Origin of the sequence: Flavobacterium sp. LM4 (genome assembly GCF_002017935.1) — a bacterium.
Classification (GTDB): domain Bacteria; phylum Bacteroidota; class Bacteroidia; order Flavobacteriales; family Flavobacteriaceae; genus Flavobacterium; species Flavobacterium chungangense.
The window spans coordinates 57,672-288,357 of sequence record NZ_MUFW01000005.1 but is presented as its reverse complement, the minus strand read 5'-3'; the positions used below and the strand labels follow the sequence as shown (position 1 = coordinate 288,357).

The 230,686-nt window shown below is 32.9% G+C and carries 198 protein-coding genes, 2 tRNA genes and 5 pseudogenes (2 of these 205 only partly in view); 97 read left to right on the top strand and 108 right to left on the bottom strand.

Going from position 1 to position 230,686, the window contains the following annotated elements:
• The 6 genes from recN to BXU10_RS22565 all read left to right on the top strand — a co-directional run.
• On the top strand, positions 1–227 hold the 3' end of the coding sequence (gene recN / locus BXU10_RS22590; protein WP_078229718.1) for a DNA repair protein RecN. Its footprint begins 1,426 nt before the window's first position; only the last 227 of its 1,653 coding nucleotides appear in the window; the start codon falls outside the window, past its left edge; its stop codon occupies positions 225–227.
• An 85-nt stretch (positions 228–312) separates the two neighbouring features.
• The gene (gene fabV, locus BXU10_RS22585) at positions 313–1,503 is read left to right on the top strand and encodes an enoyl-ACP reductase FabV (protein ID WP_078229717.1); all 1,191 of its coding nucleotides are present in this window, start codon (positions 313–315) and stop codon (positions 1,501–1,503) included.
• A 121-nt stretch (positions 1,504–1,624) separates the two neighbouring features.
• Positions 1,625–2,623, top strand: coding sequence for a glycosyltransferase family 2 protein (locus BXU10_RS22580; RefSeq protein ID WP_078229755.1), 999 nt, complete (start codon positions 1,625–1,627; stop codon positions 2,621–2,623).
• A 1-nt stretch (position 2,624) separates the two neighbouring features.
• Positions 2,625–3,221 (top strand): dephospho-CoA kinase, encoded by a 597-nt coding sequence (gene coaE, locus BXU10_RS22575; protein ID WP_078229716.1) that lies wholly within the window; start codon positions 2,625–2,627, stop codon positions 3,219–3,221.
• 59 nt (positions 3,222–3,280) lie between these two features.
• Positions 3,281–4,867 (top strand): sensor histidine kinase KdpD, encoded by a 1,587-nt coding sequence (locus tag BXU10_RS22570; RefSeq protein WP_078229715.1) that lies wholly within the window; start codon positions 3,281–3,283, stop codon positions 4,865–4,867.
• A 3-nt stretch (positions 4,868–4,870) separates the two neighbouring features.
• Positions 4,871–5,587, top strand: a complete 717-nt coding sequence (locus BXU10_RS22565; protein WP_078229714.1) for a response regulator transcription factor — start codon at positions 4,871–4,873, stop codon at positions 5,585–5,587.
• 74 nt (positions 5,588–5,661) lie between these two features.
• On the opposite strand, the gene BXU10_RS22560 is transcribed toward BXU10_RS22565, so the two are convergent.
• The 7 genes from BXU10_RS22560 to ytxJ form a co-directional block, all read right to left on the bottom strand.
• Positions 5,662–6,078 carry an OsmC family protein gene (locus BXU10_RS22560; protein ID WP_031454977.1) on the bottom strand — a complete coding sequence of 139 codons (417 nt, stop codon included), beginning with the start codon at positions 6,076–6,078 and terminating at the stop codon, positions 5,662–5,664.
• Between the two features lie 186 nt (positions 6,079–6,264).
• Complete coding sequence (locus tag BXU10_RS22555) at positions 6,265–8,253, bottom strand: DUF349 domain-containing protein (protein ID WP_078229713.1); 1,989 nt, start codon at positions 8,251–8,253, stop codon at positions 6,265–6,267.
• Between the two features lie 243 nt (positions 8,254–8,496).
• Positions 8,497–9,246, bottom strand: a complete 750-nt coding sequence (locus tag BXU10_RS22550; protein WP_078229712.1) for a shikimate dehydrogenase — start codon at positions 9,244–9,246, stop codon at positions 8,497–8,499.
• Positions 9,246–10,643: a tetratricopeptide repeat protein gene (locus BXU10_RS22545; protein ID WP_078229711.1), complete on the bottom strand. Its 1,398-nt coding sequence runs from the start codon at positions 10,641–10,643 to the stop codon at positions 9,246–9,248. The genes BXU10_RS22550 and BXU10_RS22545 overlap by 1 nt, the downstream gene beginning before the upstream one ends.
• Positions 10,644–10,946: 303 nt before the next feature.
• A complete protein-coding gene (locus BXU10_RS22540; RefSeq protein ID WP_078229710.1) occupies positions 10,947–12,143 on the bottom strand; it encodes an aspartate aminotransferase family protein in 1,197 nt (398 codons plus the stop codon).
• A gap of 146 nt (positions 12,144–12,289) precedes the next feature.
• Positions 12,290–13,957 (bottom strand): OstA-like protein, encoded by a 1,668-nt coding sequence (locus BXU10_RS22535; RefSeq protein ID WP_223255539.1) that lies wholly within the window; start codon positions 13,955–13,957, stop codon positions 12,290–12,292.
• Positions 13,958–14,108: 151 nt separating this feature from the next.
• Positions 14,109–14,498 carry a bacillithiol system redox-active protein YtxJ gene (gene ytxJ / locus BXU10_RS22530; protein ID WP_078229708.1) on the bottom strand — a complete coding sequence of 130 codons (390 nt, stop codon included), beginning with the start codon at positions 14,496–14,498 and terminating at the stop codon, positions 14,109–14,111.
• 206 nt (positions 14,499–14,704) lie between these two features.
• Here ytxJ and clpB point away from each other — a divergent pair, with 206 nt between their 5' ends.
• Complete coding sequence (gene clpB / locus BXU10_RS22525) at positions 14,705–17,314, top strand: ATP-dependent chaperone ClpB (RefSeq protein ID WP_078229707.1); 2,610 nt, start codon at positions 14,705–14,707, stop codon at positions 17,312–17,314.
• 73 nt (positions 17,315–17,387) lie between these two features.
• Here clpB and BXU10_RS22520 read toward each other — a convergent pair whose 3' ends face one another.
• The gene (locus BXU10_RS22520) at positions 17,388–19,994 is read right to left on the bottom strand and encodes a T9SS type A sorting domain-containing protein (protein ID WP_078229706.1); all 2,607 of its coding nucleotides are present in this window, start codon (positions 19,992–19,994) and stop codon (positions 17,388–17,390) included.
• A gap of 519 nt (positions 19,995–20,513) precedes the next feature.
• Here BXU10_RS22520 and BXU10_RS22515 point away from each other — a divergent pair.
• Positions 20,514–21,395, top strand: coding sequence for a DUF808 domain-containing protein (locus BXU10_RS22515; RefSeq protein ID WP_078229705.1), 882 nt, complete (start codon positions 20,514–20,516; stop codon positions 21,393–21,395).
• Positions 21,396–21,447: 52 nt separating this feature from the next.
• Here BXU10_RS22515 and pheT read toward each other — a convergent pair whose 3' ends face one another.
• The 6 genes and pseudogenes from pheT to BXU10_RS22485 all read right to left on the bottom strand — a co-directional run bounded on the left by pheT (position 21,448) and on the right by BXU10_RS22485 (position 32,901).
• On the bottom strand, positions 21,448–23,868 hold the full coding sequence (gene pheT, locus BXU10_RS22510; RefSeq protein WP_078229704.1) for a phenylalanine--tRNA ligase subunit beta: 2,421 nt from the start codon (positions 23,866–23,868) through the stop codon (positions 21,448–21,450).
• Positions 23,869–24,208: 340 nt separating this feature from the next.
• On the bottom strand, positions 24,209–25,072 hold the full coding sequence (locus BXU10_RS22505) for a bestrophin family protein (protein ID WP_031454964.1): 864 nt from the start codon (positions 25,070–25,072) through the stop codon (positions 24,209–24,211).
• Between the two features lie 28 nt (positions 25,073–25,100).
• Positions 25,101–26,411 (bottom strand): TolC family protein, encoded by a 1,311-nt coding sequence (locus BXU10_RS22500; protein WP_078229703.1) that lies wholly within the window; start codon positions 26,409–26,411, stop codon positions 25,101–25,103.
• Positions 26,412–26,459: 48 nt separating this feature from the next.
• Positions 26,460–29,555 (bottom strand): efflux RND transporter permease subunit, encoded by a 3,096-nt coding sequence (locus BXU10_RS22495; RefSeq protein ID WP_078229702.1) that lies wholly within the window; start codon positions 29,553–29,555, stop codon positions 26,460–26,462.
• Positions 29,556–29,657: 102 nt separating this feature from the next.
• A pseudogene (locus BXU10_RS22490) lies at positions 29,658–30,715 on the bottom strand (efflux RND transporter periplasmic adaptor subunit).
• 395 nt (positions 30,716–31,110) lie between these two features.
• Positions 31,111–32,901: an ABC transporter ATP-binding protein gene (locus tag BXU10_RS22485; RefSeq protein WP_078229701.1), complete on the bottom strand. Its 1,791-nt coding sequence runs from the start codon at positions 32,899–32,901 to the stop codon at positions 31,111–31,113.
• A 266-nt stretch (positions 32,902–33,167) separates the two neighbouring features.
• Here BXU10_RS22485 and BXU10_RS22480 point away from each other — a divergent pair.
• From BXU10_RS22480 to BXU10_RS22465, 3 genes are all read left to right on the top strand, one after another.
• Positions 33,168–33,242 (top strand) — tRNA-Val (locus BXU10_RS22480).
• Positions 33,243–33,324: 82 nt separating this feature from the next.
• Positions 33,325–33,405 (top strand) — tRNA-Tyr (locus tag BXU10_RS22475).
• A gap of 506 nt (positions 33,406–33,911) precedes the next feature.
• A complete protein-coding gene (locus tag BXU10_RS22465) occupies positions 33,912–34,352 on the top strand; it encodes a PepSY-like domain-containing protein (protein WP_078229699.1) in 441 nt (146 codons plus the stop codon).
• 81 nt (positions 34,353–34,433) lie between these two features.
• Here the strand turns inward: BXU10_RS22465 and BXU10_RS22460 are convergent, their stop codons facing one another.
• From BXU10_RS22460 to BXU10_RS22430, 6 genes are all read right to left on the bottom strand, one after another.
• A complete protein-coding gene (locus BXU10_RS22460; RefSeq protein ID WP_078229698.1) occupies positions 34,434–35,558 on the bottom strand; it encodes a peptidylprolyl isomerase in 1,125 nt (374 codons plus the stop codon).
• A 36-nt stretch (positions 35,559–35,594) separates the two neighbouring features.
• Positions 35,595–36,668, bottom strand: a complete 1,074-nt coding sequence (locus BXU10_RS22455) for a peptidylprolyl isomerase (RefSeq protein ID WP_078229697.1) — start codon at positions 36,666–36,668, stop codon at positions 35,595–35,597.
• A 16-nt stretch (positions 36,669–36,684) separates the two neighbouring features.
• Positions 36,685–37,326 (bottom strand): gliding motility-associated peptidyl-prolyl isomerase GldI, encoded by a 642-nt coding sequence (gldI, locus tag BXU10_RS22450; protein ID WP_078229696.1) that lies wholly within the window; start codon positions 37,324–37,326, stop codon positions 36,685–36,687.
• Positions 37,327–37,333: 7 nt separating this feature from the next.
• The gene (locus BXU10_RS22445; protein WP_078229695.1) at positions 37,334–38,338 is read right to left on the bottom strand and encodes a bifunctional oligoribonuclease/PAP phosphatase NrnA; all 1,005 of its coding nucleotides are present in this window, start codon (positions 38,336–38,338) and stop codon (positions 37,334–37,336) included.
• A 193-nt stretch (positions 38,339–38,531) separates the two neighbouring features.
• Positions 38,532–39,794 carry a chloride channel protein gene (locus BXU10_RS22435; RefSeq protein ID WP_078229693.1) on the bottom strand — a complete coding sequence of 421 codons (1,263 nt, stop codon included), beginning with the start codon at positions 39,792–39,794 and terminating at the stop codon, positions 38,532–38,534.
• Between the two features lie 133 nt (positions 39,795–39,927).
• Entirely contained in the window at positions 39,928–40,314 is a 387-nt protein-coding gene (locus BXU10_RS22430; protein WP_078229692.1) for a RidA family protein, read from the bottom strand.
• Between the two features lie 337 nt (positions 40,315–40,651).
• On the opposite strand from BXU10_RS22430, the gene BXU10_RS22425 reads away from it, so the two are divergent.
• A complete protein-coding gene (locus BXU10_RS22425; RefSeq protein WP_223255538.1) occupies positions 40,652–41,461 on the top strand; it encodes a hypothetical protein in 810 nt (269 codons plus the stop codon).
• Here the strand turns inward: BXU10_RS22425 and BXU10_RS22420 are convergent.
• Positions 41,432–42,712 (bottom strand): glycosyltransferase, encoded by a 1,281-nt coding sequence (locus tag BXU10_RS22420; RefSeq protein WP_078229691.1) that lies wholly within the window; start codon positions 42,710–42,712, stop codon positions 41,432–41,434. The genes BXU10_RS22425 and BXU10_RS22420 overlap by 30 nt on opposite strands.
• A gap of 163 nt (positions 42,713–42,875) precedes the next feature.
• Entirely contained in the window at positions 42,876–43,403 is a 528-nt protein-coding gene (locus BXU10_RS22415) for a hypothetical protein (RefSeq protein ID WP_078229690.1), read from the bottom strand.
• A gap of 198 nt (positions 43,404–43,601) precedes the next feature.
• Here BXU10_RS22415 and guaA point away from each other — a divergent pair, with 198 nt between their 5' ends.
• The 8 genes from guaA (at position 43,602) to yidC (ending at position 54,783) form a co-directional block, all read left to right on the top strand.
• Complete coding sequence (gene guaA, locus BXU10_RS22410; protein WP_078229689.1) at positions 43,602–45,131, top strand: glutamine-hydrolyzing GMP synthase; 1,530 nt, start codon at positions 43,602–43,604, stop codon at positions 45,129–45,131.
• 62 nt (positions 45,132–45,193) lie between these two features.
• Positions 45,194–47,098, top strand: a complete 1,905-nt coding sequence (locus BXU10_RS22405) for a LysM peptidoglycan-binding domain-containing protein (RefSeq protein WP_078229688.1) — start codon at positions 45,194–45,196, stop codon at positions 47,096–47,098.
• Positions 47,099–47,193: 95 nt separating this feature from the next.
• The gene (locus BXU10_RS22400; RefSeq protein ID WP_078229687.1) at positions 47,194–49,293 is read left to right on the top strand and encodes a LysM peptidoglycan-binding domain-containing protein; all 2,100 of its coding nucleotides are present in this window, start codon (positions 47,194–47,196) and stop codon (positions 49,291–49,293) included.
• Positions 49,293–49,694 (top strand): OsmC family protein, encoded by a 402-nt coding sequence (locus BXU10_RS22395; protein WP_078229686.1) that lies wholly within the window; start codon positions 49,293–49,295, stop codon positions 49,692–49,694. The genes BXU10_RS22400 and BXU10_RS22395 overlap by 1 nt, the downstream gene beginning before the upstream one ends.
• A gap of 69 nt (positions 49,695–49,763) precedes the next feature.
• Positions 49,764–50,000 (top strand): DUF3820 family protein, encoded by a 237-nt coding sequence (locus BXU10_RS22390; protein ID WP_078229685.1) that lies wholly within the window; start codon positions 49,764–49,766, stop codon positions 49,998–50,000.
• Between the two features lie 162 nt (positions 50,001–50,162).
• Entirely contained in the window at positions 50,163–50,576 is a 414-nt protein-coding gene (locus BXU10_RS22385; RefSeq protein WP_078229684.1) for a DUF4190 domain-containing protein, read from the top strand.
• 602 nt (positions 50,577–51,178) lie between these two features.
• Positions 51,179–52,792, top strand: coding sequence for a CTP synthase (locus tag BXU10_RS22375; RefSeq protein ID WP_078229682.1), 1,614 nt, complete (start codon positions 51,179–51,181; stop codon positions 52,790–52,792).
• Positions 52,793–52,872: 80 nt separating this feature from the next.
• Entirely contained in the window at positions 52,873–54,783 is a 1,911-nt protein-coding gene (yidC, locus tag BXU10_RS22370) for a membrane protein insertase YidC (protein WP_078229681.1), read from the top strand.
• Between the two features lie 83 nt (positions 54,784–54,866).
• Here the strand turns inward: yidC and BXU10_RS22365 are convergent, their stop codons facing one another.
• The gene (locus BXU10_RS22365; protein WP_078229680.1) at positions 54,867–55,997 is read right to left on the bottom strand and encodes a GNAT family N-acetyltransferase; all 1,131 of its coding nucleotides are present in this window, start codon (positions 55,995–55,997) and stop codon (positions 54,867–54,869) included.
• Positions 55,998–56,044: 47 nt separating this feature from the next.
• Positions 56,045–57,088 carry a transporter gene (locus BXU10_RS22360; protein WP_031454931.1) on the bottom strand — a complete coding sequence of 348 codons (1,044 nt, stop codon included), beginning with the start codon at positions 57,086–57,088 and terminating at the stop codon, positions 56,045–56,047.
• 123 nt (positions 57,089–57,211) lie between these two features.
• On the opposite strand from BXU10_RS22360, the gene BXU10_RS22355 reads away from it, so the two are divergent.
• The 5 genes from BXU10_RS22355 to BXU10_RS22335 all read left to right on the top strand — a co-directional run bounded on the left by BXU10_RS22355 (position 57,212) and on the right by BXU10_RS22335 (position 63,634).
• A complete protein-coding gene (locus BXU10_RS22355; protein ID WP_078229679.1) occupies positions 57,212–57,493 on the top strand; it encodes a DUF4834 family protein in 282 nt (93 codons plus the stop codon).
• Between the two features lie 51 nt (positions 57,494–57,544).
• Entirely contained in the window at positions 57,545–60,004 is a 2,460-nt protein-coding gene (locus BXU10_RS22350; RefSeq protein ID WP_078229678.1) for a YfhO family protein, read from the top strand.
• A gap of 56 nt (positions 60,005–60,060) precedes the next feature.
• On the top strand, positions 60,061–61,344 hold the full coding sequence (locus tag BXU10_RS22345; protein ID WP_078229677.1) for a glycosyltransferase family 4 protein: 1,284 nt from the start codon (positions 60,061–60,063) through the stop codon (positions 61,342–61,344).
• A gap of 94 nt (positions 61,345–61,438) precedes the next feature.
• Complete coding sequence (locus BXU10_RS22340) at positions 61,439–62,908, top strand: oligosaccharide flippase family protein (protein ID WP_078229676.1); 1,470 nt, start codon at positions 61,439–61,441, stop codon at positions 62,906–62,908.
• A gap of 426 nt (positions 62,909–63,334) precedes the next feature.
• Positions 63,335–63,634, top strand: coding sequence for a hypothetical protein (locus BXU10_RS22335; protein ID WP_031454926.1), 300 nt, complete (start codon positions 63,335–63,337; stop codon positions 63,632–63,634).
• Positions 63,635–63,714: 80 nt separating this feature from the next.
• Here BXU10_RS22335 and uvrA read toward each other — a convergent pair whose 3' ends face one another.
• Complete coding sequence (gene uvrA / locus BXU10_RS22330; protein WP_078229675.1) at positions 63,715–66,513, bottom strand: excinuclease ABC subunit UvrA; 2,799 nt, start codon at positions 66,511–66,513, stop codon at positions 63,715–63,717.
• Between the two features lie 187 nt (positions 66,514–66,700).
• Here uvrA and BXU10_RS22325 point away from each other — a divergent pair, with 187 nt between their 5' ends.
• The 10 genes from BXU10_RS22325 to BXU10_RS22285 all read left to right on the top strand — a co-directional run bounded on the left by BXU10_RS22325 (position 66,701) and on the right by BXU10_RS22285 (position 82,730).
• On the top strand, positions 66,701–69,502 hold the full coding sequence (locus tag BXU10_RS22325; RefSeq protein WP_223255537.1) for a triple tyrosine motif-containing protein: 2,802 nt from the start codon (positions 66,701–66,703) through the stop codon (positions 69,500–69,502).
• A 241-nt stretch (positions 69,503–69,743) separates the two neighbouring features.
• A complete protein-coding gene (locus BXU10_RS22320) occupies positions 69,744–72,779 on the top strand; it encodes a TonB-dependent receptor (protein WP_078229674.1) in 3,036 nt (1,011 codons plus the stop codon).
• A gap of 11 nt (positions 72,780–72,790) precedes the next feature.
• A complete protein-coding gene (locus tag BXU10_RS22315; RefSeq protein WP_078229673.1) occupies positions 72,791–74,278 on the top strand; it encodes a RagB/SusD family nutrient uptake outer membrane protein in 1,488 nt (495 codons plus the stop codon).
• 8 nt (positions 74,279–74,286) lie between these two features.
• Positions 74,287–75,912, top strand: a complete 1,626-nt coding sequence (locus BXU10_RS22310; protein ID WP_078229672.1) for a PKD domain-containing protein — start codon at positions 74,287–74,289, stop codon at positions 75,910–75,912.
• Positions 75,913–75,923: 11 nt separating this feature from the next.
• Positions 75,924–77,591, top strand: coding sequence for a family 16 glycosylhydrolase (locus BXU10_RS22305; RefSeq protein ID WP_078229671.1), 1,668 nt, complete (start codon positions 75,924–75,926; stop codon positions 77,589–77,591).
• Between the two features lie 78 nt (positions 77,592–77,669).
• Positions 77,670–78,425, top strand: coding sequence for a family 16 glycosylhydrolase (locus BXU10_RS22300; protein ID WP_078229670.1), 756 nt, complete (start codon positions 77,670–77,672; stop codon positions 78,423–78,425).
• A gap of 314 nt (positions 78,426–78,739) precedes the next feature.
• On the top strand, positions 78,740–79,324 hold the full coding sequence (locus BXU10_RS22295; protein WP_031454918.1) for an RNA polymerase sigma factor: 585 nt from the start codon (positions 78,740–78,742) through the stop codon (positions 79,322–79,324).
• Positions 79,325–79,374: 50 nt separating this feature from the next.
• A complete protein-coding gene (locus tag BXU10_RS25095) occupies positions 79,375–79,518 on the top strand; it encodes a hypothetical protein (RefSeq protein WP_167343425.1) in 144 nt (47 codons plus the stop codon).
• A 516-nt stretch (positions 79,519–80,034) separates the two neighbouring features.
• The gene (locus BXU10_RS22290) at positions 80,035–81,099 is read left to right on the top strand and encodes a lipopolysaccharide assembly protein LapB (protein ID WP_223255536.1); all 1,065 of its coding nucleotides are present in this window, start codon (positions 80,035–80,037) and stop codon (positions 81,097–81,099) included.
• Between the two features lie 569 nt (positions 81,100–81,668).
• Positions 81,669–82,730, top strand: a complete 1,062-nt coding sequence (locus BXU10_RS22285) for a tetratricopeptide repeat protein (protein WP_078229752.1) — start codon at positions 81,669–81,671, stop codon at positions 82,728–82,730.
• A 19-nt stretch (positions 82,731–82,749) separates the two neighbouring features.
• Here the strand turns inward: BXU10_RS22285 and nth are convergent, their stop codons facing one another.
• Positions 82,750–83,406, bottom strand: a complete 657-nt coding sequence (nth, locus tag BXU10_RS22280) for an endonuclease III (protein ID WP_078229668.1) — start codon at positions 83,404–83,406, stop codon at positions 82,750–82,752.
• Between the two features lie 222 nt (positions 83,407–83,628).
• Here nth and bcp point away from each other — a divergent pair, with 222 nt between their 5' ends.
• Positions 83,629–84,081, top strand: coding sequence for a thioredoxin-dependent thiol peroxidase (gene bcp, locus BXU10_RS22275; RefSeq protein ID WP_078229667.1), 453 nt, complete (start codon positions 83,629–83,631; stop codon positions 84,079–84,081).
• 63 nt (positions 84,082–84,144) lie between these two features.
• Positions 84,145–85,046: pseudogene (locus BXU10_RS22270) on the top strand (IS1595 family transposase).
• A gap of 95 nt (positions 85,047–85,141) precedes the next feature.
• Here BXU10_RS22270 and BXU10_RS22265 read toward each other — a convergent pair.
• From BXU10_RS22265 to BXU10_RS22235, 7 genes are all read right to left on the bottom strand, one after another.
• On the bottom strand, positions 85,142–87,859 hold the full coding sequence (locus BXU10_RS22265) for a DNA gyrase/topoisomerase IV subunit A (RefSeq protein WP_078229666.1): 2,718 nt from the start codon (positions 87,857–87,859) through the stop codon (positions 85,142–85,144).
• A gap of 30 nt (positions 87,860–87,889) precedes the next feature.
• The gene (locus BXU10_RS22260; protein ID WP_078229665.1) at positions 87,890–88,957 is read right to left on the bottom strand and encodes a YhcG family protein; all 1,068 of its coding nucleotides are present in this window, start codon (positions 88,955–88,957) and stop codon (positions 87,890–87,892) included.
• 12 nt (positions 88,958–88,969) lie between these two features.
• On the bottom strand, positions 88,970–90,844 hold the full coding sequence (locus BXU10_RS22255) for a DNA topoisomerase IV subunit B (RefSeq protein ID WP_078229664.1): 1,875 nt from the start codon (positions 90,842–90,844) through the stop codon (positions 88,970–88,972).
• Between the two features lie 165 nt (positions 90,845–91,009).
• Positions 91,010–92,182, bottom strand: a complete 1,173-nt coding sequence (gene pncB / locus BXU10_RS22250) for a nicotinate phosphoribosyltransferase (protein WP_078229663.1) — start codon at positions 92,180–92,182, stop codon at positions 91,010–91,012.
• Positions 92,183–92,272: 90 nt separating this feature from the next.
• The gene (locus BXU10_RS22245) at positions 92,273–93,253 is read right to left on the bottom strand and encodes a transglutaminase domain-containing protein (RefSeq protein ID WP_078229662.1); all 981 of its coding nucleotides are present in this window, start codon (positions 93,251–93,253) and stop codon (positions 92,273–92,275) included.
• Positions 93,253–93,780 carry an NADPH-dependent FMN reductase gene (locus BXU10_RS22240; protein WP_078229661.1) on the bottom strand — a complete coding sequence of 176 codons (528 nt, stop codon included), beginning with the start codon at positions 93,778–93,780 and terminating at the stop codon, positions 93,253–93,255. Before BXU10_RS22240 ends, BXU10_RS22245 begins: the two co-directional genes overlap by 1 nt.
• A gap of 142 nt (positions 93,781–93,922) precedes the next feature.
• On the bottom strand, positions 93,923–95,380 hold the full coding sequence (locus BXU10_RS22235) for a nicotinate-nucleotide adenylyltransferase (protein ID WP_031454907.1): 1,458 nt from the start codon (positions 95,378–95,380) through the stop codon (positions 93,923–93,925).
• Positions 95,381–95,471: 91 nt separating this feature from the next.
• Here BXU10_RS22235 and BXU10_RS22230 point away from each other — a divergent pair, with 91 nt between their 5' ends.
• Together BXU10_RS22230 and BXU10_RS22225 are read left to right on the top strand one after the other, a co-directional pair.
• Positions 95,472–96,236: an MBL fold metallo-hydrolase gene (locus BXU10_RS22230; RefSeq protein ID WP_078229660.1), complete on the top strand. Its 765-nt coding sequence runs from the start codon at positions 95,472–95,474 to the stop codon at positions 96,234–96,236.
• A gap of 13 nt (positions 96,237–96,249) precedes the next feature.
• Positions 96,250–96,753 carry a hypothetical protein gene (locus BXU10_RS22225; protein WP_078229659.1) on the top strand — a complete coding sequence of 168 codons (504 nt, stop codon included), beginning with the start codon at positions 96,250–96,252 and terminating at the stop codon, positions 96,751–96,753.
• 52 nt (positions 96,754–96,805) lie between these two features.
• Here BXU10_RS22225 and BXU10_RS22220 read toward each other — a convergent pair whose 3' ends face one another.
• From BXU10_RS22220 to BXU10_RS22200, 5 genes are all read right to left on the bottom strand, one after another.
• A complete protein-coding gene (locus tag BXU10_RS22220; RefSeq protein WP_078229658.1) occupies positions 96,806–97,372 on the bottom strand; it encodes a hypothetical protein in 567 nt (188 codons plus the stop codon).
• 30 nt (positions 97,373–97,402) lie between these two features.
• Positions 97,403–98,047: an alpha/beta hydrolase gene (locus tag BXU10_RS22215; RefSeq protein ID WP_078229657.1), complete on the bottom strand. Its 645-nt coding sequence runs from the start codon at positions 98,045–98,047 to the stop codon at positions 97,403–97,405.
• A 70-nt stretch (positions 98,048–98,117) separates the two neighbouring features.
• Positions 98,118–98,444: a membrane protein gene (locus tag BXU10_RS22210; RefSeq protein ID WP_031454902.1), complete on the bottom strand. Its 327-nt coding sequence runs from the start codon at positions 98,442–98,444 to the stop codon at positions 98,118–98,120.
• 4 nt (positions 98,445–98,448) lie between these two features.
• Positions 98,449–99,702, bottom strand: a complete 1,254-nt coding sequence (locus BXU10_RS22205; protein WP_078229656.1) for a dihydroorotase family protein — start codon at positions 99,700–99,702, stop codon at positions 98,449–98,451.
• Positions 99,703–99,894: 192 nt separating this feature from the next.
• Complete coding sequence (locus BXU10_RS22200) at positions 99,895–101,823, bottom strand: BatA and WFA domain-containing protein (protein WP_078229655.1); 1,929 nt, start codon at positions 101,821–101,823, stop codon at positions 99,895–99,897.
• Between the two features lie 210 nt (positions 101,824–102,033).
• Here BXU10_RS22200 and BXU10_RS22195 point away from each other — a divergent pair, with 210 nt between their 5' ends.
• Complete coding sequence (locus tag BXU10_RS22195; RefSeq protein WP_078229654.1) at positions 102,034–103,143, top strand: lactonase family protein; 1,110 nt, start codon at positions 102,034–102,036, stop codon at positions 103,141–103,143.
• Between the two features lie 6 nt (positions 103,144–103,149).
• Positions 103,150–103,659, top strand: coding sequence for a hypothetical protein (locus tag BXU10_RS22190; protein ID WP_078229653.1), 510 nt, complete (start codon positions 103,150–103,152; stop codon positions 103,657–103,659).
• 49 nt (positions 103,660–103,708) lie between these two features.
• On the opposite strand, the gene BXU10_RS22185 is transcribed toward BXU10_RS22190, so the two are convergent.
• The 10 genes and pseudogenes from BXU10_RS22185 to BXU10_RS22135 all read right to left on the bottom strand — a co-directional run bounded on the left by BXU10_RS22185 (position 103,709) and on the right by BXU10_RS22135 (position 116,250).
• On the bottom strand, positions 103,709–105,061 hold the full coding sequence (locus tag BXU10_RS22185; RefSeq protein ID WP_078229652.1) for a DEAD/DEAH box helicase: 1,353 nt from the start codon (positions 105,059–105,061) through the stop codon (positions 103,709–103,711).
• A 226-nt stretch (positions 105,062–105,287) separates the two neighbouring features.
• Positions 105,288–107,133, bottom strand: a pseudogene (locus tag BXU10_RS25825) (DUF4838 domain-containing protein).
• A gap of 52 nt (positions 107,134–107,185) precedes the next feature.
• On the bottom strand, positions 107,186–107,440 hold the full coding sequence (locus BXU10_RS22170; RefSeq protein ID WP_123922082.1) for a hypothetical protein: 255 nt from the start codon (positions 107,438–107,440) through the stop codon (positions 107,186–107,188).
• A gap of 183 nt (positions 107,441–107,623) precedes the next feature.
• Positions 107,624–108,910, bottom strand: coding sequence for a YaiO family outer membrane beta-barrel protein (locus BXU10_RS22165; RefSeq protein ID WP_223255535.1), 1,287 nt, complete (start codon positions 108,908–108,910; stop codon positions 107,624–107,626).
• Positions 108,910–111,279: an alkaline phosphatase family protein gene (locus tag BXU10_RS22160; RefSeq protein WP_078229648.1), complete on the bottom strand. Its 2,370-nt coding sequence runs from the start codon at positions 111,277–111,279 to the stop codon at positions 108,910–108,912. Before BXU10_RS22160 ends, BXU10_RS22165 begins: the two co-directional genes overlap by 1 nt.
• A gap of 23 nt (positions 111,280–111,302) precedes the next feature.
• Positions 111,303–112,706, bottom strand: coding sequence for a glycosyltransferase (locus BXU10_RS22155; RefSeq protein WP_078229647.1), 1,404 nt, complete (start codon positions 112,704–112,706; stop codon positions 111,303–111,305).
• Between the two features lie 35 nt (positions 112,707–112,741).
• Positions 112,742–113,815 (bottom strand): HEAT repeat domain-containing protein, encoded by a 1,074-nt coding sequence (locus BXU10_RS22150; protein WP_078229646.1) that lies wholly within the window; start codon positions 113,813–113,815, stop codon positions 112,742–112,744.
• Between the two features lie 28 nt (positions 113,816–113,843).
• Positions 113,844–114,212, bottom strand: a complete 369-nt coding sequence (locus tag BXU10_RS22145; RefSeq protein ID WP_031454892.1) for a response regulator transcription factor — start codon at positions 114,210–114,212, stop codon at positions 113,844–113,846.
• 500 nt (positions 114,213–114,712) lie between these two features.
• Positions 114,713–115,477 (bottom strand): TIGR02757 family protein, encoded by a 765-nt coding sequence (locus BXU10_RS22140; protein WP_078229645.1) that lies wholly within the window; start codon positions 115,475–115,477, stop codon positions 114,713–114,715.
• 107 nt (positions 115,478–115,584) lie between these two features.
• Positions 115,585–116,250, bottom strand: a complete 666-nt coding sequence (locus tag BXU10_RS22135) for an ABC transporter ATP-binding protein (RefSeq protein WP_078229644.1) — start codon at positions 116,248–116,250, stop codon at positions 115,585–115,587.
• Between the two features lie 185 nt (positions 116,251–116,435).
• Here BXU10_RS22135 and BXU10_RS22130 point away from each other — a divergent pair, with 185 nt between their 5' ends.
• Positions 116,436–116,726 carry a hypothetical protein gene (locus BXU10_RS22130; RefSeq protein WP_078229643.1) on the top strand — a complete coding sequence of 97 codons (291 nt, stop codon included), beginning with the start codon at positions 116,436–116,438 and terminating at the stop codon, positions 116,724–116,726.
• A gap of 62 nt (positions 116,727–116,788) precedes the next feature.
• Here BXU10_RS22130 and BXU10_RS22125 read toward each other — a convergent pair whose 3' ends face one another.
• The 7 genes from BXU10_RS22125 to BXU10_RS22095 form a co-directional block, all read right to left on the bottom strand.
• Positions 116,789–119,506: a T9SS type A sorting domain-containing protein gene (locus tag BXU10_RS22125; RefSeq protein ID WP_223255534.1), complete on the bottom strand. Its 2,718-nt coding sequence runs from the start codon at positions 119,504–119,506 to the stop codon at positions 116,789–116,791.
• A gap of 397 nt (positions 119,507–119,903) precedes the next feature.
• Positions 119,904–120,206, bottom strand: a complete 303-nt coding sequence (locus tag BXU10_RS22120; protein WP_031454887.1) for a DUF6787 family protein — start codon at positions 120,204–120,206, stop codon at positions 119,904–119,906.
• Positions 120,207–120,239: 33 nt separating this feature from the next.
• A complete protein-coding gene (locus tag BXU10_RS22115; RefSeq protein WP_078229642.1) occupies positions 120,240–120,677 on the bottom strand; it encodes a DUF6146 family protein in 438 nt (145 codons plus the stop codon).
• Positions 120,678–120,765: 88 nt separating this feature from the next.
• The gene (locus tag BXU10_RS22110) at positions 120,766–121,320 is read right to left on the bottom strand and encodes a DUF937 domain-containing protein (protein ID WP_078229641.1); all 555 of its coding nucleotides are present in this window, start codon (positions 121,318–121,320) and stop codon (positions 120,766–120,768) included.
• A gap of 101 nt (positions 121,321–121,421) precedes the next feature.
• Positions 121,422–122,372 carry a D-2-hydroxyacid dehydrogenase gene (locus BXU10_RS22105; RefSeq protein WP_078229640.1) on the bottom strand — a complete coding sequence of 317 codons (951 nt, stop codon included), beginning with the start codon at positions 122,370–122,372 and terminating at the stop codon, positions 121,422–121,424.
• Positions 122,373–122,553: 181 nt separating this feature from the next.
• Positions 122,554–123,624: a 3-phosphoserine/phosphohydroxythreonine transaminase gene (gene serC / locus BXU10_RS22100; protein WP_078229639.1), complete on the bottom strand. Its 1,071-nt coding sequence runs from the start codon at positions 123,622–123,624 to the stop codon at positions 122,554–122,556.
• 94 nt (positions 123,625–123,718) lie between these two features.
• Positions 123,719–124,789, bottom strand: coding sequence for an acyl-CoA reductase (locus BXU10_RS22095; protein ID WP_078229638.1), 1,071 nt, complete (start codon positions 124,787–124,789; stop codon positions 123,719–123,721).
• 137 nt (positions 124,790–124,926) lie between these two features.
• Here BXU10_RS22095 and BXU10_RS22090 point away from each other — a divergent pair, with 137 nt between their 5' ends.
• Complete coding sequence (locus BXU10_RS22090; RefSeq protein WP_031454881.1) at positions 124,927–125,277, top strand: 4Fe-4S dicluster domain-containing protein; 351 nt, start codon at positions 124,927–124,929, stop codon at positions 125,275–125,277.
• A 170-nt stretch (positions 125,278–125,447) separates the two neighbouring features.
• Positions 125,448–126,611, top strand: coding sequence for a hypothetical protein (locus tag BXU10_RS22085; RefSeq protein ID WP_078229637.1), 1,164 nt, complete (start codon positions 125,448–125,450; stop codon positions 126,609–126,611).
• A gap of 51 nt (positions 126,612–126,662) precedes the next feature.
• Here BXU10_RS22085 and BXU10_RS22080 read toward each other — a convergent pair whose 3' ends face one another.
• Positions 126,663–127,409, bottom strand: a complete 747-nt coding sequence (locus tag BXU10_RS22080) for a class I SAM-dependent methyltransferase (protein WP_078229636.1) — start codon at positions 127,407–127,409, stop codon at positions 126,663–126,665.
• 81 nt (positions 127,410–127,490) lie between these two features.
• A complete protein-coding gene (locus BXU10_RS22075) occupies positions 127,491–130,295 on the bottom strand; it encodes a TonB-dependent receptor (protein WP_078229635.1) in 2,805 nt (934 codons plus the stop codon).
• 318 nt (positions 130,296–130,613) lie between these two features.
• Between BXU10_RS22075 and ychF the strand changes: the two genes are divergently transcribed.
• From ychF to BXU10_RS22055, 4 genes are all read left to right on the top strand, one after another.
• Complete coding sequence (gene ychF, locus BXU10_RS22070; protein WP_078229634.1) at positions 130,614–131,708, top strand: redox-regulated ATPase YchF; 1,095 nt, start codon at positions 130,614–130,616, stop codon at positions 131,706–131,708.
• A gap of 403 nt (positions 131,709–132,111) precedes the next feature.
• Positions 132,112–132,789, top strand: a complete 678-nt coding sequence (locus BXU10_RS22065; RefSeq protein ID WP_078229633.1) for a TIGR02117 family protein — start codon at positions 132,112–132,114, stop codon at positions 132,787–132,789.
• Positions 132,790–132,796: 7 nt separating this feature from the next.
• Positions 132,797–133,471, top strand: coding sequence for a hypothetical protein (locus BXU10_RS22060; protein ID WP_123922081.1), 675 nt, complete (start codon positions 132,797–132,799; stop codon positions 133,469–133,471).
• A 101-nt stretch (positions 133,472–133,572) separates the two neighbouring features.
• On the top strand, positions 133,573–134,487 hold the full coding sequence (locus BXU10_RS22055; RefSeq protein WP_078229631.1) for a YihY/virulence factor BrkB family protein: 915 nt from the start codon (positions 133,573–133,575) through the stop codon (positions 134,485–134,487).
• A gap of 42 nt (positions 134,488–134,529) precedes the next feature.
• On the opposite strand, the gene BXU10_RS22050 is transcribed toward BXU10_RS22055, so the two are convergent.
• From BXU10_RS22050 to murQ, 10 genes and pseudogenes are all read right to left on the bottom strand, one after another.
• A complete protein-coding gene (locus BXU10_RS22050) occupies positions 134,530–136,341 on the bottom strand; it encodes a cytochrome-c peroxidase (protein ID WP_078229630.1) in 1,812 nt (603 codons plus the stop codon).
• A gap of 74 nt (positions 136,342–136,415) precedes the next feature.
• Complete coding sequence (locus BXU10_RS22045; RefSeq protein WP_078229629.1) at positions 136,416–137,894, bottom strand: hypothetical protein; 1,479 nt, start codon at positions 137,892–137,894, stop codon at positions 136,416–136,418.
• A gap of 162 nt (positions 137,895–138,056) precedes the next feature.
• Positions 138,057–138,686 carry a PolC-type DNA polymerase III gene (locus tag BXU10_RS22040; RefSeq protein WP_078229628.1) on the bottom strand — a complete coding sequence of 210 codons (630 nt, stop codon included), beginning with the start codon at positions 138,684–138,686 and terminating at the stop codon, positions 138,057–138,059.
• A gap of 2 nt (positions 138,687–138,688) precedes the next feature.
• The gene (locus BXU10_RS22035; RefSeq protein WP_078229627.1) at positions 138,689–140,602 is read right to left on the bottom strand and encodes a DUF294 nucleotidyltransferase-like domain-containing protein; all 1,914 of its coding nucleotides are present in this window, start codon (positions 140,600–140,602) and stop codon (positions 138,689–138,691) included.
• 142 nt (positions 140,603–140,744) lie between these two features.
• Positions 140,745–141,518, bottom strand: a complete 774-nt coding sequence (locus BXU10_RS22030; RefSeq protein WP_078229626.1) for a TerC family protein — start codon at positions 141,516–141,518, stop codon at positions 140,745–140,747.
• A 33-nt stretch (positions 141,519–141,551) separates the two neighbouring features.
• Positions 141,552–141,923 (bottom strand): DNA topoisomerase IV, encoded by a 372-nt coding sequence (locus tag BXU10_RS22025; protein WP_078229749.1) that lies wholly within the window; start codon positions 141,921–141,923, stop codon positions 141,552–141,554.
• Between the two features lie 142 nt (positions 141,924–142,065).
• Positions 142,066–142,640, bottom strand: a pseudogene (locus tag BXU10_RS22020) (DUF1572 family protein).
• A gap of 2 nt (positions 142,641–142,642) precedes the next feature.
• Positions 142,643–143,215, bottom strand: coding sequence for a pentapeptide repeat-containing protein (locus BXU10_RS22015; protein ID WP_078229625.1), 573 nt, complete (start codon positions 143,213–143,215; stop codon positions 142,643–142,645).
• 57 nt (positions 143,216–143,272) lie between these two features.
• Positions 143,273–143,494 carry a DUF6095 family protein gene (locus BXU10_RS22010; RefSeq protein ID WP_078229624.1) on the bottom strand — a complete coding sequence of 74 codons (222 nt, stop codon included), beginning with the start codon at positions 143,492–143,494 and terminating at the stop codon, positions 143,273–143,275.
• A gap of 88 nt (positions 143,495–143,582) precedes the next feature.
• A complete protein-coding gene (gene murQ / locus BXU10_RS22005; RefSeq protein WP_078229623.1) occupies positions 143,583–144,395 on the bottom strand; it encodes an N-acetylmuramic acid 6-phosphate etherase in 813 nt (270 codons plus the stop codon).
• Between the two features lie 178 nt (positions 144,396–144,573).
• Between murQ and BXU10_RS22000 the strand changes: the two genes are divergently transcribed.
• Positions 144,574–145,722: an AraC family transcriptional regulator gene (locus BXU10_RS22000; protein ID WP_078229622.1), complete on the top strand. Its 1,149-nt coding sequence runs from the start codon at positions 144,574–144,576 to the stop codon at positions 145,720–145,722.
• A 156-nt stretch (positions 145,723–145,878) separates the two neighbouring features.
• Positions 145,879–148,266 carry an outer membrane beta-barrel family protein gene (locus BXU10_RS21995; RefSeq protein ID WP_078229748.1) on the top strand — a complete coding sequence of 796 codons (2,388 nt, stop codon included), beginning with the start codon at positions 145,879–145,881 and terminating at the stop codon, positions 148,264–148,266.
• Positions 148,267–148,337: 71 nt separating this feature from the next.
• Here BXU10_RS21995 and BXU10_RS21990 read toward each other — a convergent pair whose 3' ends face one another.
• Together BXU10_RS21990 and BXU10_RS21985 are read right to left on the bottom strand one after the other, a co-directional pair.
• Positions 148,338–149,006, bottom strand: coding sequence for a ZIP family metal transporter (locus BXU10_RS21990; protein ID WP_078229621.1), 669 nt, complete (start codon positions 149,004–149,006; stop codon positions 148,338–148,340).
• Positions 149,007–149,096: 90 nt separating this feature from the next.
• On the bottom strand, positions 149,097–149,861 hold the full coding sequence (locus BXU10_RS21985) for a bifunctional 2-polyprenyl-6-hydroxyphenol methylase/3-demethylubiquinol 3-O-methyltransferase UbiG (protein ID WP_078229620.1): 765 nt from the start codon (positions 149,859–149,861) through the stop codon (positions 149,097–149,099).
• Between the two features lie 131 nt (positions 149,862–149,992).
• Here BXU10_RS21985 and BXU10_RS21980 point away from each other — a divergent pair, with 131 nt between their 5' ends.
• The 3 genes from BXU10_RS21980 (at position 149,993) to BXU10_RS21970 (ending at position 152,193) form a co-directional block, all read left to right on the top strand.
• Positions 149,993–151,156, top strand: a complete 1,164-nt coding sequence (locus BXU10_RS21980) for a class I SAM-dependent RNA methyltransferase (RefSeq protein WP_078229619.1) — start codon at positions 149,993–149,995, stop codon at positions 151,154–151,156.
• Between the two features lie 91 nt (positions 151,157–151,247).
• On the top strand, positions 151,248–151,484 hold the full coding sequence (locus BXU10_RS21975) for a hypothetical protein (protein ID WP_078229618.1): 237 nt from the start codon (positions 151,248–151,250) through the stop codon (positions 151,482–151,484).
• A gap of 16 nt (positions 151,485–151,500) precedes the next feature.
• Positions 151,501–152,193 carry an aspartate/glutamate racemase family protein gene (locus BXU10_RS21970; protein ID WP_078229617.1) on the top strand — a complete coding sequence of 231 codons (693 nt, stop codon included), beginning with the start codon at positions 151,501–151,503 and terminating at the stop codon, positions 152,191–152,193.
• A 70-nt stretch (positions 152,194–152,263) separates the two neighbouring features.
• Here BXU10_RS21970 and BXU10_RS21965 read toward each other — a convergent pair whose 3' ends face one another.
• Genes BXU10_RS21965 through rlmD form a run of 3 tightly spaced genes read right to left on the bottom strand, consistent with a single transcriptional unit; the run spans position 152,264 to position 155,011 of the window.
• The gene (locus BXU10_RS21965) at positions 152,264–153,079 is read right to left on the bottom strand and encodes a DUF6048 family protein (protein WP_078229616.1); all 816 of its coding nucleotides are present in this window, start codon (positions 153,077–153,079) and stop codon (positions 152,264–152,266) included.
• Complete coding sequence (locus tag BXU10_RS21960) at positions 153,051–153,587, bottom strand: DUF6452 family protein (protein WP_078229615.1); 537 nt, start codon at positions 153,585–153,587, stop codon at positions 153,051–153,053. The genes BXU10_RS21965 and BXU10_RS21960 overlap by 29 nt, the downstream gene beginning before the upstream one ends.
• Before the next feature lie 11 nt (positions 153,588–153,598).
• A complete protein-coding gene (rlmD, locus tag BXU10_RS21955; protein ID WP_078229614.1) occupies positions 153,599–155,011 on the bottom strand; it encodes a 23S rRNA (uracil(1939)-C(5))-methyltransferase RlmD in 1,413 nt (470 codons plus the stop codon).
• Positions 155,012–155,168: 157 nt separating this feature from the next.
• Here rlmD and BXU10_RS21950 point away from each other — a divergent pair, with 157 nt between their 5' ends.
• Positions 155,169–156,221: a sensor histidine kinase KdpD gene (locus BXU10_RS21950; RefSeq protein ID WP_078229613.1), complete on the top strand. Its 1,053-nt coding sequence runs from the start codon at positions 155,169–155,171 to the stop codon at positions 156,219–156,221.
• Here the strand turns inward: BXU10_RS21950 and BXU10_RS21945 are convergent, their stop codons facing one another.
• The 5 genes from BXU10_RS21945 to epsC all read right to left on the bottom strand — a co-directional run bounded on the left by BXU10_RS21945 (position 156,222) and on the right by epsC (position 160,078).
• Complete coding sequence (locus BXU10_RS21945; protein ID WP_078229612.1) at positions 156,222–156,662, bottom strand: hypothetical protein; 441 nt, start codon at positions 156,660–156,662, stop codon at positions 156,222–156,224. It lies immediately after the preceding gene.
• A gap of 326 nt (positions 156,663–156,988) precedes the next feature.
• On the bottom strand, positions 156,989–157,156 hold the full coding sequence (locus tag BXU10_RS25090) for a hypothetical protein (protein WP_189328118.1): 168 nt from the start codon (positions 157,154–157,156) through the stop codon (positions 156,989–156,991).
• Between the two features lie 142 nt (positions 157,157–157,298).
• Entirely contained in the window at positions 157,299–158,285 is a 987-nt protein-coding gene (locus BXU10_RS21940; RefSeq protein ID WP_078229611.1) for an aldo/keto reductase, read from the bottom strand.
• Positions 158,286–158,397: 112 nt separating this feature from the next.
• On the bottom strand, positions 158,398–159,285 hold the full coding sequence (gene cysM / locus BXU10_RS21935) for a cysteine synthase CysM (protein ID WP_078229610.1): 888 nt from the start codon (positions 159,283–159,285) through the stop codon (positions 158,398–158,400).
• Position 159,286: 1 nt separating this feature from the next.
• The gene (epsC, locus tag BXU10_RS21930; protein ID WP_031454849.1) at positions 159,287–160,078 is read right to left on the bottom strand and encodes a serine O-acetyltransferase EpsC; all 792 of its coding nucleotides are present in this window, start codon (positions 160,076–160,078) and stop codon (positions 159,287–159,289) included.
• A 190-nt stretch (positions 160,079–160,268) separates the two neighbouring features.
• On the opposite strand from epsC, the gene BXU10_RS21925 reads away from it, so the two are divergent.
• A complete protein-coding gene (locus tag BXU10_RS21925) occupies positions 160,269–160,970 on the top strand; it encodes a DUF1003 domain-containing protein (RefSeq protein WP_078229609.1) in 702 nt (233 codons plus the stop codon).
• A 15-nt stretch (positions 160,971–160,985) separates the two neighbouring features.
• Here BXU10_RS21925 and BXU10_RS21920 read toward each other — a convergent pair whose 3' ends face one another.
• On the bottom strand, positions 160,986–161,252 hold the full coding sequence (locus BXU10_RS21920) for a DUF2752 domain-containing protein (protein ID WP_223255540.1): 267 nt from the start codon (positions 161,250–161,252) through the stop codon (positions 160,986–160,988).
• Positions 161,253–161,370: 118 nt separating this feature from the next.
• On the opposite strand from BXU10_RS21920, the gene BXU10_RS21915 reads away from it, so the two are divergent.
• Together BXU10_RS21915 and BXU10_RS21910 are read left to right on the top strand one after the other, a co-directional pair.
• A complete protein-coding gene (locus tag BXU10_RS21915) occupies positions 161,371–161,553 on the top strand; it encodes a hypothetical protein (RefSeq protein ID WP_078229607.1) in 183 nt (60 codons plus the stop codon).
• Positions 161,543–162,091, top strand: a complete 549-nt coding sequence (locus BXU10_RS21910; RefSeq protein WP_078229606.1) for a Smr/MutS family protein — start codon at positions 161,543–161,545, stop codon at positions 162,089–162,091. Before BXU10_RS21915 ends, BXU10_RS21910 begins: the two co-directional genes overlap by 11 nt.
• Before the next feature lie 125 nt (positions 162,092–162,216).
• Here BXU10_RS21910 and BXU10_RS21905 read toward each other — a convergent pair whose 3' ends face one another.
• Entirely contained in the window at positions 162,217–163,179 is a 963-nt protein-coding gene (locus BXU10_RS21905) for a hypothetical protein (RefSeq protein WP_078229605.1), read from the bottom strand.
• A gap of 80 nt (positions 163,180–163,259) precedes the next feature.
• Between BXU10_RS21905 and BXU10_RS21900 the strand changes: the two genes are divergently transcribed.
• Positions 163,260–164,384: a cysteine desulfurase family protein gene (locus tag BXU10_RS21900; RefSeq protein WP_078229604.1), complete on the top strand. Its 1,125-nt coding sequence runs from the start codon at positions 163,260–163,262 to the stop codon at positions 164,382–164,384.
• 36 nt (positions 164,385–164,420) lie between these two features.
• Here the strand turns inward: BXU10_RS21900 and BXU10_RS21895 are convergent, their stop codons facing one another.
• Positions 164,421–164,990 carry an L-threonylcarbamoyladenylate synthase gene (locus BXU10_RS21895; protein ID WP_031454842.1) on the bottom strand — a complete coding sequence of 190 codons (570 nt, stop codon included), beginning with the start codon at positions 164,988–164,990 and terminating at the stop codon, positions 164,421–164,423.
• A 376-nt stretch (positions 164,991–165,366) separates the two neighbouring features.
• Between BXU10_RS21895 and BXU10_RS21890 the strand changes: the two genes are divergently transcribed.
• Together BXU10_RS21890 and BXU10_RS21885 are read left to right on the top strand one after the other, a co-directional pair.
• Positions 165,367–166,518, top strand: coding sequence for a glycosyltransferase family 4 protein (locus BXU10_RS21890; protein ID WP_078229603.1), 1,152 nt, complete (start codon positions 165,367–165,369; stop codon positions 166,516–166,518).
• Entirely contained in the window at positions 166,484–167,365 is an 882-nt protein-coding gene (locus tag BXU10_RS21885; RefSeq protein ID WP_189328117.1) for an ATP-grasp fold amidoligase family protein, read from the top strand. The genes BXU10_RS21890 and BXU10_RS21885 overlap by 35 nt, the downstream gene beginning before the upstream one ends.
• On the opposite strand, the gene BXU10_RS21880 is transcribed toward BXU10_RS21885, so the two are convergent.
• Positions 167,349–168,068 carry a hypothetical protein gene (locus BXU10_RS21880; protein ID WP_078229601.1) on the bottom strand — a complete coding sequence of 240 codons (720 nt, stop codon included), beginning with the start codon at positions 168,066–168,068 and terminating at the stop codon, positions 167,349–167,351. The genes BXU10_RS21885 and BXU10_RS21880 overlap by 17 nt on opposite strands.
• Before the next feature lie 341 nt (positions 168,069–168,409).
• Here BXU10_RS21880 and BXU10_RS21875 point away from each other — a divergent pair, with 341 nt between their 5' ends.
• Positions 168,410–169,624: a glycosyltransferase gene (locus BXU10_RS21875; RefSeq protein WP_078229600.1), complete on the top strand. Its 1,215-nt coding sequence runs from the start codon at positions 168,410–168,412 to the stop codon at positions 169,622–169,624.
• On the opposite strand, the gene BXU10_RS21870 is transcribed toward BXU10_RS21875, so the two are convergent.
• From BXU10_RS21870 to BXU10_RS21855, 4 genes are all read right to left on the bottom strand, one after another.
• Positions 169,625–170,575 carry a hypothetical protein gene (locus tag BXU10_RS21870; protein WP_078229599.1) on the bottom strand — a complete coding sequence of 317 codons (951 nt, stop codon included), beginning with the start codon at positions 170,573–170,575 and terminating at the stop codon, positions 169,625–169,627.
• Positions 170,576–170,591: 16 nt separating this feature from the next.
• Entirely contained in the window at positions 170,592–171,557 is a 966-nt protein-coding gene (locus BXU10_RS21865; RefSeq protein WP_078229598.1) for a hypothetical protein, read from the bottom strand.
• Between the two features lie 3 nt (positions 171,558–171,560).
• Positions 171,561–172,520, bottom strand: coding sequence for a hypothetical protein (locus BXU10_RS21860; RefSeq protein WP_123922080.1), 960 nt, complete (start codon positions 172,518–172,520; stop codon positions 171,561–171,563).
• A gap of 293 nt (positions 172,521–172,813) precedes the next feature.
• Entirely contained in the window at positions 172,814–173,656 is an 843-nt protein-coding gene (locus tag BXU10_RS21855) for a glycosyltransferase (protein WP_189328116.1), read from the bottom strand.
• Positions 173,657–173,764: 108 nt separating this feature from the next.
• On the opposite strand from BXU10_RS21855, the gene BXU10_RS21850 reads away from it, so the two are divergent.
• From BXU10_RS21850 to BXU10_RS21840, 3 genes are all read left to right on the top strand, one after another.
• Entirely contained in the window at positions 173,765–174,526 is a 762-nt protein-coding gene (locus tag BXU10_RS21850) for a Kdo domain containing protein (protein WP_078229747.1), read from the top strand.
• Between the two features lie 149 nt (positions 174,527–174,675).
• Positions 174,676–175,485 carry a glycosyltransferase family 2 protein gene (locus BXU10_RS21845; RefSeq protein WP_078229595.1) on the top strand — a complete coding sequence of 270 codons (810 nt, stop codon included), beginning with the start codon at positions 174,676–174,678 and terminating at the stop codon, positions 175,483–175,485.
• A 10-nt stretch (positions 175,486–175,495) separates the two neighbouring features.
• Positions 175,496–176,440: an NAD(P)-dependent oxidoreductase gene (locus BXU10_RS21840; RefSeq protein WP_078229594.1), complete on the top strand. Its 945-nt coding sequence runs from the start codon at positions 175,496–175,498 to the stop codon at positions 176,438–176,440.
• Here the strand turns inward: BXU10_RS21840 and BXU10_RS21835 are convergent.
• Positions 176,430–177,479, bottom strand: coding sequence for a glycosyltransferase family 9 protein (locus BXU10_RS21835; protein WP_078229593.1), 1,050 nt, complete (start codon positions 177,477–177,479; stop codon positions 176,430–176,432). The two genes, BXU10_RS21840 and BXU10_RS21835, sit on opposite strands and share 11 nt — an antisense overlap.
• A 121-nt stretch (positions 177,480–177,600) precedes the next feature.
• Positions 177,601–178,416 (bottom strand): 2,3,4,5-tetrahydropyridine-2,6-dicarboxylate N-succinyltransferase, encoded by an 816-nt coding sequence (locus tag BXU10_RS21830; protein ID WP_078229592.1) that lies wholly within the window; start codon positions 178,414–178,416, stop codon positions 177,601–177,603.
• A gap of 264 nt (positions 178,417–178,680) precedes the next feature.
• On the opposite strand from BXU10_RS21830, the gene BXU10_RS21825 reads away from it, so the two are divergent.
• The 4 genes from BXU10_RS21825 to BXU10_RS21805 all read left to right on the top strand — a co-directional run bounded on the left by BXU10_RS21825 (position 178,681) and on the right by BXU10_RS21805 (position 182,818).
• Positions 178,681–179,307, top strand: a complete 627-nt coding sequence (locus BXU10_RS21825) for a PAS domain-containing protein (protein WP_078229591.1) — start codon at positions 178,681–178,683, stop codon at positions 179,305–179,307.
• Positions 179,308–179,460: 153 nt separating this feature from the next.
• Positions 179,461–180,204 carry a class I SAM-dependent methyltransferase gene (locus tag BXU10_RS21820; RefSeq protein WP_078229590.1) on the top strand — a complete coding sequence of 248 codons (744 nt, stop codon included), beginning with the start codon at positions 179,461–179,463 and terminating at the stop codon, positions 180,202–180,204.
• A gap of 578 nt (positions 180,205–180,782) precedes the next feature.
• Complete coding sequence (gene ruvX, locus BXU10_RS21810) at positions 180,783–181,199, top strand: Holliday junction resolvase RuvX (protein WP_031454824.1); 417 nt, start codon at positions 180,783–180,785, stop codon at positions 181,197–181,199.
• 125 nt (positions 181,200–181,324) lie between these two features.
• On the top strand, positions 181,325–182,818 hold the full coding sequence (locus BXU10_RS21805) for a malate:quinone oxidoreductase (RefSeq protein ID WP_078229588.1): 1,494 nt from the start codon (positions 181,325–181,327) through the stop codon (positions 182,816–182,818).
• Positions 182,819–182,865: 47 nt separating this feature from the next.
• Here the strand turns inward: BXU10_RS21805 and BXU10_RS21800 are convergent, their stop codons facing one another.
• Entirely contained in the window at positions 182,866–185,088 is a 2,223-nt protein-coding gene (locus BXU10_RS21800) for an FUSC family membrane protein (protein WP_078229587.1), read from the bottom strand.
• Positions 185,089–185,285: 197 nt separating this feature from the next.
• Between BXU10_RS21800 and def the strand changes: the two genes are divergently transcribed.
• The 3 genes from def (at position 185,286) to mazG (ending at position 187,263) form a co-directional block, all read left to right on the top strand.
• Entirely contained in the window at positions 185,286–185,876 is a 591-nt protein-coding gene (gene def / locus BXU10_RS21795) for a peptide deformylase (RefSeq protein ID WP_031454821.1), read from the top strand.
• A 40-nt stretch (positions 185,877–185,916) separates the two neighbouring features.
• Complete coding sequence (locus BXU10_RS21790; RefSeq protein ID WP_078229586.1) at positions 185,917–186,396, top strand: DUF5606 domain-containing protein; 480 nt, start codon at positions 185,917–185,919, stop codon at positions 186,394–186,396.
• Between the two features lie 96 nt (positions 186,397–186,492).
• The gene (gene mazG, locus BXU10_RS21785) at positions 186,493–187,263 is read left to right on the top strand and encodes a nucleoside triphosphate pyrophosphohydrolase (RefSeq protein WP_078229746.1); all 771 of its coding nucleotides are present in this window, start codon (positions 186,493–186,495) and stop codon (positions 187,261–187,263) included.
• Here mazG and BXU10_RS21780 read toward each other — a convergent pair.
• The gene (locus BXU10_RS21780; RefSeq protein WP_078229745.1) at positions 187,258–187,944 is read right to left on the bottom strand and encodes a Crp/Fnr family transcriptional regulator; all 687 of its coding nucleotides are present in this window, start codon (positions 187,942–187,944) and stop codon (positions 187,258–187,260) included. The genes mazG and BXU10_RS21780 overlap by 6 nt on opposite strands.
• A 201-nt stretch (positions 187,945–188,145) precedes the next feature.
• On the opposite strand from BXU10_RS21780, the gene BXU10_RS21775 reads away from it, so the two are divergent.
• The 8 genes from BXU10_RS21775 to BXU10_RS21740 all read left to right on the top strand — a co-directional run bounded on the left by BXU10_RS21775 (position 188,146) and on the right by BXU10_RS21740 (position 196,926).
• Positions 188,146–190,524 carry a heavy metal translocating P-type ATPase metal-binding domain-containing protein gene (locus tag BXU10_RS21775; RefSeq protein ID WP_078229585.1) on the top strand — a complete coding sequence of 793 codons (2,379 nt, stop codon included), beginning with the start codon at positions 188,146–188,148 and terminating at the stop codon, positions 190,522–190,524.
• Between the two features lie 119 nt (positions 190,525–190,643).
• Complete coding sequence (gene ccoS, locus BXU10_RS21770; protein WP_031454816.1) at positions 190,644–190,835, top strand: cbb3-type cytochrome oxidase assembly protein CcoS; 192 nt, start codon at positions 190,644–190,646, stop codon at positions 190,833–190,835.
• A 92-nt stretch (positions 190,836–190,927) separates the two neighbouring features.
• On the top strand, positions 190,928–193,114 hold the full coding sequence (gene ccoN, locus BXU10_RS21765) for a cytochrome-c oxidase, cbb3-type subunit I (protein ID WP_078229584.1): 2,187 nt from the start codon (positions 190,928–190,930) through the stop codon (positions 193,112–193,114).
• Between the two features lie 7 nt (positions 193,115–193,121).
• The gene (locus BXU10_RS21760; RefSeq protein ID WP_031454814.1) at positions 193,122–193,316 is read left to right on the top strand and encodes a cytochrome c oxidase subunit IV; all 195 of its coding nucleotides are present in this window, start codon (positions 193,122–193,124) and stop codon (positions 193,314–193,316) included.
• Between the two features lie 2 nt (positions 193,317–193,318).
• Entirely contained in the window at positions 193,319–194,230 is a 912-nt protein-coding gene (locus tag BXU10_RS21755) for a cbb3-type cytochrome c oxidase N-terminal domain-containing protein (protein WP_123922079.1), read from the top strand.
• A gap of 36 nt (positions 194,231–194,266) precedes the next feature.
• Positions 194,267–195,685, top strand: a complete 1,419-nt coding sequence (gene ccoG, locus BXU10_RS21750; protein WP_078229583.1) for a cytochrome c oxidase accessory protein CcoG — start codon at positions 194,267–194,269, stop codon at positions 195,683–195,685.
• 12 nt (positions 195,686–195,697) lie between these two features.
• Positions 195,698–196,147, top strand: a complete 450-nt coding sequence (locus tag BXU10_RS21745; RefSeq protein WP_078229582.1) for a FixH family protein — start codon at positions 195,698–195,700, stop codon at positions 196,145–196,147.
• A 77-nt stretch (positions 196,148–196,224) separates the two neighbouring features.
• Positions 196,225–196,926 carry a sulfite exporter TauE/SafE family protein gene (locus tag BXU10_RS21740; protein WP_078229581.1) on the top strand — a complete coding sequence of 234 codons (702 nt, stop codon included), beginning with the start codon at positions 196,225–196,227 and terminating at the stop codon, positions 196,924–196,926.
• Positions 196,927–196,981: 55 nt separating this feature from the next.
• Here BXU10_RS21740 and BXU10_RS21735 read toward each other — a convergent pair whose 3' ends face one another.
• From BXU10_RS21735 to prfB, 12 genes are all read right to left on the bottom strand, one after another.
• Positions 196,982–197,287, bottom strand: a complete 306-nt coding sequence (locus BXU10_RS21735) for a type II toxin-antitoxin system RelE/ParE family toxin (RefSeq protein WP_078229580.1) — start codon at positions 197,285–197,287, stop codon at positions 196,982–196,984.
• Positions 197,271–197,510 (bottom strand): hypothetical protein, encoded by a 240-nt coding sequence (locus BXU10_RS21730; protein WP_078229579.1) that lies wholly within the window; start codon positions 197,508–197,510, stop codon positions 197,271–197,273. Before BXU10_RS21730 ends, BXU10_RS21735 begins: the two co-directional genes overlap by 17 nt.
• Before the next feature lie 509 nt (positions 197,511–198,019).
• A complete protein-coding gene (locus BXU10_RS21725) occupies positions 198,020–198,550 on the bottom strand; it encodes a hypothetical protein (RefSeq protein WP_078229578.1) in 531 nt (176 codons plus the stop codon).
• Positions 198,551–198,716: 166 nt separating this feature from the next.
• The gene (locus BXU10_RS21720) at positions 198,717–199,745 is read right to left on the bottom strand and encodes a DUF4365 domain-containing protein (RefSeq protein WP_078229577.1); all 1,029 of its coding nucleotides are present in this window, start codon (positions 199,743–199,745) and stop codon (positions 198,717–198,719) included.
• A gap of 191 nt (positions 199,746–199,936) precedes the next feature.
• On the bottom strand, positions 199,937–201,301 hold the full coding sequence (gene hemN, locus BXU10_RS21715) for an oxygen-independent coproporphyrinogen III oxidase (RefSeq protein ID WP_078229576.1): 1,365 nt from the start codon (positions 201,299–201,301) through the stop codon (positions 199,937–199,939).
• 119 nt (positions 201,302–201,420) lie between these two features.
• Complete coding sequence (locus tag BXU10_RS21710) at positions 201,421–201,897, bottom strand: hypothetical protein (RefSeq protein WP_078229575.1); 477 nt, start codon at positions 201,895–201,897, stop codon at positions 201,421–201,423.
• Positions 201,898–202,002: 105 nt separating this feature from the next.
• Positions 202,003–202,350 carry a hypothetical protein gene (locus tag BXU10_RS21705; RefSeq protein WP_078229574.1) on the bottom strand — a complete coding sequence of 116 codons (348 nt, stop codon included), beginning with the start codon at positions 202,348–202,350 and terminating at the stop codon, positions 202,003–202,005.
• Positions 202,351–202,450: 100 nt separating this feature from the next.
• Entirely contained in the window at positions 202,451–202,873 is a 423-nt protein-coding gene (locus BXU10_RS21700) for a DoxX family protein (RefSeq protein ID WP_078229573.1), read from the bottom strand.
• A gap of 118 nt (positions 202,874–202,991) precedes the next feature.
• Positions 202,992–204,620, bottom strand: coding sequence for an acyl-CoA carboxylase subunit beta (locus BXU10_RS21695; RefSeq protein WP_078229572.1), 1,629 nt, complete (start codon positions 204,618–204,620; stop codon positions 202,992–202,994).
• Between the two features lie 216 nt (positions 204,621–204,836).
• Positions 204,837–205,835 carry a UDP-3-O-(3-hydroxymyristoyl)glucosamine N-acyltransferase gene (lpxD, locus tag BXU10_RS21690; RefSeq protein ID WP_078229571.1) on the bottom strand — a complete coding sequence of 333 codons (999 nt, stop codon included), beginning with the start codon at positions 205,833–205,835 and terminating at the stop codon, positions 204,837–204,839.
• 326 nt (positions 205,836–206,161) lie between these two features.
• Complete coding sequence (gene msrB / locus BXU10_RS21685) at positions 206,162–206,605, bottom strand: peptide-methionine (R)-S-oxide reductase MsrB (protein WP_078229570.1); 444 nt, start codon at positions 206,603–206,605, stop codon at positions 206,162–206,164.
• A gap of 121 nt (positions 206,606–206,726) precedes the next feature.
• Positions 206,727–207,825, bottom strand: a protein-coding gene (prfB, locus tag BXU10_RS21680) for a peptide chain release factor 2 (RefSeq protein WP_123922078.1) whose coding sequence is annotated in 2 segments (ribosomal slippage) — positions 206,727–207,761 and positions 207,763–207,825 — 1,098 coding nt in all. Because the reading frame shifts where the segments join, the coding sequence is not laid out codon by codon here.
• A gap of 151 nt (positions 207,826–207,976) precedes the next feature.
• Between prfB and BXU10_RS21675 the strand changes: the two genes are divergently transcribed.
• A complete protein-coding gene (locus BXU10_RS21675; RefSeq protein WP_078229568.1) occupies positions 207,977–208,996 on the top strand; it encodes a low specificity L-threonine aldolase in 1,020 nt (339 codons plus the stop codon).
• Positions 208,997–209,042: 46 nt separating this feature from the next.
• Here the strand turns inward: BXU10_RS21675 and BXU10_RS21670 are convergent, their stop codons facing one another.
• Both BXU10_RS21670 and BXU10_RS21665 read right to left on the bottom strand, forming a co-directional pair.
• Positions 209,043–210,017 (bottom strand): hypothetical protein, encoded by a 975-nt coding sequence (locus tag BXU10_RS21670; protein ID WP_078229567.1) that lies wholly within the window; start codon positions 210,015–210,017, stop codon positions 209,043–209,045.
• Positions 210,018–210,029: 12 nt separating this feature from the next.
• Entirely contained in the window at positions 210,030–210,350 is a 321-nt protein-coding gene (locus tag BXU10_RS21665; protein WP_031454795.1) for a YbaB/EbfC family nucleoid-associated protein, read from the bottom strand.
• A 65-nt stretch (positions 210,351–210,415) separates the two neighbouring features.
• Here BXU10_RS21665 and BXU10_RS21660 point away from each other — a divergent pair, with 65 nt between their 5' ends.
• Both BXU10_RS21660 and BXU10_RS21655 read left to right on the top strand, forming a co-directional pair.
• Entirely contained in the window at positions 210,416–212,551 is a 2,136-nt protein-coding gene (locus BXU10_RS21660) for a S9 family peptidase (protein ID WP_078229566.1), read from the top strand.
• 70 nt (positions 212,552–212,621) lie between these two features.
• On the top strand, positions 212,622–213,662 hold the full coding sequence (locus BXU10_RS21655) for a PLP-dependent cysteine synthase family protein (RefSeq protein WP_031454793.1): 1,041 nt from the start codon (positions 212,622–212,624) through the stop codon (positions 213,660–213,662).
• Between the two features lie 64 nt (positions 213,663–213,726).
• Here the strand turns inward: BXU10_RS21655 and BXU10_RS25820 are convergent.
• From BXU10_RS25820 to BXU10_RS21635, 4 genes and pseudogenes are all read right to left on the bottom strand, one after another.
• Positions 213,727–214,113: pseudogene (locus tag BXU10_RS25820) on the bottom strand (peroxiredoxin family protein); the annotation flags it as partial.
• An 18-nt stretch (positions 214,114–214,131) separates the two neighbouring features.
• Complete coding sequence (locus BXU10_RS21645) at positions 214,132–214,893, bottom strand: DUF4369 domain-containing protein (RefSeq protein WP_078229565.1); 762 nt, start codon at positions 214,891–214,893, stop codon at positions 214,132–214,134.
• A gap of 260 nt (positions 214,894–215,153) precedes the next feature.
• Complete coding sequence (locus BXU10_RS21640; protein ID WP_026983258.1) at positions 215,154–215,594, bottom strand: KTSC domain-containing protein; 441 nt, start codon at positions 215,592–215,594, stop codon at positions 215,154–215,156.
• 297 nt (positions 215,595–215,891) lie between these two features.
• Positions 215,892–216,143 carry a hypothetical protein gene (locus BXU10_RS21635; protein WP_078229564.1) on the bottom strand — a complete coding sequence of 84 codons (252 nt, stop codon included), beginning with the start codon at positions 216,141–216,143 and terminating at the stop codon, positions 215,892–215,894.
• 269 nt (positions 216,144–216,412) lie between these two features.
• On the opposite strand from BXU10_RS21635, the gene BXU10_RS21630 reads away from it, so the two are divergent.
• From BXU10_RS21630 to BXU10_RS21580, 12 genes are all read left to right on the top strand, one after another.
• Positions 216,413–216,955 carry a hypothetical protein gene (locus tag BXU10_RS21630; RefSeq protein ID WP_078229563.1) on the top strand — a complete coding sequence of 181 codons (543 nt, stop codon included), beginning with the start codon at positions 216,413–216,415 and terminating at the stop codon, positions 216,953–216,955.
• Positions 216,955–217,101 (top strand): hypothetical protein, encoded by a 147-nt coding sequence (locus tag BXU10_RS25085; protein WP_167343422.1) that lies wholly within the window; start codon positions 216,955–216,957, stop codon positions 217,099–217,101. Before BXU10_RS21630 ends, BXU10_RS25085 begins: the two co-directional genes overlap by 1 nt.
• Positions 217,102–217,187: 86 nt before the next feature.
• Positions 217,188–217,421 (top strand): hypothetical protein, encoded by a 234-nt coding sequence (locus BXU10_RS21625; protein WP_031454789.1) that lies wholly within the window; start codon positions 217,188–217,190, stop codon positions 217,419–217,421.
• Complete coding sequence (locus BXU10_RS21620) at positions 217,411–217,791, top strand: YchJ family protein (RefSeq protein WP_078229562.1); 381 nt, start codon at positions 217,411–217,413, stop codon at positions 217,789–217,791. The genes BXU10_RS21625 and BXU10_RS21620 overlap by 11 nt, the downstream gene beginning before the upstream one ends.
• Before the next feature lie 106 nt (positions 217,792–217,897).
• A complete protein-coding gene (locus BXU10_RS21615; protein ID WP_078229561.1) occupies positions 217,898–219,016 on the top strand; it encodes a VWA domain-containing protein in 1,119 nt (372 codons plus the stop codon).
• A gap of 88 nt (positions 219,017–219,104) precedes the next feature.
• Complete coding sequence (locus BXU10_RS21610) at positions 219,105–220,568, top strand: AAA family ATPase (RefSeq protein ID WP_078229560.1); 1,464 nt, start codon at positions 219,105–219,107, stop codon at positions 220,566–220,568.
• A gap of 80 nt (positions 220,569–220,648) precedes the next feature.
• Positions 220,649–220,924, top strand: a complete 276-nt coding sequence (locus BXU10_RS21605) for a hypothetical protein (RefSeq protein ID WP_078229559.1) — start codon at positions 220,649–220,651, stop codon at positions 220,922–220,924.
• A gap of 151 nt (positions 220,925–221,075) precedes the next feature.
• Positions 221,076–221,669, top strand: coding sequence for a 2OG-Fe(II) oxygenase (locus tag BXU10_RS21600; protein ID WP_078229558.1), 594 nt, complete (start codon positions 221,076–221,078; stop codon positions 221,667–221,669).
• Between the two features lie 117 nt (positions 221,670–221,786).
• Positions 221,787–222,461 (top strand): response regulator transcription factor, encoded by a 675-nt coding sequence (locus tag BXU10_RS21595; RefSeq protein WP_078229557.1) that lies wholly within the window; start codon positions 221,787–221,789, stop codon positions 222,459–222,461.
• Position 222,462: 1 nt separating this feature from the next.
• Positions 222,463–223,866, top strand: coding sequence for a HAMP domain-containing sensor histidine kinase (locus BXU10_RS21590; RefSeq protein ID WP_031454783.1), 1,404 nt, complete (start codon positions 222,463–222,465; stop codon positions 223,864–223,866).
• A gap of 77 nt (positions 223,867–223,943) precedes the next feature.
• Positions 223,944–224,660, top strand: a complete 717-nt coding sequence (locus BXU10_RS21585) for a universal stress protein (RefSeq protein ID WP_078229556.1) — start codon at positions 223,944–223,946, stop codon at positions 224,658–224,660.
• A 118-nt stretch (positions 224,661–224,778) separates the two neighbouring features.
• Entirely contained in the window at positions 224,779–225,726 is a 948-nt protein-coding gene (locus BXU10_RS21580) for a bestrophin family protein (protein ID WP_031454781.1), read from the top strand.
• A gap of 220 nt (positions 225,727–225,946) precedes the next feature.
• Here BXU10_RS21580 and BXU10_RS21575 read toward each other — a convergent pair whose 3' ends face one another.
• Entirely contained in the window at positions 225,947–227,371 is a 1,425-nt protein-coding gene (locus tag BXU10_RS21575; RefSeq protein WP_078229555.1) for a PLP-dependent aminotransferase family protein, read from the bottom strand.
• A gap of 176 nt (positions 227,372–227,547) precedes the next feature.
• On the opposite strand from BXU10_RS21575, the gene BXU10_RS21570 reads away from it, so the two are divergent.
• The 3 genes from BXU10_RS21570 to BXU10_RS21555 all read left to right on the top strand — a co-directional run.
• Positions 227,548–228,459, top strand: a complete 912-nt coding sequence (locus BXU10_RS21570; protein ID WP_078229554.1) for an EamA family transporter — start codon at positions 227,548–227,550, stop codon at positions 228,457–228,459.
• Between the two features lie 96 nt (positions 228,460–228,555).
• Entirely contained in the window at positions 228,556–229,410 is an 855-nt protein-coding gene (locus BXU10_RS21565) for a DMT family transporter (RefSeq protein WP_078229553.1), read from the top strand.
• 466 nt (positions 229,411–229,876) lie between these two features.
• Positions 229,877–230,686, top strand: the 5' portion of a protein-coding gene (locus BXU10_RS21555) for a Glu/Leu/Phe/Val dehydrogenase (RefSeq protein ID WP_189328115.1). It continues 477 nt past the right edge of the window; only the first 810 of its 1,287 coding nucleotides appear in the window; its start codon is at positions 229,877–229,879; the stop codon falls past the right edge of the window.

Here is a 230,686-nt window from a genome sequence, read left to right as displayed (position 1 = left end):
AAGAGATGAGTGCAAAAATGCAAATATTTGCAATTACACATTTACCACAAATTGCTGCGAAAGGTGATTCTCATTTTAAAGTGTTTAAATCTACAACAAATGATGATACGCAATCAGAATTAAAGCTTTTATCTCAGGACGAAAGAGTTATGGAAATTGCTCAAATGCTATCCGGAGCGGTGGTTTCTGATTCAGCTTTAAATCACGCTAAAGCCTTGTTGAACTAAAGAAATGCTTTATATTTGTCATCTAAAAAGAATAAAAGAATAACAGTCACCCAGTTTGCCAAATCAACGAATAAACAATAAAAATATGATTATAGAACCTAGAATGAGAGGCTTTATTTGCTTGACAGCCCACCCAAAGGGAGCAGAGCAGAATGTTAAAAATCAAATTGAATATATAAAATCAAAAGGTCCTATTGCAGGAGCTAAAAAAGTATTGGTAATTGGTGCTTCAACAGGTTTTGGTTTAGCTTCAAGAATTACAAGTGCTTTTGGATCTGATGCAGCTACAATTGGAGTTTTCTTTGAAAAACCGCCAGTTGAAGGAAAAACCGCTTCGCCAGGCTGGTACAACTCTGCGGCTTTTGAATCTGAAGCACATAAAGCAGGATTATATGCAAAAAGTATCAATGGAGATGCTTTTTCAAACGAAATAAAAAGAGAAGCTTTGGATTTAATTAAAGCCGATTTAGGTCAGGTAGATCTTGTAATTTATAGTTTGGCATCGCCTGTACGTACAAATCCAAATACAGGAGTTTTACACCGTTCTACATTGAAGCCTATTGGACAGACTTTTACCAATAAAACTGTTGACTTTCATACAGGAAAAGTATCCGAAGTTTCAATAGCTCCGGCTAATGATGAAGACATTGATAATACTGTTGCTGTAATGGGAGGTGAAGACTGGGCTATGTGGATTGATGCTTTAAAAAATGAAAATTTATTGGCGGAAGGTGCTACAACGGTTGCTTATTCATACATTGGTCCATCTTTGACTGAAGCAGTTTATCGTAAAGGTACAATTGGACGTGCCAAAGATGATTTAGAGGCTACAGCATTTACTATTACAGATAGTTTAAAATCAATAGGAGGTAAGGCTTATGTTTCTGTAAATAAAGCATTGGTAACGCAGGCGAGTTCTGCAATTCCTGTTATTCCTTTATATATTTCTCTTTTATATAAAATTATGAAAGAAGAAGGAATACATGAAGGTTGTATCGAACAAATTCAACGCTTATTTCATGACAGATTATATAGCGGTTCTGAAGTTCCTGTTGATGAGAAGGGAAGAATCAGAATTGATGACTGGGAGATGCGTGATGACGTTCAGGAGAAGGTTGCTAAATTGTGGATTGAGGCTACAACTGAAAACTTGTCTGAAATTGGTGATTTGGCTGGATATAAAAATGACTTTTTAAATCTTTTTGGATTTGAATTTTCCGGAGTGGATTATGAGGCAGAAGTAAATGAAGTTGTTGAAATAGAAAGTATCAACTAAAAATTAAGAATTTATAAATCAAACCATCAACCAAAAGTTGATGGTTTTTTTGTGAATTTAACATATCTTTGCACAAAATTTGAATTTTAAAAATTACAGCTTAAATACTGCATATTCTACTATGGTTTTTTCTCTAATTATACCCGTGTTTAATCGTCCGGATGAAGTTGATGAACTTCTCGAAAGTTTATCAAAATCTGATTATAATGAGGCTTTTGAAATTGTTCTTGTTGAAGATGGGTCATCCATTCCATGTAAAGAAGTCGTAAAGAGTTATCAGGGAAAACTAAATATATCCTATTATTTTAAACCAAACTCAGGGCCTGGAGATTCAAGGAATTTCGGAATGATAAAAGCAGTAGGCAATTACTTTATCATTTTTGATTCAGATTGTATAATTCCGTCTAATTATTTAACGGAAGTCCGAAAAGAATTAGATAGAGAATATGTTGATTGTTTTGGCGGTCCGGATAAAGCTTTAGATAGCTTTTCGGATATACAAAAAGCAATAAACTTTGCAATGACTTCTTTTCTTACAACAGGCGGAATCCGTGGAGGTTCGGAGAAAATTGGAAAATTTCAGCCAAGAAGTTTTAATATGGGAATTTCCAAAAAAGCTTTTGAGGCATCAAAAGGGTTTGGAAACATTCATCCAGGAGAAGATCCGGATTTATCTATTAGATTATGGAACTTGGGTTTTGAAACGAGATTGTTCCCTGATGCATTTGTTTATCATAAACGTAGAATTGATTGGGAGAAATTTTCTATTCAGGTAAATAAATTTGGAAAAGCAAGACCAATATTAAATAGCTGGTATCCTGAACATAATAAATTAACTTTTTTCTTTCCTACATTCTTCATGTCAGGATTATTATTAGCTTTTTTACTGTTAATTTTTAATTTTGACCTTTTATTACAAATATATTTTGTATATTTCGTTATAATTTTTCTTACAGCTAGTGTTAAAAATAAAAGCATCAAAATTGGATATCTTTCTGTAATCGCTGTTTGGAAGCAATTTTATGGTTATGGAACAGGTTTTTTAGAATCTTTTGTAAAAATTATTTTATTGAAGAGAAAGCCACAGGAAGCTTTTCCACGTATGTTTTTTAAAATATAATATGACAAAAATTATTGGCTTGACCGGTGGTATAGGTAGCGGAAAAACAACCATTGCAAATTATTTTGAAGAAAAGGGTGTCCCTGTTTATATTGCTGATGATGAGGCAAAAAAAATAATGCAATCGCAATACATAATTGAGCAAATTAAAACGGTATTTGGTGGTGTAGTATTTGAAAATGAAGTTCTTAACAGAGCGAAATTAGCAGAAATTGTTTTTAATGATAGTGAAAAACTCAATCAGTTAAATACTATTATACACCCGGCTGTTAAAAAAGATTTCGAATCATGGTTACAAAAAAAACAAAACTATGACTATATAGTTTATGAGGCGGCAATTTTATTTGAAAGCGGCAGATATAAAGATTGTGACATTGTTATAACTGTGACGGCTCCTGAAGAAGTAAGAATTGAAAGAGTCATAAAACGGGATAAAACAAGTAAGGAACAGGTTTTGAGCAGGATGAAAATGCAATGGAAAGAAGAAGAACGTATTGCTAAAAGTAATTTTGTTATTTTTAATGATAATCTTAAAATGGCAAAAGAAGAAGTTGTTAAAATTCTTAAAATTTTAAATATTAAACAAAATCAGTCTTAAATGTTAATATTTGGTTAATGTATTATTTAGTATATTGTTAAAATATTAATTTTGTCTCGATGAATAAATTATTTTTTAGAATTCTTGTTTTGCTAATGAGTTTGTCCTTAATTGGGATAATTCTGGTTCAGGTGTATTGGTTTAATTCTTCATTAGAAAACAATGACGAACAGTTTAAATATCACGTAACCCAGGCAATTAGTGATGTGTCAGATAAACTTGCACAACAGGAAGAATATAGTTTTCGAGATAAAATTAATCATATAAAAGACAGCACTGGAAAAATTCCGCAAAAGGAAGATTTGCTGGAAATTTTATTTGTTCAAAGAAATACAAAAACAAATAAAACAATTGTCTATAAAAACAGTATCACTTCTGAGAATTACGATATTAATGGATCGCTATTTAATAAAAAATTTGGATCTGATGGATTTAAAAGTTTTAGTTCCAAAAGATTAACGGAGGTTTATAATAGTAATAACACTATTGATAATTTAGATTTAAATCAAAGTACAATTCCGGATTTAAGAGATGAAAAAGAAGGAAGCTTAGATATTTTAAATAAAGCGCAGTTAAAAATTACATATAGGGATTATGCTTCAATACTGCCAATAGAGGAAAGAATTACAAAAGAGAAATTGCAATCTCTTTTGAAGAAAGAACTTAAAGAACATGGTATAAAAACTAAACTAGAATTTGGAATTTATAGTAGTAGTGTTCCTACAAAAATAAAATCGGAAGGGTTTCACTATGATAAGGATGCTACTTACAATATTCCGGTCTTTACAGATAATGAAGGTAATAGTAAGTATGAATTATTGGTTACTTTTCCATATAAAAAGAAGTTTTTATTGTCACAGTTGGTAAGTATTACGATACTGTCTATAATTTTTACATTAATTATTATAATTGCTTATACAAGTGCTCTAAATCAGTTAATACGTCAAAAGCAAATATCTGAGATTAAAACAGATTTTATAAATAATATGACGCATGAGTTTAAAACTCCAATTGCTACCATAAATTTAGCTCTTGATGCAATTAGAAATCCGAAAATTATAGAAGATAAAGAGAAGGTATTTCGTTATCTGCAGATGATTAGGGATGAAAACAAAAGAATGCATGCTCAGGTTGAAAACGTACTTCGAATTTCCAAATTAGAGAAAAAAGAATTGGATATAAGTAAAGAGCCTACTGTAATTCATGATGTTATTGAAGATGCAATTGAGCATGTTAATTTAATTTTAGAAGACAAGCAAGGTACAATTGTAAAACATTTTAATGCAGCAAGAACAACTTGTCTGGTTAATGAAGTGCATTTTACAAATGTTCTGGTCAATATTTTAGAAAATGCTATAAAATATTCCCCGGATGTTCCGGAAATAGAAGTATTTACTGAGAATGTCAAGGATGTTATTCTCATAAAAATAAAAGATAACGGTTTAGGTATGAGTAAAACCGCTCAAAAAAGAGTTTTTGAGAAATTTTACAGAGAACATACAGGCGATTTGCATAATGTAAAAGGACATGGTTTAGGACTTGCTTATGTAAAAAGAATTGTAGAGGACCATAATGGTCAGGTTTATGTAGAGAGTGAAAAGGGAAAAGGTAGTACCTTCATAATAAAAATACCACTAATAAATTAAAATATGGAAAATATTAATAAAAGAATACTTTTAGTAGAAGATGACCTTAATTTTGGTGCAGTTCTTAAAGATTATTTGATGCTGAATGACTTTGAAGTTACTCTTGCAAAAAATGGTATGGAAGGTTTCGAAAAATTCAAGAAGGATGTTTATGATTTATGCATTCTTGATGTTATGATGCCCTACAAGGATGGTTATACTTTAGCAAAAGAAATCAGAGAAAAAAATAGTGAAGTGCCGATTATTTTTTTAACAGCAAAATCAATGAAAGAGGATGTTTTAAAAGGATATAAAGCAGGAGCGGATGACTATCTCAATAAACCGTTTGATTCGGAAGTTTTATTGATGAAAATTAAAGCCATTATTCAAAGAAAATCATCTGATACAAAAGCAGAACAAGTTCAGTTTGAATTTAATATTGGCAAATTCCATTTAAATTCAAAATTAAGATTTTTGACATTTGAAAACGATGAACCAATAAAATTATCTCCAAAAGAAAATGAATTGCTTAAAATGCTTATTTTGCACGAAAATGACTTAATGCCAAGAGAGTTAGCGTTGACAAAAATCTGGAGAGATGATAACTATTTTACTTCAAGAAGTATGGATGTTTACATTGCAAAACTGAGAAAGTATTTAAAAGCCGATGAGGATGTAGAAATTTTAAATATTCACGGTGAAGGTTTCAGATTAGTTGTTAAAAGTAAAGCAGTATCTTAAATAAATAAAAAAAGCTCCGAGTATATAGGAGCTTTTTTTATGGATTGAAAATAGAGAGCCTAAATTTAGAATTTTTAAATTAAATTAATACCCAATGTAATTTCGGTTTTTAATAATTTTGAAATTGGGCAAATTTCTTTTGCTTTAGTTGCAATTTCTGCAAATTTTTCTGCTGTTATAGAAGGCACTTTTCCCTTTAGTTCTAAATGAATTAAGGTAATTGTACCGTCTTCAAAAGTAACTGTGGCTTCTGTTGATAAATCGTCAGCAACAAATCCACCTTCGTTTAATAAGAAGCTTAATTGCATTGTAAAACAACCTGAATGGGCAGCTGCAATAAGTTCTTCGGGATTGGTTCCTACGCCATCAGCAAATCTTGTTTTAAAAGATAATTGTGCATTATTCAAAGTTGTACTTTGTGTACTGATGGTTCCGGTTCCTTCCATACCGGTTCCTTTCCAGTTGGCATTAGCTTTTCTTGTGAATTTCATTTTCCGTTCTTATTATAGTTAGTAATTTAATTTTTTATTAGTTTGATTATCAATCGATCATGTGTCAATCAAATGTAATTAATTTTTTACAGTTTTGCCTTATGAATTTGTTATTGAAAAATAAAAAAAAAGGGTGTAATGGAATTTTCCATTACGCCCTTTAAAATTTTAAATCTAATTATGTTATTATTGTTGATTTAGATTGCGCAATTGTTTCAGTTTATCTTTCCATACTTCCAGACTTTCTTTGTGAATAGCAATGTTTTTACGAACTTCAAGAACTATAGAGTTTTCTTTTTTTGCATTTTTTGTATTGGTGAAGAATTGAATGTTGTTCTCTAATTGAAAAATTTCGTTTTGAACTTCTTCTATTTTTCTCATAATGAAAATCTTTTCATTATCTAATTTGCGAGTATCGTTACTCTCGGATAAAGAATCAATTCTGTTAGAAAAACGCATCATTTCAGTGTCTTTTTTACTTAGACTTAATTTTTCAAAAAGTGCATCTAAGATTTTATTAAACTTACCCTCAATATGGCGTCTGGAAAAAGGAACTTTACCAAAACCTTTCCATGTTTCAATATGTGCTTTAATGGCATCTAAATCAGTTTTGTGGTCTCCGATTAGCTGAAACTCTCTTAGCGTATCTAAGTAGGCTTTTTTATTGTCAAAAGCTGCTACTTCATCACTATTCTCTTCAGATTTGTGTTCTTTTAATTTATCAAAATAATGGTTGCAGGCATCTTTGAATTCTTTCCAGATTTTATCAGAATATTTTTTAGGAACGTGACCAATTTGTTTCCACTCTTCTTGGATTTGTTTCATAATTGGTGTAGTTGCACTAAAGTCAGTACTTTCTTGTAATTCTTTAGCTTTTGCAACAAGAGCCATTTTTTTGTTTAAATTATCGTTCTGGTCTTTTTTTATGTCTTTATAAAATGAGTTTTTGAAAGAATTAAAGTTTCTAACAGCGGTTTTAAATGCAGCCCAGGTCTGTTCGTTTACTTCGGCAGGTACTTTTCCGGCAGCAAAAAAATCATTCCTAAGTGCTTCAACTTTTTGTATTTGTACGAGCCATTGTGAATGAGAGCCTACTTTTTCAGTGGCTAAAACTTCGATTGTAGCAATAATTTCTTTTTTAATTTCGAGATTTTGCTGTTCATTGGCTCTTTGACTTTCAAATAACAGTTCTCTTTTATCATGAATTTTTTTAGTTAACTCACTAAATTTATTCCAGATTGTGTCACGATGTTCTTTGGATACGGGACCAATATCTTCTTTCCAGATTCTATGTAAATCCTGTAGCTCTCTAAATGCTTTGCTGATGTCGGTTTCATTTGCCAATTCTTCAACACGAGCAATTATTTTTTGTTTTTGTTCTAAATTGTATTTGAAATCTAAATCTCTTGCTTCACGATCTAAATGTAAATAATCATAAAAATTCTCAACATGAAAGTGGTAATTATTCCATACGTGATTGTATTTATCTTTAGGAATTGCTCCCGCATTTTTCCATCTTTCTCTTAATTCATTAAAATGTTTAAGAGTATCTTTGATATTTTCTTGTGGATTTATAAGCTCTTTTAGTTCTTCAACTATAGTAAGCCGATTTTCTAAATTTAATTTTAAGTTAGTTTGCAGATGTTTAAAATGAGCATTTCTTTTTTCCCTAAAGATGCTATAATATTCATCAAATTTAGACTTAAGTGGAGAATGATATTGAAATTCTTCATTAGGATCCTGGTTTGAAGCATTGAACTCTTCTCTTTTCTCTTCAATAAGATGATTAAATTGGAGTGAAAATGATTTTTTAATTTCTTCAATATGGTCTTTTACAGACATTACTTTGTCTGTATTTACAAGCCTTTTTAATTCATCGACAAGTGCATCTAACGAAAAGGTATCGTAATCCTGCATAGGAATAGCATGACGTTCTTTTAGTGTTTCGTCTTCGCTTTCTTCAGCATTGGAATTTGTTATTGCATCTAATGCTTCCTGATGATCTGCTTCTTCGGCTTCAATATTTTCTACTTCACTTTCAGGAAGTGAAGTTTCATTTTCTGTTGTTGTTTCAGAAATTGATGTTTCAATTGCATCATCGGGTGAAGAATCGTTTAGGCCGATTCCTGATTTTCCATCTGCTTCATGCAGGTTATCATTCTTTTCTTCTAACATTTTTAAATGTATAAGGTTTATATTTTAAACATTGCGAAAGATAGTAAAGGTGTTTCTAAATACAAAATAAATCATTTGTTTATGTATTTTTTGGATTAAAAATACTGCTTATTTGTGTTTTAAGATGCAATTTATGGGTGTAAAATTAATTTTTTCACCGTGCTTTGCAGATTGGTTTTACAAATTAAATAACAATAAAAAAGGCTGCATTTTAAATACAGCCTCAAATTATTTTTTTTAGAATTATTTGTTCCAGATTTTCCATGCTTTTTCCGCCTGAAAAATAAGCATATCAAGACCATTTTTTATTATGGCTCCTCTTTCTTTAGCATTCTTTAAGAATTGAGTTTCGGCAGGATTGTAAATTAAATCATAAGCGATATGCTTGTCTGTAAAAAACTCATAGGGAAGGTCAGGAGAGGCCTCAATGTTTGGACTTGTTCCAACTGGAGTGCAGTTTATTATGATTTGAAAATTGTCAAAAGTTGTGGCATTAATTAAATTATAATCAATAATATTTTCTTTAGCCTCTCTTGAAACAAAAGTATAGGGAATGCCGAGTTCATCAAGTGCAAAAGCAACTCCTTTTGATGCTCCTCCAGTTCCTAAAATAAGGGCTTTTTTATGATGCGGTTCTAATAATGGCTTTAAGGATTTTTTAAAACCGTAATAATCGGTGTTAAATCCTTTTAATTTTCCGCTTTTGGTAAATTTTATTGTATTTACAGCACCAATTAAGGTTGCTTTTTTTGAAAGTTTGTCCAGAAAAGGAATGACTTGCTCTTTGTATGGAATGGTAACGTTTAGGCCTTTCAGATCTGGATTATTTTTAATTAATCCAGTAAAATGACTGATTTCAGAAATGTCGAAATTTTCGTAAGTGTTACCTGTAAAAACTTCATCACTAAATTTTTCTGTAAAATATCCTTTTGAAAAGGAGTAACTAATATTGCGGCCTAATAAGCCAAAACGTCTTCTTAAAATATCAATCATTATTCTTTTCTATGTTTTTCAATGTAATTTTTTACCATTTTTTTTGTCCACACTACCGGGAACAAGTCTTCAATTAAAATATAATTATCAAAGTTTAAACGCAAGCCATTACTTAAATGAAATTTAGCTTTTGTATTGTCCTGAATCATAAAATACAATCCTGCTAAACGGTATTCAATTTCGTTTTCTTCCGGAAAATATTCGGAAGCCTGCAATAATGTTTGTATTGCACTGTCAAATTCGCCTAAAAACTGAAGGATATCCACCCAAAATAACCAGGTATCTAATGCGTAATCACCAAATTCTACTGCTTTTCTATAACCAAACTCTGCTTCTTCAAAAAAGTTCATTTGTTTATTGATTGTAGCATAGCGTTTCCAATACAAACGATTCTGATTGTCAATTGCTAATGCTTTATTGACGAAAAATAAAGCTTTTTGAAAGTTTTTCTGGCGAACATAAAAATCAGTAATAGCAATCCATCCTTTGTCAAGAAGGGGGTCTTCATGAACCGTTTGGTTGTAATATTTTAGAGCTAAAACAGTATTTCCTATTTTTTCATAACATTTACCAATTCGCAATAAAGCATATGAAGTTGCATCATCTAATTCAATGGTACGGTTATAGCTTTCAATTGCTTCAGTATATTTTTTGAGGCGTTCGTAAGCTTTTGCTTTTTCCATGAATGCTCCCAGAAATTCTTCATCGATTAGAGTTGCATAGTCAAAAGCGCGAATGGCATTTTCATATTCTTTTACGCCATAATGTAAGCGCCCTAGCTGATGCCAGGCAATTTCGCTATATGGGTTTTTATTAATGTAATCATTAAGATATAGAATGGCTTCCTGATTTTGATCTAAAAACTCAAAACAATACACCACATTGTATAAGGCAGACTGATCTTCTAAATCTTCTTCAAGACATTTGATGAAGCTTTCTTTTGCCATCTCGAGATTATCCATAAAAAGATATTCCATTCCGATTAAGTTGTAAACATCAGCAAAATCGTCTGTGTATTGCAGGGCAATTTTAAGTAATTCTACTGCTTTTTCGTGCTGATCTCTTTTGGAACAAATATTGGCTTTCTGGATGTAAATTTCCTCGTTGTTAGGTTCGATTGCATATAACTCATTTAAAAGTTTCTCGGCGATGTCCAGTTTATCGTCGTAAACCAGCATTTCTACTTGTACTAATTTTAAGCCTGTAGATTTTGGATGTTGGTCTAATGCAAGTTTTAAGGCCTTTTTTGCTAAATTAGCCTTACCTATATCTAAATAATGAAGAATAATTTCTTCGAATTCTTCAGAATCAAAAAAGAGTACTTTGTTTGTTTTTAACATCGACTCAAATTTGGATAGGGATAGGTTATAATCTTCTTCTTCGTTGCTTAATTGCATACTTTGTATTTTTGAAATTAGCCTGTTATAAATTTAGGTAACCATATTATTTTGTGAGATAAGGAAATTTATTGTTTTGAACAATTTAATTAACAATATGGACAGAATTTATGTTCTGTTTTTTGTTTTAATCTTTTGATTTATAAAAGATTATTTGTTTGATATTCTGGTTTTTATTTTTAATTCAGCGGCCTGGCTCAGATAGGAACGACATCCTTTTGTTTTTTTTCTTTAAAAAATAAAAGATATAGTGTATTGCTTCGACAGTTCGTCTTTGCCTCGTGTGCTGGAAATAGCTCCTGATTATGCTTTTTGTTCTTTTTTTAAAATTTCATCCATAACTTCGAGAATTACAGCACATCCTTCTTTTATTTCTTCTTCAGAAATAGTTAATGGCGGTGTTATTCTTATGGCACATCCTTCAAATAATAACCAGAATAAGATGAGTCCTTTTTCCTGACAGTTTAAAATTACCTGATTGGTTATTTCCGGACTTTCAGTCATTGGTGCAAGCATTAATCCTTTTCCTCTAATTTCTTTTATCAAAGGGTGTACCAAAAGTGATCTGAAGAGTTTTTCCTTTTCTAAAGTTTCCTGCATCAGATTAGTTTCAGTTAATTCCTGTAAAGTCGCTAAACAGGCTGACGCAATGACAGGATGACCTCCAAATGTGGTTATATGTCCTAATTTTGGGTTCTCAGTTAAGAGATTCATTTTTTCTGCAGATGCTGTAAAAGCTCCTACCGGCATTCCGCCACCCATTCCTTTTCCCATTACAACAATATCCGGAACGACATCGTAGTTTTGGAAACCGAATAATTTTCCGGTGCGGCCAAAACCAGGCTGAATTTCGTCTACAATCATCATAGCACCTACTTCGTCACATCGTTTGCGTACTTTTTGCAGAAAGTTGTCTTTTGGTTCAATAAAACCAGCTCCTCCCTGAATGGTTTCAAGTAAAATTGCAGCTGTTCGTGTAGTTATTTTTTGTAAATCTTCTTCGTTATTGAAAGTGATAAAATCAACATCCGGAAGTAATGGACGAAAGGCTTGTTTGCGTTCTTCGAATCCCATAACACTCATAGAGCCCATGGTGTTTCCGTGGTATGCGTTATGACAGGAAATTAATTGACTGCGTCCTGTTGAACGTTTGGCTAATTTAAGGGCGCCTTCGATTGCTTCTGTACCTGAGTTGACTAAATAGGTTTTGTTTAAAGATTTGGGCAGGAGTGAAGCTATTAATTTGCAATATTGAACGGCTGGGCTTTGTGAATATTCTCCGTAAACCATTACGTGTGAATATTTATCCAGTTGATCTTTTATTGCCTTATTGACTCTTGGGTGTACATGTCCAAGTGTACAAGCAGAGACTCCAGCAACAAAATCTAAATATTTTTTATTGTTGGCATCGTAAATATAAGAACCAAATGCGTGTGAAACTTCCATTCCAAGTGGGTATGGTGAAGTTTGTGCCTGATATTTTATAAAATCTGGATTCATTTTTTGAGGTTCTAAGTAGCAAAGATACTAAGGTTCTGAGTTTTAAATTTTAAGCTTATGTTAGTTTTTGCCAATTCTAAAAAGGTATATCGACATCTTTAAGCATAGTGACGGAAAATTTATTATATCGAAAACTGTAATCTGAATTATTTTTTAGTTTTTACGCCTGGCATTGTACCGTTTTTTGCAGCAGGTTTCTTTTTGTCGTAATTTAATGTTTCCTTCCTGACTTTCATCGGAACATTTGGTTTGGCTTCTTCAGCTTTTCCTTCTTTGATTAATTTATCGTTGAGTTCGTTTTCTTCAGGAGGAAAAATATCATCTTTTGATTTTATTCTCTCATCTCCACGCCAGACAAAACCTCTTAGTTTACGGTCATTTTCTGGCAACTCGGCTTCAGGGTAAAGATTTCCATTAACATTATTGAAAAAAGTAATGTTTTCAATAGCATTGTTTTCTATAATCAGATTGATTTTACTACTTACGTTTTTATTGATTCCTACTAATTCATTGGCATCATTTCGGGCATAGTAAATAGCTTCTGTGTTTTTTATTACATCTACATAATGTAATTTTCCATCTTTGAATTTCCCAAATAAATTGAGCCCTTTGACCTGATTATACCCTGTGCCGAGGGTGTCCTTTGAGATGATAAAAGTATTGTTGAGTACTTTTAGCGAGTCTATTTTTCGGGTAGTATTGTTTCCAATTAAATGCATAATATCACCCGTAATTTGATTTTCTTCACTCCATAAAATTGGGTTTCCTATTAATTTTGTGAGCGCAGTTTTACTGTTTGAATGAAGCGAATCACATTTTCCGCTCATATCGATTTTGTAAAAACGAACATTCTTAAAGGCTCTGATAATTCTTTCACCTTCTTTTCCGGTAACCATTAATTTTTTACCGTGTATATAAACTGAATCTTTTTCAACCAGATTTATAGCAACCGCTCTTTTAGTTACATACATAGAATCTTTTAGTTTATATAATTCGGCGTAATGACCTTTTACGATTCCTTTGTTGATAGAATCTGTAATTTTTACGTTTCGTGTTGCGGAAGCAAATTCGGTATTTCGATTATAGAATAGGCTGTCGCCTTCTATTCGCCGGTCATTGTATTTTATGTACGATTTTCGAAGGAAATGTGCCAGGTTTTTCTTGGTGTCATAAAAACCATTTTCGGTATAAATATAATTTGTTTTACTTGTAATGGTTGATGGACCAAATAAATAAGAGTGCCCGGAGTTGCTGTAATAATCTAAGTGATTAGATTTCATAACATATTTCGGGTTTGTAAGCGTTACTTCCGTTAAAAACTGAAATTTTTTCTGAGCTACGTAATATCTTCCGGATTTACTTACTAAAGTATTGTCTTTGTTGACAATTGTACCTTTAGTATTGTAAAAAACTTCCTGTACATTTCGGTCAAAATTGATGGTGTCTGTTTGTAAAGTTGCATCCGGAGAGGTCATCACTGCATTTCCGGTTGCGAAAGCTTTTTTTACGTTACCGCTGTATTCAGCATATTTGCTGTTTAAGAATAATGTATCACCTTGTACGAGTTGCACGTTTCCGAAAGCTTTAATATAATTTTCTTTTTGAAAGAAATAGGCTTTATTGCAAGTAAGGACTACACCATCATGATTTATTTTTACATTTCCGGTAAGCAGAAGAGCACCGGGAATTTCTACTTCGTTGACATCTGAAAAGTCTGAGTTTTCAACTACTATTTTTTTAGGAGCTTGTGCAAATAAGCTTTCAATACTTCCTAAAAGCAAACAAAAAGATATGAAAAAGAGTAATTTCTTCAATTGATTTAATTTTTGTCAAATTTATAAAAAAGGTAGCAACGATAATAGATATTATGATTTATTTATAATGGTAAATCAATACAATTTGTGGAAATAAAAAAGGCAGAGATGTAAACTCTGCCTTCTTAATTGTATTTTAAACAGAAGAAAACTAAATCTTGTTTTTTAACGCTGTAGCATCAATATCGCTGTGTGAAACATTATAAACGGCTTTTCCATTTTTGATTAAAATCAATTGTGGGGATTCGTGATAGACATTAAATTTGTCTGCAATTTCGTTTGAAATATCGCGATGTGCAATCAAATCTAAAAAGTAAGCATTAACAACATTTTCAAGATCATATTCTCTTTCAAATTGTTTCAAAGCCATTCGGCTAATGCTGCATCGTGTGCTGTGTTTGAAAATTACAACTGGTTTTTCGTTTGATATTGCTTCAACTTCCTGTAATTGAAGAATATCTGTTAATTCCGTCCAGTTTACGTTACTTTTTGGTGCTTCTGAATTGTCTGAACTTCCGAAGATTGAATTAAAAAAACTCATATTTGGCTTGTTTTATGACTTTTTGACGTTTAAAATTAACTAAAAAGTAGTTTTAAATGTCATTTTGTCTGTAATTTTAGTATGGAATATATTTTGAAACAGGAAACAAAGTTATGGTATTTAAAGTTAAAATGTAATGCAATAAATTCTAATTTTAATGTTATCGAGTATTAAAAAATAATAATGCAATCCTAAATCTTACAGATATGAATATAAATAAATTTACGACTAAATCGCAGGAAGCCATACAGCTTTCTCAACAATTGGCGCAACGATACGGACAACAGCAAATAGAAAACGAACATATTTTTAAAGCCATTTTTGAGGTTGATGAAAATGTGGCACCATTCATTTTGAAGAAACTCAACGTAAATGTGCCTTTGTTTTTACAAGTTCTGGATAGTACGATTCAGAGTTTTCCAAAAGTTTCGGGTGGAGATATATTGCTTTCCAGAGATGCGAATAAAGCTTTGAATGAAGCCGAAATTATTGCACAAAAAATGAGCGACGAATATGTTTCGATCGAACATTTAATTTTAGCCATTTTTGACTCAAAAAGTAAAGTTGCCCAAATTTTAAAAGATCAGGGGGTTACCGGAAAAGCTTTGAAAACCACTATTGAAGAACTTAGAAAGGGCGAAAGAGTAACTTCGGCTTCAGCAGAGGAAACTTATAACGCTCTTAATAAATATGCTAAAAACTTAAACGAACTAGCACGTACAGGCAAATTGGATCCGGTTATTGGTCGTGATGAAGAAATTCGTCGTGTATTACAAATTCTTACCCGCAGAACCAAAAATAATCCAATGCTGGTGGGGGAACCAGGTGTTGGTAAGACAGCAATTGCAGAGGGTTTGGCCCACAGAATTGTTGATGGCGATGTGCCAGAAAACCTAAAAGACAAAATCGTTTTCTCCCTTGACATGGGAGCGCTTATTGCCGGTGCAAAATACAAAGGAGAATTTGAAGAGCGTTTAAAATCTGTTGTTAAGGAAGTAACGGCTGCCGAAGGTGATATCGTTTTATTTATCGATGAGATTCACACACTTGTAGGCGCAGGCGGCGGTGAAGGGGCTATGGATGCGGCTAATATCCTGAAACCGGCTTTAGCTCGTGGTGAATTAAGAGCGATTGGGGCAACGACATTAGATGAATATCAAAAATATTTTGAAAAAGATAAAGCTTTGGAGCGCCGTTTTCAAAAAGTTTTAGTAGACGAACCCGATACTGAAAGTGCGATTTCGATTTTACGTGGAATAAAAGAAAAATATGAAACGCATCACAAAGTTCAGATTAAAGATGAAGCAATTATAGCAGCTGTAGAACTTTCACAACGTTATATTACAAATCGATTTTTACCGGATAAAGCGATTGATCTGATGGATGAAGCGGCTTCTAAATTGCGTATGGAAATCAATTCAAAACCAGAAGAACTGGATGTTTTAGATCGTAAAATAATGCAGTTAGAAATTGAAATTGAAGCCATTAAACGTGAAAAAGAAGAAGCTAAGCTTAAAATCCTGCGTATGGATCTGGCTAATTTAAAAGAAGAACGAAATGTAATCTATACCAAATGGAAATCTGAAAAAGATGTTGTAGATGGAGTTCAGGCAGTGAAATTAGAAATTGAAGATTTTAAACACGAAGCAGAACGTGCTGAAAGAGAAGGTGATTACGGAAAAGTGGCTGAAATTCGTTATGGAAAGATCAAAGAAGCTCAGGAACGTCTTGACGTTTTATTGAAACAATTGCAAGAATATCAATCCGGAAATTCTTTGATTAAAGAAGAAGTAACCCGCGAAGATATTGCAGAAGTTGTAGCAAAATGGACAGGAATTCCGTTAATGAAAATGCTTCAGACAGAAAGGGAAAAACTCCTTCATCTTGAAGAGGAGCTGCATAGAAGAGTAGTTGGTCAGGAAGAAGCAATTGAAGCAGTTAGTGATGCTGTTCGAAGAAGTCGTGCCGGTTTGCAGGATATGAAAAAACCGGTTGGAACGTTCTTGTTTTTAGGAACAACCGGAGTTGGTAAAACAGAGTTGGCAAAGGCATTGGCCGAATATCTTTTTGACGATGAAAATGCCATGACACGTATTGACATGAGTGAGTATCAGGAACGTCACAGTGTGAGCCGTTTAGTTGGTGCACCTCCGGGATATGTAGGGTATGATGAAGGTGGTCAATTGACAGAAGCGGTACGTAGAAAACCGTATTCTGTGATTTTATTAGACGAGATCGAAAAAGCACATCCGGATACTTTCAATATTCTGTTGCAGGTTTTAGATGAAGGCCGACTAACTGATAATAAAGGCCGTCTGGCAGATTTTAAAAACACGATTATCATCATGACTTCTAACATGGGAAGTCAGATTATACAAGAGAAATTTGAAAATTTGAAAGGAAGTGTCGAAGCGGCAACTGAAGCTGCAAAGGTTGAAGTTTTAGGTTTATTGAAACAAACGGTTCGTCCGGAATTTATAAACCGTATCGACGAAATTGTAATGTTTACGCCATTAACAGTTGATAATATTTCTAGAATTGTGAGTTTACAGCTTAAAAGTGTTAACAAAATGCTGGCATTGCAAGGCATTACAATGGATTCAACACCTGAAGGAATCAAATATCTTTCAGATAAAGGGTATGATCCGGAATTTGGAGCAAGACCGGTAAAAAGGGTAATCCAAAGAGAAGTTTTAAATCAGTTATCTAAAGAAATTCTGGCAGGAAATATTACAACAGACAGTATTATTTTAATTGATGCTTTTGATGGTAAATTGGTTTTTAGAAATCAAACAGAAAGAGTAGAGCATTCATAATGAACATTAATTCAATAAAGAAAACACCAACAGCAATGTTGGTGTTTTCTTTATCTTACAGGTGCAGAATTATTTATTTTACTATAATTTTTTTTGTTTGTTTGAAATTTTGTGTTTCTACAGTTACAAAATAAACTCCTTGTGATAAACCTCCTGTATAATATTGTTCTTCAGGATTATAATTTCTTTTTTCGAATATTACCTGTCCCTGAGTATTGGTTATTTTTAAGCCAACAGTACCAGAGTTGGTATTGGGTAATTTAATATTAATTAGTGAAGAAATATTTGTAGGATTTGGATAAATAATAAAATTTGAACCTGAATTGTTAACTACAGAAAGATTTTCAGAAATAACAGCTTTCCAGTCCCACCAATTTTTATCTATTCCGGCTGTACTTATAGCACCTTCTCCAAGTTTAATTTTGTAATTAAATTTAGTTTTTCGGGTAGATTCATCTTTAAAAATATAATCTGAATTACAGATTACTGCAAATATAACCCCATTTGCCGGTATACCCTGATCGAAAGAAATTGTGCAATCTCCGGCGTACACGGGCTGAGAATATATGGTTTTTCCTTCTTTGGTACGATAGCATAATTGTATTGACATATTTTTTCCTAATGGTTCAAAAAACAATGTAGCCTGATTTCCTTGAACATGAATCGGAATAAAATTAGCTCCTGACCAGCCAGGTAAGGTTTTTTCTTCTGGGATTAAGTATCCGTTTTCGTCTGTTGTTGTTTTAGCGTAAGGTGTTGCTTTCCATTTTTCTACATTTATAAGAGCCGGTTGCTCAGGACCTAATTCACGTCCCATATTATTGCGGTATAAACTTAAAATTGGCTGCTCGAATTTTCCGAAATCAGCCAATGCTAATCTGGCTCTGTATTCCTGAACCATTTTACGCATTTTAGTGTCACCAATGCCATTAACGGTTCCATTACCATTTGCTATGCCTTCTAATACACGCCCTTCACAATAATTCCAGATCCATGGTAAACTTTTTTCACCAACAATTTCACCCAAGAAGGTTGGAAATACAGAACTATATTGAACGCCGCCAATAATATCTCTGGTCAATCTTAAAGTAACGCCATTTTCATTCTGAACTCCGGAATCTACACCTTCAGCAGAAGGGCCTCCAAAGGTTCCATCCTGAAGCCATCCGCTGTAACATTCTATTGGAATAAAAGGAGCAATTACAGACCCGGCACTTAACCACCCCAAATCAACATTGCTGTAGTTCTGGCTGCCTGTTTTTTTTATATCCAAAACAGTTTGCAGCCAAACGTTAGAACCCTCATGAAACCAGGCTGATTTTCTGCATCCGGGCAAGGATGCGTATATAGCATGAATACCTTCATGTGTACAAGCTCCTGTTTGATATTGAGCATCGGGAAAAGTAGTATTAGGGTCGAAACTGGCTACAGGATAATAAGATAAAAGTACCATTGGCCAACTTTCACCATCAGGAGTGCCAACTCCGCTTTGCCATCCTCCTAAATCTGTATTCGATGCAGTGTCGGTACATAATCCAGATCCATATAAGTATACTGAACTGCGATATCCTGCTCTGTACAATTTGTCTGGTGGCCACCCCATATTATCCCTTAGGAAAGTAAAATCTCCATCTAAACGTTTTAATAATGCATCTACAGCAACATCTGTCACTAAAGGGTTGGCATTTGGTCCTTTAACAAAGGTCCATGAACCATAGTTTCTTGACGAAGTACTGTTACATCCGCTATATCCGGGATAGTCTTCTTCTAAATTTTTTAATGGTTTTGGAAAATCCGGATAATCGCTTTTAAAATCATAATGAAGTGTTGAGTCATAAGCTGGCCATGAAGTAAAATTACTATTTTCTCCTTTAACGGTTAAATAAAAGTCTACAGAACTTTCGGTGCCGCAATTGTTGATATATAAGAACGTATAGGTTCCTGAATTTACTTCCTGTAAATTAGACAAAGTGATGTTTTGATCCAAAGATGTAAAGTTATTTGGGCCAGACCATTTCATTTTAGCACCAACTTCCATATTAGCTATCGAAGGTTTAAATTGTATGTTATCGTCTGAAGAAATTACAGCAAAATTGACATTTTTTTCCTGACCGTTATTTACAACAAGATTAGCTGTAACTTCAGTAGCATTACATTCAGTGGTTTGAATACCAAAAGCTTGAAATTCAGTTACGCCCGTTGCTGTTGCGCTTTTCATATAGATTCTTAATTTTCTGGATTTAAAGCTTAGATTTTCGATAGTATTGAACTGGTTTAAAGCTAATCCAATGTTACCAGCATTTACCCAACTAATTCCATTCCAATATTGAATGTACGCATTTGTAGGTTGTCCAATACCACCATAATCTGTAAACCAATAGACTCCAACAGAATTTATTTCGTGGGCAAAATCCCATTCGTATTCAATCCAGTTATAAGTGTTGTAAGCTGCTTCTCCGTCCCAGTTTCCATAAACAGGATTGGTTCTGTCTTCTGAGCTAATCGGAGAAAACCCATCATTTACAGCATTAAGGCTTTCCCAAGGAGACACATGTGATGTAGTAATTTTTGTCGAATTTAACAAAGCTAAATTCGTTTGTGCATTTAATTTTTCTGCAAATAGCATAATGACGCTAAAAAATAGAAATGGTAGAAAATGAAGTATTTTTTTTTCTTTCATAATAGGGATTTTTGGTTGTTATTTTTTTGAAATAAAATTTCTGACTGGATTAATAAGTTTTGTAAACTATTTCTGTTTGTGTAAAAAATGCTTATTAATTACTTGTGGCTTTTAACTTTCATTGATAAAGCAAGTTAGAAGTAAAATTATTTTTTTAATATGTAGATAATTACCTCATAATTGGTAAAAGTTAACCAGTATTAAAGTAATTAAAATATTTTCGGAATAGAATTGATTCACTATATCCGTAAATCATGAAACTTATTTTAAAAGTTTTATAAGTGCGTTTACGGATTAAGTTCTGAAATTTACTTACAATTAAAAATATATATCATGAACAATTTATTTAGAGGATTGCTTGCCGGATACGGTGCGAAAAAATTAGGAGGCGGTTGTTTCGGAACAATTATAATTTTTATTATTCTTTGGTTCCTTTTAGGACAATGCAGTTAAAATTTTATAGATAAAATAATCAAAAAGTAGTAGATTCGCACAATTAAAATTTAACTACAAAATATAATGGCATCAGGTTTTTTCGTACTATTAGACGATATAGCAGCAATCATGGATGATGTTGCAGTAATGAGTAAAGTTGCAGCAAAGAAAACTGCCGGTATTCTTGGTGATGATTTAGCTGTAAATGCTGAAAAAGCTTCTGGATTTGCTTCTTCGAGAGAGCTTCCTGTGCTTTGGGCAATTAGTAAAGGTTCGCTTCTTAACAAAATTATTATTTTGCCAATCGCATTTTTATTAAGTGCATTTTTACCTTTTGCAATTATTGTAATTCTTGTACTTGGAGGATTGTTTTTGGCTTACGAAGGAGCTGAAAAAATCTACGAATTTGTATTTCCTCATTCGCATGAAGATTCAGAAGGAATAACAGGCGAAACTTTTACGGAAGAAGAAATTCTGGAAGCTGAAAAAGGTAAAATTAAATCAGCAATTGTAACTGACTTTATATTATCAGTAGAGATTGTAATTATTGCTTTAGGTACTGTAATTGGAAAACCAATTACTCAGCAAATTATCGTGACTTCAATAATTGCCTTAGTAGCAACAGTTGGTGTTTATGGTATTGTAGCTCTTATTGTCAGAATGGATGAAGCAGGTTATAAGCTGATTAAATTTAGTAAAAGAGATAAAAGTGTTTCAAAATTTATAGGTAATATTTTGGTTAAAGCACTGCCGTTAGTTATAAAAAGTTTAACTGTAATTGGTACAATCGCTTTATTATTAGTTGCCGGAGGTATTTTTGTTCATTACATTCCATTTTTTCATGATTTATCACCTAAAATTAATATGCCTGCAATTATAAAAGAATTTGTTGTTGGGCTTGTATTAGGACTTGTAGTTTTAGTTGTTGTGAATTTGTTTAAGAAATTGTTTAAAAAGGTTAACTAGAATATTCAGTATAAAAAAAACACCGGCAAATGCCGGTGTTTTTTTTATCATCTTATCTTAAACTTGCTCCAAGTTCTGTTTCAAAAGTTTGCTGTAATTTGGTCATAATTTTATCAATCTGACCATCAGTAAGCGTTTTGGTATTGTCCTGAATCGTAAAGCTCAGTGCGTATGATTTTTTGCCTTCCGGAAGGTTTTTGCCTTCGTAAACGTCAAAGAGATTAACATCTTTTAAGAGCGCTTTCTCTGTTTGTTTTGCCAGGTTATAAATGCTTTCGTAAGTTGTTTTTTCATCAATCAATAAAGCCAAATCCCTGCGAACTTCAGGGTATTTAGGGATTTCAGTATATTTTATTTTTCCGGTAATGATTTTTAAAATCAAATCCCATTTAAAATCGGCATAAAATACATCTTGTTTAATTCCGAAATGTTTTAATATAGATTTTTTAATTAGTCCAATTTCGACCAAAACCTCATTATTGTATACCTTCGCCGTCCCTTCAGAGAAAATATCAGATTGAGAAGGTGTATTCGAAATTTTTTCAATTCCTAAACGATTCAAAACTCCGGTTACATATCCTTTCAATAAAAAGAAATCTGTAGTTTTTTGTGGATTTGTCCAGCTTTCTTTATTTCTGTTTCCAGATATGAATAAAGTAAGATGTTTGTGTTCTTCGTATCCGCTTAGGTATTTATGGTATGTTTTTCCAAATTCAAATAATTTCAAATCAGAATTTCTTCGGTTAATGTTGTATGAAATCGCTTCTAAACCTGAGAATAATAATGATTGGCGCATCGTCGATAAATCACTGCTCAAAGGATTTAGCATTGTAACGTTGTGTTCTTCTTTTAAAACGGCAGATAATTTTGTGTACGCAGCTGTTGTTAACGAATTTGCCATCATTTCATGAAAACCCTGAGAGTTCAATTGTGACGCAATTACATTTTGTACTTTGTAATCGTCTGTTCTTGGTGAGTTAGAAACAGTTGCGTTGAACTTTTTAGAAAACTCAATATTGTTATAACCATAAACTCTTAAAATTTCTTCGATTACATCTATTTCGCGCTGTACATCAACCCGATAAGCCGGAATCGTTAATCCTAAGCCGGAATCAGAAACACTATTTACTTTAATGTCAAGAGAAACTAATATTTTTTTGATAGTATCTTTTGGAATTTCCTGTCCGATAATTTTAGATACATGGCTGAAATTCAGTAAAACAGAAAAATCTTCTACTTTTTTAGGATATACTTCTATAACATCTGACGTGATTTTTCCACCTGCTACTTCCTGAATTAAAAGGGCAGCACGCTTCAAAGCATATTCTGTGATAGTTGGATCAATTCCTCTTTCGAACCTGAACGAAGCATCTGTATTCAATTGATGTCTTTTTGCTGTTTTTCGAACGCTTACAGCATCAAAATAAGCACTTTCCAGAAATATACAAGTAGTTCCGTCAGAAACTCCTGATTTTTTTCCGCCAAAGACACCGGCAATGCAAAGTGGTCCTTTTTCGTCACAAATCATTAAATCTTCTTTGTGTAGCGTTCTTTCAACATCATCCAAAGTAACAAACTTTGTTCCTTCAGGAAGTGTTTTTACAATTACTTTTCCGTTGATTTTTGAAGCATCGAAAGCATGTAAAGGTTGTCCTAATTCGTGTAAAACATAATTCGTAACGTCTACTATGTTATTTTTTGGAGTTAATCCAATAGCTTTTAAACGATCTTTTAGCCATGTCGGAGATTCTTCTACTGTAATCCCGGAAATAGTTACACCACAATATCTTGGCGCTAATGCAGGTTCCTCTACACTAACATCAATTTTCAGTGTGCGCATGTCAACCCTAAAATTACTCACAGAAGGTGTGATTAATTCTACGTTTACTCCACGTTGCAGCATTCCGGCTCTTAAATCACGGGCTGTACCAAAATGGCTCATGGCATCGGCACGGTTGGGGGTTAATCCAATTTCAAAAACTTCATCGTTGGCAATTTTAAAAACATCAGCCGCAGGAGTTCCCGGTTTTAAAGCTTCGTCCAGAACCATGATTCCTTCATGTCCGGATCCAAGACCTAATTCATCCTCGGCACAAATCATTCCGTGACTTTCCTGACCACGAATTTTACCTTTTTTAATGGTAAATTCTCCGCCTTCTTTATCATATAAAATGGTTCCGATAGTAGCAACGGGTACTTTTTGTCCTGCTGCAACATTTGAAGCACCGCAAACTACCTGAATTGGATTTTCTAAACCAATATCTAAGGTGGTAACTTTTAATCTGTCTGCATCAGGATGTTTTTCGCAAGTAAGAACGTGTCCTATTACAACTCCTTCTAATCCGCCTTTTACTGATTGATATTTTTCGACAATTTCGACTTCAAGACCTAAATCCGTCAGTAATTCAGAGGTTTGCTCTGATGTCCAGTCTGTTTTAATGAATTGTTTTAACCAGTTATAAGATATTTTCATGTTAACGCTATTGTTCTTAAATAAAGGTGTAAATATAAGGATTGATTGCGGGAGTTGGAAACTATTTTTTTGTTTTTTGCCCGTGACTATTTTTCAAATTTAAAAGACATGAAATTAGATTAAATAAAGAGAGAACTTAAATTCTCTCTTTATTTATCAGTTTTAAATTATTTGGTCGTACAAACTCCGGCATGTACAATTATCCAGAAACTGCCGTTTCCACTATAGCTTAAATTGTAATTGTCTGTAGTTGTATTGCTTAATGTATACTGGTTTAAAACGGAATTGTAAAGTTAAAATTTTATTGTACAGGTGTTTGTTTTGCTTTTTTATTTTAAGTTTAAATCAGTTCTTCAACATGTTTTTTAATGTTCTCAGCTATCTTTTTGGTTGGCAGATCATTTTCGTCATCTCCAAAAGGATCTTCAATTTCTTCGGCAATAAGTTCTAAGCTTGCTAATACATAAAAAATGAAAACCACCACAGGAGCTACATAATATCCTAGACTAACTGAATATCCAAAAGGAAGTGTCATGGTATAAAAAAAGATAAACTTCTTGATAAACGCACTGTATGAGTAGGGAATAGGAGTGTTCTTGATTCGCTCGCAAGCACCACATATATCTGTAAAAGATTGCAATTCTTCGTTTAACGTTATAAGTTGGTCTCCTGTAATTTTTTTTGCCTCGTACAAAGAATTAATTTTATGGTACATCATTCTTTTAACCTGATTTGGCTTGTGTTTATGATGGTCAATTTCGAGATCAACATCTTCAAAAAGCTGTTTGCTGGTTTCCTCATCTTTTAAATGTTTTTGTAAAAATGAGGCGTAAGTTGGAATAATTTCCCTGAAAAACTTCTTGTCATTTTCGTCTTTTAAAATAGCCGAAAGTTTGATAGCCAGATTTCGACTGTTATTGACAAGTGAACCCCATAGTTTTCTGCCTTCCCACCAACGATCATATGCTGTATTGGTTCTAAAAACAAGCAGTAACGAAATTACAAATCCAAGCATTCCATGCATTATTGGAATATTATGAATATAGTCGTTCTTACTAATTTTAAAATATTCAATTTCAACATACCCAACAATTGCAGCATACACTCCTATGGCGAGCATAATGGGAAAGAGTTTTCTAACGGTATCCGATTTATGAAAACGAAAGATAAAAGAAAACCAGTCCTTAGTATTATATGAGATCATTTAATTTTAATTTTGAAACAAATTTAAACTAAAAACTGATATTACCAGCTAACTCTTTTAATGCAATTTCTGATAGTTTTGCCTGATATTCTGCGTTACTGTGACGTACTTTTGCATTGACATAATTTAATTGGGCTGTTCTGAACTCTAAAGTAGTGATTGTTCCAATACGGAATTTATCTAAAGTGATTTCTAAATTTTGTTTCGCAATAGATTCGTTACTGTCTTCTAGTTCAATAAGTTCTAAATTGGTTAAATAGGTCTGGAAGGCAGTACTTAATTGTGTATTCAGGATCATGTTTTGCTGTTCGATAGCAATTTTTGAATTTTCAATTTGAAGTTTTGCTACTTTTTCATTTCTGTTTTGGTTAAAACCATCAAAAATATTTAAAGAAGCATTAAAACCATACGTAAAACCTCTGGATGAATTTTCGCTGGTAAATCCTAAACTTGACTGACTTTCAGTAAAATTATAACCGGAGGTTAAATTCAGAACCGGGTATCGGTCTGCTTTTATCTGTTTAAGTTCCAGTTCTGCAATACGTTTATTGATAATTTGTAACTCTAAGGCAGGATTTTGTTTCTGTGCCTGATCTAATAAATCTGCAAAAAGTAATTTATTATCAACCGTAACTTCATCAGTTACGGTGAAATTTATTTTTGGGTCACGTGCCAAATGCTGGTTCAGCAAAATTTTCGAATTCGCATAAGATTCTTTTTGTCTTAACAAAGCTACCATATCGGTATTAAGGTCTACCTGTGCATTTAAAACCTCTAATTTTGAAGCTTTCCCAATTGTAAAACGGTTCTTTGCCAAATCTAATCTTTGTTTTGAAATTACAATCGAAGTGTCTAAGGCGGCTAATTGCTGCTGTTGCTGTACAAGATCATAATAGGCAGAATTGACTTGCCCAATTTTCATTAAAATTGTCCTTTTTAACTCTGTATCCCCTAATTTTTGAAGTTCTTTCAATTGGTCTAATCTGGCAAACATTCTCATTCCGTCAAAAACGGTCCATCCCAAACTTACTCCATATGTCAGGTTATTATTTTTCGCATTATCCAAAGATGTAGAGGTCCCATCCTGACGTACCTGGGTTGAATTGGTAATGCTATTATTATCAACAACTGAAGCCGTTGCTGTTGGAAGCATTCCTGCATTTCCAATCGTTACATTTGTTTCGCTAATTTTTGTATTGTTTTTGGCAATCTTTATTTCAAAATTGTTTTCTAAGGCTATTTTCATAGCCTCTTCAATGGTCAAAACTTCTTGCGCTTGTATACTAATCATACAAAAGAAGAATAGTATTGAACTACGGAATAGAATTTTAGTATTCATATTTTTTTCTTTTGACTGAAATTTAAAATTGAATTCCAGGCTAATAAATTATTTGCTTTCTTTTTCGTATTCGTCAATATGATCAAATTCCGGATAATGTTTTCGGGCTTTTGACCACATCAGATATATTGCCGGAATAACAAAAAGGGTTAATGCCAAAGAGAAAATAGTACCTCCCACAATAACAACCCCCATACCAATTCTGCTCGTAGAAGCCGCTCCAAGTGACATTGCAATTGGCAAGGCTCCTAATGCAATGGCTAGACTGGTCATCAAGATCGGACGTAAACGTGCTTCTGATGCTTCCATAATGGCTTCTAATTTTGGTTTTCCCTGTTCCCGGAGCTGATTGGCAAATTCTACAATTAAAATACCATTTTTAGTAACCAGTCCAATAAGCATTACTGTACCAATCTGGCTAAAAATGTTCCAGCTCTGATTGAAGAGCCATAAGGAGAATAAAGCTCCTGCAACTGCCATTGGCACGGTTAAGATGATAATTAACGGATCAATAAAACTTTCAAACTGAGCTGCCAGAATTAAGAAAATCAACAACAATGCTAATCCGAAGGCGAATGAAGTATTGGAACTACTTTCGACAAAATCTCGTGATTCTCCACTTAAATCAGTGGTGAAACTCTGGTCTAAAACTTTCGCTTTAATTCGGTCCATTTCCTCAATACCATCGCTGATACTTTTTCCGGGTGCTAAACCAGCAGAAACTGTTGCCGACATGTATCGGTTATTATGGTACAATTGAGGCGGATTACTTTGTTCTACAATTTTTACCACATTATCCATCTGAATCAATTCGCCTTTTTTGTTTTTTACAAAAATAGAAGTCAAATCAAGCGGTTTGGAACGGTCTTCCTGATTAAACTGGCCAATTACCTGATATTGTTTTCCGTTTTTAATGAAATATCCAAAACGCTGTCCGCTTAAAGAAAGCTGTAAAGTTTGTGCAATATCCATTATCGAAATCCCTAAACTCTCCGCTTTTTCACGATCGATACTTACGTTTATTTCAGGTTTGTTGAATTTTAGATTCACATCACTAATAGAGAACACATCGCTTTTACCGACTTCTTCCATGAAAACGGGGATTTTCTCTCTTAATTTTTCAAAGGTAGGTGCCTGAACAATGTATTGAATAGGTAAACCGCCACGTCTGTTAACGGCAATGGTAGGCTGTTGAATGACAGATGTTTTAGCGTCCGGATATTGCTTGGTCCATTTGGTTAATTTATCCGCAATATCTTTTTGAGAACGAACTCTTTCGTCGGGTTGCTTTAGCGAAAGCCTGATAAAACCACTATTTACGGATGAAGAACCAAATCCCGGTGAGGTAATCACCAGACTCACTTTTTTCTCAGGAATAGAATCGTCTACCAATTTTGAAATCTCCTGCATGAAACGGTCTGTATATTCATAAGAAGACCCTTCCGGAGTTGTCATACGCATTACAACAGAACTACGGTCATCTAAAGGAGCCGTTTCCTTTGGAAGGATGGTGAAAAATAGATAAATGATTCCAAAACAGGCAATCAGAATCGGGAAACTGATCCATTTTCTATCCATAAATTTAGAAAGACTTTCTGCATACGCGCTATTCATTTTTTCGAAAAATGGCTCCGTCTTAATATAGAATTTTGATTTTTTCTGTTCGCCGCCTTTCATCAAATACGCATTTAACATTGGTGTTAAAGTCAACGATACAAAAGCAGAAATCAATACAGCCGAGCCAATCACAACGCCAAATTCCCTAAAAAGACGTCCTACGAAACCTTCCAGAAAAATTACCGGTAAAAATACAGCTGCCAGCGTTACGGATATCGAAATTACAGCGTAGAAAATTTCGTTAGAACCTTTTATAGCTGCTTCAATCGGCGACATTCCTTCTTCTACTTTTTTGAAGATATTTTCGGTAACTACGATTCCGTCATCCACCACCAGTCCTGTTGCCAGAACAATAGCCAAAAGGGTTAATACATTTATGGAAAATCCCAGCATCCACATGATAAAAAATGTAGCAATCAAGGAAACAGGGATATCAATTAAAGGTCTGAAGGCAATTGCCCAGTCCCTAAAAAAGAGGTAAATAATGATGATTACCAACAATATAGAAATCCCTAAAGTTTCAGCAACTTCCAATACCGATTTCTTTACAAACAGCGTATTATCGAGTGCAATATTTAGTTTGATATCTTTCGGTAAATCCTTTTTCAGGGTTTCGTATTTTTTATAAAATTCGGATGAGATATCTAAATAATTGGCTCCTGGCATTGGCACAATAGCCAGACCAATCATGGGAAGCCCGGAGGATGTTAATTGTGTTTCGATATTTTCAGGTCCTAATTCTGCGCCTCCAACATCGCTCAGACGGATAATTTTATCGCCCTCTGTACGAATGATAATGTTATTGAATTCTTCCGGTTTAGAAAGATTTCCGATTGTTTTTACGGTAAGTTCAGTATTGTCTCCGGTCAGTTTACCTGAAGGTAATTCGACATTTTGTGCATTTAAGGCATTACGAACATCGGCTACGGTACATTTGTAAGCCGTTAATTTTACCGGATCAATCCATAAACGCATGGCGTACCGTTTTTGTCCCCAAATCTGAACGCCACTCACGCCCGGAATGGTTTCTAAACGCTGGGAAATAACATTCTCTGCATAATCACTCAATTCCAGAGAGCTTCGGGTATCACTCTGAACCGTCATCGAAATAATAGATTCACTGTCTGCATCTGCTTTTGAGACAACGGGCGGCGCATCGATATCCTGTGGTAAATTCCGAACAGCCTGCGAAACCTTGTCACGAACATCATTTGCCGCTTCTTCAAGGTTTTTGTCTAAGTTAAATTCGATGGTAATATTACTGCTTCCCTGATTACTGGATGATGTAATATTTCGGATTCCGTCAATAGCATTTACAGCTTTTTCCAGAGGTTCGGTTATCTGTGATTCAATAATGTCAGAATTAGCTCCTGTGTAATTGGTCCTTATCGAAACCTGAGCGGGATCAATGGAAGGAAATTCACGAACACCCAAAAAAGTATAACCAATAAAGCCGAATAAAATAATTAAAAGATTCAGTACAATGGTTAAAACAGGTCTTTTTATACTTGTGGTTGATAAACTCATTTTGTTTTATGATTTTAAGTCTCTAAATTTAAATTTCTAAACTTTAGATTTTATGACTTTAGATTTTATGACTTTAGACTTTAAGACTTTAGACTTTAAGACTTATTTTACTTTAACTTTTATCGGAGCTTCGTCTTTTAAAGACATTACACCACTTGTAATTAAAGTGTCGCCTGCTTTTAATCCTGACAAAATTAAAACTGAAGCATCGGTTCTGGTGGCTGCTTCTACTTTAATTTCTTTGGCTTTGCCCATATTGGCAATGTATACTTTTTTACCATCCTGAATCGGTACAATAGCTTCTGATGGAATCACGATTGCGTCTTTAATAATGTTTAAAGGCAGTTTTACATCGGCAAAGGTTCCCGGAAAAAGTTTTCCGTCACTATTTTCTGCAATGGCACGGATTTTTAAAGTACGTGTTGCCACTTCTACCTCCGGTTCGATGGCGTATATTTTAGCTTTATACACTTTGTCTGATCCTGAAACAGAAAAATCAATAACAGAACCCGAAGTTACCTGAGCAGCATATTTTTCAGGTATAGAGAATGTGATTTTTAGTTTGCCTGTATTGACCAGTTTTGCTACTAAAACAGTTGGCGTAATATAAGTTCCCGGTGAAATAGAACGCAATCCGATTTTTCCTGAAAAAGGCGCTTTTACAGAAGTTTTGGCAATCTGTGCGCTTATCAATTGTCTCTGTGCTTTCGCGGAAGCGTAATCCGCATTGGCAACATCAAATTCTTCCTGGCTTATAGCCTCTTTTTGTAACAATAATTTAGCTCTTCTTTGATTTTCGCCTGCCAGACCTTCTTTTGTCTGAGCCTGTCTCAGCTGAGCTCTCAATTCAATATCATTTACCTTAAAAAGTACCTGACCTTTCTTTACATTACTTCCTTCGCTAAAGTAGATCCCTTCAACAATTCCGGAAATTTCACTGTGAATCTCAACCTGTTCATTGGCTTCAATAGATCCTGATAACGATAAATTATTGTCAAAAACCGAAGTTTTGATCACAATTCCTGTAACAGTTGTAGGTCTGTCCTTATCGCCAAATTTTTTAGATTCTTCATTTTTCTTTTTGTTGGATATCACACGGTAAGTGATAAACCCCCGAGTAGTATAATTATAAGGGCGTAAATTAGGTGTTTTAGTTTCATGAAAATTGAGGTAAATGAGTTTTATGTCTCGAATTGGTGATTACAAATTTAGTTTTTTGATATGAATACAAAAGGGCTTAATGGTTATTTAACACTTGTATGTACAAGTGTTTTTAAAGCTATTTTGTTTCAATTTTTCTAATGCTAATAAACTTAGACATTGGTGTTGAAAAAAGGTTTAATTGAAAAACTTTTTTTTAAAAATAAATTTGAGAAGCGAATCCTGCTGTACGCTGTATCTTTTATACCGAACCCCGGTATAAAAGGATGTCGCTTCCATCAGGGCTAGGGATATTAAGGATAAAGATATTTTGTTTTAATTATTTATGACTGCAAAAAAAAATGCAATAAGACCAAACGTTTTATTGCATTTAAATATTGATTTCCAAAACTTACTATGAATTGCTAAACTGCAGATTGCTCAGGTTTTTATAAATTCCGTTTTCAAGGTTAATCAGCTCCTGATGCGTTCCTTCTTCGGTGATTCTTCCATTATCCAGAACTAAAATTTTGTCGGCGTTTCTAATCGTCGAAAGACGGTGTGCAATGATAATGCTGGTTCTTCCTTCCATCAAAACTTCTAAAGCTTCCTGAACCAGTTTTTCGCTTTCGCTGTCTAAAGAAGAAGTTGCTTCATCCAAAATTAAAATACTCGGGTTTTTTAATAATGCTCTTGCGATTGCAATACGCTGACGTTGGCCTCCTGATAATTTTACACCGCGTTCTCCCACCAGCGTTTCGAATTTTTCAGGGAAACCGTCTATAAAGTTCAATGCATTGGCTTGTTTTGCGGCCAGTATTATTTCTTCATCTGAAGCATCCGGTTTTCCGTAGGCAATATTTTCCCGGATAGTTCCTCCAAATAAAATCACATCCTGCGGAACGATACTCATATTTCCGCGCAGGTTTTCCAGATCGTAATCGTAAATATTTTTTCCATCCACTAAAATTTCTCCTGATGTAATATCGTAAAAACGTAATAGTAACGAAGAAATAGTCGATTTTCCGGCGCCACTTGGCCCTACAAGCGCAATCTTCTGACCAAAATCAGCATTGAAATTAACCTCTTTCAATACCTGAATTTCTTTTCTTGAAGGATAACTGAAAGCCACATTTTTAAAAGTGACATTACCTTTAATTTTTTCTATAGGAAATGCTTTTGGGTTTGCATTGATGGCTTCTGGAGTTTCTTCCAGTAATTCGAAAACACGTTCTGTAGCACCAACCGCTTTTTGAATCTGCGCATACATTTCGGCAATACCGCCAAAAGAAGCCCCAATAAAAGTAGTGTACAGTACAAACGAAATCAGATCTCCCACATCTTCAACTTCTCCTTTTATCGTTAAGGTAATGCCGTACCAGACAACAGCCACCACACATCCGAAAAGGCATAAAATAATAAAGGAGGCAAAATATCCTCTGTACTGACCGCCTTTGATAGCGATTTTTACAATTTCCCTGATTTTGTTTTTATAACGCTGAATTTCGTACCATTCGTTTGCAAACGCTTTTACATTGCTGATTCCCTGTAACGTTTCTTCCACAATGACCTGGCTTTCGGCTACTTTGTCCTGCGTTTTTTTACCGTACTTACGAATAAATCGTCCAAATATAACAGCAGCAACAGCAACTACCGGAACAATGGCCAGCATCATTAAAGTTAACTTTGAACTAATATTTCCTAAGATGATAAATCCGCCGATAATTAAAATAAACTGACGTAAAAACTCGGCAATTGTTGTAGTAAAAGTGTCCTGTAATTGTGAAATATCAGCGCTGATTCGGCTGTTCAGTTCCCCAACACGTTTTTGTGAATAAAACGACATTGGAAGTTTGATTAAATTCTCATACAACGCAAAACGAATGTTCGACAATGAATTTTCCGTAAAATTTACAAAAAGAGAAATTCTGAAAAAAGAGAAAACCGCCTGTAAAACCAGGATTCCCATAAGAGCTATGGCAATTTCGTTTGCTTTGTCAAGATCTTTATTGGCAACGCAGTTTACCAGCATTCCCATTAATTTCGGAAAGGCAAGGGCAGTGGCACTGGTTAAGAGTAAAAAAACTAAACCGAGGAAGAATTTCCATTTGTGGTTTTTAGCATATTTAAAAATTCGGATTGCTTTTTGAAGGGAGTTAGAGTTTAATTTAGCTTTCGGTAAATCATTTTCCTGAAATCTTGCCATTTGAGTATACAATTAAGGTATGCAAATGTATGACTATAGCAAGTGAATACAAAAGGAATAATTAAAATTAGCTTTCCGGATTTCGTTTTTTAACTAAATGCTAAGACAAGGTACGGTTTTATTTCGTTTTTAAGAAGCTGAAAAATAGCTTTCTAAAAGTATTCGTGAATTTTATTTTATATTTTTTATCAAAAAGGCTTGCAAATACAAATTCTAGGTGTATATTTGCACTCGCAATCACAAAATGATAGCAGCCTAGTAAAATAGGGCGATTAGCTCAGCTGGTTCAGAGCACCTCGTTTACACCGAGGGGGTCGGGGGTTCGAACCCCTCATCGCCCACAAGCAAACTCCTTAAGAAATTGAGGAGTTTTTTTTTACGATTTTCCGAGTGTTGACGGATTGTAGATTCACACTCAAATTTGGGGAGATACTCAAGCGGCCAACGAGGGCAGACTGTAAATCTGCTGTGTGAACTTCGCAGGTTCGAATCCTGCTCTCCCCACAAAGTACCAAAAACTCCAAAGTCTTGCGATTTTGGAGTTTTTTTATTTCCTAAACTTATGGATTTATTGTTTATGGATTAAGATTTTCTCAGATTATCTACTCTTTTTACTGAATCCTCCACTTTCAATTAATCCATTTAGATAGTACTTCAATCAGGATTTGTAAGATAAATGATTATAGAATTTGTATAATTTATTTATTTTCGCAGACTATCATTTTGAAATGGCTAAATTCAGGAATAAATATAGAATAGGATCACACCGATTACGTCATTGGGATTATTCTTCAAAGGCCTTATATTTTCTTACCATTGTGACCCAAAACAGGGAATGTGTTTTGGGTGATATTATCGCCGTGGAAATAAAATTATCCGAAATGGGCAAAATTGTAGAAAATGAATTTTTGAAATCATTTGAAATCATTGTTGTCCGATAAAAAAGAAGCCATTAATTTGGCTTCTTTTTTATCGGACAACAATGATTATGAAACTTTAATATAATAATTATGAAAACAAAAATAATTACAGTCGTATTATTACTGGGTTTTGTAATATCGACAAACGCTCAAAAGAAAATAAAGGTTACTGAATTGCCCAAACCGGCACAGGAATTCTTAAAGAAATATTTTAGCAATACATCAGTTGAATCAGTTAAAAAAGATGCAGAACACGGTGAAAAAGGTTATGAAGTCAAACTTAAAGATGGGACTGAGGTAGAGTTCTGGAAAGATGGTACTTATCGAGAAGTGGATGGAGACGACAAACCGATTCCAACCGCATTTATTCCAAAAGTGATAAAAGAGTATGTGGCAAAACATTATCCAAATGAAAAAATTATCCATATTGATTATGGTCATAAAGATCTGGATGTAGATTTAACAAATAAAATTGATCTCGAATTTACGAAGGAAGGAAAATTTATAAAAGGTGATAAGGTTAAAAAATAATTCCTGAATGATGCCGCTGGAAAGTAATGATAAAAAAACTCCATTAAAATAATGGAGTTTTTTATAAATTTATAAGATAACTTAAGGTTGTTTACTGTACGTTTCGATTTCGAAAATTAAAGTTGCATTTGGCGGAATAACTCCTCCGGCACCTGCTTCTCCATAAGCCAGATTTGATGGAAGAAAGAAGATTGCTTTATCACCGTCTGTCATCATATCGAGAGCTTCAATGAATCCCGGAATCATACCGTCTTTTTTTCCAACAGTGAAAGGAAAAGCTTTATAACCTCCTTGTGCATCTCTGTTTGCATTATATTTTCCGTATGCTTTTTCTACATTTGACATACTGCTGTCAAAAAGATTTCCGTCTTCAAAATATCCGGCATAGTGAAAATAAATTGTAGAACCTTCTGCACCTTTTACACCAGTTCCTTTTTTCGTCATTACATATTTTAAGCCAGATGCCGTTGTTACAGCATTTGCTTTGGTTGATGTAAAATAAGCAGCTTTGTCTTTAATTACTTTTTGGGACTCTAATTTTTTCGCCTCATCTTTTTTAACGTCCTCGGCTAAAACTTTTACGGCGTCAAATTTTTTGGCAGCAGCACCTTTTCGGGTAATAGTAATTTTTGTCATGATATCGTCCTGAACAATTTTATTTACATTGTCCATTCCGGAAACAACATGTCCAAAAATAGTATGTTTACCGTTTAACCATGGAGTTTCTTTATGGGTGATAAAAAACTGGCTTCCGTTAGTTGCAGGACCTGAATTGGCCATTGCCAGAATTCCGCCTTTGTCAAAGACTAATTCTTTAACAAATTCATCCTTAAAAGAAAATCCCGGACCACCTGATCCATTTCCGTCAGGATCACCACCCTGAATCATAAAATCATTGATAACCCTGTGGAATTTTAATCCGTCATAAAATGGTTTTCCCTTAAGTTTCTCGACTTTTACATTAGGATTTTTACCTTCTGCCAAAGAAATAAAGTTAGCAACCGTTACCGGTGCTTTTACATATTCTAAAGTCAGAACGATATCGCCTTTTGTTGTTGCAATCGTAGCAAAAATCCCTTCAGCAGGATTAGCTGTTGCGGCAGGTTTTGTTGTCGCTGTCTTTGATTTTGCTGCTGGTTTTTTAGTAGCTTGTGCCTGAATGTTAAGTACTGCAAGGCAAAATAAAAATAGAAATTTAAACTTCATTGTGTATTGATTTTAGTCAATGTTAGTTAAAAATAATTATTGTGGTTTTTCCAGTAATTGAACCTCGAAAATAATATTGGCGTTAGGCGGAATAACTCCTCCTGCACCTGTTTCTCCATAAGCTAAATGCGATGGGATAAAAAGGACAGCTTTGTCTCCAAAAGAAAGCTTTTCGATTCCTTCAATAAATCCCGGAATCATACCATCCTTGCGGCCTGCCTGAAATGGAATAGGCTGGTAACCATGTTGTTCACCTCTTGCTGCATCAAATTTTCCAAATAATTTGTTTACCTCTTCTAAACTAGAGTCAAATAAGGTACCATCTTCCAGAAAACCAGCATAGTGAATGTATATCTGAGTTCCTGTTGCAGGTTTTTTACCATTTCCTTTTTCAGTAATTACATATTCTAATCCACTTGAAGTTTTAGTAGCTTTTGGTTTTAACCCTGCATAATAAGCTACTTTTTCTTTTTGAACTCCTGAGTATTTGCTTCTCTCTTTTGCAATTTCACTGAAATAATCATGAAATACTTTTACAGCGTCAAACTTTTTAGCAGCTTCACCGTTTCTGATAATCTTTACAGCAATTAGCTGGTCATCTTGTTTAACCTGATTAACAACTTCCTGTCCTTTTTCAACGACATGACCAAAAATAGTATGTTTTCCGTCTAACCATGGCGTTTCAACGTGAGTAATAAAAAATTGACTGCTGTTTGTTCCCGGACCATTATTGGCCATTGCTAAAACACCGGCTTTGTCAAATTTTAAATCGGTAAATTCGTCCTTAAATTTATACCCTGTATCTCCTGAACCGGTCCCAAGAGGATCTCCGGTCTGAATCATGAAATTTTCAATAACCCTGTGAAATTTTAATCCGTCAAAAAAAGGTTTGTTTTTTAAATTTTCATTTACAAATTCATTTTTACCTTCAGCTAAGGTTACAAAATTAGCAACAGTTACGGGTGCTTTTTTATAATCTAATTCTACAATAATATTTCCTTTGTTTGTTTCTATTTCAGCATATAATCCATCAGGCAGATTACTGTGCTCGTCTTTGCAGGAATAAAATGAAGTAACGGCTAATAACAATAATAAAATACTTTTTTTCATTTTTGAAATGTTGTTTTTATGGGGTTAATGTGTCTTTTTTTGTTTCAATTGCAGTTTTAGTGCTTGTTGCTTTAGCAGGTGTAGTTGCAGTTGTTACTGGTCCTGCTTCAGGATCAGGAACAAAATTACGAAGTGTAACCGTACAGATTAACGATTCATTGGTTCCTATTTTTTTATTGTCTCCATGATATCCATAAGCAATATGTGAAGGAAACAAGAAAGTAACGGTTTCATTTTTATGCATTAATTTAATACCATCACGTAATCCCATCATGATATCTTGTTTGTCAACATAATACGTTTGTGGGCCAAGTTCAGCTTCAGAATATATTATTTTACCTTCAATGTCTTTTATTTCTAAATTAAAATAAGCGATATCTCCTTTTTGGGGTGTTTGGGTATCGGTTAAATTTCTTTCGTCATAAGACAGCCAGTATCCTTTTCGGGTAGCATAGTATTTTACTTTCGGATTATTTTTGATGATATTTTTGATAACATCTTCTTCGCTTGCAACCAGTTTTTTATTTCTGTCAGCCGATTTTTTCATAAACGTTCCTGAAGCTTGAGAAACTGGTCTTCTGGCTTCTTCATGATGTTTACAACTAACAAATAAAACAGTACAAAGCAACGTATAAACGCTTAGTTTTATATAGTTCATAATTGATTTATATTTCTAATTTAATTACTAAATCTTCAAACTTTTTCAAAGTTTCTTCCATTGAAACTTCTGATTTTCCACCAGCAGCATTTGTGTGACCGCCTCCATTAAAATGATCTCTGGCAAACTGATTTACATCAAACCCGCCTTGTGACCGAAACGAAATTTTAATGATTTTTTCCTCTTTGTTTTCTATAAAAATGGCAGTAAAAATAATATCTTTTATACTTAATCCGTAATTTACGATTCCTTCTGTATCGCCTTTTACATAATTAAATGAATCTAATTCTTCCTGTGTTAAAAAAGTATAAGAAGTTTTATGTTCTGAGAAAATTTTCATGTTCTGCAAAGCACGTCCTAATAATTGTAAACGGCTGTAAGAACTATTGTCAAACAATAAAACCGGTATTTCAGTATTTTCTACTCCTAAATCAATTAATTCAGCTACAATACGATGTGTGTTTCCTGTAGTTTTAGGAAAACGAAAAGAGCCTGAATCAGTTAATATTCCAGTGTAAATGCAAGTAGCAATGGTTTTATCCAGATCCTCTTTTTTGTTGAGAAACAAAATAAAATTATAAATCATCTCACACGTAGAACCGTATGAGGTGTCAGAGTAAGTGTAAGCTGCATAATTGTGTGGTTTTTCATGATGATCGATCATGATAAACGGAGCTGTCATCTTGGCTAAAGTATGTTCCATTTCACCGGTACGATGCAAAGCATTGAAATCAAGTGTAAAAATTAGCTCAGCTTCTTCTAATATTTTGGTGCAGTTTTGAGTGTCTTTTTCAAAAATTTTTACCGTTTCAGAACCGGGAAGCCAGGCTAAGAAATTAGGGAAATCATTAGGCGCAATAACTGTTGGCTGATGATTGTTTTTTAATAAAAAGTGGTATAATCCTAATGTAGAACCCATGGCATCACCATCTGGGCCTCTATGTGGAATTATTGCAATTTTCTTTGGGGTTGATAGTAATAATTTTACTGCTTCAATATCTTGTATTTTCATAGTGTGCGAATTTACATTTTTTTAATGTAATGCTGAAATCATTTTACAGATTAACACACTTTTATGGATTTGGTTTTTCTTTGTCTGAAGTTTCAGGTTTGAGGTTTAAAACCCGTTCGATAAGAACGGCTTATTTTGCAGCGTGTAGCAATTCGGATTCAGTTTGGAATTTGGTATTTCTAAAATTGGTATTTCATTTTACAAATGTTTTAAATTCTTTTCTTTGTAATTTTTGATACAATTTGTATTTCGCACCTTTTACAATTTGCGATTTATAAATTCCCACAGAACCCGACGAAAAATAAGCAATCGTGCAAGCAAGAGCAATAAAAATTCCGGGCTGAATTCCAAATAATTCCATTCCCATAATAGTGCAGGCTACAGGAGTGTGGGTTGCGCCAGAAAATACAGCTACAAATCCCAGACCTGCTAAAAGTGCAATTGGCATTGGAATTATGATAAATAATGCGCTCCCTAAAGCGGCACCAATGAAAAATAACGGAGTTACCTCACCACCTTTAAAACCGGCACCTAAAGTAAAACCGGTGAATAAAATTTTAAGAAGAAAATCATACCATTCATTTGGGTGATAAAATGAGTCAATAATAAAAGGGACACCTAATCCTGAGAATTGTGTAAATCCAAAACCTCCAATTGCTATCGCTAAAATGATTCCTCCAATTGCAGGACGAAGTGGCGGATATTTAATGGTTTTAGAAAAAAGAGTTCCCCAAAGGTGAGTGCTTCTTGCAAATAGCAATGCAGTTAAACCCGATAATAGCCCCACAATTAGGGTATAAAATAAACTGCTAAAATTTAATTCAGGAATAATAGGGATGCTGTAATGAGTATGTTTTACCTGCCAGAACTCAACAGTAAAATAAGCAGCATAGGCAACTACAAATGAAAGAAGAGTACTTTTTAAATTGATTTTGCTGAAATATAAAACTTCCAGAGCAAAAACGGCACCGGCTAAAGGTGTACCAAAAACGGAGGCGAATCCTGCGCTGATTCCCAGGATAATCAAAATTTTTCTTTCGGAATTATCTAAATTGAAAAGCTTTGTAAATTGATCTGCGATAGCGCCGCCCATTTGTACAGCAGTACCTTCACGTCCGGCTGATCCGCCAAATAAATGTGTGATTAAGGTTCCTAAAAGCACTAAAGGAGCCATTTTAAAAGGGATCACTTCCTTAGGGTTTTCGTATTCTTCAAGCAATAAGTTATTGCCTTTTGCAACAGATTCTCCCCAATAATAATAGATCAATCCCACTAAGAAGCCGCCAACAGGCAAAAACCAGATAATCCAGTTGTGTTGAATTCTAAATTGTGTGACATACTCGAGTGAAACTAAAAAGAAAGCAGATGCTGATCCTGAAAGCAGACCTGTTAAAATACAAATCAAAATCCATTTGAAAATGGTCAGAAATATTTTTTTTAGTTGTCGAAAAGTCATTTATAATAAAAGTTTTGCCACGAATTTCACTAATTAAAACGAATTTTAAAAGTTTGTGTTTGTAAAATTTTAAATTCGAGTAATTGATTAACTAATAAAAGAAATTAAATAGTGATATTCGTAGCAAAATAAATTATTCCTGAACTACAGCAGTAAACTCAATTTCAACCAGATATTCAGGAGCTACCAATTTGCTGATTTCATAAAATCCTGTTGTTGGTTTTACATCCTTAAAAAAAACAGCATGTGCTTTTGCCACGTCTTCAAAAGTACTAATGTCAGTAGTAAAAATTCGGGTTCTGATCACATCTTTCATTCCAACGTTCAAATCTTCCAATACTTTTTCAATACGTTCAAGAATATTATAAGTTTGTGCATAAGCATCATCGGCTTTTACTTTTTCGCCATCAACAATAGCCACTGTGCCTGAAACTTCAATAATATTGCCAATTCTTACGGCACGACAATATCCCATTTTTTCTTCCCATGGTGATCCTGTTAAGATGTTTTCTCTTTTCATTTTATGTTTTTTTTGATTTGCTTTTTAAATTTAAAAACAAATTCCGGTTAATTAATTCTGTTGCAATTTATAAAATATGTAACTGATAAAAGCTGAATTTCTTTGAAATCACTTCGTGAATTTTTATTTTTTGTGATATTTTTAATTGATTTCAGACCAGGTACTGATGTTTTGATATTTGTTCAAATAGTAAAAAACGGTTTGTCTGAAAAAATCAAAGCATAAATTATTCTTTTGAATGTTTAGAAAATTTTGCAGGTTTTTGTTTCTAAAAATTAGCCTAATATATTGTTATAAATGTCATAAATTGGTATTCAGGAATTAAATTATGCTATTTTTGCGATATCAAATTGTTGCTATTTATAAAATTTTCAAAGCCGAATTCGATAATACTTTTTCAATGAAGCACATTTTATTTTTCATATTATTAGTTACTTCCCTGACAGTTTCTGCCCAAGTTGATTTTAACTCCGGATTTAAAACGATACCTGCTCCCAAGTTTAGTGCTAAACCTAAAAAAAAGACAATTCCGGAAGTCAAAGATCCACAGGCAGAAAAAACGGATATTCCAAGTATTAAAACACCCAACGTTTTTGATAATACCAGTATAACTCCAAAATCTAAGTTTCAGATTGGGGAAGAAAAAAGCAAATTCACAATGTCAACAGAAAATGATTTTGCTAACCCGGGTGATCGTTATGTGGGTAAAATGGAAAAAGATTTAGATAAAGCATTAAAAGATGCCGGATTAAAAGAGGATGATCAGCAATTGGTTTTAAAAGATGTTAATTTTGGAGAAATTAGAACTAGTTCTGCTTATTTCGTTATAAAGTTTCGTGATTATGGGGCTATAGATGGTGATTTGATCAAAGCTGTTTTAAATGGAGATGTTGTTAAGGAAAGATTACTTTTAAGTTCTAATTTTCAAGAATTTAAAATATATTTTAAAGAAGGTTTTAATCCGTTTTTCATAGAGGCTCTTAATAAAGGAAGTCTTGGTGGAAATACAGGAGAATTTCAGATTTATGATGCTGAAGGAAATTTTATATTATCTGAAAAATGGAATAACTTTGAAGCAGGTGTCAAAGCAAATTTTTTAATTTACAAAGAACAAAAGTTACTTACTAAAAAATCTCAAAAAAAATAATTTTGCTTTGAAAATTATTTTTTTTTCGGACTTCTTAATTTTATCCTGATGTCTTATATTTTCAATGATTAAATCATTCTTTTTAATCGAAAAATCACTTTCTTTTTCTGCAATAAAGGCACTTATTTTTTTTAGTCTGGAACACATTAAATCGCCAATTTTTTTTTTCGAGAAAGAGTTTTCGATCGTTTGTTTGCCATTTAATTTTATATGTTCAATATGGGTATAATTATCATATACAAACTTTAAAACTTTTTTTGAATTTTCGATATCAGGTTCAGCATACTCATAGCCCTGTTTAATAAAATCAGAATCTTTGTCCTGTATCATTAACTCATAGTGGATTAAGAAACTGTTTTGGTTATTCATGAATTCTAAATTCCCGGAATACCCTGTTCCAATCACTATTTTGTTTCTTGACATGGCTTCGGCAAGTGTCAGTCCAAAGCCTTCAGCGCGGTGAAGTGAGACATAAGAGTGGCAGGAATCGATAAGCTGTATAAGCTCTTTTTTTGTATAGTCTTCGTTGATAAGGATAATCGATTTGTGATCTTTTGTCTGTTCAATAAATTTCTGATGTAAGCGTTTGTTCTTTTCCAGGTTAACGGTTTTTAGTATCAATACAACATTAGGGTTAGCAGAAAAGGTATCCAAAAAACATTTTATAAGGCCATCAGTATTTTTTCTTCCCGGTGTACTTAGTGAATCAAAAATGGATAAGAAAACAAATTTATCCTGTAATTCTATTTTTGGTTTGCTTTGTTCAATTTCAATACGTTCAATTAAATGAGGTATTTTTATAACGGGTTTAAACGAATAAGAGGCAAAAACATTTTGACAAAAACTGCTAGGTACCCATATTTCATCAAAAAGGGGCAGGAGGCTAACAAAATCTTCAGGAAGCTTATTAAATTCCCATGCCCAGTAAGCGATGTTGTATGTGTTTGATGCTATATTTATATCGTTATTTAGTAAAAAACAAGGAATATCATTAATATTTATATGATAGATGTTGACTATATTATCAGTAATGGAATCCTGTAAAGGTCCACCTTCTCTAATTAACTCAATATTATTCTCTATATAATTAATTTGGTTAAGAATAAAAGTACTGTCTTTTAATGCTGAAAAATTTGCTCTTGCAGCTTCAGAAATGCCTGAAGTTTTTGAAAAGGTGGCGTGATAATTAATAGTGATGTTTTCCATATTTTTAAGATCTCTTTTTGTAGAATTTGTTTTACGGGACTTCATGAAATTTGTTTTTAATGATTGTCCTTAATAAATATGTTCTACTTTAAATAGATGAAAAAATATGCAAAAGTTGCTTTCAAAAATGCTTAATTTTAATTTTTGAATGTAAGTGTTTTGTTTTTAGTGAATTAATGTGTGAGTTTTTAATCTCCTGCTCAGAATATTACAGAGGATCTGCAGTAACCCTAAATTTCATATTTGCTTTTACCGTTACATCTTTTGTTAAGGTTTCCTTTAATGTGACTTTTGTTCTTATTTTATAACTGTCTGCTTTAATGTACTCGTCTAATCTTTTATCCGTACAAATCAAATCAATCGAATTTGCTGTAGTGCTAATATTTTCCTGATAAGCTAATTCTATTTCGTTAGACTCTGTTGTTGAGATATACAAGTGTATTGATTTTAGAAATGTAAATGTTTTGTCTGAAGGATCAGAGATTGCTAATTTTAAAGATCTAAGCTTAACATCTTTTACCAGGTTTGCTTTGGTTTTGTTATTTTCAAATTCAGAAGATGAATTTGTAGTAACTTCAGGAGTAATAATCTCCGAAGGTAAGTTGATTGGTGAAGTGCTATTGATTTTAATAGAAGCTTCATTTGAAATGCTGAAGGTTAATAAATCATCAACAACATCACAAGAGGTTAAAAAAAGAGACAGGCAAACTGTCAAGGCAATAAGTTTTGACTTCATAGTTAAATTCAATTGGTTTTTTGTAGATACGAAATTGTTAGAATTTTAGTTTTGTCTTTTTGTTTTAAATGCTGATTTTTTATTTATTATTTAAAGATAAGATGCCAGAATATTAAGAACTTAAGAGCCTTGTATTTAAAAAGAAAAAAAAATCAAAATTCAATTTTTCATTTTCGAATTTAAAAAGTATTTTTGCGCATGCAACACAACGTACTTATTTTAGATTTCGGATCGCAATATACTCAACTTATTGCGCGTAGAGTTCGCGAATTAAATATATTCTGCGAAATTTTTCCTTACAATCACTTTCCTAGTGATTTATCACCTTATAAAGCCGTAATTTTGGGAGGAAGCCCATTTTCTGTTCGCGGAGAAGATGCTCCACATCCTGATTTATCTCAAATTCGGGGCAAACTTCCATTATTGGCAGTTTGTTATGGGGCACAATACTTAGCTCACTTTAGCGGAGGTGAAGTAGCTGCTTCCAATACCAGAGAATATGGAAGAGCTAATTTATCTTATATTAAGGAGAATGAAGTTTTCTTTAATGGAGTTTCAGAAAACAGCCAGGTTTGGATGAGCCATAGTGATAGTATCAAAGCGCTTCCAACAAATGCTGTAAAATTAGCCAGTACTCACGATGTAGAATATGCAGCTTATAAAATTGAAGGCGAAACAACTTATGCAATTCAATATCATCCCGAAGTTTTCCATTCGACAGATGGATCAAAAATGCTGGAAAACTTTTTAGTAAAAATTGCCGAAGTTCCTCAAAACTTTACACCAAATGCTTTCGTAGAAGAAATGGTGGCGGAGCTAAAAGAGAAACTAGGAAACGATAAAGTGGTTTTGGGACTTTCTGGCGGAGTAGATTCTACTGTAGCGGCAGTTTTATTAAACCAGGCAATTGGTAAAAACCTTTACTGTATTTTCGTAAACAACGGATTGCTTCGTAAAAACGAATTCCAAAATGTATTAGATCAATACAAAGGAATGGGATTAAACGTAAAAGGTGTTGATGCAGGAGACCGTTTCTTAGGCGAATTAGCCGGAATCAGCGATCCTGAAACCAAACGTAAAACTATCGGACGTGTATTTATCGAAGTTTTTGATGATGAATCACATTTGATCGAAGACGTAAAATGGCTGGCACAAGGAACAATTTATCCTGATGTAATCGAGTCTGTTTCGGTAAAAGGGCCATCGGCAACAATTAAATCACACCATAATGTTGGTGGATTGCCGGATTATATGAAATTAAAAATTGTAGAACCACTTAGAATGCTTTTTAAAGATGAAGTGCGACGAGTTGGGGCTACATTAGGAATAGATCCTGAGTTATTAGGAAGACACCCTTTTCCGGGACCAGGATTGTCAATCAGAATCCTGGGGGATATTACTCCGGAGAAAGTTCAGATTTTACAAGATGTAGATTCAGTTTTTATTGAAGGGTTGAAATCATGGGGATTATACGATAAAGTTTGGCAGGCCGGCGCAATTTTGCTTCCTGTAAATTCTGTAGGTGTAATGGGCGATGAACGTACTTATGAAAAAGTAGTAGCACTTAGAGCTGTTGAATCAACAGATGGAATGACTGCTGACTGGGTTCATTTGCCTTACGACTTCCTGATGAAAGTGTCAAATGATATCATCAATAAAGTAAAAGGCGTAAATCGTGTAGTTTACGATATCAGTTCGAAACCACCTGCAACTATTGAGTGGGAATAATACGATATTTAAAAATAAGGTCTTACATTTGTAAGGCCTTAATTTTTTATAACCTACTATTTATGAGAGAACTTTTAACGATTTCTCTTGTGTTTATTTTGTCTTTTAACAAAATAGCTGCGCAAGATTCAATTATTGAACACAAAATTCAAAAAGGAGAAACCGCTTATTTTATTGCCCAAAAGTATAAGGTTTCTATTGATGAGATCTACAAGCTCAACCCCGAATCACAAAACGGAATCAAAGACAATCAAATTATTAAGATTCCTGTTCATACAGCACAAAAACAAAATTCAAACCGGCAAATAATCCATATTGTTGCCCAAAAAGAAACTCTTTTTGGCTTGTCGAAACAATATAATGTTTCTGTGGAAGCGCTTCAAAATGCAAATCCAATTCTTATCAATGGACTTCAGGTTGGTCAGGAATTGGTAATTCCGCAAAATACTTCAAAAACTGAAAATATTACTTCTTCAAAAGCAACACATTTGGTTGTAGCTAAAGAATCCTTATTTAGTATTGCCAGACAATATAATGTTTCTGTGCAGGATTTGGAAAGTCTAAATAAAGGTCTTCTTCAAAACGGATTGCAAATTGGCCAGACAATCGCAATTCCAAACAAAAGAAAAACGCTCGATGGAAGAGTTCGTGTAATTAATCAGGAAACAATTTTTCATGTTGTTGAAGCTAAAGAGACTAAATTTTCTATTGCCAAAAAATATAACATCTCTATCGATCAGCTGGAGTCTCAAAATCCTGAAATTGTAAACGGACTAATTGTTGGAAATAAATTAGCTATCAATACAAAAGAGATTAAGCCAGCAAACGAAAGTGAAGAATTGATGCTGGCACTTGCTGAAAAACAAGTTGTTGTCGAAAAAACTAAAGCAAAAACCATAGAAATCGATGATTTAAAAGACAGACTGATTGTTCAGAAAGAAATGAATGAAAAGATCATAAAAATCAATGATTTGAAACTGAACCTGAATGACATGAACGGCTCTAAAGAGAATTCGGTTGAAAAGCTGCGTTTAGTTTTAGAAGCAAATAAAAATGTTCAGGATATTTTAATGAAAAAATTAGATTCTTTGGTTACTACAATGAACAATGACCTGGTCGAGTTGAAAAGAATGGATGTGCTGAATGTTAATGAATCAAAGCGATTAGAAAAGCAATCGTATGAAAGTATTGGTAAAACAAGTGAATTATCTTCTCAATTAAAAAAAGAACTGGCAGAAAACCGAAAAGCGTATGCCGGTTTAATGAATAAAGTAGAAAGAATTGCTCTTGAAGAAAATCAGGAATATAAGAAAAAAATCCGCGAAAGCGAAAAAAAGAACAGTACTACATCTATTCAGCAAAGACTTTCTTTAGAAGAAATTAAACGTTATAAAATCGAACAGGAGCAAGGTGATGCTCAAAATCAGCTCTTGATTGCTAAAATTGATTCATTGGATAATCAGAAAAAAATTGAGGTAAAAAGGCATATCAGTAAAGCTTCTTTTTATAGTATGGAAGCAAGAAAATTTGATGATAAACTAGCTTTGATGAAACTGAAAAAATATCAGGATGAAGCGATTAAAAATCATAACGTATCTGATTCAGAAGAAAAATCTAAAATAATTTCTCTGGAAGAAATGAAAAAGGAGCTTAAAGAAAACCCGTTTAAAAATGAAAAAAATGTAAAAATTGAAGCTTTTGATAATTTAAAAGAAGTTTCGAATGGTTATTATCTGGTTTTGGGTGCATTTTCAGATCCAGAACCAAGAGATCAATTAATAATGAAACTAATTGATTCGGGAGATTTTAATGCCAGTTTCTTTTTTAATATAAATAGTCTTTCTTATTATGTGTATTCGGATAAATACAATAATATGGAAGAAGTTCTATATCAATGCAAGAAAAGAGAAGAAGATGAGTTATATAAAAATGTTATTATTGCAAAGGCAGAAATTGATCTCAGATAATAATTAGTAAAGAATTAACTTTCGGACTGATTTTTGTTTTGAACATAAATTAGTATCTTGTTCACATTAAAAAATAATTGTTTTTAACATCTATTATGAAATATTTTTTCACCCTGTTTTATTTTGTTTTTTTTATTACGTGTTCTGCTTTTTCTCAGGGAAAAGTAACTAAATACACAGTGTCAAATGGAGAAACAGTCAATCAGATTGCACAGAAATTTAAGGTTACGCCTTATGATATTTATCAGTTAAATCCGGATGCCAGAAATGGAGTAAAGCCTAATACAGTTTTATTAATTCCGAGTAATAGCAATAAGGATGTGTCTGTTAAAAAAGACGTTACAACTGCCAAAAACGTAACTTCTCAAAAAGGAGGAACGCATGAAGTTCAGCCAAAAGAAACACTTTTTGCAATCGAAAAAAAATACGGTGTTTCTGATGAAGCACTAAAGGCTGCAAATCCGTTTTTAGTAACAGATGGCTTACAGATTGGACAGACATTAGTTATTCCGTCAAAAGGAGCATTGCCAAAAACAGCTGCTAAAACAATTAAGGAAAAAGCCCAGGAAAAATATGTATATCACGATGTTCAGCCAAAAGAAACTAAATATTCAATTGCAAAACAATACAAAACTACTGTTGAGGATCTAGAAATGCGTAATCCGGATATTGTTGCTAATTTACCGGTTGGATATAGATTGATCATAAAAGGAGTTGCACCTACACAGGAAGGTATGCCTCTGCCAGTTGTAAATAATGAGAAACCTGCTGACACTAAAAAACCTGTTGAAAATTCAAAAAAAGTAACTACTTATATGGAGTATCAGGTTAAGCCAAAAGAAACTTTTTATAGTTTAGGAAGAACTTTTCATATAACTCAGGAAGAATTAACAGAACTAAATCCAGCACTTTCTGAAGGTGTAAAAGAAGGAATGGTTTTAAAAGTTCCGTCAGGATATGTAAAACCAGTTCCGATCGTTGTACAGCAGCCAGTTGAAAAAACTGAGGATAAACCAGTAGAGAGCAGAGAAGAAGCGCCTTCAGGCGGAGGAATAAAAATCCTTGAAAAAGTAAAATCTGAAACTGTTTCTGCTGATCCGCAAGTGGTTGAGCTAAGTAGAAAAAGAGGCAACAACGAGCGTAAAAAGGTAGTTTTACTATTGCCTTTCAATTTGGCAAAAATGCAAAATGATACGCTAAGTCCGGCTACCCGAATTAAAAGTGATAAATTTTTGAACATGACTCTTGATTTTTATTCAGGAGCAATGATGGCAATTGACTCAGCAAAAGTTTTAAAATTGCCTATTGATATTTCAATTTATGATTCACAGGAAACGAAAAGCACATCAAATATTTCTAGTTTGATTTCGCAAAATAAATTGCAGGATGCTGATGCGGTTATCGGTCCATTCTATCAAAACAATGCAGAAGCTACGGCAAATTCATTACGAATGTACAATGTGCCTGTAATTTCGCCGTTGTCAAAAGATTCAGCCAACCCAATTGGTAATTTGTACCAGTCAATACCGTCTAATGACATTGTTAGAAATACTATTTTTGATTACATGCGCTCAAAAAACGGTAATATTGTAGCTGTAGTTGACAAGAAAAAAGAATCTGTAATCAGTTACATCAAACAAAATCAAAAAGGAGTTATCTTAGCTTCTTTAACAGAAACTGGAGGTTTGGATGTAGCCAATCTGAAAAGTTTATTAGTGCCGGGCAGAATAAATTATGTCGTAATGGAAACAGGTAATACTGCAATGATTAAGACAACCATAAAAGCTTTGATTGACGCTCAGAGAACTTGTCAGGTGCAATTGGTGATTTTGGAACCAAATAGTACTTTGGATACAGATGAGATTAGTTTTGAAAACCTGGTGAAATTAAAATTAATGTATCCGTCTGTTACCCGGGAAAGTGATGAATCATCTGTATTGATTTTTGAAAAAGAATACAAGTTAAAAAATAAAGTAAATCCAAATACTTATGCAACCCGCGGTTTTGATGTAACGTTTGATACCATGATGCGTCTGGTTCAGGGAAAAACATATCAGGAAACAACAGATTTAATGACAACAGAACAGGTTGACAATAAATTTCAATATTATAAAAAAGAAGATGGTGGACACGCTAACAAAGGTGTTTATATTTTATATTACGATTCAGACTTAACTTTAAAAGTAGCAAATTAATGACATCAAAAGTAACCTATTTAGGTGATTTAAGAACAAAATCAATACATGTACAATCCGGAAGTGAAATTATTTCAGACGCACCACTAGACAATAACGGTAAAGGTGAGGCATTTTCTCCAACAGACACATTAGCAAATGCTTTAGCAAGCTGTATGTTTACTATTATGGGAATTAAAGCCCGTGATTTAAATGTTGATTTAGTTGATTCTACGGCTGAAGTTACTAAAATTATGAACGCAGAACCACGAAGAATTGGAGCAATCGAAATTGTTTTTGAACTGATAAGCAATGCCGATGAAAAGAGCAGAACAATTTTAGAGCGAGCAGCAATGACTTGTCCTGTTTTTTTAAGTTTAAATTCTGATATCGAAAAGAGAATTACTTTCAACTGGAAATAGAAATTATAGTAAATAAACAAGGAAGCAAGAAAAGAAGTAATTTTTTTTCTTGCTTCTTTTCTTTTTAAAATGGAACAAGACAAAAAACTTCTTATAAAATTAGCTCATACCAAAATGCCCTTTGGGAAATATGAAGGCCGTTTTTTAATTGATTTACCCGAGTATTATGTAGTTTGGTATCATAATAAAGGTTTTCCAAAAGGAGAATTAGGGCAGCAATTGCAACTTATTTATGAATTAAAATTAAACGGCCTGGAAGAACTGATTCGGAATATTCAAAAACAATATCCAAAGCCTTTAAAATAGGTTTTTGCTTTTTTCTATGAACATATATCAGAATGTAATAAGGGATTCTAACAATAATTAAGTTAGTGAGAAAATTACTTTTTAAATGTTAATAACTTTGTGGTACTGTAGGGGTTTCGAATTTTCGTTTCTCTATTTTTGTGAAAATTAACATAAAACCATATGGAAAAAAATTTACAATCAAATGCAGGTCAGGGAATGGGCGTTGCTGCTTTAATATTAGGTATAATTGGTACCATTACGGCTTTTATTCCTTGTTTTGGTTTAATTGCAATCATCTTCGGAGTGCTGGCAATAGTTTTAGGGGCAATTGGAATGTCTCAGGCTAAAAAAGAAAATGCATCTACAACAATGCCAAAAGCAGGTTTGATTCTTGGAATTGCTGCTACAGTATTTGTAATTATTTGGGTTTTAATCGTAGTAGGAACTATTGGCGCAACTGCTATTGCTCATAAAGATGAGATATCTGATGCTATCGATTCTATAAAAGTAGAAGCGAAAAAAATAGAAATACAAGATTCATTAAATACAGAAGCGCATATTGTAACAGATACTACTGTTACGGTTGAAGAATAAAAATAATTACACTTTTTAATGCCACAGATCAAATCTTCTTACGAACAGGAATCTTATAAAAAGATAAACATAATTTTTGCACTGTTAATTATGTTTATTTTTTTGTATTCTTACTTATCACCTTATATGAGTTTTAGATTGAGCTCTTCCTGTGATGGATTACCGCAAACTTATTGTAAAAGCCGTGGCTTGACAAGAGCTTTTTCGCAGATTCTGAGATTGAATTTTGAGAAAGCAATACTGTTTAATGTTTATAGCATAAAAGTTTTTTTATTTTTCCTTGTTCAATTGATAGTTAGGTTTTTTTTAAATGTCATTGTCAAATTGTCTAATTTTAAATTGTTAATTTTTTCTGATGTAATTTTTAGTTTGCTGTTCTTTCTTTTTTCATTTTATGATTTAGTATTGATTTAATTGTTTCTAAAATCAGATGATTGTTTAAAAAAATAAGAATTGTGAGATAGAAAATATTGATTATGGAAACAATTCGTCTTCTACCTGAAAATTTGCAAAATTATCTCATTCCTGAATAGAGAAATTGTCTAATTTAATTTGTACTTTTGCCAAGTTTTTTACACAACTACAATACAAACAACTACAGAATGAATCAAACAAAATATATTTTTGTTACAGGAGGTGTGACCTCTTCATTAGGAAAAGGAATTATTGCGGCATCTTTGGCTAAATTGTTACAAGGAAGGGGATATCGTACCACTATTCAGAAATTTGACCCATATATTAATGTAGATCCGGGAACATTGAATCCGTACGAACACGGAGAATGTTATGTAACGGACGATGGTGCAGAAACTGATTTGGATTTAGGTCATTACGAGCGTTTTTTGAATGTTCCTACTTCTCAGGCGAATAACGTTACTACAGGAAGAGTTTATCTTTCGGTTATTGAAAAAGAAAGAAGAGGAGAGTTTTTGGGAAAAACGGTTCAGGTTGTTCCTCATATTACAAATGAAATTAAAGACAGAATGCAATTGCTTGGTAAATCAGGTGATTATGATATTGTTATTACTGAAATTGGCGGAACTGTGGGTGATATTGAATCGTTGCCTTATATAGAATCTGTTCGTCAATTAGTTTGGGAATTGGGTGAAAATAATGGAATTGTAATTCATTTAACTTTAGTACCATTTTTGGCTGCTGCCGGTGAGTTAAAAACAAAACCAACACAGCACTCTGTAAAAACGTTGATGGAAAGTGGTATTAAAGCAGATATTTTGGTTTGCAGAACAGAGCACGAATTGTCTCAGGAATTGCGCAATAAATTGGCTTTGTTTTGTAATGTGAAAAAAGAAGCAGTTATTCAATCTATCGATGCTTCAACAATATATGAAGTTCCAAATTTAATGCTTGAAGAGGGATTAGATGTTGTGGCTTTAAAAAAATTAGATTTACCTAAAAAAGCTGCTCCGGATTTAAAAACATGGAACACTTTTTTACGCCGATTAAAAAATCCTAAACAGACCGTAAATATTGGTTTGATTGGGAAATATGTAGAAATGCAGGATTGTTACAAATCTATTTTAGAAGCTTTTATTCATGCCGGTGCTGCAAATGAAACTAAAGTGAATGTAATTTCTATACACTCAGAACATATCAATATTGATAATGTTGAAGAAAAATTAGGTCCTCTTGACGGTATTTTAGTCGCTCCCGGTTTTGGTGAAAGAGGTATTGAAGGGAAGATTGAGGCAGTTCGTTTTGCACGTGAAAATAATATTCCATTTTTCGGAATTTGTTTAGGAATGCAAATGTCGGTTATCGAATATTCAAGAAATATTTTGGGCTATGCTGAAGCGAATTCTACCGAGATGAATGATAAAACCAAACATCCTGTGGTAAATTTGATGGAAGACCAAAAAACAGTTACAGATAAAGGAGGAACAATGCGACTTGGAGCATGGAAATGCGATATTAAACCAAATACGCTGGCACACAGAATTTATGGTGAAAAAACGATTTCTGAGCGTCATCGCCATCGTTATGAATTCAACAATAAATATAAAGAGGAATTAGTAAAAGCGGGCTTAATTGCATCGGGAGTTAACCCTGATACTGGTTTGGTAGAAATTGTAGAACTTGAAAACCATCCATTTTTCATTGGTGTACAATACCATCCTGAATATAAAAGTACTGTAGCAAACCCACATCCAATTTTTGTGAATTTTGTGGCTGCAGCTGTAAATACGCATAAAAAATAATATTAATATTCCGGAAGGGTGTAACTTTTGAGTAAAACTCATAACTAATACTCTAAAACGAATAACTTTTTTAAACTATAATGGAAGAAAAAAAATTTGACCTTAATTCAATCATTGGTTTTGTATTGATATTTGGAATCCTTATTTGGATTATGTACCAGAATAAGCCTTCTGAAAAAGAGATTGCTGCTGAAAAAGCCAAGAAAGAATTAGTCGCTAAACAACAAGCTCAGGGGAAAGCGGATAAAACTAAAACTGCTGTTTTGCCTATTGCTGCAACTCCTGGAGATACTGTTCAGCTTGCACAATTGCAAAAAACATTAGGGGGTTTTGCTTACTCGGCTACACTTCCGTCTGCAAAAGAAGCTTACACAACTATCGAAAACGAAAAGATTGAACTTAAAATTGCTAACAAAGGCGGTTATATTATTGAAGCAACATTAAAGGAGTTTGAAAGATTTGAAAAAGGTTCTAAACAATTAGTAGAATTGATTAAAGACAATAATTCTAATTTAAATATTCAGTTACAGACAACGGATAACAGGACTTTAAATTCTAAAGATTTGTTTTTTGAGCCAACAGTGACTAAAGTTGGTGCAGATCAAATTTTATCAATGCGTTTGAAAGCTGGAGCTAACGAGTTTTTAGAATATAAATATATCCTGAAACCAAACGATTATTTAGTTGGTTTTGATGTTCGTTCTCAGGGACTAAATAAAGTTTTGAATTCTTCTAAGCCATTAGATTTAGTTTGGGATTTAAAATCGTTCAGAAACGAGAAAAGTGTTTCTATCGAAAAGCGCTATGCTCAACTTGAGTATGAGTATGGAGATGAAAAATACAGTTCAGTAAATCACGGAGAAGGCAAAGAAGATACTCCGGAAAAAGTGAGTTATATAGCTTTTAAACAGCATTTTTTTACTGCGATTTTAGCTACTGATAAACCATTCGAAAAATCGAAACTGCAATCAGATGACTTAGTTAAAGACGAAAATATTGATACTACTTATGTAAAGCAATTTAAAGCAATTGTTCCATTGGCTTTTACAAATGGAGAAGTTGATTATAAAATGAGCTGGTATTTTGGACCATCAGATTATAAAACATTAAAATCATACGATAAAAATTTCCAAAAAATTATTCCACTAGGATGGGGGATTTTCGGTTGGATCAACCAATGGATTTTTATTCCATTATTCGGGTTTTTAAGTTCAACAATTGGTTTGTCATTAGGAATTGCCATTATTATTTTTACTATTCTTATTAAATTGGCCATGTCGCCAATTACTTATAAGTCATTTTTATCGCAGGCTAAAATGAAAGTCTTGCGTCCTGAAATTACAGAGTTGGGAGAAAAATTCAAAAAAGACCCAATGAAGAAACAACAGGAAACAATGAAGCTATATAACAAAGCGGGCGTAAACCCAATGGCTGGATGTATTCCTGCATTGATTCAGCTTCCTTTTATGTATGCATCGTTTCAGTTCTTTCCGTCAGCTTTTGAACTAAGACAGAAAGGTTTTCTTTGGGCAAATGATTTGTCTTCTTTTGACTCGGTTGTAAAATTGCCATTTCATATTCCATTATATGGAGATCATATCAGTTTGTTTCCAATCCTGGCAGCAATTGCAATTTTCTTCTATATGAAAATGACTTCAGGCGATCAGCAAATGGCAGCTCCACAGCAGGAAGGTATGCCAGATATGGCGAAGATGATGAAGATCATGATTTACGTTTCACCATTAATGATGTTGATTTTCTTTAATAGCTATGGTGCCGGATTGAGTTTGTATAACTTTATTTCGAATTTAATTACAATAGGGATCATGTTTGTAATTAAAAACTATATTGTTGATACTGATAAAATTCATGCTCAGATTCAGGAAAATAAACAAAAAGAGCCTAAAAAACCAAGCAAGTTTCAACAGCGTCTTCAGGAAGTTATGGAGCAGCAGGAAGCAGCTAAAAAAACTCAAAATAAAAAGAAATAATCTTTTACAGAATTAAAAAAAGGTCGAGATTATCTAATTTCGACCTTTTTTGATATATAAATCTTTGTAAATAAGAATTATCGTTATGTCCATTGGGACAAATCTTTTCGATATGTTTTTCTTTGGCAGTGAATTTTTGGATCAAAGTTTTTCCATAGTAAATGAATAGCATTGTTTTCTAATAGTTCAGGTGTTCTGATACAATTTTGAATTCCTTTTTCGGAGAAAGTTTTATAATATTCATCAAAAATAATCGCTGTAACTCCTTTGTTTTGATAGTCCGGATGTACTCCGATAAGATAAAAAACAACGTCTTTACTATGTTTTCGTGCTTTTAATAAATGAAGAAATCCAAATGGAAAAAGCTTGCCTTTTATCTTTTGTAGTGCTTCTGTAAAACTAGGCATTACGATGCTGAAAGCAATTAATTTATCATCTTTATCAACAACAAATTTGATATATTCCGGGTTAATGAAACTAATATATTTTTTTTTGAAATATTCTTTTTGGACATCGGATATCGCTACAAATGAAGCTAACTTTTCGTAAGATTCATTAAATAAATCAAACATTTTGTCAACATGTGGCATAATGTCTTTCGTCTTTGTAAAAGTTAACGATTTTAAGCCATATCTTTTTTTGATGAGTTCTTGTGCTTTCAGGAAAAATTCTGGTTTTACATTTGAAAACGGAAAAATACTTTCAATGTATTCTTTCTCGATCTGAAAACCTAACTGTTCAAAATGGGTGACATAATAAGGATTGTTATACCAGGTAATCATTGTTCCTATTTGATCAAAACCTTCTGTTAGAACTCCTACTTTATCTAAATTTGAAAATCCCATTGGGCCTTCCATGTGTTCCAGGTTGTTTTGTTTGCCCAGTTCATGCACTTTTTCCAGTAAAGCTTTAGTTACTTCGATGTCATCTATAACATCAAACCATCCAAAGCGAACTTTCTTTTTTTGCTGGTTGTTGACTTCTGCCCAATTAATAATGGCTGTAATTCGTCCTGCAATTTCATTGTTTTTATAGGCGATATAAAAATAGGCCTCTGCATTATCAAAAGCTGGGTTTTTCGTCTTGTCAAAGGACTCTAATTCATCTGCAATAATAGGAGGTACCCAATATGGGTTATCCTTATATAAAGCAAAAGGAAATTTAATGTATTCGGTTAATTCCTTTTTTGTTTTGGCTTCTTTAATTGTAATCATTAAACTTGTTTTTATTATTTTAAGAAATTAAAAGGATTTGAAAAAAGCTATTTTTTTTTCTTCTCATATTTTGCTTTTCTTTTGCGCTCTTTTTCCTGATAGTCTTCTTCTTTTTGCGTTTTTTCGAGTGCCTCTTGTTCTTCTTTTGTAAGTTTATCTTTCTTATCCTTTTTAGGCTTTTTGGGTTTACCTACTCTTGTTAGTTCTTCTTTATGTTTGTCATCATAGCGTATAGAAAAACCAATTCCACCGTAAAGTAATGAAGGAGTATTTTTTAAATTTTTGCTTATTGATGCATCAACCTGTACGTTTCTTGATAATAAATAAGCTGCTCCGCCTCTTACGATTAGATCGCTATATAAATCGCTTTTATAAGCCTGATTTTCTACAAAACCGGACCATTTACTGTTGAAACCTCTTGTTAAAGTTAAAATGTATCCATATCCGGAGTTATCAGTACCTATATAATCTGCAATAATATTAGATACTAATACCCATCTTCCATCACCAAAATGATTTTGGGTCATCAACATTATTTTTGGAGAAAAGCCGGATTCATTTGAATAAAAATTGAGTGTATTTGAATTGTATGCATAGGGATTATTTTTATAAACAAAATTAGCTCCTGCAAAGATTGAAACTGCAGGAATTAATTGGCGCCATTTAAATTTTTTACTTGGGCCGTAACTGTAAATATTAACATCACCTTTATAGTTTTTGAAAGGATCATAAATTAAATATTTAGCACCTAAATTAGTCTGCTTAAAATTACTTTTCTTAAAACTGGTTACTGGTGTTGTGAAGGTTTCATTTTGATACTGAATATCTGCGATAAATTCCAGCTGTTCTAAAAAAAGACCCCAGCGAAGTGTGAAATCAGTTCCAAAACCAGTAGCTTCATAATTCTGTACATCATGTTTTTCATTTATGCCATACAGACCAACTTCAGCCTGAATTACGGATTTTCCAACAGAGAAAGCCGACATGGTTTCTCCTGGGCGATTTGAATTTATAACATCTGTATATTGTGCAAAAAAGTATTGTGGGAATAAAAATAGGCAAGCTATCAAAAAGTTTTTAATTTTTAACATATATGTATTTTTTGATTAAAAAGTAATAACGTTTTCAAATGTACTATATTTTATTATTTATTTAAGATTGATATTTTAATTTTGAACAATGGTTTTATTAATTTTGAAAAAAATTAAACGATTATGCAAGAAGCATCATTTACAGGCTTAAGAATTATCATAGGTATTATAGCTTTTTATTATATTTTTAAATTTTTAGCCAGAATCTTTTTGCCTGTTCTTGTAAAAAAAGCGGTTGAAAAAGCAGGAGAGAATTTTTCTAGACAACAACAATATAGTCAGGACAATACATGGCAAAAAACGCAAGTCAATAATGATGAAATAATCATTAATACGACTAATGCTAAAAATCCGCGCGAAACCAAAAAAGTGGGCGATTATGTTGATTACGAAGAAATAGATTAAGTTTGTACCCTGAAATAATCAGGATTCATCATTTAACCAAACCAACCTAAATTGAAAATAGTAAATAAGTTCTATCCGCATGCCCTTGTTATATTGGGTTTTATTTTAGTTTCCCTAATTTATTTTTACCCGGTTTTACAGGGAAAACAAATTTTCCAATCCGATATTGCTCAATATACCGGAATGGCAAAAGAACAAAATGATTTTAGAGCTGTTGAAAAATCAGAGCCGTATTGGACAAACTCTGCTTTTGGAGGAATGCCGACTTATCAGTTAGGAGCAAATTATCCAAATGATTTTATAGGTAAGTTAGATGATATTTTGCGTTTTTTACCACGTCCTGCTGATTATTTATTTTTATATTTCTTAGGTTTTTACGGTTTGCTTTTGGTTTTAAAAACAGATCCTTTAAAAGCATTTATTGGTGCAATAGCTTTTGGTTTTTCAACCTATTTAATTATAATTCTTGGGGTTGGTCATAATGCAAAGGCACATGCAATTGCATATATGCCTTTGGTTATCGCAGGTTTTATATTAGTTTTTCAAAAAAAATACATTTGGGGAGGACTGCTTACCATGTTTGCGGTTGCATTAGAAGTGAATGCAAATCATTTTCAAATGACTTATTATTTATTAATTTTCCTTCTTATACTTTCAGGGTACTATACTTTTCAATTCATTAAAGAAAAAGAATATAAAGGATTTTTAACCTCAATTGGTGTTTTGGCCATTGCCGGAATTTTAGCAATTGGTGCAAATGCTACTAATTTATTAGCTACAAGTGAATATGCTAAGTTTAGCACGCGTAGCAATAGTGAGTTAACTTTTAATCCCGATGGATCTAAGAAAACCAATGAAAATGCCTTAAGCCGTGAATATATTACAGAATACAGTTACGGAATTGCTGAAAGTTTTAATCTTATTGCACCAAGACTTTTTGGTGGTTCTAATCATGAAAATGTAGGAACTGACAGCCGTATGTACTCATTTATGACCGAGCAGGGAGTTCCTTCTACACAAGCACAGGATTTTGTATCAGGAATGCCTACTTATTGGGGCGACCAGCCTATTGTAGCAGCTCCGGCTTACATTGGGGTCGTGGTTTTCTTTTTAGGTGTTTTGGCATTATTTATTGATGACAGAAAAATAAAATATGTCTTTTTAGGAGGAGCATTATTTTCATTAGTGCTTTCCTGGGGAAAAAACTTCTCATTATTAACTGACTTTTTTATTGATTACTTTCCAATGTACGATAAGTTTAGAGCAGTTTCTTCGATTCAGGTAATATTAGAATTATGTTTTCCTGTTTTGGCAATTATGGGATTGCAATCGTTTTTTAAATCAAAAGAAGAACCCAAATTGCAGCAAAAAGCACTTATCCAAACTGGTGTTTTTGGTTTGGGAGTCCTTATAATTTTAGTATTTGCAAAAGGTTTTTTCCATTTTTCAGGAAGCAGTGACAGTTACTTTTTAGAAAGTTACGGTCCTGGGTTTGTTGATGCTTTAAAAGAAGACAGAATGACTTTGTATTCTGCGGATTTATTACGTTCAGGATTTTTTATTGTAGTGACTTTTGGGATTTTATGGCTCTTTATCAAAAATAAACTGGCTCAGAATACTACTTTAATTATCGTTGGCATTTTAATGGTTTTTGATTTGTTTTTTGTAGATAAAAAATATGTTTCAGCAAAAGATTTTGTGAGTCCGGTTGAAATTGCAGCTCCATTTCAGGAAACCCCTTCAGATGCTCAAATTTTAAAAGATACTACGCATTACAGAGTTTTCGAAGTAAACGGAAATATGTCAAGTGCCCGGGCATCTTATTTTCATAATTCATTAGGAGGATATCATGCTGCTAAACCAAGAAGAATCCAACAGTTATTTGATTATCAGATTGCAAAAAATAACATGGAAGTTTTGGATATGTTAAACGTAAAATACATTATTCAGACAGATAAGGAAGGAAAAGAATTTCCAACAGTAAACCCAAATACAAATGGAAATGCCTGGTTTGTGAGTACTGTAAAACTTGTAAATAAACCAGATGATGTGATGAAGGCGTTGGATCATATTGATACCAAAAGAGTTGCGGTTTTTAACGTTCATGAACATGAAGCTAAATTTAGAAGTGCCCGATTAAAAAAACAATGGGATACAACCGGAACAATAAAAGTAATTCAATACAAACCAAATTATATCAAATATCAATCGGATAACGGAAAAGACGGCTTAGCTGTTTTCTCTGAAATGTATTATAAAAATGGATGGAATGCTTATATCGACGGTCAATTAACAGATCATTTTCCTGTTGATTATGTTTTAAGAGCTATGGAAATTCCGGGTGGAAAACATACTATCGAATTTAAATTCGAACCTCAGGTTATTAAAACGGGTAGCAGCATTACACTGGCAAGTTCAATTGGTATGTTATTGTTTTTAATTGGAGGAGTTTATTTTGAAAAATTTTTTCGCAAAGATTCGCAAAGAAATCACGGAGATACTCAAAAATAATTTAAAATCTTTGTGATACTTAGTAGATACTTTGTGAATCTCTGTGGAATTGGAATATGGAACAAAAAAAGCTCTTAATAATAACTTATTACTTCCCGCCAGCTGGAGGGCCTGGTGTACAACGCTGGCTCAAATTTGTAAAATACCTGCCGGAATTTGATGTACAGCCAATCGTTTATGTTCCGGAAAATCCAACTTATCCAATTGTTGATGAAGGTTTGGTAAGTGAAATTTCAGATAAAGTAATTATTCTTAAAAGTAAAATCTGGGAGCCTTATCAATTGGCTTCAATCTTTTCAAAGAAAAAAACAAAAAAAATCAGTTCCGGAATTTTCCCTCATAAAAAGAAACAGACTTTTTTAGACAAAACTTTTCTTTGGGTACGAGGTAATCTTTTTATTCCGGATGCACGTGTTTTTTGGGTAAAACCTTCTGTGTCTTATCTTGAGAAATATATTAAGGAGAACAATATCGATACAATTGTTACTTCCGGACCGCCACACAGTTTGCATTTGATTGGTTTAGAATTAAAAGCAAAACTAAATGTAAAGTGGTTTGCAGATTTCCGTGATCCCTGGACGACTATTGGTTATCACAAGGCATTGCGTCTGTCAAGTTATGCGTCTAAAAAACACAAGCAATTAGAGCATAAAGTTCTCAATTCAGCAGATACTGTTATTGTAACCAGTAAAACCACTAAAACAGAATTTCAGGCAATAACCAATAAGCCTATCTCAGTGATTACAAATGGTTATGATGTTGAAAGCGTAGAGAAGCAGGTTTTGGATACCAAATTTACTCTCGCTCATATTGGTTCCTTTTTATCAGATCGAAACCCAAAGTTTTTATGGGAATGTCTTGTTGAATTGTTAAATGAAACTTCTGATTTTAAATCGAACTTAGAGATTAAGTTAATTGGTGCAGTAAGTCAGGAAGTACTTGATTCAATCGTAGAATTTAAACTAAATGATTATTTGAATCTTATGGGCTATGTGTCGCATCATGAGGCAATTGCGCATCAAAAAAAATCACAGGTTTTGCTTTTAATCGAAATTAATTCTGAAGATACCAAGAGCATTATTCCGGGGAAATTATTCGAATATATGGTATCTAACCGTCCAATAATTGCAATTGGTCCTCAAGGGTCAGATTTTGCTGATATCATAAAAGAAACGAATACAGGAGTATTTTTTGATTATTCTGAAAAAGCGAAATTAAAAAGTGTAATTTTGGACCTTTATAATCAATTTTTGGAAGGAAACCTAAGGGCTAATGGAGTTGGTTTACAGCAGTATTCAAGAAAAAATCTAACCAGGCAATTAGCACAATTGATTCGTTAAAATATCAATTTTAAAAAGAAATAACAATTTCAAATATTATAAGAAAGTAGAATAGCAAATCAAAAATCTACAATCTAAATCCTGCAGTCAAAAAATGGGTATTGTCTTAAATCAGTCTTTCAAAAACACTATAATCACTTATATAGGTTTCGGTATTGGAGCTATTAATACACTTTATTTGTATCCCATTTATTTGGGTGCAACTTATTATGCATTAACAAATTATATTCTTTCGGCAGCAAATGTTATTATGCCCCTGTTTGCCATCGGGATGCAGAATACCTTAGTTAAATTTTACTCACAATATAATACTGAAGAAGAAAGAGAACAATTTTTATCTTTTACAGCTTTATTTCCGGTATTGATGTGTATTCCTTTGGGAATAATAGGAATCTTTTTCTTTGATGATATTACGGCTTTTGTTTCTAAAGAAAATCCCGTAGTCAAAGAATTCATGCTCTTAATTCCATTTATTGGAATTTGTATGGCCTATTTTGAAATATTTTATGCATGGGCAAGAGTTCACATGCATTCTGTTTTTGGAAACTTTATCAAAGAAGTAGGTTTGAGGTTGTTTTCCAGTTTTGCCTTAGTTGGATTGTATTTTAAATGGATTTCATTGGTTGAGTTTGTTTATTTAACTGCTGCGATTTATTTTGTAGCCTTTTTGATAACGATGTTTTATGCCTTTTATATCAAAAGACCAAATTTTCAAATTACAATTCCCGAAAACGTAAAAAGTGTAATGGAATATACTTTTTATATTATTTTGTCCGGAAGTGTTGCCAATTTGCTTTTAGATGGCGATAAACTCATGCTAAATCAATACATGGAAATCAAGAATATTGCTTATTATTCTGTTGCAACCTATATTGCTTTGGTTATTTCGGTTCCAAGTCGGGCCATGCATCAAATTGTATATCCGATTACGGCTAAATTAATGCACGAAAACAAACATGACGAATTGAATATTTTGTATAAAAAAACATCCATAAACCTGCAGATTGTGGGAGGCTTTGTAATGTTATGTATTTTTGTGAATATTAACCAGTTGTATGAAATAGTTCCTGACGAATACAGAGGCGGAATTCCGGTAGTTTTTATGATAGGTTTGTCTAAATATTTTGATTTGATTTTAGGAAATAATAATGCTATCATTTTTAATACAAAATATTACAAAACTGTACTATTTTTAGGACTAGGTTTAGTGGTGCTGACATTTATTTTAAATGTAATTTTCATACCGCTCTACGGCATTATGGGTTCTGCATTTGCAACCTTATTGTCTATCACTTTTTATAGTCTGGCCAAACTGCTGTTTGTTGTAAAAAAACTTCATTTGTATCCTTTTACAAAACAAAATTTATATTCACTGGCTGTTACAACAGCTTTGTTTTTAGCTTTTTATTTTTGGGAATTTCAGGTTTATCCTTTAATTGGAATTGCTTTGAAATCCATTTTTGTCACGATTTTATATCTGTATCTAAATTATAAATTTACTATCTCACCAGATATCAATAAGGTTATGGATAGTCTTTTAAGAAAAATTGGTGTTAAGATTTAGTAACGTTATTTAAACACTGATAATTAACTAATGTATTTTAGGTTTTTTTTTCTATTGAAACAAATCAGGCGATTTAGAAAATAAAATTACTTTATTTCGCCTCATATATTAAAAAGTGCTCTTTAGATAAAATTTTGGATATTGATTATAAATAATAATTTCAAGTCATCATTTTAATATATTTAAAAAATATTCATAATATTTTAAATATAATTAATTGAAAGATGTTAAAATAAATAGTTGTTTATTTTCTATTTTATTGAATGAAAACTAGCATTATGTTTTTAAATTAATAACGATTCTTCTTTTCTGTTGAAAAATTATTTGTAAATCACTAAAAGTGGGTATTGTTAAGCGGGTTTTGATTGTGTATTTTTGTTATAGTAAGTTTAGAAATTAAGTCACATTAATTTTAATTTAATGATTATGAAGAGCAATCAATTCACCCAGGAAGAAAGTTTACGAGTATTTTCCAATATGATTTCGAAAAAGGTTCATAAAGGATTTGTGCTTGAAGAGCGTAATGACAAAATGCTTTTTGCTGTACTTTCAAAAGGAGGAAAAGCTGTAAATCATGGATTCAATTTTATAATTTTTTGTTTAACATTAGGTTTGTGGTCTGTTGCATGGTTATATCTTACAATAGAAGCATCAAAACAAAAAAAGATTTTAGTTGCTATAGATGAAGATGGCGTCCCTTTTGAAGAAAGATGTTTAGTTGCTTAGCAATTAAAAATGATTAAAAATTTTAGCCACGAATTATTTCATTACGATCAAGTAAAAGAAGTAATTCGTGGCTGATTTTTTTAGTTTAGTTTATCCTTGAGGTAAATTCCTGTTATTGATTCTTTTATTTTTACTATATCTTCAGGTATTCCGGTTGCTAACAAATAACCACCATTTTCTCCTCCTTCCGGACCCAAATCAATAATCCAGTCAGCGCATTTTATAAGGTCAAGATTGTGTTCAATTACAATAATCGAATGTCCTTTTTCGATTAAGGCATCAAATGAAGCTAATAATTTTTTGATGTCGTGAAAATGTAATCCTGTTGTTGGTTCATCAAAAACAAATAAAGCTTTATCTTTCGTAGCCCCTTTTACTAAAAAAGAGGCGAGTTTAATACGCTGTGCTTCACCACCGGAAAGGGTAGAAGAAGATTGCCCCAACTGAACATATCCTAAACCTACATCCTGTAGCGGTTGCAGTTTTTGAGTGATTTTGGTTTGTTTATTTTTTTCAAAAAAAGCAATAGCATCATCGATAGTCATGGTCAGAATATCATTGATGTTTTTTTCGTCGAAATTAATTTCCAGAATTTCTTTTTTGAATCGTTTTCCTCCACAGGTTTCACATGGTAAAGAAACATCGGCCATAAATACCATTTCGACATTTATAGAGCCTTCTCCCTTGCAGGTTTCGCATCGGCCACCATCAACATTAAAAGAAAAATGTTTGGCCTGATAACCTCTTATTTTGGATAGTTTTTCTTTAGCATACAAATCACGGATATCATCATAAGCTTTGATATAAGTAACAGGATTAGATCTCGAACTTCTTCCAATAGGGTTCTGATCCACATATTCAATATGCTTAATTTGAGAAAAAGAACCTGTTATGTCGCTAAACTGACCCGCTTTTTCGGCAGCACTTTCCAGTTTTTTTTGCATGGCCGGAAATAAAATCTTTTTGATTAGTGTACTTTTTCCACTTCCTGAAACTCCCGTAATTACTGTTAAAACATCTAAAGGGAAAGTAACATCAATATTTTTTAAATTGTTTTCTCTTGCGCCAATGATATCAATATGATTTTTGAATTTTCTTCTTTTTTTCGGAACAGAAATTTCTAAATCACCATTCAGATATTTAGCGGTAAGAGATTCAGATTTTAAAATTTCATCATAAGTTCCCTGAGCAACCAAATTTCCTCCAAAAGTTCCGGCTTCTGGACCAATATCAATAATCATATCTGCAGCTTTCATAATATCTTCATCGTGTTCAACCACAATTACGGTATTGCCTAAATCACGAAGCGAAAGTAAAACTTTGATCAGTCGTTCTGAATCTTTTGGGTGCAAACCAATACTTGGTTCATCGAGGATATACATCGAACCAACTAAACTGCTTCCCAGAGAGGTGGCTAGATTAATTCTTTGTGACTCTCCTCCGGAAAGACTTGCTGAGTTTCGATTTAAAGTAAGATAATCCAAACCAACTTCCGTCAAAAATGATAGACGATTATTGATTTCGACCATTAAACGTTTGGCAATTTGCTGTTCGTAAATATCTAAATCAATGTTTTTGAAAAAAGTAACCAGATGTTTAATTGGTAAATCGACTAATTCTGAAACTGTTTTACCATTTATTTTTACATACGAAGCTTCTTCACGTAATCGTTTTCCGCGACAAGCATAACACTTAGTTTTTCCTCGGTAGCGCGACAACATGACACGATTTTGAATCTTGTAGTTTTTCTCTTCGAGTTCTTTAAAAAAATCGTTTAATCCCTGAAAATACTGATTTCCTTTCCATATCAAATCTTTCTGATCTTCTGTAAGTTCGAAATAGGGTTTATGAACAGGAAAATCAAATTTATAAGCATGTTTCACAAATTCATCTTTATACCAGCTCATGCTTTCTCCCCTCCAGGGATAAATAGCGCTTTCAAAAACAGATAATGATGTATTGGGTACCACTAAATCTGCATCAATGCCAATAATATTTCCGTAACCTTCACAGACAGGGCATGCACCATAAGGATTATTGAAGCTGAATAAATGGACATTTGGTTCAAGGAACGTAATGCCGTCTAATTCGAAATTGTTTGAATATGTATATCTCTTATCAGAACTTAATTCCTGAAGATAACAAATTCCCTTTCCTTCAAAAAATGCAGTCTGAACAGCATCTGCCAGTCTATTATAGAATTCTTCTTCTTCTTTTACGACAATTCTGTCAATGACCAATAAAATATCTTTATTGTCTAATTTGTGGATATACGTTGGTGTAAATTCATCCAGACGGACCATTTCGTTGTCGACTAATATACGGGCAAATCCTTGTTGTAAAAGAACTTTAAGCTTGTCTTCGAGCTTACGTCCTTCTTCAAGATGTATAGGGGAAAGCAATAGCCATTTGCTGTCTGGATCGAAATTTTTAACATCTGAAACGACATCAGTTACGGTATTTTTTTTTACTTCTCTCCCTGATATTGGTGAATAAGTGCGGCCAATTCGAGCATATAAAAGTTTGATATAATCATAAATTTCAGTAGAAGTTCCTACAGTAGAACGAGCATTTGTAGTGTTTACTTTTTGCTCAATAGCAATTGCCGGAGCAATTCCTTTTATGTATTCTACTTTTGGTTTATCTAATCGGCCTAAAAATTGCCGTGCGTATGATGATAGACTCTCCACATAACGTCGTTGTCCTTCGGCGTATAAAGTATCAAATGCCAGACTTGATTTTCCTGATCCGGAAAGACCTGTAATAACCACAAGTTTATTTCGCGGGATTGCAACATCTACATTTTTTAAATTATGTACCTGAGCTCCTTTAATGATAATATTATGTTTTGGGTCGAGTGTAGAAAGATCAATTTGCATAAAAAAAGTCAATTTGTACAAAAGTAATCAATTTAGAATTTAGTTTTGTTAAGGTCGTTGTTCCAAATTTTAACTAATTATTCCAAAATTATCATGTTTTGTTAAGGAGATTTTTTATTAAAATTTGTTGGTTTGATTTAATAAGCTATTTTAGAACTGCTTTATAACAAACTAAACCACAATACATTTGAAAACTAAACTTTCTATACTTTGTTTTTTGATAGGTTTTGCCCTGTTTTCGCAGGAATTACCGCCAATTGTAAAATACCCCTCAACTTTGTATGGCGCTGGAAATCAAAGCTGGATGATTTCGCAGGATGAACAAAATAGAATTTATTTTGCGAATAATGAGGGGCTTTTAGAATACAATGGAACCAATTGGGAGTTATATCCAACTCCAAACGAAACCATAATGCGATCTGTAAAAGTGATAGACAATAAAATTTACACAGGTTGTTATATGAACTTTGGTTACTGGATCAGACAATCAAAAGGTAAATTAATATATATTTCTCTAAGTGATACCATTAAAAATAAAATTCTCGATGATGAACAGTTTTGGAATATTTTAAAATATGATCAATGGATTTTATTTCAGTCTCTTAACAGAATTTATATTTATGATACAAAAACAAAAAGCTTCAAAATTATTTCGCCTCAAAATGGGGTTTTAAAATCTTTCAGTACCAAAAATTCGATTTATTATCAAACCATTAATGAAGGTCTTTTTGAAATAGAAGGAGGAAAAGGAAAATTGATTTCCAATAATCCTATTCTGAAAAAACACACCATTGTCAATGTTTTTACTCTTGATGATTGTTTGTTGATTCAGACACAATTACGCGGATTTTATAAGCTTACCAGAACAGCTTTAACACCCTTTTCAACAGAAGTTGATGCACAATTAAAATCTGGTTTTGTTTACAGTAGCCAGAAACTTCACGATGGGAGTTATGCATTAGGAACGGTTTCTAAAGGAATCTTCATTTTATCAGATACCGGAAAACTAAAATATCATATTCAGCAAAGCAAAGGATTGAGTAATAATACCGTTTTGTCTTTGTTTGAAGATAAAGATCAGAATGTTTGGGTAGGCCTTGATAACGGAATTAACTGCATCAATCTGCAAACGCCTGTGCATAGTTTTACAGATGATACCGGAGTCCTGGGTACAGTGTATACTTCAATTACATATAACGGGATGTTGTATGTGGGAACAAATCAGGGGTTGTTTTGTAAAAAATATCAAAGTACAGATGATTTTCAGTTCATAAGCGGAACTAAGGGTCAGGTATGGTCTTTGTTTGAATGTGATAATACACTTTTCTGCGGCCATGATTCGGGAACTTTTATTATAGAGCAAGCATCGGCAAGAAATATCTTTTCTGGTTCAGGAACATGGAAATTCGAACAGGCACCAAATAACAAAAATGTATTGCTTCAGGGGAATTATTATGGAATTTCGGTTTTAGAGAAAATTAATAATCAATGGATATTTAAAAATAAAATTGAAGGCTTTAATTATTCATCGCGTTATTTTGAAATTACTCAAAATCTGGAAGTCTATGTAAGTCATGAGTACAAAGGGATTTTTAGATTTAAACCTGATAAATCTTTTTCAAAAGCAAAAGATTTTTACGCCTATTCCTCTCCTAAGAAAGGAAAGAATGCAAGTTTAACCAAATTTAACAATGCAATTTACTATGCTTATAAAGATGGAATTTTTAAATTAAATTCAGTTACAAAAAAAATTGAAAAAGACAAATTACTGAGCTCTATTTTTGAAAAGGATGAATATACTTCGGGAAAACTAATAGTGGACCAGTCTAATAAAATCTGGCTGTTTTCTAAAAATTACATTCATTATTTTTCTGCCAGTAAATTAAGTAATCAGTTAAAGCAAAATATAATTCCAATTCCATCCTCTTTGACCAATTCAATGTCAGGATTTGAAAATATTACTCAAATTTCAAAATCAACCTATTTAATTGGAACCACAGATGGTTATTATACGCTTAATATTGATGATTTAAGTTTTAAAAACTATACGATTTTTATTTCGGATATTTTGATCAATAAGCAAAATAAAACTTTAAAAAATGTTGCTTTAAATGATGAAGGAAGTTTTAAGGCAAATGAAAATAATATCACCTTAAATTACACGGTTCCAGAATATAATAAATATATCAATTCTGAGTACCAGTATTTATTAGAAGGTTTTCAGAATGAATGGAGTGAATGGAGCACAAAATCTTCAGTGAATTTTAAAAACCTGTCTCCGGGAAAATATACTTTTAAAGTTCGTGCTAAATTTGCCAATACACTTTTGCAGAATATGGCAACATATACTTTTATAGTTTTAAAGCCTTGGTATTTAACTAATCTGGCTTGTTTTATTTATTTATTATTATTTGTTGTTATTGGGTATTTTATCAATAAAGCCTATCGCAATTTTTATCAAAAGCAAAAAGAGAAACTTATTGAAGAAAATAATCTTTTATTAGAGATAAAGGAGCTTGAAAACGAGCAGCAATTAATGAAACTCAGAAACGAACAATTGTCTCAGGATGTTGATAATAAAAATAGACAATTGGCGGTTTCTACAATGAGTTTAAATAGGAAAAATGAACTTTTGGCTTTTATTAAAGAAGATCTGAAGAAGACTACGCAGAATGATGATAAAAATATCAAATCGGTAATTAGAACAATTAATGACAATATTACCGAAGAAGATTCATGGAAAATTTTTAAAGAGGCTTTTGATAATGCTGATAAGGACTTTTTAAAAAGAATTAAACTGATTCATCCCTTACTTACTCCCAATGATTTGCGTCTTTGTGCTTACTTGCGATTGAACCTCTCATCAAAAGAAATTGCGCCGTTATTTAATATTTCGGTTCGAAGTGTTGAAATAAAAAGATACCGTTTACGTAAAAAAATGGATTTACAACATGAAGTTGGTTTAGTCGAATATATTATGGCTGTATAGTAAAGCCAGATTTTCGTTAAAACAACTATACATTACCTCAACATTAATCTTTTCTTGTGTTTTGTACACTTATTTTGTTAAATAAATTAATATTTAAAGTTTATTAGTAAATAAAGGTCTTTTTTGGAGTATGTGTATTTTTTTGTTTCTTTTTTTATAATGTATGTTTTTTGTTGAGGTTAATTTTGTCATTTTCGTAAAGAGAACGAATAAATTAGCTTTCAATAAAAACTAACTAATCATGAAACCAAAATTATTATTAATGGCATTGTTGCTGTTTACATCTTTTGCGTTTTCGCAGGCTTTAGATGTAAATGGTACTGTGTTGGATGGCTCAGGTATGGCACTGCCAGGACTGAATGTAAAAGTTAAAAACTCGTCACAAAGTACTACTACAGATTTTGACGGATCTTTTAAATTATCAGGCCTCTCAAAAGGAACCCTAATTGTTTTAAGTTACATCGGTTTTCGAACTCAGGAGGTTTCTGTATCGGGTAACAAAATAATTGTCAAAATGAGCGATGATGCAAAATCATTGGAAGAAGTTGTTGTTATTGGTTATGGTACACAGAAAAAGAGAGATCTTACAGGATCAGTAGGTTTAGTTGACAGCAAAACAATTGAAGCTTTAAAGCCTGTAAAAGTAGAGCAAGCTCTGCAAGGAACTGTTTCAGGAGTAAATGTAACGAGTCAATCGGGTGCCCCTGGTGCGGGATTAGATATTCGTATTCGTGGTATTGCTACTAATGGAGAAAACAAACCGGCTGCTATTATTGATGGTTACATAGGAGATTTAAGCTTGTTGAACCCTAATGATGTTGAAACGATTACGGTATTGAAAGATTCGCAGGCGGCTATCTACGGAACGATTGGTGCAAACGGTATCATTCTGATCACCACTAAAATGGGGAAAAGAAATACAAAAGCTAAACTTGCATACAATACTTATACTGGATTTCAGGAAACATCAAAAAAGCTACATACCTTAGATGCTACAGAATACGCTCTTTTACTAAATGAAAGTTATGCTAACGGTGGAAAACCACTTCCTTATACAAACGTGACTGGTTTAGGAAAAGGTACAGACTGGCAGGATGAAGTTTTTGGTAAAGCAGTACCCATTATCAGTCATGACTTAACTATTTCAGGAGGATCAGAAAAAATAAACTATTCTGTTAGCGGATCGCATCTTGATCAGGAAGGAATCGTTGGAGCAGATAAATCAGGATTTTTAAGAAATACTGCAAGAGTAGCTGTAGGTGGTGATGTAACGGATAAATTAAAATTTAAGACTAACGTAATTTACACTCATTTTACAAGAAAAACATTAAATGAAAACGGATTAGGATCTGTCTTATTTAATGCTTTGAATATTCCTGCTACAATTAAACCATATGATGCAGATGGAAACTTTACAGTTATACCGCTTAACGGTTTAGGAAACGAAATTATCAACCCTTTAGCCCAAATTGCGAATACTTATAACGATTATAATTATAAAAAAATTAATGGAAGCTTTGGTATAGATTATAAAATTTTTAAAGATTTTGTCATAACAAGCACAATTGGTTTCAATACTTCAAACAGTGAATCAAAAACTTTTGGAAAAGAAATTAGTTATGGAGGTAAAGTATTTGATGTAAAACAAAGCTCAGTAACTCAGGGAGCTGTAAATGATAATGATTATTCATTTGATCTTTACGGTACTTATACAAAAAAAATAGGTGAAAGTCATAATGTAGCCGGAGTGATAGGGACAACAATTTACAAAACCTGGGGTAACGGACTTTTTGCAACGGGTTATGATGTGCCTTACAATTCATGGGAATTTGCTGATCTTAAATTAATATCAACTATATCAAAAGTTTTAAATAACAGTTCTTATAATTATGATGTAAGAAGGTTATCTTATTTTGGAAGATTACAATACGATTTTAAAGGTAAATATTTACTTTCTGCTATCATAAGACGTGATGCTTCTTCGAGATTTGGTCCTGCAAATAAAGTAGCATATTTTCCTTCAGTTACAGGAGGTTGGGTCGTTTCTGATGAAAAATTCTTTGGAGAACAAAAAATGATTAATTTCTTAAAATTCAGGGCCAGTTATGGTAGTTTAGGAAATGATCAGATTGGAGATTTTACTTATTTAGGTCAACTTACAGGAGAAGCAACTTATGTTTTTAATGACGAATTGGTTAGTGGCAGGGCGGAAGGTATCTTGCCAAATCCGAATGTGAAATGGGAAACAGCTAAGAAATTTGATGTTGGTGTTGACATGAAATTATTAGATAATAAAGTTTCGCTGGTAGCAGATTATTTTATAGATACCAGAAAAGATTTATTAATCCCCGGTATTGCAGTTACCGGTACTAGTGGAATAGGTGCTCCGGGTGCTGGTGCTCCAACAATAAATGCCGGTACAGTAAGAAATTCAGGTTTTGAATTTGCTGTAGATTACAAAGAGAAATTTTCTGACACTTTTTCTATGAGCGTTGGATACAATGTCACTTTTCTTAAAAATGAAGTGCTTGAAGTAAATAATGCCACTCATTATATAGAAAGAGGCTCGTTTTCTGTGGGTCAGCTTGCACCAACCAGAATGGAGGAAGGTAAGCCAATTGGATATTTTTATGGATATAAAACAGATGGTATTTTTCAAAACCAGGCAGAAGTAGATGCACATCCGTCTCAGCTTGCTTTAGGAGCAAATGCTGCTCCCGGTGACTTGAGATTTGTAGATGTTAATGAGGATGGTGTGATAGACAGCAAAGACAGAACAAATATTGGAGATCAGATTCCTACAGCTACGATGGGATTTAATTTACAACTGAATTATAAAAATCTGGATTTTGCAGTTTACACTTATGCATCTTTAGGTAATGACTTGATAAGAAACTACGAGAGAAATCTTTCTGATGTCAATCATTTAGATTACGTTTTAGACAGATGGACAGGTGAAGGAACCTCTAATTCTACGCCAAGAGTTACAACAGGAGCTACATCAAATAGTGTCTTTTCTGATTATTATGTAGACGATGCTTCTTATTTGAGAATACAAAATGTACAGTTAGGGTATACATTAGATCCTAAAATTGTACAAAAAGCAGGTATTACAAAACTTAGACTATATGTAGGGGCAAACAATCTTTACACTTTTACAAAGTATAAAGGTTTTGATCCCGGAGCATCTACCGGAGATCCAATTGCCGGAGGAATTGATTACGGGTTTTATCCAATACCAAGAACTTATCTTTTGGGATTAAATCTTAACTTTTAATTGTTATCAAAATGAAAAAATATACACACATATTTCTTTTAACAGGAATACTGTTTTCGACAGTTTTTATTTCTTGTTCGGATGACTTTGTAGAAACTACACCACAGTATTCTATAGATTCAGAAAACTATTTTAACTCAAAAAGCGATTATGACCAGGCATTAGTGGCCGCTTATGATATACTTCAATCTACATATGTAAATGTTTTATTAGGAGAAATTGCATCCGATAATACTTTGGCCGGAGGTGAAAGCCCTACAGACGTAGTGGGTTTTCAACAAATAGATGATATGATTCATACACCGGTAAACAGCAATTTGCGTGACATATGGAATTGGATGTTTGCCGGAGTGCAAAGAACTAATTATATTCTTGAGTTTAAGGATAAAACTGATTTTGAAGGGAAAGCACAACTTCTTGCAGAAACCCGTTTTCTTAGAGCATACTATCAATTTGAATTAGTTAAGTGGTTTGGAGGTATACCAATGAAGGGAGATGCAAGGTTTAAATTAGGAGATGAAACGAAAATTCCACGCTCGTCAGTAGCAGAAGTATATGCTTCAATAGAAGCTGATTTAACTTATGCTATTGCTAATCTGGCTCCAACAACTACTCAAAAAGGCAGGATTACAAAAGGTGCGGCTCAGGCATTATTAGGGAAGGCTTATTTGTATCAAAATAAATTTGCACAGGCAGCAACTACCCTGGAAAGTTTAATAAGTTCTTCTCCTTATTCTTTAGTAACAAATTATAATTCATTGTTCGAAATGGAAGGTGAAAATGGACCGGAATCTATTTTTGAAGTGCAATATACAGATGTTGAAGGTGCAGGTTTTGGATGTTTGCAATGTAGTGAAGGAAATGTAGCTGTAGGTTTTAGTGGAATACGTGGTTATGAGGGACCTTTGTTTTCGCCGGGTTTTAGTTTTAATGTTCCAACTCAGGAAAGTGCCGACGCTTTTGAAGTTGGCGACAGACGTAAAGATGTTGCTATATTAGATATTACAGCCTGGGCAGCAGCAAATTCAGGTGTTAAATATAGTAAAGGAAACGAGGACACTGGATTTTTTAACAGAAAATATTTGCCAAGAAAGAGAAGCGCCAATGCAGCCGGAGATTTGAATTTGACGAATCCGAATAATTACAGAGCGATTCGTTATGCAGATGTTCTTTTAATGGCAGCTGAAGCTTATAACCGTGGAGGAATTGATGATGGTAAAGCGAGAGGATATCTAAATGAAGTTAGAAAACGTGCTTTTGGTGATACAAATCACAATATTTCTGCTTCAGGAGCCGCATTAACCGATTTTATTCTGGCAGAAAGAAGACTGGAGCTTTTTGGAGAAGGACATCGTTTTTTCGATTTAGTGAGAACAGGAAAAGCAGTAGGGAAGATCCCCGGCTTTCAGACTAATAAAAATGAATTATTCCCAATTCCAATTGAAGAAATTCAGTTCTCAAATGGAAACTGGCAACAAAATCCCGGATATATTAAATAACATCAATTATGAAAAAAATATATTTTATTATAAGTTTTTTCGTTTTGACGATCCTGATGGGTTGTGCAAACGATGACAGCAATATTGATCTGGATGGTATAGCCGCACCAGAAAACATATCGGCTTTGACCACGGTAACACAAGATAATTCAGGTAAGGTTACTTTTTTGCCTAAAGGCGAAGGAGTAACACAATATAAAATTGATTTTGGTGACGGAAGTGGACAGTCAGATTATTTTTCTTCTGGTGCAAATGTATCACATGTTTATAAAGAAGGGGTTTATACTGCTAAAATCATAGCGATGGGATTAAATGGTAAAACCACTGAAGTAGCTCAACAGGTAATAGTTTCTTTTAAGGCTCCTGAAAATTTAGTAGTTGTGGTAACGAATGATTTGTCAGTTTCGAAAAAAGTAACGGTTAAGGCAAGCGCAGATTATGCTTTGTTTTATGATGTTTATTTTGGAGAGACAGGAAAACCGGATCCGGTTTCGGCTAATAATGGCGAATCGGTTTCTTATACCTACAAAGATGCGGGCGTGTATACAATTCGTGTTGTTTCAAAAAGTGCTGCAATTAAAACCACTGAATATAGTACTCAGGTTACTGCAAAACTTGTTCTTAACCCAACAACTGCTGCGCCAACTCCGCCAAACAGACAGGCGGGAGATGTAATTTCTATTTATGGTTCAAAATATACCAATGTTGCAGGAACTAATTATTTCCCTGATTGGGGTCAGGCGGGACAAGGCAGCAGCTGGGCAGAATTTGATCTGAACGGAGATAAAATGTTGAATTATATAAAGCTAAGCTATCAGGGAATTGCTTTAGCAGATGGTACATCAATAGATGTTTCTGGTATGGAATATTTGCATATGGATGTCTGGACAGCAGATTTACAGAAATTAGAAACATCCTTGATTAATGTTGGGCCTTCTGAGAAGCCTGTTACAAAGGATCTTACGGCAAATCAATGGACAAGTATTGATATTCCAATTTCGGCATTTACAAGTCAGGGATTGTCAGTTGATAAAATTTTTCAGTTGAAATTGGTTGGGACCCCTTGGGCTGGCGGAACAGTATTTATCGATAATATTTATTTTTACAAAACAGCTGCTCAGTCAGTGCAATTGCCTTTGGATTTTGAATCTGCTGCCTTAACATATGCATGGGGAGGTTTTGGAGATGCAGGTTTTGGACCAATTCCTGTTTCTGTAGTAACAAACCCTGATAAAACGGGCGCTAACATTTCTAACAGAGTAGTTAAAATTGAGAAAACATCCGGAGCTCAGGTTTGGGCTGGCGCGAGTCTGAACTTAGAAAATACAATTGATTTTACTAAAGGAACTACTGTAAAACTAAATGTTTGGTCTCCTAAAGTCGGGGCTGATATTTTATACAAAATGGAAGTGTCGACATCACCAAAAGACGGAAACGGAAATCCAACTGTTTTTTTCGAAGCACATGCAACAACCACAACAGCCAATGCATGGCAGGTACTAACTTTTGATTTGACGACAGCACCAGGTTTTAGTACTGCCAATAAATACGACAGGATAATTTTATTCCCGGACTTCGGACAAATGGGAACAGGTTCTGTGTATTACTTCGATGACATAAAACAATCCAATTAAAAAAAGAAATCATGAGTAAAAAAATAATCATAAAAATAGTATTCTTATTTGCGATTCTCCTGATGACGGGTTGTCAGAAAGATGATTACGCATTTGGAGATATTAATGCTCCAACAAACATACAGATAACTGCTGAAATTGTTGGAAAAACAGCCGCAGAACCTTATGGGGATGGATCAGGAATCGTAAAACTTGTAGCCACTGGAGAAGATGTTATTTCGTATAAATATGTATTTAGTGATGGAACTTCAGAAAATTCACCTAGTGGTCATTTTGATAAACGATTTACTAAAACGGGCGTAAATAAATATATCGTTACAGCTATTGCTTACGGAAAAGGAGGTATAGCTACTAATACTACAATTGAGGTTGAGGTTCTAAGTAACTTTAGCGATCCGGATGCAGTTAATTTCCTGACTGGAGGAACGTCAAAAAAATGGTATTGGTCAGCTTCTGAGCCTGGGCATTTAGGAGTGGGACAAAATGATGGTGATGCAACGAAAAATTATTATGCGAACTATTATCAGGCAGCTGTTTTTGAAAAAGCAGGATCTCCAGCCAGTAGTTGTTTGTATGAAAACGTATTGACTTTTTCTTTGGATGGAGAACAATTAAAATACGAGTTGGATAATGGCGGTTCAACCTTCTTTAATGCTGCTTTTGCAAGTGTGGCAGGAGGGAGTTCACCAGATGATGCTTGTCTGGCATACAATGCAGGTGGGGTAAAAAATGTATCTCTGAGTCCGTCAGAATCTGTAGTAACTAAAAATCCTAATCATGCTACCCAAACAAGAGGTACCATGTTAAATTTCTCTGATGGTGGTTTTATGGGCTATTACATTGGTCAGAGCTCTTACGAGATCTTATCTATTACGGCTAACAGGATGGTAGTGAGAGCTGTTATGGGGGGCAATCCTGCTTTGGCATGGTATCATGTTTTTACAACAACAAAACCAACTCAGGTTCCCGATACAAATGTAGATTACACTAATTTAGTCTGGTCTGATGAGTTTAATACAGATGGTGCTCCTGATACAGCAAAATGGGGGTATAATTTAGGAACTGGAGATAATGGCTGGGGAAATAATGAAAAACAAAATTATACTAATTCTGCTACGAATGTAATTGTGCAGGGTGGAAGCCTTAAAATTACTGCCAAGAAAGAATCTTCGGGAGGTGCAGCTTATTCATCTGCGAGATTAGTAAGTGACAATAAATTCAAATTTACTTACGGAAAAGTAGAAATCAGGGCTAAACTTCCAATAGGTGCCGGAACCTGGCCTGCAATTTGGATGTTAGGTCAAAATTATGCAACGAAGCCATGGCCTGCCTGTGGAGAAATTGACATCATGGAGCATGTAGGGAACAATCAAAATGTTGTACTTGGGACATTGCATTATCCTGGTCGTTTTGGTGGCAGTGCTGACTCAGGAAGTAAAACAATAGCAAATGTTTCTACTGAATTTCATGTATACAAAGCCGTTTGGAGTCCAGTCTCCATAAAAATATACGCAGATGAAACACTCATACATTCAGTTGCGAATACGGCTTCATTACCATTTAACAGCGATTTCTTTTTAATATTAAACGTTGCAATGGGAGGAAACCTGGGAGGAAACATTGATCCTGCTTTTACACAGTCTTCTATGGAGATTGATTATGTAAGGGTTTATCAATAAATAATTAATTAGTAAAAATGAAAATTGGAAGGTCAGTTTTGCTGGCCTTCTTAATTTCTTAATTTAAAAAATATTGAGATGAAAAAAGTAATGTTGCTTTTTATGATTAGTAGTTTTTGCATGGCGCAGCAAGTAAAAAGAAAACTGATTTGGGAAGAAAATTTTAATAAGAAGATAAATGAATCTGTCTGGAATTTTGAAGTCGGTGACGGATGCCCAAATCTATGTGGCTGGGGAAATAATGAGAGACAAATTTATACCAAAACGAATCATCAAATAAAAGAAGGTAATCTGATTATTGAAGCCCGAAAAGAAGGAGAAAAATATACTTCTACAAAAATCACAACTAAAGGAAAGAAAGAGTTTCTTTATGGACGGATTGAAGCAAGAGCTAAACTACCAGTTGGTCATGGCTTGTGGCCTGCATTTTGGATGTTAGGTGCTAACATTGATGAGGTAAAATGGCCTAAAACAGGTGAAATTGATATTTTAGAATATATTGGCAGAGATCCGCATATGGTTTACACAACCCTGCATACTCAGGATAGCCACGGAAATACAATTAATACCAAAAGAACAGAGTTCTCAAATATAGAAGAAGGCTTTCATGTTTATGCTATTGAGTGGAATAAAGATAAAATTGATTTTTTCGTTGATGAAGGTTTAGTTTATACATTTCAGCCTGAACTTAAAAATGAAGATACATGGCCTTTTAATAAACCGTTTTACATCATTATTAATTTAGCCATTGGGGGAAATTTTGGAGGACCAGCAGTTGATGATACAGTTTTACCTCAAAAATTTTATATTGATTATGTTCGTGTTTATGAATAATATAAAATAATTACTATTAAAAAGAGAAGTGTAATTTGTTTATAATAAATATTTTAGATAGCTATACTTCTTTTTTTAACTGTTAAAACATTCCAATTATTTAAGATTTGGAAGCACTTTGTCGATAAAATTTAAAATTAATTGATATTATTTCGAATTTTACTATTAATTATTATTCTATTCATTTGCTTTATAAAATAAAAATTTGTTAAATTTGGACACATATTAACAAACAAAAAAAGACAAGCCTATACAATAAAATTACTTTTTAGAAAATTACTCCAAATTTTAAACAAAACTAAAAAAGTAGTATTATGGCTGATCTGCATATTCCTGACGCTCTATTGGTTAAAAATTATGTTGAAGGCAATGAAAATGCTTTAGCAACATTAATAAAAAGGCACGAGTCTAAAATATATGGATTCATATATTCTAAGATTGCGGATAGAGATATTTCAAATGATATTTTTCAGGACACTTTTATTAAGGTTATTAAAACTTTAAAATCCAATTCATATAACGAAGAAGGTAAATTTTTGCCTTGGGTTATGCGTATTTCCCACAATTTAATTGTAGATCATTTTCGTAAAACCAAAAAAATGCCAATGTACAGAGAAACAGAAGAATTTTCGATATTTTCGATTATGTCTGATGATTCTTTAACTATTGAAGGTAAAATGATTGTTGATCAGGTTGAAGTTGATCTAAAAAAACTAATTCAGGAACTTCCGGAAGATCAAAAAGAAGTATTGGTAATGCGAATGTATCAGGATATGAGTTTCAAGGAAATCTCTGAACTCACAGGTGTGAGCATTAATACCGCTTTAGGCAGGATGCGTTACGCACTAATGAATTTGAGAAAAATTATAGATAAGCATCAAATTATTTTAACCAACTAATACTATTTTAGATATTGCCGCGTTATACTGGTATAAAACATTTTCATAGTATGGCGAAAATTTACTCTAAGAAAGCATTAGCTTCTAAAGACTTAAAACCAAAAAAGGAAGTCGTTTCTTTTTTATTAAGTTATTCACAAGCTTTAAAAGTTGTGAAAATCGATAATAAAAGTTTTGAGATCATAGCTAATTAAACAGCCCACTACTTTGTCGGATGTTTATTCGAAAGAAAAACCAAATGGTCGTTTTGGTTGAAAGCTCACTATTCGTATACAATACAAATAGTGAGTTTTTTTTTATTTTTAATCTCTGAGTTATCTCATTTTTAGAGCGTTGGAGATATTTGTAATACAGAATGTCTTAAAACAGGTTGTTCTTGTAAGGAATTATTTCTTTTAAAGAGGCTTATGGAAAATAATTTGTATTTTATTTGTGTTTTCATTTTTTAATTCTATTTTTAGATAAAAAATAAATTGTCTTTAAAAAAAGTTGTATAAAAAAGCATTTATAATTTTAATTAAGTTAAAAAAATGATTTTTTTTGTAATATATATAATGTTTAACCTTATAAAATTTGTTGATATGATAAAAAACTACCCTAATTTTTCTATCTAGTTTGATAAAGCTTTTAAATCCGCATTAGATTTACAAGCCTACAGTTTTGCATCTAAATGCAGCCCAAAATCTATTAACCATCAAACTAATCTAAACATGAAATTAAAATTTATAATGTTATCAATAGTATTGATAAATGTTGGAGTGTATTCTCAAAAGCCTCAAATAAAAGATGCCCAATCTTTGTTTGAAAAAGGAAAATCAGAAGAGGCGCTTGTAATTTTAAAAAAGTCAGAATACCTAATTCTGAATGCGCCGGATGAAGAAAAATCAGATTTTTATTTTTTAAAAGGTAACGTTTTAAAGGATTTGGCTATCAAAAATATTGATGCGGCTAATAATTTTTCATCTGCATCAGAATCTTACCAGGATGTGATTTTATACGAAAATGAAGCGGGTAAATACAAACTTTCCGTAAAAGCTAATATAGCTTTAAAAGATATGAAATCTAAACTCGTCAATGGTGCTGTAGCTGATTTCAAGGCAGGTAACTTCAAAGAAAGCGCTGAAAAGAGTTATAAAGTGTATTTATTTGATAAAAAAGATACATTAAACCTTTTTAATGCTGCTGCTGCCTATTTAAATGCAAAGGAATATGGTCTGGCAATCCAGTATTATGAGCAGTTAAAAAAAATGAACTTTTCAGGAAATGGCATTCTCTATTACGCGACTAATAAGAAAACAAAAGAAGAAGATGCTTTTATCTCTCCAAAAGCAAGGGATTCCTATATTCAGGAAGGACTTTATGAAAAACCAAGAAATGAAGCTATTCCTTCCAGGAAGTTCGAGGTAAATAAACACTTAGCCTATGCTTATTTGGAGAGAAAAGATTTAGTCAAAGCAGAGGCGACCTACAATTATCTTTTAGAATTAAATCCTAATTATATTGATTCGTACATCAATCTGGCTTATTTAAAGCTAGAATCAAAAAAAGAAATAGTAGATAAAATAGATGCTTTAGGAAATTCAAAAAAAGAAATGCTGGAATATGATAAATTAACAGCAAAAAAAGATGATATTACAAGAAGCGCGATTCCATATCTTACGAAAGCGCTTATAATTGAACCTAAAAATCCAGACGTTACAAAGATGCTTTTAGGAATTTACAGATCCCTGGATATGACAAAAGAGTATAATTCTCTAAAGGCAATTAGTAATTAATGAAAATGAGTTTTATTAGGTATTAATTGTTCAAAAAAGGCTTAGGAGTTTAATTTTTAAACTTCAAGGCTTTGGTTTAATCAGGATTTTTTATTTCGAAAGAAAAACCAAAGGGTCGTTTTGGTTCTAAGCTCACTATTCGTATACAAATACAAATAGTGAGCTTTTTTTATGCAATAATTTTATTTTTTTTGATAAAAATGAATAATCAATCTTAAATTTGCAGTGCAATAAATAACAGGATTTGCGGTTTAAATTTTTAATTAATTAAAGGAATTATACTTTAATTATGATTTTTATTATTAAGGTGTTAAAGTTTAGTGCTTTGTTAGGTTGCCTGATTTTTATATTTAGTTTATTAAAAAAAAGCCCTTATTTTGTGCAAAATCAGCGAATGTGATTTTGTTCGCCTGAAAAGTTGTCAATATAAAATAAAATAATACAATAAATAAATATTTTAACCAGCTATGAAGAAAAACTACACTACTTTATTTTGTTCTGTTTGTATTTCTTAAATGTGTTTAACACTTTAATTGTCCAATTTATTTAACAATCAAACTAAACAAAAAATGAAAAATAACATTAAAATACTTTCCTTTCTGTTATTGATTAATATCAGTGTATTTGCACAAAAAGATCAAATAAAAGAAGCTCAATCCTTTTATGATAAAGGAAAAATTGAGGAATCAATAACAATTTTGAAAAAGATAGAATACCTTATCGTCAATGCACCTGATGTAACTAAATCAGATTTTTTTTATTTAAAAGGAAATAACTACAAAGATTTAGCTACTAAGAATATAGATCCGAAAAACAATTTTACAATAGCTTCAGGTGCCTATCAGGATGTACTTTTATATGAAAATGATTCACGTCATTATAAATATGCTTTTAAGGCAGATTTAGCTTTAAAAGATATTAAATCTAAACTGGTAAACGGAGCAATTAAAGATTTTAAAGAAGGCAGATATAAAGAAAGTGCTGATAAAAGTTACGAAGTGTACTTATTTGATAAAAAAGATACCTTAAACTTATACAATGCAGCAGCTGCTTCTTTAACAGGTAAAGATTATGTTTCATCTGTTAAATATTACGAGGAACTTAAAAAAAGGAACTATACAGGAACAGGAACTATTTTTTATGCAACTCATAGAAAGACAAAAGTAGAAGATGCTTTCGTTTCTTTAGGTGCGCGTGATTTGGCGGTTAGTGAGGGTGTTTACGAGAAACCCAGAAATTTTTCCCCTCCTTCCAAAAGAGAAGAAGTTTTGACTAATCTTGCTTTTTCATATTTAGAAAGAAATGATTTTGCTAATGCAGAAAAAAACTATCAGGATGCTTTGCAGATAAATCCTAATTGTATTAATTGTTGCATTAACCTTGTTTTTGTCAAAATGGAATTGAAAAAGGCATTGTTTGATCAGATGAATGCATTAGGGAATACTCCGAAAGAAGTAAAACAATATGATGAATTAAATGCTAAAAAAGATGAAATTGTAAAAAGTGCAATTCCGTACCTTAAAAAAGCGTTAATTATCGAGCCAGGCAATGAAGAAGCTAAAAAATCACTTTTGGGTATATACAGAGCTTTGGAAATGACTAACGAATATAATGCTTTGAAAAATAAGTAAATAATATATAAAGAAGCTGCTAAATTTTCTTTTGGGCAGCTTCTTCTATTACTGATTTTTTACCAATAGTTCTGGTAATAATATCTTTTTCCAGGCTCCATCCACGTGCAGGTGAATATTCACGGCCGTACCAAATAATCTGCAAATGCAGGTCATTCCATAATTCTCTTGGAAACAATCTTTTTGCATCTTTTTCTGTCTGAACTACATTTTTTCCGTTTGAGAGATTCCATCTGTACATGAGTCTGTGAATATGCGTATCAACAGGAAAAGCCGGGACTCCAAATGCCTGTGACATCACAACACTTGCTGTTTTATGCCCAACAGCCGGTAAAGCTTCAAGAGCCTCAAAACTCTGTGGAACTTCTCCGTTGTGCTTGTCAATCAAAATATGTGACAAACCATGAATTCCTTTCGATTTCATTGGCGATAACCCGCAGGGGCGAATAATTTCCTTAATTTCTTCAATCGACATTTTAATCATATCATACGGATTATCAGCCTTTGCAAAAAGCAACGGTGTAATCTGGTTAACACGTACATCCGTGCATTGCGCCGAAAGTAAAACGGCTATCAATAAGGTATAAGGATCTTTGTGATCTAGTGGTACAGGTATAGTAGGGTAGAGTTCTTTTAACGTATTTATAACAAATTGTACGCGGGCTTCTTTATTCATTTCCGTATTTTTAATGCCGTAAAAATAGCATAATTTTAATGATGTGCCTAATCCGGCTTTCCGTTTCAACTCCTCATTGTTAAAGTAACATTTTTTTGCATTAACAAGAGCTTCCTCCGGTCGCTTTCTTAATGCAAAAAATATAAACTTTCACAATTCCGGGGTTTTCACTTTAATCCGGGGCAGAAAAAATTAACAATTGATAATTAACAATTATAAAAGATGACAACATTACAAAAAGGAGATAAAGCGCCAAATTTTTCAGGAACAGATCAGGATGGAAAAACGCATAAATTATCAGATTATGCCGGAAAAAAATTAGTAGTTTTCTTTTACCCAAAAGCAAGCACACCGGGCTGTACTACAGAAGCATGTGATTTAAGAGATAATTTTGAGCGTTTTAAAGCCAATAATTACGAACTTTTGGGAGTAAGCGCAGACAGTCAGAAAGCACAATTGAAGTTCAAAGACAAATACGAATTTCCTTTTCCGCTTTTGGCAGATGAGGATAAATCAGTAATCAATGCATTTGGCGTTTGGGGACCAAAGAAATTCATGGGAAAAGAATATGACGGAATCCACAGAACGACTTTCATAATCGATGAAAATGGAATTATTGATGAGGTTATTTCTCAGGTTAAAACGAAAGAACATGCTGCACAAATTTTAAAATAATATTTGATTATCCGTAATTACTCATAATTGAATAAAAAGCCTTATTTTTGATAAAAAAAAGCGATGAATATATTCAATTTTACTGCAAATTTTGGAAGCGAAGAATCTTGCCGACTTCATTTTAAAGAAGAAAGAGATAAGATCGGAGTTCAATGTAAATGCGGAAGCACAGAACATTTTTGGATAAAAAGCAGATGGAGCTATGAATGTAAAAAATGTAGAAGTCGAATTTCATTACGTAGTGGAACGATAATGCAAAGTTCGAATTTATCATTTTTGGTTTGGTACAAAACTATATTTTTATTAACGGCAACAAAAAAAGGATTTTCGAGTAAAGAAATTCAAAAACAATTGGGATTGAAACGTTACGAGCCAGTTTGGTCTATGGTTCATAAACTTCGAAAAGCAATGGGAAATAGAGATGCACGCTATACTTTGGAAGGAATGATTGAATTTGACGAGGGTTATTTTACAATTGAATCTACTGAAATAGAACAAGAAAAAGGAATTCGTGGACGTGGTGCTGTTGGGAAATCTAACGTTGCAATTATGGCAGAATCTACCGTTTTAGAAGATATAGAAACGGGTGAAAAATCAAATCAGTGCAGGTATTTTAAAGCAAAGGTTTTAACGGATCATACATCGGAGCAAATAAATCAAACTATACAGGAATCTATTTCTGAAAAAAGTATCCTTTTTACAGACAAGAGTACTTCATATATAGACATTGCAGAATATGTAGAAATTCATATAACTGAAAAATCCAATAAAGAAACAACCACAGAAACTTTAAGATGGGTTCATATTGCAATTAGTAATGCAAAAAGAAATTTCCTAGGAAATTTCCATAAAATTAAAGGAAAATATCTTCAAATACCTAAATGAGTTCGTTTACAAGCTTAATAGGAGGTATTTTGAGGAAAAATTATTCGACAGGCTAGTTAGCAAGCATCACAGGGTTATGACTAAAAACGGATAATCAATAAATAATAAAAGTAAAGTCCAATAAAAATGCCCTTTCATAAAGGGCATTTTGATATTATATTTCTATTTTAAAATATTATTCTAAAACCAAACCAATCTGACCATCGTCATCTAACTCTGTTTCAACCGGATCGTCGTCTGATATTTCAGGTTTTTCAGGAACTTCTTCAACTGGTTCTTCGTATGGAAGCGGATCCAATAAATTAACTTGTCTTAATTTATCGGTTGTTAATTGATTGCCTAAGGCTTTAAAACCTTTTACGGCTATAAAATCTTCAATATCAATATGAAGATCTTCTTTTTGAATACCTTTTACTTTTGCAAAGACCAATTGTGCTACCGGACGATAATCTGTAGATACAATTTCTAATTGCGAGTTCGGGTGATCGGTAATAAAACTTTCTTCTTTGCCTTCATTTTCTACAAGGAAACGTTTTAAGAAGTAGCGCTCTTTTTCACCATCATAATAAATGGCAGAAATTGGTTTCTTAGGTTTCCATTTTTCAAGAACAATCATATCCTCTTCAAAATGAGTTGATAACTCCGGAATAATTACTTTTAATTTTCCTGATTGGCTTATGACTAAAATCTTGTCGCTTGGTTTAAATTCGCCAAGCAATTCTCCTCTGGCATCAACATTCAAACGTTTTACGGTATCATCAAACCAAACTTTTCTTGGCAGTAAAGTCGAAATTCCTTTTTCTTTTAATTCGATTTTCTTGATCGGATATTTTGTAACCAAATTTCCTTTTGAAGCACGGCCTTTAATTGCCAGGCCTGCAAAATCTATATCGAATTTTAATTTTTTAATAGTTCCTATTTGTCTTAGCAAGATGGTAACAACTTCGGCTTCGCCGTTCGGGTTATGTGAAAAATAAACTACCTGTGAACCTTTGGTTCCATTCGTTAAATCGTAGGCTTTGTCTCTGGTTACTCCCGACACATTAAAACGTTTGATATAAGAAGGACCTGATTTTCCGTCACGGTAAATCATATTGTAAATGGTACGTTTATCGCTTTTATCAAATACCGCAATATGTATAATGTCTTTGCCTACAAACGTTTTTGCATCAACTTTCGTAATCATCATCGTACCATCGCGCAAAAATACAATTACATCGTCTATATCAGAGCAGTCTGCTACATATTCGTCTTTCTTTAAGCTGGTTCCTACGAATCCTTCTTCTCTGTTTACGAATAATTTTGTATTTCTTAAAACAACTTTTGTTGCTTCAACATTGTCAAAAATTCGCAACTCCGTCTGACGCTCGCGGCCTTTTCCGTATTTCTCTTTTAATTTGGTAAAATAGGCAATTGCAAAATCGGTAAGATGTTCCAGATTGTATTGTACCTCTTTCATTTCTTCCTCTAATCTTGAGATTAATTCATCGGCTTTATCAGAGTCAAAACGAGTGATACGAATCATCGGAATCTGAGTAAGTCTTTGCAAATCTTCATCTGTAATTTCTCTTACGAATGATTTTTTGAAAGGCTCAAATCGATCATACAAATATTTGTAAAGCGATTCTCTGTCGCCGTACAATTTGAAATCAATATACATTTCTTCACGAATGAAGATTTTTTCTAAAGTAGAAAAATGCCATTTATTTTTTAATTCTTCTAATTGAATTTCTAATTCCTGACGAAGTAAATCAACAGTTCTTTCTGTCGAAATTTTCAACATTTGAGAAACCCCGATAAACAATGGTTTATTGTCTTCAATTACACAACCTAAAGGTGCTACAGATGTTTCACAGGCTGTAAACGCAAATAAAGCGTCGATTGTTTTATCCGGAGAAACACCCGGGAAAAGATGAATTAAAATCTCAACATCTGCCGCCGTGTTGTCTTCAATTTTCTTGATTTTGATTTTGCCTTTTTCATTGGCTTTCAAAATACTGTCAATCAAAGTTGTGGTATTAGTTGAAAACGGAATTTGCGTAATTACTAATGTATTTTTGTCTAATTGAGCAATTTTAGCACGCACACGCACACGTCCGCCACGAAGTCCATCATTATAATTAGACACATCGGCAATACCTTGTGTCATAAAATCAGGATAAAGTGTAAACGGTTTTCCTTTTAAGATTTTAATCGAAGCATCAATTAACTCATTGAAGTTGTGAGGCAAAACTTTAGTCGAAAGTCCAACCGCAATACCCTCTGCTCCCTGTGCCAAAAGCAATGGGAATTTAACGGGAAGATTGTTTGGCTCTGCACGACGACCATCGTATGAAACGCCCCAATCGGTAATTTTCGGAGAATATAAAACCTCCAAAGCAAATTTAGACAAACGTGCTTCAATGTAACGCGAAGCTGCTGCACCGTCTCCCGTTAGTATATTTCCCCAGTTTCCCTGGCAGTCAATCAGTAAATCTTTTTGACCAATTTGCACCATGGCATCACCAATACTCGCATCTCCGTGTGGGTGATACTGCATGGTGTGACCTACTACATTGGCAACTTTATTATAACGGCCATCATCCAGCTCTTTCAAAGAGTGCATAATACGACGCTGAACCGGTTTAAAACCATCTTCAATAGCGGGAACTGCACGTTCCAAAATTACGTACGAAGCATAATCCAGAAACCAGTCTTTGTACATACCGGTTACTTTCGTGATTACATCTTCACCTTCTTCTTCCTGATTTTCGTAAAAATGCTGTCCTTCAAATTGCCTGGCATCTACATCAATAATTTCGTCATCTCCTTCTTGATTTTCATCAAGCGGATTTTCTTCTGAATTATTCTCGTCGTCGTTTGGAATTATGTTGTCGTCTTCTTCGTCTTTCATTTAATTATATTCGAAATTATAATTTTAATATTATTTGTTTTCGATGAGTTGTTTTAAAACTTCAACGCTTGGTAAAACCGTTTTATATTTACTTGCAAAAATTTGTTCGTTATTTTCTGGTAAAGTGTATTTTACAACTGCTTCACTTTTGTTCTGACAAAGCACAATTCCTATGCTTTTATTTTCGTCTTCCAAACGAATCTCTCTGTCATAATAATTGACATACATTTGCATCTGCCCTAAATCCTGATGTTTTAATTCTCCTATTTTCAAATCAATAAGAACAAAACATCTTAATATTCTATTGTAGAAAACTAAATCAATTCTGAAATGTTTATCATCAAAAGTAATTCTGTTTTGTCTTGCTACGAAAGTAAAACCATGACCTAATTCTAATAAAAAATGTTCTAATTTATTTATTATTTCCTCTTCTAATTGAGATTCCGAATATTGATGTAATTCGGGTAAACCTAAAAATTCAAGGATGTAAGGATCTTTAATAATGTCTTTTGGCTTTTCAATAATTTGACCTTCTTCCGAAAGTTTTAGAATTCCTTCTTTATCCCTGCTTAAAGTTAATCGAGTATAAAGTGCCGAATCGTACTGACGTTTTAATTCCCGAACACTCCAATTATACTTTTCTGATTCTATTTCGTAAAAGCGCCTTTCTTTTTCGTCATCAATTCCCATCAAAAAAATGTAGTGAGTCCAAGTTAATTGGAAAAACGAAATCAGTGATTTCGTTTTTTCAATTTTCAAATCTTCTTCAAGTGATGGGGCATTTTGATTTTCTAAAATTCGAGTCAGTGTTACGGAATTTGAATATGTTAAATAAAATTTCCTTATAAATTCTAAATTTCTAATCGAAAATCCTTTACCTAATTCCCTTGTCAATTTTTCAGAAAGTCCTTTTAATAACTGTTTTCCATATTCAGCTCGATTCTTTCCATTCTGTTCTTCCTCAACAATGATTTTTCCAATTTCATAGTAGGTAGCTGTCATCGTTGAATTTACTGTACGCAAAACTTGTTGTCGGGCATTTTGAAGTAACTCGACTACTTGCTTAAATATAATTTTATTTTGAAGATCGTTTGACAATATTATGTTTTTTTAAATAGCAACATCTTCAATCGTATCCAATTCCACCTTCAAATTCTTAATAATAAACTCTTGTCTGTCCGGAGTATTTTTCCCCATATAAAATGACAATAATTGCTCTATCGAAGTATTTTTATCCATCATAATTGGATCTAATCGAATGGTTTCTCCAATAAAGTTTTTGAACTCATCTGGGGAAATCTCACCCAAACCTTTAAATCTGGTGATTTCCGGTTTTGGTTTTAACTTTTCAATCGCATCTTTTCTTTCTTCTTCAGAATAACAATAAATGGTTTCCTTTTTATTCCGAACCCTGAAAAGTGGTGTCTGTAAAATATATAAATGTCCTTCTTTGATTAATTCTGGGAAAAATTGCAAAAAGAAAGTTATCAGTAACAAACGAATGTGCATTCCATCGACATCGGCATCGGTTGCGATTACGATGTTGTTGTAACGCAATTTTTCTAAACCATCTTCGATATCCAAAGCAGCTTGCAGTAAATTGAATTCTTCATTTTCATACACGATTTTCTTTGTCATTCCGTAGGAGTTCAAAGGCTTTCCACGCAAACTGAAAACGGCCTGTGTATTTACATCACGAGATTTTGTAATCGATCCGGAAGCCGAATCTCCCTCGGTAATAAAAAGTGTGCTTTCTAAATTTCGAGGATTTTTTGTATCCGGAAGATGTGCACGGCAATCTCTTAATTTTTTATTGTGAAGATTGGCTTTTTTAGCACGATCTGTAGCCAATTTACGAATCCCTGATAATTCTTTTCTTTCGCGTTCAGCCTGTAGAATCTTGCGTAATAATGCTTCTGCTGTTGGCGGATTTTTGTGTAAGTAATTGTCTAATTTGTTCTTAACAAAATCGTTTACAAAAGTACGAACAGAAACTGCCGGTGTTCCGTCATCAGAACCCATATCTGTCGAACCCAGTTTAGTTTTGGTCTGAGACTCAAAAACGGGTTCCATCACTTTAATGCTAATTGCACTCACAATCGATTTACGAACATCGGAAGCTTCGAAATTTTTGTTATAAAACTCACGAATCGTTTTTACAATTGCTTCACGATATGCGGCTAAGTGCGTTCCACCCTGTGTAGTATTCTGACCATTTACAAAAGAGTGATATTCTTCGCTGTATTGTGTTTTACTGTGCGTTAAAGCGATTTCGATATCATGATCTTTCAAATGAATGATTGGATATTCCAAGTCTTCTTCACTAATCGTTTCTTCCAATAAATCACGAAGACCATTCTCAGAAATATATTTTTCTCCGTTGAAAATAATAGTTAAACCATTGTTTAAGTAACAATAATTTTTAACCATTTTAATCACATATTCCATACGGAATTTATAGTTTTTGAAGATCGTTTCATCTGGCGTAAAAGTTACTTTTGTTCCTTTACGCTTTGTTGTTTCAATTACATCTTCTTCTAAAACCAGATTTCCTCCTGAAAACTCTGCAGCTTTTTGCTTTTCATCACGAACAGACTCTACACGAAAATAATTCGATAAAGCATTAACCGCCTTTGTTCCGACACCATTCAAACCAACTGATTTCTGGAAAGCTTTAGAATCATACTTTCCTCCGGTATTCATCTTTGAAACTACGTCAACTACTTTTCCTAACGGAATTCCGCGTCCGTAATCACGAACTGAAACCGTTTTGTCCTTGATCGTGACTTCAATAGTTTTTCCCGAGCCCATAACGAACTCATCAATACAGTTGTCTAAAACTTCTTTTAAAAGAATATAAATACCGTCATCCGGCGAAGATCCGTCTCCCAATTTTCCGATATACATTCCGGGGCGCATACGAATATGCTCTTTCCAATCGAGTGATCTAATATTATCTTCGTTATATTGATTTTGCTCTAGCATAAATGAATTTGGATTTTTGGCTAATGTACCATTTCTGCATAAAAAATGAAAGCGTATTATTTTAAAGTTATCAATAAAATGCCTAAAAAAAGTAATTTATTGATTCTGAAAAAGAGGAACCGTTAAAAATATGAAAAATTGGTTTTGAAACCAAAAAAATCAAAGTCAGATGCCGAGAACTTGTTTTGCCAAAGCAATCATTTCAGGTGTTCCCGTGTTTTTGTTTTTTTCGTCAGAGAGTTTTACAACGCCTTGCCAGCTTGCATGATCCGGTTTTGTTTCAACTAATTTTATAACCATATTCATAGATGGCAAACCAACATCATTGGTAAAATTGGTTCCAATTCCAAAAGACATTTTGATTTTGTCTTTACAGAAGTCCGATATAATTTTTACCTTATCAAAATTCAATGAATCTGAGAAAACAATCGCTTTCGATTTTGGATCAATTCCCATTTTTGTATAATGCGAAATCACTTTTTGGGCAAACTCAACCGGGTCGCCGCTATCATGTCGTACTCCATCAAAAAGTTTGGAGTATTTTTTATCAAATTGACTAAAAAATATATTTGTTGTGTATGTGTCGGTGAGCGCAATTCCGAGGTCACCTCCGTAAACTTGTGTCCAATGTTCCAGACTAATTGAATTAGCCATTTTAAAGCCATATTGTGCAGCATGAAACATAAACCATTCATGTGCGTGCGTTCCTAAAGGTCTGCGGTTGTTGATCATTGCAAAGTGCACATTGCTAGTTCCCATGAAGCTTTGCCCACCATACATTCTCAGTGTTTCATTAACTAATTCGTGTACTTGATAGGAATGACGGCGTCTTGTACCAAATTCTAAAATTGAAACTCCGAGTTTATTGTAATTGTCAATTTTGTTTTTGGTCACTTCTTTTATGGCATCATCATTTAAGCGAATTAAATGATTTGATTTATAAAAAAGCTCTGAGATTAAAGACATCAAAGGCACTTCCCATAAAATTGTCCGGTACCAAAAACCTTCTATTGTGATTTTTATATCAGTACCTTCTTGTGTAATATGCACTTCAGACGGATCAAAACTATATCCTTGCAGAAAATCTAAATAAGTTGGATCAAGGTAAGGGCAATAATGTGTCAGATAACTTTTTTCTTCTTTCGTTAAACGAAGATCTGCCATTGCATCTACAGAACGGCGAATAAAATCTGCAAAACCAGCAGGAAAAACATGCTTGCCACGATTGATAAAACCATAACGGACTTTTGCTTTTGGAAAAAGCCTGATTACGGCATGCTGCATTGTAAATTTATAGAAATCATTATCTAAGATTGATTTTAAAAAAGTTGTTTCCATAATTCAGGCCGTTAATGTTTTATCACTAATTGCTAAGTTACGCTAATTCCGTAAAATAAGAAAGAGATATAGTTAGCGATGAAACAATAACTACTTAGAAATTACTTTAAAGGAAGCAATACTATTTGTATCCAGATAAAATGTAATATAATCTCCGATAGTTTTATCAAAAGTAACCTGAAATTCTAAGCCACCTCTTTTTTCTTTTGAATTTACTACCCGAACGGGTTGGTTCTTTTTGTTTAAATAATAAAAGGGATCAGATTTTGAAATATTTTTGATCAGAAAAGTTGTTTTTTCACCACTATTGACTTCAATTATTCCGGATTTCGGTGCGATTATTTTATTATCCCCGGCAATTGCTCTGTTGTAAATTAAAGGTCCGTTTAAAAAGTCATCTTTGTTTAATTTTTTGCCGAGAAAAGATCCGGAGTCAGGAAAATGTTTTGCGAAAAAGTAATCGGGGTCTGTATCAAAATAAACCGGGTCAAAATCTTTTACCATTTTACCTTTATTATTGTCATAATATCCTTGTCCCCAGGTCACATCAATTAAACGCCATTTTCCATCAATTAAAGCTGTATTCCAGGCGTGATTTGAAGAGGTGTTTTTTCGACCTATATCAACTAATCTTGTTTTCGAATCCCCTTTAATGATTTGTGATTTAATTCTAACTAATGATGCTAAATGCTGAAATAAAAGTGTAAAACCTTCGCAAACTGCTTTTTCAGATTTGAATGCTTTTTGAAGTATTTGAGTATTAAATTCTTGTATTTTTCGTTCTTTTTCGTCTTCCGTGCGATAAGAGAAACTTTGTGTTTTTGACGGATTTAAAAAAGCATTAAAATCATATTTTATATTAAAAGCCATCCAGCTGTAAATAGCTCTTGCTTTGTCATAATCTGATTTGAAATCTTTTTCGATTCTTTCAGCTAATTCTTGTGTATTGCTAAAGTTTTTAGGATATTTTAAAACGATATTATCGACAGCACTATATTTTTGAGAATAGGAGGTGTGCAGGAAAATGGCATTAAAAAAAATAAAGGCTAAAACTATTTGTTTTATTTTCATTAATTGAAACTGTTTTTTACAATTGTTTTTAGTTCATGATCAAATTCCGGATTTGAGATTTCATTTTTTTCTAAATCAAAATTTGAATTGAAAGAAGGAAGTAAAAAAAGACCTTTTACCTGAGCTCCATATCTTGGGAAAGCGGTTTTTGCAATTTCTAAAACCGAAGCGCCGCCTCTTGCTCCCGGAGAAGTTGCCATCAAAAGCATTGGTTTTTGCTGAAAAACATCCTTGACAACTCTGGAGCTCCAATCGAATACGTTTTTAAAGGCAGCAGAATAATTGCCATTATTTTCAGCCAGAGAAACAACCAAAATATCAGCGCTTTCGATTTTTTTTAGAAATGATTTTGCAATTTCATGCTGGCCAATTTCTTTTTCTAAATCAACACTGAATACAGGCATTGCGAAATCATTCAAATCTAAAACTTCTACTTCGGCATTTTCAAATTGATTTGCAGCATAACTTGCTAAATGTTTATTGATCGACTGTTGGCTGTTGCTTCCTGCAAAGGCTATAATTTTCATGTTTTTTTAATTTTTATTAAAAGTAATGAAATTAAATTATAATCAAAAACGGCTTAAAGGAAATAAGTTCGGTAAAATAAAAGTCCAAAAAAGAATCGCTCTTTTTTAGACTTTTTAGGATTTTTAATCAATATAATTTGGCTTAATTCTGCTCTAATTCCTTTTGTGGATGATACCCAAAAAGGTGATGCTCTTTGATAATTTCAGCAACTCCTGATGGAAGCATAGGTTCCCAGCCGGATGTTCCATGACTAATCATTTTTAAAACTTCGCGAGAGAATACATTTAAAATATTAGGATTATAATCTACAATATCGACTACTTTTCCGTTGAATTTAAAGAATTTATATAACTCCTTCATTCTAGGATGTACTTTTAGGTTTTCAGAAGTGATAATTTCTCCATTTTCACCCAACATCGGATATAAAAATACTTTCATATCACGATAGAATAATTTTCCAAAAGCTTCAAGGATTCCGCCACTTAAATGACGGTAATACTTCTCATCAAATATATCAACCAAATTATTCACGCCCATTGCAAGTCCCATACGAGCTTTGGTATAATTAGAGAAATATTCAACGACTTTATAGTATTCCTGAAAATTAGAAATCATAACGGTTTGGCCTAATGAACAAAGTAATTCAGCTCTGTCCATAAAATCACGCTCATCAATTTCACCATCTGATCGTAAATTTGAAAGTGTAATTTCAAAAACTACTAAAGTATTATCTTTTTCAACCTTATTTTCTTCGAGAAACATTTTTAATGATTTCTCATACATATCAAGATTTACATTGGTGACCGGACGGAAACTTCCTCTAAAGGCAAGAAGATTTTTTTTGTATAAAACGGCAGCCGGTAAAACGTTTTTTCCTTCAGGATTAAACATTACGGCATCTGTCATACCATTTTTAACCAGTTGCAAACTCATCAAACGATTATCAACATCTGCAAAACGAGGTCCTGAGAAATTAATAGTGTCTATTTCCAGCTGATCTTTATCTAAGTGATCATATAAATAACGAAGTAATCGTTTAGGATCATTGTATTTATAGAATGCGCCGTAAATTAAATTAACGCCTAGAATTCCAAGTGTTTCCTGTTGTAATCGGGCGTCAGTTTCTTTAAAACGAATATGCAGAATAATTTCGTTGTAAGCCTCGTCTGGTTCAATCTGATATCGTATTCCAACCCAGCCGTGACCTTTAAATTGTTTGGCAAAATCTATAGTGGCAACAGTGTTGGCGTAACTAAAAAAAAGTTTGTTTGGGTGTTTTTCTCTGCTTAAACGTTCTTCAATCAGTTCCCCTTCAAAGGTTAACATTTTTTTGAGTCGGTTTTCAGTTACGTAGCGTCCGTCACTTTCAGTTCCGTAAACAGCATCACTAAAATCTTTATCATAAGCAGACATTGCTTTTGCAATTGTTCCTGATGAACCTCCGGATCTGAAAAAATGTCTAACTGTTTCTTGTCCAGCGCCAATTTCAGCAAAAGTTCCGTAAATATTCTCGTTTAAATTAATGCGTAGCGCTTTGTCTTTTATGGAAGGAATCTGAGCGATGACCTTGTCACCTTTGAGTTTTATTTCTGTACCCATTTTATTTTAAATAGATTTGTTACAAAGTTAGTAAATTAGCGTTCTAATGAAAGAGAAATAATCCCTATTTTTGTAAAAAAAACAAGTTCAATTGAAGATCTATTTTTTAGGTACCGGTACTTCTCAAGGTATTCCCATTATTGGGATTGATCACCCTGTTTGCAAAAGCACAGATTCTAAAGATAAAAGGCTTCGTGTGTCTATTTGGATCACATGGGACGAACATTCGTATGTTGTAGATTGCGGTCCTGATTTCAGACAGCAAATGCTTTCCTGCGGCTGTCGAAAACTTGATGCCATTTTATTTACACATGAGCATGCTGATCATACAGCTGGATTGGATGATATTCGTCCGTATAATTTCAGACAAGGTGAAATTCCTGTTTACGCACATCAGCGTGTGATTGATAATCTTAAACGCCGTTTTGATTATGTTTTTGAAACTGTAAATAAATATCCAGGAGCACCAAGTGTAAAAACTATTGAAGTAATCAATGACAAACCTTTTGCAATTGGTGATAAAATGGCTGTCCCGATAAATGTAATGCACGGAGATTTACAGGTTTTTGGATACAGAATAGATGATTTTGCTTATTTGACAGATGTAAAAACCATCGAAAAGACTGAAATTGAGAAATTAAAAAACCTGAAAGTTTTGGTTGTAAATGCTTTGCGCGTAGAACCCCATGATACCCATTTTAATTTGCAGGAAGCACTTGATTTTATCAATTTAGTAAAACCTGAAAAAGCTTATTTGACGCATATTAGCCATGTTTTGGGATTTCATGAAGAAGTCCAGAATCAACTTCCTGAGAATGTTTTCCTTGCTTATGATAACTTAGAAATTACAATTTAATTATACCTACAAAATGAAGAAATCCTTAATGCTTTATCTTTTTTTATTAGCAATCCTAATGAATATTTTTACTTACATGTTTTACAGCAGAGAAATAAAATTTGAGAAGGACAGATATGATAAAACGACCAAAAAGCTTAGAGACAGCATAACTACAGTTTCGACAAAACTGGCAGAATCAAATTATTTTTCGTTGGAAAACAATGAAAACGCCCAAAATTATTTTGATAACAGTGCAACAGGTGGAAAAGTAATTTTATATGAAAAACTGATTCCGGTCGTTACTGAAAAATTACTGGACTTAAATGCAAATCCAAATGGGAATCCTTATACAGGACAGGATAAAATTGGTTCGAACAAATTTATTATTAATAAGGTTAAAATATTAAATCACAGATGGATAATTGCTGATTATAGCAACGGCGAATTATGGGGAGAGGTATTGCTGAAATACTTTGTTGATGATAAGGAAAATATAACTTTTGAGGTAAATCAGAACTGGTTATATCAAAAATAGGATTTTTTAATCCTATTTTTTTTTTTTTTTTGACAACAAAATTCTATTTGAATTAGAAAACATGATGAGTCATAAAAATGATGGCATAAATCCAGAAGTTATAGATTATAGTAAAACTAAAGCCATATAAAATACTTTTTGAAAAATTACTTTTATAAACAGATGATTTTTTAAAAACGAGTCTCAATGCCCTGAAAAAAATCCAATACAGTATTCCGATAAAATTTAAGATTGTAATCCATAATATAGTTTCAAAAGCCCAAAGTAAATAGCTGGCTACCATAGAAACAATCAGCCATAAAATTATACTAAATATAATTTCAATAATTCCATCTCCAACCTCCGGAATATCAGTTTCAACAGCAATGTTTTTTTGAAAAAATATATTTTCCTGTTCGAGTTCTCCTAAATTATGTTTGATTTTAATTCCTTTATATAATCCGATTGAGATAAACAAAAAGAAAGAAAGAGATAAAATCGAGGTAGAGATTAATGAATTTTTGAAGAGTGAATTATCAAATCCTAAACCTAAAATCCAAACGGATAAAATAGTTAACGGGATGACAATAAGAGTAATTATAAAAATATTTCTGGAATTAATAATGTTATAATTACTCATAATGTATTTCTTGCAAATTGCTTATTAGGGCTAATTTTCCAGCCAATTCTTAAAATCAAAGAAATTTTGCGGAGCCACGCCATGTCCAACAGGATATTCCTTATAAGTAACAGGAATATTTAAATTTTCTAAAATAGCTGGTGTTTTTCTGGCCCAATCAATTGGAATGACCTGATCGACAGTTCCGTGCGAAGCGAATATTTTCAGGTTTTTAAAATCGTTTTTCTCGAAACCGTCCTTAATAATTTCTACGTTAAAATAACCACTCATTGCTACCACTCTCTGAATTTTTTCAGGATAAGAAATTGCTACTGAATAACTTAAAATCGAACCCTGACTGAATCCTACTAAAGTAACATTATTTGGATCAATAGGATACTTCGCAATTAATTCATCTATGAAATTTGCAATTATATCTCGTGAGGTTTTGGCTTGTTCATTGTCTGAAAATTTATTCTGATCAGCGTCAAAATTAATGGCATACCAGGCATAGGCACCATATTGTAAATCATAAGGGGCTCTTGCTGAAATAATGTAATAATTATCAGGAAGTTCAGTAGCAAACGAAAACAGATCAGCTTCGTTACTGCCGTATCCGTGTAATAATAGCAATACAGGGTTTTTGTCCAGGATTACTTTTGGGGTTTGTATTTTATATTCTAAAGATAGATTCATTTTTTTGTAAGTATTATAGTTTTATGCTTCAGTTGGGTTCGAAATCCGGTTTTTAATTTTGATATTCTGTTTACCCGATACTTTTAAGCCATTTCTGGAAAAGTCCGCCAACCAAAGGCATTGGTCTTGTGTGGCCCTGAATAGCACTAAAAATTCCGTAAGCCCATAAAACAGATACAAAAATCCACATGGGGAAAGTGATAAAAAAACTGTCGAAAGGACTGATAATTAAGGCCAGGGAAATAAAAGTAATTGATAAACCTGCGGCCTGGCGGATATGAAAAGAAGCAAAGCTGTTTTTATTTTCAGAATTCATACTCATGGCAATCAAAACGCCAATAATTAGAATATAACTTGTAATAGCAATTGGTTTTCCTTCTTCGACTGTATTATTCATTTTTTTATTTTGTAATAAGTTGATTTTGATTTAATATTCCATAAACAGAACCTGTGATTTCAGTTCCTAAAAAAGCAGAATTTTTAGATTTTGAAAGGATGTTTTCTTTTGTAAAAGTCGATTTTCCTTCCGGAGTAAAAAATGTGAAATTAGCTTTTGCACCTTCTTCGATTGTATTACTTTCTAAACCGAACACTTCTCTTCCTGAAGTTAATTTTGAAATTACAGTTTCTAAAGGCAAAACCGTTAATAAAGCTCCAAAAGCACTTTCTAAGCCAATAGTTCCGTTTTTGGCAGTATCAAATTCCATTTTTTTAAATTCAATATCAATTGGATTGTGGTCAGATGTAATTAAATCAATTGTTCCATCTGTGATTCCGTTAAGTAATGCTTGTCTGTCAAGTTCTGTTCTTAGTGGCGGAGTGATTTTAAAACGTGTATCAAAACCGTCCAGTTTTTCATCGGTTAAAACCAAATGATGGACAGATGCACTGCAGGTTACGTTTAAGCCTTTCGCTTTTGCTTCTCTAATCAATTGAACTGATTTTGCTGTAGAAATAATTGGAATGTGAAGTTTGCCTCCAGTGTATTCCAGTAAAAATAAATTTCGGGCGATTTGCAATTCTTCGGCCAGATTTGGAATTCCTTTTAAACCTAATCTGGTTGAAACAATTCCTTCATTTGCTACTCCATTTCCTTTTATATTAGCATCCTGGGAATATGCAATTACCAGACCATCAAAATCCTGAACATATTGTAGGGCTATTTTTAGCAGATTGGCATTGTCAAGACTTTTATTGTAATCTCCAAAAGCGATGGCTCCCGATTTTTTCATATCAAACAATTCGGCCATATCTTTTCCTTCACTGGCTTTGGTTAAAGCACCAATAGGAAAGAGTTCTGTGGCAAAACCATTTGCTTTATTTTTTACAAAATTCACCTGTGATTGATTATCAATTACAGGAAAGGAGTTGGGTTGTAAAGCAATAGCTGTAAATCCGCTTTTTGCTGCAACATTCAACCCATTTGCGATAGTTTCTCTGTCTTCGTAACCCGGTTCTCCAAACGAAACACTGCTGTCAAACCAACCTTGGGAAAGATGTAAATTATCAAACTTAACTTCTATTGTATCGTCAATGTCAAGAATGGATGTTCCTATTTTTTCAATTAAACCATCTGCAATTAAAAGATCAACTGTCTGATTGTGAAACGGACTTTTTGAATCGATAATTTTGGCGCTTCTGATGATTATTTTCATATGTAGATAAATTTATTTTAAATTGGAATCGTAATTTTTAAACACATAGAAACATAGTTTTTCTTTCTTCGCTAAGACAAAATAAATGATAAATCATTTGCACATAGCTATGTGAATTTCAAAAAAGTGAAACGCCTTTTTAAGTTTTAAAATCTATGTTTCTATGTGTTTAATTTATATAGAGCTTTGATTTTACTTCACGAATTTAATAATCGCCATTTCTAATGCTAAAAATAACAGTGCAAAGATAACAAACCATTTCCAAATTTGGCTGTCTGTGCGTTCAGTTTGTAAGGTGTTGAAAATGGTCGAAATTGTATCAGCAGTTTTAAAATCTGAAACTACATTTGTGTTTACCTGACTCAGGTCGCTTTCACTTCGTTTGTAATTGAAACTCAGGTTTTCAACTGATTCTTTTTTATCAAAAACGCTGTAATTTCCAGCTGTGTCCGGAAAATCATTGAAAGTTAGTTTAACCTTATTATTCAATATTTGCTGAATTGGGATGAATGAATCTTCCGTTCCTTTAACTTCTAAGATGGCATCTTTGCTCAGTAAAACATCCACAAAATAAGGCTGATTATTACCAATTGTCAGGGCGTTTACACCTGTTTTTTGATTGTTTTGCCCCATTTTATAAAATAAGGGAACTATTAGCGGAGATTGCTGAAAATTAGAATTCCCTGAATTTACAGGAGCTGAAAAAACAGTAATTCCTGCAACCGGATTCTGAAGCATGCTTACAAAAGGACTTTGATCTTCATAAGATAAAACTGCCGGGTACGGACTTGAAATATCAAAAGAGGAATTTGTTTTTGGATACTGGAAATTCGTTATTTTATTTTCAAAAACACCTGAAAAAAGAGGATGGTCGAAATTGATTTTCGTAATTTGTTTACTTTCCGTTTTTAGATTGTTGAATTGAATTTTTCCAAAATTTGCTAAAAAAGTATTCAGATTTGAAACTGAACTTTTTTCAGAAGGAATAACAACCAGATTACCGCCTTTTGAAACAAAAGCTTTTAAAGTCGTCTGCAAGGCCTGTGGAATTTCAGTTAATTCATTCAGAATTATAGTGTTTTGCTTTTCTAAGCTATTGTAATCTAAAGAACTGATGGAGTAATTGTTGTAATTGAATTCTGCAGGAGTATAAATCCTGGATAAGAAATTGCTTTTTTCTGGTTCTCCGATGCTAATAACATTTGTTTTTTTAGCTTTCGAAATACTGAAAAAAAGTGTATTGTCATAAGAAAGACCGTTATCTTCAATCACTACATAACCATGAAAAGCTTCTTTTGGAATCGTGAAATTGACTTTCTTTTTCTTTGAATCAAAATTAATAATCGTTTTGGCAATAAGCTTTTTCTGATTGTATAATGCCATGGAAACGGGTTTAAAATCTTCGCCGTATGCCGATAAATTAATTCCTATTTCGTAGAAATTTTCTAAAGTCTGACTGATAAAAACACTGTCGATTGAAATGTTGTTTTTTTGTTCTGCTTCCGGAATTATAAAATAGGGTTTCTCGTCAAAATCGATATTTTTCACATCTTTTTCTGCTAAACCAACGGCATCTGTAATAATGACAATATCTTTTTTATTTGCCGATTTGTGTGCTTTTATCTTCGCAGTTATTGCTGAAAGTTCAAATGGAGTTGCACTGTATTTTAGATTCTGCAGTGAACTTTTAGCCGATTTAATATCTGTGTTCCAAAAGTTTTCGGTATTGGTTAGCAGTGAAAATTTAGCAGTTTCTGGTGTGTTTTCTAAAAGTTCCTGAACAGCACGTTTTAATAATTCACCTTTTTTCCCTTTGGCCTGCATGCTAAAGGAATTATCAAGGACAATGTACATTTCGTTTGCTGAATTTTTACTGTCAATTGCTTCAAAAAAAGGCTGTGCAAAAGCCAGAATAACACAAGTTAGTAATAGTAAACGTGTTGCTAATAATAGTCTTTTCTTTATTTTAGAACTTTTACGGGTTTGAATGGCAAGTTCTTTTAAAAACCGGACATTGGTAAAATAAGAAGTTTTAAATCGTCGTAATTGAAACAAATGAACCAAAATTGGAACAATCAATAAGAACAGAAAGTATAGAATTTCGGGATTTTTAAAATGCATTCAGGCTTTGATTTATTTCACTATGTTATTTGTATGCAAATGTGCCTGCCAAAAATACAAATTTGTTGAGAGTTAAAGCCTGCAAAGCAAAACTTTTTATTCAAAAGATATTTGAATAATATAACTTTTCAAAATTCATTTATAACGGAAAAATCTGTCGAAAAAGATATTATTGCCTATTTTAGCTAATTCAAAAAACCACTTTATAATATGAAAAGAATGTATCTAATATTATTTTCAGCTTTGGCAGTTATTTCTTCAAAAGCTCAGAATAAGTTTAATTTATTGGTAGGAACCTATACCAATACTTGCGAGAGCAAAGGAATTTATATTTATGAATTCAATGCTGACTCAGGGGATTTTAAATTAAAAAAATCTTCAGAAAACGCTGTAAGTCCAAGTTATTTATCAGTTTCTGCAGATAATAAATTTGTTTATGCCGTAAATGAGAATGGTAATCAAAGTACTGTCAGTGCTTTTAGTTACGATTCTAAAAGTGGTAAAATAAAATTAATAAATAAAAATGATGCTTTAGGTGCAGATCCCTGTCATTTGATCAATGATAGTAAAAATGTAATTGCAGCTAATTATTCAGGCGGAAACATTGCTGTATTTAAGAAAAATGCAGACGGGAGCATTACAGAAGCGCAGCAATTAATTCAGCATGAAGGCAAAGGACCAAATGAAGCACGTCAGGAAAAAGCTCATATGCATATGGTGGCTTTTTCTCCGGATAAAAAGTTTGTTTTAGCCAGTGATCTAGGTTTGGATAAAGTTTTTATCTATACATATAATCCGGGTGCGGCACACGATATTTTAAAATTAAAGGAAAGTGTTGATGTAAAGGCAGGAAGCGGTCCACGGCATTTGACTTTTAGTAAGGATGGTAAATTTATGTACTTAATTCAGGAATTAGATGCAACGCTGACGACTTTTAGCTATGACAAAAGCGGAAGTTTAAAGAAGATTGCCGAAACCAGTATTCTTGCTAAAGATTTTAAAGGAGGTACAGGTGCTGCAGCAATTAAAATTTCGCCTGATGGAAAATTTTTATATGTAACAGATCGTGTCGATGCCAATAATATCTCAGTTTACAAGATTCTTAAAAATGGAAATATCCAATTGGTAGAACAACAAAGTACGTTAGGAAAAGGACCAAGGGATTTTGCTATTGATCCCACAGGTAATTATCTCTTAGTTGGGCATCAGCATACCAATGAAATTATTATATTTAAAAGGGATAAGGTTACAGGAAAACTTACTAATACTGGAAAGAAAATAGAATTGTGTTCGCCGGTTGGACTGGTTTTTACTAAGTAAATAGATATGAATGTTTCTGCTAAAATTTTAAGTAATTTAGGTTACATTTTAATAATTATTTCGATTGTTTTCATTTTTAAAAATGTAGATTTATTGGTTTCTCACTGGCATGAATTGTTTGCCTATGATTCTTATAAAATGATTGGTGGAGGAATTCCTCAAAAAGACGTTTTATTTTATGATATTTTTCGTTGGTTATTGCTATTAATTGGCGGAATAGGTTTTATGATCAAAAATGTTTTTGCATGGATATTTACACAGGCTTTTGTGATTTTAACGTTCTGCACCGCTGCGATTAATTTATTATCTGATTTTGCTACACATTATGAAAGTATAAATTTGAATTATTTTTTGACACTAATAATAAGCGGGAGTATAATGTTCTTTCTATATATAACATTAAATCAGAATGCTGTCAAAGAAGAGTTGGGTGTAGACAAATACCAGAAAATTTGGCTTTGGTCAAGCATCTTTGCTTCAACCACAATTGGAATTCTAATTTTGGAATTATTATAAAATAAAAATTCCAAATTCTAAGCATTATAACTTTGGAATTTTAAATTTTTTATTTATCCTTATCTTTTCTCTTCTTGTCTCTGGTTTTCAACATATTTCTGTTAACAGATCCATGCGTTTTCTTTTTCGTTTTTGAAGGTCCACCCAAATTGACCTTCTTGTTCTTTTTAGCTTTTTCATGAAAAGCACCTTCGCCCTCCAGTTTTACTTTTTTCATTAAAAACTTAATCGGCTGTTTGTCTTTTTCAGGTTCGATCAGTTTGGTTGAAATTTCAACTTCTTCAGGGAAATCGGTAATTTTAAGTTCCTGATTCATTAAAAGTTCTGTTTCGATTTTAAATTCTTCTTCTCTTGGAGCAACAAAACTGATGGCTGTTCCTGTTGCGTCTGCACGACCCGTACGACCAATTCTGTGCATATACAATTCAGGTTCTTCAGGAAGTTCAAAGTTGATTACGTGAGTGATGTCAGAAATATCCAAACCTCTAGCCATAATATCGGTTGTGATCAGGCCGCGAAGATTTCCTTCCTGAAATTCGGCCATCGTACTCAAACGATAATTTTGAGATTTGTTAGAGTGAATTACTCCAAACTGACCTTCAAAATCTTCTTCGATTCGGGTATGAAGCATATCTGAAATCTTTTTATTGTTTACGAAAACCAAAACGCGGTTCATACTTTCGTCAGTTTCCAATAAATGTTTCAAAAGATTTACTTTCGTATTGAAATTCGGAACGTTATAGGTAATTTGAGTGATTTTTTCAAGTGGGGTTCCTGAAGCTGCAAGCGTAACTTCTTCCGGAAAATCAAAAAAGTCATTTAAAACTGCATCCACTTCATCTGTCATGGTTGCAGAGAATAAAATGTTTTGGCGTTTGGTTTTCATCATAGCCAAAAGAGCCGTCAATTGTGTACGGAAACCTAAGTTCAGCATTTCGTCAAACTCATCAATAACAAGCTTTTGAGTTTCATCAAAACGAATCACAGCGTCAAGCGCCAAATCCATTGTTCTACCCGGTGTTCCAACTAAAATGTCGATTCCTTCGTAAACCGCTTTCTTTTGTGTATTGATATTTACTCCTCCAAAAATCCCTAATGTTTTAACCGACATGTATTTGGTCAGTTTTTCAACTTCTTCTACCACCTGAACCACTAATTCACGGGTTGGAACCAGAATCACGATTTTTGGTGTATTGGTATTGGTGAATTTATATAATTTTAAGAGAGGCAATAAGTAAGCAAATGTTTTACCCGTACCAGTTTGCGCAATCCCCATCATATCGCGGCCTGACATAATCACAGCAAAGGATTTTTCCTGAATAGGAGTAGGAGTAACAAATCCTAATTCATCGATTGCTTTTTGTACTGATTTTGGAAGATTGAATTTTTCGAACGTGCTCATTTGCCTTATTTTTTTGCAAAGATAGTATTAAATCCCCTTATAACAGACAAATACTGTAGACATCGTTAATCAATTGTAAGTTTAAATATTAAAATCTTAATTTTAAGCAGCTTTTACACGTAACAATAAGCATCAGAAAACTTTAATTTCTTCTTCACTGAAAGAAGGCAAATTTTTGCATAATTATTTTTTATTAAAACTATGATTTCAGGATTTTTGGTATTTATTATTTTTGTGTGAGTACTATTTCATCTAACATAAGCATTGGCTTTTTATTTTTTCTTTCTCGCCAGACAGGAAGTTTCTGTTCCGGAATTAAAATGATTTTTATTTTATCAAAAACATGAAAATTAATATTGAGAAACTTGTATTCTTTGATATTAGTGGTTTGATTTTCTGTTGATTGTTTTTTTTTTTGTTCTTTGATGACTTCCCATTTTTGATTTCGAAAGCCCTTCAAAATAATTTTTTTCGGCAAAAATATCCAGTGTCTCTGATCTTCTAAACATTGAAATTGTAAAGAGTTAAAATCTATATTATTACAATCAATACTTATTTCGGCATTTTCGTCGTACCAGCCTGTCCAGTTAAGATTAATATCTTTATAACCTTTTATTCCATCATTAAGCCCTCTTTCTTTTTTAGCATTAAAATTTTGGGAAGGCTGGGTTTCAAATTTGTATTTTAGGGTTTCTCCTAAATGCTTTGTGACATTATTTTTAGCAATATAGTTCCATTGAATTCTATATTCTTCAGGGCTTAAGCCGTCTTCACTGAGTTCGTAAATTCCGAAATCGGAACCCTTTTTTACAAAATCCTGAATCCTGTTTTCCAGATTATCTCTCACAGAAAATGAGTCTCCGTTTTTTTGATACATTCTGTGAGGTTCTTTTCCATAGAACTTTGCCTGTTCAAAATAAACATATTCTAATGCTAATCTCAGTTTTAAAATTCTCTTGGCTATTACAGGCTCATCTTTGGAAATCATTTCAGCCTGACTTATTAACTGATCGTATTGATCCATTGCTTCTGGAGAGAGAAATGTGTTCCTGCTTTCTATTGGATTGGTATAAATATTCAGATAGCGGTTACTTTTTTTCTGATTTTGAATAAGTAAATCAAGATATTTTTTGACAAACGGAGAAGCATTGCCATAAAAACCATTTAGGAAATCATTTGTTACAGCTTCAACATCAGTATTGGTGTCCCAAATTATTTTTGCTAAAAGATATTGTCTCAACTCATATAAATCTCCTGCAATATCTGCATAACCCTGTACAAAGAGACCTTTGACCTTATTTTGTTCGTATAATTTATAGTTTTCGAAAGTTTGGAAAAGGAGAAAGATAATTGGTAAATTCAACCGTATAATCCCATAAATATAAATGGTCTGTAGCAGCACTCCATTTGTGGAGCGTATTCAAAAAGTCATTATTGCCTGGTGTTTCTTGGATAGCTTTTCCACGATTCATTTCAATTGGGCAAAAAAGCGTATAAATATTAGGTTTAATTTTAATGTTTTTTGGAGCCTGATAGGTGTGAAGATAAGCTAAAGTTGTTATTTTAGTTTTTGGAAATTGTACAGCAATTTTATTTAGAAAGTAATACAACGATCCTTGCGGTCCTCCATGTTTTTCATTTAAAATTTTACATTTATCACATTCACAATACACAACATCATCATTCTGGCTTATTGAAAAGAAACGGGCGTTAGTATTTTGGCTAATAATGTCAGCCATTTTTTTTGAAACAATTTTGACTACAGCATCATTGGTCATGCATAATGATGCTGGATTTCGTTTACCTTCGTACAGAGCAAAAAAGGCCGGATTTTTTTTAAAATATTCTTTGGCACTTAATAATTTATAAAAGGAATTTCCCCAAAGACCAAAATGATCGATTTGCCAATCCAGTTTGTGCCAGTCCCTAAAATTTTCATCGTAACAATCCGGATAAAACAAAGCGCGATATTCAAAAGAAGGGGTATAGATTTTATTGATGTTTTTTGGGAATGTTACTTCTTTCAGCTTCGGAATAAAACTGTCCTTTGTAGTATATTTTCTGAACCCCATGTTTCAAGTAAGGTATAAATGGCATAGCGCAACGTTTTTTCATTCGAACCAATTAGAAAGATGTTTTTTCATCGCTTTTGATGATAAATGAATCATTTTTATTTACACTTTCGGGATTAATTTCAAGAATAATTTTCGAACTATCAACGTTTTCTGATTTGTTATTTTGAATAAAAATTCGATTCTCAAAAGCCTGGTCTAAATAGCTTTTTAAAAGAACGGATGCTTTTTTTGTATAATCATTAGAAGAAACAATACTAATTTCCTGCCCTTTCGTATTTGCTAAATGTAAGGAGTTTTGAGCCATAATTTTGCAGTTTAGAAAAGATAAGAAAACAACAATGCAGAAAGTAGGAAGTTGTTTAATTTGCATTATTTAGAATTGATATTGGAACTTCAAATGAGCTCTGGTTTCATTTTTCTTACCACAAAATTAACTTCAAAGCAGGATAAAATATTGATTGATTTTCTTTTAATTTTTGCCAATTTATTACCTAAATCTAATTTCCCAGGACAATGCAAGGGTTGAAATCCAGAAATAATTGCCCTGGTCAAAAGGAATTTCCTGATGAATGATTCCGAGTTGTGCTCCCCAGGCATTTTGTTTGTTATTGGTAGAAAAATAATAAGAAACATTTAGTTTTTGGGATTGCAGATTTACAATTCGGTCATCATTTGTAAAAAAATAATTCTGATTGAGTTCCGGCGAAATTCCGGCCCCAACATTGATGCCGAAATAATTATCAGCATCACTTCTGTATTTTCGGTATGTTAAAGTACCTGAGGAACTTAATCCATTGTCTCCCGGAGTAAAATAAGGACGGAAAGACCAGTAATTATTTCCATTGTACCAGGTTACAGAACCAGTATAAATCATGGTTGTTGTATCGTATTGCAAACCTCTGAGCCCTAGCGAAACTTCAAAACTTCTGGGCAGTGATTTAAAAATTTCTGCACCGTATCTATAATCAGGAAATAAAGAAGAACCAGATACACCAAAGTTTAAGTAAGCATACATTCCTTTAGCAATTTTTGGATATAAATCAACCTCATACTGAGTTCCGTACTCCCCAAGTCTTCTGTCGATATTAACTCTCCCAATAATACTGCCGTACCTGGTTTGTCGGGCATATTTTACAGCATTATAAAACATAGGATCAAAGACATCAGAGTAAATATTGATTTCTGAAGTCACACCAATCGTATTGTTTCGGACTGTTTTTCTCAAAGCCGAATCAGATTCTTTAGTTATAGAATCATTTGGAATCTTACTGGATATCGTTTGGACCCCACCGGCAGTAGCAGTTGGGATCATTGTACTTTCCTGAGCACTTTTCTGCAAGTCCAGTATTTCAGTATCATTTGGAAATTTTTTCAGCGCTTTCTTGCATAATTTCAATGCAAGAAAGGGAAAGTCAGCCCACATTTCATTCTTAATGGCTGCTATCCATGTGGTTTTCCTGTGTGTATCTTTTCCTAAAATTTTTTGAAATTCGGTTCTTGCTTTTTTATAATCTCCATCCCAGGCATAGGTCGAAGCCAAAAATTCACGAACATCATGATAATCGGGATATTTAGTCAGGATGTGTAATAAAGTATCTTGTGCCTGCTTTCTGTTATTGTTGAAAGCCAGGTCACGAGCTGTTTTAAAAGAGACATCAGGGTCGCCAGAATATGTTTTTTCCTGTCCAGTCATTTGAAATGAAACTGAAAATAACGTTATAATGAGAAAAATATAGATTTTAGCAAAAATTTCTTTTTGTATAACAGTGCCCATTACTTATGTTGTTTTGAATTGTTGATTGATTTTTGAGATCTTTCGATCTTTATTTTGATTTCTGGATTTTTTATGCCGTTTGACAATGCTAATTCCCCTGTTTCTATAACTTTTTTATTCTGTTCAGACCACCAATAGACATCCATCAGTGCCAAATAGGCATCATCATACAAAGGCATTCTTTTGATCACAATCAGCAACTCATGTTCTGCTTTTTTATATTCACCGTCCCAACCAAATACTCGGCCTTTTAAAGTCCGTACATCTGAATAATTGGGTAATTCATTTAATATAAAATCGCATAATAAAATCGCTGTTTTGTGCTTTTTATTGAAAGCTAACTCTCTTGCTTTGAAAAACATCTGGTCGGGATTTAATCCTTTGGTTAGTTTGTCGATCTCGATTTGCTCTTCCTTAGTAAAATGAACTCCCTGCTCTTTGTTTAAATTCAATGATTTTGGAATAATTTTATCCTTCTGTGTCAAATATGCATTCAGATGTTTAAAGGTATTAAATTCACTATTAACCTTATCCAAAATAGCATCGTCACTGATTCTTTCTAGATCAAAATTATCTTTTATTTTGTACAATTCACCACTCGAATACAAATATTCTTTATACACATAATCATCAATAGTTCCCTTATTTCGGGTCAAAGGAATACCCTGATTATTCCTGAATTCTTTTGCAGTGTCAAGTCCTTGACCCATCCAGGAGGTTTGATCCAGTTTGTTGAATTTGTAATTATTAAACAAAAAGGAAACCAAACTTGGCGTTACATCCCAGTGCGAAGAAACTGATTTAAACGATTCCGTTCTTTTTAGCATTGGACTAAAAATATACAAAGGCACATGAAAACGGCATAATTTGTCTTTTTGAGGAATAGGAATCAAACGGTGGTCGCCTGTAATTATAAAGATGGTATTTTTATAATCAGGTCTTTTTGCATACGCTTCCATGTAATTTTTAATTGCATTATCAGTGTAATTCAAACAGGCAAAAATATCTTTATAAGAGCCAATTTTTCCTTTTTGCGATTTTAGATTTTCATGGGTATCAATAATAGTATCAATTTTTTTTAAGTATTCATTTTTTTCCGGAAAGTCAAAAGGTTCATGATTGGTAAGGGTTTGAATGATATCCAATCGGGGAAGTTTCATTTTGTTAGTCTCGACTAGTGCTTTCCTGAAAATTTCAGCATCAGGATAACCCCAGGAAAAGCCTCCTGCATTAGCTTTTGTTTGAGTATATTCTGAACCATAATTATTTTTGTCGATTGTATTATCAATGCCGTTTTGATCCAGAAAGTTGATTTTTCTATCAAAATTTGCATCATCTCCAGAATAGAAAGATGTGGTGTACCCATTAGCTTTTAGCACATTTATAAGGGAAAGATGTCTCGGAAACGGATTTAATTCTAAAAATCCTTTCTCACCATAAGTTAATGAACCCAATAATGAAGAAAGTACGGCAAAAGTTCTTCCACCGTTACTTAAAAAATTTTCCCAATACAATGATTTTGGGATCATCGAATCTAAGTAGGGGGTAAATCCTGCATATTCGTTTTTATCAATAAATTCGGCCCCCAAACCTTCAACAACAATAACGACAATATTTGGTTTTTCATTTGTAATATTAAAATAAGGAGCTAAAACATCGGGAGTAGATTTAAAAGGTTTCAGCATCGGATATTCCGATTTGAATTTGATGTTTTGAATGTTTTTGGCTATGTTTTTATCTCTTTCAAACCGAATAATGTCTTTGGTTAAAAACGCCAGCTTATTTTCGTACTTTGAGTCAGAGAGGTCGGGAACAAATAATTTTATAACTCCTGCGATAATTAAGAGTGTAAATATTGCTCCTAAAACGATTTGCTTTTTGCCTAGTTTTGTAAAAGCAAAATAGATTCCCAAATACAATAAAGGAATTATTATAAAGGGAAGGAAATACATAAATGAAAGAGACTCAGATGCTGTTACGGTTGTGTATATGTCTGACAGAGAGTAACCTAATAGATCTGCTCCCAGGTTGACAAGGGTTGTAGAACTATATTTTACCAATGCAAACTGAATAATTAAAATCAAAGAGAAAACTATTTTGATAAATAATACCCCAAGATGCTTTTTGATATAATTTAGTATGAAATAAAATGGACTAAAGAGCAATCCTATAAATATTCCGGTGCAAAAATCATTTGACAATTTATAGATTAATATAGTGCTGCTATTTTGGTTTGCTGAACCATTAGTAGTTGATAAAGTTTCAAATAAACTTAATAAGCAAAACATAACAATTACCGAAAAAATTAAATTGATATAGGTATAAGTATGGCTATTATTTAAAATATCTTTTAATTTTTTTATCATCATCTTTAGAAGTCTAAATTAAGTATTTATGCTTTAGTCATACCCTTTCGCGTCATATGTCCCCATTCTATTTTTTTGTAAAAATAGTAATTTATGTTTCCTTTTATTGCTGAGTATAGAATTATTGGATGAATTACAAAAGGTTCTAAAAAGGCTATTATTATTAATTTAAAACCTATTGATTTTTTTTTGTATTGATGGTAAGTAAGCTCTTCAGAGAAAATTGCAACAATTGAAAACATAACTGAAAACGTATAAGCCAGAATAATAAATGCTAATGCATAATCCCATCTTACTTCATTGAGAGCGATAAGAATCCCAAAATACAGGATACCTGCAACTTCAATAATTGGAGCCAATCTTTCAAAAACCAGCCAATACGGATAACTGACAAGTCCTAAGGATCTGTATTTGGGATTAAATGCTATTTTACGGTGTTTTCTAAGTGTTTCGATAGTTCCACGGGTCCATCTGTTTCTTTGGGATATAAATGTTTTGTAATTGTCTGGAGCTTCTGTCCAGCATAATGGATCCGGAATATAAGCAACTTTGTATTTTTCTTTGAGTTCTTCCATGTGTCTTCTCATTCGAACAATAATTTCCATATCTTCTCCAACAGTATTTGTATCGTAACCACCAACATCGATAGCTATTTTTTTATCAAATAGACCAAAAGCGCCAGATATTACCAATAGTCCGTTTAGCCTGCTCCATGCCATTCTTCCTAATAAAAAAGCCCTTAGGTATTCTAAAATTTGTCCTTGTTCCAGCCATGTTTTAGGAAAGTTTATATCGAGTAATTTACCATCGTTAACAATACAGGAATTAGCAATTCTTATCACACCTCCCGAAGCAATTACTTTAGTATCGGTTGATTCCAGAAAAGGCTTAATCATTTTTTGAAGTGCGTCTTCTAATAACAAGCAATCTACATCTATACAGGCTACATATCTGTTTTTACTCATATTTAGTCCCATATTCAAAGCATCAGCCTTTCCTCCGTTTTCTTTGTCAATTACAGTTAATTTGTCAAAAGCAGGATTTGTAGATTTATAAACACCTTTTCGTAGTGGTTTTGTTTTAATATGTTCATTGATAAGATGATCAATTTGAACCAGGTCGTAGGCTTGAATGAGCTTGCTTAAACTGTCATCTTTACTTCCGTCATTTACAATAATAACATCATAATTTACATAATGACTTGATAACAAAGACCGAACATTTTCTACAATATTCAAACTTTCATTGTAAGCAGGCGCTATAATTGAAATTGATGGAGAAAAAGTAGAGGATAGTATTTCCTTGTAATTAACAAAGCTGTTTTTTTTAATATATTCAATGGTTTCGACAGCTGAAATCATTGCTAATAGGATATAAGATGCAATAGCAAATACAGAAAATACAAGAAAAAAATAATGAATGATTGACATTAAAATTTAAACTTTACTCGATTGATACTATTCAATTAGGCTGTTAATGCTTTTTTAAATTCGGCTTCATATAATGCATATTCTTCAAAATTAATGTTTTTTAAAATTTCCATTACTAACAGCCTTATTTCAGAATTTTCGTGATGTATTTGCTCTAATATAAAAGGTTTGTCACTAGCTTCATATACATTTGCCATCATTTTAATAAAAGCAATTTGTTCTTCATGACTGCGTTCATTAAAATTGTTTTTCAAGATGTTTTTAGCTTCAAATATGTTCAAATCACTCAAGACAGAAATTGTATTGATTCTTACATCTTCGCTCTTGTGGTGCAACAGCTCAATAAGTTCTTCTTTTGCCTCAAACTGATTATAAACTTTGGCAAGTTTTAGCGTAAAGACAACCACCGAATCATTTGATGATTTCAGCCATGGTCTAATGTCTGCAATTTGTGTGTCATTATTAATTTGAAGAATTTCTAATAATTGAATCTGATCCCACTCGGATAAAGAGGTTTGTAAAACATTCAAAAAATCAAGTCCTTTAAAGGCATACAGGTAAACCAGATACAATTGCATTTCTTTACGAACTTCCTTCTTTGGATGATTGATGTTGTTCATTATTATTTTATGGACTGCCTTTATTTTGAATTGAGTAAGCTCTCTGATACCAATTGCAATAACTTCCCATTTTTTATTTCTTAGCTTTGCTAATGAGTAACGTAAAAGTCCCAGTTTTACAAAGAGTTTGTCAATTGATTCGCCCATTTCACCGGATATTTCATTTCTTAATTTCAATAATATTGAAACTATTATTTTTCTTTTAAAAGGATTGGCAATGCTTTTTTTTAATTTGTCGATGATTTTTAGCTGCTCCGTACTAAATGCTTCGTTATCATTTCCGGCATATAAATAGGTCACAAGATAGGATTCGTACTTTTCCTGATATTTATCGACTATCTTTTCATTGGCTCTTAAATAATTTCTTAAATATTTGAGGTAAAAAGCCAGTAAAAAGATGATGGTAAAAAAAATGCTACTAAAGAACCATACCAATTGAATCATTAGAGAAGTGTTTTCGAAATATCCTAAAATGTCGTTAGTATTCATGACTTGAAACTAATTAATTTTTGAAATGCTAATTCAGTATTTTTTTTATTCTTATTACTAATTCATGAGGGCTAAAAGGTTTACTCATAAAATCAGTAGCGCCCAAATCAAATGCTTTAAGCACTATTTCTTCTTGCCCGGCTGCCGAAAAAACAATAATTGGTGTTTGTAAATTCAATTTGTTTCTTACATGACTTATTACTTCCAGTCCGCTAACATAGGGCATCATAATATCTGTTAAGACTAATTCCGGACGATATTCTTCTATTAATGTAATTGCCTGTTTGCCGTCTATAGCTATTAAAAGTTCGTACCCTTCTTTTTCTAATCTAACTTTCAATAACAATGAGAGTACTGAATTGTCTTCGGCTAAAACTATTTTTTTAGAGCTGTTCATTTTGTTATGAGTATTAAACCAGGTTTGTAAATTAGTTTCAAAAATTACAATGAAATTTATTTGTAGTTTTAAATAGACCAGTCTTATCTAATAAATTAATTTATTTATTATCTATACAAACTAAATGAGGAAAACGTTATTTTCTTTAAAAAATAAATTTGGAAGAAATTATATAAACCAAATATAATCTATTTTTATTTAAAAATATCCGATAAAGTGCTAAAAAACAACGTTATAATGCATTTTTTATTTTTAAAACAAGTTTGTTATAACGATATAACAATGAGTTTTTGATTTAGAAAACGTTAATTTCCAAATCAGTTTTTTTAATAAAATAAATACAGGGATAGTTTTTTTGATTATGAAGAGCAGCAAAGCCTGAACATTTCGAAAAATAACTGTAATTCGTAATAAAGTTATTTTCAAAATATTCTTTAATGAAATTCAGGAACGTTAAGTTTTATATTCTTTAATAAGTTTTCTAAATATCAGGGATTGAGTTAAAAACCTTCGAAAACACCTAGGCCAAATAAGGCAAAATCATATTTTACAGGATCAGAGGAATCCATTTTGCGGAGCTTATGGTCTAATTCGGCCAGGGCTTTTGCGTCATTTTGCTTTCGATTAAGTAATCCTAATTTACGTGCTACATTTCCCGAATGGACATCTAAAGGACAAGACAATAAAGAGGGAGGAATGCTCTTCCAGATTCCTAAATCAACTCCTTTTGTATCTTGACGGACCATCCATCGTAAGTACATATTGATGCGTTTTGCTGCCGAATTATTAAGAGGATCCGAAACGTGTTTTTTTGTTCTTGGCAGATGGTCAATTTCAAAAAATATTTTTTTGAATTCATGAATACTTTTTTGCAGGCTATCCTCTTCCTGATGTTTTGCAAAAACGGTTTCTAATCCATTGTGATTTTTATAGATATGCTGTAATCCTTTGATAAAACCTGCAAAATCTTTTCCGTTAAACGTACGATGAACAAAATTTTCTAAGCGTTCTAAATCCGAATCAGAATGTGACATTATAAAATCGTAAGGTGTATTGCCCATTAAATTCATCATCTGATGAGCATTTTTGATGATCATTTTTCGATTTCCCCAGGCAATCGTTGCACTTAAAAATCCTGCGATTTCAATATCTTCTTTTTGGTTAAAAAGATGCGGAATCTGAACGGGATCGCTTTCTATAAAGTCGAGATTATTATACTGTATGACTTTTTCGTCAAGAAATTCTTTGAGTTCTTTTTGGGTCATGTTTAAAATGAATGTTTTGTTATTCTGATGCCTAGCCCAGATTGGAGTGGCATCCTTTTATGGCGGGGTTCGCCAAAAAAGATAAAGCGTACAGCTGGAAACTGCTCCTAATTACTAATCTGTCCATCGACCATGACCAATTTTCTGTCGGCCATATTTGCCAGTTCCTCATTATGTGTTACGATGACAAATGTTTGTCCGAACTCGTCACGAAGCTGAAAAAACAATTGATGTAAATTTTCGGCAGAGTGGGTATCCAGGTTTCCGGAAGGTTCATCCGCAAAAATTACATCTGGTTTGTTAATTAAGGCCCTTGCTACAGCAACACGCTGCTGTTCTCCACCTGAGAGTTCGCTGGGTTTGTGATTAATTCTGTGAGATAATCCTAAATAGTCAAGTAGTTTTTTAGCTTCTGCTTCTGTTTCAGAGGGTTTTTTACCTGCAATATACGCTGGAATGCATACGTTTTCCAGAGCTGTAAACTCAGGTAAAAGCTGATGAAACTGAAATATAAAACCTAAATTGAGATTTCTGAATTTTGATAAAGCTTTATCGTTGAGTCCTAAAATGTTTGCTCCGTTTATGGTAAGAGAGGTTTCTGCATTTGTTTTTTCTGGTTTGTCTAAAGTTCCTAAAATGTGCAGTAAAGTGGTTTTTCCGGCTCCTGAGGCACCAACAATTGAAACAATTTCCCCTTTTTGAATATGTAGATCAACTCCTTTTAAAACTTCAAGCTTATCGTAGAATTTATGTATGTTTTTTGCGTGTATCATTTGGAAACTGTTTTTACAAAGAAACAAAGATTCTGCCGATATTGAAATGTGTCGTAACAGAATTTTATGAATCTGATTTATCGGCATGTTTATTGACGTGGGAATTTAGAAATTAATTGAATTAATAAAATAATTTATAGTGGTTAAATTATTTTTAATTTTAGTTGTAATTTAAAAGTCACATTATGCAGGATTTAAAGGTTGTTGAAGATAACAGAATACAGAAATTAATAATTGGGTTAGTTCTGGATGGAATTGGTACAATTTCATTTTCGATTCCGCTTTTAGGAGAGTTTTCAGATGTAATCTGGGCACCGATTGCAGCTTTAATCATGTCCAGAATGTACAAAGGCAGAGTAGGGCGGATAGCAGGTATTTTGACTTTTGTAGAAGAGATACTTCCGTTTACCGATGTGATTCCGTCTTTTACGATTACATGGATTTATACTTATTTCTTTCAGAAACAAAAAGAATGATAATAATAAATGGCAGCTATTAAGCTGCCATTTATGTTAAAAACTAAAAAACAAACTTAAACTTATTGAACTACAATCTTTTTGCTATGTAAAACTTTTTTTGTTTCCGGGTCAGAAACTTTTATAATAAAAACGCCTTTTGATTTTAAATTGATGTTTTCCTGAGTTTTTCCGGTAATGATTCTTCTTAGTACTTCTTTGCCTAAAATATCAAATACTTTAAGTTCTGCATTGTTGCCGTCATTTTCCATCAAAACAGAAAATGAACCGTTATTTGGTACAGGCCAAACCGTAAATGCGGTGCTTTCTTTATTTGTTTTTTCTGTGGACAAGTTAGAGCTATACCCGCTAACGATATTAACTGTGCGTGTCATAATTGCTCCTTCATTATCAGTAACAGTAAAGTCAAAAGAACATAAACCAGTTGCGTTTGGGGTAAATCCTGCAATATTTCCATTAAGAGTAACATTTCCGTTAACAGGATTAGACAGCGAATAGTTAACTCCGTTTGTAAAACCTCTTGATATTTTCTGTAAATGAACATCGACTTTATTTCCTGTTGGAGAATCGTAATGAGGAAGAGACATCCATTGTAAATATTTGTCTAAATTGGTATATCCGTCTAAGTCTGTATCAGCATTACTATCTGAAAAATCTCCTGTACCTGAATTTGTATTTGTACCTATAATTGTTTCCCACCAATTCGGTAATCCGTCCTGATCTGTATCCCAGTTTGCGTCTCTGACAATTTCAGGGTATGTTTCGTATCCGCCAACATCAGATTCGTTATCCGGGAATCCTGGTTTGTTGGTTACACTTCCTCTGTATGTGTAAGTTCCGTTTAATGTCTCTGTGATGATTCTTTCATCATGCTCATCAAATTCAGGTTGAATGCATCCAACATCTGATAAAACAATTTTATAGGCGGTTTTTGCAGATTGTGTAGTTACGTATGAAGGAAAAAATGGTGTGTTGACAAAATTGTCAAAAGTATTGGTTGCTCCGTTTTTATAAGTAGATCTTCTTCCGATTGTTTGATTGCTTTCGTCAAAATAGCCAGGCATAACATTTCCATTAAAATAACATTGTTGCATTCCTTTTCCGGTATTTTCGTTATCCGCACTAAATGCAACAAATATTTTGGAACCGGCACCAGGCTTGTAATAATTGTTTACAAAATTGACTTCTTTGGTTCCTCCATCAGTTGTTCTTCCTCCCCAATTATAAACTACATTATTAGTTATGTCCATTCTGTCGGAATAAAAACCATTGCCATCTAATCCGCCTCCTAAACTCCAATTACGGCCATAATTATGTGCCAATAAGTTATGATGAAAACTTCCAATATCACCACCGATGGTTGCTGCATAACCATGTTCAGTACCAGCAGGATAATTTTCATGCCCTGCAGCATTTAATGCTTCAGATATTAAGGTTCTTTGTAATGTGATATTTTTTCCTGAACGCGAACTAAAAGCCTCGTCAATTGTCCAGCTGATGGAACAATGATCAATGATACTATTATCAGCACCGGTTAATCCCATTCCATCAAAAGTGGATCCTCCTCCTAATCGAACTCTTATATTTTGAACGATAGCATCATTTCCTGTTATTCCGAAAGGTGCTGTGCGAATACAAATTCCTTTTCCCGGAGCCGTTTGCCCGGCAATAGTTACATAAGGCTGACTTGAAACCAAACGAGAATTAAGCTTAATGATTCCAGATGTATTAAAAACAATGGTCCTCGGCCCAATATCGTTAGTAACAGCTTCACGTAAACTTCCTGGGCCACTGTCATTTAAATTGGTAACGGTAACAACTTTTCCGCCTCTTCCACCACGGGCAAAGCGTCCATAACCTTCAGCGCCCGGAAAAGCGAGTTGAGCAGGACGAAATCTCCAGATGTTACCTTTTGTGATTTCATTATTCGCTAAAACTTCATCTACCCTCCAATAGTATGTCTCACCTGTATATAATCCGTTTGCCTGGAAAGAAGTATTTGCTTTGAGTTGATTACCTTTAAATTCAGGTGAAGATGTATTAGCGGCTTCCAATGCTGCTAAATTAGTTCCAAAATAGATATTATGTGATACAGCATTAATGGCAGATGTCCATGTTAATGTTTTATTGCCTGAACTTAATTCTACGTGTTCATCATTATGTTTAGGAGCAGGATTTGTAGCCTGATTAAAAATATTAGGCGTGTTTAATTCAAATCCGTTTAGCATTACATTTTTGTAAGTTTCACTACCAGATCTTTCGGCAGCAAAAAGAATAATTACATCTTTTCCTGTAGTTGCCTGAAAGGTTAAATAAGCCGATTTTGCATCTGCTGTTTTGACTGCTCTCACGCTTGGAATTAAATTATTGATTACTAAATTGCCATCTACCGATATATCAATCGGACTAAAAGTATAAACGGGGCTATCTACTGCATTCAAAAAAGCGAGCAGGGTATGGGTTCCTGTTTCTAAACCACTAATTTTTACTTCTATTTGGCCACCTTCATTTGCAGTACCATTTTTTACAGTAACTCCATCACAGACTAATCTGGCATAATAAGGTGATGAAATTCCGGCTTTGTACCAATTGGTTCCTAATATGTCTCCTTTGTCTCCTACACGAGTTAGTGTAAATGTTACTCCGTTTACAGTTTTAGTGTCTGAATTTGTTGTAATTACCCAAGGAGTATAGTCTGGTTCGCCTACTTCAGTTGTTTGTCTGCCTGATTGATCAAAATCGATTTTCACTACCGGATTTTGAGCAAATATTTTTGTCATAGACATTGTAAGGCATACAATTGCCATTACAAATTTCATTGTATTGTTGAACATTATGATTGGTTGGTTTAAGTTAGTAAAGAATTAAATCTTCATCGTAAAGTTTTAAAATACTTGAAATAAAACTGTCCTGTCCCATCCTGTTCTGGTAATGTGTTTTGTATGATATAGTCATTATTTTTTAATATAATGCATGTTTTATATTAAAAAACCAAGGATATTCTTTGGATTTGGTGTGAATACAGACAGGTAATGTTCTTTTTTTAAAACTACAACTGTTCTGTGTCTAAAGAAGAATAATAGTACAGATGAGTCAATAAAAACAAGTTTATACAGATAACTATTTTAGTTTGGTGGCAAGTAGCAAGTAGTCAGATTGAACTATAGCGTGAAAAAATTAATCTTTAAATAAAAAACCAAGCCCCATACTCTTAAGCATTTTCTTTTCGAAGTTCCAAAAAAAACGAAATTGTCCAAATAAAGTTCCTATAGCAACTAGCAGAATTTGATAAATAGGAAAAATAATTAATAGTCGAATTAAAGTAAACCAGCCCCCAAAATCTTCTTTAGTTATATTTAATAATTCACAAAAAGGTCTGGACAGCCAGGCAGATGCCGATCCGGTGATGGCAAATACGATAAATATAATAACAAGTTGAAAATTTGAGGTAATGCCCCAACGTTGCTTTAATCTGTTCATTATTTGTTTGTAGTGATTACAAATATACTAACATTATCGTTGTGGTACATATCCGGCGAGCTTTTGTTTGAAAGTATTTTGAAAATAAATCATATAGTTATATATCAGGTAGTTTACTTCGTACCCATACTTTATATGTGGCTGATAATCGATAGTCATTTCATATAAATTCGGATTGTATCGCTGAGGCTGTAAAACACGGCTGTTCCATCCTGTTACATACATCAGGTTTTTATTTTCCAGATAAGCTAATGAATAATAATTTCTTGGTAATGCCTGAGAGGCAAGCCAGAAGCTAAATCCGTTATCAATAATAATAACTTCATATTCTAAAGAATCATTTGCAATCCGAACGGTATCGTTTACTGCTATTTGTGATGTAGGACCGTCTATAACAGTCTTATTCTTAGAAGATGATGAACAGGCAATTACTGTAAATAAAACTCCGAGTATGTAAATTAAACTTTTCATAATTTAAAATTACGAAAAAATAAGAAGACGTTTTTATTATTTAACAAAAGCCATTTGCAGTTAAGTAAACGGCTTTTGTTTATTAAATCTATTTTTTGAACAGCCTTCCAAAGAAGCCGCTAAGACCACCACTTTTAGCAATCACCATAACATCACCAACATCTAATTTTCCGTCAGCGTTTTGATCCAGGCCAAATTGTACTCCATATTTTGAAATCGTATCCATGATATTTGTAGCCTGACCACTGTTTCCGGAAATGGCATTTACAATATCAGAAATTTGAAAACTTCCGTCTTTTGGGTCTCTTGCCTTGTTAACCAAAGAATTTAAAACTTGCGGAATAAGGCTTCCTGCAACATTTGAAGAGGTGTCAGTGTTTAAACCAAATTTTTCACCAAGGTTTCCAGATAATTGTTGCGTTAGTTGCTGTACTACAGGATTTGAACTGTCAATTGTTTTTTCCTGAAATAAACCAGCTAATTGTTCAACACCTCCTTCAGAAGCTATTTTTTGTAATCCTGAAAAAATAGAGTTTCCTGTTTCTTTTATTATTTCTTGATTATGCTCATTTGGAACGGCATTATTTTTAACAACAGCTTCTTCTCCGAATTGTTGTACTAACTGAGTTAATTGGTCTAACATGATTCAAGGTTTTTAGATTAGACTCAAATTTAATAAAAAAAGAAAGGGGATTTATTAAGCAATGTTAATAAATCCCCTCAAAATTATTTAGTTATAATGAATTAACTTAATAAAGTAATAATTTGTGAAGCTAACTCAGTACCAATTCTGTCCTGAGCTTCTCCTGTTGCAGCTCCTATGTGAGGAGTCAATGAAATTTTAGAGTGCATTAAAATAGCCATTTCAGGTTTTGGTTCGTTTTCAAAAACGTCTAATCCTGCAAATGCTACTTTTCCTGAATCTAAAGCTTTTACAAGAGCTACTTCATCAATAACACCTCCACGAGCACAGTTTACGATTCCAACACCATCTTTCATGATTTCAAATTCTTTTTCACCAATGATGTAACCATCCTGAGCAGGAACGTGTAATGTAATGAAGTCTGATTCTTTTAATAATGATTCCAATGATTGAGGAACGATCGTAGTCGTAATAGACTGACCATCAAAAAACTCAACTTTTACATCAACTGAAGGAATATAACCATCAGCAGCAATAACTTTCATACCTAAACCAAGAGCCATTTTTGCTGTAGCCTGACCAATACGGCCAATACCAACAATACCTAAAGTTTTACCTCTTAATTCAGTTCCATTTGCGTAGGCTTTTTTCAAACCGTCAAAGTTTGAATCACCTTCCAAAGGCATATTTCTGTTAGAATCATGTAAAAAACGAACACCAGAAAGTAAGTGTCCAAATACCAATTCAGCAACAGATTCTGATGAAGAAGCAGGGGTGTTAATTACGTGAATTCCTTTACTTTTAGCATAATCAACATCGATATTATCCATACCAACACCACCACGTCCGATGATTTTGATACCAGGACAAGCATCAATAATATCTTTACGTACTTTGGTTGCACTACGCACCAAAACTACGCTTACATTATTTTCGTTAACAAAATTAGCAACTTGTTCCTGAGCTACTTTTGTAGTGATAACTTCAAATCCACCTTTCTCTAAAGCTAGAATTCCACTTTTAGAAATTCCGTCATTCGCTAATACTTTCATTTTAGTTTATGTCTTTGCGAGGAACAAAGCAATCTCGTCCTCAAATTAATTTTCTTTTTTTTTGTTTAGAAGCTAATTCCCGCTATTCATTTCAATCTTTTATGTTTTAAAGAAAAACATAAAAGGATTTCCATTTCTATCGGGGCTAGGGCTCTGGTATTCAATTGATATTTTTCAGGAACTAAACTTTAGTTTCCAAAGCTTTCATTACATCAACTAAAACCTGAACACTTTCGATAGGCATAGCGTTGTAAATAGAAGCTCTGTAACCACCCACAGAACGGTGGCCAGGTAATCCTGAAACTCCTGCTTCTTTCCATAGTTTGTCAAAGGTTTCAGTGTGATCAGCATTGTTTAATAAGAATGTCACATTCATATTCGAACGGTCTTCAACAGCTGCAGCACCTTTAAATAATGGATTTCTGTCGATTTCAGTATATAATAAAGAAGCTTTTGCATCATTTAATTTTTCAACAGCAGCAACTCCGCCTTGAGCTTTAATCCATTGCATAGTCAATAATGAAACGTAAACAGAAAAAACAGGAGGTGTATTGTACATACTTTCTGCTTTGATGTGTTTAGTATAGTCTAACATACTAGGGATTGCTCTTCCGTTTTTGCCTAAAATTTCTTCTTTCACTACTACAAGTGTAGTTCCTGCAGGGCCCATATTTTTTTGAGCTCCGGCATAGATTAAATCAAATTTAGAAAAATCTAAATCGCGTGAAAAAATATCAGAACTCATATCGCAAACAACCGGAATGTTGGTTGTAGGGAATTCTTTCATTTGAGTTCCAAAAATAGTGTTGTTGCTGGTACAGTGAAAATAATCTGCATCAGCCGGTATTTGGTATCCTTTTGGGATATGGTTATAATTTTCTTCTTTTGAAGAGCCTACAATAACAGTTTCTCCAAAAAATTTAGCTTCTTTAATGGCTGCTGTCGCCCATGTTCCTGAATCTAAATAAGCTGCTTTTCCGTTCTCTTTCATCAGGTTGTAAGGAGCCATTAAAAATGCTGTACTTGCTCCACCCTGTAAAAACAAAGCCTGATATCCTTTGCCTGTAAGGCCTAATAAGTCTAAAGCCAATGCGCGGGCTTCATCCATAACAGCAACGAAATCCTTGCTTCGGTGCGAAATTTCAAGAATTGATAATCCTGAATTATTAAAATCTAAAACTGCTTTTGATGCTTTTTCAAAAACTTCCTGAGGTAAAATACTTGGTCCTGCGCTGTAGTTGTGTTTTTTCATGGTATAGTTAAAAGTCCAAATTTTAAAAACGCAAATTTCGGGAATACGAGCCGAAAAACCGTTAAATTATTCGCAATAATTATAAATTTTTAACCTATGTTATTAACAAAAACGATATAGTATCAATATTGTCTGCGTAATCCCATAATTCCGGAGTCTGGGTTTTGCCAAAAGAAATACTGTTTTTAATCAGATTATTGCTTACAATGCATTGAATTTGCTCAGCATCAGCTTCGAGACGGTTTTGTAAATCTTCTATGGTTTCATAAAATTCATAAAAAACGCTGGAAATAGGAGAAGCATAACTGGAATCTTCTTTTATGGTCAAAAATCCATTGTCCAGTAATTTGAAATTACTCATCAAAAAAACAGCTTTATTGTAGTCATAATTATTAGCATATTTTTCGTAATGAATAACATCCTGATATTTAAAAATAGCTTCAAAAAAAGTATCAAATTTGTAATCTTTCGGAACAAAAAGTTTAGATACATTGCGGCATCCCAAACCAAAATAGCGAAAAATATCTTCACCTAAAGCTTCTAAATCTTCTTTTGTTTCCCGACCGTTTAAAACAGCAACAGAATTTCTGTTTTTACGAATAATGGATGGTTTGTCATTAAAATAATATTCAAAATAACGTGCTGTATTATTGCTTCCGGTCGCGATTACGGTGTCAAAATTTTCTAATTTTCCTTCCACGAAAGTGATCTTATCTTTTAAACTTTCATCAGTAAAAATTAAGTATTTGGCTAAAAACGGCAGTAAATGCTGATCATTTGAAGAAGTTTTAATCAAAGCTTTATTTCCTGTAATCAAAACCGATAAAAAATCGTGAAAGCCAACTAATGGAATATTTCCGGCTAAAATTAAGGCAACAGTTTTTTCTTTTCTGTTGTTTTGAGAAAACTCAGATTCGTAGTTAGAAAGCCATTTATCAAGGTTTTCTTCTGTAAGGGCATCAGACCACGATTTTATTGCAAAAGATACTTGTTCAGGAGTGTACCATCCGTTATGTGACTGCGAAAGCTGAATAAGTTTTATAAAATCTTCAAAAAACAAATCATTACCTAAAACCGATTCATTACGGGTATTTCCTTCTTCTGAAAACTGACTCAAAAACCGGCCCAGTGCTATAAAAGATTGTTTTTTTTCGTTTTGTAACATAAGTAATTTGTTTATGAAAGGTTTTGATTGTAATTTTGCACAAAAATAAGCTATATTAAGTTATAAGGCAAAGCAGAATAAAATGTTTGGCATTTTTTGTAAAATCTTATAATTTTTAACCCGTAACCAAGAATAAAATGGCAATAATTATAACCGATGAATGCATCAATTGTGGGGCTTGTGAACCAGAGTGCCCAAATACAGCAATTTATGAAGGAGCTGATGATTGGAGATATAAAGACGGAACAAGTCTTTCAGGAAAAGTAATTTTACCAGACGGAACTGAAGTTGATGCAGATGATGCGCAAACTCCAATTTCTGATGAAGTATACTATATCGTTCCTGGAAAATGTACAGAATGTAAAGGTTTTCATGATGAACCACAATGTGCTGCAGTATGTCCGGTTGATTGTTGTGTGCCAGACGATAATCACGTAGAAGATGAAGAAACCTTGTTGAACAGACAGGCGTTTTTACACGGAGAATAATATTTAGCATTAAGAATGTAAAATCCTGATTTTTAAAAACTCAGGATTTTTTTTTATTCCAAATTTTCTTATTTTGAAAAACATTACTCCTTTGATTTTTAATGTTTTATTTTTAAAATGTTAATTTATTAATCAAAAATTAATACTTTCGTTGAAAATTTAATAAACTCATGAGCAGATTAGTACTATTATTAGTTCTTTTTTTAAATTTAAATGCCTTTGCACAGGAACAAGAGTATTCTATAATTGTAAAAGATATAGAAACGTTAATGCCTATAGAAAACGCAACGGTACTTATTATGAAAACGAAGCAGACTTTGATTACTAATAAGGACGGAAAAGTAACTTTTCTGTTAAATGGAGCTTCTAATGTTCAGGTTTCTGATACGGATTATGAAAAACTGACACTTCGATGGGCTTCTTTAAAAGAAGACCAATTTGTAGTTTATTTAAAAAGCAGCCATAATAAACTGGATGAAATCGTAGTTTCAAATGAAAACCCTCAAAAAACACTTCAAAAAATTGTTTCTAATTCAAGGCAAAAATTAGCCTCTTCTTATCGGTTAAAAGTATACGTAAGAGAGTTTTTTATGTTAAATAATAAATACTCTTATTATAATGACGGACTGGTAAATTTTCAATTTTCTGTTAGCCAGAAAAAAGCAACTACTACGTTACTGGTAGAGCAAAACAGGTCTTACGGGTTGTTGGAAAAAGATATCAGCGCCGATTTAATGGGCTATAATTTGAATAATATTATGGAAAATTATTCCAATTTAAAGTATTTCGATCCGCTTTTGGATTCGAAAACAAAAAAGGAGTATAGTTTTACAACCAAAGGACATCCCAATAATAAGAACTATTATATAATGTCAGTAACTCCGTTGGATAATTCAAAAACTGCCTTGGATACCTACGAAATTATTTACGATCCTGAAAAAAAACTGATTGTAGAATTTAGTGTTATTATAGTACCTGCTAATCTTGCTGAAATTCAGGAGAATGAACAAATTGGTTCTCAAAACATCACAAAATCGTCTGTAAGGGTTAATTACAGGATAGATGGTTTAGACTATTATCTATTGACTGCAAATGAAGAAATAGGGTATGATTTGGTTTTAAAAGAGGAGATAAAAAATATTCAGGTTAGGAATAGTTTTATAACAACCAATTTCAACAGACAAAATTTTACGTATAAAGAAAGTGATGTTTTTAAAGAAAAATCACTTTTTAATAAAAAAAATAAAGTCCTGACTAAGTATTGGGATATATCCGGATTCACTGCTACTGATGAAGAAAAAGGAATTATTGATTCATTAGAATTTAAACTTTAATTCCTTACAAATAAATAAAAGAATCCTGAGCTTTTAAAACTCAGGATTTTTTTATTTTATTTTTTTTGCGACAATTACGTAAGTATCGTAAGCATAAGTTTTTCGGTTAATAATTTTTATTATTTGGAAATGATTTAAATATAAAAAAAGCTGAATTTCATTGAGTGTGAAAACCCGAACAGTAGAAAAATCATTCTCAATAATTTCTTTTGTCCCATTTATGAAAGTATAATATTGTGCTGTCCATTCCAACATGAAATTTTCCAGAGTGTTTTTGGTGTCCCAATGACTCTCTCTGATGTAATTGATGTTTTCATGTGTTGCTTCATGAATTATAACAGGATTTTCTTTTGTAAAAGGAATAAATCGATTAGCATCAATAAAATCGAAAATTATTATTCCATCCTCATTTAGGTTTTTATAAATAGATTCAAAAGCTCTATTAATATCATCGTTGGTGATTAGGTAACTCGTAGATCTTCCAGTAATTAAAATAGAATCTACAGTTTTTTCCAGTTTAAAATCCCTCATGTCTCCTTGTATAAAAGAACAATTTTTGTTCCGCTCTTTGGCGATTGCAATCATATCATCGCTGTAATCAAGACCTTTGTAATTCTGTTTATTTTCTTCAAATCGTTTTGCGAGATTTCCGGTTCCGCTTCCTATTTCAAGAATGCTGGAAGCTTTATTTTCCTGAATCAAATTGTTGTAAAAAGCATATTCTTCATCATAATCAACAAAAGTCTGGTACATCGCATCGTATATCGCAGCCATTTTTCCATCATATAAATTTGCCATAACTCTAAGTTTTTAATATAAAATTATAAAAAAAAGGGCTGTCAGAAGACAACCCCTTTAAAATATTTTATAAATTCTTGATTAGAATTTATAGTTTACAGATAAATTAAACATAGTTCCTAATTGGCTAAAATGTGAACCATCATAGGTCATTCTGGAATAACGTTGATTAAAAGTAATTAAGTTAGATTGCCCTTTAACAGCTGCAGGATCTGCTAATATTGCTGCTCCTGCTTCGTTTTCGGCTACAAATTTCCATTCTGGTAAAATATTAAATAAGTTATTTACATTTAATGCAATAGTTAGTTTTTCTGAAGCAGTAAAATTAACGCCTAAATCAGTAACGATTTTAGCAAGAAATTCGGTTTTAAGATTTGGTTTGTCTTCATTTCTAACTGTTTCGCCATTAGCATCTCTTACGAAGTTTTTAGCAATAGCAGTATTACCGAAATTAGGACTAGCTGGATTGGTAATACTATTTGGATCTGTGTCAGACAAATCTTGATATAGTACTTCATTAGTTAGTAAACCGTCTTGATTGAAAGTAGCTTTTCCTAAATAAGTATTATTAAGAGAAAAACCAAACTTACCAATTTCATAATTTGCTCCTAAAATCCATTTTGTTTTAGGTCTTGATGTAAAGGTCAATGAATTTAAAATATCACTGAAAGAACTGTTGTTTTTCATGCCAGAAATTCTTTCGTTTTCAAAAGTAATATTTCCTGATAAATTAAATCCTAATTTACCTTCTCCTAAACCAATATTGCTATAACCTGTAACAACATCAAGCCCTGTTGTTCTAGAATCAAAAGCATTAGAAAAATAGGCAAGACTACCAATACCGGTTTCAAATTGTCTGTCCCCTAATGTTACTCTGTCTTCTATTTTTATATTGTAGTAATCAACTGTTAAATTAAAATTTTTGAAAGGTTTTGCTCCAAGTCCAACGGTTATGCTGGTTGATTTTTCTGGTTGCAATTGAGAAACGCCTAGTTTACGAGCTTCTGGCGAAACATTATTAACGATTCCACTTACTTGAATTCCTTCTCCAGGAACAAAAGAATACTGCGATTTTTGAGTGTAAATCTGGTGTAAAGTTGGTGCTCTGAAACCTGTAGAAACAGATCCTCTAAACGTAATTTTATCATCAAGAAACTTATATCTTGTACTTGCTTTCCAAACAGTTGCTCCACCAAAATCACTATATTCTTCGTGGCGAACTGTTCCGTTTATTAAAAAGTCTTTTGTGATATCAAAAGCAACATCAAAATAAACCCCTAAGTTATAACGGTTCCATTTTCCTGAATTTTCAGGTCTGTTTCCTGCAAAAGAGTCGGCACCAGCACCGTCCCAGGAAGCTTGGTCTCCTTCGAGAACTTCAAAAGTCTCTGATCTAAACTCAGATCCAAATCCGATACTGATTTTATCCGATATGATTTTAGAAATATCTATATTTCCTACCACATGATTAAAAGAAGTTCCACCTGGTTTAAAAGAAATAGGGCTGTTTTCTCTATAAGTTTCGTTGCCATCTGCATCAGGAATACTAGATCTGTTTACAGAATTGTTTACAGCATAAGTTTGTTTATTACCGCCTACAGTCACACTAGCATCAGTATTCCATCCATTTTTTACGTTTTTGAAACCTAAAGTTCCATTATAATCAGATAAATTTCCTTCGAAAGTTGGTCCATATCCATCATAAGACGGATTTGCCGGATCGCCGTTTCCAAATAAATCATTTAGATAAGGATCACCGGATAAAGGTCTCCAATATGGAGTTCTGAAATTGGCAAATGAGTTTACTTTTTTATACACATAAGCTGCGTTATAGTATAAGCTAGTATTATCACTAATTTCATTTCCACCATTAATTAAAAACTTCGCTGCAGCAGTTTCCGGAGAACCATTAATGTTTCCTGCATCAGGATGTCTGGAAAGAAATTCCTGAACATCTGCAATATCAGCACCAAAATCTCCGGCTTCACCTTCTGCATCAACAGTGCCAGGTCTGTTTGCCAAATTTACTTTAGAGAAATCGATAGTATAATTTAAAAAGCCTTTTTCTCCAACGGTTGTACCGCTATTTAAACTTACACCCAACATTTCTCCATCTCCTTCAGAAGTAATTCCACTTCTTACTGTTACAGATCCGTTTGAGTTGTTTTTCTTTAAAATGATGTTCATAACTCCCGCAATTGCATCAGAACCGTATTGGGCAGAAGCTCCATCACGAAGAATCTCAACTCTTTCGATAGCATCTGTTGGAATCGCAGAAATATCTGCACCCGTTTCTCCACGTCCCGGAGAAGTCTGGACATAAAGCAATGAGCTTAAGTTTTTACGTTTACCATTAATAAGGATTAAAGTTCTGCTTGGTCCCAAGTTTCTAATTTCATACGGATCCAGTAATGATGTAGCATCATTTACAGGAGTTTGTACGGTATTAAAAGAGGGAATTTTGTATTGCAGTGCTTTGTCAAATGTTGCTTGCCCCGTAGATGTTAAGTCTTTGGAAGATAATACATCAATAGGTAATGCACTGGTTGTGTTACTTCTGGCTGCTGTTCTGGAGCCTGTAACAACTACTTCGTCTAAATTTTGCCCTCCTTCCTCAGATAAAGAAACATCAATTTTTGGAGAGTTTGCCAGCTTTGTTACACTATTATAACCCATGTAGGTAAAAATTAATGAAGCACCTTCCTTAACTGTAATTTTATATGATCCATCAATATCGGTACTAACACCGTTATTTGTACCCTTTTCGACAATGTTAACACCAGGGAGAGGTGTACCGGTATTATCTTTTACTACACCCGAAATTTGCTGTTGTGCAAAAATAATGACGGTGTTAAATAGAAATAATAAAATTGCAGTTTTTTTCATGTTTAATGTGATTTGGTTAAAAATTATTTGTTGTTTTTGTTAAAAATTACCATAAAAATAGTGTTATTTAACAAAAGTTTATAAAAAAGTTTTATTTTTTTTAAGAAAAGTACTAAAAAAACATATATCGTCATTTTTTGTTTATTTAAGAGGTATTAAATCTTATATTTGCAAAATTTTAGGGCTAAAATCTATCATTTTAGCAAAAAAATAAAAAGAAGAAAAAACGTTCAAATTAGAGGCTATATGTTTGAACAATAGCCTAGTAATTACAGTGTCTGACAAAGCTAAATTAAGTAAAACAAATATTATCTACATATGAAAGCAGGAATTGTAGGATTACCAAATGTTGGAAAATCAACATTATTTAATTGTTTATCTAATGCAAAAGCGCAGAGTGCCAACTTTCCGTTTTGTACAATTGAACCTAATATTGGTGTTGTAAATGTTCCGGATCCAAGAATCAACAAATTAGAGGAATTGGTAAAACCAGAACGTGTACAAATGGCAACAGTTGATATCGTTGATATTGCAGGTTTGGTAAAAGGGGCAAGTAAAGGGGAAGGTCTTGGAAACCAGTTTTTAGGAAACATCAGAGAGTGTAATGCTATTATTCACGTTTTACGTTGTTTTGACAATGATAATATTGTACACGTTGACGGAAACGTAAACCCAATTCGTGACAAAGAAACAATCGATATCGAGTTGCAGTTAAAAGATTTAGAAACAATAGAAAAACGTTTAGAAAAAGTAAAACGTGCTGCAAAAACCGGAAACAAAGAAGCGCAGACTGAAGAAGCCTTATTGAACAGAATTAGAGAAGCTTTATTGCAGGCAAAATCGGCGAGAACAATTATTCCTCAGTCAAATGATGAAGAAGTTCTAATGGAAGGTTTTCAGTTAATTACAGCAAAACCGGTTTTATATGTTTGTAATGTTGACGAAAATTCAGCTGTAAACGGAAATAAATATGTAGATCAGGTTCGTGAGTTAGTAAAAGATGAAGACGCTGAGGTTATTATCCTTTCAGTAGGAGCAGAGGCTGATATCACTGAATTAGAAAGCTATGAAGAGCGTCAGGTTTTCCTTGAAGATATGGGATTAACAGAACCGGGAGCATCCGTTTTAATTCGTGCTGCTTACAAGTTATTAAAACAACAAACTTACTTTACAGCAGGTGTAAAAGAAGTTCGTGCCTGGACCATCAATATTGGAGCAACAGCACCACAGGCAGCAGGAGTTATCCACACTGATTTTGAAAAAGGTTTTATTCGTGCGGAAGTTATTTCTTATGACGATTACGTTCAGTACGGTTCTGAGGCAAAAGCTAAAGAAGCAGGAAAGTTCAAAGTAGAAGGAAAAGAATATGTAGTAAAAGATGGAGATGTAATGCATTTCCGTTTTAACGTTTAATCTTTTAGATAAAAGAATCAAGAAGAAGAAGATTTGACTGCTGGAGAAATTCAGCGGTTTTTTTATGTTTTAATTCGTGAAAAGAGAAATCAGTTTTAATCTGCAAAATCTGCGAGGAAATAAATAATAAGCACCTATTTCCAGCTTTCCATTTCAAGATTTTTTCCAAATTTATTTTTTTGCCAGGCAATAAAAAGAGCTTCTTCCAGTCGCTTTTTTATCACCGCAAAAAATATAAATTCAAAAAAAATGCTTTCCATTGCAATCTGGGGTAGTCAGCAAATAGAGGGCTTTTTATTTTAAAAGAAAGAAATGAAAACAAAATTTGAAAACTAAAAAAAATTTGGCTCAAAAATTGGTTACAGAAAAATCAACCAATAACTAAATCTAAAACCAATCAAAAATGCTAAAAAAAACTTTCAAATTTCTCGGCTGGACACTTTTCGGAATTTTCGCTTTCCTTGCGTTGTACATTTCATCAGTTCTTCTAATTTCAAAAATCACTGTGAATTCTGATATCGCTCAGGCAGAAGAACAAAATGCTGTTCCGATTTATATTCTTTCCAACGGTGTTCACACAGATATTGTGGTTCCCGTTAAAAACGAAATTAAAGACTGGCGAAACGAAATCCAGTTCGGTCAGACGAAATCAAAGGATTCTTTGATGAATTATATCGCTTTCGGCTGGGGTGACAAAGGTTTTTATCTTGATACGCCCGAATGGTCAGATTTAAAAGCAAGTACAGCATTAAAAGCCGCATTTGGTGTAAGTTCGTCTGCAATGCATACCACATTTTTTAAACAATTAAAAGAAAGCGATGACTGCAAACGAATCCTGATTTCAAAAGAAAATTATCAAAATCTGGTAACTTATATTTCAGATAGCTTCAGTGATTCTCTTCATCCTCAATGGATTCAAGGTCACAGCTACGGAAAGAAAGATGCTTTTTACGAAGCAAAAGGAAGCTATAGCCTTTTTTATACCTGCAATACCTGGGCAAATAACGCATTAAAATCCGCAAATCAAAAAGCAAGTCTGTGGACAGTTTATGATAAAGGGATTTTTTGCCACTATAAATGATTTTCCTATGAAAAAGTCAATTTTAATTATAGCAGTAATAGTATCAATAATTTCTTGTAAAAAAGCAGATGCCTATGCTTGTGCTGATTGTGTGAATTTATATTTTGAAAATCCTCAACCAGATAAAGATTCTGAATTAGATCGTTTTCCAAATAAATTTAGAGGATTGTATATGAATAATGATTCGACTTTTATTAGAATTGAAGAAAGCAGAATCTTAAAAGAGTACTTTTATAAATTCAAAGTTCATAAGCTCACATTAGACTCAACAAAGTCGGAATATGATATCGTTGATGGAAAAATTGTAACAAAGGAAACGAAAGATAAATTTGATATGTTTTCAAAAGGTGATTCAGTAGAATTAATTCAAAAACATATTGATACTTTGTTTCGGTTTTCCCTTTATCAAAAAGCAAAACGAATTGATAGACAATTGATATTAAGTAGAAAAGATTCTATGTTTTGGAATATTCAGTTTCTTTCAATTGAAAAAAACACATTAAAATTTAAGAACCTTTGTGAAAGAGAAGATCTTAAAAAACTTGATTCTGTTACTAAAATAAAAGGTAAAATGCAGGACTATACTTCTTATCTGATTAAACCAACAAGAAGCGAATTCAAAAAGATTTTAAAAATTAAAAAGTTGGGTTTTGATCAGGAATATAAAAAGATTTCAAAATAAGGTTCACATGGTAAAAATGTAAAAATCGATTAAAAATCAGGAATTAAAAAATTTCTAATATTGCTTAAATTTGAGATAATATCAAAAAAAAATTAGCAAAAATGGAAAAGCAGAATATTTTCTCAAAATCATGGTATTTACTAAAAAAGACTTTTTTTGCTTTTTTGGATGATGATGCAATAAAATTAAGTGCTGCATTATCATATTACACCATCTTTGCATTACCACCATTATTAATCATTATTATAACCATTTGTGGTTTCTTTTTTGGAGAAGAAGCAGTAACAGGTCAGCTGTATGGTCAGATAAATGAGCTGGTAGGAAACGAAGCTGCCAAACAAATTCAGGAAGCCATAAAGAATGTACAGCTTTCAGACAGTAATGTTTTTGTGACGATTTTTGGTGTTATTATGCTGCTTATAGGAGCATCCGGAGTTTTTGCTGAAATTCAGAGTTCCATTAATTATATCTGGGGATTGCGTGTAAAACCCAATAAAGGTTTTAAAAAATTTGTACAAAACAGACTAATGTCTTTTTCGATGATAGTTTCAGTAGGTTTTTTGATGCTGGTTAGTTTAATACTCAATGCTACTTTAGATGTTTTGAATGCAAGATTGAAAATTTACTTCCCGGAAAGTACTGTATATCTGTTTTATGTGACTAACATCTTAATCGTTTTAGGAAGTATTGCGCTTCTTTTTGCTATTATTTTCAGAACACTGCCTGATGGAAATATAAAATGGAAAGATGCTTTTATTGGAGCCGGTTTTACATCAGTGCTGTTTATGATTGGTAAGTTCGCTATAGGTTTTTATTTGGGAAGCTCTACTATTGCTAATGTGTACGGCGCTGCAGGTTCTGTTATTATAATTTTGGTATGGGTTTATTATTCGGCTATCATTTTATATTTTGGAGCTGAGTTTACAAAAATCTATGCAAAAACTTTTGGAGGTAATATTTCTCCAAATGATTATTCTGTCGAAATTAAGAAGGAGATTTTTGAAATTCGTAAATAAAAAACTGGGTGCATTTTTAACACCCAGTATATTCATTGTAAGTTATTGGTATCTTTTGTCAGTCAGGGTTTTCATAAACGCTACCAAAGCAGATTCTTCTTTTTTGGTTAGTTTAAGCTGGTCAAAAGGTAAGGTTTGGTTCTCTACTGCGTAACCTAAACCTTTTCCGCCTCCCTTATTATAAAAATCTACAACTTCTTCTAATGTTGTAAATACACCATTATGCATATAAGGAGATGTTTTGGCAACGTTTCGGATAGAAGGTGTCTTAAAGGCATTTTTAAGCTGATCCATTTTAAACTGATTGTACTTTCCTAAATCCGGACTTATTTCTTTTGCGGTTTTATCTTTTGGAGTTCCAATTACTTCCTGTTCAGTTTTACTGTAATTAGGAGGTACAGTTCCGTTAAATAAAGGAATAAAATGACAGGTAGCGCATTTTGCTTTTCCTGCAAAAAGATTAAATCCGAGTTTTTCTTCCTCACTAAAATCATTTGATTCACCTCGCATGTATAAATCAAATTTGGAATCAAAATCATTCAAAGAGCGAATGTAAGAGGCAATTGCATTTTGTAATTGCCATTCTTCGATTTTATCAGTTTCAGGATAAGCTTTTTTAACTAAGGCTTTGTATTTTTTGTCATTATTGATAAAAGGAATAATTTGGCTGAATGAACCATGCATTTCCTGTTCATTTTGTACAACATCAACGCTTTGTTTTTCTAAATCAATTTGTCTTAAATCCCAAAATAATGCATTTTGTAAACCCGCATAAGTAAGGGTAGGAGTATTTCTCGGCAAATCGAAACCATCTAAGGAAAGATTTGTTTTTCGTCCGTCTGTAAATGCTTTTTCAGGAACATGGCAAGTTGCACAGCTTCTTTTTTGATCTTTTGAGATTGATGTATCGAAAAATAATTGATTGCCTAAAGCAACCTTGTCTACAGAATAAGCATATTCTGTAGAGGGAATAAAAGCATTAACATTGAAAGCATTTTTTTCAAAAAGAGTAGCAGCATTTGGGTTGACTGCACTGTTTTTATTGATATTTGTAATGTGGTTTTGCTTTTGCAATTCAAAAATTGTTTTCGAAATTACATTCAGATAATCTTTAATGAATGTTGCTCTGTCAAAAGTATTAAAGACTTTGTTTTTGGAACAATATGAAATGCTGTTTGCAATTGTCTTTTTTAATTGTGACTTTAAATCTGAGGATTCCTTAGAGTTATTTTTGCAGGTTTTTAAAACGATTGTTTGAATTGAGACAAGAACAGGAGCAACTTCATTTATTGATTCCTGTGCTACAGGAGAATCAAAACCGGTGATTCCTAATGTTAAAATTCGGTAAACCTCAAATCGGGCGGCATCGATAACATGTTTTTCTCCAATACTTATAGCGTCTAAATGTTGTTTTACTTGTACAATATTTGCACGCATTATTGCTATTTCACGAATCAGATTTGTTTTATTAGTGATGTCGTATTTAGGAAAAATCAGTTCTTCGATGACCTGAAAGCCATTTGGAGGCAAAAATTTATTCTCTTCAACTTCAAGCTCATCTAAAGCAGGACCATTAATAAATCTTGCTGTTTCGGGCACAAAATATTCAACTGCCCATTCTGTTTTTTTATATAAAGTTCTGGTTTCTTTAAAACAATCCTGAATTTTTTTGGAATCTTTTTCGTTTTCAGCAAGCTTTTTGAAAAGCACTATTTTGTTTTCAAGTTTTTCCAGGTCAATCAAAAGATCCTGTTTAACAGAAGTTTCAGTTTTTTCTTTTGTACAGCTTGTAAAAAAAGTCAGAAAAGAGAAAAGAATAGGAAAAAATATGTTTTTGATAAAATCAATTTTCATTGTAGGATACTTTAATAAATAGCAAAAACAACCCAGTAGAAAACTGGATTGTTTTTGTTGTAATTGTGGTAAAATTATCTTTGTACGTTACGAATAATTACAGTTTGGCCTCCTTCTTTATTTGTGCTCACTCCTGAACCATCTGCATTTTTGAATGCATCATTTTGCCATGTATGAGGATGAATATTTAACGTGAAAGTATCCGGGATACCAATAACATCAGATATATCTTCCATTGCACCATATTCCCAGCTTCCAAATCTCATTTCACCAGATTGATTGTATGTGCTATTCCAGTAAGTATCATTTCTTTTGTGGTTCATGTTTAACCAAGGTTTATTGGTTTTTTTAGCAATATTATATTGCCAGATATAGGAATCATGTTTTGCATTACCATAATAACTGTCCCCATCTTCCTGAATATAAACGTAGTTTTCTGTTACACAAAGGTTATCAGGATTGATAACACCAGTTCCAGGTGTAGAATCTCCTTCAACAACTAATTCAAGTTTTCCTTTTAATGGATCTTTTGCATCCAATACTAATTTATATACTCTTCCCCACATTGTGTAACCTTCTACAGGATCAGTGCCATTTGAAGATTGTCCCGTAGCGGTAAAATAAACTTCTCTGTTGTTTTTTGCTGATCCTTTTCTGTAATCAATGTCTTCAACTCTTGAGAAACGTATTGCTTTTAAATTATTTACCGTTGTATTAATTTCAGCTCCTGTAATGTTTTTGGCATTCGGAATTTCAACAAATGATACATCGAAAGAATTTCCGATAGTCATAGTAGTTTCTACCTGAATGTTATCATTTCTTTTTAAGGCGTATAATTTTCCGTTATTTAAATCTCCTACAGTAGAAACATACATAATTACCTGACCGGCACTTGCATGAGAAGTAGCGTAAGATTGATCTTCTCCCATTATAATGACAGTTTTACCTGGATATGCTTTTTTGGTTAGCGGAACAGCGTTTTCCATACTTGCTTTTCCTAAGGCAGGTAAAACCCTGTCTTTTCTGTTTTTATCTGTTGCTGGTGCAAGTGGGTTGATACCGTGAACCATACTTTCCTGTCCGCTTTCTCCTGCGGTTAAAAATATAGGGCCAAAACCATGAATTTCAGGTGTAGCCAAAGTTGCAGAACAAAGTCTCGTTTGTCCTCCAACAGCATCAACGATATAATCTCCTTTTACAGGTTTTAAAGTTTTGTCAAAATAAACTCTTGATACCGATTGTATGATTTCATGGTTAGTAATCATTATAAAACCATCACCGCTCGGATCTTTCATAAAACCGGCTCCATCGGGCTGCCCAGCATAAATAAATGAAGGACTCTCCGGTAATGCGTCTGTTGTTGAGATTAAAGTTGAAATTTCTAAATTTTCGAAGCCTGGCTGGGCAAATACAAAAGCGGGAATATTTGATTTAGTAGTAAAATCAATTTCTTCATTTATTTTATTGCTGTCATTATCATCATTCTGACAACTAATTACAGCAAACCCTGTAATTCCAAGTAATGCAATGGATCTTAAAAATTTAAATTTCATAACTGTTTTTTTGTTTTTTTGATTGAAGCAAAGCTATCTCCGAAAAACAAAATGTATGTTATGTTAAATTTTTCTTATTGCTAATAAATGATAAGAGATGTATTATGAAATAGTTAAAATGTACAAATAAATGTAAATTTAAGTTTCATAAAAATATCTTAATTATTTAAAAAGCTGATTTAGAGAAACCTCTTTTTTCTCTCTCAGTTTTTTTATAATTTTTAAAAAAGCGATGGCTGTAATATAAGCGTCGCCCAGTGCAGTATGACGGTCTTTTTTTGAAATATCAAATTTATCAGCCAAATCATCTAATGTGTAATGATCTTTTCGCTCAAATAAATGTGATTTTATTAAGGTTTTTTTATACAAAATCCCTGTATCAAGGGATTTGTTTTTTAATTCAGGAAGACCATTTCTTTCCAAAGCTTTATTGATCATAGTTATATCAAAATAAGCATGATGTGCAATAATAATTGCACTTCCTAAATAGTGTAGAAATTGTTCTAATGCTTCAGCCTCAGAAGGGCGTTTTACAATAAAATCTTTCAGGATACCATGAATCTGGGCAGTCGACTCATCATAATGATCCTGTTCTATATAAACTTCAAAACTGTCCTGAACTGAAATAGTGCCATTTTGCAATACGAGTGCTCCAATACATAAAATGCGGTCGTTTGTAAAATCAAAACCAGTTGTTTCAGTATCGAGAACGACAAAACGTGTTTCTTCAATAGTTACGTTTTCATCGAAAAAATTTTCTTCTTCCTTCTGCCAAAAATTAAATAGACTCATTCTTATACAATATTAGAAACATTAAAACGTACCGAAATTAATTCCTGAAGTTCTTTGATGGTTTTAAAAGTTCTTTTCAGTTTTATTTTCTCCATTTTCGAAAGGGATTCCAAAGCAATAAACTGCCCTGAATCATGATGTAAAAGCCCTTGTTTGGTTCTGAATTTCAATAAGGCTTTAAACGAATACGAACACGATAAATAAAGTTCACGATTTTGAGGTTCAAGTTCTGCCAGTTTTTCAAAACGTTCCGCTGTGTTGCTGATGGATTTTACCGAATGCGATAAAATTAAAACCCTTGCAGCATCTGTCAGAGGCATTAAGGCTCTTCTTTTAATATCGAACTGATCTTTATTGGCGCCATCCTGTTCAACTAAAAATTGCCTGAAAAATCCGGTTGGGGAAGGACTCTGCAAAGCGCCGCTCACCAAATGAACATAAAAAATAGGATTCGCCTTTACATTCTCAAATATCGAATCTGATAACTGGTCTACAATTTCACGGTTTCCGTATTTTACACTGTAATCAAAAAAGATAAAAGATAACAGAACTTCATTTTTACCCGGATTTTTAATCCAGTATGCTACCTGATCCTTCCATTCGTTCAGACTCATGCACCATTTTGGATTAGAGGCCATCATTTCGGCAGGGCAATATTCGTAACCAATAGTAAAAAGTCCTTTGTTGATGTAGGTTGCTAATTTTAGAAAATAGGCTTTGGTTTCATCCTTAAAAACTTCGGAAACGTTTTCATATACAATCGCATTATCCTGATCGGTATGCAGCATCTGCTCATCACGACCCTGACTGCCCAATGCTAGCCAGGTAAATTTTACAGGAGGCGGTGTATTCATTTTTTCCAGCGAAATATCAATAACACGGGTTACACAGGCATCATTTAATTCGGTTATGATTTTTGTAATCAGTGTCATCGGGATATTTTGGTCAAGATATCCCTGAAGCAATTGCATGATTCGGGCTCTTATAGGTTTAATCTCCTTAACTTTTGTCGTCCTTTTTAAAGCTTTGATCAAAACTGCCGGATTATTTCCCAGCGAGACCATAAGGTCGTGTTTAGACAAAATACCAACCGCTTTTGTATTAACAGTTCCGTCTTTGGTTAGGCACAAATAGCTTATATTACTTTTAATCATCGCCATTTGAGCCTCGGTAACCGTCATTTTTTTGGAATACGTAATGACAGGAGATGTCATAATTGTTTCGGCTGTTGTCGTAATAGGGTAGTCGCCGGAAACGATTTTGTTACGCAAATCTTTATCCGTAATAATTCCGATTGGGAGCATCTCGTCTACAATTAATATCGCTCCGACTTTTTTCTTGGTCAGTATTTTAGCAATTTCTTTTGCAGTTGTTGATGGACCGCAAGTAACAATCTTTTTTGAAAATTTTATCGGCTGTAAGTCAAATATTTCTTTGTCGGTATTCTGTTCATGCTGAGCAATCATTTCACCGTATAAATTGTTTTTATGGACTTCTGAATAAGGATTTTTAGTATTCGAAGCATAACTTTCGATCAGGAAATTCCCAATGGCTTTATTTTCTAATGCATACGGCTTAAAAACTGCAATTGGAATCGCGTATAAAATGCTTTCTTCATAAGTACTGGCCTCCATAACATAATTTTCCTGCGCAAGAAGCGGTCTTAATCCAAAAATATCACCTTCATCACACATGTCCAGGGTTTTTTGATTCTTTTTAAGGGCAACAGCTCCTTTGTGGACTACATAAAAGGAATCATGGGTCTTTTCGTTTTCAGAAAAAATCACTGAATCCTTTTCTTTATATATGATTGAAATCTGTTCAGATAATTTTTCAAGATCTTTTTGATTCAAAAGATTAAAAGGAGGGAAGCTCTTTAAAAAATCAGCAACTCTATGCGAAATGGTATTTTTCATGTTGGATTACGTTCTGAATTTAGAATTAGAAAACAGTATTGTAAAAGAAACAAATTTCAATATCTATTCAAACTATATTTTTTGAAAAATCAGGTTTATTTGTGAAACAAAAAAGTTCCTCAAGGGAACTTTAAAATTTAAGCTATAATTTTTTCTTTCGTATTCGCATATTGATAAATTCGACAGCCAGAGAAAATGTAATGGCAAAATACAAATAGCCTTTCGGAATAGCTCCAATGTGTTCGCCAATCAGCTCGGCATTAGATAAATGCATGCTTTCAGTAATCAGCATAAACCCAATCAGGATTAGGAATGAAAGTCCCAATATTTGGATCGAAGGGTTTTTATTAACGAAATTTCCAACCGGAACGGCAAAAAGCATCATAACGACAACAGAAATAATAACTGCTGTAATCATGATAGTCAGTGCACCTTCAACGCCATTCGTCATACCAACAGCGGTTAAAATAGAGTCAACAGAGAAAATTAAATCGATTAACAGAATTTGTACAATAACATTCGAAAAAGATTTCTTTGCAGCAGATTGGATGTTCTGTTTTTCTTCTCCTTTATGGTCTACTTTTTCACTGATTTCTTTGGTACTTTTATATATCAGGAACAATCCTCCTAAAAATAAGATAATTGCCTGTCTGGTAAAATCAGCTTCAAACCAGCCCCAGTGAATACTGAATACTGTAGCTTTCATAGCAATCAAATACGAGATTCCCAATAGCAACACAATTCGCATAAACATAGCCAGAAACAAACCAATCCGGGTTGCTTTTTTCCGGTCCTGCTCAGGTAGTTTTCCTGTAACGATCGAAATAAAAATGATGTTGTCAATTCCCAGAACAATTTCCAGAAATGTCAGGGTTAGTAATGCAATTAAAGCATCAGGGTTTAAAAATACTTCCATGTAAATTTTAATTTACATTCAAATTACTATTTTTTATTCGATTTTAAAAACTTTTCCGTGCTGTTTTTCCTCAGAACCAACCATTCCAAATTCAAAAGTATACGAATCTTTCGAAGTCGTTAATATTTTCATGCTGATTGCTTTTTCTTCTGCCATGTTTTTCGGATGTTTTTTCTGCAAAACATATTCGCAGTCACTTACCCAGCGTATGGTTGAAGTGTCTGTTTTGCCCTGAAAAGTTTCAATTTCAATACTGTCTTTGCGTTCAAAAATCGTTGTTTTTTTTACGCCGTTTACTTCAAATTCAAATTTAAATTTACCGTTTTTGAAATCTTTGCAGTTGTGTTCTGCATTATAACACGATACCAAAGCAAGTATTGGGAATAAGAATATAATTTTTTTCATTTTAATAAGTTGTTTTTTTAGGAGCTGATTCCTGCTTTCCACTGCAATCTTTTTATTTTTAAAGAAAAACAAAAAGGATTTTCGTTGCAATCAGGGCTAGGGCAGTCGTTTTTATCAGGTAGAATTTTAAAAGAGAGAAGAATTATTTCAGTCTGTTTAATTCATCATCGGTAAAGTTCTTTATTTCTTTTTCTTTGGCAAACTTTTCGGCATTGTAATTCCCGGATTTGTTTTTCGGAATCGATAAGCTGTTCCAGGAGCTGTTTTTCAATTGTTTCGCATAAAAAACAATCTGCCCGATATGATACGGATAATGCGCCAATTGTCGATTAATAGCTTCAATAACCGTATGGCCTTCATTCCGAATAAAATGATATCAGAAAGCTGTTCGGGTTTCAAATTGTTTAAAGCGTCAAAAAAGGTATTCCAGCCTTTACTCCAGATTTCCAGCACTTCTTCTTTTGACTGCAAATCATTTTCGAACTCGGCATCCCGATTGCGCCATTCTTTTTCACCGTCAGAAGTTAAAAAGTCTGTCCATCGTGACAGCATATTTCCTGAAATATGTTTGATTATAGTTGCAATACTGTTGGTGTCTTCGTTTAAAGTAATAAAAAGCTGTTGAGGTTCGAGCTGATCGATAGCTTTTTCGCCCAGCATTTTATAATACAAAAACTGCTTTTTAACGCTTTCCAGATAAGATTCGTTCGTTTCCATCATTATACAATTTTAATGTCGTATTTATCTAAAAGTCCCACGATTCCCTGAGTAGAAAACTGTGCTTTTTTCATCGGGTTAAATTCGGGATCGATTTTATAATTGTAAGCTGTTCTAAAATCAACTGCAGCCAGTTGGGTTTCATTAAAAATAGCACCATCCAGATCACAATTATCAAAAACCGAACTGTTTAAATTGGTTCCTATAAAAGTAACTTCCCTTACAGAACAATTGATAAACTTGGTTTTGGGCATTTTCTTATTCGAAAAAATAGCGTAATCTAAAGCAGTTTCTTCAAAATAAACCTGAAATAAAAAGTCGTCACATTCGTTAAAAGCAATTCCTAAGAGCTTACAGTTTTTAAAAGTCACATTCTTTAAACTCGTTCCTGCAAGGTTTGTCATCGACAAATTACAGTCGATAAACTCGCAGTCTAAAAAGGTATTGTAAGCGAAATTACTGTTGGAAAAATCACAGTTTTTAAAAACACAATCCTCAAACTCTCGGTTGTTTATTTTCTTGTCAATATAAATGACTTTTTCAAATGTTTTCTGAATGTGAATTAGGCTTTCCATTGTGATTGCATGAAGGGATTAAAAGAATTGTATATGATTTGCTCTTACAGTTAAGTATTAGTCATTGAACAAACCTTTCATTATAATTTTCAATCCGTAAAAAATTAGAAACATAGCACTAAGGCAGGCTACGATTCCAATTCCTAAAACCAGATAGTGCCAGGCAGTATGCTGATTCATGAAAGCGTTATAAATCACTGAAGGTCCAATAAATAATAAAGGCAATGAACCTGATAAATATTTAATTCCTTTTCCTAATAATTCTTTATTTGTTGCCATTTTTTTTGTTTCAGGTTTGAAAAGTTTCAGGTTACAAGTTTAAGCTTTGTAGTTAAGTAGCAGCATCTCACATTTAACCGAAAACTTTTTACTTTTTATAATTGTCAACAGCATTTCTCACACTCCCGTATTTTTTCAATAATTCTGAAGCTTCTTCATACGAAACCGCAATTTCTCCCATAATCATTTTTACACCACGGTCAACCAGTTTGATATTGCTCAGCTGCATATCGACCATTTTGTTTCCTTTTACTTTTCCAAGCTGAATCATAGAAGCAGTCGAAATCATATTCAGGACAAGTTTCTGTGCAGTTCCTGCTTTCATTCTTGAACTTCCGGTTACAAATTCCGGTCCTACAACTACTTCAACAGGGAATTTGGCTGTAAGTGCCAAAGGACTTCCCGCATTGCAGGTAATACAGCCTGTAGCAATATTATTTTCGTTACAGGTTTCTAAGCCTCCAATAACATAAGGAGTAGTCCCTGAAGCTGCAATTCCAATTACGATATCATTTGAGTTGATGTTGTGTGCCTGCAGGTCAATCCAGGCTTGTGTTGAATTGTCTTCGGCATTTTCTACGGCACGACGAATAGCTGTGTCGCCGCCCGCAATGATACCGTTTACCAAATCAAAAGGAACTCCAAAAGTAGGCGGACACTCAGAGGCATCTACAACTCCCAAACGTCCGGATGTTCCGGCCCCGATGTAAAAAATACGTCCCCCCAATTTTAAATTTGCAACAGTCTGCTCAACTAAAGCTTCGATTTGCGGTAACGCTTTTTCGACAGCATAAGGTACAGTTTTGTCTTCGTTGTTAATATTGGTCAGTAGTTCCTGAACTGACATTTTCTCTAAATGTTCGTATTTTGAAGATTGTTCGGTTGTTTTTGTAAACGTCATTTTTTGTTGAAATAGTTATCTTCCAAAATTAAACTTTTTTAAGCAAATGAGCGAAAAGTACAAGTCAAACTTATAAAGATTTTAAATCTTTTTTTATGTTTTCTTTTTGGCGAAAGCAATTTTAGACGACACTATAAAAGAACTAAAATCTTATATTTGTTACATAATTAAGACAAGAATGGATATAATAAGTTTTTTAACCGGCATGGCCAAAATCTCAGTTTTTGTTTCATTATTGCTGGCATTTTTTTTACTTACTGTAAAAACAAAAAATAAATTAGCAAACAGATTATTTGCTTTCTATTTAATATTTTTTGCCATTGATAACAGTGGTATTTTCATTGATGAAGGATTTATAAAAAGCCATTTTAATTTAGAATTTTTCAGATGGTCCGTTTGTACTTTGATACTGCCTGCTTTTTATTTGTACGTACTATCAGTTTGTTTTGCAGATTTTCGTTTAAAAGTGAAGCATTTACTACATTTAATTCCATTCATAATTACAAATATTGTATTTGTATTAAGACTCTACCTTTTAAATACAATAGAAAAGCAATTGTTTTATGATCAACGTGATCAATCGCCTGAGATGTATATTTTGTTTCTTCTTTTGGGAATACAAACGATAGCATATAGTATAGGAATATTTGTGGTGCTAAAAAAGTATAAGGAAATATATCAGGAAAATTATGCAAATCCCCGAACGTCTATTTTTAAATGGTTGTTTCAAATAGCAAGCGCCCTCTTTGTTTTATATTATCTGTCTATAATTAAAAATATCGTGAGATATGCTGATTTAGATTTTCTATGGATTTGGTCCAATACCATTTTGCAATTTCTGGTTTTAACAGTAACATGCTGGTTTGTATTAAAAGCCTTGAATTATCCGGAACTTTTTCGCGGCATCGATTCTAAATTGCAATTGGCAAGAGACATTCTTCCTGAGCAAAACGAAAATATTACAGAAATAAAATCCAATCAAAACGAGGGGATTGTAACTCAAATTGCTACATTAAAAGACTATATGAAAGAAAAAGAACCATTTCTGGATCCGTCGCTTACCATTCAGGAACTTTCGAACCAAATTAATATTCCGGTTCGGGATTTATCCGTTTTAATTAACCATCATATGAATCAGCACTTTTTTGATTTTGTAAACGAATATCGCATTCAAAAAGCAATGCATATTTTAAAAGATCCTTTAAAAAGAGATTTGACCGTTTTAGAAATTCTGTATGAAGTAGGTTTTAACTCAAAATCGTCATTTAATACTTCCTTTAAAAAATATACTAATCAAACGCCTACAGCTTACAGAAACGCTTTATAATTAGGCTTTTGTAAAAAGTCGTACTTGCGCATTAATAAAGTCGAACCGATTTCTTAGGCAGAAATTGGTTCGACTTTTTTTTGTCGGTCGAATCTGGAAAATTTCTAAGGCAACTTTGCTTCATATTAATTGAAACAAGTCGAAAAATTAGAAATCATGAAAAAAGCAAACCTCCTTATCTTTTTAGTATTGCCATTATTTTGTTTAGCACAATCAACAGTAAAATTAAGAGGTAAAATAACCAGTGAAACAACTTCGCTGGAATGGGCAGATATTTCAGTAACCACTTCAGAAGGAAAAATAATTGCCGGAACAACAAGTTTGCAAGACGGTACTTTTGAAATTGATCTTAAAAAAGGCTCTTATAAAATAGAAGTCAGTCTTTTAGGATTTACAGATTACAAAAATGAAATTACTATTGAAAAAGATACTGATCTGGGAATGATTATATTAATAGAAAATGCAACAAAATTGGGAGAAGTTATGATTCAGTCCAGAAAAAATACGATTGAACAAAAAATAGACCGCCTGGTTTATAATCCTGAGAATAATGCAAACACAGTTGGAGGCGATGCCTTGAGCGCAATAAATACAGCACCGGGTGTTGTGGTACAAAATAATGCTATCAATATATTAGGAAAAGGAACTTCCCGTGTTATGATTGATGGAAGAATGATTGAATTAACGGGTGAAGAGTTAAATAATTTCCTAAAATCGATCTCTGCGAGTGATATTAAGAACATCGAAATTATTAGTAATCCTTCGTCTAAATATGAAGCGGAAGGAAACGGCGGACTGATTAATATTGTGATGAAAAAAGGCGCTCTTAATTCTTGGAAAAATACAACTACAGCTTCCTATGATCAAAGTAAATACGGAATTTTTTCGCTGAGGGATAATTTCTTTTACAATAAAAATAAATTTAGATTTTCGGCTAGTGTCAATGGGAAAACGGGTTATAAATATATTAATGAAAACCTGGATATGTATTTTACAGAAGGAACTACAAAAATGGATGTAATGACAAAATTAAATGAAGATAATCTTTCCGGAAAAATAGCTTTTGACTATGATTTTTTAGAAAAAACAACAATTGGCTTCCAACTTTTAAAGGATAAAAGCAATCCGGATTTTGACTCGGATATTAGGATTGATAAATATAATACTCAAAATGAATTAGAGAGTTATATAATCAATAAGAGCCCTTTAGACAGGAAATCCGGTAATAAGACTTATAATCTGCATTTAATTACAAAATTAGATTCTCTAAATCGAAAATTATCATTTGATGTAGATTATTTTAATTATAATTCAAAATTTGATAGAGATTTTACAGCGAATAATTATGCATCTGACGGAACCTTTGTTGATGTAAATCAGTCAGGACGAAATATTTCGAATCAAAATATTGATAATGTGAGTTTCAAAGCAGATATAGAACATCCGCTTCAATTGCTGAACTTATCGTATGGAGCGAAAGTGAGTTTTACTACCAGTAATAGTGATGTTGTTTTTTTTAATACAATTACAGGAACCCCGGAATTAGATACCAACCAATCCAATCAATTTAAATATACTGAAAATAATCAGGCAGTTTATATCAGCGGTGACAAAAAAATTAATAAAAAATGGAATTTTCAATTAGGTTTACGATTAGAGAATACACAGACAAATGGTTTTTCAAAAACGTTAAATCAGGAAATTGTAAACAATTATTTTAAACTGTTTCCAACTTTTTATGCTTCATATGCGAGGAATGAAGACAATAGTTTTAGTCTGAATTATGGAAGGAGGATCAGAAGACCGGGTTTTTCGCTTTTAAATCCGTTTCGTGTTTATATCAGCAGTAATAGTTATTCTGAGGGGAATCCATTTTTGAAGCCTTCTTTTAGTGATAATTTTGAATTTGCGCATTCGTATAAAAAAATATTGAAAACCAGTGTTTTTTTTAATTCTATTACAGATGGGTATGGCGTAATATTTACTGCAAATCCGGAAACATTGACGCAAGTTGTATCGAGAGAAAATTATTTTAAAGGCATTACTTATGGGGTTGGGGAAATCTATTCAGCCAGCTTTGCGGATTGGTGGCAGAGTGAAAATTCAGTGTATTTTTTAGGCTCAGATATTAAGTTTATAAAAGATATCAATGCAACACCGGTAAACGGCCTTCAGATTGATTTTTCAACAAATAATACCTTTTCATTAGGCAAAACGACTAAATTGCAATTAGATTTCAATTATATAACACCATACAAAAGCGGTTTATACGAAACAGGATATACAGCAAGTTTAAATATTGGTCTTAAGCAGGATTTATTAAACAGAGCACTGCAGGTTTCTTTTTTGATAAATGATATTTTCAATACGTCTTATTTAAAAGATGATGTTTCGAATGTAAATGGTTTAAGACAAGTTTATAGTCAAAAGGAAAGCAACAGATATGTTCGTTTATCTGTAGTTTACAATTTTGGAAACAATAAGATAAATGTAAAGGAACGTAATTCTGGAAATGAAGAGGAGAAGAAAAGAACGGGGAATTAGAATTAGATAGTCAGGCATTTGATAATTTTAATCGAAATGTGAAATTTAAAATTCCTTTGGTCACGTCCAGATTAGAGAAAGAATGCCAATAAAATTCCTAAAACAATCATCGAAACTTTGGCAATATTAAATTTGTGTCCTTCGCTGCTTTCGAAAATAATAGTTGATGAAATGTGGAATAATATTCCGATTACAATTGCGGTTATTTCGGTGTAATACTCGTTTAATATAGGTAAAAAATCCGAAGCTACAGTTCCAAGCGGAGTCATGGCTGCAAAAGTCAGCATGAAAGCGAAAATGGCTTTTTTGTTGAGGTCGGCATTTATGAAAAATGTCGTTAAAATTACGGCAATTGGCAAATGGTGAATCGCAATTCCGATAGCCAAACCATGATGATGGCTTACCGGAAAACCTTCTAAAAAGGCATGGATACAAAGGCTGATGAAAAGCAGCCACGGAATCTGAGACATTTTTGCATGCCCGTGCACGTGTCCGTGTTCTGCGCCTTTGGAGAAAAATTCGAGAATGATCTGGAATAAAATTCCGACCATGATAAATAAACCGATATTATGATTATGTGATTCATAAACCTCAGGTAAAAGATGCATTACGGTTAGAGACAATAAAAAAGAACCACTAAAAGCGAGCAATAATTTAAGATTGGTCTTGTTTTTTGGTTTTAAAAATAAAGCCACAATATAGCCCAGAAGTACAGAGAATAAGGGTAATAGATAATTCATTTTTTGTTTAATCGTTTTTTGTTTAATTGTTTAATCAGTTGTTGTTAAGCTGTTTAATGATAAAACAAATTAACGGTTAACCGGTTAAACCTATTTAAAAATCATGATTAATCGTTCGCTTTCGGTTTTGTGGAATTTTTTGAGCTTATAATCGCCAAAAATATCTAAGAGATAAATCCCGGCTTCATCCATTAAATCCTGAAAATCTTTCAATGTTAGTGCCTTTACTTTTTCTGTAAAATGAAATTTTCTTCCCTGATCTTCAAAATCAATTTCCTTAAAAATATGTCCGTCTTCTACATATCTTTTGATATTGAAATCAATTCCGTCTACTGTTTTTACTTCTTCCGGAACCAAAGTTTCAATAACCTGATTTACGTTCATAAAATCAATTACGGCAAAACCATATTCGGATAAACTTTCTTTTATAGCTTTTAAAGTGGTTAAGTTATCATCATCACTTTCGAAATAACCAAAGCTGGTAAACAGATTGAAAATAGCATCGAATTTGTCTTCAAAGGGCTCACGCATATCGTGTACCTTAAAGTGCAGGGTTTCGTTACTGTTTTTGCTGGCTTCTGCAATACTGTTTTCAGATAAATCTGCTCCTAAGACAGTATAACCCAGCTGATTTAAATAGATAGAATGACGTCCTTTTCCACAGGCTAAATCCAATACTTTTGCTTTTTCAGGCAAGTTTAGGTAATGTGTAAGGTTGTCCATAAAAATCTGAGCTTCTCTGTAATTTCTATCTTTATACAAAATATGATAATACGGAGTATCAAACCATGATGTAAACCAATTTTCGGTGTTACGCTCCTGATTAGGTGTTGATGAGTTAGGTGCTTCAGACATTTATTCTATTTCAATTAATTCAAAGTCCGGCAAATTTAGTGTATTTTTGCCGAAAAATAACTATTTCGTGACGATACCTGAATAATCAGATATGCGTATGCGATCGGAGTTTTTTTTAAACAAAAATAAAGATGGAAGAAAATTTTAGAATGATAGCCAAATGTTTTTTTGGTTTCGAAGAAATATTAGAAAAAGAATTGCGGGATCTTGGTGCCCAGGAAGTTGAAAAAGGGGTAAGAATGGTAAGTTTTAAGGGCGATAAAGGGTTTATGTACAAAGCCAATTTGTCACTTAGAACAGCCCTTAAAGTTTTAAAACCAATTTACTCGTTCAGGGCAAACAATGAGCAGGCATTGTACAAAGGAATTTCGGGTATAAACTGGTCGAAATTGCTGAATGCCAATCAGACTTTTGTAATTGATGCTACGGTTCATTCCACTTATTTTAACCATTCTGAGTTTGTTTCTCAAAAGTGTAAAGATGCCATTGTAGATCAGTTTAGGGAAAGAACAGGGCAACGCCCCAGTATTGATAAAGTTTTTCCGGATTTAAGAATCAATGTTCATATTGACAAAGATCAGGTTTCAGTAGCTTTGGATACTTCAGGAAACTCCCTGCATCAGCGTGGATACAGAACCGCTACGAATATTGCTCCTATTAACGAAGTTTTGGCAGCAGGAATTCTTTTGTTGTCAGGCTGGGATGGGCAAAGTCACTTTTTGGATCCTATGTGCGGTTCGGGAACATTTTTGGCAGAGGCTGCTATGATTGCCTGTAACGTTCCGGCAAATATCAACCGAAAAGAGTTTGCTTTTGAAAAATGGAAAGACTGGGACAATGATTTGTTTGATAAAATCGTCGATAGTCTGATGAAAAAAACAAGAGAATTTCACTATACAATTAAAGGTTTTGATAAGGCGCCAAGCGCAGTGAGCAAAGCCAAAGACAACATCAGAAATGCAAATCTTGAAGATTATGTAACGATTTCTGAGGACAACTTTTTTGATACTGAAAAAGCCGTAGAAGGAAAACTTCATCTTGTATTCAATCCTCCTTATGATGAGCGTCTGGATATTCACATGGAAGAATTTTACAAAAATATAGGTGATACTTTAAAGAAAAGTTATCCGGGGACTAATGCCTGGTTTATTACCGCAAATCTGGAAGCTTTAAAGTTCGTAGGATTAAAACCTTCCCGAAAAATTAAACTTTTTAACGCAAGCCTTGAGGCGCGCTTGGTAAAATACGAAATGTACGAAGGAAGTAAGAGAACGAAGTTTCAGGTTAACGAATAGTAACAAAAGAGCTAAAAGTTTTAAAGATCGACAGACAAAAAACTTTGTAACTTTGAGTCTTTTGTGACTCTGAACCTTAAAAAAGAAAAAAATGACAAAACTACAAGTAAGGGCATTTCTATATCAATTAGGATGTTTCGCAATTTTATTTATTTTAGGAAGATTTATCATTGCAGAATACAGTGGATTAGCCGGAATCTGGATTCCACTGACAGCTTTTATTGTGGCAACTTTAATTGCTCCACAATTTAAAGCAGTGAACACTAAAGATGGTGAAAAACTTTTTGTAAAATGGATTTTTATAAAAGGAATTAAAGAGATTGGATAGTTGAAAAATCATTTTTATGAAGATAATTGGACTTATAGGTGGCATTAGCTGGGTTTCGACAGCAGATTATTACAAACTTATAAATGAAGGGATAAATAAAAAAATGGGAGGGGTTAACTTCTCAGAGTGTTTGATTTATTCGTTCAATTATGCCGAAATAAAAAAGAATAATGATGCTAATGATTGGGATTCTACTTTTGAAATGCTTTTAAAAGCCTGCGAATTTTTAAAATCAGGTGGAGCTGAAGCAATTCTTCTGTGTGCAAATACGATGCATTTTATTGCTGACCGACTCGAGGAAGCGATTGATTTACCAATTATTCATATTGCAACTGTAACTGCTGTTGAAATCCAGAAACAAGAAATTAAAAAAGTAGGTTTATTAGGGACTAAGTTTACAATGGAACTGGATTTTTTTAAAGATAAGCTTGACATGAAAGGAATTGAGGTAATAATCCCGAAAAGTCAGGAAGAAAGGGATTTTATTCACACTACAATTTTCGAAGATTTAGGAAGAGGAATTGTTACTTCGGAAACGAAAAAACGTTATCTGGAAATAGCAAATCAATTAATAAAAGAAGGAGCAGAAGGTATTATTTTGGGCTGTACGGAAATTCCGCTTGTGATTAAACCCGAGGATCTTTCTGTATCGGTTTTTGATACAGCTTTGATACATTCAAATGCGGCAATAGATTTTCAATTGTCTTAAATATAATTTTTAAAAAGCCCCAAATTCATTATTTGATTAGTGAATTTGGGGCTTTTTTGTTTAAAAGACATTATTTTTTAGAAGCTTTTTTTTCTATTTCCGGAATTGTTACTTTCTTTTTATAAAGAGGAATAAAATAAGAAACCGTATAATTAAACCCTACTCCAAAATTTCCATCATAGGTTCTGTTAAAACCCGGAATATAAAGGTTCTCAAAATTACCAGGTTCTTTATTGGCTAAAAGCATTTTTAACTGAAAACCAAATCCTACGAATACATTATTAAAAACTTTAGCTTTCATTCCAAGGGCAACTTCCGCCCATGCGGCAGTTAAACCAGTATATTTTGTGCCATCAGTAATGGGTGGGATTTGTCCCCAATATTGATCTGAATTGTAAATTTTGTAACTGTTTAACTGCTGGCTAAAAGTACTAAAACCTCCACGCAAACCTATCGTTATAAGGTTTTCCATGTCCAGCCAGTTATTGTATAAATTGTAGTCGAAACCTCCTTTTAAGTAAGTTCCGGTTGCTGTTGAATTCAGTCTGTCATCATCAGTGGTTTTATCCTCTATACCAAGTTCAGCTGCTATGTAATATTTTTTGGTAAGGCGAAAATCACCCACAAATTCTACTCCCTTATAATCCTTATCATAAAAACCACGGGTTAGTTTGTATAAATCTACACCCACACGTAAACCATAACGATCTTTTTTTACAGGAATGCTGTCAGCTATAGATTTTGTAGCAACCTTAGGTGTTTTGGATTTTGGTTTTTCCTGATTGATTTCTTTTTTTATTGTATCCGCAGGTGTTTCCTGTGACTGAACAAAAAACACTGTAAACAATAAACAGATACTAAAAAAATACTTTGACATGTGTTTCATTTTCAAATTCAATGTTAGGATTAAATACTCGAACATCCTGCATCCAAATACCATCATTACCAGAATCAGTTCTTACAAACGGAGTTTGTGTGTCTAATCTGTAAATTGTTTTAAAGCCACAGGCTCTGGAAACATATACATTTTGTCTAGTATAATTAAACGTTATCTCATCAGTATTAGCCAGTCCGGGATTAGATTCGTCTGAATTTAAAATAAAGGAAAAAGTGGTGGCATCTTCATTTGTTTTTAACGGTATAGCAATTGAGTCACCGCTTGTGAGGTATTTCGTTATCTCAGTTCCACTTTCGTTAAAGATAATACCTTCATCTTCACCCTTGCCCATTACTTTTAAAAGTGTTACACTTTTCTTTACTGAAGGAGTTGTAATATCGTAAAAAGAAATGATTAGTCTGGGAGTTGTTGGTGTATTGGCATCACAAATATCATCTTTCTCGCAGCTTGATAATCCAAAAGTAAAGATTAATAAAAAATACAGAATTTTTTTCATTTATAATTGTATTATCTAAGTTCTAAAAGTACAACATTTTCAACATGATGCGTTTGTGGAAACATATCAACGGGGCGAACACGGGTAACTTTATATTTTTCATCCATTAAAGCCAAATCTCTTGCTTGTGTTGCTGAGTTACAGCTTACATAAACTACTTTTTCAGGAGCAATTTTCAAAATTTGATCAATAACGTCCTTATGCATTCCATCTCTTGGCGGATCGGTAATAATAACATCAGGCTTGCCGTGCTGTGCAATAAAGGCTTCGTTAAAAACAACTTTCATGTCCCCAACAAAAAACTCACAATTCGTAATATTATTGCGTTCAGCATTAGCTTTAGCGTCTAAAATTGCTTCCGGCACACTTTCTACACCAATTACTTTTTTAGCTTTTTTAGAAACGAATTGTGCAATAGTTCCGGTTCCGGTATATAAATCATAAACGGTTTCATTACCTGAAAGCCCTGCAAAATCACGTGTTATTTTGTATAATTCATATGCCTGATCAGAGTTGGTCTGGTAAAATGATTTGGCATTAATACTAAATTTTAAGCCTTCCATTTCTTCCAGAATATAATCTCTCCCTTTATATAGCTTAATGTTTTGATCGTAAATAGTATCATTTGCTTTTGAATTAACTACATACTGCAATGATGTAATTTGTGGAAATTTAGCGTAAAGATGATCTAGAAGCAATTCACGACTGGCTTTGTCATTTTCGAAAAACTGAATCAAAACCATAATTTCACCTGTTGAAGCTGTACGAATCATAAACGTTCTTAATAAACCCGAATGTTCTCTGGGATTAAAGAAAGCTAAATTATTTTCGTTTGCAAAAGCTCTAATTTCATTACGAATTGCATTTGAAGGATCTTCCTGTAAATGACATTTATTAATATCCAGTATTTTGTCCCACATTTTTGGAATATGAAAACCTAATGCATTTCTGTTTCCTAAATCTTCAGTGCTTTCAATTTCTTTTTCAGTTAACCAACGGCTGTTTGAAAATGAAAATTCCATTTTATTTCTGTAGAAAAATTGCTTTTCAGAACCCAGAATGTCTTCAAATTCAGGTAAGTCAATTTTACCAATTCTTTGCAGATGGTTTTTTACTTCATTTTGTTTGTAATAAAGTTGCTGGCTATATTTCATGTTTTGCCATTTACATCCGCCACAAACACCAAAATGTTCACAAATTGGATCTATACGGTGCTCTGATAATTCGTGAAATTTAACGGCCTTTCCTTCGTAATAAGCTTTACGTTTTTTAAAAGTCTGCACATCCACTACATCGCCCGGAACTACATTCGGAATAAAGATTACTTTTCCGTCAGGAGCTTTTGCAACTGATACACCTTTTGCGCCTGCATCAAGAACTTGTATTTGATGAAAGACGACTTTGTCTGTATTTTTTCTTCCCATAGCGCAAAAATAAGGGTTTGTAAACTTTTATAAATTTAATTTTTAAAATATTTTATCAAATTCTATATTTTACATCTTTTAATTAGCTTTAAAAGCTAACTTTGTTCTGTCAAATACTTCGATAGCCCCATTTATAATCTAAGTTATTGTTACTTTTATGAAGCTGTATCATAATCTTTCGAAAATTAATTTTTTTAAAAAAAGTTATGCATTCAAATTTCTGTTTGTTGCTTTTATAGGTATTCATATTCCTTTAATCGGGATTTTGTTTTTTGTTCTTTATTTTAACACTTCGATTTCACCCACATCTGTTTTAGTATTTTCCTTAATCATGACTTTGCTGGCAACAGCTATTACACTCTTGGTTTTAAATCAATTGATCAAACCAATTGCCATAGCTTCAAAAGCATTAGACGATTATAGAAACGAAAGAAAATTATCTGTTTTGCCAACAGAATATAATGATGAAGCTGGTTTGTTAATGAGTAATATTCAGGAATCTATTTTCGAATCTGAAAATTTTATTAATGAAAAGCAGGATTTAATTTATATGCTCTCGCACGATTTGAAAAATTTTGCAGGAAATCCTCAGGGTCTGGCAAAGCTTATTTTAGATGAAAAGCCATCTGATTCTATTAAGGATTTGGCTAATTTAATCTGCGAATCAACGGATCTGCAGTTTCGTTATATTGAAAATTTTATTAAATTATTGAAAGAGCAGGATCAGGTTGTAAAAATAAATCAGGAAACCAGAATAATTATATTTCCAAATATATTGGCTTTTATCAACGAGCAAGTGGATCAGCGCCTTATTGATAAAAATATAAGCCTTAATGTAAGTATCGAAAAAGAAGAAGCAAAACTTAAAATAGATGAAGGATTGTTAATACAGGTTTTAGTTAACTTAATTAGTAACGCGGTTAAGTTCTCTTATTTTGACAGTGAAATTAAACTTAGGATTTTTACTGAAAATGATAGTCTGATTATAACAGTTTCTGATACAGGTATTGGTTTCAATGACCTTCAAATAGATGAATTGTTTAAAAAATTCACTAAAATGGGCCGATTAGGAACAGCTAATGAATCTTCAACCGGAATTGGTTTGTATTTGTGTAAAAAAATCATCGAAAGAAGTAAAGGCCAATTAACAGCTTCAAGTGAAGGAAAAAATAAAGGCGCAGAATTTAAAATTGTATTTGAAAGCTGTTAACTATTTTCTTTTGATTAATTCATAATTTATGATGGTGAAACAATAGAAACATAGGTCTGCAGAAATTTTTCCAAAAATAATCCCGAAAAAGTAATTCCCACAAAGTATTGGCATCCAATACATACAAAAGGGACGAATTATCAAAAAATCTAAAATTGCTGGGTAACCAAACTCTAAAATTAAGTTTTTTAGGAGATTAAGAATTTCCGAAAAAGAAGTTTTTTTGCCTAAAAGTGTGTTCTGCTTTGCTAGTTTTTTATATGAAGAAAACAGAATCACACTATAAAAAGCCAGGTATTCTGCAGCCGTAATCAAATAAGCTGTAGTTAACCCATTGTAAATTTTACTAAAAAGCGACGTAGTAAGAGCAGCACTTGTACTTGCTAATTCTGCATATTTATATCGATTGAACCATTCTTTAAAATTTGATTTTTGTAACATTTTTAGGAAGTTTCCGGAAAATAAGGTTGTAAGGTACTACGTTTTTTTAAATTTAAAAATCAAATTACATAATACCTTAGAATTTTGTAAAGTTTACTTATTTGGATTGAATAAACAAATTTAGGTTTCCCTTCTGCACATTCTATTCCCGAAGGCGGCAGCATGAGGTCGCAGGTCCCAATTATGTTCCATTTTTCATTATAGGCAGCCTGAGCTTTTAGGTACTCGTTTACTTTTGCAAGGAATTTAGTCTTATCTATTTTTTTAGAATATATTATATGAGCATTTACCCCGCTACAAGCACTTGTGTTAATTCTTGTAAAATCTCACTCTTCAGGATTTGTGCAGGCTTGAGAAGTAGACAATGAAAGAGCAACAATCTCGTTGTGCATTACTTCTAATTTTTGAGAATCTTCATTTTGTGATTCTTCGTCATTGCTACAGGAGACAGTTATAAAGCAGATGATAAATGCAATAAAACTTAATTTTTTCATGGTTAATGAGTTTAGGTTAATTTTATTGATAAGATAGGTTGATTACTAAAGGGTTGCGCAATCATACAGAAGTTTCTAAGATTTTGCTTTCAAAATCTTAGAAACTTCTGTATCCCAATGTCACTGTGTCTTAAAAAATGAATTACCAGAGATGATGCACAGAAGGTTTTATATATTCTTCGTAAATTTTATTCATTGCTTCAATTTTTTCTGAGGATAATTTAGGTAAATTATAAACAGATAGATTAGATAATACATGACTTTCTTTTGAAGCACCCGGAATAATACAACTGATGTCTTTAAAACTTAAAATCCATTGCAAAGCATATGGAGCCAAACTTGTAGTTTCCGGAAATAATGCTTTTAATTCCTCAACGGCTTTAAGACCTAATTCATAATCAATTCCCGAGAAAGTTTCTCCTTTATCAAATGCATCTCCATTTCTGTTGAAGTTTCTGTGGTCTTGTGGATCAAAGGTTGTTTTTGCATCGAATTTACCTGTTAAAAGTCCGCTTGCCAAAGGAACTCTGGCAATGATACCGATATCTTTTTTTCTGGCTTCAGAAAAGAACAGTTGTGAAGGACGCTGACGAAACAAATTGAAAATAATCTGAACTGTCGTAACATTCGAATATTCTATTGCTTTTAAGGCTTCTTCGACTTTTTCAACGCTAACGCCAAGGTTTAAAATTTTGCCCTGTTCTTTCAGACGATCAAACAGTTCAAAAATCTCAGGTCTGTAAAAAACTTCAGTGGGAGGACAGTGCAGTTGAATTAAATCAAGTGCTTCAAGTCCCAATCTTTTTAAGCTATCTTCAACGTATTTTTGAAGTACTTTGGGCTGGTATCCTTCATTAACATGCGGATTAATATGGCGTCCACATTTTGTAGCTACATAAATTCGTTCAGATCTCGAACGAACAACTCTTCCAACAGCGGTTTCGCTTAAACCATTTTCATAAACATCTGCTGTGTCAATAAAGTTAACACCATTATCAATTGCTGTATTTAAAAGTTCGTCTGCAGTTTTGTTGTCAAAAGCAGATCCCCATTTTCCTCCAACCTGCCAGGTGCCAAGTGAGATTTCGGATATATTAAAATTGGTTTTGCCTAATTTACGGTAGTTCATTTTTTTTCTTTTAAGGTTCTAAGTTGCTAAGGTTCTGAGGTGCTAAGATTTTTCAAGCTAAGTAAAAAAAACTTAGAATCTTAGGAACTCAGAACCTTAGGGTCTTTATTTTTTAATCAAATAAATCAGAAGATAAATAACGATCACCACGATCGCAGATAATGGCTACAATAACGCCAGTTTCTAACTGTTCTGCTATTTTCAGGGCTACTGCTACAGAGCCTCCACTGCTCATTCCGGCAAAAATACCTTCTTCAAGTGCTAATCTTTTCGTCATTTCTCTCGCTTCTTCTTCACTTACATCCACAACGGTATCTACTTTTGAAGCATCAAAAATTTTCGGTAAATATTCCTGTGGCCATTTACGGATTCCGGGAATCTGAGATCCGTCGCTAGGCTGAGCACCTATGATCTGAATATTTGAATTTTTTTCTTTAAGATAAGATGATGTGCCGATAATAGTTCCGGTTGTTCCCATGGCCGATACAAAATGGGTTACAGTTCCTTCGGTGTCTTCCCATATTTCAGGACCGGTGGTTTTATAATGTGCTTTCCAGTTGTCATCATTCGCAAACTGATTTAGCATTACGTAACCGCCTTCGGCTACTTTTTTGTCAGCGTAATCACGTGAACCTATAATTCCTTCACTTGCAGGTGTTAAAATTACTGTTGCGCCATAAGCACGCATCGTTTGTGTGCGCTCTTTTGTAGAATCTTCAGGTAAAACCAATTCTATTTCTACCTGAAACAATTGCGCAATCATTGCCAGTGCAATTCCTGTATTCCCACTTGTTGCTTCAATTAACTTGTCGCCTTTTTTGATATCTCCTCTTTCTAAAGCTGATGCAATCATGTTATAAGCGGCCCTGTCTTTTACACTTCCGCCCGGATTGTTGCCTTCGAGTTTTAATAAAAGTTTTACATTTTTATTTTTGACCAGATTAACAGTTTCCATTAGCGGAGTATTGCCAATCAGGTTGATTAATTTCTGTGGTTTCATTCTATTTTTTTTCTTTTATTTTAACTTCGGTTGTAGTGGTATTGAGGACAATGGAATCTGCCGGTATTGATTTGGTAACCCATGCATTTCCTCCTACAATACTATTTTTTCCAATAATAGTTTCACCCCCTAAAATAGTTGCATTAGCATAAATACAGACATTTTTCTCAACAGTTGGATGACGTTTGGCATTTTTCATGTCTTTACTCACGCTAAGGGCACCTAAAGTAACTCCCTGGTAAATTTTTACATGTTTTTCAATTACGGTCGTTTCTCCAATAACAATTCCGGTAGCGTGATCAATAAAAAATGGAGAAGCAATATCTGCACCTGCATGAATGTCTGTTCCGGTAATTCGGTGTGCATATTCGCTCATCAATCTTGAGAATAGTAACAAATCAAGTTTGTATAATTCATGGCTCAACCTGTAAATTGCAATAGCATAAAAGCCAGGATATCCTAAATAAACTTCGTCGATACTGTTTGAAGCCGGATCATTTTCTAAAATATATTCGGCATCCTGATTCAGTTTTTCTAATACATGTGGTAGTTTTTCCAGAAAAAGATCCCACATCGATCCGCATAATTTTTCCGGTTTTTTACAGGCTAAAACAGCAATCTCTTTAAAGCGAAACTCGAGTTCATCAATACTCTGATCTAAGGCTGCATTTGAATCAAAAAGGGTGTAAAAAAGTTTTTCGGTAAAATCTTCCGTTTTAGTTTTAATGCCGTAATTTATATTTGAATGGCTTTTTAAAGCTTTGATGTTTTCTATGATAAGATCTTTTGACACAATTTTAAAATTGAATGGATAATTTGAAAAGTTAAAAGTAAGGTGTTTTTTGTAAATAAAAGCACGAATTCTGTAAAGAAATTTTCTATTGAGAATTCTATTTGTGATAAATAAAAGAAATTTTGAGCACCATAATTTATTGAATTCTTAAGAAGTTAAATGCGTAAATTAGCGAGTAAATATATTAAATATGAAAAACAAGCCCACTTTTAAGAGTGCTATTTCTAACCTGTCTTTTCCTGTAAATGAAAAAGTATCAGGAAAATCAATTCACAATCCTATTTTAGGACTTATTGTCAAAGATCATCCTTCGTTTTGCGATAGTGATTTTATTTCCTTTGAAGAATTAAATGCCTATAGACAGCAATATATTTCTAGCTATTTATCTGCTGAAATAGGAGCTCTTTCTAATCTTGAAGAGAGTGTTATTTCGTCTTTAAAAGAGGATAAATCAATTGTGAGTATTGTTGAAGATGAAGATGAGACTAGAAACTTTGGTCAAAAAATAGCAGATAAAGTAGCTGATTTTGGCGGAAGCTGGACTTTCATAATTTCATTTTTACTCTTTATTGTCATCTGGATTGCCTCTAATGTTTATATTTTAGCTAACAAAGGTTTTGACCCGTATCCATTTATTTTACTGAACCTGATTTTGTCTTGTATTGCGGCTTTACAGGCTCCGGTAATTATGATGAGTCAGAATCGTCAGGAAGAAAAAGATCGTACCCGCGCTAAAAAAGATTATATGATTAACCTCAAATCTGAATTAGAAATTAGAATGATTCATGATAAGATTGATCATCTGATTATGCATCAGCAACAGGAACTGATTGAAATACAAAAAGTACAAATCGAAATGATGAATGATATTTTAGATCAAATTAAAAAGTAATTAACTTTCTGTAAATCATAAATAAAAATGTCTATAATAATAACCGCCAATCATGAAAATGCCATTCACGATTGCGGAACCCCAAAGTAATTTATTGTAATTTTTAGCTTTGTTGAAAAAATGAAGAGTTACGATCGCTAAAAAAACAAGTGTCGTATAAATTGCGGGATACATTTTAAAAGCAGCTAAAAACTCACCCTGACAAAGTAAGAACAGGGATCGTTGAAATCCGCAACCTAAACACTCCACTCCGAAAAGTGTTTTGCTAAAGCAAGGCAGCATATATTTTTCTAAATCCACAGTTTTATTTTTTACAATTTTACAAAAATAGCATATATGACTGAATTGAATAGAGCTGCTATTTTAAAGTTTCTTACTTTTGAAGTCTTATATTAAAAATATGAAAACTTTTAAAATTTTAATAATGATTCTTGCAATTTCAATCGCATTGTACGAACAGGTTTCAGAAGAAAAAAATATTTACATAACAGTAATTGCAATTGTAGTTTTTATGTTTGGCATGATGCAGTTAAGCGCAAAAACACCAAGTAAAAATCAAGAAAAAGAAGAAGATGCTGACTAAAGGAGATAAGGTTTCTGTTTTGGACGAAGCCATTAACGGAACAGTAGTTTCGGTTAAAAATAATGAGGTTTTAATCGAAAGCGAAGATGGTTTTATGATGACATTTTTTGTCAATGAATTAATTAAAATTCAGGATTCAAGTAATTTAATGAATTCTATAAAAAGAATTGATGTAGATTCTGTTGCAAAACAAAAAGAAGAACCAAAACCAAGGAGTTTTGTGAAAGAAAAGAAAGATAAGCGTGAAATTTCGGCTCCGGAATTTGATTTGCATATCGAAAAATTAGTTCCTAATAAACGCGGAATGTCAAATTATGATATTTTAACCCTGCAGACTGAAACTGCAAAAAGGCATATTGAATTTGCGATTAAAAACCGCATCCCTAAGATTGTTTTTATCCATGGAGTTGGCGAAGGAATCCTAAAAGCCGAACTTGATTTTTTATTAGGAAGGTATGACGGTATAGATTTTCAGGATGCTAATTATCAAAAATACGGCTTAGGCGCAACCGAAGTTTATTTTAGGCAAAATAAATAAGCAAACATTTTAGAAGTCAATATCTTATTCATATCTAAAAAAAATATCCTTTTTTAATCTTACTTTTTAAAAAGTATAATTAAAAAAGGATATTGAATTTATAAGAAAATAAACTTTTTAGAATTTTAATTAGATTGTGTCTGTAATTCTCCCAGCAGAAAGCTTGTTCCTAATTGAAAGCTTACATTTCCATTATCTAAAATTACATTTTTTAGTACTATAACATGTTTAAAAACTGTTGGTCCAACTGTTGTAGTAGTCACTTCAATGCTACCGCTCAGCCCAGTCCAGGTTTGGGTAATAACAGGAGTCGCAGGTATTGGTGTTTGACAGAAATAATCTGTAGTAAGGAGTCCATTGCTGTAAACATTGTATATTACCCTATTTTGTGTAGCGCTGATTAATCCTGTTCTTGGACTGCCGGAAGGTGTAGCTTGATTTGGAATCAGTGCAGGATCAATATTATTTATTGCTATAGATGTTCCTTCACTAAAATTGTATACTACCGTTCCATTTGTAGTAGAAGTACACAAGTGGGCTTTTTCATCGCTAAATGTTAAATTTAAATCATCTTCACCTGTAACAATATTGCCAAAAGCCAATTCAGGTATTATCTGGTCTGTTCCTGAAGAATTAGGATAACTAACATTTGTAAAAGAGATGTTATGCGTATATCCTGTTATTCTTGTGCCTCCTGTGTCAGTAGGAGTGTAATTTGGAAAAGTGTTTATTATAACTGTCCCGCCTTTTGCAAACCACTCATTAGTCACGTTTGGAGTAGCTGGTCTGATGGCATCACAAATGCTGGATTTGGTTACAGTTCCGTCATATCTTCTGTAAACTAATTTGTAATTACCTGTAGTGGAAAGGCTTAAAGTTTGTTCGCCTTTTGTATTTTTAAGTTGGTCTTCGGGTATTTGTAATAATAAACTCTCCTGGCTTTTTAATTTATAGAGTAGTTCATAATTATCTGAACAATGTTGGATATCTGTTATATCATCAAAATCAAATTGTTCAACAGTTAAATCACCATCATCGCATCCGTTTAGTAAAAGGGCGAATAAAAGCAGGCTTGCATATTTTTTCATTGTATTTTTATTTGCTTCAAAAATAGTGAAAATTTTTGCAAATGATCTTTAGACAATTGATATTTCATAACTTTGTCACAATGAAAAAAGTATACTTAGATAACGCTTCTACAACAGCCATTAGACCTGAAGTTGTTCAGGAAATGATTAAAATTATGAGTGATGATTTTGGAAATCCGTCATCTACCCATAGTTTTGGCAGAAATGCAAAAACCATTATTGAACTTTCCAGAAAAAATATTGCCAAATATTTGAATTGTTCTGCCCAGGAAATAATTTTTACTTCAGGTGGTACCGAAGCGAATAACTGGATTCTTCGTTCGGCTGTAGAAGACCTGAAAGTGAATCGGATTATTACTTCTAAAATTGAACATCATGCGGTTTTATATACTGTTTTAGCTTTACAGTCAGATTATAATGTTCAGGTTGATTATGTAAATATTAACCCAGACGGCACTATCGATTTAACCAATCTTTCAAATTTACTGGCTCAGGAAAAAAAGACAATTGTAAGTTTGATGCATGTAAATAATGAAACCGGAACTATTTTAGATTTGGAAAGGGTTGGTGTTATCTGTAAACAATATAATGCTCTGTTTCATTCGGACACCGTACAATCTGTTGGGAAAACCGAAATTGATCTGCAAAAAACTGCTGTTGATTTTATTGTAGCCAGCGCTCATAAATTTCATGGGCCAAAAGGAGCTGGTTTTGCTTATGTACGAAAAAATTCAGGTTTGCAGCCTTTGCTTTTTGGTGGAGAACAGGAAAAAGGATTGCGTGCCGGAACCGAAGCAGTACATCAAATTGCAGGAATGGCTAAAGCTTTGACAATTTCATATGAAAATCTGGATCAGGAAAGAAAATACATTTCTGATTTGAAAATGTATTTGATAAATCAGCTGGAAATTCATTTTCCAGATTTTAGGATAGTGGGCAATAAAGAAGATTTTTATAATATTATTAATATTGTTTTGCCTTTTTCGCCAGATAAAACGGCAATGTTGCTGTTTAGTTTAGATATGAAGGGAATAGCTGTTTCAAGAGGAAGTGCCTGTCAGTCCGGAAGTATAAAGCCTTCACATGTTTTAAAAGAAATGCTTTCGGAGACTGATTTAAAATTACCTAATCTCCGAATTTCATTTAGCCATTATAACACCATAGAAGATGTTGATCTGTTGATATCCAGTTTGAAAACTGTTTAGCGGATTAAAACGACAAAGCTTTAAAGTCAATAAAAACTATTTACGGATCACTTTTACCTGTGAATCATTTGTTAATTTGATTATTGTTGAAGGTTTTCCGGCAACTCTGTCATGATATAAATTCACTACATAATCAACGCCTTTTATAATTTCAGGATTAATGTCTTTAAAAGCAATTGGTGTTGGCTGACCTGAAATATTTGCAGATGTGGAAACTAATGGTTTTTTCATTCTCTCCAATAATTTGAAACAAAAAGGTTCCTTTACCAGCCTAATTCCTAGTGAATTGTCTTTGGCGATGATATTAGGAGCCACATTTCTGGGTTCATCTAAAATTAAAGTTGTTGGTTTTTCTGATAAATCAAGAATTTGCCAGGCTACCTCAGGAATATTTTTAAAAACATTATACATCATTTTTTCGCCATTCATCAACACAATCATGCTTTGTGTTTCAGCACGCTGTTTCAGTTTGTATATTTTGGCAACTGCTTCCGGGTTTGTAGCATCGCAACCAATTCCCCAAACTGTATCGGTAGGATAAAGAATAATACCGCCTTCTTTGATTATTTCGAAAGCTTTATGTATTTCTTCATTAAGATTTTCCATTTTATATATTTAGAATTGAACTTATGATTCGCATGCAAAGAAACGAATAAAAAAAATCAAATTTCAGATGATTTTACTATTGGCAAGGCATTAAAATGTTAAAATAACGTGTAATTAAAAAGAATTCTGAGGTCTTATTGTCTCATTTTTAGATCATTTATAATTACAGTAATACTTTTAGGTTTATTGTTCTATTGTATTATATTTGCAAAAAATAGGGCTTATTTTCTTGTTTAAAGACTGTTAAAATTTAACAAAATAAAGAAGTAGGTTTTTACTGCCAATAAGCAAAGGTCGAATTTTTATAATAAACAAATTGCATTATAATAACTATTGTGGGGAATAATAAATTTAATGATTTTAGTTTAAAGATAAAATGAGGTTAATACAGGTTACTGTTTCAAAAGGCTGGCGAGGGCACGAACAAAAAATCATATATTTATATGAAGCATTTAAAGAGTATGGGTATGTTAAGGAGCAATGGATTATTTGTCCTGAAGACTCTCAAACCTTTAAAGTTGCAACTCAAAAAGGAATGAATGTTATTCCATTAAACAGTAAGTCAGAATATGATTTAAAGTATGCAAAACAGTTTTCAAGAATTGCAAAAGAGTTAAATGCAGATTTAGTTTTTATACACAATAGTCAGGCACATACATTAATGGTGTTTTCATCATTAATCTTTGGATTAAAATTGCCTTTGGTTTTATGCAGAACTTTAATAAAACGTGTTGATACTAATTTTTTTAGAAAATGGAAATATAACTATAGTGGGATTAAAAAAATTATATGCGTTTCTTACCCGGTAGTTAATATTTTAAAATATGCAGTTAAGGATCATAGTAAATTATGTGTAGTTGGAAGTGTAACAGATCTGAAAAAATTTAAGAAAACTCAAAAAACAGGATTTCTACACAAACAATATGCTATTCCGTCAAATTATAAGATTATTGGTAATATTGCAGCTTTTTCAGGCTTTAAAGACCATGTGACATGGGTGAATACTGTTGCTGAATTGGTGAAAAGAGGTATTAAAGCAAAATATATTTTAGTCGGAGAAGGTCCGTTAGAAACACAAATAAAGAATCAAATTTCGGATTTAGGTTTAGAAAATGAAATTATTATGACAGGTTTCAGAAATGATATTCCTGAAATTTTGCCAGAGTTTGATTTGTTTTTATTTACCTCAAATAATGAGCCTACAGGAGGTGTTCTTTTAGAATCGTATGCTTGTAAAATACCTATTGTTGCCGCAAATGCAGGAGGAATTCCAGAAGTTGTTATTGATAATGAAACTGGTTTGCTGGCAGAAGTTGGAAATCCAATATCTTTTGCAGATAAAGTAGAACAAATGTTAAGTGATGAAAACTTACAGCAAAAATGTAGAGTAAATGGAAGGAATTATTTAATTGAAAACTTTACAAAAGAAGTTATTGCAAAAAAAATGATTAATGAACTCAATGAAGTTCTACAAAAAAATAAAAGGATTGAAATTGAAATTAAACGACTTTATACTCAGAAAATATAATCAGACGAGACATACTTTATTAAAGAGATATTCTGATGACGATGCAGAAATAACAAGAGCAAAATATTTTTGTAAAAATAAAAAAGTACTGAATTTAGAAACTCCTAAGGAGTTTATGGAAAAAATTCAATGGCTGAAATTGTATTATTATAAAGAAGAGTATAGTCAATATGTTGATAAATATGCGGTACGCTCTTTTGTTGAAGCAAAAATAGGAAAAGAATATCTAAATGAAATAATTGGAATATTCGAAGCAGTAGAAGAAATTGATTTTGAGAATTTACCGCAACAATATGCTATAAGAGGAACTCACGGTTCAGGATATAATGTCATCGTGAAAAATGCTTCCTTAATCAATAGCAGTGATGTAAAAATTAAAATCGGATCTTTTCTAAAAAGTAATTATTATACTAAATACAGAGAGACAATTTATAAAGGGATAAAACCCAGGATTTTAATTGAAAAATATATTTCAAATTGTGAGAATGAATTAATTGATTATAAATTTTACTGCTTTCATGGTCAGCCAAAATATATTCTGGTAAAAAAGACTGAAAATGGCAAGGAAAAGAAATGTTTTTATGATTTGAATTGGAAAAAGATCATTTCTAATGATGATGTTGATGGGCTAAAATCGGAAGTAGAGAAACCGGCTAATTTTAGCGAAATGCTAAAAATTGCCGGCATCTTATCTGATCAGTTTATTTTTGTTAGAGTAGATTTGTATTCTATAGATGATAAAATTCTGTTTGGTGAACTTACTTTTTTCCCAACAGGAGGTCATAAAAGGTTTACAATAGATTATTTAAATATCGAAATGGGAAATTTGATTAACTTGCCGGTTTAAACTCTCGCGAGAAAAATATTTTTATGTATCCTTTCATTCTGTTAATAGGGGGGATTCTAAAGCCCATTCGCTTTTTTATTACATTTATGCAGGGAGTACATTTACCGCAAGCCTTATTTTTTCTAGGTTTATGACAAAACCAGGTTAAGTACATTATGTTTTCCCATTTGTTTTTTTTTGCGATAACCAGCATGTCTCGTTTTGAAAGAGTGGAAACAGGAAAAGAAAAATATTTAAATATAGTACCTACCTTATTATATTTATCCTGGTCTTTTGTGTTTGTATCGGCTTTTATATAATTTGTCATTAAAAAATTAGTAAGTGAATCGTCCCTTAGGTTTTTATCATTACTTATTTCTACATTATTTAAATTGTGATTGTGACAAAATTGTGCCAGCCAACTGTATTGGCTTCCTAATTTTACAAATGAATTTATGTAATTAGAACTTTCTACTATTTCTTTATTGAGAGTAAGGTCTTCTTCAACATACCAAACAGGCAGTATTCGTTCATAAGCTTCAGGATGTAATTCTTTTATCTTTTCCTGAATTTTTTTAATTCCTTCCAACTCAACCTTTAATGATCTTCGGGTTTTATCAATTATATATATGGGTTGTACATTTTCTTTTTCGATTAAAATTATTTGAAGAAGTCTAAAAGTAGAATCCCATCCACTGGTCCAGAGTAAATTATGTGTAGACATTTTTAATAGTAATGTTAATTGTATGAATAAAATTTTAAGTTGTAAATGTAATATTTACAATCTGAAATAAAAATTATTAAAAATAGTGATTTGAATGTTATTTGTTTCTTTAGATTAGAATCCCTCTTTAATCCTGCCAATTAATGAGGGATTCTAATCTAAAAATAAGTTTTGAAATATATTACTTTTTTAGGATGAGACACTAAAAAGAATTATTTTTACTACTTAATTTAGGTCATGATGTTTAAAAGAATTTGTTATTAAACGATGAGCTTAAACTATTAATTAACTGATGTTTTAATGAAAATCATATTTCATCAATCAAACGAATTTTTTATAAAATGTATAAAGCCATTAAATTATATTTCAGATTAAAAAAAATAGCTCGTAAATTAAAAAAGGAAGGAAAGAAAATTGATTTTTTGAATCAGTTAAAATATGATTCATACGTTTTAATTGTTGATGTTAAAATACCGGAGTTTAATAAAGATTCTGGTTCACGAAGGTTAACAGAAATTATTAAATTACTTTTAAACAATAATATTGGAGTTTTTTTATTGGCTGATTTTAAAGAATATCGTTATAAGTCTGATTATATTGATATTTTTAAAGAAATGGGCGTTGTAGTTTATGAACCGGCTGTTGATCATAACGGAAAATTAATTACGAAAAATGATTTTTTAAAACTAATACTTCCAAAAGTAAGTTTTGCCTGGCTGCATCGACCTGAAATTTTTGAAAAATATTACCCTTTAGTTAAAAGTTACAAACCGGAAACGAAGGTGTTTTTTGATATGGTCGATTTTCATTATTTAAGATTTAAAAGAGAATCTGAATTAATGAACGAGCCTAAAATTATGGAGGTTGCGAATAAGTATTTAAATTTAGAATTGGACAACTGCACTAAAGCGGATAAGATTATTGTAATTTCTGATTTAGAAGGGAAGACCTTAAAAGAATATTATAATGAGGAATCTAAAATAATTACGATTGGAAATATTCATCAGTATATAAAAAATGAAAAATCACCTTCATTTGAAGACCGAAAAGACTTATTGTTTATTGGGGGCTTTGATCACAAACCAAATGTAGATGCAGTAGAATATCTTCATGAGGAAATTATGCCTTTATTGTGGAAATCCAAACCCGAAATTACCATTTCAATAATTGGAAGTAATCCACAGGATTCGATTTTAAAATTACATTCTGATAAATTTAAAATAATTGGTTATGTAAAAGATGTATCTCCTTATTTTTTGAATTCCAGAATTTTTGTAGCTCCGTTGCGTTATGGTGCCGGAATAAAAGGTAAAATAGGACAAAGCATAGAATTTGGTCTTCCGCTGGTTACTACAAATATTGGTGCAGAAGGTTTTGATTTTGGAGAAAACATCCAATATATTGTTGCAAATACAAACAAAGAAATTGTAGATAATATTCTTTTATTATATCAAAATAAGGAAATTTGGAACACTATAAGTTCCGGTTCTGAAAAAGTGATTGAACCTTTTTCATCTCAAACAATTGAACAACGGATATTAAGTTTAGTAAAATAATTATTTAAGCTTAAAAACAGTATCTACCCAGTTTTCAATAGTGTATTTATAGTAAATAGTATCACTTAAGGGTTCGTACAGACTAGTAAGAAAATCTGGATTTACATTTATTTCAGCATTTTCATCAAGTACTAAGATATTGTTGGGGTTATAAAAATCATACTCTTTTATTGATGTATTCGTCGTAATGATTTTTCGCTGCATAGCCAATGCTTCAAAAATCCTGAAACTTAATCCGTTATGGTCTTTGCGTATTAAATCAAGAAATATTTTTGAGTTTTCAAAGTCCTCAAGTAAATCTTCAGGAAGAAGTGTTCTTCTTGAATAGATAATATCTGTATTGCTGTTTTTAGGAAGTTTTTTACCAACAGCAATAAATTTAAAGGGGATGCCGTGATTAGAAAGATAATCAGCCAGTTTATTTAAAAATTCAAAACGCTCATCGATTGAAATTACAATAAAAATGTTATCATTTGTACGGATGATATCCTTTTTCTTCATGTAGATGTAATTAGAGATAAAAGTGAAATTATACTTTTGAACATCAACTAAATCAAATGAAAATATTTCATCAAATAGGCCGTCAAGTAAATGGCCGATAGGAAACCTTCTACAGCTGTCATAAATGTAGGTAAGATATTTATCTGTTTGCTTTTTTATCTCTAAATGAGTTTTTCTGCTTATTTTATCCGGTCTTATGAACAAAATGGCATCCTGATATCCTAATTTTTTGATTTGTTTTAGAATATAGTCTTCTTGTGCTTCGTGTTTTTTGTTTCTTTTGAAAAATAATTTAGTTAAAGTATTTCCAACTCTGTCAAAAACCGATTTGTATTTGTACTTAAACTTTGATACATCGATATGATTTGTTTCTATATTTCTTTTTTTTAATTCAATTGCGATATTATGGTCGAAATAAGTAGAATCAAAACTAATCAAACATATTTTCATGGTAGTACGGCTTTAATTATGCTTTTTCAAAAAGCATTTTTGTGTTTTCAATCATACGTGCTTTTTCATTCATAACAGATAATCTGAAATCTGAAAACTCAGTAAAAACTTCTGCATAATTAGTCATTAGATGATTAATAAGTTTTACAACGTTTTCAGGCTGCATTTCATTTTCATGTAATTTGTATTTTTCCGGTATTCCTAAATCTTCTTTAAAAGCAGAAGTTCCATCGCGGCCTGTTAATAAACAAACTCCTGAAACAAGTGCTTCTCTCGGAATTTTGTCACGACCTGGAAAATAACCAAAATCAATATGAAGTTTTGCTTTTCTCAAAGTATCTCTCATTTCTTCTCTGGACATTCCAGATAGGGGCTGCCATTTATATTGAGGCAAAAGCATCATGTATTTTTCAATCTTTTCGAGTCCTTTTTTTGGATTATAAGTAATAATATTTTCTTTTTGAAAAGATTCTGGCAAGTTATCAAAGAAAAGCTCATTGACATAATCGCATAAGTAAGCGATTTTGTTATCCAGTTTTTTAGTCAGTAAAAACTCTTTAGTTCTCTGAGACTGATACCAGTGTGTTACATTTTGGTTAGGTTCAAAACGATATTCTGTATGTTTATAAGGAACAATCAATTTTCTGATCCAGTTTTTTTTCTTCTCCCTGCTGTTCATCAACATTTCATAGAAATCAAGGCTCAGCCACCATATTTTTTTTTGCGATAATGGGTATTTAGCAATAAGGTTTGTCATCGACTCAGGAATAATAATAACGTTATTAATGCTGTCTTTTACTTTCATTACATAAGGAACATTGTAATCTTTATAAAAAGGATGTACAGGATCTTTTTTATACTTTGAGTACAGCATTTTAGCATTATAGTCTAATGAATTTAAAATATAACCTAACTGGTGTAATGCTTCCGGTCCTCCTGTCGCTTTTTTGGGAGGGCAAATAATATATATGTTTTGTGTCATAAACTATCTAAGGGCGCTATAAACCACATTATTGATCCATCCATCCATAGTATATTTGTTAAAAATGGCATCGGGTATTTTTTCATATTCTTTTTCAAAAAATGAAACAGGAACATCAGGATTTTTTTCGTCAATTACTAAAATATTATTCGGATTATAAAAATCATAATTTTTAATATCTGAATTTGTAGTTATGAGCTTTTTGTTGAGACCTAAACTTTCAAAGACTCTAAAAGTTAATCCGTTTTGATTTTTCCGGTTAATATCCAGTAGAACCTGAGAGCGGTTTATATGTTTGTTTATTTCTGTTAAAGGTATCGGATTAGTAATGAATTCCATTGTTGAAATTCGTTTTTTTACTTTCTTGTTGTAAACAAATATTTTATGACTGATTTTTTTTGATTCAAGATCAGTAGCAATTTTAGAAAGAACCGAAAGTCTGTTGTCTTTTGAGATAATATTAAAAACCTTCTGTTCAATAGGACTTTCATTGTTTTCTGGTGCTGAGTTATAAATCCAGTTTGTAGCAAATTTTAGATGATATTTTTCACAATCTTCTTTTTCGAAAGAAAAGACTTCGTCAAAATAAGGAATAACACGTACTATTTTAGGGCATCGAATGGTATTGTCGTTAAAATAAGCAAATGTTTTCTTTGCATATTTTTTTAATTCCATAATGCTTTTAGGGTCAATAAAATCTCCCTTAATCACTAATATCACATCTTGTAGAGAATCATTTTCCCTTAATGTCTCAATGATTTTTTTACCAAAATGTATTCGTTTAAGATTCTTTTTTAAAAATGTTTTTAAGAATAAATTATATCCTCTGTGAAAAAAATTAGGGTATTTGTAGGTAAAGTCGTTAAAATTAATATGTTGCACATCATGCCCTTTCTCTTCCAGTGCTGTTACTAGGTGTTTGTTGAAACCCCAATTATCAAGGCTTATTATGGTAATACGCATAAAATGTTTTTTTTGAATCCATACTTGAATAATAAACTGAAACACTTAAAATGACAATTTATTATAAAGATACTTTTGTTTTGTAAGTTTTTATATGAAAAGAAGCTGTGTTAAGTAATTTTATGATTAACCAGCGCTTTATTTCATAGATGAGTAAAAATTACAATAGTTGCGTATCACGAGTATTAAATTATAGGTATTTATCTACTTAATTGAAGTATAAAAAAAAAGCCATCTCTGAAATTTGATGGCTTTGTATTGAAAATCAGAAATGTATATGTAAGAGAAGACTTTTATTTTATTTTATAAAGTCCGATTGCTTTTTTTATTTTTTTACTAAATAAAACCATTTTAACATACATCATATTTTTTAAACTCAAAAAATACCAGTCTTTATAGGGTATGATTTTTTCGGTTATTAAATCATCTAACTCTTCAGATACAATAAACTCATTTTTTATATCCTGCCATTTTACATTATCATAACCATCAAATTCATTTACTTTATTTTTTTCATGAATGATAGACATCCACAGTCTTTTATCTGTTACCTGAATAATTCTGCTTTCTTTCTTCCATTGTGTATGATCGTTAAACCAAACCGTTTTTGGTTTTTCATTTTTTTCAATTAAACTGATAAAAGGATTGAAAATATGTTCTTTTTTTCCTAAAATGTAAGTTGGCTTTATTTGAAGTGAATAGCCTTTAATAACATCGATAGCAAGAAAACCCTGAGAAGCAAATTTTTTCTGAACTTCATCAATAAAGATACTGCTAATGACATCGTCATTATCTATTCTGGAAGTGATCAGGTAAGGTTTGTTATGGGTAACAGCTTTTTGAATTTCGGGATAAAATTCATTCATACCGTTAATAAAAAACAGTTTGATATTCTCTGTATCCGAAGTTAAATCAATTATTTTGGTTTTATATTTTTCTGCTGTTGTATTATCTAGATAGATCAGCCATGTAAAGTTTTTATTCGTCTGCGATTTTACAGATGGCAGGCAAAAATTTTCAAAAAGCCACATTCTGTCTTCCATCCAGTCGTCAGTAAGGAGCTCTTCGTTGTTTTTGGTTACATCCCAATTAGGATTTTTAAGATTAAATCGGGTAATGAGATAATGTTCGAACATCTGTGAATTTTTATTAAATACTAAATAACTTTTGTGTAAAAATAAATTAATTATTTGAAGAGTAAAATTCAAATCGCTACTTTTGTAAAAAACATAAAACTTGATTAAATGTATGAAGTTTATCATCATAATTTTCTAAGCAAAAAAGCAGAAATAAAAGATGCTGTAGAGAATTATGAAACAAAAGGGACGCTGTTTGTTGATGGAAAGAGAAATAAAATAAAAACGTTTGATTTAGGTGATGTAATACTAAACGTGAAATCTTTTAAAATTCCGAATCTTGTAAACAAAATAGTATATGCTTTTTTCAGACCTTCAAAAGCACGTCGTTCATATGAATTTGCAAATATACTTATCGAAAAAGAAATAGGTACTCCGGTGCCCATTGCGTATTTTGAAAATTTTAAGGGTGTTCTTTTAGATAGTTATTATGTTTGTGAACAAATTTATCCTGATCTGACTTTCAGGGAATTGACTAACGATTTTGATTACCCTGAACATGAAAAAATTTTGAGACAGTTTACAAAATTTACATTTAATCTGCATCAAAACGGTATTGAGTTTTTGGACCATACTCCGGGAAATACTTTGATTAAAAAAAATCCTTCGGGTTCTTATTCCTTTTATTTAGTGGATCTGAATAGAATGAAATTTCATAAAGAAATGAATTTGAATGAGCGAATTTTGAATTTTTCCAAATTAACTCCAAACAGGAAAATTGTTGAAGTAATGAGTGATGAGTATGCAAAACTTTATGGTGCTTCCTATAATGATGTTTTAAAAATAATGATTGCTGGTACAGAATCTTTCAGAGATAAATTTCATCGAAAGAAACGTATAAAAAAAGCACTAAAGTTTTGGAAAAAATAATTTTCAAAATTCCCCATAAAGCAAACGAAAGAATTATTCTAAGAATCGGAATTTCTATAATACCTTTGCTGAAAAATAGTAATTAAAAAAGAAAAAGCTTGAATTAAGGTTTTTATTAATGGCTCTCCAAAGTATTTAAAAAATATAAAATGAAAATATCTGTAATAGTTAGTACATATAATGCAGAAGAATGGTTAGAAAAAGTTCTGATTGGTTACAGCGTTCAGACTACAAAAGATTTTGAATTAATTATTGCTGATGATGGCTCACGTCCCTCAACCACTGAATTAATTAATAAATATAAAAGCAATTACCCGGTTCCCATAATGCATCTTTGGCATGAAGATGAAGGTTACAGACGACAAGAAATCCTTAATGTAGCCATTGTTAAGGCAAATTATGATTTTATTTTAATGACCGATGGAGATTGTATCCCAAGAAAAGATTTTGTTGAAGTTCATGCAGCGTTAGCAGAAAAAGGAACATTTCTTTCAGGCGGATATTGCAAACTATCAATGAAAGTAAGTAAGTTAATTACTAAAGAGGATATTGAAAACGGCAATTGTTTTGATGTAAAATGGCTAAAAAAACAAGATAAATTAGGGTTTTCTCAAACATTGAAGTTGTCTGCCGGAAAATTATTAGCATCAATTCTAGACTCAATTACGCCAACAACTCCATCATTTAACAACTGTAATTCATCTGGTTTTAAGGAGGATATGATTGCAATTAATGGTTATGATGAAAGAATGAAATATGGAGGTCCAGACAGAGAATTTGGAGAACGTCTTGAGAATTTTGGTGTAAAAGGAAAACAAATCCGACATAAAGCGATAGTTTTGCACCTGGATCATGCACGTGGTTATAAAACTCCTGAATCTTTAGCCGCAAATTTGGCCATTAGAAAAGAAGTAAGAGATAAAAAAATAGTTTGGACACCTTACGGAATTGTAAAATAATTTATTGTAAATGAAAATATTAGTTACCGGAGCAGCAGGTTTTATAGCTTCACATCTTTGTGAAAAATTAGTTTCAATGGGTCATTTGGTCTTTGGGATTGATAATTTTAATGATTATTATGATGTAAAATTAAAAGAAATCAATGCTTCTGATTTGGTGAACAAAGGCGTTACTATTTTTCGGGAAGATTTAAATTCTGATTTAAAATCGGTTTTCGAAAATCAATATGATTATATTTTTCATTTAGCAGCACAGCCCGGAATTTCTGCTGAAACACCGTTGCAGGAATATGTAGATAATAATATTTATGCAACGCAAAATTTATTAGATTCTGTTGTAAAGTATAATCCGGATTTAAAATTATTTGTAAATATTGCGACATCATCTGTTTATGGAAAAGAAGCCACAGTAAATGAAACAGCTATCCCAAAACCGGCTTCTTATTATGGGGTTACGAAACTTGCAGCAGAACAATTAGTATTGAGTTTAAAAATTGAAGGCAAGATAAAGGCTTGTTCAGTAAGGCTTTATTCTGTTTATGGTCCACGTGAACGTCCTGAGAAATTATATACTAAACTGATTGAGAATTTATATTACGATAAACCTTTTCCACTTTTTGAAGGCAGCATTTACCATGAACGAAGCTTTACCTATGTAGGCGATATCGTTGAAGGACTGGCAGCTATCATTGGGAAAGAAGAGTTGGTAAACGGTGAAATTATAAACCTTGGAACAGACGAAGTAAATACTACACAAGAAGGAATTACAGCTGTTGAGGAAATCATGAATAAAAAATTAATTATTGATCATCAGCCACCAAGAAAAGGTGATCAGCTCAAAACGGCTGCAATAATTGACAAAGCAAGGACTTTATTGAATTACAATCCAAAAGTGAGTCTGAAACAAGGTTTACAGGAGCAGGTAAATTGGTATTTTGAGAAATTTATAAACTAATTCGTTTCACAAATTCCTGTAAAGATCCTTTGTATAAATTACTATCAAATTTATTATAAAGTTCTAATGATTTGCTCTTAAACTCTTTTGGGTGCTTGTTTTCGTATATATCCGGAAAAAAGTCTTTCAGGTGTACTGCGATATGATTTTCTTTATCGCTCAACATGTTCCATGACGATTTGTTTATCCATGGACTAAAAATAGTAAAGGTTTTGATATCGAGTGCTTTTGCCATGTTTACGGCACCACCCTCATTTCCAATTAAGGCATCGCATTGTGATAAAACGGCAAGAAATGCGCGTAAACTTTTAGTGTAAAAATCAAACACAATTCTTTGTTGTGTTTGTGTTTTACATAAATCATAAATAATTTTTGCTTCTTCTTCCTGATCAGGCATAAAATTAAAAAGCAGCTGAACGTCTTGCTCTGCAATAATGTCAAGAGTTTTGGCCATTTTTTCAGGAGTTAGGCTTTTGCTTTTGCCACTTCCTAAAACACTTATCATAATGATTTTTAATGCAGGGTTCAATCGTTCCTTAATTGCGGTTTTTGACTGATTTATTTCGGTATCGGTCAAATAAATTTTAGGAAATATTATTTCAGTTTTAACTTTTAATAAAGCTTCGACTAATTGCAATCGATGGTAAACAGCTGAACCTTCGACATTTTTTTTCTGAATTACAGTAATAGTAAACAACAGCGAAGTATACCATTTTTTAAACCCAATTCTAATTTTTGCGCCAGAGAAATATGCCGGTAAGATACTTTCCCATTTTCCGTAAGCATCAATTACTGCATCATATTTTTCTGGAGCTAAACTGGATCCAAAAGAAATTAGCTTAAATAAACCTTTGTGTTTTTGAGGTTCAAAAAAAACGATTTTATCAATAAATGGATTGTTTTCTACAACCGCTAAAGTATTGGGTTGAATCATGTAATGAATTTTCCAGTCTGGCTGGTGTTTTTTGATAGTTTCACAAATGACAGTACTTGTTAACACGTCACCAATCATTTTATTTTGAATTACAAGCACCTTCATATATTGAATTCTTTTTAGTTAAGTACAAATTGCTGCAAAAATAGAAATAGTTTTTAAAATAAAAATTCCAAACTCCAATCAGCAGTTTGGAATTTGGAATTTAAAATATTTGAGTCTTAAATTATACGGCTACGTCATATTCGCGTAACGCATTATTTAATGAAGTTTTCAAATCTGTAGATGGTTTACGGGTACCAATAATTAAAGCACATGGAACCTGAAAATCACCTGCAGCGAATTTTTTAGTATAACTTCCAGGAATTACAACAGAACGTGCTGGTACAAAACCTTTCATTTCTACAGGAGTTTCTCCCGTAACATCAATAATTTTAGTAGAAGCAGTCAAACATACATTTGCACCCAAAACAGCTTCTTTTCCTACGTGAACACCTTCTACAACAATACAGCGTGAGCCTACAAAAACACCATCTTCAATGATAACGGGAGCTGCTTGTAATGGCTCTAAAACGCCTCCAATACCAACACCGCCGCTTAAGTGTACATCTTTACCAATTTGTGCACAGCTGCCAACAGTAGCCCATGTGTCAACCATAGTTCCGGCATCAACATAAGCACCAATGTTTACATAACTAGGCATCATAATTACACCGCTTGAAATAAATGAACCGTAACGTGCAGAAGCTCCGGGAACTACACGAACACCTTTTTCAGCGTAATCTCTTTTTAACAACATTTTGTCGTTGTATTCGAAGATTCCAGCTTCTAAGGTTTCCATTTTTTGGATAGGGAAATACATTACAACAGCTTTTTTTACCCATTCGTTAACCTGCCATCCGTCACCTTTTGGTTCAGCAACACGAAGTTTTCCTGAATCTAATAATTCGATAACTTCTCTGATCGCATTAGTAGTTGTTTCTTCTTGTAATAAAGCTCTGTTTTCCCAAGCTTGTTCAATTATAGTTTGTAAAGAACTCATAAATTTAAATTTTTGGCAAAGATAGGGTATTTGTATAAAATCAAAAAGGTAAATCAATTTGAAAGTGTTATAAATATAACTTTTTGTTTTTAATTTGATAAATTCTGTTTTGTCTGAATGAGATCTGAAAATGATAATTATTTAATGTTTATTATATGATAAAAATCAGATTTGGTGATTTTTGTTCTTATTAGTTTTGCAGCACAATTCCTGATAAAAGAAAAGGAATTGAAATAATTTAAACAATCATTATAGTAAGTCAATATGAATCAGGAAAATCAGCTTCAAAACCGAATTGCAGTTATTGATAAAGAAGTCACGTGGGACAAAACACAAGTAATTATGAGTAAAACAAATGCTTTTGGTATTATAGAATATGCCAATGAAGTTTTTGTAGATGTTTCTGGTTATGAAGATTATGAACTAATGGGACAACCGCATAATATTATACGTCATCCCGATATGCCAAAAGTAATTTTCAAAGTGCTTTGGGAAAATCTGAAGCAAGGAAAAAACTTTCATGCAATTGTGAAAAACTTAGCTAAATCAGGAAGATATTACTGGGTAATTACAGATTTTGAAATTGCAAGAGATGAAAATGGAGTGATTGTGAATTATTTTGGAAGAAGACAATCCGTTCCTCAGGAGGTTATTTCTTTGCATATTGAGCCGCTTTATAAAAAGTTACTTCAAATTGAAGCAGCGAGCGGCGTTGAATTTAGTGAAAAATACCTGATTGGCTTTCTCGAAGAAAAAAAGAGAAGTTATGTTGAATATATTAAGGAGTTGATTTATGAACATGAAAAAGCGCAGTCAAAATTTGCCAATTACGAAATGAAATCAGAAGATGAAGAAGAGAAAGGTTTTTTTTCCAGATTATTCGGTAGATAATGCTACTTTATAATAAATTTTTAGTTGTTTTAAATTTGGTTAAAATCCGTTTTGAATTTTTCAGAACGGATTTTTTGCAGTTTAGGCGGTTTTATAAAAAGAGGGCTAAAATAAAAGTTATACCTTTAGGATATTGATTTAAAATTCATATTTATGAAAGATAATTTTTCAAAACAGGCAGTGGATTATTCTAAATTTCGTCCTCAATATCCTGAGGAAATGATTCAATATATAATTTCGTTTGTTGATAATAAATCGACTGCTTTGGATCTGGCTACAGGAAACGGGCAGGTTGCCCATAAACTTTCGGCTTATTTTGATAAAGTATTTGCAACAGATATAAGCCAGAAGCAACTAGACAATGCTACTCTGGCTGATAATATAATGTATAGTAAAGGATCTGCTGAGAAAACTTCTTTCGGAAATCAGCAATTTGATTTGATTGTTGTGGCACAAGCTGTACACTGGTTTGATTTTGATCCATTTTATAAAGAAATTTACAGAATATTAAAACCGGAAGGCGTTTTTGCTGTCATGGGTTACGGATTATTTTCTACCAATCCGGATTCAGATAAAATCCTGAGACATTTTTATTATGATATTGTGGGATCTTATTGGGATGCTGAAAGAAGGTATCTGGATGAAAATTATGAAACGATTCCATTTCCGTTTGAAGAAATTCCGGCACAGAAATTTCAAAATGAATTTACATGGAGTTTAGAAATGCTTATCGGATATCTTCAAACATGGTCTTCTGTACAGCATTATATTTCAAAAAAGAATCAAAATCCAATAGATCTGATTTATGATGAATTGAAACTTTCCTGGAGAAATAATGATAAGAAAGTGAAATTTCCTTTATTGCTAAGAATTGGGAGGCTGAATAAAGAGAAATAAAGTTTGAAAAGTTTTATATTTGTAATTTAAAATAATGTTGAGGAGATAAAATTGCTAAGTATTACTGCTTATAACACGTTTCAAGCTTAATAATATTTTATCTGAAAAACAATTTCTAAATAAATGAGTTTAGGGGAAATTTATTTTTATACTTTAACAGGCTTTGTTTCTGTATTTAGTCTTTTTATTTATTTAGCATTTGAAGATATTAAGTTGTTTTCGATTTTTAAAAAGCTATTTTTAATTGGTCTTATAATTTTAATTATTGGTTTTTTTATAACATTATTTAATTTAAGCTATCTGTCAAAGTCTAAAACAATCTTTACATATGCTTTGCCATTATTTGTATTATTGACAAACAGAATATTATTTTGGATTAACAATGAAATTTTTGGAGAACCATTTATTTATTCTAAAAATGGATTTTTAAATGGATTTTTAAATGGTTTTTGGTATCATAATAGGGTAGAAGAAGAAAAGTTGACCTTAATTAAAAAGTTTTATTATACATATTTTACATTTCTGCATTTGTCTCAGATATTTCTTTATTCAACGTTGTTTTATAAAATTAATTAAAAATGCCCAGAATCCTTTCCATAGACTACGGACAAAAACGAACCGGAATCGCTGTTACTGATGAAATGCAGATTATAGCTTCGGGTTTAACCACGATTCCAACGAATACTTTAATAGATTTCCTAAAAGATTATTTTGCAAAAGAGAAGGTAGAAGCGGTTATAATTGGTGAGCCGAAACAAATGAATGGCCAGCCATCTGAAAGTGCATCCATCATAAAAGGTTTCGTAACTCATTTTTCTAATATTTTTCCGGAGATGAAAGTCGTTCGGGTAGATGAGCGTTTTACTTCAAAAATGGCTTTTCAGACAATGATCGATAGTGGACTAAGTAAAAAGCAGCGTCAGAACAAAGGACTGATTGATGAAATTTCCGCAACGATTATGCTTCAGGACTATCTTTCTTCTAATCGTTTTTAACTTTTGAGGCAATAAATTTCACTTTATTTAGAAAAAAATATGATTTTCTAACTTTTATCATGTCGAAAAACCTTTTTTTTTGAGATTATAAAAGGTAACTTTGCATTTTTAAATAAAATAGTGTTATGCCTGACAATACAATACGTTCCAATAGTGAAGTAGTGCTTATTGGAGCTGGAATTATGAGTGCTACTCTTGGGGTAATTTTAAAAGAATTACAACCTGATATAAAGATTGAAATTTACGAAAGATTAGACATCGCAGCAGCTGAAAGCTCTGATGCATGGAATAATGCCGGAACAGGGCATTCTGCTTTTTGTGAATTAAATTATACACCTGAAAAAGCTGATGGTTCTGTAGATCCTAAAAAAGCCATTAGCATTGCTGAAGCTTTTGAGGTTTCACGACAGTTTTGGTCTTATTTAGTAGAGCAAAATAAGGTACCATCACCTGAAAATTTTATCAAAAGTGTACCTCATATGAGTTTCGTTTGGGGTGATAAAAATGTTCAGTACTTAAAAACTCGTTATGAAGCTTTGCAGGCTAATCCATTATTTGCCGAAATGTTGTTTAGTACCGATTTTGAACAGCTAAAACAATGGATGCCTCTTGTAATGGAAGGAAGACAACCTGACGAAAAACTGGCAGCCACTACAATGGCCATTGGTACCGATGTAAATTTTGGTGCGTTGACCAGAAGTATGTTTAATTATTTAGAAACATTAGACGGTGTGTCTTTGTACTTTAATCATGAGGTTCAAAAATTAAAACAACGTGATGATAAATCATGGAGAATTAAAATAACTGATTTAGGGTCTGGTCAAAAAAGAAAAGCATATACTAAATTTGTATTTATTGGTGCGGGTGGTGGCTCGTTGCCATTACTTGAAAAAGCAAATGTACCTGAAGGAGATGGTTATGGAGGTTTCCCGGTAAGTGGGCAATGGTTAAAATGTACAAATCCGGAAGTTATAGCCAAACATCAGGCAAAAGTATACGGAAAAGCAAGTGTTGGCGCTCCGCCAATGTCGGTTCCTCACATTGATACCCGTGTAATTGATGGTGAAAAAGCATTACTTTTTGGACCTTTCGCAGGATTTTCAACCCGTTTCTTAAAAAATGGATCTTATTTAGATTTACCATTATCTATAAAAGCAAACAACTTAATTCCGATGCTATCAGCGGGATTTAATAATATTCCGCTAACAAAATATTTAATTGAGCAGGTTCGTCAGTCTCCAAAAGACAGAATTAAGGCTTTACGTGAATATTTACCGTCTGCAAGATCTAAAGACTGGGTTCTTGAAAAAGCAGGTCAGCGTGTTCAGGTGATCAAAAAAGGTGAAAACGGAGGTGGGGTTTTAGAGTTTGGAACAGAAGTTATTAATACGCATGACGGAACATTGGCCGTTTTATTAGGAGCGTCTCCAGGAGCTTCTACGGCGGTTTCAATTATGGTTGATTTAATTGGAAGATGTTTTTCAGATCAAATTAAAACTCCGGAATGGGAAGCAAAATTAAAAAACATGATTCCTTCCTACGGGCAAACTTTAAACGATAAGCCAGAGCTTTTAACAGAAATCAGAAAACAAACTTCAGAAGTTTTAAAGTTAAAATAATCAGGTAAATTTTCTGTTTACTAAATATATTAACAAATCCAGATGAATTAATCTGGATTTGTTGCTTTAATCTCTTTTGTGATTTTTAATATTTTTTCGGATAAATTGCTCATCCAGATTAATTGCTCAATAACCAATTGAGCCTCCTGCATTTTTGCCTGCCTTGTTTCTTTGTCCAGTTCTTCATCTGTTGCTAAACGAGTGAAGTTTTTACGTTTCATTTCTTCAAATTGTAGTGTAACATCTTCTTTGTCAAAAAAAGTATCTGTTATAATAGTTTCGTTCCTTAAAATTGAAACGGCATTATCTAAATTTGAAAGAATAGTTTTTATGATATAGTTGAATGATTCTGATGCTGAAGTGGTTTGATGTAATTGAATATAGGTGGATAAAGAAGTTAACGAAGATAATAATGAATGGTTTAAAACGACCAGTTTGTTAACTTTAGGCAGTAATTTTTGTTTTGATTTTGGCTCTTGCATCATTCTCTGAAAAGAAGTCATTAAGTTTCCGATTTCAATAAAAGTGTGTTTTCTCGCTAGTCTGTATGAAGTGGGTACTTCGCCTTTTTTATTATAAAAATCTGCAATTTCCTTAAGATATACACGGTTGGCCCTAATCGAATTTTCAACATGTATCGGAGTATTAATAAATTCCCATGCCGGCCATAAAAATTGATTCGCTAAAAATGCCAAAATTGCTCCGGCCAGGGAATCCAGAATTCGAAACTGAATTACTTCAACTATATTTGGAACGAGAATACCATAAATGAAAACGACATACATCGTAACAAAAGTAGCACTGATCTTATAATTTTTTTGCGCGTACGATAACCCAAGAAGCATACAAACAATAGACAAAAGACTCAAAGCGAAATGATTCTGTATAAGTGAAACGATTCCAAACGCAAGTAATCCCCCTAAGATAGTTCCAAAAATACGATTATAAGAACGCTCTTTTGTAAGGCCATAACCCGGTCTCATAATTACAACGATTGTAAGCAAAATCCAATATACATTTTGAAACGGAAGAAATTTTCCAATAATAAAACCAATCAAAATGGTAATAGTCAGTCGCAGAGAATGTCTGAAAATGGATGAAGAAAAACTTAAATTTTCTGTCAGGGTGCGCAGGGGATAATATTGAGGTGTCAGGAATTTTTCTAATTCTTTATCCTTTTCTTTTAATTTATAAGACTGCATGGCAAGCGAAAATGCACGCTGTATGATTTTAATTTTTCCTACCTGATTTTTTGCATATTTCAGCATGTTGGTGAGCATTAGAACACCTTCTGCAGCATCTTCTTTTCCTAAGGTTTTTTCGTAATCAAAAATGGCAAATTCAAGAGCGTCAAGTTCATTTTTCAAATCATTTTTATCAATATATTTCGTGATGTGATGTACGTTTTTGGAAAGTTTTTTTAAAGTAGAAGCCAGCTTATAGGCCACATTTTGATAAGTTCGTAGAACATTTGGATGCTTGTCAAATTTTTCATGGAGTTTACTATGGTCAAAAGAAGTGTATAAGGCTAATTCCTGAATTTCAACCAAAGTAATAAAAACCAACAGCATTTTTCGGTTTTGACTGCTTCCTACCGTAGCAGTTTGGTTACCAAATAATACTTCACGTAAATCTTCATGAATCTGATTCAGTTCAACCTGAATGGTTAATTGTTTTTCGATGATTACTTTTCTGTCGGCTTCAGGATTCCATAAATCGCCTCTTAGTTTTAGATATTTTGCTGTTAATCGTATTCCGTCAGCAATTTGAAGTTCAATATATTTATAAGGCTGTGCAAAATGAAATAGCAGGGATACTATTAAATACAATATTCCTCCGGTAAAAATATAAGATGAATAGTATACAGCTTCCATCCCCTGATGCAAATGACCGAATGACAATGAAATAGAGAGTAAGGCCGAAAACGAAACCAAAGTTGCCCGCTGTCCATACACCGAAATCATAGAGCATAAAAAAAGTAATATTGCCAGAAAGGGATAAAATAAGTAAGGAAATGGATAGGCCAGATTTACTAATAAATTCACTCCTGAAACAATAAATGAAGTAACAACTAATCCTTTTATTTTATGACTGAGCGTACTTGGAATGTCGCTGGGATAGGTGTAAAAAGCACCTAATGCAATGGTAAACCCAATTTCAAAATGTCCAAGAAAATTCAAAATTAAAACAGGCACTACTGATGCAATAGTTACTTTTGTGGCGTTTAAAAAGGAAGTACTGTTGGTAAATTTTGCAATACGATCTAGCATATAAATGGGTTTAAAGCAAAGGTAAGAATTGTACGAATCAATTTGGCATAATTATAGCTTTGATTTTGAAGAGCAGGTTAAAATTGATATTTAATATTTATTTTTAAAATGTTGATTGACTTTTTTTACTATTTTTGCCTGCTGAATTCATTGAATTAATTAGTGTTTTCAATAGATAAATACATAAAAAAATAGAAATGATTTTACCAATTGTAGGATATGGTGATCCAGTTTTAAGAAAAGTGGGTGAGGCAATTACGCCAGATTATCCAAGCTTAAAAGAAACTATAGCAAACATGTATGAAACCATGTATAATGCTTACGGAGTGGGACTTGCTGCGCCGCAGGTAGGTATGCCTATTCGTTTGTTTGTAATTGATACAAGTCCTTTTAGCGATGACGAAGATTTACCATCTGATGAACAGAAAGATTTAAAAGGATTTAAAAAAACTTTTATTAATGCAAAAATTGTTAAAGAAGAAGGCGAAGAATGGAGTTTTAACGAAGGGTGCTTAAGTATTCCTGACGTTCGTGAGGATGTATACAGAAAACCTACTGTAACAATCGAATATTGTGAAGAGGATTTTATAATGAAAACCGAAGTTTTCGAGGGTTTGATAGCAAGGGTTATTCAACATGAATATGACCACATTGAAGGAATTTTATTTACAGATAAAATATCATCTTTAAAAAAGCGTTTGATTCAGAAGAAACTAAAAAATATTACCGAAGGCAAAACTTTTCAGGAGTACAGAATGAAATTTGCTGCCGCAAAAAAAGGAAGATAATTATAATACACCAAATTCTTAATACTATAATTTAATAAACATGAATTTAGAGAAAATTTTAGCCATTTCTGGCAAACCGGGTTTATATGTGTTGAAAGTGCAAACTCGTACAGGTTTTGTGGCAGAATCATTAACAGACGGAAAAAAAATCACGGTAAACTTAAAAAGTAATGTAAGTTTATTGTCTGAAATCTCTATTTACACTTACGAAGGTGAAAAACCTTTAACAGAAGTAATGCAGCGTATTGCTGTTAAAGAAAACAAAGGTCAGGCGATTTCACATAAAGAAGATAATGCAAAACTAACAGCTTATTTTAAAGAAATTTTACCTGAATATGATGAAGAAAGAGTATATCCTTCCGATATTAAAAAGGTATTAAATTGGTATAACATGCTTCAGGCAGAAGGGTTAGTTACGGATGAAGCTCCGGCTGCAACTTCAACATCAGAAGAAATTGTCGCTGAAGAACCGGTAAAAAAAGCTCCTGCCAAAAAAGCAAAAGCTAAAAAAGAAGAATAGTAGTTTTTAGATTCAAATATATTGATCCTGTTAAGATATTTCTTGACAGGATTTTTTACTTTTACAGTATTCGGTTACCACAAAAAAACTTCAAAAATGAGCAAAGAACTTCAGCTTAAAGCTTTCGAAAGATTATTGATTATTATGGATGAACTGCGTGAGCAATGCCCTTGGGATAAGAAGCAAACGTTACAAACCTTAAGACATCTGACTATTGAGGAAACGTATGAGCTAGGCGATGCTATTTTGGATAATGACCTGAATGAAGTTAAAAAAGAACTTGGTGATTTACTGCTTCACATAGTTTTTTACGCTAAAATAGGATCAGAAACGAATGATTTTGATATGGCTGATGTATGTAATGAAATCTGTGAGAAACTAATTCACCGTCATCCTCATATTTATAGTGATACTGTTGTGAAAGATGAAGAAGAGGTTAAACAAAACTGGGAAAAACTAAAGCTCAAAGAAGGTAAAAAATCAGTTTTGGAAGGCGTTCCGAGAAGTTTACCTGCGTTAGTTAAAGCAAGCCGAATTCAGGATAAAGTTAAAGGTGTAGGTTTTGATTGGGAAGAACCACATCAGGTTTGGGATAAGGTACAAGAAGAGCTGGAAGAACTGCAAGTTGAAGTTAAATCCGGAGATCAGGATAAAATTGAAGCCGAATTTGGTGATGTTTTATTTTCGATGATCAATTATGCAAGATTTCTAAATGTAAATCCCGAAGATGCTTTAGAGCGTACCAATAAAAAATTCATTAAACGCTTTCAGTATTTAGAAAATAAAGCGGGAGAATTAGGAAAGCCTTTAATGGATATGACTCTGGCAGAAATGGATGTGTTTTGGAACGAAGCTAAAAAACTATAATTGTTCAGCTAGTTTTTTTAAGGCATGTATGTTTTTTAGCACGATTTTTTTACCAACCAATTCTATAAATTCCAGTTTATTAAAGTCAGATAATAATCGGATACAGCTTTCTGTAGCAGTCCCAATCATACCGGCAAGTTCATCTCTTGTCAGCTGAACTTTTAGTGTTTTATCTGCGTTTTCACCAAAAGCATCATGTAGATGGAGTAAGGTCTCTGCTAAACGTTGCTTTACGGTTTTTTGCACTAAGGCAATTTTATCGTTTTCAGAGTCTTTCAAATCTTCACAAACAGATTGCATCAGGTTCATAGAGAATTGATTGTTATTATTAAAGAAATGGATAATTTCAGATTTCGGAATAAAACAAACTTCCATGTCAGCAACCGCTTTTGCAGACAAATTTGCAGGTTCATTACTAATCATAGAACGTTGTCCTAAAAGTTCTCCTGATTTTACCAGTTTTACAATTTGGTCTTTTCCGTTGGCACTTAATTTAGAGAGTTTTCCAATGCCGTCTTTCACACAAAAAACACCATTTGTGACTTCACCTTCTTCAAAAATAGCTTCACCTTTTTTTATTTTGTGAGTCGTTTTACTATTAGCCAATTTTACAACTTCCTCTTTATTAAGCGCTTTAAGAGAAGAAAGTTGTCGTACGATGCATTGGTCACATTTGTTCATAGCAAAAATATTTACAGCAAAATTAACCAATAATCGCTTTCATAGGTGATAATATTTCTGAAAATACACTAAAGAAAACCATTCTTAATAATTTACTTATTTATTTTCTCAATTGAATATTGTATTTCATTGCGACATGATAAATGTCATAGTTATAGCCGCTTCTTATTTTGAATATTTGTTGTATAAAATAAATAAGTTATGAGCGGGCAGAGTTGTTTTCATTGTGGACTTACAATTGCTAAAAATGAAGTAATCAATTTTGATGAAAAAAAGTTTTGCTGTAGTGGCTGTAAAACAGTTTACGAAATTTTTAGTCTTAATGATCTAACCTGCTATTATGATTTTGAAAAATCTCCGGGTGCTACCCCGCAGGACATTCAGGGAAAATATGACTTTTTGGACAATGAAGCTATCATCTCAAAAGTTTTAGAATTTCAGGAAGGAAATACTTCTATTGTTTCTTTAAATATCCCGCATATTCATTGTAGTTCATGTATTTGGCTTCTTGAAAATCTTAATAAACTACAGCCCGGCATAAGTGCCTCTCAGGTTAATTTTCCGGAGAAAAAAGTCCGCATTACATTCAATTCAGAAACAGTTTCCCTTAAAGCAATTGTTTATCTGCTGAGTTCAATTGGTTACGAACCTTATATTAGTTTAGAAAACTATGAAACCGGAAATACGAAAGTAGACAGAAGTTTAACCTATAAATTAGGTGTTGCTTTTTTTTGTTTTGGAAATATAATGCTATTGTCATTTCCCGAATATTTTGAGATCAGAGAGTTCTGGCTTGATAATTACAAACCGTTTTTCAGACTTTTGATTTTTGTTTTGGCATTGCCAAGTTTTCTCTATTCAGCGAGTGGTTATTATGTTTCAGCTTATCATAGTATTAAAACGAGAATGCTAAATATTGATATTCCAATCGCTTTGGGAATTATCGTGATGTTTATTCGTAGTTCTTATGATATGCTAATGGATCATGGTCCTGGTTTTTTTGACAGTTTGGCGAGTTTGGTTTTCTTTATGCTGCTCGGAAAAATGTTTCAGACAAAAACCTATAGTTTTCTGAGTTTCGAAAGAGATTTTAAATCCTATTTCCCAATTGCAGTTACCAGAATCAATTCTAATACATCAGAGGAAAGTGTGCCGATTTATGATGTTTTAAAAGGAGACAGATTGTTAATTCGAAATCAGGAATTAATTCCTGTAGACGGAATTCTGATTAGCGAAAAAGCTGAAATTGATTATAGTTTCGTTACCGGAGAAGCAATTCCGATTACTAAAAAATCAGGAGACAAAGTATTTGCCGGAGGAAAACAAATTGGAAAAGTAATCGAAATGGAAGTGTTGCATTCGGTTTCACAAAGTTATTTAACGCAGTTATGGAGTAATGAAATTTTTCAGAAAAAAGTTGATCAAAAGCATAAAACGATAACAGATGCAATAAGCCGGTATTTCACTCCAATCTTACTGCTTATTGCATTTGCCGGTTTTGGTTATTGGATATTCATTGATGCGAATACAGCTTTTAATGTCTTTACAGCGGTTTTAATTGTAGCCTGCCCTTGTGCACTGGCATTGACGGCACCGTTTACTTTCGGTAATATTCTCAGAATAATGGGTAAACAAAAAATGTATCTTAAAAATGCTTTGGTAATTGAACAGCTCGCAAAAGTAGACACCATTGTTTTTGATAAGACAGGAACCATTACAACCAATAAAAAATCAAATATAGTGTATGAAGGGAATACACTTTCTGATGAAAATTACATACTGATTAAAAATGTGCTTCGTGCCTCCAATCATCCTTTGAGCAGAATGTTATATGATTTTTTGCCGGAAGTAAAAAGAATTAAAATTGATGCATTTGAGGAAATTACCGGAAAAGGGATTTTGGCTTCTTTTGAAAATAAAAAGATCAAAATTGGTTCGGCATCTTTTGTTGAAAGTCCTAATGATACTAATGAGATAGAAAAAACAGCTCTTCATATTAGGATTGATGGTATATATTATGGAGGGTTTAATTTTCAGAATCAGTATAGAGATGGTCTTGAAACGCTATTTTCAACCTTAAGCAAAAGTTATCAAATAAAAGTTCTTTCCGGTGATAATGATGGAGAAAGAGTTAACCTGGAAGCTATTCTGCCAAAAGACACCGAACTTATCTTCAACCAAAAACCGGAACAGAAGCTGGAGTTTATTAAAAAACTGCAGGAAAAAGGGCAAAATGTAATGATGGTTGGAGACGGCCTTAATGACGCAGGCGCTTTAGCCCAAAGCAACGTTGGAATTTCAATATCTGAAAATGTAAATGTATTTTCTCCGGCTTGTGATGCTATTCTGGATGCCAGTGAATTTTCACGATTGAATTACTTTTTAAAGTTATCTCACAAATCAATCAGGATCATTAAAATGAGTTTTGTTTTATCGCTCCTTTATAACATCGCAGGGCTTTCATTTGCCGTTACAGGAAACTTGCTTCCGTTAGTGGCTGCGATCATTATGCCATTGAGTACCATTACAATTGTGAGTTTTGTAACGCTGATGAGCAATTTTTATGCGAATAAAAAATAAAGTACTGATAGTGAGTGTTTTATTTTTATTTTGAAACTCTTTTAAATTTTTTGAGCATGATAATTATCATATTTTAATAGGCATCAACACTCTAATTTTGTTACTATAAATTTAAAGATATGAGTGTTATTTATCTACTAATCTCGGTAAGTATTTTTGTTGCAATTTGTTTTTTCATTGCCTTTATAGCAGCTGTCAAATCCGGACAATACGATGATGATTACACTCCCTCGGTCAGAATCCTCTTTGATGATGAAACCAAAATTACCTCTCAAAATAATAATTTACCAATCGAAGAAAAACAAGTTTAATTATGAAATGAGCAAAATAGAGTTCATCGTAAAACCATAACGATATGCTAGTTGCATATAACCAATAAAAAATAAAAAAAAATCAACAACTTATGGAAATGGAACAATTTTACTACGACAACAAAATCGTAAAAAAATTCATTTATGCCACCATTCTTTTTGGGGTGGTAGGTATGTTAGTGGGGCTGACCCTGGCGGTTATGTACCTTTTTCCCAATATGACCGACGGGATTTCGTGGCTTAGTTATGGTCGTTTAAGACCTTTGCATACCAATGCTGTAATTTTTGCCTTTGTAGGAAATGCTTTTTTTGCCGGGATGTATTATTCGCTGCAAAGATTACTGAAAGCCAGAATGTTCAGTGATTTTTTGAGCAACCTGCATTTCTGGGGATGGCAGCTTATTATTGTTGCTGCTGCTATTACGTTGCCATTAGGTTATACATCTTCAAAAGAATATGCTGAATTGGAATGGCCTATTGATATCGCAATTGCGTTAATCTGGGTGGTAATGGGAATCAATATGATTGGTACAATGCTTAGAAGGAGAGAACGTCATTTATATGTAGCGATTTGGTTTTATCTGGCAACATTTGTTACAGTTGCAGTTTTGCATATTTTCAATAATATCGAAATTCCGGTTTCAGGATTAAAAAGTTACTCAGTGTATGCTGGTGTTCAGGATGCTTTGGTGCAATGGTGGTACGGGCATAATGCGGTAGCATTTTTCTTAACGACTCCATTCTTAGGATTGATGTATTATTTTATTCCTAAAGTGGCCAACCGACCTGTATATTCTTATCGATTGTCGATTATTCACTTTTGGTCTTTAATCTTTATTTATATCTGGGCTGGACCGCACCATTTATTATATTCAGCTTTGCCAAATTGGGCTCAGAATTTAGGAGTTGCATTTTCAGTTATGCTGATAGCGCCATCCTGGGGAGGTATGATCAACGGATTATTGACATTGAGAGGTGCCTGGGATAAAGTTCGTGTAGAACCGGTTTTGAAATTCTTTGTGGTAGCCATTACTGGTTACGGAATGGCAACTTTTGAAGGGCCAATGCTTTCTTTCAAAAATGTAAATGCTATAGCCCATTATACAGACTGGATCGTAGCACACGTACACGTAGGAGCTTTAGCCTGGAACGGGTTCATGTCTTTCGGTATCATTTACTGGTTGATTCCACGAATGACAAAAAGCCAATTATTTTCTACTAAACTAGCCAATTTCCATTTCTGGATTGGAACGTTAGGAATCATATTGTATACAGTTCCAATGTACGTGGCTGGTTTTCAGCAGGCATCTATGTGGAAACAGTTTAACCCTGATGGAACTTTAACTTATGGAAATTTCCTTGAAACTGTTACAGCGATTATGCCTCTGTATTGGATGAGAGCTATTGGTGGAACTTTCTACCTAATCGGAATGTTGACTCTGGTTTACAATATTATTATGACCGTTAAAGCAGGTAATACAATTGAAGACGAATTGGCTCAGGCTCCTGCATTGCAGACTATTAAAAGTGGTAGAATCAGTGGAGAGAAATTCCATTCATGGTTAGAAAGAAAACCGATTCAGTTAACCATTTTGGCAACCATTGCGATTTTAATTGGAGGTATTATTCAGATTGTTCCAACGATTATGGTAAAATCGAATGTTCCAACTATTTCAAGTGTAAAACCATATACACCGTTAGAACTGGAAGGCCGTGATTTATACATTCGTGAAGGTTGTGTAGGCTGCCACTCACAATCGGTTCGCCCATTTAGAAGCGAAGTTGAACGTTACGGGCCTCAGGCAAAAGCAGGCGAATTTGTTTACGATCATCCATTCTTGTGGGGTTCAAAACGTACAGGTCCCGATTTGCAGCGAGTAGGTGGTAAGTATAATGATAACTGGCACTTTAACCATATGTGGAATCCACAGAGTACATCTGCAGGATCAATTATGCCGGGTTATAAATGGCTGTTTGATAACAAACCATTGGATATCTCCTTAATCGAAAAGAAAATGAAAGTTATGGTTACGCTAGGAGTTCCTTATTCAGAAGCAGAAGTTGCTAATGCGCAGAAAACATTGAGAGATCAGGCTCTTACTATTGAAAAAAGTCTTGAAAACGATCCTGATTACGTAAAAAGTTATGAGGATAGCAGAAAAAGAGCTGCTGCAAAAGGCGAAAAATTTGTTCCTATGAACGAAAGAGAAATTGTAGCCCTGATTGCTTACATACAAAGACTTGGAACTGATATTAAGGTAAAAGAAACTTCAAAATAACAGCATTATGTTTGAACAGATAAAACACAATATGGAAACCATATCGGGTATAGAAATTTACCCGATTCTTTCTCTCCTGATTTTCTTTTTCTTTTTTGTAGGGCTGGGACTTTGGGTGTTCTCTTATAAAAAAGATAAAATTAATGAAATGAGTCAGATACCCTTGGCTGATGGAAGTAGTTTAATTTTAAAAGATAAATAAAAATGAAAAAGTTTTTCCCAGTATATGTTAGATTACCATTGGTTTTCTTTATCGTATTTGCTTTGATGGAATATTTTATAGATTCAGGCGACAGGCCAGCTTTTATCAAATATCCAATGGTTTCTGTCTTTTTATTTGTCTTTTTGTTTATTTTGATTGCTATCGAAATTACATTAAGTGCTGTAAACCGCGTAATGTACCAATTATTGTCTCCCGAAGAAAAAGAAAAACTGGCATACGAAGAAAGTCTGAGTTTGCAGGAAAGTAAATGGTACAAGAACTTAATGCACAAACTTACCAAGACAGAACCAATTGAAAAAGAAGGTGACTTGTTGATGGATCATGATTATGACGGAATCAAAGAATTAGATAATAATTTGCCGCCATGGTGGGTGTATTTATTCTATATCTGTATCGTTTTTGGAGTGTTTTATGTTTTCTATTACGATGTTTTTGGTGGAGATAATCAGGAAATGGAATTGAAGAAAGAAATGGCTCAGGCTAAAATTGAAGTAGAAGAATATCTTAAAACTGCTCCTGATCTAATGGATGAAAAAACAGTAGTTCTGCTTACAGATGAAGCAAGTCTGGCTGCCGGAAAAGAAATTTTTACCACTAATTGTGCAGCCTGTCACAGGGCAGACGCAGGAGGGCAGATTGGTCCTAACTTAACAGATGATAAATGGATTTTGGGTGGCGGAATTAAAAATGTTTTTCATACCATTACCAATGGAGGTCGTGACGGAAAAGGAATGGTTTCCTGGAAAACGAACGGTATGAAACCAAAAGAAATTCAAAAAGTAGCAAGTTATATTTTGTCTTTGCAGGGAAGTAATCCAAAAGATGCAAAAGAAGCTGAAGGTGAAGTTTGGGTAGACGAAAGTGCTCCAAAAAACGATGCAGCAGCAAAATAAAACAACAGATAGTACAGCAGTTAAAAAATAATTACCATGTCAAATTTACCAGACGAAGCTTTTAGAGATACCATCGGAACTATTGATGAGGGCGGAAAACGAAAATTTATTTTCCCTAAAAAACCGTCTGGTAAGTTTTACGAATATCGCAAAATAGTCAGTTATGTTTTATTGGCGATTCTGATTGCAAATCCGTTTATAAAAGTTAACGGAAACCAGTTCATGATGTTCAATATTCTTGAGCGCCGTTTCAATATTTTCGGATTCCCTTTCTGGCCGCAGGATTTTTATCTTTTTGTGATTTCGATGCTCGTTGGGGTAGTGTTTGTCATTCTGTTCACCGTTGTTTTCGGAAGGATATTTTGCGGATGGATTTGTCCTCAGACCATCTTTCTCGAAATGGTTTTCCGCCGAATCGAATATTGGATTGACGGTGACCGCGGCGCACAATTGCGTTTGGCAAAGCAGGAATGGAATGTAGAGAAAATCCGAAAAAGGCTTACCAAATGGTTGCTCTTCTTCCTGATTTCTTTCGGAATTGCAAATGTTTTTCTGGCGTATTTAGTGGGTAGCGATACCTTGTTTCTAATGATGGAGCAGGGACCGATTGAACAAGCGGGCAATTTTACGGCACTGCTGATTTTTACCGGTGTTTTCTATTTTGTTTTTGTTTGGTTTCGAGAGCAGGTTTGTATTATTGCCTGTCCGTACGGCAGATTACAAGGGGTACTTTTAGACAATAAATCCATAAATGTAGCTTATGATTTTGTGCGTGGTGAAAAGGAGCAGGGGCGAGCCAAATTCAATAAAAAAGAAGACAGGACTTTAACCGGAAAAGGAGATTGTATCGATTGCCATCAATGTGTGCATGTCTGCCCAATGGGAATCGACATTCGAAACGGAACGCAGTTAGAATGTACGAACTGCACCGCTTGTATCGACGAATGCGATTCGATTATGGATTCAGTTGGTTTGCCAAAAGGATTGATTCGTTATGCATCTGAAGACGAAATAGAGAAAAAAGAGCCTTTTAAATTCACAGCCCGAATGAAAGGATACACGGCAGTTTTATTTATTCTGTTGAGTGTTTTTGTCGGAATGTTGTTTTTAAGAACCAATGTCGAAGCTATTATTTTACGTTTGCCAGGACAGCTTTTTCAGCACAAAGGCGATAAAATCAGTAATGTTTACACGTATAAAATCGTAAACAAGACTATGAAAGAGTACAGCGATATTCATTTTGAGTTAATCGATCAGAAAGGTGAAATCAGCAAGGTGGGAGAACAGCATTTTAAAGTAGCAAAAGAAGAAATTTCACAGGGAACATTATTCATCGAAATCAATGAAGTTCTTTTGGAAAGCGATAAAACCAAAGTTAAAATTGGTGTTTACAACGGCAACGAATTATTAGAAACTACTGCTACCAATTTTTTAGGACCGAGAAGTTTTAATTAAAAAAGTGAAAATATGAAAATCAATTGGGGAACAGGAATTGTCATAGCATTCGGATTGTTTATGACCTTTATTTTATATTTTGTTTTTGAAGTGCAATCCAACAGCAAATACGACAACGATTTGGTTGTTGAAGAATATTACAAACACGATTCACATTTTCAGGAGGAGATGGCACGAATTCAGAATTCACATGATTTGCAGCACAAGCCTTCGATTAAGTATGTGGAAGACGGAGTCAGAATTACTTTTCCTGGAACTTTTGAAAGCAATAAACTTGAAGGAAACGTTTTGCTGTATCGTCCTTCAAACAAAAAGTTTGATTTCAATACCCAAATTGCCCTGACCAATTCATCTTTGCTTATTCCACAAAAGAAATTAGTAAAAGGACGCTGGGATGTCAATATGGAATGGCAGTACGAAGGCAAAAAATACTTAACCAAAGAGGTTATTTACGTTAATTAAAAAACGTGAGCAGGTAAAAATTGAAGTTATTTTTAGTTTTTGAATCTGCAAAATCTGTGATAAAAAATAAATAATAAATGTTGTATTCCGCTTTCATATTAGGACTTATCAGCAGTTTGCATTGCGTTGGGATGTGTGGTCCCATTGCGATGATGCTTCCGGTTGATCATCAAAATGAAGCTAAAAAAGTAACACAGATTATCACCTATCATTTGGGAAGATTAACAGCCTACGCCACAATCGGACTGATTTTCGGATTATTGGGAAGAGGTTTTTTCCTGGCCGGATTACAGCAGAAAATGTCTATTATTATTGGTGTGGCGATGATTGCTGCCGTTTTAATTCCGGAAAGAATCTTTTCAAAATACAATTTCTCTAAACCGGTTTATAAAGTGATTTCAAACCTAAAATCTACTTTAGGAAGCCAGTTTAAAAACAAAAGCTACAAATCTCTTTTCACGATTGGATTACTTAACGGTTTCCTGCCTTGCGGAATGGTATATGTGGCTTTATTTGGAGCCATAGCGATGCAAAGTGCCGGTTTTGGTGTTTTATATATGCTCTTGTTCGGATTAGGAACGATACCTTTAATGACAATTGTGGTTTACCTTCATTCTTTACTGAAACTGCCCTTTCGAAATAAAATTCAAAAAGCAATTCCTTATGTGGCTGTAATTATTGGGGTTTTATTTATCCTCAGAGGTTTAGGATTAGGAATTCCGTATGTTTCTCCTTCTAATATGAGTTTGTTTGTACAGGGGAGTCCTGATTGTCATTAGGCTAATGTTGAATTTATATCAATTTGTTCCACAGTTACTTGTTTCTGGGTTAAGGTCACTTTAACCTTCTTTTCCTAGGGTTTTGTTTATTAGAAAAAAATGAGATTATTTCAATTTGATTATTCTGAAATCTATAATAAAGTGTATTATGATTTAATATTATAACCCTGCGAATACCTTTTTTGACATCAGAGATTTGGAATAAATTTGGATTTTCTGAAATGAAGCTTAATGTTTCCTCAATTTTAATAGCGAGATGATGTAATTCTTTCTCGTTCCAGTTCTCTTCTAAGTATTCAATTGTTTTTTCTAATTCCTTTAGAGCAAAGTCTGTCCAAAGTATTTTATAGCCATTTTTCATATAGCTTTCTTGCGCTTGAATGAGAATTTAATTTTCCGGAATTAGCATCATTCAGACCTTGCTCGATAGATTCTTTTTCACTCTCAGAAATGGAATCCCACCAATCTTTTGATTCATTATTTCTCAAAGCAATAATTTTTTCTATAATCGTTGAATCTTCCAATGTAGAAAGCCATTGGATTAATTCCAATTTTTTGTTTTGTATGTTCAATTCAAGTTTCATAGTCTGAAATTTTAATATTCAAAATTACAAAAATAGTTAAGATGTTTCTTGAGATGCTTTGTTAAATTTCTCTTTTATACTACTTGAAGTCTTTCAAAAAAGTTATTAAAAGCAGGGCGCGAAGTAAGGAAAATTCGTGTAATAATTTCAATCTGGTGCTCGTTTGCAACGAGTACCTGTTTACTTTTAGAAACTAAATAAAGCGTTTGCAACGTGGCTGTTTACATGAGTTTCCTACAAATTTATAAAGAACTTTTGTTTTTAATAACCGCATTAGAAATGCTACAGTTTATCTTTTAATTTATGTACGCACTCGTTGCAAACGAGCACCAGAGGGAGTGTTATGATAAGTTCATTTTTTAAATGTTTTCTAACGTTTGGCGAGTAGGGGATGGTTAGGGTTAATAATCCTAATGCTTTTGATGATCATTATTTTTTCCAAGTACAAAACAAACTTTGGTTAAGTCCAAATTTCAACTATTGCTTTACTACCGGTTATGTTAAGTTGATTAAAAATCTAAGAATCTTACTTCTCTGTAGATTAATTGTCTATCCTTAATTTCAGAATTTATAGAAATGAATTGAGCAGTAAAGTTTCTTATAGTAGATTTTTTATTGTTGTCAAGTTCAGATAATGGTAATTGATTAATAATTTCTTTCGAGAGACCACCATTCACACTTTTACATTTTTCATCAATTGATTTTTTAAATATTTCTCTTTCGGTTGAATTCGAAACATATAAAGATAAATTATATATGCTATCAACAAATTTCTGATAATTTAGAAACTCCTCATACCATTTATTATTCAATTTAATTATCTCATTTACTTTTTCAACTTCATATTCAGGAAGTTTTTTTATAAAATAAGCTGAACAACTTTCAGCACTAAAGGATTTCTTATAAGACGAATTTAAAAATCTTTTGCAGTGAACAATAGTTTGCGTTGCATGTTCTCCCAATTCATTTTCGAGTTCGTCTATTCTTAATATTTGCCATATTCCTTTTGAATATGAATTAACCCAATCGCCTACTTTCATTAAAGATGATGTTTTTTGAATTCCATATAACTTTCTGGGGCTTCACGCAATTGCGAAGTTAGGAACGGATTATTTTCTGTTAAAGATCGAATTTTCGTGAAAAAAAACGTAAAGATAACGAAGTAAACCAACTATTGCTTCAAACTGCTGTTTGCGGTAGTTGTAATTAAGGAATTTTCTCGAAGATTTTCTTTGTCGTTTCACTTGCGTCTTGGACTTCTTGTATTAACAAGTTTAAAACTTCGATGTATTGATTTTTAGCTTCTTTAAAAACGTTGTGAGAATATGAAGGCATATCTTTAAGTGTATCTCTTAGACCAATAAACTGAATCAACGAAGAATCCATTTGAGCAGGAACTTGTCTTATTGCATTTGTATCATTGCCAAAGTCTTCAAACTTTAAATTGTGAAGATTGAGATTAATTAATAATTTTTCAAAAGCATTTATTCCTACTGAATACAATTGAGAAAATAATTCAACTTCAGTTTCCGTTCTCTTTGCTGTCAAATTCATTGTTTTGGATAAAGCCTTATACAGCATTGAAACTTCAGTAATAAAATTACTTGGTTGTTTTTCATTAAGAATTTGAAATTCTTCTGTTTTTTTATTGGTTTCTTGAGTTTGTATTTTCATAATTACAGTTATATTATTTATACAAACAGTAGCGTCATTGATAGATTTTAAATCTACAATTATATCATCCAAATAGTTAAAGTCAGAATCTACTCTTCCACGATAGACATCAAACTTTTCATCATTTTTGTCTGAAACAATTTGTGCAAGCCTTTTTTCTGATTTTGCATTAAATTCTTGTTTGAATGGAATTTCAATTTTCCACCTTTTTTTATTTTTTCTAAAGTTATTTTCTGTAATTTCTTGCCAATAGGTTTTACCTTCTTCTGGAATATGTGCTATAAGAATTATGGGAATACAAAGGTTTAGCCAATAGTTGTAATGTATATTAGTTACATAATGAGTTAAACCTTTTTCCGTTTTATGAAAATTACCTGAACCGCTTTTAATTTGAACTGCAATAAATTTTCCAGTTGGCTCTCCATTTTCTACTTGCTCAATAATAGCATCTAATCCAACGTCGACAATTGGTTGTTCACGAAAAATCCATCCAAGATTTTGGATTACAATTTTTTCAGTTTGATTAACTCCTATTCTTTCTGTCGAATTATATCTATTCATGTTATAATTGCTGCCTACTTGTTGATATGCAAAATATACCTTCTTATATCAACCAAGTTTTAGGCATGTATACGAAAGTTTGTTTCGTTATATATTTTCCAAATATAATCTTTTTCGTTCTAAATTACCCTTTTGCTTCAATTACCTGTAACAAAAATTATCCATTCAAATAATATAAATCACGGTTCCTTCTAAACCGTCATAGAAAACAAATTGGTTTCCGGTGATTTTCTTTTTAAATGCAAATCAAAAGCCATACAGATATTGCGTACAAATGGTCTTCCGGCTTCTGTAATGCTAATTTTATGATCTTCAATTACAATCAACTCATCATTTTCTATTTCTTTTAAATCCAGTAAAACAGCAGGAAGTTCTTTAAAATATAAGATTTCATCACTCCAGGAAGTTTCCAGTTCGCAAGTCAAATTCAAAATATGTTTTCTGATAATTAAATCTTCATCTGTTAAAATATGACCTTTGATAACAGGAAGCTGATCCCATTCTAATAATTGATAATAATCTTCAAGACTTTTGGTGTTTTGGGCAAAACTATACCAGCTGTCGCTGATAGAAGAAACACCTAAGCCAATCATAAGTTGCGTTTTCGAAGAACTGTAACCCATGAAATTTCTATGCAGTTCTTTGTTTTGTGTGGCTTTGTATAAACTGTCGGACGACAAGGCAAAATGATCCATCCCAATTTCATGATAGCCGTTTTTAGAAAGTAATTGTTTTCCAATTTCATATAATTTTCTTTTTTCCGCATCTTTTGGAAGGTCTTCTTCGTTAAATCCGCGCTGACCATTCCCTTTTATCCAGGGGGTATGTGCATAGCTGTAAAATGCCAGACGATCCGGTTTTAAAGAGTTCGTTTTTTCGACAGTATCTACCACATCTTCAATGGTCTGAAATGGTAAACCAAATATAATATCGTGTCCTATTGAAGTATAACCAATTTCTTTGGCCCAAAAAGTAACTTTAGCTACATTATGAAACGGCTGAATGCGGTGAATAGCTTTCTGCACTTTTTCGGAATAATCCTGAACACCAAAACTCACCCGGCGAAAGCCTAAATCGTATAATTTTTTAAGCTGCTCGTAAGTTGTGTTATTGGGATGACCTTCAAAACTAAATTCATGCTTTTCAGCTTTAAAAGCAAAAGAAAAAATGCCATTTATGAGCTGTTCTAAATTATTTTTAGAAAAGAATGTTGGAGTTCCGCCACCCAGATGAATTTCCTTTATGATTGGTTTTTCAGGAAGAAGTTTGCAGTACAAACTCCATTCTTTCAAAAGCGCTTTAATATAGGTTTCTTCGACAGCATGATTTGTTGTAATTCGTTTATTGCATCCGCAAAAAGTACACATGCTTTCGCAAAATGGCAGATGAATGTATAAACTGATTCCGTTTTGTAAATTACTTTCTGAAAAGGCTTTTTGAAATGATGCTGTCCACTTTTCGGTTGTAAAATCGTTTTCATTCCAGTAAGGAACCGTTGGATAACTGGTATATCTTGGTCCAGGGACATTGTATTTTTGAGTAAATGAAATTTCCATAACAAAGCATTTTTAGAATACCAAAATTACTTCGTCATTTGAAAAATTAAAATGATAAATATCATATAGACCTTAAATAAAAAGAGACTCATAATGAGCCTCTTTTCTGAATTAAATAACTAACGTGAAATAGAATCTTGAATGGTTTTAAGCCATTTTTTTGCAAAAATATGATCCTGGTAAGCGCTTATCTGTTTGATGCGGTCATCATCAAAATCATAGAATGGTATTGTAATTTTTTTAGATGTTTCCTTTTCCTGAAATTCAAAATCAATTTTAAGTATCGTATCTGAATTTCCATCGGTGGTCAAAACCAATTTACAGGAAGAAACACTCTTTAAATCCAAAAAGGTTGATTCCTGTTGATTTGGATTGAAATTCATTAGAATGAATTTTCTATGTTTTTGATCTATTGTAAATGTTTTATTGCTTTGAGATTCAGTTAAATCAAAATCCTGTGGATGTGTTGGATTGAACTTCTTTTTAATATTTAGAATTTTTGATTTGTTTGCAGCGTTCGATCGTGCTGAAAAATAGATTGGAATGGCTACTATGATCGCAATCACAATGCCAATTATGGTTACACTTGTTTCCATGTCTTTTTGAATTAGGTAAATAAATGAATTATAAACAGTTTATAAGTAGCTGTTTATTGTTTTTTTAGAAGAATGAATTCTTCGGATTGAAATTCATGTATTTAACTACCAGAAAAAATGGAAGGGGTAGAGCATCAGTAAAACCTTTTTGCTCTGAGTGAAAAATTGATTTGAAAAGTTTGAAGCTGATTTAATTGCCTGATGATCTGGTACAGCAACTAACAAAGTATCAAACCACTTGATTATAGCAGGATAGTCTGTTTTGATATTTGCAGCAAATTGATAATTTGACTGTGGCTGTATAAAGGCTAAGGAATCTGTATAATCTTTAGAGAAATTGGTGTCCGTTTTTTGACTTTTGATTTTTTGCACAGCAATTTGGTTTGCCTGAGTAGCAAAAAATCCCATAATTAGAAGGGAAACAAAAATGACGGCCTTACGAATCCAATTCATGGTGGCGAATTTAATTCATAAAACACAATTAATGAAATTTAAATTGCTAATTACTTCTTAAAAGTTATCCTCAACTTTTATGAGTTGAGGATACGGTATGTTATTGCTGCATTTTGAAGTAATAATCTGCTGAATGTTTTCCTCCGCCATAGAATAGGAAGAAAATACAAAGTAATAATACAACTATTGCCAAAATTAAACTTTCAGAGTGCATACGTCCCATAAAATTTACAAGGACGGCACCAAATAATATGGGTAATTGAGCGGCAATTGCCCAGCGGGTGAGTAGCCCAAAAACAATCATTATTCCTCCAATCATGTGGGCTGGAGCGATGTAATGTAAAAGAAACATGCCGCCTCCATATTGATCAATAGGAGAAATTAAATCATGTAAATATTGAGCATTGGTTACAAACGAAATTCCTTTCATAAACAAAAAAACACCCAAAACAATACGTATTAAATCTACTGGTAAATAAGTGTGCGAATTTGCCCATTTATTCAAACTTTTTACATTTTCCATGATGCTACGTGATTAAAAATTATATACTAAGTTACTAATTTTTAGTGATGTATTTATTTTAAGTAGCTGAAAATAAGTTTTTTACGATTTATTTAACGCATTCTGAGAATTCTTGAAATCAGACCTGAATAACACCCATATTGAATGGTTTTTGAATAGGAGCGTGGTTGGCAGCTTCGATTCCTATAGAAATCCATGTACGTGTATCAAGAGGATCAATAATAGCATCTGTCCATAATCTTGAAGCGGCATAATATGGAGAAGTCTGCTCATCGTAACGTGCTTTTATTTTGTTGAATAATTCAGCTTCTTTCGCCTCGTCTATGATTTCTCCTTTTGCTTTAAGCGAAGAAGCTTCAATTTGTGCCAGAACTTTTGCGGCCTGAGTTCCTCCCATAACTGCAAGTTCTGCACTTGGCCATGCAAAAATTAATCTTGGGTCATAGGCTTTTCCGCACATGGCATAATTTCCTGCTCCGTATGAATTACCTACAATAACAGTAAATTTGGGTACAACCGAATTACTAACGGCATTGACCATTTTGGCTCCATCTTTTATGATTCCGCCATGTTCAGATTTTGAGCCAACCATAAAACCTGTAACATCTTGTAGAAACACTAATGGGATTTTTTTCTGATTGCAATTTGCAATAAAACGGGTGGCTTTGTCAGCGCTGTCTGAGTAAATTACACCGCCAAACTGCATTTCGCCTTTTTTGGTTTTGACTACTTTTCTCTGGTTCGCTACAATTCCAACAGCCCAGCCATCAATTCGGGCATAACCTGTTATTATAGTTTGACCATAACCATCTTTATAAGCTTCAAATTCAGAATTGTCAACCAATCGATTGATAATTTCCATCATATCATATTGTTCGTTTCTGGCTTTTGGCAGGATTCCGTAAATATCCTTAGGTTCTAAAGCAGGTTTTTCAGCTTTGATTCGGTTATAGCCAGCTTTATCGTAATCACCAATCTTATCTACAATATTTTTGATTTTATCTAAAGCATCTTTATCATCTTTTGCTTTATAATCGGTTACGCCAGAGATTTCGCAATGTGTTGTGGCGCCTCCTAATGTTTCGTTATCAATTGTTTCTCCAATTGCAGCTTTAACCAAATAACTTCCGGCAAGGAAAATACTTCCTGTTTTGTCCACGATTAAAGCTTCATCGCTCATAATTGGAAGATAAGCTCCCCCGGCAACACAGCTTCCCATCACAGCAGCAATTTGAGTAATTCCCATGCTGCTCATTTGGGCATTGTTTCTAAAGATTCGTCCGAAATGTTCTTTATCCGGGAAAATCTCATCCTGAAGCGGTAAATACACACCGGCACTATCTACCAAATAAATAATGGGCAATCTGTTTTCCATGGCAATTTCCTGCGCACGTAAATTTTTCTTTCCTGTAATTGGGAACCAGGCACCTGCTTTGACAGTAGCATCATTAGCGACAACGATACACTGTTTTCCTCGAATATATCCTATTTTGATTACTACTCCCCCAGAAGGACATCCGCCATGTTCTGCATACATTCCTTCTCCAACGAAACCTCCAATTTCTATGCTTTTAGAATTTTCATCCAACAAATAATCAATACGTTCACGAGCAGTCATTTTACCTTCAGCGTGTAATTTTTGAATGCGTTTTTCGCCTCCGCCCAATTTTATTTTGGCAAATTTTTGTTTCAATTCGGAAAGTAATAGTTTATTGTGATCTTCGTTTTTATTGAAGTTTAAATCCATAAGAAATTGATGTTTTTACAAAATAGTGTTGGCTAATTTACAAAATCAATTGAAACCTACATAATAAAATATTTCCTGAAGAAGGAATGAAAAGAGTGTCCTAAATATTCAAAAGAATAAATGATTTCAGGAGGAAAATAGAATATTCTGAACTTGTTATAAAACAAAAAAACAGAAGCGAAACTTCTGTTTTTTGAATATTTAAATATGTTTAGATTATTTTTTAGAATCACAAACCAATCGTTTTAAAATAGCCCATTGTTTCAAGGCATCACGTGCTTCAACAGCAGGATATCCAAGCATTGTTTTGCCTGCCGGAATATCTCCCGTTACACCTGAACCCGCACCAACAATAGCTCCGTCGCCAATTGTAGTATGATCTTTTATAGAAGCGCTTCCGCCAATAATAACGCCATTTCCTAAAGTTACAGAACCGGCTAAACCACTATTTCCGGCCATTATACAAAATTTACCTAATTTGCTATTATGTCCAATCTGAACTAAATTATCAATTTTGCAGCCATCACCAAGAACAGTTGAACTGAATTTTCCGCGATCTACGCATGAATTAGCTCCAATTTCAACTCCGTTTCCAATAATTACATTTCCGATTTGTGGAATTTTCACCAAACCTTTTTCACTGCAAGGGCGGAAACCAAAACCATCTGCTCCAATTGTTGCATTTGGATGAATAATACAATCGTTACCAATATGACAACGTTCACGAACAACTGCTCCGGACCATATAATTGTGTCTTTGCCAATAGTACATTCGTCTAAAATTGTAACATTTGGATAGATTGTAACATTTGCTCCAATTTCTACTTTTGGACCAATATAGCAGCCAGCGCCAATTCTTGCACCTTCGCCAACAATAGCTGTTTCATCGATAATTGCTGTTTTATGAATATTATTGTGAAATACCGGTGTAGGCGGAGCAAAAAGAGCTAAAATCTGTGACATCGCCAAATCAGCATTTTTAACTTTAATAAAAGCACGATTTTCTCCAGGTTCAATAGAGATGTCTTCATTAACAACTGCAATGGAAGCTTTCGAACCTTCCCATAATTTTTCGTATTTTTTATTCCCTATAAATGAGATATCACTAGAGGTAGCTTTATCTAATTGCTCTGTAGCTGTAATACACTGAGATGTAGTGCCATAAATTACGCCTTTTATGACTTCGTTAATTTCTTGAATTGAATAGGATTTCATCTAATGAATTAATTGCTTAATAGGTTATTTTTTGCCAAATAAAACCAATTAGATTTTAATTACCTAATATTTTTTTTTAGTTTGTTTAAAATTATGAGTATATATTGAAATTTTAACATTTATTAAGTTATTTTCTATGATTTTTTAATTTTGCTTATCGTGTTTGTTGGAGGATATAAACTATAACAGACTTTACTTCAGTATTTTTACTAAGTAAAAATGAGTGATTTTGTTATTGATAAGCAGTAACTTACAATTTTTTGTTAAGCATGGAAGAATAAAAAAAAGCAATTCATTTTTAAAAGGAATTCCTTTGGTGTTTTTCATTATTTTACTTTAGAAAGTGAAACAGCATTTATGCAATATCTTAGACCGCTTGGTTCAGGTCCATCAGGGAAAACATGCCCTAAATGTGCATCGCAGGTATTGCAGACTACTTCAACACGAATCATTCCGTATGATTTGTCGGCATGATAGCCAATAGCATTTTCTTTGATTGGTTGCGTAAAAGAAGGCCAGCCGGTTCCGGATTCAAATTTTTCAGATGCGTCAAAAAGCAAAGTACCACAACATTTACATTCATATATTCCCGGATCAAACAGACTGCAAAGTTCAGAACTGAAAGATCTTTCAGTGCCTTTTAAACGTGTTACCTGATACTCTTCAGGAGTTAAAAGCTGCTTCCATTCTTCTTCTGTTTTCTCAACTCTATTGTCCGGAGTTGGATTTCCTTTATTTGTAAAATGAATTACGTCTGCCCATTTAATCATAATAGTATACTTTAAATGAAATTATTTTTTGAAGTTTAACCGTTAAGGTATTAAGAAAAATAAGCTAAGCAATGCTTAGAATCTTAATGCCTTAACGGTAAAAATTTTAAATGGATTAAATTTATTCCTCTTCTTTTTGCCCCATCATCATTAAGAAAGCTTTTAAAAACGGATCAATATTTCCGTTCATTACACCATCAACATCACTGGTTTCATAACCGGTACGAACATCTTTTACCAATTTATAAGGCTGCATTACATAATTACGTATTTGCGAGCCCCATTCGATTTTCATCTTTCCGGCTTCAATATCTGCACGTTGGGCCTGCTGTTTTTTCAATTCAATTTCATACAATTGAGAACGAAGCATCTGCATGGCACGCTGTCTGTTATCCTGCTGGGAGCGTGTTTCTGAACACTGAATCTGAATTCCGGTTGGTTTGTGTACCAATTGGACTTTCGTTTCAACTTTGTTTACGTTCTGCCCTCCGGCACCGCTGGAACGAGAAGTTGTAATCTCAATATCCGCAGGATTAATATCAATTTCAATACTGTCATCGACAAGAGGATAGACATAAACAGATACAAATGATGTATGTCGTTTGGCATTACTGTCAAAAGGTGAAATTCTAACCAGACGGTGTACACCATTTTCACCTTTCAGATAGCCAAAAGAATAATCACCTTCGAATTCTAAAGTTACGGTTTTTATTCCGGCAACATCACCTTCCTGAAAGTTAAGTTCCTTTATTTTATAGCCATAACTTTCTCCCCACATCATGTACATACGCATCAGCATTCCAGCCCAGTCACAACTTTCTGTCCCACCGGCACCGGCAGTAATCTGAACTACAGCGCTAAGGCTGTCGCCTTCGTCAGAAAGCATGTTTTTAAATTCGATGTTTTCAATGTGCAGCTGCGTTGTATTGTAATTTTCATCCAATTCCTCTACAGAAAGTTCTCCTTCTTTATAAAAATCATAAGCAAGCTGAAGTTCATCTGTGAGTTCGACAGCTTTATTGTAATCTTCGATCCATTTTTTTTTGTTTCGAAGATTTTTTACAATGATTTCTGCTTCTTTTGGTTTGTTCCAAAAATCAGGAGCAAAAGTTTTTTCTTCTTCGTTTGCAATTTCGATTAGCTTGGCATCAACGTCAAAGATACCTCCTCAACGCACCTAGGCGCTCCACAATACCTTTTACTTGTTCGGCTGTTGTCATAAATTAATAGTAGTTTTATATTTTTTTTACAAATATTACGTTAATTTGGTTGAGTAATAAACCGCAAGTTAAAATTTATTAAAACTCGCTGTTAATAACTATCAGTTATACGTAATTTTGCACTACAAAAATAAGATATAGTTTTTAGAATATGGAAATAAATTTAATCAGCGATACTATTACCAAGCCTAGCTACGAAATGCTGCAGTATATGTTCAACGCTCATGTTGGCGATGATGTATATAGACAAGATCCGACGGTTATCGAATTAGAGACCAGGGTAGCTGAATTTTTTGGTATGGAAGCTGGGCTTTTTTTTCCGTCAGGAACTATGGCGAATCAAGCCGCAATTAAACTCCACACACAACCCGGAGAACAATTAATCGCCGACAAGTATGCTCATGTTTATCATTATGAAGGCGGTGGAGTTTCTTTTAATAGCGGAGTTTCATGCTGTTTATTAGATGGAGACAGAGGAATGATAAATGCGGCAAAAGTTGCTGCTGCAATTAATGATCCGGAGTTTTATCACAGTCCGTTAACGAGTTTAGTTTGTGTGGAAAATACTACAAATAAAGGAGGTGGTGCCTGTTATGAACTGGAAGATTTATGGGAAATAAAAAAAGTCTGCGATGCCAATAATTTGAAGTTCCATCTGGATGGAGCTAGAATTTGGAATGCATTGGTTGCAAAAAGGCAGAATCCCAAAGAATTTGGAGCTATTTTCGATACTATTTCAGTTTGTTTATCAAAAGGATTAGGGGCTCCGATAGGGTCAATCCTGTTGGGGACTAAAGCAGATATTCACAGGGCGTTAAGAATCAGGAAGATACTGGGAGGTGGGATGCGTCAGGTTGGTTATTTAGCTGCAGCAGGATTGTATGCGTTGGCACATAATATTGAAAGACTAGCCGAAGATCACCGCAGAGCAAAGGAAATAGCAGCAGTTTTAAGTACTAAGTCATGGATTGCGGCAATCGAACCTGTAGAAACTAATATTTTAATTTTTTCTCTGGCAGAAGGGTATAGTGATAAACTTTTAATAGAGAAATTAAAACAGAAAAATATTCTTATTAGTTCTATGGGGCACAATAAACTTAGAATTGTAACACATTTGGATTATAAAGAAGTAATGCATACCTATGTTATTGAGACGCTTCAGAAGTTTTAAAGTTAAGATCAAATAAATTAAAAAAGGCAGGATTTACCTGCCTTTTTTAATTTATTTGATCTACTATTATGAAATTACTGTCAATTGAAGTATCCGATTTTAGTTCGAAATATTTATAAGTTTTAGACAAAACATTAAATTTTAAAAGAACAAATATTTCAGATCCTTTTTGTACACAGCATATATATTCATTATTATTTTTGTCGATGTATCCAGGTCCGTTAAGATATGTATATCCTAAATTGTCGTTAGGTAGTAAATCTTCGGAAGTATTGTTTGTTAAATCAATTTTTACAATTGTATTGCCTACGACACCTGTTTTATTTGTTATGCAGTATACTGAGTTGTTTGAAAAAACAGCAGCTTTTAAAAATGAAAAATTGGTATTGTTGAATAATGCCTTTTTTGCAGTGTTGTTTTCCGTGTCAATTTCATAAGTGTCCTGATTGTTATAAGAACTATATAATTTATTTCCATTTAAAAAAGTCGAAAAGGAAGCAGTTTGATCGAAACTTAAACCTGAATATGAAACTTCAAAAGTATCTGGATTGATTTTTACATAATACGATATGCTATTTACAGGTGTAATATAGGTGTTTGGTACAATTATTCCATGAAGAATTTTTTTCGAATTATCCCATATAAGTGCAGAAATTGATGGATTTGGACCAGTTACTTCAGTTGGGAAAACTAATGATTTAGAGGTCGTTTTTTTTGTTTTTTTATCAAAAACAAAAATCTTATTTGAGGGTGGATGATATTCGACTAAAAAAATCTTATCAGTACTCGAAGTGACTGTGTTTAGATTTATTGTATTAGAAGTTAGTCCTTCAAATTCTGAATAAGACGTAATTTGTCCACTGTTGTTTCCAATTTTGTTTATTTTTCCTGCAAATGTTACTGCTAAAAAATTAAAATCATCTTTAACTGATTCATCCTTTGGGTTTGATGAATCATTTACACAGGAAAATAAAAATAAACTGGCAAAAGTAATTGCCAGAGTTTTGTATGTTAGTTTCATATGTGGTTTAGATTACTTAAAAAGATTATCCATTCCCGGAATCATTGGCATATCCATTTTAGCAACAGCATCAAGCTCTTGTTCGTTTACCCTGGTTGCTTTTTCAATTGCTTTATTTAGCGTTACAATTAAATAATCTTCCAATTGTTCTTTATCTTCAAGTAAAGAGTCATCAATAGAAATTGATTTTACTTTTCTGTTTGCTGTTAATGTTACTTTTAATAATCCGTCGGCACTTTGCTCATCAATTAAAACTGTATCTAAGCGTTTTTTTGTATCTTCAATTTTTTGTTGGGTTTCTTTAAGTTTTCCCATCATTCCCATTAAATCCATTTTTGTTGATTTTAAATTATTTCAACAAAATTAGTTTATTACAATATATAATAAAGTAATATTTTATGAAAAAATTAATCCTGTTCTACTCTCTATGTGTTATTTTTGCCTTGTCTTATATAAAAACTAATGCCCAATCAATGCTAAACAATATACCGGCTCCACAAGCCAAATTAATTCCTAAATCATTAAAAAAGCATAAAGAAGTCCGAATCGATAATTATTTTTGGCTCAATGACAGAGAAAATCCGGAGGTTATTGATTATCTAAAACAGGAAAATGCCTACTACGAAAGTATGACTTCGCACACTAAAGGTCTTCAGGATGCTTTATACGAGGAGATGAAAGGCAGAATTAAAGAAGATGATTCTTCTGTTCCATATTTCTATAATGGGTATTATTATATTACCCGTTTTGAAACAGGACAGGATTATCCTATTTTTTCAAGAAAAAAAGGAAGTCTTTCTGCTGAAGAAGAAATCATGTTTAATTGCAATGAATTGGCAAAAGATCATGCTTACTTTAAATTAGGAGGCTTAAGTGTTAGTCCCGATAACAAATTTGCGAGTTTTGCTGTTGATATTGTGGGGAGAAGAATTTACACAATTCAGATTAAAAACTTAGAAACCGGAGAAATTCTCGCAGATAAAATAGAAAATGCAACTGGAGAATCAGTTTGGGCAAATGATAACAATACCATTTTTTATGTCAGACAAGACGAAGTTACTTTACGATCTGATAAAGTGTTCAGACATAAATTAAATACAGATGCTGCAACTGATGTTTTGGTTTTTAATGAAACAGATGATACTTTTAATGTATCAGTAAGTAAAGAAAAATCAAGAAAATATATTGTTATTGGTTCAGGAAGTACTTTAACGACAGAATACAGGATTTTAAATTCGGATAATCCTGATGGTGAATTTGCAGTATTTCAGACACGTGTTCGTGGTTTAGAATACAGTATTTCGCATTACGAAGACTCATTTTATATTTTGACCAATAAAGATAAGGCAACCAACTTTAAGTTGATGAAAACGCCAGAAAACAGAACAGAGAAAAAATTCTGGAAAGATGTTATTCCACATCGTGAAGATGTTTTATTGGAAGATATCGAAATATTCAAAAATTATTTAGTGGTTGAAGAACGCTCAAACGGCTTAAATCATATCCGAATCATGCCATGGAATGACGAACCGGATTATTATTTGCCTTTTGGAAGTGAAACATATAACGCTTATACTACAACAAATGTTGATTTTGATACGGATGTTTTGCGTTACAGCTACCAATCGCTGGCAACACCATCGTCTGTAATTGATTTTAATATGAAAACTAAAACTAAAGAAATCTTAAAAGAGCAAGAGGTTTTAGGTGGTAAATTTGATAAAAACAATTACATCGAAGAAAGAGTCTGGGTAACAGCGAGAGATGGAGTTAAAGTGCCTATTTCTATGATTTACCGTAAAGGACTAGAGAAAGATGGCAAAAATCCGTTATTGCTATATGCGTATGGTTCATACGGAATCACGATGGATACTTATTTTTCATCAACAAGACTTTCTTTGCTTGATCGCGGATTTGTGTTCGCTATAGCTCATATTAGGGGAGGTGAGGACTTGGGAAGGCAATGGTATGAAGATGGAAAACTGTTAAAAAAGAAAAATACCTTTACAGATTTCATTGATTGCTCTAAATTTGTAATAAACGAGAAATATACTTCTGCTAAACATTTATATGCAGAGGGAGGATCTGCCGGAGGACTTTTGATGGGCGTTATCGTAAATGAAGCCCCTGAATTGTATAACGGAGTTATTGCTCAGGTGCCTTTTGTAGATGTTATTACGACAATGTTGGATGATAGTATTCCGCTGACAACAGGTGAGTATGATGAATGGGGTAACCCGAATAATAAAAAATATTATGATTATATGTTATCGTATTCACCATATGATAATGTAAAAGAGCAAAAATATCCTAATATGTATGTTTCTACCGGATTGCATGATTCGCAGGTTCAATATTGGGAACCAGCCAAATGGGTGGCCAAACTTAGGAGTTTAAAAACAAATGACACTGTGCTGTTTTTAGATACTAACATGGATGCTGGTCATGGCGGGGCTTCAGGGCGTTTCCAAGCTTTAAAAGACTTAGCAAAGGAATTTAGTTTTTTATTAGATTTAGAGAAAATACAAAGCTAATTAGAAATTTTTTGTTAAATTTGCAACCTATCAAGGTTATTTAAAATTACCTTTGATTAACTATTTTTTTATGAAAGAAGAAATAAATGCTTATAATAATGTTTTAGAGTTAATAGGTAACACCCCACTTATTAAGCTAAATAAAGTCACCGAAGGGTTAGAAGGAAATTTCTACGCAAAGGTAGAAGCTTTTAATCCGGGACATTCGTCAAAAGATAGAATAGCATTATATATTATTGAAGAAGCTGAGAAAAGAGGGATTTTATCTCCAGGTGATACCATAATTGAAACAACATCCGGAAATACAGGTTTTAGTTTGGCGATGGTAAGTATTATAAAAGGTTATAACTGTATATTGGCAGTAAGCTCAAAATCATCCAAAGATAAAATTGACATGTTGAGAAGTTTAGGAGCAAAGGTTTATGTTTGCCCGGCTCACGTTTCAGCAGATGATGAAAGATCGTATTACAACGTTGCAAAACGTTTACATGAAGAAACAAAAGGTTCTGTTTACATCAATCAATATTTTAATCAGCTAAATATTGATGCACACTACAATACTACTGGTCCTGAAATTTGGAAACAGACCAAAGGACAAATTACGCACCTTGTTGCTTGTAGCGGAACCGGGGGAACAATCTCAGGGACTGCAAAATTCTTAAAAGAACAAAATCCAAATATTAAAATCTTAGGTGTTGATGCTTTTGGATCGGTATTGAAAAAATATCATGAAACAAGAGAATTCGATAATAAAGAAATATATCCATACCGAATTGAAGGCTTAGGCAAGAACTTAATTCCTTCAGCGACTGATTTTGATATTATCGATAAGTTTATGAAAGTAACGGATGAAGAGAGTGCTCATACAGCCAGAGAAATTACCCGTAAAGAAGGTTTGTTTGTAGGATATACTTCCGGTGCTGTAATGCAGGCAATTAAGCAGTACGCAGAAGAAGGAGAATTTACAAAAGACAGTAATATTATTGCTATTTTTCCTGATCACGGATCTCGTTACATGAGTAAGGTATTTAGTGATGACTGGATGAATGAACAAGGATTCTTTGATAGTGTTAACGAAGAAGAAGTTCAAAAAATTGAATTTGTAAAGTAATTAAAAATTTACTTTTAGACATAAAAAAAACTCCAGATTTTCATCTGGAGTTTTTTTATTGGTGTTATTTTGCTAAAAGCTCTAAAATTTTTGCTCTTAATTCAGGACCTCTTAAATCCTGTGCAACGACTTTTCCTGATGAATCAAGTATAAAGGTTGCGGGGATAGATTGTACATTATATTGCTTTGCAATGGGTTCTTCCCAGGATTTTAAGTTTGAAACCTGTGTCCAGCTTAAATTGTCTTTTGCTATGGCTTCTTTCCAGGCTGATGCTTCCTTGTCTAAAGAAACACCTATGATGTTCAGTCCTTTTGAGTGCAGTTCTTTGTATATTGCTACAACATTTGGGTTTTCTTTTCTGCATGGTCCGCACCATGAAGCCCAAAAATCTACAATTGTTACTTTTCCTAAACTTTCTTTAAGCGAAACTGTTTTACCTTCAGGATTAGGAGCTGAAAAATCTGATCTTCATTTAGCGCTGCCAAACGGAGGAGCTGATGCACCTACTGCAGGCATTTTCATTTGGCCAATTTTTTCTTTAATAGCTTTTCCTGGCTTTGTGTTTTTTAAAGACTCATCTAAAGAGTTGTATAAAGCTTCTGTTTTTTTGAAATCTGCCGCAGGGTCATTAATTAAACTTTGGATAATTAAAGCTGAGATAAATGATTTTGGGTGAGTTTCAGCATAAGCTGTGTATTTCTTTTTAGATTCAGCCTGAACATCAGTTTGAATAGCCATATATTCTTTCATTAAACCATTGATAACTGCTGTGTCTTGTTTTTGCTGAGCAGCCTGCATAGTTTGAGTGTTTTTTTTCTGAAAATCCATTAATCTTTTTTGAACTTTAGTAAGATCTTCGTTGAATTTTACATACTCGTCATTACTGTAAGTTCCGGAAATTTTTGATTTGTGAATACTATCTTTATCAACGTCAATTTTAATTTCACCAGTTTCTAAGATAAACGGAACCGGACCTTGTAAATCCTGAACAATCAAAGTATGAAAAGCAGGTTCAGTAACTTTTCCTTTTATTTCAAATTTTCCATTTTCAACTTTTACAGTGTCAAGTGCTAAAGGAGCCATTGTTGTTGGATCCTGCCCTTGAAGAATTATTGTTTTTCCGTTCTCAATTCCTTTTGCAGTTCCGGTAATAAGGAATTCTCCGTCTTTAACTTTACTGCAAGAAATTATCGCTGCAGAAGCGGTAAGTAAAAAAAATATTTTTTTCATTATAAAAAATTAATTAGTTAATTGATTTGTGCAACAAAAGTATTTAAAAATATAGAACATCAATAATTTTACTACCTAAAATTTTGTTATAGTTTTTTTTATGTCAACTGCTTTATAGATAGTGTTTTAATTGATTTTTTTTAATTAAAAAACAGCTAATAATTTTATTATTCAGAATTAAATCAATGATTTTATCACTTTTTAGCATAAAAAAAGCATTCTGGTGTCAGAATGCTTTTGAAAATAGTATTGTAGAATCTCTATTCCTGATTTGTTTTCTTTCTCCAGGTAAAAGAGTTTAAAATGTGTCTTTTTGCGAATCTTCCCGGAGAATCTGCATTAACCATTTTCACGTAAGTTGCTTTAGGAACACTAATATATTCGTAAACACTTCCGTTAGAAAAATCGATGATCAAACGACCTTCAACAAACTTATAATCTGTAATTGAACAAGTCGAAATCGTTTCAGTATATTCAGGTAAATTAGCTTTAATCGTCTCAGGATTAATACTTACTAAAAAGTGATATGCCTCAATGATAGCTTTACTTTTTTCTTCTGCAGCTTTCAAACCAGCATCATCTCCCTGAAATTTATCAGGATGAGATTCTTTCATCGCATTACGATAAATGGTTTTTAAATCTTTTAATTCTGCAGTTTTGTCTACGTTTAGTAACTTTCTGTATTCAACTATTTTTTTCATAAATAAAGGTAACTACTTGTCTATTAGTTTGAAATTGATGTTAATTGTTCAAAAAGACAAATTTTTTGCAAAGGTACACTTTTTTTTAACTTTTTACTTTTGATAGAAAAAATATTCAGAAAATAAGCAAAAATTAGATAATGAGTCAATTAGGAAATGTAAAAAATAAGGAGCTGTTCCCGCTATCCGTTCTAATCTTTCATGCCGAACCCCGGCATAAAAGGATTTCCACTTCTATCGGGGCTAGGGCACTTGTTTTTATAATATATTTTAGGATTTAAGCTAAAACTTAAGTAATTATTTGTTTTCAGGTTTATGATTTGCCTTATCGAAGTTTTTCGATTTTTTCGGATATTTATCATAACTGATATCGCTTGGGTTTTCAATAACCGATTTAATTGTAATCCAATCTCCAATAGTAAAGTTTGAATGTGCAATTTTATAATCTAAAAGATATTCACCACAAAAATAATTGTTGTTTTCATCTTTTTCGATGATGCCGGTGTAAACTCCTTTTTGAGGCATTTTTTCTTGTGAATCCTTAGACATAAGTTTTTTATTTTAAATTGAGGGGGCAAAGTTAATCAATATTCTGTTCAAATTAGCTGGTTAATTTTAACGCAAAGAATCGCAAAAGCTTTTTTATCTTCTAAATGTGTATATCTGTGATTTTTTATCAAAACGTAACGACAAACTTGTCATTTCGACGAAGGAGAAATCACTGAGGGTGAGCAACCAGTGTGGCTTCTCCTTCGTCGAAGTGACAAAATGAGAATAAAAGATAGCAACTAAGTTCGGCAATCTCAGTATATTTGCACATGCAAAAAAACTTTAAGCCACATCCTAATTCCTTTAAAAATACATTTTGTGTTTTTAATGAAGTCGTGCCGGAAGCCATTAAAGGATTGAAAGTTCAGTTTGAAAGTTCAGCAGGAAGCACTTATTATTATACCGAAGCCGGAATGTACCGTGTTTCGAATCATTGGGGAAGATTAGCTAACAGTAAGTGGAGATTAATTGCTATGGAGCCGGAAACTCCTTCTAAAACAAAAACAGGTTTTGCCGCCTGGAATGAATTTTATCCTGATACTGCTGAAGAAAAGTTGTATTATATCGAAGCGGATTATGGTAAAAACACCGTAACTTATCAGCACAAAAATAATCCGAAGTATGATAAAAAAGCAATTCTGAGAACGAGTTTTGAAACTACAAAGCGTATCAAACAAATCCGGAATCTGCAACAGCTGACATCCTGGGCAAAACATTTTGACTATGATGATATTGCAGATTTAAGAAAGCAAATCATTGATGAATTGATTTATACCGGGAAGACTTTAGACGAAATTAAAAGAGAAATATAATGGGACGCAACAACGAAAGGAATATCAAGAAGCATAATGACAAATTGCATAAAGCCCAAAACAAAGTAAAACAGGCAGAAATTGCAAGGAAAGAAAAGCTAAAAGAAATTATTAAAAAGTTTAACGAAAACAAAACTGAAGAGTAAAGTTTCAAGTTACGTTACGCAACCTGAAACCTGACCCGAGACTTTAGTCCAACTGGCGAAGCAAACAAAAAGTAACAACAAAAAATATGAATACGAAATTTGAGAGTTTAAAGGCAAGCGTACAGGAAATCATTGATTTGATTGCTGCAGAGAATAATAGAGAAGCGAATAATAAATTACTTGATGTAAGTGAAGTATTAGATGAAATGCTGGATTTTGCAGAAGAAGATGAAGAGTTGAGAGAAATAAGCCGATATCAGGTTTTATTGAATCAGCTGCATGTAAAACTTAATGGCGAAGAGCAGGTTGATGGAGAATAAAAAATGCCTTTGCGATACCGGTTTATTGTTCGCGGAATGTTGCGGATTGTATCTTGAAAAGCATCAAAAAGCCCCAACAGCATTAGCTTTGATGCGTTCGAGATATTCGGCTTACGCGACTCATAATGCCGATTATCTTTTAGAAACGACTTATGTTTCAGAAAGAAAATTTTATTCAAAAAGTGAAATTTTGAAATGGGCAGTGAACAATAAATGGCAAAAACTGGAAATTCTAAGTTTTACCGAAAATACGGTCGAATTCAAAGCTTATTTTTTAGACAGTAGTCAAAAACCTCAAGAACATTATGAGTTTTCGACTTTTAAATTTGAAAATAGTGCATGGTTTTATCTTGATGGGAAGTTTGAATAATTGTCAGTATCATCACTAATTACTGTTCGTTTTATTTAAATACTTTAACTAAAAATTAGTAAACGTTTCTTTTTTCATAATTCTAAAAAAACGTACTTTTAAAATTATGAAAAACGAATTTAAAAAAGGTTTTTATTTCAAGACGTACGAAGCACCTTTTCAGTCTCCGTTTGAAAAACTTTTTGGCATTTTCAAAGAGTTAATTACCCATACCTCGGGAGATTTTGACGAAGCTATTGACTGGCTTCGTGAGTTAGATAAGGAATATAAGCTAACAGACGAAAATTACTCAATCGATGATTTTATTGAAGATCTCAAGAAAAAAGGATATATTAAGGACGAAGCAAAACCTGACGGAACTTCCGGTTTTGGAATAACAGCAAAGACAGAAAGGGCTATTCGCCAGCAGGCTTTAGATCAGATTTTCGGAAATTTAAAACGCGCAGGAAGCGGAAATCACAAAACCAAACATGCCGGAAACGGAGATGAACATACCGGTGAATTCCGTGAGTTTAATTTCGGAGACAGTATAGAACGTATTTCTTTGACAGAAAGTTTGAGAAATGCCCAAATAAACAATGGCGCTGAAAGTTTCATGCTGACCGAAAATGACCTGGTTGTTGAAGAAACCCAGTTCAAAGCACAAATGAGTACCGTTTTAATGATTGACATTAGTCACAGTATGATTTTGTATGGCGAAGACCGGATCACACCTGCTAAAAAGGTAGCAATGGCTTTGGCCGAATTAATCACAACACGTTATCCAAAAGATACACTTGATATTTTGGTTTTTGGAAACGATGCCTGGACAATTCCAATTAAAGATTTGCCGTATTTGCAGGTTGGGCCTTATCATACCAATACCGTTGCAGGTTTACAATTGGCAATGGATATTTTGCGTAGAAAACGAAATACAAACAAGCAAATTTTCATGATTACCGACGGCAAACCAAGTTGTGTACGTGAGCGTGACGGATCTTATTATATGAACAGCAATGGTCTGGACGAATATATTGTTGATAAATGCTACACACAGGCACAGCAGGCTAGAAAATTACACATTCCGATTACAACTTTTATGATTGCCAGAGATCCTTATTTACAGCGATTTGTGAATCATTTTACCGAAGCCAATCAGGGAAAAGCATTTTACACCGGATTAAAGGGGTTGGGAGAAATGATTTTTGAGGATTATGAAACGAATAGGAAGAAAAGGGTTCGTTAAGTTTTAAAGGTTTTGTAGAGATGCATTGCTGTGAATCTAACACCATTCTAAATCAAAATGTAATAACACAATCGATATTTCAATAAAAATGGAAATAAACAATATAAAGACATTAGGACAATTAAAAGCTGCAGGATATAAAAGCATAAGTATAAAAGACGAATTGCGAAATAACCTGCGTGAAAAAATCAAATCTGCAAAACCGGTTTTTGAAGGTGTTCATGGTTTCGAGAATACCGTAATTCCGGAATTGGAACGCGCTATTTTATCCCGTCATAATATTAATTTATTAGGACTTCGCGGTCAGGCTAAAACCAGACTGGCGCGTAAAATGATCGAATTATTAGATGAATATATTCCGTTTGTAACGGGTTCTGAAATTAACGACGATCCTTTCAATCCGATTTCACGCTTTGCTAAAGATTTAATTGCAGAAAAAGGGGATGAAACCCCAATTTCATGGCTGCACAAGAGTGAGCGTTTCTTTGAAAAATTAGCCACGCCAGATGTAACGGTTGCTGACTTAATTGGAGATGTTGACCCTATAAAAGCTGCCAATTTGAAGTTATCTTACGCAGATGATCGCGTGATACATTTCGGAATGATTCCGAGAGCGAATCGCTGTATTTTTGTGATTAATGAATTGCCGGATTTACAAGCCAGGATTCAGGTAGCATTATTCAATATTTTACAGGAAGGAGATATTCAGATTAGAGGTTTTAAGTTGAGAATGCCGCTTGATATGCAATTTATTTTTACGGCAAATCCTGAAGATTATACCAATCGAGGAAGTATTGTAACACCTTTAAAAGATAGAATCGGTTCGCAGATCCTTACACATTACCCGGAAAGTGTAGCAATTGCCAGAACCATTACAGAGCAGGAAGCAAAGCTGGATGAAAATCAGGCAGATATAGTATATGTTCCTGGACTCGCGAGAGATATTTTAGAACAAATAAGCTTTGAAGCACGAGAAAGTGAATACATCGATAATAAAAGTGGTGTAAGTGCCAGAATGAGTATTACAGCCTTTGAAAATTTAATTAGTACCGCAGAGCGTCGCGCTTTAATTTCTGGTGTTGATAAAACTTCACTTCGTTTATCAGACTTTATTGGAATCATTCCTGCGATTACAGGAAAAGTAGAATTAGTGTATGAAGGAGAGCAGGAGGGAGCGGCAGTTGTAGCTCAGAGTTTAATAGGTTCTGCTATTAAAACTTTATTTTCTGATTTCTTTCCGAAGATTGAAAAATTAGAAAAACCCGGTGAAAAAACGCCATATTCTGATTTAATTGAATGGTTCTTTGCAGAAAGTGGTTTCGAATTACTGGATGAAGCTTCCGATACCGAATATCAAAATATTTTGGATGAAGTTACTCCTTTAGATATATTAGTAAAAAAATATCAATCTCAATTAGATAAAAAAGATCAGTATTTCATGAAAGAATTTATTTTGTGGGCATTGGTAGAACATAAAAAACTAAGCAAAGATCGTTTTGCAACAGGCCATCAGTTTAAGGATATGTACGGAAGTTATATTAGCAAATTATAAATTGTATGCTGACCAAAAAGCAAATTTTAATTTTATTTTTAATTTCAGGAAATCCCTGAATAAGAGGTATTTATACTTTGATGAAGTTTTTTGATAGAGCAGATTTCCCTTCTGATATAATGATAAACCTGAATGTTTTAGTAGAAAATAATTTTATAATTGGTCTTGAAAAATTTGAGAATAGCACTGATAAAAATTATATGATTACGAAAAATGGAGAGAATTTTTTATCAGAGAATTTTAGTAGTTCAGAAATTATAGATTATATTAAAACTATGGATGATCCAACTTTTATGTTAGAATTGACTAAGGATTATATTGATAAAATCGTAGACAATACAAAAAGAGAAAATTAATAGTTTTTGTATCCTTTTCTTAAACTCACTTTCTGCCCCGACAGGTTGCAAAAAACTTGTCGGGTTTATTATTTCCAAAAAGAACCATTACCAGTTTTATTTCGGCTACCTTGCTACGTTGGCTGTATTTGCAGTTTTTCCCAAACAATAAATGGAAAATAGTTTCGAAGATTTGATTGCGAGTTATATTGAAAATAAAGTAGGTATTTCAGAGCATTTTTTAAGTAAAGAATTAGCTGATAATCTTAAACAAAATCTACTTGATTTAAATCACAAGAGTTTGCTGTCAGAAGCAGGAATTGGAAATTCAGAAAAGCTTTCTTACGATGGCGCAATCAGGAGCGATTCTATTTATTGGTTAGATAAAACACATAACAATGTTTTTGAAAATGCTTTTTTTGCCCAGATCGAGGCCTTTATCATTTATCTAAATGAGAGTTGTTACGCCGGAATCACGGGTTATGAATTTCATTACTCTTTATATGAAAAAGGTGATTTTTACCTAAAACATCTGGATCAGTTTAAAAATAATCCAAGTCGGAAATATTCCATGATTAGTTATCTCAATAGTAATTGGCAAGAATCTGATGGTGGGGAATTGATGATTCATCAGGAAAATAATGATCAAAAGATTTCACCAACTCAGGGAAAAACAGTGTTTTTTAAAAGCAATGAATTGATGCATGAAGTTTTGGTGACCCAAAATACGAGAATGAGTATTACAGGCTGGCTTAAAAGCGATTAATTTCTTTTGAATAGTAGTTTATTTCTTTATTTTCTTCATAATAAAATCATAATTCAGGTTTAAGTAATTTGTATTTACGTTTCAATCCTTATTTTTGTTATTCATACATTTATTCAAATGAAATTACTCATAGTCGAAGACGAACCAAATCTACTTTCCATTTTACGAAAAGGATTCGCTGAAAATAATAACGATGTCAGCGTTGCTCTGGATGGTAAAACGGCATTGGAAATGATTCATAATTATACTTTTGATGTAGTAGTTTTAGATGTAATGCTTCCGGATATTAACGGAATTGAAATTTGCAGAAGATTACGCGCCAGCAAAAACTTTGTACCTGTTTTGCTTCTGACAGCCCTTGGAACTTCTGAGAATATTGTTACAGGACTCAATGCCGGTGCTGATGATTATTTGGTTAAGCCTTTTAAATTTGGAGAACTCGATGCAAGAGTAAATGCCTTAAACCGAAGAGCCAATCAGGATATAGACAGAGTCGATGTGATCACCATTGGCGATCTCGAAATAAACGGCCGTGCAAAAACGGTTAAAAGAGATGGAGAACAGATAATTTTAACTGCCAAAGAATTTAAATTACTGTATTATTTAGCGAAAAACAGTGGCAGAATTGTATCGCGGGATCAGATTTTGGATAATGTCTGGGATATTAATTTTGATATGAATACAAATGTTGTTGATGTTTATATTACGTATTTAAGAAAAAAAATAGACAAACCCTTCAAAACCAAACTTATTCATACCACGAAAGGTTTGGGTTATGTTATACAGCCATAAAATGGATATTAGAAAAAGAATTACTTTTACTTACGTAGCACTTTCTACCTTTAGTACTTTGCTATTGAGCATAATTGTATTCGTTTTATTTAGAGAAAATAATCGTTATCATTTCTTAAAAAGACTTGAAGACAGGTCTAAAATTGTGGCTTCTATTCATTTTCAGCATGATCCCGAAAAAATAAAATATTACAGTAATTTAAAGAAAAACGGGCTCGAAGAACTTATCGAAGAAGAAGAATATGTTCTTAAGATCAACAGTGCCAATAGTTTTGATTATAATACCAAATTAAATCTACCGAATGAATTTTACTCCAATATTCTGCAGACAGGCAAAGATTATTTTGAGATTAACAGCAAGTATTATTTAGGTCAGGTTTTTACAGAAAGAGATCAAAAATATATTGTAATTGTTGGGGCACGCGACCGAAGAGGGAAAACGACTACCGTTTATATTGTAAAGATATTGCTGTTTGGAGGCATCGGTTTTATACTCCTGGCCTTTTTTTTAGGACGCTTTTTGGCAAAAAGAGTCATCAATCCAGTAGCCAGGATTACGAAAGAAGTAAATAGAATTAGTGCTTCGAATCTCCATAACAGATTGCCGGAAGTTAAAAATGCTGATGAAATTTCAGATCTTACAGAAACGTTCAATGACATGCTGGACCGACTGGAAACTTCTTTTGAAATTCAGGCAAATTTTATTAACAATGCATCACACGAGTTAAAAACGCCAATTACAACCATAATTGCTGAAGCTGAAATTATGTTGATGAAAGAACGTCCGGTTTCAGAATATGTTCAGTCATTAGAGAATATTTACAGTCAGGCTTCCAGATTAGGAAATTTAACTGAAAGCCTTCTTAAGCTAACGCAAACAGGGTACGACGGAAACAAACAAGTTTTGGATATTGCCCGAATCGATGAGTTATTATTGGAAGTTAAGTCAGATTTGGATAAAATTTTTCCTGACAACCGCGTGAGTATCAAACTTAATTTTGCCCCTAAAGATTCCAATTTGTTGTTGATTCCGTGCAACAAACCACTTTTAGAACTGGCCATCAATAATATTATTACCAATGGTGTAAAATATTCTGATAATAATGAGGTTTTTGTAACGCTTTCAGCCAATAATGAGGCGATAAAAATTTCGATCAATGATATTGGAATAGGAATTCCGCCAGAAGATATCCCGCATTTGTACGAGCCTTTTTTCAGAGGAAAAATTGCAGCCAAATATATTGGTTACGGGTTGGGGCTTCCCCTGGCTTCCAAAATTATCCGTATGCACGATGGGGAAATTCAGGTACAATCAGAACAGGATAAAGGAACGATTGTGACTATCATTTTTAACAAATCAAACATTAAAAAGAGGAATATTAAAAATTCTAATGTTGAATCTTAGAAAATTCTAATTTTAGATTAAGACCCTTCTAATTTTCAGGTAGTTATTTTGTCTGTATATACTAAAAGATTATACATATGAAAAATTTCCTGATACCCACTACTTTAAAAGACGATACAATTTCTGCTGTAAAATGGGCGATAAACCAAGCAAAAAAATCAGATTGTGAAATTGTTTTAATGATGATTGCAGAAACTCCCGATTCTTTTTCATCATCTAATTTTTTGCGCGAAATGCGAACCGGACTTACCAAAAGTCAGGAAGAGGTTTTAGCAACCTGCAGGTATATGATCGATCATACTCAAAACTGCAAAATTAAAATTCATAATCAATACGGGATTTCTTCTCCTGTTTTTAGAGGAATTATTGATCATTTTTCTGTAAAATTAATAATCTTATCTAATTCGTATAAACAGGAAACCAAGCGTATTCATCATTATCTGATACAATTGGCAGGAAATCAAAAATGCCCAATTCTGCATTTAGGGAACGAACAATTCAGGGAAGATTTCAATAAAGCACTTTATATTGAAAATAGCAATGCCAACATGCATGTAAAAGATGTACAGCAGTTTCTTAATGATAATTTCTCTTATGAAATTGTAAGTCAGGCTTCAAAAACTGAAGATCTCGAAAATATGACGCCTTTATCTGAAGCAATTTCAAAATACGAAATTGATCTTTTGGTTGAAACCCGAAAAGGAGAAAAAATAAAATTTAAAAAATCAAAAAAACAAAATATTAATGAAAAACTCGGACTTCCGATACTTTCATTATATGAGGAGCTGGTTTAATAGTTTTAGTGAATAAAAATTAGCCTTTGAACGCAATAAATATTAAAAAATACAGAGCTATAGCTATTCATTAATTACTAAGACTCAATCCCTGTAATATTAATTTAAAACCGAAAATATGTTATTAAAGAAAAGAATACCAATGAAGTACGTTCTCGGGAAAATTAAAGTAGAACTTGCCCTAGTAGCCGCATACACTATAGTATTTGAGGTTTTTCATCACTATTTTGTTACGCTTCCTGTAGATATTCCGATTGCTATTCCAACCATGATTGGTACAATTATATCGTTATTATTAGCCTTTAAATCCAATCAGGCTTACGATAGATGGTGGGAAGCCCGAATTGTATGGGGAGCAATTGTAAATGATTCCAGAACATTAATCCGCCAGGTTTTAACCTTTTATAAAGATCCTGATTTTTCTGTTGGAGCGAGTGAATTCAAAGAGAATTTTGCTAAAAGACAAATTGCATGGTGCTATAGTTTAGGTCAGGCACTTAGAAATAAAGATGCCATAAAACCACTTAAGGGATTGATAAGTGAAGAGGAATTAAAGTACATCAAAAATCATCAGAATATACCAAATGCGATTTTGATGCTGCATGCACGTGATCTTCGAAATGCAAAAAATGACAAGCGAATCAATATGTATCAACAAGTAGAAATTGATAATACCTTGTCGAGACTATGCGATGAAATGGGTAAATGTGAACGAATTAAAAACACCATTTTTCCAACCACTTACAGCATGTATATCCGATTAACACTGTGTTTGTTTATTTTGTTACTGCCTTTTGGATTAACAAGCGTATTGAGCTGGTTTGCTATTCCATTAATTGTCGCTATTGCCGCTGCTTTCTTTTTAATCGAAAGAATGGCAATTCATTTACAGGATCCTTTCGAAAACAGGCCAACAGACACACCTGTTACGACTATTGCAAACACAATCGAAAAAAATATTAAACAAATGCTGAATGAATATCAAAGCGAATTTGATATTCTAAAAGAGTTTGATTTAGAAGACGAACCTAAAAAAGTGGACAGCAACGCTTATTTTGTTTTATAAATTAAAGTTAATTTTGGTATTTTAATTGTTGACCGGTCAGTGAGTAGTTGTACTGTCCGGTTTTTTTATGTTTTAATAGAGATTTTAAATACACAGATGAATAGATTAAAGTCCAAATTAAAAGAGGCTTGAAAAATCCGGATTTTCAATATAACTGTATGTTTGTATATTAGTGAGTGTGTTTATGTACAAAGAAAAACGATGTCGTTATGTGTTAATTTTAAATACTTTTGGCAGCCAGTTTACCTAATGTTTGTATAGATTGGCGTAATTCATTTGTCCATGGCAAACCAAAACTCAAACGCATACAATTGGAGAACTGATCCTGAAAAGAAAAAATACGACCGGGAGCAATGCTGATATTGTGTTTCATGGCCAAATGATAAAATTCGGCAGTATCTATTTTTTTATCGAGTTCGATCCAAAGAAAAAAACCGCCCTGTGGCTGACTTACCTTTGTGCCTTTTGGAAAAGATTCTAAAATAGTGTTGATGTAATTACTGCAATTATGATTCAGAATCTGACGAATTTTACGAAGATGATTTTCATAGCGGCCGTTTTTCAAAAAATCACCCACAACTTCATGTGTAATGGTAGGTGAAGAGATGGTATGGTATAATTTTGTCCGTAAAATTTCTTTTTTGAATTTCCCTGGAATAACCCAGCCTACACGATATCCCGGTGCCAAAGTTTTAGAAACCGAACTGCAGCACATCACGATTCCGCTTTTATCATACGTTTTGCAATTTGTTGGTCTGGCTGAGCCAAAATATAAATCACCGTGAATATCATCTTCAATTAACGGAATATTATGTAATTCCATTAAGCGAACGGTTTCTTCCTTGTGTTCATTAGGCATCATACTTCCCGAGGGATTGCTGAAATTACTCATTAACACACAAGCCTTAATTTTTTTAGTCGAAATAGCTTTTTTTAAAGCATCTAATTCTATTCCCGTTGTTATATTGGTGGGCAGTTCCATAACATACAAACCTAGAGATTTAGCCAGTTGTAAAACGCCAAAATAAACGGGGCTTTCTGTAATAATGGTATCTCCCGGTTTTGTAACCGTCATTAAGCAATGTGACATCGCACTCACGCAGCCCGGAGTAGTTATAATGTCATCTTCTGTTAGAGATCCTCCCCATGCAAAAGACCAGCGTGCGATTTCTTTTCTAAGATTAACATTGCCCTGTATTTCTTCATAACTGGTACCACTATTGGGTAGTTGCCGCATTGCCTGAACCATACCCTTATTTAGTTTTGCTATCGGAAGAAGTTCATTTGATGGAAAACCTAATGAAAGCATGGTAACGTTTTTATCTGTCATATTTCCATAAACCAAATCAATTAAATCTTCTCTTTCAATATTTTGTGTGGTCAGAATAGGGGAGCTGGCTGTTGGTTCGGGAACAATTCTTGCCGAAATATTGCTTACATAATAGCCCGATTGTGGTCTTGATTCGATTAGAGATCTGCTTTCGATTTCATAATACGCTTTGCTGACTGTACTCATGCTGTAGCCTGTTTCTGCACATACTTCCCTAATCGAAGGTAATTTGTCTCCCACACTTAAAAGACCCGATTTTATTTGTTTTTCAATAACATCGGCAAATTGCAAATACAGGTAGTTTGAGTTTTTCATATGAGATAATAGTGTTTAATGAAACATCGTATCGCGATTTTTATTCTTTCAGTTTATACGATTTTAGTGATTTCATAAAATAAAACTGTTATGGTGCAATTTACAAAAACTGTATCTGTATTGCTGTTTTATTTTTAAGAAATTTGCTTCATCAGATATACACCAAAAGAAACATCATGAAAACTACAAAATATTACCTGGCAGCTATTACTGCTTACACCGTTTGGGGATTTTTTAGTCTTGTGCTAAAACCAATTCATGAATATGCTTCAATGGATATTTTATTTTACCGTGTTTTTAGCTGTAGTATTTTAATGCTCTTAATTGCTTTTTTGTTCAAACGCAAAAAAATTAAGGAGACAATTGAGGTTTTCAATTCTTTATCTGCTTCTAAAAAGAGATACACCATCTTACTTAATATTGGCGGAAGCTTTTTTCTAATGGCCAACTGGTTTACATTTATTTATGTAATGAACCATGTAAGTGTGAAAGCGACCTCACTTGCATATTTGGTTTGCCCAATTTTAACAACACTGCTGGCCTATTTTGTACTGCATGAAAAACTGGGAAAAACACAATGGCTTTCGGTTGGATTAAGTATTTCGGGCTGTTTGTTGTTGTCGTATGCAGACATTATGGATATGTTTTTTAGTATCATTATCGGATTTACTTATGCGTGTTATTTAGTAAGCCAGCGTGTTAATAAAGGCTTTGACAAGTTTATTATCCTGACATTCCATATATCTGTGGCGGCTTTGTTGCTGGTACCGTTTTATCCGGTATATAGCGGTCCGGTACCTACTGAACTTACGTTTTACTTTTGTATCGAAACCATTGCTATATTTTTTACAATTATACCGTTGTTTTTAAATTTATATGCATTGGGCGGAATCAATTCTTCAACAGTTGGAATGCTGTTAAATATTAACCCGATGATTGCTTTTGGTCTGGCTTGTTTTGTTTATAAAGAGAAAATAACTCCGCTACAGATTCTGGCATATAGTATTATTTTCCTGGCGGTATTGGTTTTTAACTCGAATCATATTTTTGCTAAGAAAGTAAAAAATGTAGTAGCCGCTAAAAATTAAAAAGTATACAGAACATTAAAGTTTGAGGGAAGTTTTGGTAATCTTCTGCTTTTTTTGAATGAGTTTAAATACTACTTTTACAGTAAAAATAGTAATATGTTATTTCTGGTTTTAAGTATCATTTGCAGTGTGACAGTTGGTGTCATTTTTAAAATAACACGTAATTACAATTGCAATCCGGCTCAGATAATTACTTTCAATTATGTATTTGCACTACTATTTTGTTATTTTTCGTTTACTCCAAGTCTGGTTGAGGTTACCACAAACGCTCCGTGGAATATTTATTTGGCAATCGGTTTTCTGCTGCCTGTTGTTTTTTTGTTTTTAGCAATATCCATTAAACATATGGGAATTGTAAAAACAGATGCTGCTCAACGATTATCACTCTTTATTCCAATACTGGCTGCCTGGTTTATTTTTAAGGAAGAATTCAATCTTTATAAGTTAGTTGGACTTGTAACTGGTTTTTTTGCACTTTTACTGATTTTAAGAAAACCAACCCAAAATGAGCAGAATAAATGGCTTTATCCGGCCATAGTTTTATGCGGTTTTGGTTTAATTGATGTTCTTTTTAAACAAATTGCACTCTATAACGCTTTACCTTACACAACTTCATTATTTGTTGTTTTTTGTATTGCTTTGTTGGTTTCTACATTTGTGGCTGTTTATATGTATTTTTCCAAAAATGTAAAATTTGATTCTAAAAATATTCTTTTTGGAGCACTGGTAGGGCTTTTTAATTTTGGAAACATACTATTTTATCTTAAAGCACATAAAGCATTTTCTGAAAATCCGTCGACAGTTTTTGCCGGAATGAATATGGGGGTTATTGTTTTAGGAACTCTTGTCGGTCTCTTTTTTTTCAGGGAAAAATTATCTAAAACCAATTTTATTGGGGTCATTTTAGCCTTAATTGCAATTTTTTTCATTGTTTTTTCTCAAATAAGGTAAAATTTATTCTCTTGTAATAGCTTGATTTACAAGGTTTTTGTAAATATTTTTGTTTTTTTTTAAAATAAACTCTATCAATTCTATAGAATTTGTAAAATATATTTATAAATTTGCCATAACAATGAAGAACTATAGCCAACATATGATGTCTTTCAATTGCAGCTCCACGATGTGCTGTATGTTGAATCATGTCTTGAAATGGCGTTAATAGAGAAAGTACTTGTTAGTTATTTTTTTTTTAGCCTTTCATACCCGTGAAAGGCTTTTTTTAGAATTTATTTAAAAACACAGATATGAGATCAAATAAATACACCAATACACTGATGCAATGCTGTCTGATGAAAATCCCATGTCGCAGCTACAGTAATGAGAGACAGGAAAACGTAAATATCTTTTGTACATAACAGAAGACTTTAAAATATAAAATTTCAAAATCAATTGAATAAAATCTTAAACCTAAAAAATTATGAGCCTAGAAATAATTAAACAGAATCCTTTTCAGTCTATGATTGATCGTTTTAATATCGCAGCCGATATTTTAAACCTTGATGATTCGATCATACAGAAATTACAAAAACCGGAAAAACAAATTGTTGTAAATTTTTCGATTACACTTGACAATGGTAAAATTCAAAATTTTGAAGGCTACAGGGTGATTCATAATACAGCGTTAGGACCATCAAAAGGGGGAATACGTTATGATAAAGCTGTAAACCTTGATGAGGTAAAAGCACTGGCAGCCTGGATGACTTGGAAATCTGCTGTAACCGGAATTCCGTTTGGAGGAGCAAAAGGCGGAATTATTTGCGACCCCAGAGAGCATTCAAAAACAGAATTAGAAAAAATTACAAGAGCGTATACAAAAGCATTATCTGATATTTTTGGTCCGGAAAAAGATGTTCCTGCACCGGATATGGGAACAGGTCCGGACGAAATGGGCTGGCTAATGGATGAGTTTTCTTTAGTACACGGAAAAACGATTCATGCTGTGGTAACAGGAAAACATTTGCATTCAGGGGGTTCTTTGGGAAGGGTAGAAGCAACAGGAAAAGGGGTAAGTATCATTACGCTTCTGGCACTGCAAAAATTAAAATTAAGACCGGCCAGATCTTCAGTTGCCATTCAGGGATTTGGAAATGTTGGATTGCATTCAGCTTTATTTTTATATGAAAAAGGATTAAAAGTGGTTGCTGTAAGCGATGTATCAGAAGCGTTTTATAATCCGGATGGACTGAATATTCCGGAACTGATTTTGTATTATAACCTCAACAATAAG

Coding starts and splice junctions, on each gene's coding strand:
- fabV (WP_078229717.1), top strand. CDS start 313: ATGATTATAGAACCTAGAATGAGAGGCTTTATTTGCTTGACAGCCCAC.
- BXU10_RS22580 (WP_078229755.1), top strand. CDS start 1,625: ATGGTTTTTTCTCTAATTATACCCGTGTTTAATCGTCCGGATGAAGTT.
- coaE (WP_078229716.1), top strand. CDS start 2,625: ATGACAAAAATTATTGGCTTGACCGGTGGTATAGGTAGCGGAAAAACA.
- BXU10_RS22570 (WP_078229715.1), top strand. CDS start 3,281: ATGAATAAATTATTTTTTAGAATTCTTGTTTTGCTAATGAGTTTGTCC.
- BXU10_RS22565 (WP_078229714.1), top strand. CDS start 4,871: ATGGAAAATATTAATAAAAGAATACTTTTAGTAGAAGATGACCTTAAT.
- BXU10_RS22560 (WP_031454977.1), bottom strand. CDS start 6,078: ATGAAATTCACAAGAAAAGCTAATGCCAACTGGAAAGGAACCGGTATG.
- BXU10_RS22555 (WP_078229713.1), bottom strand. CDS start 8,253: ATGTTAGAAGAAAAGAATGATAACCTGCATGAAGCAGATGGAAAATCA.
- BXU10_RS22550 (WP_078229712.1), bottom strand. CDS start 9,246: ATGATTGATATTTTAAGAAGACGTTTTGGCTTATTAGGCCGCAATATT.
- BXU10_RS22545 (WP_078229711.1), bottom strand. CDS start 10,643: ATGCAATTAAGCAACGAAGAAGAAGATTATAACCTATCCCTATCCAAA.
- BXU10_RS22540 (WP_078229710.1), bottom strand. CDS start 12,143: ATGAATCCAGATTTTATAAAATATCAGGCACAAACTTCACCATACCCA.
- ytxJ (WP_078229708.1), bottom strand. CDS start 14,498: ATGAGTTTTTTTAATTCAATCTTCGGAAGTTCAGACAATTCAGAAGCA.
- clpB (WP_078229707.1), top strand. CDS start 14,705: ATGAATATAAATAAATTTACGACTAAATCGCAGGAAGCCATACAGCTT.
- BXU10_RS22520 (WP_078229706.1), bottom strand. CDS start 19,994: ATGAAAGAAAAAAAAATACTTCATTTTCTACCATTTCTATTTTTTAGC.
- BXU10_RS22515 (WP_078229705.1), top strand. CDS start 20,514: ATGGCATCAGGTTTTTTCGTACTATTAGACGATATAGCAGCAATCATG.
- pheT (WP_078229704.1), bottom strand. CDS start 23,868: ATGAAAATATCTTATAACTGGTTAAAACAATTCATTAAAACAGACTGG.
- BXU10_RS22505 (WP_031454964.1), bottom strand. CDS start 25,072: ATGATCTCATATAATACTAAGGACTGGTTTTCTTTTATCTTTCGTTTT.
- BXU10_RS22500 (WP_078229703.1), bottom strand. CDS start 26,411: ATGAATACTAAAATTCTATTCCGTAGTTCAATACTATTCTTCTTTTGT.
- BXU10_RS22495 (WP_078229702.1), bottom strand. CDS start 29,555: ATGAGTTTATCAACCACAAGTATAAAAAGACCTGTTTTAACCATTGTA.
- BXU10_RS22485 (WP_078229701.1), bottom strand. CDS start 32,901: ATGGCAAGATTTCAGGAAAATGATTTACCGAAAGCTAAATTAAACTCT.
- BXU10_RS22465 (WP_078229699.1), top strand. CDS start 33,912: ATGAAAACAAAAATAATTACAGTCGTATTATTACTGGGTTTTGTAATA.
- BXU10_RS22460 (WP_078229698.1), bottom strand. CDS start 35,558: ATGAAGTTTAAATTTCTATTTTTATTTTGCCTTGCAGTACTTAACATT.
- BXU10_RS22455 (WP_078229697.1), bottom strand. CDS start 36,668: ATGAAAAAAAGTATTTTATTATTGTTATTAGCCGTTACTTCATTTTAT.
- gldI (WP_078229696.1), bottom strand. CDS start 37,326: ATGAACTATATAAAACTAAGCGTTTATACGTTGCTTTGTACTGTTTTA.
- BXU10_RS22445 (WP_078229695.1), bottom strand. CDS start 38,338: ATGAAAATACAAGATATTGAAGCAGTAAAATTATTACTATCAACCCCA.
- BXU10_RS22435 (WP_078229693.1), bottom strand. CDS start 39,794: ATGACTTTTCGACAACTAAAAAAAATATTTCTGACCATTTTCAAATGG.
- BXU10_RS22430 (WP_078229692.1), bottom strand. CDS start 40,314: ATGAAAAGAGAAAACATCTTAACAGGATCACCATGGGAAGAAAAAATG.
- BXU10_RS22420 (WP_078229691.1), bottom strand. CDS start 42,712: ATGAAGTCCCGTAAAACAAATTCTACAAAAAGAGATCTTAAAAATATG.
- BXU10_RS22415 (WP_078229690.1), bottom strand. CDS start 43,403: ATGAAGTCAAAACTTATTGCCTTGACAGTTTGCCTGTCTCTTTTTTTA.
- guaA (WP_078229689.1), top strand. CDS start 43,602: ATGCAACACAACGTACTTATTTTAGATTTCGGATCGCAATATACTCAA.
- BXU10_RS22405 (WP_078229688.1), top strand. CDS start 45,194: ATGAGAGAACTTTTAACGATTTCTCTTGTGTTTATTTTGTCTTTTAAC.
- BXU10_RS22400 (WP_078229687.1), top strand. CDS start 47,194: ATGAAATATTTTTTCACCCTGTTTTATTTTGTTTTTTTTATTACGTGT.
- BXU10_RS22395 (WP_078229686.1), top strand. CDS start 49,293: ATGACATCAAAAGTAACCTATTTAGGTGATTTAAGAACAAAATCAATA.
- BXU10_RS22390 (WP_078229685.1), top strand. CDS start 49,764: ATGGAACAAGACAAAAAACTTCTTATAAAATTAGCTCATACCAAAATG.
- BXU10_RS22385 (WP_078229684.1), top strand. CDS start 50,163: ATGGAAAAAAATTTACAATCAAATGCAGGTCAGGGAATGGGCGTTGCT.
- BXU10_RS22375 (WP_078229682.1), top strand. CDS start 51,179: ATGAATCAAACAAAATATATTTTTGTTACAGGAGGTGTGACCTCTTCA.
- yidC (WP_078229681.1), top strand. CDS start 52,873: ATGGAAGAAAAAAAATTTGACCTTAATTCAATCATTGGTTTTGTATTG.
- BXU10_RS22365 (WP_078229680.1), bottom strand. CDS start 55,997: ATGATTACAATTAAAGAAGCCAAAACAAAAAAGGAATTAACCGAATAC.
- BXU10_RS22360 (WP_031454931.1), bottom strand. CDS start 57,088: ATGTTAAAAATTAAAAACTTTTTGATAGCTTGCCTATTTTTATTCCCA.
- BXU10_RS22355 (WP_078229679.1), top strand. CDS start 57,212: ATGCAAGAAGCATCATTTACAGGCTTAAGAATTATCATAGGTATTATA.
- BXU10_RS22345 (WP_078229677.1), top strand. CDS start 60,061: ATGGAACAAAAAAAGCTCTTAATAATAACTTATTACTTCCCGCCAGCT.
- BXU10_RS22340 (WP_078229676.1), top strand. CDS start 61,439: ATGGGTATTGTCTTAAATCAGTCTTTCAAAAACACTATAATCACTTAT.
- BXU10_RS22335 (WP_031454926.1), top strand. CDS start 63,335: ATGAAGAGCAATCAATTCACCCAGGAAGAAAGTTTACGAGTATTTTCC.
- uvrA (WP_078229675.1), bottom strand. CDS start 66,513: ATGCAAATTGATCTTTCTACACTCGACCCAAAACATAATATTATCATT.
- BXU10_RS22320 (WP_078229674.1), top strand. CDS start 69,744: ATGAAACCAAAATTATTATTAATGGCATTGTTGCTGTTTACATCTTTT.
- BXU10_RS22315 (WP_078229673.1), top strand. CDS start 72,791: ATGAAAAAATATACACACATATTTCTTTTAACAGGAATACTGTTTTCG.
- BXU10_RS22310 (WP_078229672.1), top strand. CDS start 74,287: ATGAAAAAAATATATTTTATTATAAGTTTTTTCGTTTTGACGATCCTG.
- BXU10_RS22305 (WP_078229671.1), top strand. CDS start 75,924: ATGAGTAAAAAAATAATCATAAAAATAGTATTCTTATTTGCGATTCTC.
- BXU10_RS22300 (WP_078229670.1), top strand. CDS start 77,670: ATGAAAAAAGTAATGTTGCTTTTTATGATTAGTAGTTTTTGCATGGCG.
- BXU10_RS22295 (WP_031454918.1), top strand. CDS start 78,740: ATGGCTGATCTGCATATTCCTGACGCTCTATTGGTTAAAAATTATGTT.
- BXU10_RS25095 (WP_167343425.1), top strand. CDS start 79,375: ATGGCGAAAATTTACTCTAAGAAAGCATTAGCTTCTAAAGACTTAAAA.
- BXU10_RS22290 (WP_223255536.1), top strand. CDS start 80,035: ATGAAATTAAAATTTATAATGTTATCAATAGTATTGATAAATGTTGGA.
- BXU10_RS22285 (WP_078229752.1), top strand. CDS start 81,669: ATGAAAAATAACATTAAAATACTTTCCTTTCTGTTATTGATTAATATC.
- nth (WP_078229668.1), bottom strand. CDS start 83,406: ATGAATAAAGAAGCCCGCGTACAATTTGTTATAAATACGTTAAAAGAA.
- bcp (WP_078229667.1), top strand. CDS start 83,629: ATGACAACATTACAAAAAGGAGATAAAGCGCCAAATTTTTCAGGAACA.
- BXU10_RS22265 (WP_078229666.1), bottom strand. CDS start 87,859: ATGAAAGACGAAGAAGACGACAACATAATTCCAAACGACGACGAGAAT.
- BXU10_RS22255 (WP_078229664.1), bottom strand. CDS start 90,844: ATGCTAGAGCAAAATCAATATAACGAAGATAATATTAGATCACTCGAT.
- pncB (WP_078229663.1), bottom strand. CDS start 92,182: ATGGAAACAACTTTTTTAAAATCAATCTTAGATAATGATTTCTATAAA.
- BXU10_RS22245 (WP_078229662.1), bottom strand. CDS start 93,253: ATGAAAATAAAACAAATAGTTTTAGCCTTTATTTTTTTTAATGCCATT.
- BXU10_RS22240 (WP_078229661.1), bottom strand. CDS start 93,780: ATGAAAATTATAGCCTTTGCAGGAAGCAACAGCCAACAGTCGATCAAT.
- BXU10_RS22235 (WP_031454907.1), bottom strand. CDS start 95,380: ATGGGTACAGAAATAAAACTCAAAGGTGACAAGGTCATCGCTCAGATT.
- BXU10_RS22225 (WP_078229659.1), top strand. CDS start 96,250: ATGAAGAAATCCTTAATGCTTTATCTTTTTTTATTAGCAATCCTAATG.
- BXU10_RS22220 (WP_078229658.1), bottom strand. CDS start 97,372: ATGAGTAATTATAACATTATTAATTCCAGAAATATTTTTATAATTACT.
- BXU10_RS22215 (WP_078229657.1), bottom strand. CDS start 98,047: ATGAATCTATCTTTAGAATATAAAATACAAACCCCAAAAGTAATCCTG.
- BXU10_RS22210 (WP_031454902.1), bottom strand. CDS start 98,444: ATGAATAATACAGTCGAAGAAGGAAAACCAATTGCTATTACAAGTTAT.
- BXU10_RS22205 (WP_078229656.1), bottom strand. CDS start 99,702: ATGAAAATAATCATCAGAAGCGCCAAAATTATCGATTCAAAAAGTCCG.
- BXU10_RS22200 (WP_078229655.1), bottom strand. CDS start 101,823: ATGCATTTTAAAAATCCCGAAATTCTATACTTTCTGTTCTTATTGATT.
- BXU10_RS22195 (WP_078229654.1), top strand. CDS start 102,034: ATGAAAAGAATGTATCTAATATTATTTTCAGCTTTGGCAGTTATTTCT.
- BXU10_RS22190 (WP_078229653.1), top strand. CDS start 103,150: ATGAATGTTTCTGCTAAAATTTTAAGTAATTTAGGTTACATTTTAATA.
- BXU10_RS22185 (WP_078229652.1), bottom strand. CDS start 105,061: ATGAGCACGTTCGAAAAATTCAATCTTCCAAAATCAGTACAAAAAGCA.
- BXU10_RS22170 (WP_123922082.1), bottom strand. CDS start 107,440: ATGGCTCAAAACTCCTTACATTTAGCAAATACGAAAGGGCAGGAAATT.
- BXU10_RS22165 (WP_223255535.1), bottom strand. CDS start 108,910: ATGGGCACTGTTATACAAAAAGAAATTTTTGCTAAAATCTATATTTTT.
- BXU10_RS22160 (WP_078229648.1), bottom strand. CDS start 111,279: ATGATGATAAAAAAATTAAAAGATATTTTAAATAATAGCCATACTTAT.
- BXU10_RS22155 (WP_078229647.1), bottom strand. CDS start 112,706: ATGTCAATCATTCATTATTTTTTTCTTGTATTTTCTGTATTTGCTATT.
- BXU10_RS22150 (WP_078229646.1), bottom strand. CDS start 113,815: ATGAATACTAACGACATTTTAGGATATTTCGAAAACACTTCTCTAATG.
- BXU10_RS22145 (WP_031454892.1), bottom strand. CDS start 114,212: ATGAACAGCTCTAAAAAAATAGTTTTAGCCGAAGACAATTCAGTACTC.
- BXU10_RS22140 (WP_078229645.1), bottom strand. CDS start 115,477: ATGACCCAAAAAGAACTCAAAGAATTTCTTGACGAAAAAGTCATACAG.
- BXU10_RS22135 (WP_078229644.1), bottom strand. CDS start 116,250: ATGATACACGCAAAAAACATACATAAATTCTACGATAAGCTTGAAGTT.
- BXU10_RS22130 (WP_078229643.1), top strand. CDS start 116,436: ATGCAGGATTTAAAGGTTGTTGAAGATAACAGAATACAGAAATTAATA.
- BXU10_RS22125 (WP_223255534.1), bottom strand. CDS start 119,506: ATGACAAAAATATTTGCTCAAAATCCGGTAGTGAAAATCGATTTTGAT.
- BXU10_RS22120 (WP_031454887.1), bottom strand. CDS start 120,206: ATGAACAGATTAAAGCAACGTTGGGGCATTACCTCAAATTTTCAACTT.
- BXU10_RS22115 (WP_078229642.1), bottom strand. CDS start 120,677: ATGAAAAGTTTAATTTACATACTCGGAGTTTTATTTACAGTAATTGCC.
- BXU10_RS22110 (WP_078229641.1), bottom strand. CDS start 121,320: ATGTTAGACCAATTAACTCAGTTAGTACAACAATTCGGAGAAGAAGCT.
- BXU10_RS22105 (WP_078229640.1), bottom strand. CDS start 122,372: ATGAAAGTATTAGCGAATGACGGAATTTCTAAAAGTGGAATTCTAGCT.
- serC (WP_078229639.1), bottom strand. CDS start 123,624: ATGAAAAAACACAACTACAGCGCAGGACCAAGTATTTTACCTCAGGAA.
- BXU10_RS22095 (WP_078229638.1), bottom strand. CDS start 124,789: ATGTTACAAAACGAAAAAAAACAATCTTTTATAGCACTGGGCCGGTTT.
- BXU10_RS22090 (WP_031454881.1), top strand. CDS start 124,927: ATGGCAATAATTATAACCGATGAATGCATCAATTGTGGGGCTTGTGAA.
- BXU10_RS22085 (WP_078229637.1), top strand. CDS start 125,448: ATGAGCAGATTAGTACTATTATTAGTTCTTTTTTTAAATTTAAATGCC.
- BXU10_RS22080 (WP_078229636.1), bottom strand. CDS start 127,409: ATGGCAAATTTATATGATGGAAAAATGGCTGCGATATACGATGCGATG.
- BXU10_RS22075 (WP_078229635.1), bottom strand. CDS start 130,295: ATGAAAAAAACTGCAATTTTATTATTTCTATTTAACACCGTCATTATT.
- ychF (WP_078229634.1), top strand. CDS start 130,614: ATGAAAGCAGGAATTGTAGGATTACCAAATGTTGGAAAATCAACATTA.
- BXU10_RS22065 (WP_078229633.1), top strand. CDS start 132,112: ATGCTAAAAAAAACTTTCAAATTTCTCGGCTGGACACTTTTCGGAATT.
- BXU10_RS22060 (WP_123922081.1), top strand. CDS start 132,797: ATGAAAAAGTCAATTTTAATTATAGCAGTAATAGTATCAATAATTTCT.
- BXU10_RS22055 (WP_078229631.1), top strand. CDS start 133,573: ATGGAAAAGCAGAATATTTTCTCAAAATCATGGTATTTACTAAAAAAG.
- BXU10_RS22050 (WP_078229630.1), bottom strand. CDS start 136,341: ATGAAAATTGATTTTATCAAAAACATATTTTTTCCTATTCTTTTCTCT.
- BXU10_RS22045 (WP_078229629.1), bottom strand. CDS start 137,894: ATGAAATTTAAATTTTTAAGATCCATTGCATTACTTGGAATTACAGGG.
- BXU10_RS22040 (WP_078229628.1), bottom strand. CDS start 138,686: ATGAGTCTATTTAATTTTTGGCAGAAGGAAGAAGAAAATTTTTTCGAT.
- BXU10_RS22035 (WP_078229627.1), bottom strand. CDS start 140,602: ATGAAAAATACCATTTCGCATAGAGTTGCTGATTTTTTAAAGAGCTTC.
- BXU10_RS22030 (WP_078229626.1), bottom strand. CDS start 141,518: ATGGAAGTATTTTTAAACCCTGATGCTTTAATTGCATTACTAACCCTG.
- BXU10_RS22025 (WP_078229749.1), bottom strand. CDS start 141,923: ATGAAAAAAATTATATTCTTATTCCCAATACTTGCTTTGGTATCGTGT.
- BXU10_RS22015 (WP_078229625.1), bottom strand. CDS start 143,215: ATGGAAAGCCTAATTCACATTCAGAAAACATTTGAAAAAGTCATTTAT.
- BXU10_RS22010 (WP_078229624.1), bottom strand. CDS start 143,494: ATGGCAACAAATAAAGAATTATTAGGAAAAGGAATTAAATATTTATCA.
- murQ (WP_078229623.1), bottom strand. CDS start 144,395: ATGACGTTTACAAAAACAACCGAACAATCTTCAAAATACGAACATTTA.
- BXU10_RS22000 (WP_078229622.1), top strand. CDS start 144,574: ATGGATATAATAAGTTTTTTAACCGGCATGGCCAAAATCTCAGTTTTT.
- BXU10_RS21995 (WP_078229748.1), top strand. CDS start 145,879: ATGAAAAAAGCAAACCTCCTTATCTTTTTAGTATTGCCATTATTTTGT.
- BXU10_RS21990 (WP_078229621.1), bottom strand. CDS start 149,006: ATGAATTATCTATTACCCTTATTCTCTGTACTTCTGGGCTATATTGTG.
- BXU10_RS21985 (WP_078229620.1), bottom strand. CDS start 149,861: ATGTCTGAAGCACCTAACTCATCAACACCTAATCAGGAGCGTAACACC.
- BXU10_RS21980 (WP_078229619.1), top strand. CDS start 149,993: ATGGAAGAAAATTTTAGAATGATAGCCAAATGTTTTTTTGGTTTCGAA.
- BXU10_RS21975 (WP_078229618.1), top strand. CDS start 151,248: ATGACAAAACTACAAGTAAGGGCATTTCTATATCAATTAGGATGTTTC.
- BXU10_RS21970 (WP_078229617.1), top strand. CDS start 151,501: ATGAAGATAATTGGACTTATAGGTGGCATTAGCTGGGTTTCGACAGCA.
- BXU10_RS21965 (WP_078229616.1), bottom strand. CDS start 153,079: ATGAAACACATGTCAAAGTATTTTTTTAGTATCTGTTTATTGTTTACA.
- BXU10_RS21960 (WP_078229615.1), bottom strand. CDS start 153,587: ATGAAAAAAATTCTGTATTTTTTATTAATCTTTACTTTTGGATTATCA.
- rlmD (WP_078229614.1), bottom strand. CDS start 155,011: ATGGGAAGAAAAAATACAGACAAAGTCGTCTTTCATCAAATACAAGTT.
- BXU10_RS21950 (WP_078229613.1), top strand. CDS start 155,169: ATGAAGCTGTATCATAATCTTTCGAAAATTAATTTTTTTAAAAAAAGT.
- BXU10_RS21945 (WP_078229612.1), bottom strand. CDS start 156,662: ATGTTACAAAAATCAAATTTTAAAGAATGGTTCAATCGATATAAATAT.
- BXU10_RS25090 (WP_189328118.1), bottom strand. CDS start 157,156: ATGAAAAAATTAAGTTTTATTGCATTTATCATCTGCTTTATAACTGTC.
- BXU10_RS21940 (WP_078229611.1), bottom strand. CDS start 158,285: ATGAACTACCGTAAATTAGGCAAAACCAATTTTAATATATCCGAAATC.
- cysM (WP_078229610.1), bottom strand. CDS start 159,285: ATGAAACCACAGAAATTAATCAACCTGATTGGCAATACTCCGCTAATG.
- BXU10_RS21925 (WP_078229609.1), top strand. CDS start 160,269: ATGAAAAACAAGCCCACTTTTAAGAGTGCTATTTCTAACCTGTCTTTT.
- BXU10_RS21920 (WP_223255540.1), bottom strand. CDS start 161,252: ATGCTGCCTTGCTTTAGCAAAACACTTTTCGGAGTGGAGTGTTTAGGT.
- BXU10_RS21915 (WP_078229607.1), top strand. CDS start 161,371: ATGAAAACTTTTAAAATTTTAATAATGATTCTTGCAATTTCAATCGCA.
- BXU10_RS21910 (WP_078229606.1), top strand. CDS start 161,543: ATGCTGACTAAAGGAGATAAGGTTTCTGTTTTGGACGAAGCCATTAAC.
- BXU10_RS21905 (WP_078229605.1), bottom strand. CDS start 163,179: ATGAAAAAATATGCAAGCCTGCTTTTATTCGCCCTTTTACTAAACGGA.
- BXU10_RS21900 (WP_078229604.1), top strand. CDS start 163,260: ATGAAAAAAGTATACTTAGATAACGCTTCTACAACAGCCATTAGACCT.
- BXU10_RS21895 (WP_031454842.1), bottom strand. CDS start 164,990: ATGGAAAATCTTAATGAAGAAATACATAAAGCTTTCGAAATAATCAAA.
- BXU10_RS21890 (WP_078229603.1), top strand. CDS start 165,367: ATGAGGTTAATACAGGTTACTGTTTCAAAAGGCTGGCGAGGGCACGAA.
- BXU10_RS21880 (WP_078229601.1), bottom strand. CDS start 168,068: ATGTCTACACATAATTTACTCTGGACCAGTGGATGGGATTCTACTTTT.
- BXU10_RS21875 (WP_078229600.1), top strand. CDS start 168,410: ATGTATAAAGCCATTAAATTATATTTCAGATTAAAAAAAATAGCTCGT.
- BXU10_RS21870 (WP_078229599.1), bottom strand. CDS start 170,575: ATGAAAATATGTTTGATTAGTTTTGATTCTACTTATTTCGACCATAAT.
- BXU10_RS21865 (WP_078229598.1), bottom strand. CDS start 171,557: ATGACACAAAACATATATATTATTTGCCCTCCCAAAAAAGCGACAGGA.
- BXU10_RS21860 (WP_123922080.1), bottom strand. CDS start 172,520: ATGCGTATTACCATAATAAGCCTTGATAATTGGGGTTTCAACAAACAC.
- BXU10_RS21855 (WP_189328116.1), bottom strand. CDS start 173,656: ATGTTCGAACATTATCTCATTACCCGATTTAATCTTAAAAATCCTAAT.
- BXU10_RS21850 (WP_078229747.1), top strand. CDS start 173,765: ATGTATGAAGTTTATCATCATAATTTTCTAAGCAAAAAAGCAGAAATA.
- BXU10_RS21845 (WP_078229595.1), top strand. CDS start 174,676: ATGAAAATATCTGTAATAGTTAGTACATATAATGCAGAAGAATGGTTA.
- BXU10_RS21840 (WP_078229594.1), top strand. CDS start 175,496: ATGAAAATATTAGTTACCGGAGCAGCAGGTTTTATAGCTTCACATCTT.
- BXU10_RS21835 (WP_078229593.1), bottom strand. CDS start 177,479: ATGAAGGTGCTTGTAATTCAAAATAAAATGATTGGTGACGTGTTAACA.
- BXU10_RS21830 (WP_078229592.1), bottom strand. CDS start 178,416: ATGAGTTCTTTACAAACTATAATTGAACAAGCTTGGGAAAACAGAGCT.
- BXU10_RS21825 (WP_078229591.1), top strand. CDS start 178,681: ATGAATCAGGAAAATCAGCTTCAAAACCGAATTGCAGTTATTGATAAA.
- BXU10_RS21820 (WP_078229590.1), top strand. CDS start 179,461: ATGAAAGATAATTTTTCAAAACAGGCAGTGGATTATTCTAAATTTCGT.
- ruvX (WP_031454824.1), top strand. CDS start 180,783: ATGCCCAGAATCCTTTCCATAGACTACGGACAAAAACGAACCGGAATC.
- BXU10_RS21805 (WP_078229588.1), top strand. CDS start 181,325: ATGCCTGACAATACAATACGTTCCAATAGTGAAGTAGTGCTTATTGGA.
- BXU10_RS21800 (WP_078229587.1), bottom strand. CDS start 185,088: ATGCTAGATCGTATTGCAAAATTTACCAACAGTACTTCCTTTTTAAAC.
- def (WP_031454821.1), top strand. CDS start 185,286: ATGATTTTACCAATTGTAGGATATGGTGATCCAGTTTTAAGAAAAGTG.
- BXU10_RS21790 (WP_078229586.1), top strand. CDS start 185,917: ATGAATTTAGAGAAAATTTTAGCCATTTCTGGCAAACCGGGTTTATAT.
- mazG (WP_078229746.1), top strand. CDS start 186,493: ATGAGCAAAGAACTTCAGCTTAAAGCTTTCGAAAGATTATTGATTATT.
- BXU10_RS21780 (WP_078229745.1), bottom strand. CDS start 187,944: ATGAACAAATGTGACCAATGCATCGTACGACAACTTTCTTCTCTTAAA.
- BXU10_RS21775 (WP_078229585.1), top strand. CDS start 188,146: ATGAGCGGGCAGAGTTGTTTTCATTGTGGACTTACAATTGCTAAAAAT.
- ccoS (WP_031454816.1), top strand. CDS start 190,644: ATGAGTGTTATTTATCTACTAATCTCGGTAAGTATTTTTGTTGCAATT.
- ccoN (WP_078229584.1), top strand. CDS start 190,928: ATGGAAATGGAACAATTTTACTACGACAACAAAATCGTAAAAAAATTC.
- BXU10_RS21760 (WP_031454814.1), top strand. CDS start 193,122: ATGTTTGAACAGATAAAACACAATATGGAAACCATATCGGGTATAGAA.
- BXU10_RS21755 (WP_123922079.1), top strand. CDS start 193,319: ATGAAAAAGTTTTTCCCAGTATATGTTAGATTACCATTGGTTTTCTTT.
- ccoG (WP_078229583.1), top strand. CDS start 194,267: ATGTCAAATTTACCAGACGAAGCTTTTAGAGATACCATCGGAACTATT.
- BXU10_RS21745 (WP_078229582.1), top strand. CDS start 195,698: ATGAAAATCAATTGGGGAACAGGAATTGTCATAGCATTCGGATTGTTT.
- BXU10_RS21740 (WP_078229581.1), top strand. CDS start 196,225: ATGTTGTATTCCGCTTTCATATTAGGACTTATCAGCAGTTTGCATTGC.
- BXU10_RS21735 (WP_078229580.1), bottom strand. CDS start 197,287: ATGAAAAATGGCTATAAAATACTTTGGACAGACTTTGCTCTAAAGGAA.
- BXU10_RS21730 (WP_078229579.1), bottom strand. CDS start 197,510: ATGAAACTTGAATTGAACATACAAAACAAAAAATTGGAATTAATCCAA.
- BXU10_RS21725 (WP_078229578.1), bottom strand. CDS start 198,550: ATGAAAGTAGGCGATTGGGTTAATTCATATTCAAAAGGAATATGGCAA.
- BXU10_RS21720 (WP_078229577.1), bottom strand. CDS start 199,745: ATGAATAGATATAATTCGACAGAAAGAATAGGAGTTAATCAAACTGAA.
- hemN (WP_078229576.1), bottom strand. CDS start 201,301: ATGGAAATTTCATTTACTCAAAAATACAATGTCCCTGGACCAAGATAT.
- BXU10_RS21710 (WP_078229575.1), bottom strand. CDS start 201,897: ATGGAAACAAGTGTAACCATAATTGGCATTGTGATTGCGATCATAGTA.
- BXU10_RS21705 (WP_078229574.1), bottom strand. CDS start 202,350: ATGAATTGGATTCGTAAGGCCGTCATTTTTGTTTCCCTTCTAATTATG.
- BXU10_RS21700 (WP_078229573.1), bottom strand. CDS start 202,873: ATGGAAAATGTAAAAAGTTTGAATAAATGGGCAAATTCGCACACTTAT.
- BXU10_RS21695 (WP_078229572.1), bottom strand. CDS start 204,620: ATGGATTTAAACTTCAATAAAAACGAAGATCACAATAAACTATTACTT.
- lpxD (WP_078229571.1), bottom strand. CDS start 205,835: ATGAAATCCTATTCAATTCAAGAAATTAACGAAGTCATAAAAGGCGTA.
- msrB (WP_078229570.1), bottom strand. CDS start 206,605: ATGATTAAATGGGCAGACGTAATTCATTTTACAAATAAAGGAAATCCA.
- BXU10_RS21675 (WP_078229568.1), top strand. CDS start 207,977: ATGGAAATAAATTTAATCAGCGATACTATTACCAAGCCTAGCTACGAA.
- BXU10_RS21670 (WP_078229567.1), bottom strand. CDS start 210,017: ATGAAACTAACATACAAAACTCTGGCAATTACTTTTGCCAGTTTATTT.
- BXU10_RS21665 (WP_031454795.1), bottom strand. CDS start 210,350: ATGGATTTAATGGGAATGATGGGAAAACTTAAAGAAACCCAACAAAAA.
- BXU10_RS21660 (WP_078229566.1), top strand. CDS start 210,416: ATGAAAAAATTAATCCTGTTCTACTCTCTATGTGTTATTTTTGCCTTG.
- BXU10_RS21655 (WP_031454793.1), top strand. CDS start 212,622: ATGAAAGAAGAAATAAATGCTTATAATAATGTTTTAGAGTTAATAGGT.
- BXU10_RS21645 (WP_078229565.1), bottom strand. CDS start 214,893: ATGAAAAAAATATTTTTTTTACTTACCGCTTCTGCAGCGATAATTTCT.
- BXU10_RS21640 (WP_026983258.1), bottom strand. CDS start 215,594: ATGAAAAAAATAGTTGAATACAGAAAGTTACTAAACGTAGACAAAACT.
- BXU10_RS21635 (WP_078229564.1), bottom strand. CDS start 216,143: ATGTCTAAGGATTCACAAGAAAAAATGCCTCAAAAAGGAGTTTACACC.
- BXU10_RS21630 (WP_078229563.1), top strand. CDS start 216,413: ATGCAAAAAAACTTTAAGCCACATCCTAATTCCTTTAAAAATACATTT.
- BXU10_RS25085 (WP_167343422.1), top strand. CDS start 216,955: ATGGGACGCAACAACGAAAGGAATATCAAGAAGCATAATGACAAATTG.
- BXU10_RS21625 (WP_031454789.1), top strand. CDS start 217,188: ATGAATACGAAATTTGAGAGTTTAAAGGCAAGCGTACAGGAAATCATT.
- BXU10_RS21620 (WP_078229562.1), top strand. CDS start 217,411: ATGGAGAATAAAAAATGCCTTTGCGATACCGGTTTATTGTTCGCGGAA.
- BXU10_RS21615 (WP_078229561.1), top strand. CDS start 217,898: ATGAAAAACGAATTTAAAAAAGGTTTTTATTTCAAGACGTACGAAGCA.
- BXU10_RS21610 (WP_078229560.1), top strand. CDS start 219,105: ATGGAAATAAACAATATAAAGACATTAGGACAATTAAAAGCTGCAGGA.
- BXU10_RS21605 (WP_078229559.1), top strand. CDS start 220,649: ATGAAGTTTTTTGATAGAGCAGATTTCCCTTCTGATATAATGATAAAC.
- BXU10_RS21600 (WP_078229558.1), top strand. CDS start 221,076: ATGGAAAATAGTTTCGAAGATTTGATTGCGAGTTATATTGAAAATAAA.
- BXU10_RS21595 (WP_078229557.1), top strand. CDS start 221,787: ATGAAATTACTCATAGTCGAAGACGAACCAAATCTACTTTCCATTTTA.
- BXU10_RS21590 (WP_031454783.1), top strand. CDS start 222,463: ATGGATATTAGAAAAAGAATTACTTTTACTTACGTAGCACTTTCTACC.
- BXU10_RS21585 (WP_078229556.1), top strand. CDS start 223,944: ATGAAAAATTTCCTGATACCCACTACTTTAAAAGACGATACAATTTCT.
- BXU10_RS21580 (WP_031454781.1), top strand. CDS start 224,779: ATGTTATTAAAGAAAAGAATACCAATGAAGTACGTTCTCGGGAAAATT.
- BXU10_RS21575 (WP_078229555.1), bottom strand. CDS start 227,371: ATGAAAAACTCAAACTACCTGTATTTGCAATTTGCCGATGTTATTGAA.
- BXU10_RS21570 (WP_078229554.1), top strand. CDS start 227,548: ATGAAAACTACAAAATATTACCTGGCAGCTATTACTGCTTACACCGTT.
- BXU10_RS21565 (WP_078229553.1), top strand. CDS start 228,556: ATGTTATTTCTGGTTTTAAGTATCATTTGCAGTGTGACAGTTGGTGTC.